Here is a 227,340-nt window from a genome sequence, read left to right as displayed (position 1 = left end):
CGTCGGGGCCGATGAAGGCCTGGGTGGACCCGTCCGGGCCGATGAAGTCGGCCCCCGTGGGCAGCAGGCCGGGGTTCAGGACGGGCGAGCCGTGGCGGCCGGTGCGGACGGGCAGGCCGCGCGGCGGGGCGGCCAGGTGCCAGCGGCCGTCGCCGGGGTCGTGGAGGTACCAGCGGGCGTGGGCGCCGAAGAGCCAGCGGCCGCCGTCAGGGGTGACGACCGTCGTGGTCGCCAGCGCCTCGGCCCTGAGGTGATCGGGGAGCCCGGCCCAGCGCGGGTTCGCCACGAGCGCGCGCACGTCCGCTTCGACGGCCGAGAAGGGGTCCAAGGGGTGCACGGCGGCCATCGTACTTCGCCGGTCCGCCACGGTCGGCGGCAATAGGGGGCAGAATGTCCGTTATGACGATCGGAGGGGGGACGCCGAACGGTGTCTGATCGCCTTGGCCATATAGGAATCCGGGGTACGCGCGAACGTGGCCCTGTCGTCGTCGGTGAGCTCGCGCACGACCTTGCCGGGGACGCCTGCCACGAGCACGCCCGGCGGGATCGTCTTGCCGGGGCCGACCAGCGCGCCCGCCGCCACGAGGGTGCCCGCGCCGACACGGGCGCCGCCGAGCACGATGGCGCCGATGCCGATCAGGGCGCCGGTCTCGACGTACGCCCCGTGGACCATCGCCTTGTGGCCCAGGCTGACCCGCGGCTCCAGGATCGCCGGCTCTCCCGGATCGGAGTGCAGGCAGCAGAGGTCCTGGACGTTGCACTCCTCCCCGATCTCGATCCGCTCGTCGTCTCCACGCAGGACGGAGCCGTACCAGATGGACGCCGCGCGGCCCACGCTGACGCGGCCCACGACGACGGCCCCTGGCGCTATGTACGCCTCGGGATGAATGTCCGGAACTGCCCCGTTGTCCAACGCTGCTATGTACACCCGGGACATCGTAATTCCTGCCCCAGGTGTGGCGTTCCGGTTGCGGACGTGGGCAGATGGCAGGAAAGTCGATTCCTGACGTCTCGTCGTCAGACACTCACAAATTGCAGTCCCCCGCCTCACGCAGACCATAGGTAACCCCCATGAAAAACCAGCACGAGAGCATCCCCGATCTGATGCAAGAGGACACCTTCGAGGTCGTGATGCGCGGCTACAACCGCCGTCAGGTCCACGACTACATGATGAGAACCCGCAATCAAATCCGAGATCTCGAAGAGCGGCTGGCACGGGCGATCGACCAGGCGGAGCAGGGTCGCATCGAACTGGCCGAGGCCAGGCGGCGCATGGTCGAGGCGCCGCAGAGCTACGAGGACCTGAGCCCGCGCCTGGCGCAGATCCTCAAGCTGGGCGAGGAGGAGGCGGCGGCCAAGAAGGAGGACGCCGCCAGCGAGGCCGCCAGCGTGCGGGAGAGCGCCAGGTCGGAGTCCGACCGCATGGTCACCTCCGCCCGTGAGACCGCCGACAACATCCTGACCTCGGCCCAGGCCGAGGCCGAGCGCCGCGTGGGCGAGGCCACCTCGGCCGCCGAGCGCATGCTGGCCCAGGCCGGCTCTGACGCGGAGGAGACCCTGACCACCGCGCGGGCCGAGGCCGAAGAGGCCCTGCGCGAGGCCAGGTCGGAGGCCGACCGTGCGGTCACCGCTGCCACGACGGAGTCCGAGCGCCTGGTCGAAGGGGCGCAGGCCGAGGCCGAGCGGACCACGAACGCGGCCAGGGCCGAGGCGGAGCAGACGCTCGACTCGGCGCGCGGAGAGGCCGAGTCGACGCTGACGGCCGCGCAGCAGCGGGCCGCCTCGCTGGACGAGCACGCCGGGCGCCGGGTCAGTTACCTCACCGACACCCATGGCGAGGTGGTACGCCGCCTGACCGAGATCAGCGCGGTGCTGGGCGACCTGATGCGCAGCGAGTCGGCCGCCGGGCCGCTGCTGGAGGGGCCGCCGGCCGTTCCCGCCGACGAGGCGCTCACGCTTCCCGCCCAGGAGACGCCCGCGGCTCAGGACGTGGTCACGTTTCCGGCTCAGGAGGAGCCCGCCGTACCCTCGCAGGAGGACGTGCGGGTGATCGTGGCCGACTCGATCGAGGAGCCCCAGCCCCAGCCCCAGCGGGCGAGTGACGACACGGACGTCAACATCGGCGGGTTGACCGACGTGCGCAAGTGACCGGCGGTGTCGCGGGCCCCGCTACGGCGGGGCCTGCGTCATGTCCAGGTACGCCCGTCCGCGCGGCGAGACGCGATAGCCGGTTTCGAGGCTGATGGTGAGGCCGAGGTTCTTGAGCTTGCGGACATTGATCTTGAATTCGCGCAGCTCCTGGCCGATCTCGGGAGCGAGGTCGCCGGCCCGCACTCCGGGGCGCTCGGCGATCAGGCGGAGCGTGGGCAGAGCCCAGGGGCCGAAGCGGGCCATACGGGTACGAAGGCCGGCGAGATCGTCGGGGGAGAGCTCGGCGGAGTCGGCGAGCGCGTCGCGGGGGTCGCTCGCGTCGGCGAGGTGGAATGCGATGCGGTGGATCGGGTCGTCACCGCGGGCGTCGAGGTCGCGGCGGAGCGTCGCGGCGTCGGGGAAGCCCGCGGCGCGGGCGTCGGCGTCGGTGATGGCGGTGACCACCTCGACCGAGGAGACGCCGGCGATGCGGCCGTCGCCCATGCGGTAGCGGCCGCCGGGCTTGACCTGGCTGCGTTTCCAGCGCCGGAAGGCGAGGGTGATGGTGCCGTCGGCGATGCCTTCGCGCAGGCGCTGTTCGAAGAGCATGGGTCCGACGCTACTCCGTGGGCGGAAGCCTCCGCCCCCGATAGGGTCGGAGGCTTCCGCGACCTTGGCCCCGTTCTTTGGTGGCCCGGTGCCGGAGCCGCCGAGACGCTGGACCCGGCACCGGGCTGCTCATGTCGCCTGAACCGGCTGAACCGTGAGAACGGTCCAGCCGTCAGGCGGGCGGCGGGGTTCCCGCTCGCCTCTGCTGGTCCCGGAGCTGGTCGCGCAGACCGTCCGGGTCGTCGGCGTCGATCGTCATCGCGCACCCGGCATCACGCTGCTCGGCGCTGAGCGGGTGATGCCGAGTGGCCCACCAGCGTCCCGCGTCGCTCCGCCAGATGGTCCAGTGCGGAAACTCCCGGGCGATCTCCGCGAGGTGCCGGTCAAAGGACATGACCACCCTTCCCGGGACCCGCTGCTAGGCGATGATTCCTTCCCTTCCGACGATGGGGTACCTCTCTAGAGAAGGCAAGATCCGCGAGAGACAGGTCAACCTATCGCTTGACATTTCGGCTTGACCTAAGCATCGAAATCGTACTGAAGTACATAGGCTGCGGAGTCCAAAACCATCTCGTTCAGCTCGACCGGAAGTCCGCCGGAGGTGTAGGCGGTCCGGCAGACCTCGATGACGGGGGTGCCGCCGGGCAGGCCCAGGAGCCCGGCCTCGCGCGGGCGGGGCATCCTGGCGCGTACCTCCTCGGTGAAGTGGGCCGGGGGCAGCCCGAGGTCGCCCAGGCGGGCGTAGACGCCGCCGGGGCCGGTGTCGGCCACCGTGATCGCCGAGCCCTCGACCAGCGCGGCGGGGAAGTAGGAGGTGGCGAGCTGGACGGGGCGGCTGTCGACCGAATAGCGCCGCCGCCGTACCCAGACCTCACCGCTCTCCAGCACCGCTGAGACGTCTTCCGTGGCGTTCTCCCTGGCCACCTCCACCTCGTCGACAGTGAACGGACGGCCGCGCGTGTCGGCGTCCCAGATCGCCCGCCCCTGCCCCCACTGCTCGCGGGACAGGCGGCGGGAGCCGTGTCGTCGGATCGGTTTGAACAAGCGCACGTAGACCCCCGAACCTCGCTTGGGTACCGCCAGCCCTTCGTTGATGAGTACGGCAAGCGCCTGCCGAGCGGTGGCGCGTGCCACGTCGTGCTCTGCCATGAGCGCGTTCTCGCCCGGTAGCCGATCCCCGTCGCGCAATTCGCCGGCCATGATCCGCGCGCGGAGGCCGTCGGCGATCCGTCGATAGATGGGGGGCTCGTGGGGTACCGGGGATTCAGACACGTTTGACCACCCTCTGTCACCAACCGGGTTTGGCGTCTCCAGAGAACTTGCCCCGTCTTGTCCACGATCGCACAGATACGCAGGTTGGTCGCGTGCTTCTTTTGAGTGGATCGTGCCTGTGTGGTGATCTTCGGGGGTTTTCGCGGGCCGTTACCTTGGAACGGTCCTGCCCGGTATTGCGGGGGCCCACCAGCGGCGAGTAATCACGGCAGCCAGTACGGCCCCGGCCGTGTTGACCAAGACGTCGTCGGTGGCTGAGTCGCGGCCCAGTCGCAGGCCGTACTGGAGGGACTCGACGGTCATGGAGGCCAGTGCCGCGATGAGGGCGATGCGCGCCAGAGAGGTGAAGCGCGCCGAGCGGACCGGGAGTAGTCCCCCCAGGGCGGCGAATACCAGTAGATTCCCGCCAACCTGCACGAATGCCGTCTCCCACGGCCCGGAGGCGAGGTCGATCAAGACCTGGAAGGGGGCGAGTTCGACCGTGTTCCGGCGGCTGGAGGGGGTGAGGATCATCCAGATCCAGGGCGCGGTGCCGATGACGATCCCGACGTCGGCGACCGCGCTGCGGAGGGGCGCGGGATGCCCGCGGCGAGCGCGGCCGCGGGTGAGATGGAAGATCGCCAACGCCGCCGCCGGAACGGTCAGAAGCGTCGCGATGATGACATTTCCCCACATGGTGAAGATCTCTGTCACGGCTTCATCGTGGGGTACGGGGAAGTGGCGTACCAGACAGGGTGTGTGGGGGCCGTGTGCAGCTTCTGTGCACGCCTATTACGGTCGGACCGGAATGTGGTTCCCGAGAAAGTCGACGGCCACCCGCCAGAGGTCAGCCGCGGCCTCCTCGTGGTAGAAATCCGGGGCCTCATGGTTGTGGAATGCGTGTCCGGCCCGCTCGTCCACGTGCACCCGGACGTTGGGGCGGCCCGCCGCCGCCCGCTCCACCTCGGCCACCCGTTCGCGGGGGATGTAGGGGTCCTGGCCACCGAAGGCCAGCAGCAGAGGAGCGTCGATGCGCTCCATGAGGGCGAGGGTGTCGGGCACCTGCGAGCCGTAGAACGACAGCACCGCGTCCATGGGCTCGTCGGCGGCCAGCGCGAAGTTCAGCGAACCGCCCAGGCAGATGCCGAGCGAGCCGACGCCGCCCGTGACCTCGGGCAGCGCGCGCAGGTGCGCCAGCGTCGTGCCGCTGTCGGCCACGCCCTGGGCGCCGTCGAACCGGCTCGCGACCTCGATCGAGGCCTGGAGCCCCGCCATGTCGTGGGCGCCCTGCCAGTTGCGCCGCACCCGCCAGAACAAGTCGGGGGCGGCCACGACGTAGCCGAGCGCGGCCAGGTCCTCGGCGACCTTCCTGATGTACGGCCCGACGCCCCAGACCTCCTGCAGCAACAGGATGCCCGGCCCACGGCCGGAGTCCGGCAGCCAGACGTGGACGTCGAAGGAGCCGTCATGGGCCTTCACCTGATCGATACGAGTCCGCATAACAGGCAGCGTAATTGGCATAGATCGCCCGCAGGGGAGACGATGACGAGAGCCCACCATCAGGCTGGAGTGATTCAGATGCACGATGAATGGTCGGAAGCGGTGGACGTGCGCACCCAGGCGGCCGACCGGCTGCTGGACGCGGCCACGTCGGGCAAGCCGTGCCCGCCGGTCCGCGACCTGGTCGGGTCGGTACGGGACGGCTACGCCGTACAGGAGATCAACACGCGGCGCGCGCTCCAGGAGGGGCGCAGGCTCGTCGGCCGCAAGGTCGGCATGACCAACGCGGAGGTCCGCGGCAGGTTCGGCATCGGTGAGCCGGACTTCGGGATGTTGTTCCAGGACCGCTGCCATCTCGACGGGCAGCCGATGCCGATCGGGGACTTCCTGCAGCCGAGGGTCGAGGGCGAGGTGGCGTTCGTGCTGAAGGAGGATCTGGAGGGCGGGCCGTTCACCACCGCCGAGGTGATCAGGGCGGTGGACTTCGCGCTCGCCGCCATCGAGGTGGCCGACTCCCGGATCGAGGGCTGGGACATCACCCCGGCCGACACGATCGCCGACAACGCCTCAAGCGGCGCCTTCCTCCTGGGCGGCGACCCCCGGGATCTGCGCGGGCTCGACCTGCGCACGGCGGCCATGACGATGACGCGCAACGGTGAGCAGGTGTCGTCGGGGTCGGGGGCGCAGGTCATGGAGCACCCGCTCAACGCGCTGGTCTGGCTGGCGGGCGCGACGGGACGCTCGGCGTTCCCGCTGCGCGCGGGCGACGTGGTGCTGACCGGGACGCTGGGGCCGTTCGTGGAGGCCGTCAGCGGGGACGTCTTCGAGGTGCGGATCGACGGGCTCGGCTCCGTGCGCGCCGTGTTCGGGTAGGGAGGAGCGGGAGACTTCCGGTGGTACTGCCGGGAGTGCGGGGCCCAGGCGCACGAGGTGGAACTCCAGGTACGCGACGTCGTCAAGGACCTGCCGCCGGTTTTCGCCGCCTTCTACGCCGACCAGGCGGCGCGGACCTGCCGCGACTGCGGAGCGCTGCATCCGGGCAAGGGATGGCGCTCTTCCCTTCTGCCGCCGCACGCGCGAGGATCTCGGAAACGCTAGCGGCAGCGGGAGCCTCCGATGAGATTTGCCTTGCTCGCTCTGGCCGTCGCGCTGGCCGCAGGGTGCGGTGGCGCGGCCACTCAGCAGGCGGCCGACGACTCCGTGGTGAAGGTCGGCGCGATCATCTCGCAGACCGGCGTGTACGCGGCGCTCGGTGACGACATGGAGGCCGCCATGCGCCTCTACCTGGACGAGCACGGCGGCGAACTCGGAGGGAAGACGGCCAGGCTGGTGGTCGCCGACGACGCCGGCACCCCGGAGACCGGCCAGCAGAAGGCCAGGCAGCTCACCCTGCAGGACCAGGTGAACGTGATCACCGGGCTGATCGCCTCCCCGGTCGCGGTGGCCGTGGCCAAGGAGGCCGCCGCCCAGAAGACGCCCGTGGTCATCGCCAACGCCGGCGCCGACGCGCTGGGCGGCCCCGGCGTCTTCCGCGTCTCCTACACCAACTACATGCACGGGTACGCGGCCGGCCGCTACGCCGCCGAGTCGTACGGCAAGGACGGCGCGGTGCTCATGGGCGCCGACTACTCCGCCGGCACCGAGACGCTGAAGGGCTTCGCCGAGGGCTACGCCAAGGGCGGCGGCGCCAAGCCGCTGAAGCAGATCCTCACCCCGTTCGGCAAGACCCAGAACTTCCAGCCGTACCTCAGCCAGATCCCCGCCGAGGCGAAGTTCCTCTACGTCTTCTACGCCGGCGGCGAGGCCATCACGTTCGCCAAGAACTTCAAGCAGTTCGGCTACGACACCAAGCTCAAGCTCCTGACCTGCCAGAACATCACCGACGAAGACGTACTGCAAGCGATCGGAGCCGACGCGGAAGGCATCACCAGCGTCGGCCTGTACTCGCCCGCCCTCGACAACCCGGACAACCAGGCCTTCACCGCCAAGTGGAAGGCGAAGACCGGCAAGAACCCGTCGGTGGTCGCGCTGCAGAGCTGGGACGCCATGAGCCTCATCGACCGGGCCGCAGGGCGGGGCGGCGACCTCGCCCAGGCACTGGGCCAGGTGGGGGAGATCGCCAGCCCGCGCGGCCCGTTCACGCTGGACGCCAAGCACAACCCCGTCCAGAACTGGTACGTCCGCGAGTACTCCGGCGGCGTGAACAAGGTGATCGCCACCATCGCGCCGGAGGCCTCGTGAGCCTGCTCGTCAACGCGTTCGACGGGCTGGCGTTCGGGGCGCTGCTGTTCGTGCTCGCGGTCGGGCTGACGCTGATCTACGGCATGCTCGACGTGCTCAACCTGGCCCATGGCGCGCTCTACATGGCCGGCGGCTACGTCGCCTTCCTGCTGCTCGGCGGGGTCTCGGTCTCGCTGGGCGTATGGGCGGGGGCCGCGCTGCTGGTTGCCGCGCTCGGCGTGGCGCTGGGCGGCGTCCTGTCGGCGGCGATCCTGCCGCTGCGCGGGCGCGGCCATCTGGACCAGGCCCTGCTCACGCTGGGGCTGGCGATCCTGCTGTCGGAGTTTCTGCTCGGCGTGGTGGACCGGGGGTTCCATACCCTTCCGCCGCCCGGCGGGCTGGACGGGAGCGTCCTCGGCAGCTATCCGGTCTACAGGGTGGCGGTGATCGGGGCCGGTCTGGTCATCGGCGGGATCGTGTACTGGGTCTTCGAGCGGACCAGGGCGGGGGCGCTGGTCAGGGCCGCGGTGGACGATCCCGGGATGCTCGCGGCGATCGGCGTGGACGTCGCGCGGGTCCGATTATCGGTCATGCTGGCCGGCTGCGGGCTGGCCACGTTCGCCGGGGTGCTGGGGCTGCCGCTGCTCAACCTGCGGGCCGGGCTGGACAGCGAGGTGCTCGTGCTGGCGCTGATCGTCATCGTGATCGGCGGTCTCGCCTCCGTCCGCGGGGCGGTGGTGGGAGCCCTGCTGGTCGGGCAGGTGCAGACCGTCGGGGTGGCGCTGGTGCCGGAACTGGCGGCGTACCTGCTGTTCGCGGTCATGGCGGCGGTGCTCCTGTGGAACCCGTCCGGGATGTTCGGGCGGGCCAGGTGAAGGCGATCCTGGCCGCCGCCGTGCTGGCCGCGATGCCGTTCGTCCTGGGGGCCTACCAGCTCAGCCTGCTCACCGGCGGGCTGGCCTACGGGCTGATGGCCGCGAGCCTCGCCCTCCTCGTCGGACACGCGGGGCTGCCGTCGCTGGGGCACGCGGCCTTCCTGGGAGTGGGCGCCTATGCCGCGGGGCTGACGGCCAAGCATCTCAGCGAGTCGGCGGTGGTGCAGCTGAGCGCGGCGGTGCTGGCGGGGGTGGTGTTCGCGCTGGTCACCGGGTGGTTCGCGGTGCGTACTCGGGGGTTCTTCTTCCTGATGTTCACGCTGGCGATCGGGGAGATCGCGGTCCAGGCGGCCACGCGGGCCGGCCGGGTCACGGGCGGGGACAACGGCCTGGCCGGCATTCCGGTCAGCACGTTGTTCGGGCTGGAGACGGCCATGCCGTACGTCGTGGTCTTCTACTGGTGGGCGCTGGCGGTGGTCGCGGCCGGGTTCGCGGTGCTGGCGGTGGTGCGGCGCGGGCCGCTCGGCGCGGCCATCGCGGGCACGCGCGAGAACGAGGCGCGGATGGCCGCGTTCGGTTACTCCGTTCCGGGGGTACGGCTGGCCGCCGTCACCGTGGCCGGAGCGGTGTGCGCGGCGGGCGGCGCGCTGGTGGCGCAGAAGGACACCTTCGTCGCCCCGACCCACCTGGGCGTGGGCGTCTCGGTGCTGCTGCTGGTCATGGTGCTGCTCGGCGGGCGCGACTCGCTGGCCGGGCCGGCGCTGGCCGCGGCCGGCCTGATCGCGCTGCGCGAGGCCACGTCAGGCGCGCTGGGCGACAAATGGCTGCTGGTCGAGGGGGCGTTGTTCGTGCTGTGTGTCTACCTGCTGCCCGAGGGGCTCGCCGGGCTGTGGAGGAAACGTGCTCGTGCTGCGTGAGCTGACCGTCCGCTTCGGCGCGCTGGCCGCCGTGGACCGGGTCTCCCTGTCCGTCGAGGAGGGTGAACGGCGGGCGCTCATCGGGCCCAACGGCGCGGGGAAGTCGACGGTGTTCGCGGCGGTCGCCGGGGCGCTGCGGCCGTCGGCGGGGCGGATCGAGTTCGCCGGGCGGGATGTGACCAAGCTCTCCGAGTCGCGCCGGGCCAGGCTCGGGATCGGGCGGACCTTTCAGCACAGCAGCCTGTTCACCGGGCTGACGTGCCTGGAGAACGTGTCGCTCGCCGTACGGGCGAGGCAGGGGCTGAGGCTGCGGGCGTGGCTGCCGCGCGGGCGGCGCGCGGAGATCGAACGGGAGGCGGCCGGGCACCTGGCGGCGATGGGCGTCGAGCCGGGCGGTCCGGCCGGCGCGCTCTCGCACGGGCAGGGGCGGCGGCTGGAGCTGGCGATGGCGCTGGCGGCGCGGCCCAGGCTGCTGCTGCTCGACGAGCCGGCGGCGGGCATGTCGGCGGCCGAGAGCGCTGAGCTGGCCTCGCTGGTGCGAACGTTGCCCCCGGAGCTGACCGTGATGATCGTGGAGCACGACCTCGACCTGGTCTTCGCCGTCGCCTCACGGGTGACCGCGCTGGCGGCGGGCCAGGTGATCGCCGACGGCACGCCCGCGCGGGTTCGGGCCTCGCGCGAGGTCCAGAAGGCCTATTTGGGGACATGATGCTGACCGTCCAGGACCTCACCGCCGGATACGGCACCGCCCAGGTGCTGCACGGCGCCGATCTCACCCTCGGCGAGGGCCGGGCCGTGGCCGTGCTCGGGCGCAACGGGGCAGGCAAGACCACGTTCGTGCACGCGCTGATGGGTTTGGTCAGGCCATGGGCCGGGTCGATCAGCCTGGCCGGGCGCGAACTGTCCGGCCTCGACACGCGGCGCATCGCCCGCTCGGGCGTGCGGATCGTCCCGCAGGGGCGCCGGGTGTTCCGCTCGCTCACGGTCGAGGAGACGCTGGCCATCTCCCGCGTTCCTGGCGACTGGACGGCCGAACGCGTTTACCAGATCTTCCCCGCCCTGGCCGCGCGGCGCCGCCACCGCGGCGACCAGCTCTCCGGGGGCGAGCAGGAGATGCTGGCCATCGGGCGCGCGCTGCTCGGCAACCCGCGGCTGCTGCTGCTCGACGAGCCGTCGGAGGGCCTGGCGCCCCGGCTGGTCGAGGAGCTCGGCGTCGTGCTGGCGGGGCTGCGTGAGACGGGGATCTCGGTGGTGCTGGTCGAACAGAACCTCCGGCTGGCGCTGGAGGTCGCCGACGAGGTCAGATGCATGGTGAAGGGCCGGTTCGTATACGCGGCGGCGGCCGGGGAGTTCGCCGGTGACGACGCGGCGATCGCCGCGTACCTGGGAGTGGGGTCGTGAGGACGGACCTGTACGGGGGGCGGGTCGTGAGGACGGATCACGTCGCCTAAGATTAGGTCTGCCCACAAGGCATATTTGTGTTCACCCGCGTTCTCGTGCGGCCTGCGCACCAGCGGGTTGGCGGGAGCGCGCCCCCAGTGCTTCCGGGAGACCCCCGCCATGCTGCTGACCTTCTCGGTCACCGCCCTGATCATGATCATGATCCCCGGGCCCGACGCCGCGCTCATCATGCGCAGCTCGCTCGCCCACGGCCGCACCGCCGGGCTCCTCACCATGACCGGTGGGCTGCTCGGGCTCGGAGTGCACGCCGTCGCCGCCGCGATCGGACTGTCGGCATTGCTCGCCGCCTCGCCTACCGCCTTCTCCGTGTTGCGGTGGCTGGGGGTGGCGTACCTGTTCTGGCTGGGCGTACAGGGACTCAGGGCCCGTGCCGCCGTCGCGCCGGTCACCGAGCCCGCCGCCGCGGGTACGGGGCTGCGGCACGTGCGCAACGGGTTTCTGTCGAACCTGCTCAACCCCAAGGTGCTGCTGTTCTTCGTGACGTTCTTGCCGCAGTTCATGGAGGGGGCGGCGCCGATGCTGCTGTCGGCGATCTTCGCGGCCCTCTACGCGTTGTGGTTCAGCTTCTACAACGTGGTGGTGGACAAGGTGGGCGCGTTGCTGCGCCGGCCGAAGGTGCGCGCGCGGGTGGAGCGGGTGACGGGGGTGCTGCTCGTCGGGTTCGCGCTACGGCTGGCCGTCCAATAACCCTTCGCGCTGTTACGGCGGGCCGCGCGGGTATCGCCTTTGGCGTTGCCACCGCTGGCGGCTTTTGGCGCTGCTACGGCGGGTTGTCCAAGAGCTTGATGGCCCGTTTCGGGGCGATCGCCCGGTAGCTCTCCTCGACCCAGTCGAGCAGGATCTCGGTCTCGGGCAGCTCGCTCATGAACGGGACCGTGACCCACCCGGCCTTGCCGAGACCGTAGCCGCTGGGCCCGGCGCCTTCGACGGTGAGCGCGTGGCCGTGGGTCTCCGACAGGAGCTTCACGCCGAAGGTCGGGTCCCACTTCTCGGTCGGCTCGTCCATGCCGAGGAAGAGGAACACCTTCTTGTTGACCTTGATGACCGATTCGCCCCATGGATGGTCTTCATGAGTCTCCGGCAGGCCAAGTGCGAAATTTCGTAGCTCGTCTCTTATGTCGTGCCAGTCGCGCATGTGGTAGACGCTATCCCGTGACGGTCGACGAACTCATGGACATCCTCACCCGCTGCGAAGACGCCTGGGACAGCCCCGACCGTACCGGCGACCCGGTGGCGCTGCTCGACCACGGCCTGCAGGTCGCGGCCGTGGTGCGCGAGTGGCATCCCGACGATCTCGAACTGCAGGTCGCCGGGCTCGTCCACGACATCGGCCACCTGCTGCATCCGGGCGACGAGGCGGGACACGCGAACGCCGGCGCCGACGCCGTCCGGCCGCTGCTGGGCGAGCGGGTCGCCGGCCTCGTGGAGCTGCACGTGCCGGCCAAGCGCTATCTGGCCACCGTCGAGCCGTCGCGCGTGCTGTCCCCGGAATCCGCCCGGACGCTGGAACTGCAGGGTGGGCTGATGTCCGACGCGGAGGTGGCCGCCTTCGAGACCCACCCGTACGGCCTGGCCGCCGTCACCCTCCGCCGAGCCGACGACCTGGGCAAGGTGATCGGCCTGACCAGGCCGCCCCTGGAAGAACTTGCCACGTGGCGCCCCGTCATCGAACACCTCACCCACCCGCTTCCGGCTTGACCCCCGACCGACGCATCAACCACGATGTCCCTCCGTGTCGGAGCGCCGGACGACCTGCCGTTGTGCTGTTACCCGGTTCGGAGGGCGCCCGTCAGCCGTGGCCGGCGCCATGGCCCCGCCGTCTGACCCGCGGCAGACCGGGCCGTCCCCTCGAACCTGCCGGCTGAGATACTGACCGGCACGGATTGGGCTGCCCGGCGAAGGGAAAGGCTGTGCGTCAGGCCATCGACACCGCGCTGCTGTCCATCATCGGCTACGCCAACCAGGCGGTTTTCGCGATCTCCAGGGGCCACGTGGTGCTCTATCGCTTCCACGGCCTGCCGGGGGCGCTCCTCACCGTCACCGGCCAGGATGAGCACGTCGGCGAGACCATGATGGTGGGCTACCTCCCCGACGGTGACGAGTACATCGTCCTGGCGACCGAGGCCGAGACCGCGATCTCGGCCGCACTACAGACGGCCACCGCCGCGACCCTCTTTGATCAGCAGGTTCCCGTCGACATCACCATGCTGACCGACGCCACAGAACGCACTGCCGCGCTCAAGCGGGTCCTCAAGCAGGCTTCCCTTTCCGAACGCCACGAAGCGACGAAGCACCACGAGATCCCCATCGCCCGACTGACACCGCACGACCAGCCCACACCCCGTAGCCCGGTCGCCATTGCCAGGCTGCCCTGAAGACGTTCACCCGCTCCGGCTATCACTGAGTGGGCCCCAAGGGCCCTGCTCCACCCGGGAGACTCCTGTTCACCGAGTCCCTTTCCTTGCTCGGCAGGCAGGCATTCTCGGGGCGGCTCGATGGTGGTTTGTCCTTGCACGCCGTTGGTCCTATCCCCGGATGGGGGCGCGCCGCACATCCCCGGGCTCCAGGCTGTCGACGGCGCTTGCTGCGAGTTCATATCTTCCATGTATGTCGCAAGCTGAAGACGCGAAGCCCGGCAGCTTACCGATGATTGGCGGCATCTTGCTGCTGCTTCTTTCCGCGAGCCTCGCCGGTGTGGCATGGGTGGGCTACGAACGTGGCGTTCCCGGCGTGCCGGACACACCTCCCGAACAGGCAGGAGGAGTGGTCTTATATGCGCCGCCCGACGTTGAATTCGATACCTGGGTCTCCTATTCCCAGAAGGGCTCCCCGAACAGCCCCCTGGCACCCCTGGAAGGGGACTCCATCCTGATCCAGATCAGGTTCACCACCACGCACCGGTCACCGTTCGTGATCGTCGCTGGTTTTCGAGGCGACGCCCGGCTCACCCAGAGCAGCTTCCCCGGTGAGAAGGCGTTTGACGTGGACGAGGCCACCATCGGCAGGTATGACGACCGGCTCTTCTGGCCCTTGAACGGTCAGCGGGGCCTCAGCGGCGAAGGCGACAACGCGCCAGGCCCCACCACTATCCGATACACCTACAAAATCGCCGAAGAGACGGTCACCGCCGGAAACACCATGGTCATTGCCGGTGGCGCGCTCGCCCATCCGGTCTTCAGCTCCGACAATGCGAGAACCGCGATACGCACCAAACGCCTCTACCAGGTGGCCCGCTGCCCAGCATTGAACGACCCGGCCGCGGCCACGTCTTTCAGTCGCGAGCAATGGCTCAGCGCGGTCCTTCCTGCCTGCCGATCCGATTCCGGCCTCACCGATGAGGATCAGCGACGCAATCGCCGCCAGAAATCCGCGATCAATGTCGTACCCGCGTTCTCCAACCCCCGGCTGGACTTCGTAACACGCCCTGTCTCGGGCGATACCGTCCTCGGCTGGCAATTCCCAGGTGACGAGACGGCCCGCGTCAGCGCCAGCTTGACCGACCTTGATGAGGAAGCCCGCGGACAGTCCTCTTTGTTCGCCTCCGGCGTCGCAGTCGGCCTGGCCACCAGCCTTTTCCCCGGCAGCGTGAAAATCATCTACGACCAGCTCAACCAGCGACGCCGATGGCGGCGACAACAGGCACGGCAAGACCCGTTGCCGGACCAATCCATGTAGGCACGGCCGACTCCGGCGCGGCTGGATCAACTCGCACCCGCGCCGCGCGGACGACTTGCCGTCGGGCAGGAGGCGGGATCGCCAAGGCCGGGCACGACCATTGTGACGACGCGCTAGACCAGACGGCGACCGTCGGGGACCCAGAGCCCAGACCATTTGCATGCTTCTCGCCGAGAGGGCGCCTGAACAACTCAGCTCGAAACCGTTCAGACCAAAGGGTCGTGCCGCACGCCAGGACCTGTCCTGGCACGTGAGCTTCATTCGGAAGGGACCGGTATGTCGGCAAAGGTGCCACCCGCCGTGGCCACGGGTGATCAGCTTGAGGGCATGGGCACCGCGCCGACACCCGGATTCCGGCAGCTGCGGAGCCTCCCCGATCAAGATGGTGGTGCAGGCCGGCCTCTGGCGTTTGGTCACGTGGTGTTCTTGTACGCCGCTGGTCATGCCTGGGCTTGCCCCCTGATTGGGGCGCGGGAGCGGAGCGACCACCATGCTTTTTAGGGGCGGAATTCGGCCAGTTTGGTGGCTATCTTGTCGCGGATGCGGTCGCGGGCTTCCTTGCGGGGGACGCCGGACATGAGGAGGCGGTCGTAGTCGGTGTCCAGGTGGCGGATCGAGGCCACCACCGCCAGGGTGATCGCGTTCTCGTCCAACGCTCTTGCCGCTGCTGAACGGCCCACTCTGCCGCTGCCGCGTTGTCCCGCGTGCTCGGCGATTTCGCGGGTTCGTTCGGGTGGGCAGCCGGGGAAGAGGCGGGCTATCTCGGTGGCCATCCGGGTCTGGTATTCGACGTCCTGCTCCGCCCGCCTTACCCGGTCGCGGTCGCGGCGGCGTAGCCGTACCTCTTCGTCGGCCAGGCAGGACTCCTCGGCCAGCGCCAGGGCGGACTCCTCCACCAGCACGCCCACGCGCTGGTAGATCTTGCGTCTGCGGTTGTACTCGACCACTACGGCGGACAGGCCGCTTTCCTTCTTGGCCCGGCGGCTCAGTGTGGCGTTTCCTGCCGGTAGCAGGACCAGGTGGTCCAGGTCCGCGCACGTGAGGCAGTGCGGGCGCTCCTCTTCCATGATCAAGTAGTCGCCGGTGTCGCCGCACTCGGCGCAGGTCCAGGCGTCCACTGGCTTCACGGCCACCAGGTCGGGGGCTTTGGCCTGGCGTTCGGTGATCTGTTTGACGCGGGCTTCGCTCAGGTCGGGGGAGAGCCAGTGGGTTCTGTAGGGCTCCTGATCTCCGTCTCTGGTGAAGCGCAGGTCGCGACGGTCGCGGCTGCCGGACACGTACGGCGTCGCCACTGGCCGCAGCCCCTTGCCCAGCGCCCATTCCCGCAGGTGCGCGGCGGCGTCGAGCAGCCGGTCGTCGTCCACCGCGGCCAGTTCGGCCAGCGTGGCGGCCCGGCCCTGGCGCCAGGTGTCGACGTGCCGCGTGTGCAGCCAGCGCAGGCCGGTGACGACGTCGACGAAGGTCACGTATTTGCGGTGGGTCAGCGCGATCTCGGCCGCTTCCGCCACCCGCCGCGCGAGGTTGGGCCTGCTCACCCACCCAGCATGCCGCATCCTGAGACCGTGTGGTTTTGGGGGTAGATGCCAATCCCTTGGAGTGATCGCGGCAAAGAAGCGAAGTGTGCGACTGATCTGTTTTGCCGCAATCCTGCTCGCCGTCTCATGCGGGCTCACCGCTTCCTGTGGGCTCGCCGCCTCCTGCGGGCTCACCACCTCCTGCGGGCTCGCCGCCGCCACCCCGAGGGTGTCCGGCGCCTTCGGCACCAAGCCGGTCATCAGCCTGCCGACCGGGCGCCCGGACCGGGAGCCGCGGGTCACCGTGCTCTGGGAGGGCGGCGGGCGGGTGACGCAGAAGGGCGACGTGGTGGTCACCGATGTCGAGGTACGCCGCTGGGAGGGCAACAAGCCGTACATGAACACCTACGACACCCGCCAGCCCGCCACCGTGGTGCTCGGCGGCGGGCAGGTGCCGGACGCCTGGCGCGAGGCGCTGGCCGGGCACGCGGCGGGCAGCCGGGTGATGCTGGTCGGCCCGGCGGGCGACGGGGCGCCGACGGGCGTCGGCCCGGGGGAGACGCTGGTGGCGGTCTTCGACATCCTCGGCGGCTACCCGGCCGACGCCCGCCTGCTCGGGGAGGGGCTGCCCGAGCTCCCGGCGGACCTCCGGGCGCCGGGCCCCTCGCGCACGCTCATCGACGGCTCCGGTCCCGTGGTCGAGGCGGGAGCCAAGGTCGTGGTGCAGTACGTCGGCGCCAGGTGGCCCGCGCGCACGGTCTTCGACTCCTCTGTCCGGCGCGGCGGTCCGCGCGGCTTCACGCTCGTACCCGGGGCGGTGCCGCCCGGCTGGGTCGAGGCGCTGACCGGCAGGGCCGTCGGCAGCCGCGTGGCCGTCACCGTCCCGGCCGCCAAGGGCTTCACGACCACGGGCGGCATCGGCGTTCCTGGCGGTGGACCGCTCCTTTATGTCGTGGACATCATCGACACCTTCTGACGGGTCTGGACAACAGGTGGTGCGGGCTGCGCAATCTTGACCGGTGAGCCGCACCTTCAACCTGGCCGACCTGTTCGAGAGCGTGGCGCGGGCGGTGCCCGGCCGTACGGCGCTGGTCGCGGGCGAGCGCCGCCTCACCTACCGCGAGCTGGACGAACGCGCCACCAGGTTCGCCTGCCACCTCAGCGGGATGCGGGTCGGGCGGGGTGACAGGGTCGGCATCCTCGCGCGTAACCGGGCCGAGTGGAAGGAGAGCGAACTGGCCTGCTTCAAGCTGCGCGCGGTGCCGGTGAACCTCGACCACCGCTGCCGCGAGGACGACCTCACCCACGTGCTGCGCGACTCCGGGTGCGCCGCTCTGGTGGGCGAGGCGGGTCTGCTGCGGCGGGTGCCGTGGTTCACGAACACGATCGCGTACGGCCGGCCGTACGAGCGGGCGGTGGCCCTTCCCCGCACTCTGCCGGAACCCCAGGAGCGCTCCGGCGACGATCGCTACCTGATCTACACCTCCGGCACGACCGGCCGCCCGAAGGGTGTGCTCTGGCGGCAGGAGGACGTGTTCTTCGCCGCGATGGGATCGTTCGTGAGTGAGCCGGTCGCCTCGCCGGAGCAGGTCGCCGAGAACGCCGCTGCCGGGGCCGGGCTGCGGATGCTGGTCTGCGCGCCGCTCGCCCAGGCCGCCGGGCAGTGGCTCGGCTGGACCTGTCACACCACGGGCGGCACGCTCATCCTGTGGACCGGGCACGGCTTCGACCCCCGCGCGGTCGTCCGGCTGGCCGAGGCGGAGCGAGCCCAGGTCATGGTGCTGACCGGTGACGCGATGGCCAGGCCGCTGCTGGCGGCGGTGCGGCCGGGGGAACTGGCCGGGCTCATGGCGGTGGTGACGGGCGCGGCGGCCATGTCGGGGCGGACCAAGGCGGGGTTGCGGGCGGCGGTTCCCGGTCTCGCGGCGATCGTGGACGCGCTGGGGGCCGCCGAGTCCGGGCTGGCCTGCCAGGCGATGGGCGCGGGGTTCGGGCTGGCGGACGGCGCGGCCGTACTGGCTGATGGTCTTGAGCCCGCCGCGCCCGGTGAGGAGGGGGTGCTGGGCAGGACCGGGCGGGTCGCGCGCGGCTACTGGAACGGCGCGGACTTCCCGCGCGACGCCCAGGGCCGCAGGTGGGCGGTGCCGGGCGACCTGGCCAGGGTCGAGGACGACGGGAGCGTCACCCTGCTCGGCCGCGCGGCCAACGTGATCCGCACCGGCGGAGGGAAGGTGCGCGCCGAGGAGGTGGAGGCGGTGGTGCGGACGCATCCGGCGGTGTATGACGCGGTGGTGGTCGGCGGTCCCGGGCAGCGGGTGACGGCGGTCGTGGCGCCCGTCGCGGCGCTGTCGCTGGAGGACCTGGCCGCGCACTGCGAGGGGAGGCTGGCCGCGCACGCGGTGCCGGGGGCGTTGCGGCTGGTCAGCGAGATCCACCGGAGTCCGGCCGGCCAGCCCGACTACACGTGGGCCAGATCCGTGGCCGGCACATAGAAGGGGAGCGCGGCGAGGCGCCGCGCTCCCTCAGGAGGTTTCTAGCCGCAGTGTTCGAACGGGCTCGTGTAGGTGGAGCTGCCCGCGGAGCCTCCCCACTTGACGCACTTGTCCGGTGCGGCAGCTCTGACCGGTCCGGCGTAGTAGGAGAAGCTGCCGGAGTCGGTGGTCCTCGGGCTGCCCTGGACTTCAAGGAAGGCGCTGGTCGCGGTGGCCGTGCCCAGCGACGTGTGCTTGATCGTGACCACGCAGTTGTTGCCGTTGGTCGGGTTGTAGAGCAGGTAGACCGTGCCGGCGCTGCCGAGCGCCTGCGAGTCGATGATCTTGTAGCCGCTGCCGCAGACCGACTCGGGCGTGTGCGGGTTGCCGCTGCCGCCGGTCACGTAGCTCATGTACTTGTTCCAGTCCCAGTTCGGGCCCGGGTCGGTGTGGTCGTTGCCGGGCACCTCGACGTGGCCCACGATGTTCGAGCGGGTCTTCGGGATGCCGTAGCGGTCGGCGATGTTGCGGGTCAGCGCCGCCGACGCGCGGTACATCTGGTCGGTGAACCACGAGGCGTCGCTGATGTAGCCCTCGTGCTCGATGCCGACGCTGTTGGTGTTCGCGCCCTTGACGTGCCAGGCGATGTCCTTCTCGCGCACCATCTGCGTGATCTGCCCGTCGGACGAGCGGACCACGTAGTGGGAGGAGACCTTGGCGGCCGGGTTCTTGAACCAGGAGATCGTCCCGGCGTAGGAGCCCTGCGCGACGTGGATGACGATCTTGTTGATCGCCGCGCTGGACGGGCGGCTGGCGACCGTGTAGTTGGAGGAACTGGCCGCCGACCACAGCGCGCCGGGGTAGTCGACCGCCGCGGCGGCGAACGGCGTGTAGTCCTCGCCGCGCTCCGGCTGCACGGCCTGCGGCTTGACGCGCACGCCCTTGGCCTCGAAGCCGCTGGACAGCGCCTCGTAGACGGCGTCGGCGTAGATGGTGGCGGTGCTCTTCGCGCCGCCGTACGCGCCGATCGCCGCGTACCACCGCGCCGGGTCCTTGCGCGCGCTCGCGTCCATGCCGAGCGCGTCGGCCTTGGCCCGCAGTACGGCGGCGCCGCCGAGCACGTTCGCCGCGTCGTCGGTCCTGAGCTGGTCGGCCGGGGTGGAGGTGAGCTTGGCCGCCTCCTCAAGGGCCTTCGGAACCAGGTGCATCAGGCCGTATCCGCCGCTGGCGCTCGGCTCGCCCCGGTGGCCGTCGAGGTGGGTTTCTGCGTAGGCCAGCGCGGCGAGGAGGTCGCGCGGGACGTCGTAGCCGCTGGCCGCCTTGTCGAAGGCGTCGGCGAGCGGGCTGGATTCAGCGGAGGCCGTTGCGGCCTGCTGGCCGGACATCACGAGAAGTCCGGCCAGCAAGAGGATTCTCAGTTTCATGATCCACAGTGCTCGAAGGGAGAGTCGTACACGGCTGTTCCGGCCTTGCCGCCCCACTTGACGCACTTGCCGGGGGCCGCTGCCCTGACCGGGCCCGCGTAGTAGCTGAAGTTGCCCGAATCCGTTATCCGGGCGCTTCCTTGGACTTCCAGGTAGGCCGCGACCGGGGAGGCGGTCCCGAGCGAGGTCTTCTTCAGCGTGACCACGCAGTTGTAGCCGTTGGAGTTGTTGTAGAGCAGGTAGACGGTGCCGCTGGTGCCGAGGGCCGCCGAGTCGACGACGCCGTAGCCGGCGCCGCAGACCTGCTCGGGGGTGTACGGGTTGCTGGACCCGCCGCAGTTCCTGGAGGTCAGCGTCTGGACCGGGTAGCCGAAGGTGGTGCCGTTGAAGACGGCCTTGCGGATGTTGCCCGGGTAGCCTTCGCCCTGCCGTACCTCGTAGTGCAGGTGGGCGCTGATGTTGTTGCCCGGCTTGCTGGTCTTGCCCACGGTGCCGATCTGCTGGCCCTGGGAGACGGCCTGGCCGGCGCTGACCGAGCGGACGTTCAGGTGGGCGTAGTAGGTGGTCCAGCCGCTCCCATGGTCGATCTTGACCAGGTTGCCGTAACCGTTGGTGGAGCCCTGGTGCGCCGAGATCACCACGGTGCCCGACGCGGCGGCGACCACGGGGTCGCCGAGGTCGGCGTCAGCGCTGCCACCGCGGTTGAAATCGATCTCCCACGACTGGTGCGCGCTGCTGGCGCTGGAGTTGCCCGTCCAGCTCTGTCCACAGGGGAACGGCAGCTGGAAGTTGGTGGCAAGGATCTCCGCTTCCGCGGAGAACGGCTCTGGGTCGGCCGACGCGACTGACCCTGTGGTCAGCATCGCGCCGAGGCTGAGTAAGAGGGTGACGCCTGCGACCACTGCTCCTCTGAGCTTCATGGTGATCCTCTCGGGGGGTTCTGGGATCTCTGAGACCAGGGTGTGCATAAGCCGCACAAGAAACGTCCAGAACAGATACAAAGGGCTGTCAGGTCTCCATAAAGGAGCGGATGCGGTCATGTCGGTCACTTTTCATGTGCTCGGACCGTTGGAAGTCAGGTCCGCCGGCGACCCCGTGCGGGTCTCCGGCAAGAAGCCCCGCATGCTGCTCGCCACCCTCCTGCTGAACGCCGGACACGTGGTGGGCGCCGACCAACTCGTCGAGATCCTCTGGCCGGAGCGGCCGCCGCGCTCGGCCCAGGCCAACATCCGTACCTACGTCAGCTCCTTACGCACCGACCTCGGCGGCGGCCACCTGCGCGGCGACGGCAGCGGCTACGCCATCGACGTGCCCGGCGGCGCGCTCGACCTGCTCGTGTTCGAGGACCTGGTGACCCGCGGCGACTACGCCGGCGCGCTCGCGCTCTGGCGCGGCGCGCCGCTGGCCGACCTGCCCGGCAGCCCGCTCTGGGACCGCCGCCTCGAACCCCTCCTGGAGGTACGGCTGCGCGCCGCCGAGAACCTGATCGCCCACCACCTGGAAAGCGGCGACCAGCCCGGCGCCATCGCCCTGCTGAGAAGCCTGATCGCCGAGCACCCCTACCGCGAGGACCTGTGGCAGCAACTCCTGCTGACCCTGCACCGCGGCGGCAGGAAGGCCGAGGCGCTCAAGGCGTACGGCCTCATCCGGGCCCAGCTCGTCGACGAACTCGGCGTCGAACCCGGGGCCGACCTGCGCCGGGCCTACGAGACGATCCTCGCCGACGAGGGCACGCCGGTCGTGCCCAGGCAACTGCCGCCCGACGTGCCGGACTTCACCGGGCGGGCCGAGCCGCTCGCGACCCTGGCGGAGCCGTTCGAGGTGGCGATCGTGTCGGGGCCGCCGGGGGCGGGCAAGACGGCGCTGGCCGTACATGCCGGGCACGCGCTGCGGGAACGCTACCCCGCCGGGCAGCTCTACCTGGACCTGGCCGGAAGGGAACCCGCCGAACTGCTCGCCGAGGCGCTGCGGGCGCTGGGGGTGGACACGCCGCCGCCCACGGCGCACGAGCGGTCGGCGCTGCTGCGCACGGTGCTGTCCGAACGGCCGATGCTCATCCTGCTCGACGACGCCGACGGCGCGGACCAGATCCGGCCGCTGCTGCCCGGCAACGGCTGCGCGGTGATCGTCACCAGCCGCAGGAAGATCACCGAGCTGCCCGGCGCCCTCCAGCTCGACCTGGGCGAGCTGCCGCCCGCCGACGCGCTGCGCCTGCTCGGCCGGATCGCCGGCGGCGACCGGGTGGCCAGGGAACCGCGGTCCGCCCGCGCGATCGTGGCCGCCTGCGGCGGGCTGCCACTGGCCGTGCGCAGCGCGGGGGCCCGGCTGGCCGCCCGGCCCGGGTGGTCGCTGGCCGTACTGAAGGAAAGGCTCGAAGAGGACCTGCTCGGCGAGCTCAAGGAAGTACGCGCCAGCCTCGACCGTAGCTACGCGGCGCTGCCCGACGAGGCGGCGCGCACGCTCGGCACGCTCGGCCTGCTCGGCGGCCAGGCGCAGCCCGGCTGGGTGGTCGGCGCCGTGCTCGACCGCCCGCGCGCCGACGACGTGACCGACCTGCTCGTCGACGCCAACCTGCTCAGGCTCGTCGGCACCGACCCCGTGGGCCAGCCGCGCTACGTGGTGCCCGGCCTCATCGGCGCCCACGCGCTCGAACGGCACGCCGACCCAGCAGCCCTCGGCCGCGTGCTCGCGGCATGGACGGCCACCACCGAGCACGCCATGACCCGCCTGCCCACCGTCGTCTTCAGCCTCACCTCCGACCGGGCGCCGCGCTGGCAACTGCCCGCCCGCACGCTCGACCGGCTGACCGCCGACCCCACCGGCTGGTTCGAGGCCGAGCACGACACCCTGGTCGGAGCCGTGCGCGTGGCCGCCGAGGCCGGTCTCGCGGCGTCGGCGTGGGGGCTGGCCGCCGCGATGGTCCCCTACTTCGACCTGCACTGCCACTTCGACGCCTGGTCCCGCACGCACGCGCTCGCACTCGCCGCCGCACGCTCCTCAGGCGACAGGTACGGCGAGGCCGCCATGCTCAGAGGCCTGGCCCAGGTCAGCCTCTACCAGGACAGATACGAGGAGTCGGCCGGCCAGTTCAGCCGCGCCCGCCGCATCTTCCGCGAACTCGGCGACACCAGGGCCGAGGCCACCACGTTGTGCGGCCTCGGCGCCGTGCGGCAGTTCCGGGGCGACGTGGCCAAGGCGCTCGGCCACTACCGGCGGGCGCTCGCCATGTTCCTGGCCGCCGGCGACCAGAACGGCGAGGCCTTCGTCCGCCAGGCCATCGGCCGCCTCTGCCTCAGGAACGGCGACCTGGCCCAGGCGGGCAAGTGGCTCAAGCAGGCCATGCGGCTGGCCCAGGAACTCGGCGACTCCCACCGGGAAGGCTGTGTGAGCCTGCAGATCGGCCGGCTCCAGCAGGCCGTCTCCTTCCACCGGCACGCCCTCGACATCTTCGAATCGCTCGGCGACCGGCACTGCGGCGCCTACGCCATGCAGAGCCTCGCCGGGCTCCAGGTGGCACGCGGCGAGTGGGCGCCGGCCTCCGCCGGTCTCGAACGTTCCCTGGAGGTCTTCCAGGAACTCGGCGACCGCAGCGGCGAGGCGCAGACCACCGAGATGCTCGGTGAACTGCACCGCTCGGCCGGACGCACCCATCTCGCCAACGACTACCTGGAGCACGCGAGCACGCTGCGCCGCAGCCTCTAGTTGAGGTCGGCGCGCAGAATGCTGTACAGAACACCGTCCTGCCACTGGCCGGCCCGGAAGCCGATACCTCGAAGGACGCCCTCCCTCGTGAACCCGGCCTTCTCCAGCGCCCGCTGCTCGGCCAGGTTGGACAGCTCGGTGGCGGCCTGGATCCTGTTCACCGTCGAGTGGTCGAACAGCTATCCGACCAGCAGCCGCTGGGCGAGCGTGCCGTAACCCCGGCCGCGGGACCCGGGAGCGACGATAAGTCCCATCTCGTAGCAGAAGGAGACCCTGCTGGTCATCTTCTTGTGCCACGACACGAAGCCGAGCCGGTCGTCGTCTCTCGTGATGATCAGATAACCGCCCTCGTCGTTGAGGAAGCCGTTCTCCTCCCAGCGCCGGCGGTGGTGGTGCGGGTCGTGCCAGCCGTACCACTGGTGGGCCCCCGAGCCCTCTAGGTCGTTGGTCAGGTGATTGAGGAAGGGTAGGTCGTCTTCGCGCACAGGACGCAGTGAAACATCCATGATCAAGACAGTACGCGGCGGAAGAGGCGCCTGAGACGGGATTCCTGACGAATGCCTTCCAGGGACGCCAGGCTGTCCGCGGCGGTGGGCCGCTTGGCCGGAGCGTCGTCGAGCATCCTGGCCACGACCTCGGGGACGTCCCTGGCGTCCGTGTCCTCCGGCAGGCCGCCGGTCAGGAGCTGGTAGGCGATCACCCCCGCGGCGTACACGTCCGAGGCCGGGGTCATGCGGTCCGGGCCCTCCTGGCACTCCGGCGCCACGTAGTGCATGTCGAGGACGTTGCCGAGTTCGTGGGCGACGGTGAAGTTGCGAGCGCCCGGCTTGGCGTAGTCGAAGCCCGTCAGCACCGCGTGACCCTCGTCCGTCACCAGCACGCTGGCCGGGGTGAGGGCGCGGTGGATGACGCCGTTGGCATGGGCGTGGGCCAGGCCGCGCAGCATGTCCTGGACGACGGTCAGGCGGGCGCTCTGCCGTACGTGCAGGGCCTGGCCGTGCACGTCGTCCAGGACCAGCACGAAGCGGCTCTCGTCGTCGATGGCGAAGAAGTCGCGGGAACGGACCACGTTCGGGTGGGGCGGGATGCGGGTCAACGACTGGTAGGCGTTGGCTATGCGCTGGCGTTCGGCGACCCGGCTCGGCTGGTCGGCCAGGGGGTCGGCCTGGTAGACGCGGAGCAGGACGGTCTCGCTGCCGGGGAGGGTGGCGTTGAAGGCCCGGTACTCGGTCACCTTGGCGTCGCCGCCCAGTTGTTCCTCCACCTCCCAGTTGCCGAACCTGGGTGGGGCGGTGCTGCGCCGTACGGACTGGTGGAGGGCGTCCAGGATCGCGGTCACATAGGGGCGTACGTCGGGGCTGCCGCCGCGGCGCACCCGCGTCACGTCGGCCAGCGTGGAGATCAGGGCGTCGAGGTCGGCCACGTTGACGGCGTCGCGGCCGGACGGGTCGTGCAGTTCGGCGTCGGGCGAGGTCAGGACCACGAGGCTGTCGACGTAGACGCGCTCCAGCCTGCGGTGGGCGTCGACCAGCAGGCCCTTGAGCGCCCTTGCCGTGCCTCTGAGCTTGGTGACCGGCGAGCCGACCGCGCCGCCGCGCTGCGGGAACCACCGTCCGCCCGAGACCTCGATACGGCCCCGCGTGCCTTTGACGTCCACCACCACGAGGGAGTGGGGCGTGAGGACGATCAGGTCCACCTCGAACAGATCGTCGCCCCGGGGGACCTCGACGTTGTGCAGCAGGAGCCAATCGTGGGGGGCGTGGTCGCGTAGGTGGGCGATCACCCTTCGCTCGGCGTCGTTGACCGGAATGCCTCCGCCGACGATCTCTGCCATAGGGGCCATCCTCGCACGCCCCCCACCCACTCCCCGCCCGCCTCCAGCCCGCTGGGACCCGCGCCCCTCGCCGCCCGCATCCGCCGAAGACCCCAACCTCGTACCTCCTCGCCGCCCGGCTCCCTGGACCTCGAAGGGCACCCCGACCCCGGGGCAGGACGCCGCAGAGACATGGAGCTGTGGGCCCCCGGACAGCGGAGCTTGAGGGCGCGGGGTCCGAAGGCGCAGGGAGCGCAGGGATCGAGGCACGGGGCTAGAAAGCGCGGTCCTGTCCCGGAGGGCGGAGGTCTCGGGAGGCGGGAGCTTGTGGGGAGATGGACCATCCCGAGAGTTGACAGCATGCTGTCGTCATGACAGAATACTGTCATGACGAAAACAGTTCACCACGCCGTGTACGACACCCTCGCCGACTGGGAGACCGGGCACGCCACCGCCCACCTCCGCAACGGTGCCTGGCACCGCGAGCCCGGCGGGTTCGAGATCGTCACGGTCGGCGAGACCCTCGACCCGGTCGTCACCTCCGGCGGCATGCGGATCGTGCCCGACATCACGCTCGACCAGCTCTCTCCCCAGGACAGCGAGCTGCTGATCCTGCCCGGCGCCGACACGTGGGTGAGCGGGGAACTCGACGCGTTCGGGCGCAAGGCCAAGGAGTTCGTGGCGGCGGGCGTCCCGGTCGCGGGGATCTGCGGCGCGACGGTGGGGCTCGCGAGGCAGGGGCTGCTCGACGAGCGCGCGCACACCAGCAACGTGCTGGAGTTCCTGACGATGACGGTGCCCGGATACAAGGGCGCGGAGCTCTACGTCGAGGCCGACGCCGTAACCGCGGACAACGTCATCACGGCGGGTGCGACCGAGCCCGAGGCGTTCGCCCGCGAGATCTTCGCCCGGCTCGGCGTCTACGAGCCCGAGGTGCTGGACGCGTGGTTCCGGCTGTTCAAGAACAGTGACGCCTCGGCCTTCGCGGTGCTCGAGGCCGCCGGGCAGTCGTGAGCGAAGAGGCGGATCTGCTGTCCGGGAGCGCGATCACCTCGTTCCGGCTCAACGGCCAGTTCCTCGCGATCGCCGAGGAACTGGCCCGCCCTGCCGGGCTCACCGCCGCCTGGTGGCAGGTGCTGGGCGCGGTGCTGCGCGAGCCGCTGCCGGTGGCGGGCATCGCCCGCGTCATGGGGATCACCCGGCAGAGCGTGCAGCGGATAGCGGACCTGCTGGTGGAGAAGGGGCTGGCCGAGTACCTGCCCAACCCGGCACACCGCCGGGCGAAGCTCCTCCGGCCCACCCCCGAGGGCTTCTCCGCCGTGGAACGGATCGGCCCGGACCACCAGAAGATGGCCGAACGGATCGCCGACGCGGTGGGCGACGACTGGCCCGCCTGCCTGGCGGCCATGGAACGGCTCTCGCAAGCCCTCGACACCCTCGCCGACCAGCAACGGTAGCCACCCCAACGCCCGCCATGGCTCCGGCCACGGCGGGCTTGGGGGTGTGGTGGTTCCGTCTCCATCAAGTGATTGACTGAGGGAAATGTCCGGAATATGGTGACTGGGTGCATCCCCAGGAGAACATCGTCAAGGTGGCCACGCAGCTGTTCGCGGCGCTCGGCTACGACGGCACCTCCACCCGCCAGATCGCCGACGCGGCCGGGCTCAACATCGCCACCGTCAACTACCACGTGGGCGGCAAGCGCGAGCTCTACCTCACCGTCATGGAACGCGCCCACACCGCCGAGCGGGCCACGCTGGAAGCGTCATTGGCCCGGTTGTCCGGGGCCGATCCGGTCGAAGCGATCCACCGCCTCATCGACGACTACCTCGACTTCTGCCTTGAGCACCCCGAGGTGCCCGCGCTGTGGATGCACCGCTGGCTGTCCGACGCGAGCGACCTCACCGACCTGGAACGCCAGTACGTACGCCCGCTCGTCGACGCCGTCACCCGTGCCCTGGAACCCGCCGTCACCGCCGGGGTGATCGACCGGGGCGTGGACGTCGAGATGGCCATGTGGTCGGTCATCTGGTGCGTGCACGGGTTCGCCAAGGGCGGGATCCTGGACGCCGACGGCAACCGCAGGGGCGCGGGCGACCGGGCCGCGTCCCGCCGCTTCCGCACCCACCTGCACCAGACCGTCCACCGCACCCTCGCCCTCCCCGGCATCCTGCCGTGACCCCGCCGCCCAGCAACGGCCCACAAAAGCCACAAACCGACGGCACCGAGCAAGGGCTCGGCCGGGGCAGGTTGTTCGGCTATGGGGTCGGGTCCGTCGGGACCGGGGTGTTCTCGGCGGTGCCCGGCCTCCTGCTGCTCTACTACCTCACCGACGTCCTCGCCGTCCCGGCCGCCATCGCGGGCGCCGTGCTGGTCGCGCCCAAGATCTGGGACGTCCTGCTCAACCCCCTGGTCGGCGCCGCCAGCGACCGTGAGGCCGTACGCACCGGCCGCAGGACCAGGCTGCTGCTGGCCGGCGCGGTCGCGCTGCCGGTGGCCTTCGCCCTGATGTTCGCGGTACCGGCCGGTGGCACGGGGTTCGCCGTGGCCTGGGCCGGAGGAGCGTTCCTGCTGGCCGCCACGGCGTTCGCGTGCTTCCAGGTGCCGTATGTCGCGCTGCCCGCCGAGATGGCCGGGGACCAGCGCGGCCGGACCAGGATCATGTCGTGGCGGGTGGTCTGCCTGACGGCGGGCATCCTGGTGGCGGGCGGGCTGGCCCCCGCGGTGGTGGATCTGGCGGGCGGCGGCAGGGCCGGGTACGCGGTCATGGGGGTCGCGGTCGGCGCGGTCATGGCGGCGGCCCTGGTCGGGGCCACTCTGGGCACCCGCTGGGTCACGTCGAGTCCGGGAAAGCACCAGCTCGGCCCGGTCGCCGCGTTCCGCATGGCGCGGGGGAACCGGCCGTTCTTCGCGCTGCTGGCCGCCTTCGTGACGCAGGCTCTCGGGGTCGCGGTGATGCTGGCCGGCGCCCCGTACGTGGCCGCGCACCGGCTGGGCGACTACAGCCTGACGTCGCTGATGTTCGTCTGCCTGGTCGGGCCGAGCCTGCTGGCGGTGCCCGCCTGGTCCCGGCTGGCCCGCGCCTACGGCCATGTGCGCTGCTACGTCGCCGCCACGCTGGGTTTCGGGCTGGCCGCGCTCGGCATGGTCCCGGCGATCGCCGCGCGCTCGCTGGCCGTCACCCTGGCCCTGACCGCCCTGGCCGGGGTCTGCTACGCCGCGCTGCAACTGCTGCCGCTCTCGCTCCTGCCCGACACCGTCCACGCCGACACCGCCCGCACCGGCCAGGCGCAGGCGGGCGCGTTCACCGGCCTGTGGACGGCGGGGGAGACGGCGGGGCTGGCACTCGGGCCCGGCCTGTTCGCCGCGGTGCTCGCCCTGTCGGGCTTCACCTCGGCCGCTGCCACACAAGCCGCCACACAGGCCGCCGTGCAGACCGAGCCGGCGCTCACCGGCATGCTGCTCGGCTTCACCGCGCTCCCGGCCGCGCTCATGCTGCTCAGCCTTCCCCTCATCAGCTGGTACGGCCGGCTCGCCGTACCCCGTGCAGAAGCCCAGAAGGAGACCGCGTGAGGACCGCCGAGGAGTTGCTGGCCGAGATCGCCGCGCTGAAGCGGCACGACCTGCCGGTACGCGGCGGCCAGGTGACCGCCTACGTCTACGACACGGGCCGGCCGGAGGTGCACGATGCCGCGGCCCGCGCCTACTTCGAGATGCTGGAGGTCAACACTCTCGACCCGACCGCCTTCCCCAGCGTGGTGGAGATGGAGAAGCAGGTCGTCGGCGAGGTGGCGGCGGTGCTCGGCGGCGGGCACGGGATCTTCACCAGCGGCGGCACCGAGTCGATCATGCTGGCGGTCAAGGCGGCGCGGGACGCGGCGGGACGGGGCAGGCCGAACATGGTGGTGCCGGTGACGGCGCATCCGGCCTTCCACAAGGCGGCGCACTACCTGGGCGTGGAGGTCAGGGCGGTGCCGGTGGATCTGGAGACGTTCAAGGTGGCGGCGGCGGCCGTACGGGAGAGGATCGACGGGGACACGGTGCTGGTGGTGGCGTCGGCGCCGTCGTATCCGCAGGGTGTGGTCGATCCGGTGGCGGAGGTCGCCGCGGTCGCGGCCGCGGCGGGGGTGCCGTGTCACGTGGACGCGTGCGTGGGCGGGTGGCTGCTGCCGTGGCTGCGGGAGGCGGGGGCGGAGGTGCCGCCGTTCGACCTGTCGGTGCCGGGGGTGACGTCGATCTCGTGCGACCTGCACAAGTTCGGCTACGCGCCCAAGGGCGCCTCGGTGGTGCTGTTCGCCGATCCGGCGATGCGCAGGAAGGCGTACTTCGCCTCGGCGGCCTGGCCGGGTTACACGGTGATCAACGCGACCGTGCAGAGCTCGAAGTCGGCGGGGCCGCTCGGCGGCGCGTGGGCGACGCTGCGGATGCTGGGTCACGACGGGTACCGGGAGCTGGGTCGGGACACGCTGGAGGCGGCGCGGCGGCTGCGTGAGGGGCTGGCGGCGATCGCGGGGTTGCGGGTGCTCGGGGATCCAGCCGGGTCGCTGATCGCGTTCACCTCAAGCGAGATCGACGTCTTCGTGCTGGCCGACGAGGCGCGGGCGCGCGGGTGGTTCATCCAGCCGCAGCTGTCGTACGCCGGAATCCCCGCCAACCTGCACATCACGGTCACCGGCGCCACGCTCAAGGGCGTGGACGCGATGCTTCAGGTGATCGCGGAGTCGGCGGAGGCGGCCAGGGAACGCGGACCGGCGCAGGTGCCGGACGGCCTGGTCGAGATGGTGGCTGAGCTGGATCTCGACGCGCTCGGCGACCGGGAGTTCGGCGACCTGGCGGCGGCGGTCGGGGTGGATCTCGGGGGCGGCGGCCAGCCGGGGATGGCCGTGGTCAACACGATCCTGGACGCGCTGCCCGCGGCCAAGCGGGAGGAGATCCTGGTCAGGTTCCTGGCGGTCATCTACACCTGACACGATGGGCCCATGGCCAAGCGTCCCTGTCCCTGCGGGCTGCCCGCCCTCTACGCCGAGTGCTGCGGGAAGCTGCATCGCGGCCAGGCGCGGGCGGTGACCGCCGAGCAGCTCATGCGCTCGCGCTACAGCGCCTTCGCCGTCGGCGACTCCGCCTACCTGCTGCGCTCCTGGCACCCGCGTACCCGGCCCGGCCGGGTGGAGATCGAGCGCGGGCTGCGCTGGGACCGCCTGGAGATCGTCGCGGCCACGGCGGGCAGCGCGATCCACACCGAGGGGACCGTGGAGTTCCGCGCCCACTTCACCCAGGCGGGCACGGCGGGCTACACGCATGAGGTGAGCAGGTTCGTCAGAGAGGGCGGCGCCTGGGTCTACCTGGACGCCGCCCCCTCCTAGCCACCTAGGCGAACGCCCAGGTGAACAGGTGCATGGCGCCTTCGGGAACGGGTCCGAAGGTCAGGCTGCGCACCTGCTTCGACGGGTCCAGCGCGATCGGCTGGGCGGCGAACAGATACGACGGGATCGGCTGGAAGGCCCACGAACCGCCGAACAACCGGTTGGGGAGCGTGGCCACGATCTCGTTGCCGTGTCGCGGCTGGGCGCTGCTGAAGTTCAGGATCCAGTCGCTGAAGCCCAGCTTGCCGGTGCCCGTGGTGCCATCGGTGTAGGTGATCGTGACGTCCACCTCGGGGTAGCCGAACGTGGCCGAGCCCAGGAACGCGACCTTCGAGGCCCCGGCCGGCGCCTTCACCTCGACCGGCCCGTTGCCCACCCGAAGATGGTCCCACTCGCCGGGCTTGCGGTCGGGCCAGGTGAACTCGAACTCCTTCCACTTGTACGGCTTGCCGGGCACGAACCCGTTGGCCGCCAGCCCCTCGTTGGAGTAGCTGAAGTTGAAGCCGTCGAGGTTGGCGATGCCCGGATGGTCCGGGTCGCCGACGCCGGCGCCGTTCTGCGCCCAGGCCACGGTGCCGCGCTGGGCGACGTTGAGCCGCACGCCCGCGCTCACCTCACCGGCCACGATGTCCCCTGTCGTAAAGTCCACCTCCTGGAACCCGGTGGCCATTCCGGGACTCACCGAGATGACCACCTTCTGCGTGGCCTTGCCGCCCGCCGGGACGCGCAGGGTCCCCGAGGCCGGCGTCACGGTGATCCCGGCCGGCGCCTTGGCCGTCCAGGCGACGGTCTGCGCCCGCCCCGACGACTGCACGGCCAGCTCGCTGCTGAAGCTGCCGCCGGGCTCGACCGGACCGCTGCCCGGACTCAGCCCGGCCAGGTACGGCTTGACGCCGTCGCCGAAGCTCGGGGGCGCGTTCCAGGGCTCGCTGCCGAACTGGGTGTTGGGCTGGGCGCCGAGCGTGAAGTCCAGCCGCCCGCCGCGCTGCGCGAACGACTCGGGCAGCCAGGCCTTGCCGGTGGCGGCGCCGTTCACCCGCAGTGTCCGCACGTAGGGGTTGGTGGCTGCGCCGGGCGCGTTGACCGTGATCGTGCCCTGCGGCCTGGTGACGGTGACGCTGTCGAACAGCGGCGTGTTGACCATCAGCTCGGCCCGGCCGGGGATCGCGGGGAAGAGCCCCATCGCCGACCACACGTACCAGGAGCCCATGGCGCCCAGGTCGTCGTTGCCGACCAGCCCGTCGGGGCCCGACTTGAACAGGTCCTGCTGCACCCGGCGCACGAGCTCCTGCGTCCGGTACGGCCGGCCCGCCCACGCGTAGAGCCACGGCGTGGCCAGCGAAGGCTCGTTGCCCAGGTAGGCGAACGGCTCGTGCGGGCCGGCGTTGAGCTTCTTGAAGAAGGCGTCCAGGCGCGGCACCACCTGAGCGTTGCCGCCCATGACGTTGAACAGCCCGCGCACGTTGTGCGGCACCATCCAGTGGTATTGCGCCCCGTTGCCCTCCACGTACAGCTGCATGCTGGCCGGGTCGAACGGCGAGACGAACGAGCCGTCCTTGGCCCTCGGCTGGATCCAGGCGTTGGCCGGGTTGTAGAGGTTCTGCCAGTTCTGCGACCTGGCGTTGAACTCCTGCGCGATCTGCGTCTGCCCGAGCCGGGCGGCCAGTTGCGCGATGCCGAAGTCGGCGACCGTGTACTCCAGGGTGGTGGCGGGGTCGATCGGCACGTAGCCCTGGCTCATGTAGGCGGCGTTGCCGGGGCGCTCGTCGTAGCCGAGCAGCGGGCTGCCGATGTCCTGCGGGCCGACCCTCCTGGCCGCCTCCGCCATCGCCTGGACCGCCTTCTGGGCGTCGAAGTCGCGGGCGCCGAAGGCGTACATGCTGGCCAGGATGGAGTGGTAGGGGTCGCCGACCATGACGCCGGTGATCGCGATCTGGTGGGACCAGCGGTCCCAGACGTTGCCGACGGCCTGGGCGTTGTCGTACATCGACTGTGCGATGTCGGCGCCGACGACCGGGTCGAGCAGGGCGATCAGCTGGACCTCGCTGCGGTAGATGTCCCAGCCGGAGAAGAGCGCGTAGTGGTGGCGGCCCGGCCGTACCTGCTTGGGCTTGTGGTCGAAGCCGGGGTACTGGCCGTCGACGTCGTCGGCGACGTGGGGCTGCAGCAGCGCGTGGTAGAGGTTGCTGTAGAAGGTGCGCTGACGGTCCTCGCCGCCGCCGGTGACCCGGATCTGGCCGAGCCGCTTGTTCCAGGCGGCGAAGCCCTGGTCGCTGATCTGGTCGAGGTTCTGCGTGCCGACCTCGGCGGCGAGGTTCTTCTTGGCGCCGTCGAGGCTCACGTAGGACAGGCCGACGCGCATCTGGACCGGCTGGCCGGGGTCGAACTGCAGGTAGGCGCCGGATCCCGGACCGCTCGTGACGACGTCGCCGTCGCCGACGGTCTCGGCGTTCGCGACGCGGGCGGGGCCGTTGTTCTTGACGCTGGCGGCGCCGGGGGTGACCGTGTCGTTCTTCCACGTGCCGTACGCGGTGACGGGCCGGTCGAAGGTGGCATGGAAGTAGACCTTGTAGCGCATGGGCGGGCCGCAGAAGCCGCCGGTCTGGATCCAGCCTTCGACGGTGTTGCCGCTGACCCTGGTCTCGCCGTCGTCGACGCCGTTGATGGAGCCGCTGGTGTTGAGCAGCACGGTGCCCGGCTTGCCGGTCGGGAAGCTGAAGCGGCCGACGCCGGCGCGGGTGGTGGCGGCCAGTTCCACTCCCACGCCAGTGTCGAGCGTGGCCGAATAGGAGCCGGGCCGGCCTTTCTCATTCTCGTGCTTGAACGTCTGGACGTAATCCCAGCCATTGGTGGCCGGGGAGCGGCCGATGACACCGGAGAACGGCATGATCGGGAAATCCTGGGCGCCGTTGCAACCGGGACCGGATATGTGCGTCATGGAGAATCCGCGCAGGCGGTTGTCCTCCCACGCGTATCCGCCGCCGGCCTCTCTGACGGTGTCAGGGCTCCACTGCATCATGCCGAACGGCAGGACGGCGCCGGGAAAGGTCATCCCTCCGCCACCGCCGTGCCCGAAGTCGGGGGCCGCTTCCTTGGTGCCGTGGAAGACGTTGACCAGGGCGGCAGGGTCGGTCTGCGGGGAATGGACGGTGGCCCCCGGCGGAACCGCCAGCGAGACCAGAAGCGCGGAAACGATAGGTAAGGACCATTGGGACACGTCAGTCCTCCAAAAGTGAAGATCCCGATATGGAAGCGCCTATGACGAACTCCGGTCAACGCGCAGAAAGGGCGGCAACAAGCTGTCATCGGCAACCGGACAATAAGGGTTGGCAGGGCGTTGTGATCTTGGCACTTTTGCCATTAACCACTGCCGAGCGTCAGGAAATCTCCAGCGATGACAGTTCTGTCAGAACGAATCACTGATACGAGGGCGCCGTCGGTCCGCCTTTCCCGCCTGCTCGACCCCGACACCGCCGTCCCGCTTCACGAGGAGGACGGCAGCGGCGTCACCGCTGTTCGTGGCCTGGTGGACGGGGCGCCCGTGGTGGCCTTCTGCACCGACGCCACGCTCAAGGGCGGCGCGCTCGGCGCGGCCGGGGCCCAGCACATCGTCGAGGCGATCGACGTCGCGGTGCTCCAGGGGTCCCCTGTGATCGGTCTGTGGCACTCGGGGGGCGCCCGGCTGGCCGACGGGGTGGAGTCGATGGACGGCGTCGGCCGCATGTTCGCCGCCATGACCAAGGCCTCGGGCGTGGTGCCGCAGATCTCCGTCGTGCTCGGCCCGGCCGCCGGCGCCGCCGCGTACGGCCCGGCGCTGACCGACGTGATCGTCATGACGGAGGACGCCCGCCTGTTCGTGACCGGCCCCGACATCGTCAAGACCGTCACCGGCGAGCAGATCGACATGGCCGGGCTCGGCGGTCCCGCCGCCCACGGGCCCAAGTCGGGCGTCGCCCACATCACGGTCGCCGACGAGGAGGAGGCCTACCGCAGGACCCGCCGCCTGGCCGGGTTCTTCACCCGGCACGGCGCCTTCGACTTCACCGAGCTGAGCGAGCCCAGGGATCTCGGCTCCCTGCTGCCCGACTCGCCGCGCCGCGCGTACGACGCCCGCAAGCTCGTCCGCGCCATCGTGGACGACGGCTTCGAGGAGCTGCAGCCCAAGTGGGCGGGGAACATGTGCACGGGCCTCGGCCGCCTCGGGGGGCGCACGGTCGGCGTGCTGGCCAACAACCCGCTGCGCAAGGGCGGCTGTCTCGACTCCCTGTCGGCCGAGAAGGCCTCCCGCTTCGTGCGCATGTGCGACGCGCTCGGCGTCCCGCTGCTCGTCCTGGTGGACGTGCCCGGCTACCTGCCGGGCGTGGACCAGGAGTGGGGCGGGGTCGTACGGCGCGGCGCCAAGCTCCTGCACGCCTTCGCCGAGTCCGTCGTCCCCCGCATCACGCTCATCACCCGCAAGTCCTACGGCGGCGCCTACATCGCCATGAACTCCCGATCGCTCGGCGCCACGCGGGTCTTCGCCTGGCCGGGCTCCGAGGTGGCCGTCATGGGCGCCGAGGCCGCGGTCGGCATCCTGCACCGCAAGGTCCTGGCCGCCGCGCCGGAGGAGGCGCGGCCGGAGCTGCTGGCCCGCCTGACCGAGGAGCACCAGCGGGTGTCCGGCGGCGTGCAGCGGGCGCTGGCGATGGGCGCCGTGGACGAGGTCATCGCCCCCGAGACCACCCGGCTGCGGCTGGCGGAGGCTCTCGCCGAGGCGCCGTCGTCGAGAGGGCGCCATTCCAACATCCCCCTCTGAAAGGAGGCAGTCATGTCCCAGTTCAAGGTCATCCTGCTCGGCGGCCCGCCGCACCTGCCCGCCGACCGCCGGATCCAGCGGGTCGTCGCCGTCGAGGAGACGTTCAAGCTGCCGCTGGGCGCCGGGTACGAGCACTTCCGGCACCAGGGCGAGAACACCTCCGTCGACGGCGAGGACCTGCCGGTTCTGCGCTGGGTCATGCACACCGCCATCGCGGAGTGAGACCCGATCAGGTGTGCTCACGGGCCAGGCTCGTCGGCAGATCGGTGCGGCGGGTGACGCTGAGCTTGCGGAAGATCCTCGTGAGGTGCTGCTCCACGGTGCTGACCGTGATGAACAGCTTCCCGGAGATCTCGCGGTTGGTGAAACCCTCCGCGGCCAGCGTCGCCACCCGCAGTTCGGCGTCGCTGAGCACCGGGCTCTCGCCGTGGTGCTCGGGCTCGGGCGCCGGGTCGGTCCTGCGCCCGCGCGACAGGGCCCGGCTCAGCGGGGCGGCGTGGCAGGCTTCGGCCAGGACGCGGGCCCGCCGCCCGAGCATCCCGGCCCGGCGCGCCTCGCCCTTGGCGTGGTAGGCCTCGGTGAGATCGAACAGCGCTCTGGCCAGCTCGTACCGGTCGCCGCACGACTGCAGCAGGTCGCTCGACTGGCGCAGCAGCATCGGCCGGGTACGCGGCTCGCTCACCGAGGCCAGCACCCGCAGCGCGATGCCGTGGACCCGGTTCGACCGGCCGCGGCAGCGGGTCAGCTGGTCGTCGATGAGCCGGCGGGCCTCCTCGGTCTGGCCGAGCTGGATCAGCGCCTCGGCCGCGTCCACCCGCCAGGGCAGGAACCCGGGCACGTCCATCTCCCACTTGCGGATCAGCTCGCCGCAGTGCATGAAGTCGCGCAGCGCCTGCCTGGGCTGGTCGGCCGCGAGGTTGAAGCGGCCCCTGCCGTAGAGGTACTGCAGGCCGTAGCGCGTCTCCAGCATCGCGTCGGGAACGGGCTCGTCGAAGCGCGACAGGCACTCGTCCAGGCGGCCCATGGCGGAGCCGGCCAGCAGCAGGGTCCCGAGCGGGCTGCCGACGGCCACGCCCCAGCTGCCGGCCGGGATGATCTCCAGCGCCCGGGTGGCGTCCTCGGCGGCCGCGGCCAGATCTCCTCTGCGCAGCGCGATCTCGGCGCGGATGGCCGACAGCCGGGCCTGCCTGCTCGGGGCGCGGCGGGCCGCCGCCTCCTCGATGAAGGCGTCGCACCAGGGCGCGGCCTTGCCGGAACGGTCGGTGTAGGTGAGCGTCAGCAGGGCGCTCTCGACCGTGTCCATGGACATCTCGTCCAGGTGCGAGCCGCGCAGGATCTGCTCGGCCGTGGCGATCGTCTCCTCCTTCGGGCCCTCGGCCAGCACTCCGGCCAGCGCCTCCGCCGACTCCATCCGGCGGCCCACCCGCAGCGACGAGGCGGCGCTGCCCGCCTGCTCACGGGTCAGGCCGGGCAGATGCCGCAGGAACGAGGGGTAGGTGCCGCGGAACCACGGCCGGGCGGCGGCCACCTCCGCCACCGCCTCCTGATCGAGCCGGTCGGGCTCGGCGAGGTGGCCGAGCACCTCCTTGGCGTCGCCGGCGTGGCCGTGCCACAGCAGTGCCTTGGCCAGCACCACCGCGTCGGAGCCGCCCAGGTTGCCCTTGTGCAGGGCGTCGGTGAGCTCGGCCAGCTGGCCGGTCGGCGTACTGGGGTCGATGCGCCACTTGGCGCGCACCAGCATGGTCGCGATCCTGGCCCGCCGCCGCTGGTCGTCGCAGGCGCGCGAGGCGAGCTTCAGGTACTCGATCGCGATCTCCACGCCGTCGTCGCGCAGCGCGTGCGAGGCCGCCTCCTCCAGCACCGACAGCGCCCACGGCTCCTCCGCGTGCCCGGCCTTCAGCAGGTGCTCGGCCACGACGGCCACCGGCGCGCCCTCGTCGTAGGTGAGCTCGGCCGCCTGGCGGTGCAGGCCGACGCGCTCGCCGGGGTCGAGTTCGCCCAGCACGGCCGACCTGGCCGTCTCGTGGCGGAAGCGGCCCTCGTCGAGCAGGCCGACGCCGTCCAGGGCCATCAGCGCCTTGGCGGTGGCCGGCTCGCTCTCGCCGAGCAGCCTGCCCAGGCGCTCCGGCTCGCCCAGCACCGCCAGGCCCCTGGCCGTCACCAGCATGCGCAGGTCGGCCCGGTGCAGGCAGGTCAGGACGGCGTCGCCGTAGCGGGTGGCGGGGGCGCCGGTGTCCTGGAGGTCCTCCAGCAGCGCGTCGGCCAGCAGCCGGTTGCCGCCGCTGAGCTCGTGGCAGGTGGCCGCGTGCAGCTCGGCCGCCTCGGCGCCGGCGCGCTCGGCCACCCGCTCCGCCACGCCCTCCGCCGACAGGTGCGACAGGCGCACCGGGCGGCAGTGGGGCTGGCGCAGGACCTCGGTGTGGAAGAGGCTCTGCAGGTGCGGGCTGTGGTCGGCGGCGCTGAGGACCAGCATGATCTTGGCGAACCTGACCCGGCGCGCCAGATAGGACAGGCACAGCTGGGAGCCCCGGTCGGCGTAGTGGACGTCGTCCACCATGATCACCAGCGGGCAGCGCTCGGACAGGTCCAGCAGAACCCTGGCCAGCGCGTCCACGACCTGGACGTCCATGTGCTCGATGGCCTCCGAGCGCGGGTCCATGCCGAGCTTCGCGCGGGCGTCCTCGCGCATCAGGCCGAGCGTGGTCTCCTGCTGCTCCTCCGTCAGCGGTGCGCTGTGGATGAGCTGGGAGAGAACGCCCAGCGGGACCTCGGACTCGGCCCGGGAGCCGGTCGCGGTCAGCGGGAGCGCGCCCTGCTCGAAGACGCCTTCGGCGAAGCCGTACAGGAGCTTGCTCTTGCCGGTGGCGACGGCCCCGGTGACCATCGCGATGCGCCCTTTGCCGGACACCGTTTCGTCCAGCAGCGCGCGCAGAGTGGCCAGTGACATCGCTTCTCCCCGTTCCTAGTGCCCCACCGCGGCGACGCTCACGGCACGGCTGGTGTGGGTCTCGCGGACCAGGCGCGTCCCGGCGGCCCGAACGGCCAGGAAGGCGGCGGTGGCGATGTCGGCGTCGATGCCGACGCCCCAGGCCACCTCGTCGCCGAGCGCGCACTCCGCGTAGATCACGGTCTCTTCTCGCGAGCAGCCGCCGAGCAGCCGCTGGTGGGGTTCGAGCTCCTCGTGGTCGAGGGATCGGCCCGTACGGTGGACGACGCGCACCTGGATGCCCCAGGGACCGAGGAGCGCGCCGAGCGTGCGGAACGTGTCGGCCCGCGGGCCGCAGCGGTCGAAGGCCCCGTCCACGTACAGCGACGCGGTGATGGGCGTGTGCCAGCCGACCGCCTCGGAGGCGTCCCCGTGGTACAGGTACTCCTGCACGAACAACGTGCCGATCAGGCTCGGCGACAGCTCGCCGCCCATCGTGTCCGCGTGCGCCTGCACCTTCGCGGCCAGGTCGCTCTGCAGGCCGCGCGGCAGGTTCATGCCGTGCCACGCGCTCATCACGTAGGCGACGCCGCCCTTGCCCGACTGGCTGTTCACGCGCACGACCGCCTCGTAGGTGCGGCCCACGTCCTTGGGGTCCACCGGCAGGTACGGCACCCGCCACGGCAGCTCACCGGCGGGCAGGTCACGCGCGAGCGCCTGCCGTTCCAGCTCGTCGAAGCCCTTCTTGATGGCGTCCTGGTGTGAGCCGGAGAAGGCGGTGTAGACGAGGTCGCCGCCGTAGGGGTGGCGCGGGTGGACGGGAACCTCGTTGCAGATCTCGACGGTGCGCCGGATCGCGCTGATGTCGGAGAAGTCGAGCCCGGGGTCGACGCCGTGGGAGTACATGTTCATGCCGAGCGTCACGAGGCAGACGTTGCCGGCCCGCTCGCCGTTGCCGAACAGGCAGCCTTCGACCCGCTCGGCCCCCGCGAGCAGGGCGAGTTCGGCCGAGGCCACGCCGGTGCCGCGGTCGTTGTGCGGGTGGACGGACAGGCACACGTGCTCGCGCCTGGACAGGTTGCGGCCGAGCCACTCGATCTGGTCGGCGAAGACGTTGGGCAGCGAGCGCTCGACCGTGGTCGGGAAGTTCAGGATGATCCCGCGTCCCTCGCCGGGCTGCCAGACGTCCATGACCGCCTCGCAGACCTCCAGGGAGAAGTCCAGTTCGGTCTCGTTGAACAGCTCGGGGGAGTACTGGAAGGCCACGTCGGTGCCGCGCAGCCGGCGTTCGGCGCCGTCCATCATCACGCGGGTGGCCCGCACGGCCATCTCCTTGCAGCCGTCGCGGTCCATGCCGAAGACGACCTCGCGGAAGACCGGGGAGGTGGCGTTGTAGATGTGGATCATCGCGCGGTTCGCGCCCTTGAGGCAGTCGATCGTCTGCTCGATGAGCTCCTCGCGCGCCTGAGTGAGCACGGTGATGCGGACGTCGTCGGGAATGCGGTCCTGCTCGATGAGCATGCGCACGAAGTCGTGGTCGCTCCGGCTGGCCACGGGAAAACCGACCTCGATCTCCGTGAATCCCATATCCACCAGAAGCTCGAACATCATGAGCTTGCGCTCGGGGGTCATCGGATTGGCGAGGGACTGGTTGCCGTCGCGCAGATCCGTCGACAGCCAGCGCGGCGCGGTCCGAATTCGATTGCCGGGCCATGTGCGGTCGACCAGGTCGATGGGCGTGAATCCGGCGTAACGCTCGACACCCTTCATCGGTTTTCCTTTCGCAGGCCTTTTCAATGCAGAGCGGGGAGGTCGAACGTGGGCTTCACGCCCAGCTCGGCGTCCAGGAGAATGCGCAGCCCCTCGTAGGCGCGCCGGGCGTCGGTGCGCCGGCCGGCGCGCGTGAGCGCGGTTATGAGCTGGGAGTGGAAGGTCTCGTTCAGTGGATGCGCGGCGACGAGCGCGCGCACTTCCTCGATCAGCTCCGTGTGCCTGCCGAGTGTGATCCGCAGGTCGATGGAGGTCTCCTGGGCGCGCAGCCGCTGCTGGTCGAGCGCGGTCGCGGGCGGGCCGAGAACGAAGCCGAGCGGTACGTCGGCCAGGGCGGTGTAGCCGCTCCAGAGGCCGAGCGCCCGCTCCAGCAGCCGTTCGGCGGCGGCGGTCCTGCCCTCGCGGGCCTGCTCCCCTGCCCGTGCCACCAGGCGGGGGAAGACGAGGGCGTCGACGCGGTCCGCGTCGGCGTGCAGCACGTAGCCGGCGGGCCTGGTGACGACCAAAGGCCCCGCCGCGGGCCCGAGCATTCTGCGCAGGTAATAGATGTGGGTCTGCAGGGTCTTCAACGCGTCTTTCGGCGTCCTGGCCGGCCACAATTCATCGATGAACTGATCGAACCCGACAGTACGGCCGGCGTTGAGCGCCAACAGGGAAATGGCCTGGCGAATCTTCGGGCCACGCAGTGCCAGTATTCCAGCGTATTCGTCGCGCACCTCTACAGGCCCGAGCAGCTTGAAATCCGGCATGACATTCCCTATCGTCGCGTTGGGTCGACTTGAGGCGAAGCTAGCCGGGGTTTCGCGGGCCGGGCAAGATGGATTCCCGGGAGGTTGTAGTCCGGGTATCCGAGGAATCATCCGGGACTACAACTTTCGTATCACCCCCTTATCTTCGCGGGTGCCGGGGGCAAGAATCCGGCCATGGCTGGAGTAACCGCGTCAAGGAACGCGACAGGTTCGATCCCTTCGATGCTGGTGATGTGCGTGGCCGAGGCCAGGCCCGCCGTCCTCACCGTGTCCGCGATGCGCTTCCTCACCGGAGTGGTGCTGGCCCTGCCGGTGACGGCGGTGGCTCCAGAGCCGATCAAGGTGCTGCAGGGCGTCGCGGCGTGGGTCCTGTCGATCTTCGCCATCTACCTGTTCAACGGGGTCACCGACGTGGCGGGAGACCGCGTCAACGGATCGGCCAGGCCGATCGCCCGAGGGGCGCTGGATCCGGGGTCGGCGCTGTTCGTGGCGGGTGTGGCGGCGGTGCTGTCGCTGGCCGTCACGCTCGACCTGCCGGGCCCGATGACGCTGATCGTGGGGGCCAACCTGGTGCTGGGCTACCTCTACTCCGGCCCGCCGGTGCCGCTCAAGGGCAGTTCCGGCGGCACCGTGGCGGTGCTGGTGCTGTCCGGGCTGCTGTCATACCTGGGGGGTTTCACGCTCGCCGCAGGGGGGCGGGCCGTCGCCACCCCTATCGGGCTGCTGGTGTTCGCCGCCGCCTCCGTCTACTGGATGACGCTCGTCGGCGTGCCGGCCAAGGATCTGTCCGACCGCGAGGGGGACGCCGCGGCGGGGCGGCGCACGGTCGTGGTGACCAGGGGTGAGCGGGCCTGCAGGTGGTTCATGTCGGTGGCGGCATCTGTGCTGGTCGTGGCGTTGTTCGCGGTGGTCGTGCTGCTGGGGGTCGAGCTGGCCTGGGTGGTCGTGGCGATGGCCGCCGGGGCGGTCGCGGTGGTCGTGGCCGGCGCGGGGCGGGTGCGCTTGGGCGGGGGAAGCCGCCGCGAACAACGCCGGCCGTACCGCGCGTTCATGGCCACACAACACCTGGTTCACATTACCGCGCTGATATCTGGCATTTGACGTTATATGTTGCCAGGATGGCCGGGCTGCGAGATAGTTGAGTGCTCGGTCCCATGGGCGGAAGGGACATCCTTGGATGCGGCATACGGGGTTGGGGGCGACCCGGCGCGAATCGTTGACGCATGTCGGGAAGAAATCCTCGTCGAATTCGAGGCCGCCCTGCTCGCCGCCGGCAACGTTCTGTACACGGATCCGCAGGCCAAGCGACAGGCCCTAATGACCGCGCGTTACGTCCTGGACGATGTGGCGGCTACTCTCCGTGCCGGAAAGGTGCAGATTAACAACCTGTATAAATTCCATGCGTGGGAAGTGGGCAGCCGCCGTGCCGCCACCGGCGTACACCCGAAAGCTTCTCTTGAGGCAGGCTCACTTTTCTTTCGTGTCGCGATGACACGACTCGCCCTTCAGGTCGCCGCGGAATCGGAATCGCCGGCCGAGGCATTCACGCTGGTGGCCACCGGCATGGAGGAGAGCCTGTCGCTGCGCATCCGCGAGGCGTCGGAGAGCTACCACGGCTTCCTGCTCAACCAGGTCCACGAGGCGCAGGAGGACGAGCGCCGACGGATCGCCAGGGAGTTACACGACCGGATCGGCCACGGCATCAGCGTCGCGCACCAGCAGCTCGCGCTGGCCGAGGTCTACCGGGTCACCAACGCCGCCCGCGCCTCCACCAAGATGGGCGTCGCCCAGCAGGCCATCCAGGAGACGATGGAGAACCTGCGCCAGATGACCTCGGAGCTGCACCCCCAGGTGCCGCTGAAGAGCCTGGAGAAGGCGCTGCTCGGTTTCCTGGAGTCGGTCGAGGACGACACGGTCTCCGTCGGGCTCCACGTCAACGGCGACGAGGGCTGGGCCGACGCCCGGGTCCTCGACGAGGCCTTCCTGGTCGTCAGGGAGGCCGCCCGCAACGCCATCAACCATGCCGCGCCCACGATGATCCTCATGCGCGTGGACATCGCCCCTCACGAGCTCGTCGCCACCGTGCAGGACAACGGCAGGGGCTTCGACCCGGCCGTGGTGCGCGGCAAGGGCGGCGTCGGGCTGAGCTCCATGCGCGAGCGCACCGAACTGCTCGGCGGCCGGGTCACGATCTCCAGCGCCCCCGGCAGCGGGTGCCTCGTGGAGGTGTTCATCCCACTGAAGAAGCGGCACGATGACCACGACCCCGGGTAACGCGCTGATCTCCGTCGGCATCGTGGACGACCACGCCCTCTTCAGGGAGGGGCTGCGCGAGATCCTGGAGGCCGGCGGCGACATCGGCATCGTCGGCGAGGCCGGCGACTCGGCGGGCGCCGTCGCCATGGTCGGCGCCACGAAACCGGACGTGCTCCTGCTCGACGTCGAGATCCCCGGCGACGAGGTCACCGAGACCGTCGGCAAGGTACGCAGGATCTCACCCGAGACCCAGATCATCATCCTCAGCATGTACGACGGGCCGCAACTGCTCACCCGGCTGCTGGCCGCCGGCATCCGCGGCTACCTGCTCAAGAGTGTGCACCGGCACGAGCTGATCGCGGCGGTCAAGAGCGTGCACGAGGACCCGTCCAGGGTGGTGCTCGCGGTCTCCCGCCACAGCCTGGCGCACGTGGAGTCGGCGCCGCCCTCCGGCGGGCTGAGCGAGAAGGAGCTGGAGGTCCTGCAACTGGCTGCCCAGGCGCTCAGCAACGCCCAGATCGCCCGCCGGCTCGGCCTGGCCGAGGCCACCGTGAAGCGCCACATGCGCAACATCTTCGTCAAGCTCAACGCGGTCTCGCGGATCGACGCCGTCAACAAGGCCGTCGCGGCCTCGCTGCTCGCGCCTCAGAGCAGGAGCGAGGGCGAGTAGTCGGGGAAGATCCCGGTCAGCTCGTCGCGGGTCTCGCGGCCCAGCGCGACCGTGGTGGCGGCCAGGTTCATCTCCAGGTGCACCTGGTCGCGGGTGCTGGGCACCGGCACCACCCGCGCGTCCTGGGCCAGCAGCCAGCCCAGCGCCAGCCGTCCGGCGCCCAGGTCGAGCTCGGCCGCCGCGGCCTCCAGGCGGCGCAGCGCGGGCACGTCGCGCTCGGGCAGGAAACGGGCGTCGCCGTGACGCCAGTCGTGGGGTCCGAGCACGGCGGCGGATCCGATCCGGCCGGTGAGGAAGCCCCGGCCCAGCGGGCGGGCGGCGAGCACGCCCACGCCCAGCCGTTCCGCCTCGGCCAGGAGGGCGGCGTTGGCCCGCCGTACCCACAGGGAGAACTCCACCGCCAGCGCCGTCACGGGATGGACGGCGTGCGCCCGGCGCAGTTGCGCGGCCGTCGCGCCCGACAGGCCGATGTGGCGGATCTTCCCCGCGGCCACGAGCGCGGCCAGCGCGCCCATGCTCTCCTCGATCGGCACGCGGGGGTCCTGGCAGTGCAGGAAGTAGACGCCGACGCTCTCGACGTCCAGGCGCTTCAGCGAGGACTCGCAGGCGCGCTCCAGGTATTCGGGCCTGCCGTCGAAGTCGATCGTCCTGCCGAGGACGCGGGCGCCGCCCCTGGTGCAGACGACGACCTCGTGCCCACGTCCGGCGACGGCCCGGCCGACCACGCGTTCGACCTGGCCGGCGGCGTAGAAGTCGGCGGTGTCGACGAGGGTCACGCCGGCGTCGAGCGCGCGGCGGATCAGGCCGGCCGCCTCGTGCTGGTCGGCGTGGCCGTAGGCGCCGGCCAGGGCCAGGGAGCCGAGCCCCATGCGGGACACGGCCGGTCCCGCCCGCCCCAACCGCGTATAGCGCATCCTCCTTGATAGCGAATGCCGCTCAAAAAGCGGTCAAATTCCGGGTTAACTCGCACACCGTCGCCCCTATAGGACCGACCCCTAATTCCGCGAACCGGCCCCGGAATCATCTTTGCCGCCCTATTGGAGAATTGCCTCGCATGGGTAAGTTGGCTGGGTGATCGAGGACATCCTCCCCCCGGAGGTCGAGGCCTTCGAGACCTTCGACGATCCTCCCGGCACCGTGCTCTTTCCCGAGGAGGAGGCACTGATCGGGCGGGCGGTGGAGAAGCGCCGACGCGAGTTCGCGACCGCGCGCTACTGCGTCCGGCGGGCCATGGGGAAGCTGGGGATGGCGCCGGTGGCCGTGCTGCGCGGCCCGCGGGGCGAGCCGACCTGGCCGCCCGGCATCGCCGGAAGCATCACGCACTGCACCGGCTACCGGGCCGCCGCGCTCACCAGGAAGCCCGCCATGCTCGGCATCGACGCCGAGCCCGACGCCCCGGTGGGCGACGACGTGATCGAGGCGGTCTCGCTGCCGCACGAGCGCGACATGCTGCGCCGGCTGGCGGCGGCCAGCCCCGGGCCCTGCTGGGACCGGCTGCTGTTCAGCGCCAAGGAGTCCGTCTACAAGGCCTGGTTCCCGATGACGAACCGGTGGCTGGGCTTCTACGACGCCGAGATCGACGTGGACCCGTTCGGCGGCACGTTCTCGGCCCACATCATGGCGGAAGGCCTGCGGTGGCAGGGGCGGTGGCTGATCCGCAACGGCCTGATCGTCACCGCGATCGCGAGGATCGGGATGACATGATCAGATTCGGCGTGGTGCTCATCACCGAAGGCTGCTCCAGGACCGAGTGGATGGACAAGTGCCGGCGGGCGGAAGCGCTCGGCTACGACGTCGTCGCCGTCCCCGACCACCTGAACCTGCTGGCGCCCTTCCCCTGCGCCGTGCTGGCCGCCGAGGCCACCACGCGCCCGAGGATCGGCACGTACGTGCTCAACTCCAGCTTCTACCTGCCCGCGCTGCTCGCCAGGGACGTGGCCACCACCGCCCAGCTCCTCGGCGACCGGCTGGAGCTCGGCCTCGGCACCGGCTACGTGAAGGCCGAGTTCGAGAAGGCGGGCATCCCGTTCGGCACCGCGTCCTCCCGCGCCGACCGGCTGGAGAGCCTGGTCAAGGAGCTCGACGCGGCGCTGGGGGAGTCGGCGCCGCCCTTGATGATCGGGGGGCACGGCGACCGCATCCTGCGCCTGGCCGCCCAGCGCGCCCAGACGGTCAGCTTCACCGGCGCGCCGTACCGGGCCGAATACGGCAGGACCGCGCTCGTGGACGCGGACGCGCTCGCCGAGCGCGTGGCCTTCGTCAGGGCCGAGGCGGGCGGTCGCGAGCCCGAGCTGAACCTGTTGCCCAAGGCCACCGTGCTCACGCGCGAGCGCCGCGCGGGCCTGGAGAGCCTGCGCCGCTACGCGCCCGACCTCACGGCCGAGCAGCTCCTGGAGGTCCCGACGCTGCTGGTGGGCACGCCCGCGCAGCTCGCCGAGCAGGTCCTGCGCGACAGCGAGAGGTACGGCTTCGCCTACTTCACCGTGACCGAGGCGGCCATGGAGGACTTCGGCAAGGTCATCGAGCGGCTGCGCTGAGACTGTCGAGGCAGGCGCTCAGCGTGCGGGCCTGGACGTTGAGGTAGTAGCTGTGCCGCAGCAGTTCCACGACCTGGTGCATGGCCAGCCAGCGGAAGTCGGGGTGGCCGGGGGCCAGGTCGTCGCCGGTCTCCACGATCAGGTAGCGGTTCCTGGCGTGGTAGAAGCGCCCGCCCTCCTCCGAGAGCACCGTGTCGAAGCGGATGCGGCCGGGCGCGGCGCCCAGCACCTCGTCCAGGAACAGCGGGCGGGCGGCGGGCGGCAGGTGGTCGTAGTTCTCCGGCACGCACTGCACGGTCGGCGCCAGTTCCACCACGTCGGTGTAGCCGGGCTCGACGCGCGCGTGGACCAGCGCGTGCAGGACGCCGCCGATCTGGCGCACGAGGAAGGCGATGACGCCGGTGCCCACCGGCTCGATCATCGGCTGTGTCCAGCCGCTCACCTCGCGTCCGCTGGAGGCGACGCGCACGCCGATGATGTCGAAGAAGCGGCCGCTGTCGTGCGAGATCCGCCCGTCGTCGCGGCGCCATTGCCGCAGCCGGTTGAGCGGGATGGGCTCGGTGCTGATGTCGACGGTCGAGCGGATGCCGCTGAGCCAGCTCAGCACCTCGTCGATCCCGTGCACGGCGCTCTGGCGCGGGTCGCGGGAGCGGATCAGCGCCGCGCGGAAGCCGTCCTCGCGCGGGAGCGGCGTCTCCAGCGCCGGCATGCAGGCCAGTACGGTGCGCGCGTCCATGTTCACCAGGTCGGGCACGGCCAGCATCTCGTGGACCCGTCCCAGCGGCAGCCACCGGAACCCGTCGAGCACCTCGACGTCCGCTGCGGTCTCCACGACCATGTTCCTGTTGCGCTTGCGGTAGAACCAGGCGCCCTGCTCCGACTGGCGCACGTCCGCCAGCACCCGCCCGCTCGGCTCGCGGAAGTGTTCCAGGTACGGCACCGGCCGCCCCTGGTGCACGCGGGTGTAGTTGCTCCTGGTGGCCTGCACGGTGGGCGAGACCTGGGGGCCGTCGTGGTTGCCGGGCTCGTTCTTGGCCTGCATCAGCAGATGCGGCACGCCGTTCACGCGTTTGACGAGGATGCCGAGGATGCCCACCTCGGGCTGGTTGATGATCGGCTGGGTCCAGGCGTCCACGGGGCTGCCGGGAAAGCGCACGTCGAGCCCCTGGACGGTGAAGAACTTGCCGCTGTCGTGGCTGATGTTCCCGGTGCTCTCACACCGGCGCCATCCGCCCAGCTCTTCCAGAGGAAGCCGCTCCACCGCCATCGCGGTGTGCTCGGCGACTTCCTCGAACCAGCTCCTGACGTCAAGAATGGCGGTCTCCTAACAACAGGCCTTTACCGCCGAAGCTCGCATGAGCCCTCATAACACCTCAACCCCTGCTTTTCGGTGATGGAAAATAGGGGTTATCTCTGGGACCGGCCATTCATACGCTCTTAGGGTGGACGCCATGACCGATCGTCCGGAAATCCGAGCCAGTGACCAGGATCGCGACAGAATTGCGGAAATGCTGAGAGTCGCGGTCAGCGAGGGACGCATCGACCTCGAAGAGCTGAACGAGCGCCTGGACCGCACCTACGGCGCGCGTACGCTCCGTGAGCTGGACGAGGTCGTCGAGGACTTACCCCAGAGCGGCCCGCCGCCCACGGCGCTGCTGCCCGCCACCGTGGTGGCCGCTCCGTTGCCCGCCGCCCACCCTGGTGACGTGCTGGAGCTGCACACGCGCAGCGGCAAGATCCGCCAGGACGGGCGCTGGGTGGTGCCGCCGCTCATCACGACCAAGGCACACAGGTTCGGCACCGTGCGCGTCGACTTCACCAGGGCCGAGTGCGCCTACCGTGAGGTGACCGTCGACGTGCAGATCACCTCGTGGTTCGGCGACGTCGTCATCGTCGCCCCCTACGACTGGTGGGTGCAGGACGACGCGGTGACCCGCCGGCTCCTCGGCGCCGTCCACAACAGGCCCATCGTCTCGCCCACCCAGGCCGCGGTCGTCGTGCGGCTCACCGGCTACGTGCAGACCGGTGACGTGTGGGTGAGGTACCGCCGCTGACGGCAATCTTCAGGAGGATCGTATGGCGTGCCGCATCTGTTCCGGCCGGCTCCGCGAGTTCGCGGACTTCGGCCGGCAGCCGATCTCCGACGCCTTCGTCGAACCCGGTGACCCACGCGAGGAGTTCTTCTTCCGGCTCGCGGTCGGCGTCTGCGAGAGCTGCACGATGGTGCAGCTGCTCGAAGAGGTGCCGAGGGAGCGCATGTTCCACGAGGGCTACCCCTACGTCTCCTCCGGCTCCTCGGTCATGCGCGAGCACTTCCACACGCTGGCCAAGCGGCTGCTGACCACCGAGCTGAGCGGCGATGACCCGTTCGTCGTCGAGCTCGGCTGCAACGACGGCACCATGCTGGAGGTCGTCGCCGACGCCGGGGTCAGGCACCTCGGCGTCGAGCCGTCCGGCGGCGTGGCCGACCTGGCCGCCGCCAAGGGCGTGCGCGTGACCAAGGACTTCTTCGAGGCCGGGACCGCCGCCCGCGTACGCGCGGAGGACGGCCCCGCCGACGTGATCTACGCGGCCAACACCCTGTGCCACATCCCCTACATGGACTCCATCCTCAGCGGCGTCGACACGCTGCTGAAGGTGGACGGCGTCTTCGTCTTCGAGGACCCCTACCTGGCCGACATCGTGGCCCGCTCCTCCTTCGACCAGATCTACGACGAGCACTTCTACTTCTTCTCCGCAGGCTCGGTGAGCCGGATGGCCGCCCGCCACGGCTTCGAGCTCGTGGACGTCGAGCGCCTGCCCGTGCACGGCGGCGAGGTGCGCTACACGCTCGCCAGGACCGGAGCCAGGACGCCCGCTCCCGCGGTCGCCGCGATGCTGGCCGAGGAGGACGAGGCCGGCCTCACCCGGCTGTCCGCGCTCGACCGCTTCGCCGCCACCGTCGAGGGCAACCGCGACCGGCTCACGGCGCTGCTGAAGGGGCTGCGCGCCCAGGGCGCCACGATCTACGGCTACGGCGCCACCGCCAAGAGCGCCACCGTGCTCAACTACTGCGGCATCGGCCCGGAGCTGCTCACCTTCGTCAGCGACACCACCCCGGCCAAGCAAGGACGGCTCACGCCCGGCTCGCACATCCCCGTGCTCGGGCCCGAGGCCTTCCGCGACCCCTACCCCGACTACGCGCTGCTGCTCGCCTGGAACCACGCCGAGGAGATCATGGCCAAGGAGACGGGCTTCCGCGAGTCCGGCGGCCGGTGGATCCTGTACGTCCCCGACGTCCACGTCGTGTGATGCGCCATCGCGAACTCGCCGTCGCCGGCGCCTTCGAGTTCACCCCTGCGGTCTTCCCCGACGAGCGCGGGTCGTTCGCCTCGCCGTACCAGGAGGGGGCCTTCATCGCCGCGACCGGGAAGGCGCTCTTCCCGGTCGCGCAGGCCAGCAGGAACGTCTCCCGGCGCGGTGTGGTGCGCGGCATCCACTACACGCTCATCCCGCCGGGCACGGCCAAGTACGTGTACTGCGCGGCGGGGCGGGTGCTGGACTACGCGGTGGACCTCAGGGTGGGTTCGCCGACGTTCGGGCGGTGGGAGGCGGCGGAGCTGAGCCTCGCCAACGGGCGCGCCGTCTACTTCCCGCCGGGCGTGGGGCACGCCTTCGCCGCGCTGGAGGACGACTCGGTGGTGTGCTACCTGCTGTCGGCGGAGTACCGCAAGGAGAACGAGCTCACGCTGTCGGTCTTCGACACCGACCTCGCCCTCGGCCTGCCCGCCGAGCCGGCGCCGATCCTGTCGGAACGCGACGCGGCCGCCCCCACGCTGGGTGAGGCGGCCGCGCTCGGACTGCTTCCCGAGTGGTGATCTAGAGGTGGGGTCTAGAGCACCTCGCGCAGGGCGGCGATGACCTTCTCCTGTACCTCGACCGGGAGCGACGGGTACATGGGCAGCGAGAAGATCTGCCCGGCCAGCTCCTCGGTCACCGGCAGGCTGCCGGGACGGTAGCCGAGGTGGGCGAAGCCGGTCATCGTGTGGACCGGCCACGGGTAGGAGATGTTGAGGTGGATGTCGTAGGCGCGCAGCGCCTCGATGATCTCGTCGCGCCGGGGGTGGCGCACCACGTACACGTAGTAGACGTGCTCGTTGCCCTCGGCGGTCGCGGGCAGCACCAGCTCGGTGTCGCCCAGGGCCCGCTCGTAGCGTTCGGCGACCGCGCGGCGGCCGGCGATGTAGGCGTCGAGGCGGGTGAGCTTCCGGCGCAGGATCTCCGCCTGCACCTCGTCCAGCCGGGAGTTGTGGCCCGGTGTCCGCACCACGTAGTAGGTCTGCTCCATGCCGTAGTAGCGCAGCCTGCGCAGGCTGGCGTCCACGACGTCGTCGGAGGTGATCGTCGCGCCGCCGTCGCCGTAGGCGCCGAGCACCTTGGTCGGGTAGAAGGAGAACGCCGCGGCCCGGCCCATCGAGCCGGCCACACGGCCGTGGTGCCTGGCGCCGTGCGCCTGGGCGCAGTCCTCCAGGATCACCAGGTCGTACGCCTCGGCCAGGCGCTCCAGCGGAGCCATGTCGACGCACTGGCCGTACAGGTGGACGGGCAGCAGGCAGCGGGTGCGCGGCGTGATGGCCGCCTCGACCTGCTCGACGTCCATGAGGTAGGTGTCGCGGTGCACGTCGGTGAAGACCGGGGTCGCGCCCACGCCGTCGATGGCGACGACGGTCGGCGCCGCCGTGTTGGACACGGTGATCACCTCGTCGCCCCTGCCGACCCCCAGAGCCTGGAGGCCGAGCTTGAGCGCGTTGGTGCCGTTGTCGACTCCGGTGCAGTGGCGCGCGCCGTGGTAGGCGGCGAACTCGGCCTCGAAGGCGCGCACGCTCTCGCCGAGCACGAGCTGGCCGGATTGGAACACGGTCTCGACGGCGTCGATCAGATCGTCCCGTTCGACGTCGTATTCCGGCAGGTAGTCCCAGACACGAGTGGCCATGACTCAACGTAATCACCGGGCCCCGTACCGGCGGTACCCCTATCACGGGGTTAGGGGTGACACGTTATGCCCCGTCCTCACTAGCTTTGTGCGTATGGCACGGCATTACCTCTTCATGTGTCAGCCCGATCATGGCCACGTGATTCCGAACCTGGCCGTGGTCGCCGAATTGGTGCGCCGGGGAAACCGGGTCACCTACGTCACCGGTGAAAGCATGGCCGACGTCGTCCGCGCCGCGGGCGCCACCGTCATCGGCTACGACTCCATTTATCACAAGGCCGATCTGCGTCGGCTCGAAGACGATCCGCTCGGGCTCATCTCGCTGTTTCTCGACGAGAGCCGGGTCATGCTGGAAAGCGTTGGATCTGAAAAGGCCGACGTGGTGGTGTATGACATCTCCGTTCTGCACGCCGGGCGGATTCTGGCGCGTAAGTGGGGGCGGCCGGCCGTACAACTCATTCCGGTTTTCGCGTCGAACGAACATTTCTCCTACCTTTCCTCCATCTACGGCGACGGCGGCGCCGGCGGCGCGCTGCCCGGCTGGGTGGACGACATGCTGGCCAGGACCGCCGCGCTCGCGCACGACCACGGCGTGGACGTGCCGCCGGCCGACCTGTGGTGGCAGGTGCAGGACTTCAGCCTGGTCAACCTGCCGCGCTCCTTCCAGTTCGCCGGGGAGACCTTCGACGAGCGCTTCGCCTTCGTCGGGCCCTGCCTGGGCGAGCGGAGCTTCCTGTCGGACTGGACGCCGCCCGGCGACGGCCGCCCGATCGCGCTGCTCACCTTCGGCACCGTGGCCAGCAGCCGTCCCGACCTGTTCCGCACCTGCGTGCGGGCCTTCGGCGACCTGCCCTGGCACACCGTGGTGACCGTGCCGGAAGCCGTCGACCTGGGGCCGTTGCCCGCCAACGTCGAGGTCCGCCGCTGGGTCTCGCACATGAGCGTGCTGCGGCACGCCGACGTGGCCGTCACCCACGGCGGCATGGGCACCGCCATGGAGGCCCTGTACTGGGGCCGCCCCACGGTCATCGTCCCGGCCACCGCCATCGACGGCCCGCCCGCCCGCCGCGTCGCCGAACTCGGCCTCGGCCGCGTCGTCGACCCCGCCGAGCTGACGCCGGAGCGCCTGGTCGCCGACGTGCTCGCGGTCGTCTCCGATGACCGGGTACGGCAGGCCACCGCCGCCATGGCACGGGAGATCCGCGAAGCCGGCGGCACGACCAGAGCGGCCGACGAGTTAGAGCGGTACCCGGCATGAGCCGGCCCTTCGAGTTCGGCGTCCTCGGCCCGCTCAAAGTCGCCAAGGACGGCGCCGAGCTGCACATGAGCGCGAACAGGGAGCTGGCGATCCTGGCCAGCCTGCTGCTCAACGCCAACCGGGTGGTCAGCGTGGACCGCCTGGTGGAGACAGTGTGGGCGGGCTCCGCCCCGGCCAGCGCGTGGCGGCAGATCGCCATCTGCGTCTCGCGGCTGCGCCGTACGCTGGGGGCGGGTGTGATCGAGACGTCCAGCCCCGGCTACATGCTGCGCGCCGAGCCGGACAGCATCGACTGGCTGCGCTTCGGCGCGCTGGTGGCGCGGGCGCGCGCGACGGCGTCCGACGGCGAGCGCGAGGCGGCGGTCAAGCTGCTGCGCGAGGCGCTGTCGCTGTGGCGGGGCAACCCGTTCGAGGACATCAGGGGCCTGCGCTACGACGTCGCCAGGATGGAGGAGTCGAGGCTGGAGGCCATGGAGGCCTGCCTGGAGCTGGAGATCGAGCTCGGCCGCCACCACCAGGTGATCCCCGACCTGCTGGCCCTGGCGAACGAGTCGCCCTTCCGCGAGCGGGTGCGCGCCCAGCTGATGCTGGCCCAGTACCGCGCGGGACGGCGGGCCGACGCGCTGCGCACCTACCAGGAGACGCGCCGCTACCTGCTGGAGCAGATCGGCCTGGAGCCCGGACCCGCGCTGCGCCGCCTGCACGACCAGATCCTCAGGGACGAGGTCGCGCTCATGCGTCCGGTGCCGCGTGTCCCGGCGCCCGCGCAGGTGGTCCCGTCGCAGCTGCCGCCGCAGATCCTGCCGTTCGTCGGCAGGGAGCGGGAGCTGGCGGCCCTGGACGCGGCCCTGAGCCACGACCAGGCGGCGGCACCGGCCACGACCGTGGTCAGCGGGCCGGCGGGCATGGGCAAGACCGCCTTGGTGCTGCGGTGGGCGCACGAGCGGATCGACTGGTTCCCCGACGGGCAGCTGTTCGCCGACATGGCGGGGGCCAAGCCGGAGACCGTGGTCGAGCGGTTCCTGCGCGCGCTCGGCGTGCCCGCCGCCGACCTGCCCCTCGACGCCGACGAGAAGCTGGCGCTGTACCGGTCCTGGACCGCGCGGCGCAGGCTGCTGGTGGTGCTGGACAACGTCACCGACGCCGAACAGGTCGTGCCGCTGCTGCCCGGTGGCGCGCACTGCCGGGTCGTCGTGATCAGCACGGACCCGCTGGACGACCTGGTGGCCAGGCAGGGGGCGCACCGCGAGTTCGTCCGGCCGCTGCCCGCGACCGACGCCCGGCGGCTGGCCGACCTGCTGGTGGGCACGGCCCGCGGACGGGTCCTGGCCGCGACCTCGGGCAGCCCGCTGTCGCTGCGCCTCGCCGCGGCCAAGATGCGTACCCGCTCACGCCCCCACCACGACCCTGTGCGCCTCGACCCAGCAGCCCGCCACGATCCCGTGCGCCATGATCCGGCCCGTCACGACCCTGTGCGTCACGATCCCGCACGTCTTGATCCGGCCCGTCACGATGCGGCTCAGCCGCACCGTGACCTGGCCCATCACGACCGCGCCAGGATCGTGTCCAGCGCCTCCAGCAGTTCCGCCTGCGAGGGTTGCCCGGCGCACGAACGCCACCCCACGTGACCGTCGGGGCGGATCAGCACCGCCCCGCTCTCCTCCAGGCCGTACTCCCCGGCCCAGGTCGGCGAGGTCAGCCCGCCGGACCCGTCGGCGGAGATCTCGACCGCCGCGATCACCACACCGCTCGACTCGGCCGCCTCCTTCGCCGCCTGCAGCCAGCCGCTCCCGGCCGGCGTCAGCAGCGTGAACCCGGGCCCGAACAGGTCGAGCGTGGAGATTCTGCCGTCCTCGCCGGTCAGCCAGGCGTGCGGGGCGCGGTGGCCGGGGCGGGCGGCGGGGACGTAGGTGCGGTAGGGGTCCTCGGGTCCGGGGGCGGGCGTGCCGTCGGCGACCACGGCCGCCGACTCGTAGTGGAAGCCCAGCACCAGGCCCTCCGAGCTGCGCCGGCCCGCCTGCTGCTCGATCGCCTCGGTCATCGACAGGTGCCCTTCCATCATGTGGAAGGTGATCAGCGCGTTGTTCAGGCTCTCGTCCACGGTCCTGGCCGCGATCGGGCGCCGCTCCGCGGTGTAGGTGTCCAGCAGGTACGGCCCCGCCGTACCGTGGAGCACGGCGGCGAGCTTCCAGGCCAGGTTGTGCGCGTCCTGGATGCCGCAGTTCATGCCGAACCCGCCCTGCGGCGTGGCCACGTGCGCGGCGTCCCCGGCGAGAAAGACGCGGCCCTTCTGGAAGGTGGTCGCCACCTTGGCCTGCTGCAGCCAGGGCATGACGCCCAGGATGTCCACCGGCAGGCCGGGCACGCCGACGGCGCCGCGTACCGCGTCGAGGCAGACCTGCGGGGTGAAGTCGGCGGGGCTGCCGCCCTCCTCGGGTTCGTAGCCGGTCTGCACCATCCAGCGCCTGCCGCCGTCCACGGCCTCGACCGCGCACGGCGGGTTGCGCAGGAACGACAGCGCGGCCCGGCGCTCGGACGGCAGGAAGCTCAGGTCGGCCTCGAACATGATGCTGATCATGTGGCCGAGCGTGGGCGGGCCCTCGACCTCGATGCCGAGCTGCTCCCTGACGCCGCTCCTGGCGCCGTCGGCGGCCACGGCGTAGCGGGCGCGCACCAGCGTACGGCCCCGCCCGTCTTCGACGACCGCCTCGACGCCGTCGCCGGCCCCGCGCAGCCCGGTCATCGTCGCGCCATAGCTGACCTGGGCGGACGGCATCGATTCCGCCAGCCGGCGCAGGATCACCTCCAGGTGGTCCTGCGAGCACAGGTAGGCGTAGGTGGGGCTCTGCGGCGCGTCGCGCTCGATCGCGGCCGCGGAGCGGATGAAGTCGTCGGAGGACAGCGAGCTGCCGACGCCCACGGCGAGGAACTCCTCGCGCGGCATTCCGGCGCGTTCGACGTCCGCCACGATTCCCCAGGCGCGGAAGATCTCCATCGTCCTGGTGGTGATGAGTCTGGCCTTCGGGAATATCGAGGTGCCCGCGTGTTTCTCGACGAGCAGCGTCGATATTCCGTGGCGCGAGAGCTCAATGGAGGCGGACAGGCCGACCGGGCCGCCGCCGACGACCAAAACTTCTACGTCGAGCTCGTCCATGATGCAAGGGTGATATATCCAATTTCCCCAGTCAATGCACTAATAACTGAATGATACAGGCGTGATATCGCCCTTTAGTAACTTGTTGAGTGAAGATCCAGATAATGTGCAGTCGAATTCCTGGAGAACGAAGATGCTCTTTGCCGAAGGCTCAGTGGCCCTGGTGACGGGCGCCTCACGCGGAATCGGCCGGGCGGTCGCGCTCGATCTGGCCAGAGAAGGCGCTCATGTCATCGTCAACTACGCCAGGTCGGAGCGGGACGCCAAAGAGGTCGTGGCGCTCATCCAGGAGGAGGGCGGCAGCGCCGAGGCCGTGCAGGCGGACGTCGCCGACGAGGACGCCGTGCGGGAGATGTTCCGCGGCATCCGTGCCGACCACGGCCGCCTCGACGTCCTCGTGACCAGCGCCGGCCTCACCCTCGACCGCTACCTCATCACGATGAGCCAGGAGCAGTTCCGCACCCCGCTCGACGTCAACGTCGTCGGAACCTTCCTGGCCTGCCGCGAGGCGCTGCGCCTGATGCGCAACCACAAGCGCGGCTCCATTGTGACGATCTCCTCCACGAGCGGGCTCGACGGAGGCTTCCCCGGCCAGACCAACTACGTGGCATCGAAAGGCGCGATCATCGCCTTCACCTCGGCCCTGTCGAACGAGGCCGCGCCCCACGGGATCAGGGCCAACGTGGTCGCCCCCGGCTTCGTGTCCACCGACATGACCCGCAAGGTGCCCACGGACATCAGGAAGCAGTACGAGTCCCGCATCCGCCTGGGCCGCATGGGCCGCCCGGAGGAGATCGCGTCGATCGTCAGCTTCCTCGCCTCGGACAAGGCGTCGTACATCTCCGGCTCCGTGATCGTCGCCCACGGCGGCGGCCTCGGCTGACCCCGGTCACTACTAGGAGGACAGATGACCATCGACGAGCTTCGCGCGAAGGCCGCCGAGCGCCAGCAGACCTGCACCCAGATCAAGAAGATGATCGTCTCCCGGCTCGACCTGGAGATCGAGCCCGACTGGATCACCGACGACCAGCCGCTGTTCGGCCGCGGCCTGGAGCTCGACAGCCTGGATGTGCTGGAGCTCTACGTGGCCATCGAGGCCGAGTTCGGCGTTGCCCTCTACGACAGCGAGATGGCCGTCTTCGGATCGGTCTCCCGCCTGGCCGACGAGGTCAACCCCGCGCTGCGGGCGTCATGACCGCGACGACGGCGCCGCCGGTCCTGACCGGCCTCGGCCACGACCAGATCCGGGCCGTGCTCCCGCACCGCTGGCCCATGCTCCTGCTCGACCGGGTCACCCGGGTCGAGCCGGGCGTCAAGGGCAGCGCCACCAAGAACGTGGCCGGCACCGAGCTGTGGTTCCAGGGCCACTTCCCGAACGAGGCGGTCCTGCCCGGCATCGTGATCATCGAGTCGCTGGCCCAGCTCGCCGGCGTGGTCTTCGCGCTGGCCGGCGCGAGCGAGATCAGCTACCTGGCCGGAGTCCGGTCGATGCGCTTCCGCCGTCCCGTGGTGCCCGGCGACCAGCTCGTGCTGAGCGCCGAGCGGACCGCGGGCGGCAGGGGCTTCGCCGAGTACAAGGTCTCGGCCCGGGTCGACGGCCAGATCGCCGCCGAAGGAAACCTCACGATCGCAGACCCGAAAGGTGTGAAGAATGGCTAGCGTCCTCGCGAACCTTCATCCGGAGGACACCGTCTACGGCGACGTGGGCGACGCCTCCCTGCCGCGGCGCTTCTCCGCCGCGCCCGACGCGCTGTCGGCCGAGTACAAGGTGCTGAGGGAGCGCGCCGCGATCCTCGACCTGAGCGCCCACCTGCTGATCGAGGTCACCGGAGCCGAGGCGATCGACTTCGCGCAGCGGGTGCTGGCCCGCGACGTGGAGTACCTCACCTCCGAGCGCTGCATGATGAGCCTGGTCCTGGACGAGTCCGGGCAGGTCGTCGACCAGGTCCTGGCCTTCGGCCGGGAGGACGGCATCCTGCTGGAGAGCTCGGCGGGCGCCGGCGCGCGGCTGCTGGAGCACCTGCGCACCCACAACGACGAGGGCGTCGAGATCACCGAGCGCGACGACCTGACCGTCCTCGGCCTGGAGGGCCCGTACGCCTGGGGCGTCGTCGGCCGCCTGATCGACGGCGAGCTGGCCGCGCTGCCGTTCGAGTCGGTCGTCGACACCACCTGGAACGACTCCGAGATCATCTTCGCCCGCACCGGCTTCACCGGCGAGTACGGCTACCAGATGCTCGTGCCCAAGGCCGCCGTGGGCGAGCTGTGGACCCAGTCGCTGGAGCACGCCCAGGCGGCCGGCCAGGACGCCCTGGAGCTGGCCATGCTGGAGGTACGCCAGCCGATCCCGCGCCACGAGGTCACCGGCGGCGCGAACGTGATCGAGATCGGCGCCAACTGGCTGGTCGACGTCACCAAGGACGCGTTCGTGGGCAAGGACGCCGTGCTCGAGGCGTTCGAGTCCGGCGCCGGCCGCCGCACCGTCGGCTTCGTCGGCGGCGAGGGCGTGCCGACCCCCGGCACCCGCGTGTACGCGGGCGGCGAGGACGTCGGCGAGGTCGTGCACGCCGTGCACAGCGTCGGCCTGGGCACCACGCTCGGCCTGGTCAGGGTGGACGCCGACCTGGCCGCCGCCGGTCTGGAGTTCACCGTCGCCGGTTCCGACGTCACCACGCTCACCAGCCCGTACATCGTGCCCAAGAGCTGGAGCATCCCGATCATCTGAAGGAGAAGGCAATGGCGCTGCGGCCCATCGTCGTCACCGGTCTGGGGATCATCTGCGCCGCCGGGCGCGACCCGGCCGAGTTCTGGCAGCGGCTCCTCGCCGGCCAGGGCGGTCTCGCCCCGGTCGAGGACGAGGCTTACGCGGTGTTCGAGGCCAGGTACGCCGGCCAGGTCCCGGACGCGTGGATCACCAGTCAGCTCACCGGCTCCGACGCCGACCTGGACCGCACCGCCCAGCTGGCGCTCATCGCCGCCAGGCAGGCGGTCGAGCAGGCGGGTCTGAGCGGGTTCGACCAGGACCGGTTCGGGATCATCCTCGGCAAGTGCCAGGCGACCCCCGACGCGGCCGGGCTCTACCAGCCCATGCACCGCACCCAGGACGTGGTCGCCGAGCGCCTCGGCCTGGGCGGCCCCCGCATCCTCGTCTCCACGGCGTGCGCGGCCGGCGGCAACGCCGTCGGCCTCGCCAAGGACAAGATCCTCACCGGCGAGGCCGACGTCGTGCTCGCGGGCGGCGTCGACCCGCTGCTCTTCGGCACGTACGCGGGCTTCGCCGGCCTCCAGGCCCTCAGCACGGGACCCTGCCGCCCCTACAGCCACTCCGACGGGCTCAACCTGGGCGAGGGCGCCGCCTTCCTTCTGCTGGAGCCGCTCGACCTGGCCCTGGCCAGGGGCGCGACGCCGCTGGCCGAGGTCGCCGGCTACGGGCTGTCGGCCGACGCCTACCACGCGACCGCGCCCGACCCCACCGGCCGGGGCGGCGCCAGCGCCGTCCGGCGGGCCCTGGCCGACGCCGGCCTCACCACCGCCGACGTGGGTTACGTCAGCGGCCACGGCACCGGCACCCCCGCCAACGACGCGATGGAGGCCAAGGTCATGCGGGTCGTGTTCGGCGAGCGCGCCGGACGGGTCCCGACCAGCAGCATCAAGTCGTACGTCGGCCACACGCTCGGCGCCGCCGGCGCCGTCGAGGCGGTGGCCAGTGTGCTGGCGCTGCGCCACGGCGTCGCGCCGCCCACGATCGGCTTCGACGACGACGCCGAGCCGCGCGACCTGGACTTCGTGCCCAACACGGCCAGGCCCATGCCCATCGACACCGTCGTCTCCAACAACTACGCCTTCGGCGGCAACAACGTCTCGCTGGTGCTGACCACCCCCCAGCCGCCACGCGAGTACGAGGAGTTCCCGCACCGCGAGGCCGTCATCACCGGCCTCGGCCCCGCCATCGGCTCCGCCACCGGCATCGCCGAGCTCAGCGCCGCCATCCTGACCGGTCGCGAGGCCACGGGCGAGGCGCCGACGCTCGAAGGCCGCACGTTCGCGCCGCGCTCGCTGTGGCGGCACATGAACCAGCTCTCCCGCATGGCCATCGCCGCCTCCCGGCTGGCCTGGGAGGACTCGGGACTCAAACTGCCCAGGAAGGAGCTCGACGACGTCGGCCTGGTCTTCGCGACCGGCGCCGGATCGGCGGAGAGCACCGGCGGCTTCGACGAGAGCATCGCGCTCAACCCCAACAAGCCGGCCGTGCTGAGCTTCTCCAACGTGGTGCTCAACGCCACCGGAGGCGCGGTCTGCCAGACGCTCGGGCTGCGCGGGCCGACCACCACGATCTGCAACGGCGCCGCCTCCGCCTCGATCGCGCTGGACTGCGCGGTCGAGATGATCAGAGCGGGCAAGGCGGAGGTCGTGCTCGTGGTCGCCGCCGACGAAGCCGCCTACGGTACGGCCCGGCCGCCGGGCGAGCCGGTGAAGGGGTCGGGGGCGGTGGCCTTCGTGGTCGAGTCCGCCGACCACTGCGCCGGGCGGGACGGCACGCCGTACGCCAAGATCCTCGGCACCAGCCACCTGCCGGGCGACCCCGAGCTCACCCGAGGCATCGACCGGTTGCACGGCGCCGAGCCCGCGCTCACCCGCGGTCTGGAGCGGCTGCGTGGCACGGAACCCGCGCTGGTGCTGGGAACCGGTGGCGCGGGTGAGGCGGCGGCGGTGCGTACGGCGCTGCCGCACGCGGCGCTGACCACGAGCATCGGGCTGGCGGGCGACTGCCAGGCGGCCTCGGGCGCGCTCAACCTCGCGCTCGGCGCTCTGGCGATCCGCGACGGAATCGCCCCGGCGCACGCGGGCACCCCGGAAGAGCAGGGCGGGTTCGTGACCGAACCGGAGCTCGGTGCGCCGGTCGCGCGGGCGCTGGTGTTGTCGGAGTCGCCGGGATCGGTACACGGCGCCGTGCTCCTGGGGGCGATATGACCGCCCCGGTGGAGATCATGGCCGGCCTTCCGTTCGACGTGACCGAGACCGACCGCCTGCTGACCACCACCCGGTCGGTACGCCGCCGCCTGGACCTCGACAGGCCGGTGCCGCGCGAGGTGGTGGAGGAGGCGCTGGAGATCGCCATCCAGGCCCCCAGCGCCAACAACCACCAGAACTGGCGGTGGATGGTGGTCACCGACGACGGCGTCAAGAACCGCATCGCCGAGCTGACCTCGTTGTCGTGGCAGTTCCACCGCATGGACATGTGGACCAACGCCGGCCGGCGGCGTACCGACCGGCAGGCGCGCAAGAACTACGAATCGGCGCAGGCGCTGGCCGAGGCGATCGCCCGGGTACCGGTCCTGGTCATCCCCTGCGTGCTGGGGCGGCCGCCGGACATCTCGGCCATCGACGAGGCGTGGCGCCGGCGGATGGCGACCAAAGAGGACGACGACCCCGGCCACCGCTCCACCCACGGCTCCATGCGGGCCAGCATCTTCTACGGGTCGATCTTCCCCGCCATCTGGTCCTTCCAGCTCGCGCTGCGCAGCAGAGGGCTCGGCAGCACGATCACCTGCCTGCACGTGGCCCACGAAGGGCCGGTCGGCGAGCTGCTCGGCATCCCGTCCGGCGTCACGCAGGTGTGCATGATCCCGGTCGCCTACACGGTGGGCACCGACTTCCGCCCGGCCGATCGCGTCAGCGCCAAGGAACGCACGTTTTGGGAGAGGTGGGAGTCATGACCGACGTCGTCATCGTCGGCGGTGGCATCGCGGGAGCGTCGGCGGCGTGCAAGCTGGCCGCCGGAGGGCTCTCCGTCGTGTTGCTGGAGAAGCAGGAGAGCTACAACGACCTGGTCCGCGGCGAGTGGCTGGCCCCGTGGGGCATCAGGGAGGCCCAGCGCCTGGGCGTCTACGACTGCTTCGGGGCGGGCGGCGCCTGGGAGATCCGCGAGTGGATGACCTGGGACGAGGCGGTCGACCCGCATGAGGTCGAGGCCGTGGACATGACCCGGTTCATCCCGGGGATCGGCGGGCCGTACTCGTTCCCGCACCACCAGGTCTGCGAGCTCATGGCGGCCCAGGCCGCCGACAGCGGCGCCACGCTGATCATGGACGCGGGCAAGATCGAGGTGACCGCCGGCCCCCGCCCGTCGGTCACCTACCTGAACTCCGAGGGCCGCCGCGAGGAGATCCGGCCCAGGATCGTGCTCGGCGCCACCGGCCGCGGCTGCACCGTCGGCCGCCAGGTCGGCATCACCATGAGCAACCACATGCACCACTGGGGCGGCGGGGTGATGGTCGAGGGCCTCGACGACTGGCCCGCCGACGTCCAGGCGATGGGCACCGAGGGCGACGTCATGTTCATGGTCTTCCCTCAGGGGTACGGCCGCGCCCGCCTCTACCTCAACTTCGGCACCAAGGACAGCCGCAAGTACCGGGGCCCCGGAGCCATGGACCGTTTCCTCAAGGCCTTCGAGCTGGAGTGCCTGCCCGACCGTGGCCGTGCCGTCGTGGAGTCGCGTCAGGCGGGCCCGCTGTCGGTGTGGCCGTCGGTCTCCAGCGTGCCGGAGGGCCCGCCGCTGACCGAGGGCGTCGTGCTCATCGGCGACGAGGCGGGCAACGCCGACACCGTGCTCGGCACCGGCCTGTCGTGTGCCATGCGGGACTCCAGGACCGTGTGCGAGATCCTCCTGGACTCCGACGACTGGTCGCCGCCGGTCTTCGAGCCGTACGTGAAGGAGCGCGAGTTCCGGCTGTCGCGCCTGGACTTCGGCGCCCAGATCATCAGCCGGCTGCACGTGGAGTTCGGTCCGGCCGCCGTCGAGCGGCGGCGCAGGGTCCGCAAGCTGATGGCGAAGAACTTCGCCGCGCAGGTGACCGGGTTGCTCAACATGGTCGCCCCCGAGGAAGTGCCCGAGTTCGGTTTCAGCGAGTTCTTCGCCGAGCGGTTGTTCAGGGAGTCCGCATGACCGAGAAGAAGCTCATCCACGTCAACGACGTGGACATCGCCTACGTGGACGAGGGGGAGGGCGAGACCGTCATCCTGCTGCACGGCTTCCCCGACTCCTCCTACCTGTGGCGGCACCAGATCCCCGCGCTCGTCGAGGGCGGCTTCCGGGTGATCGCGCCGGATCTGCGGGGCTTCGGGGACTCCAGCAAGCCGCAGGAGATCGAGGCCTACACGATGCAGACGATCGTCAACGACATCGTCGCCATGACGATCCAGCTCGGCATCAAGCGGCCGCACGTGGTCGGCCACGACTGGGGCGCCGCGATCGCCTGGATGTACGCGTTCCTGATGCCGCGCCGCATCGACCACCTGGCGGTGCTGTCGGTCGGGCACCCGGGCGTCTTCTCCTACCCGACCCTGGAGCAGCGCGCGGCCTCCTGGTACATGCTCTTCTACCAGTCGCCGGCCGCCGAGGAACTGCTCAAGCGCAACGGCTGGCGGCTGTGGAAAGAGATCATGGGCCGCGAGGGCGACTACGACCGGCACCTGCGCGACATGGCCAGGCCGGGCGCGCTGACCGCGGGCCTGAACTGGTACCGCGCCAACCGCTCGCCTGAGGCCGAACTGCGTCACCAGCGGCCCTTCCCGCCCATCTACGCCCCGACGCTCGGCATCTGGTCGACGGAGGACAAGGCGCTGCTGGAGGAGGGCATGGCCAACTCCGGCAAGTTCGTCAAGGGCCCCTGGCGCTACGAGCGCGTCGAGGACGCCGGCCACTACATCCCGCTCGACGCCCCAGAAACGGTCAGCAAACTCCTGCTGGGCTTCCTCGGCACGGAGCAGCCCGCAGAGCCGGAGCGGCGGCCCCGGCGCCGCCTCTAAGGAGCAGATCATGGTCGGCTACCTCTTCCCCGGGCAGGGCACGGTCCGCGTCGGCATGGGCGCGTGGCTGCGGCGCAACCCGGTGGCCAGGAGAGTGCTCGACGAGTTCGACGAGCGGCTGTCCCGGCCGATCTCGCCCATCTGCACGCGCGGGCCGCTGGACCGGCTGGTCTCCACCGAGCACGCCCAGATCGCCGTCACCGCCTGCAACCTGGCCACGCACGCCGTACTGGAGGACGAGGGATTCCAGCCGCACGTGGTCGCCGGGCACAGCGTCGGCGAGCTGAGCGCGCTCTACGCCGCCGGCGTCCTGGACCTGGCCGAGACCGCCCGGCTCGTGGAGCTGCGGGCCCGGCTGATGTCGCGGGTGAACGTCATCGGCGGCATGCAGGCGGTGATGGGCCTTGAGGTCGAGCAGGTCGAGGAGATGGTCGGGTGGGCGGCCGGACCGGACGAGCCGCTCGTCGTCGGGCTGGAGAACGCGCCCGGCCACGTGGTGGTCTCCGGCGCCATGGGCGCGCTCGACCGCCTGGCCAAGCTGGCCACCTCGGCCAGCAAGATCGTGGAGCTGGCGGTGGGCAACGCCTTCCACTCGCCGCTCATGGACCCGGCCGTGCCCGAGTGGAGCGCCGCGGTCGAGGTGGCCGCGATGCGCCCGCCGTCCGTGCCGGTGGTGCCCAACGTCACCGCGGAACCCACCACCGACCTGGACGTCATCAGGCGGGCGCTGGTCGGCCAGCTCACCGGGCGGGTCCTGTGGACGCGCACCGTGGCCGTGGTCGACGCGCTCGGCCCGAGCGTCGAGGTCGGCGACAGCAAGGTGCTGGCCGGGCTCTCGCGCCGCTCCGGCGCCCGCTGCCTCAGCATGGCCGAGCCCAGCACGCTGCGCCGGCTGGCCAGGGAGGTGGCGGCGTGAACCGGTGGGGCAGCGCGCTCGTCCGATTCGGCGGCTTCACCAGGCCGCAGGACCTGGTCGGGGCGATGGCGCTGGAAGCCGTCTACACCCCGGCGGAACGGGTCAGGTCGGGAGCCGGCCGGACGCTGCAGCACTGGGCCGGGCGCCTCGCCGGCAAGTACGCGGTCCTGCGGCTGCTGGACCTGCCGCCGACCGCCGAGCTTCTGGGCTCGGTCGAGGTGCTGCCCCGGCCCACGCCCGCGTGCGAGCAGTCGGCGGCCTGCCTGGACGGGCATCCGCCGGCCGTACAGCTGAGCGGGGAGCTGACCGCGCGGGCGAGGTCGGGGGAGCGGATCCGCATCTCGCTCAGCCACACCGACGGCCACGCGCTCGCGGTCGCGGTCGCGGCCGCGCGGCTTCCGGAGGACGACTGACATGGACGCCAGGAAGATCGCCGAGGAGCACTTGGACGCGTGGCGGCGCGAGGACGCGGCCATGGTGGCCGGTCGCGTCACCCGCTACGAGGACCCCGACTCCGGCGGGCCGCTGAGCGGCGAGGAGCTGGCCGCGCACGCCGCCGCTCTGATGGAGAGCTTCAAGGGCCTGCGCTTCGAGGTCGGGCGGATGACCGGCGACGCGGACGCCGTGACCGTCTCCTGGACGCTCACCGCCGACCACCGCGCCGCCTACCTGGGCATGCCCGCGACCGGCGGCGCCGCCCGCGTGTCCGGCACCGACCTGGTGACGGCCGACGGGCAGGTACGACGGATCTTCGACCGGCTGGCGCTGGCCGAGACGCTCGGCTACTCGGCGCGGTTCGTGCCGGAGGCCGATGACGTGCGCGAGTTCGGGGTGAGCGCAAGGACGGCGAGCGGGCGTACCGATCGGCCCGGCGCCTTCTCCCTGACCTGGCTGGAGATCCGCGACGCCGCGGAGGCGGCCGACGTGGACCTGCTCAGCGTCGAGATCGTCAAGTCGCTGCGCGCCTCGCGCGGGTTCCTCGGCGTGACCACCGTCGACGTCGGCAACCGCAAGTACACCCTGAGCGCCTTCGACCGGCCGGAATCGGTACGCGCCGTGCACGCCAGGCCCCACCAGCGGGCCATGCGCCGCTTCTTCAAGGGCGGGCTGTGCACCCGCGTCCACACGAGCATCTGGGTTCCCGCCAAGTCGCGGGAGTACGCACGCTGCCCGAGCTGCGAGTCGGTCGTCCCGGTCGGCGCCGGTACGGCCTGCGGCTGCGGATGGATCCCCGACGACGCCTCCCTGCTGTGAACCACACCTGTGAACGGAGCCCCGATGACCGACTTCACGACCGAGCACCGGCTGGACGGCGGGTCCAGGCCGGCCGTCGTCTTCATGTCCGCTTTGTTCGCCGGCGGCTGGATCTGGGAGCACCCCTACCGCCGCCTGGAAGAGCAGGGCTGGCCGGTGCTGCGTACCCACGAGGCCATCTGCGCGCTGGACCGCCGGGTGGCGGGCTCGATCGAGCGGCTCGGCGACTCCTTCCTGGCGGCCTGTGACGAGGCGGGCGCCGGCGAGGTGATCGTCTGCGCCAACTCGCTCGGCGGGCTGGTCGCCATCGACCTGGCCGGACGCTACCCCGAGCGGGTACGCGGCATCGTGGTCAGCGGCGCCCCCGGCCTGACCCCGGACCCGGACGTCGGCCTCAGCTTCGACCGGCGCGGCAGCGTGCAGCCCTTCGGCCAGGAGTTCGGCGACCGTATGCTGGCCGCGCTCTTCCACGACCGCTCGCGCGCCTTCTCCGACGAGCGCAAGGACGAGGTCGGGGAGATGCTGCGCCGGCCCGAGTCGATGGTCAGCATGGCCCGCAGCCTCAAGGCCACCCGCACCTACCAGGTCAAACCCGCCCTCGACCGGGTGGCCTGCCCGTCGATCTACATCTGGGGCCGCCACGACCGCATGACGCCGGTCGACCCGTGGCTGGACGTACTGGCCGGCTACTCGGTCGAGATCGTGGTCGTCGAGGACAGCGGCCACATCCCGATGATCGAGCGCGGCGACGAGTACACCGCGGCGCTGGAAGGCTTCGCCGGGCGTTGCGCGGGGGCGCTGGCATGAGCGTGCCCGCCGTCCTCCTTGGGGTCGACATCGTCGCCGCCGACCGGCTCGCCACGGCCGCCCGGCGCGGTGGCGAGACGTTCGACCGCGTCATGGGCGGCGGCGGGCCGACCTTCTCGGTCAAGGAGAGCTTCATCAAGGCCGTCGGCGGGCGTCCGCCGGGCTTCAGCTGGCACGACTTCCAGGAGACCGGCGAACGGCCGGCCGGCTGGGCCGGCCGCCTGCTCGACGAGGCCGCCGCGGAGCTGATCGCCTCCACCGGTCTCGACCTGCCCGGACGCGCGGTCTTCACCGTCAGTGGCGCCAGCGAGAAGGCCGCCCTCGTACGGCTCCCGCCGCACGCCGGCCGCGTCACCGGCGCCGCCCGCTGGGGCCACGGCTCCGGCCTGTTCGTCTCCCTCGCGATCGTTTACGTCCGTCGGAAGGGAACCCACTGATGCACGTGGTCAAGCCGGGCGAGTCCATCCAGCGCGCGCTCGACGAGTCGGGCCCCGGCGCCGAGATCCTCCTTGAGGAAGGCGTCTACGCGGAGACCGTCTGGATCAGGCACGACGACGTCACGCTGCGCGGCGCCGGCATGGGCAGGACGGTCCTGGTCCCGGGCGGCGACGTGCTGCCGGACATCCCCAAGCTGCACGACGCCGACGCGAGCGTGCTGAGCGGCATCAGCGCCAACGGCGTCGCCCGCGTGAAGATCTCCGGCCTGACCGTGCGCGGTTTCACCGGCGCGGGCGTCTACGCCCACACGGTCGCCGGCGTCGCGGTGCGCGAGGTGGAGGCAGCCGACAACGCCGTGTGGGGCGTCTACCTGCGCGAGTCGAGCGGGTGCGAGGTCGTGGCGTGCCGCGCCTACGGCACCCAGTACGGCGGCATCGCGCTGAGCTTCTGCCCGGACGCCGGCGGCGAGGTCACCGGCAACGAGGTCGTCCGCAACGCGTTCGGCATCTTCGTCGACAACTCCTCGCGCACGCGGGTGCTGCGCAACTCCTGCCACGAGAACGCGATCGGCATCATGCTCCTCAACCAGATCTACGAGGGCGAGCCCGAGGGCGGCGTCCGTGACTGCCTGGTGGCGGGCAACGAGCTGTTCGGCAACAACCTGGCGGCCGGCATCCAGCCCGACGGGCTCGGCGCGGCCGGGCCGCCGATCTCCGGCGTGGGCCTGGCGCTGATCGGCACCTACCGGGTGAGCGTGGTGGACAACCGCATCCACGGCAACCACCCGAGCGGGGAGTCGGTCATGGGCGCCGCCTTCACCGTCGGCTCCTCCAAGGACTGGGGCGGCGACGACGCCTTGGACAACCACATCCTGTGGAACCGCATCACCGGCAACAGCCCGCTCGACTACCAGCTCGGCTGCGATCTCGACCGGCAGACCATCTGGGGCAACCGCGCCGACAAGGGCGAGCCCGTGGACGCTAAGGGGTGGAACCCGTGAGCGCGACCCTGTCCTGCCACGGCCTGAGCAAGCGCTACGGTGACGTCGTCGCCGTACGGGACGTCGGCTTCTCCATCGCGCCCGGTCAGGCGTACGGGCTGCTCGGCCCGAACGGCGCGGGCAAGACCACGACCATCTCCATGCTGGTCGGCCTGCTGCGTCCCGACTCCGGGAGCGTCACGGTCGGCGGCGTGGACCTCGGCGCCGAGCCGCTGCAGGCCAAGGCCAAGATCGGCTACGTGCCGCAGGAGATCGCCCTCTACCCCGAGCTGACCGGCCGGGAGAACCTGCGCTTCTTCGGCCGCCTGTTCGGCCTGCCGCGCAGGCGGCTGGCCGGCCGCGTGAACGAAGTACTGGAACTGGTCGGCCTCACCGACCGCGCCGACGGCAAGCTCGACACCTACTCCGGCGGGATGAAGCGGCGCATCAACATCGGCGCCGCCCTTCTGCACCGCCCCGAGATCCTCATACTCGACGAGCCCACCGTCGGCGTCGACCCGCAGAGCCGCAAGGCCATCCTGGACGGCGTCGAGCACCTGGTCGCCGAGGGCATGGCGCTGCTCTACACCTCCCACTACATGGAGGAGGTCGAGCGGGTCTGCGACCGCGTGGCCATCATCGACCACGGCCAGATCGTCGCCGAAGGCACCCGGCAGGAGCTCGTGGCCATGGTCGGCAGCGCCGACAAGATCGAGCTGGTGCTCGACGGCGACGTGGACGCCGCGTTCGCGAAGCTCCGTACCGTCGAGGGCGTGCTGGAGGCGGCCAGGACCGGCGACGGCTCGGTGCGCCTGCTGGCCGAGGGCGGCAGGTACCTGCTTCCGGCGCTCATCACCGCCGTGGAGGGCTACGCCACCGTCACCGCCACCGAGGTCATCGAACCCGACCTGGAGGCGACCTTCCTCCACCTGACCGGCAGCACGCTCAGGGACTGAGGATGATGCGACCCCTGCTGACAGTGAGCGCCCTGGAGCTGCGTACGCGGCTGCGGGACGGCACCGCGCTGATCATCGCGGTCATCGTGCCGGTGGCGCTGGCCACGTTGTTCGGGCTGGCGCTCGGCGGCGACGACCCGCCGCTGCGCGCGACCGTCGGCGTCGTGGACCTCGACCGCGGCCGGCTGCCCGCCGACGTCCGGCGGGAGATCGCCGCGGCGGAGCAGTTCAAGGGCGTGCTCACGCTGCGCGACCTGCCGAGCGAGCAGGCGGCGCGGCGGGCCGTGGACGACGGCGGCGTCGGCGCGGCGATCGTGTTCGGCCGCGACTTCAGCCGCACGGTCGGCGCGGGCGGCGCGGGACAGGTCTCCGTGCTCACCACGCCCGAGTCGCCGCTGGCCGGAGTGGTGGCCAGGTCGCTGGTGGAGCGGATCGCGGTGATGGTGGAGTCCAGGGCGCTGACGGAGCGGTTCGCCGCGGGCCCGGCGCAACCGCTGAGCGTGGTGAGCGACCCTCTCGCCGGGGGCAAGGTGGACCTTTCCGTCTACTACGGCTCCGGCATGGCGGCGCTGTTCGCCTTCTTCGTGGTGGGCGCCTCCTTCCGCAGCCTGCTCACCGAGCGCAAGCTGGGCACGCTCAACCGGATGCGCGCCGGACCGCTGGCCCCCTGGGTGCCGGTCGCAGGCAAGGCGATCGTGGGCTTCGCGCTCGCGCTCTTCGGCGTCTGCGTGACCTGGGCCTCCTCGACACTGATCTTCGGCACCACGTGGGGCGACCCGGTGGCCGTCTTCGCGGTCCTGTGCGCGCACGTGCTGGCCGCCGCCGCGATCACCATGCTGGTCGCCAGCCGGGTCAAGACCGACGCGCAGGCCGACGGCGTGATCATGGCGGTCTCGTTCGTGGCCGCGTTCTTCGGCGGCAGCCTGGTGCCGATCCCGAACCTGCCCGACGCCCTGCAGGTCGTGGCCCTGTTCACGCCCAATGGCTGGACCTCGCAGGCGCTGGTCGGCCTGGCCGGCTCCGGTGACGGACTGGCCAGCGTGGCGCTGCCGATCGGCGTCCTGTGCGCGATCGCGCTGACCGCGGGCGGCCTGGCCGCCGTAGGACTCAAGAAGGGACTGCTCGGATGAGGCCCCGTCCCGTGCTGGCGCTCGTGCTGGCCAACCTGCGCCGCCACACCCGCGACAGGACCGGCCTGTTCTTCATGGCGGTCATGCCGTTCGTCTCGATCATCTTCGTCGGCATGGCGCTGGGCGGCGGCACCGTGGGCGAGCGGCTGTCCGTCGGCGTCGTCGCGCCCGGCGGCGACCCCGTCACCGCCGCGGTGCTGGCCGAGCTCCGCCGCCACCCCGACCTGGAGATCACGCCCGTGGCCGCCAAGTCCGAGCTGGAGTCGGGCGTGCGCGAGGGCTCGCTGGCCGCCGGTCTGGTGGTCACCCCCGGTTCGTCCCGCCTCGACCTCGTCGCGACCGAGAACAACGGCAGCGGCGTGGCCGCGCGCGCCGCCGTCGAGGTCGCCGTCGGCCGCGTCTCGGGCGTCCTCGCCGCCTCGGCCGCCGCCGAGCGCGCGGGCTCCACACCCCACCAAGCCGCCCTCCTGGTACGGCAGGCGCAGGCGCAGACCGGCCGCGTCACCGTCGTCGACACCGAGTCGCCCGGCGGCGAACCCCGCGGCTTCGCCTACACCGCCCCCGCCAACCTGCTCCTGTTCACGTTCATCAACTCCATGGCCGTGGCCGCCGCCATGGTCGAGAGCCGCCGGCTCGGCATGCTCCAGCGGGCGCTGACCGCTCCGGTGAAGCGCGGAGCCGTACTCATGGGCGAGGCGCTGAGCCGCTTCGCGGTCGCGATCGCGCAGGCCGTGCTCATCGTGGTGGTCAGCTCGCTGGCCTTCGGCGTGCGGTGGGGCGACCCGCTGGGCGTGGCCGCGGTGGTGGGCGTGTTCGCGCTGGTGGCGACGGCGGCGGCGATCCTGGTCGGCACGCTGCTGAACAACCCCGACCAGGCCCCGGCGATCGGCCCGTCGCTCGGCGTCGTGCTCGGCATGCTGGGCGGCTGCCTGTGGCCACGCGAGGCGGCGGGCGAGACGCTCAACACGATCGGCCACTTCTTCCCGCACGCGTGGGGCATGGACGCGCTGCTCGCGCTGTCGCGGCCGGGCACCGGCCTGCTCGCGGTGCTCCCCGAACTGGCGGTGCTGGCCGCGATGGCCGCGCTGCTGCTGGGCGCCGCGCTCATTCTCTTCAGCCGGCGTACGAGAGCGGGGACCTGATCGCCATGCGCACCCTCGTCACCGGCGCGGCCGGCTTCATCGGTTCCGCCTTCGTCAGGCACCTGCTCGGCCGTCCGGCCGGGCGGGTCACCGTGCTGGACAAGCTCACCTACGCCGGTGATCCGGCCAACGTGCCGGCCGGTCCGAGGGTGCGCTTCGTCAAGGGCGACGTGTGCGACACCGGGCTGCTGGCCGAGCTGGTCCCGGGCCACGACATGGTGGTGAACTTCGCCGCCGAGACTCACGTGGACCGCTCGATCGCGGGCGCGGCGGAGTTCGTCCGGACCAACGTGGCAGGCACCGAGGCGTTGCTGCGGGCCGCACTGGACGCCGGAGTAGGGCGATTTATCCAGATATCTACGGACGAGGTGTACGGCTCCATCGACACCGGCTCCTGGGACGAGACCTGCCCCCTGAAGCCCAACTCGCCCTACGCCGCCGCCAAGGCCGCCGCCGACCTCATGGCCCTGGCCTACCACCACACCCACGGCCTGGACGTGCGCATCACCCGCTGCGGCAACAACTACGGCCCACGCCAGTACCCCGAGAAGCTCATCCCGCTGTTCGTCACCAACCTCCTGGCCGGCAAGAAGGTCCCCCTGTACGGCGACGGCCGCAACGTACGCGACTGGGTCCACGTGGACGACCACTGCAGAGGCATCCTCCTTGTCGCCGAGAACGGCGCGCCCGGCGAGGTCTACAACATCGGCGGCGGCACCGAGCTGACCAACCACGAGCTCACCCACCTGCTCCTGCGGGCCTGCGGCGCGGGCCCCGACATGATCGACCACGTCGCCGACCGGCCCGGCCACGACCGGCGCTACTCGCTCGACGACTCCAAGATCCGCGGTCTGGGCTACCGGCCCGAGGTGCCCTTCGCCGAAGGGCTGGCCGCGACCGTCCAGTGGTACCGAGCGAAAGGCGGACCACGATGAAGGGGATTCTCCTCGCCGGCGGGCGCGGCACGAGGCTGCTGCCGACCACGCTGGCCGTCTCCAAACAACTCCTCCCGGTCAACGACAAGCCGCTCGTCTACTTCCCGCTGTCGGTGCTCATGCTGGCCGGCATCCGGGAGATCCTGGTCATCTCCACTCCGGAGGACCTGCCGCAGATCCGCCGGCTGCTGGGCGACGGCTCCCAGCTCGGCCTGCGCCTCGACTACACCGAACAGCCCGAGCCCAACGGCATCGCCGAGGCGTTCGTGCTCGGCGCCGAGCACATCGGCGACGACAGCGTGGCCCTGATCCTGGGCGACAACGTCTTCCACGGCTACGACTTCCAGGGCGTGCTGCGCCAGGAGTGCCGGGACGTGGACGGCTGCGTGCTGTTCGGCTACCCGGTCAGCGACCCCCAGCGGTACGGCATCGCCGAGACCGCCCCCGACGGCCGTCTGCTCTCCCTGGAGGAGAAGCCGGCCGTACCCAAGTCCAATCGCGCGGTCGTGGGCCTGTACCTCTACGACAACGACGTGGTCGACATCGCCAAGAACCTCGCCCCGTCCGCGCGCGGCGAGCTGGAGATCACCGACGTCAACCGCGACTACCTGCGGCGCGGCAAGGCCACGATGGTCGACCTCGGCCGCGGCTTCGCCTGGCTGGACGCCGGGACGCCCGAGTCCCTGCTCCAGGCCGGGCAGTACGTGCAGCTTCTGGAACAGCGCCAGGGAGTGCGGATCGCCTGTCTCGAGGAGATCGCCCTGCGCATGGGATACATCGACGCCGAGGCCTGCCACCGGCTCGGCGTCGCACTGGAGAAGTCCGCGTACGGCCAGTACGTGATCTCGGTGGCCGAGCAGTTCGCAGAACAGGGGAGGTAGATCATGACGACGAGTGCGTTCTTCACGGGACGGGCGCCGGTCGAGGGGGACCACGTGTCGGCGGTATACCGATATGCGGCGCGTAAGGGGGCGATCGAGGCCGTCGAGGTGGCCGCGGCCGACCTGGGCATCGGCATCCATGAGATGCGGGAGGCGGTGGACCAGCTCGTCGGCAGCCGCCTGCTGCGGCCCGGCGACGGGAGGGGCCAGCGGTTCCTGCCCGTCGATCCCGAGGTGGCCGCCGCCTCTCTCGTGTCCTACGTGGAGCGGGAGATCTACCAGCGGCGGGAGCTGATCGACCAGATCAGGGAGCGGATCGACATCTTCCGCCAGGACTACGCCGGCGACGGCGCCACGCCCGGCGGCTCGATCGACTACCTGGTGGGCAGCATGGAGGTGCGCGGCTTCCTGAAGATGGCCGGTGACGCCTGCCGCGACGAGGTCCTGGTGCTGCAGTCCAGCGGGATCGACGGGGACGAGCTCGCCCAGACGTACCTGACGCTGCTCGGGCGCGGCATCTCCGTCCGGATCATCTGCCAGCACCGCAACCGTGCCGACCTCGCCACCCGGATGAAGATGAAGCGGCTGACCGAGGCGGGGGCCACGGTCTACACCGTCAGCCACATCCCGCGTTCGGCGATCGTCTTCGACCGCTCGCTCGTCGTGCTCTTCGGCGTGGCCGACGGCGAGGCGAACGTGGCGCGGGTGCACAACCAGGGAGTGGCCCAGTTCTTCCTGGACCTGTTCAACCACCTCTGGGAGACGGCCACGCCGCTTGAGGGCATCGAGGCCGGGTACGCCGACGTCGCCGACGACCTGCAGCAGTCCATCGCCGCCCTGATGGCCAAGGGGTACACCGATGAGGTGGTGGCCCGCAAGCTCGGCATGTCCGTGCGCAGTTGCCGCCGGCACATCGCCACGCTCATGCGGGACCTGGACGCCACCAGCCGCTTCCAGGCCGGCGTCCAGGCCGCCCGCAAGTTCCTGCCCAACGGCCACTGACTCACCTCCTTCCCGGGCCCGACGACCACACCGGCCGTCGGGCCCTTCCCGTTCCGGCACCCCCGGGCCGTTCCTTCCGGGTCGTAACCCCAAGCCCGCACTCCCGCGCGTGCCGCTCCTTCGGGGGCGCCGCCCTTTCGGGTGGTCCCTGGCTGGGTTGGTCGTGGCGGGGTCAGCGGTAGTGGGCGGAGGCGCCGGTGACGACCTCGGCGAGGCCCCTGGCGCGTTCGCACACGAGCTCCAGCCCCGTCACCAGATCCTCCTCCGACAGTTGCGGGCTCAGGCAGATGCGGACCGAGCTGTTGGCGTCGTCGGCCGTGACGCCGATCGCGGTGAGGACGTAGGACGGCTCCTGGGAGTCGGAGTTGCACGCCGACCCGGTCGACAGAGCCACCCGGTGCAACCCGGACACCAGGCTCTCCCCGCGGACCCCCGGCAGCACCACGTTCAGGACGTGCGGCACCGAGATGTTCGGGTCGCCGTTGAAGCGGAACCCCGGCACCCTGTCCGACAGCACCTTCAGCGCCACCTCGCGAAGGCGCGTGATGGCCGACCAGTTGTCGTTCAGGCGCCGCTGGGCCAGCCGGCAGGCCGCGCCCAGGCCGACGACCAGATGGGTGGGGATCGTGCCGCTGCGCAGTTCGTGCTGGCCGCCGCCGTACATGACGGGGCGCAGCCTGCGGCGCACCTCCCGGCGCGCGTACAGCGCGCCGACGCCCTTCGGGCCGTGCACCTTGTGGGCGGACAGCGACAGCGTGTCGATGCCCTCCGCGGTCACGTCGATCGGGATACGGCCGGCCGCCTGCGCGCCGTCCACGTGCAGCAGCGCGCCGGCCTCGTGGCAGAGCGCGGCCATCTGGGCGATCGGCTGGATGGTGCCGATCTCGCTGTTGACCCACGCCGCGGTGGCCACCCGGGTGTGGGCGTCGAGCTTGGCGCGCAGGTCGGCCAGGTCGGCCTGGCCGTCCTCGCGCACCGCCATCGTCCTGGTGTCCACGCCGCGGGCGGCCAGCGCGCCCCCGATCGACAGCGAGGACTTGTGGTCGGTCGGGCAGAAGACCGCGTTGACCGGCGCCCGGTCGTCGTGCTCGAACAGGCCGAGCAGCGCGACGTTGTTGCTCTCCGTAGCGCCCGAGGTGAAGACGATCGTGCTCGGGTCGGCGCCGAGCAGTTCGCCCACCGACGCGGCGGCCAGGTCGACGGCGCGGCGGGCGCGCTTGCCCAGGACGTGCGGCGAGGACGGGTTGCCGAAGTCCTCGCGCAGGTAGGGCAGCATCGCGTCGAGGACTTCCTCGTCCACGCGCGTGGTGGCGCAGTTGTCCAGGTAGATGATGTTCACGGAATCAGCTCCTGATGGTGCACACCGTGACGAGTCCACCGAAGATCTCGTCGGCCGACATCTCCCCGCTGCCGCCCGGGTCGGTGATGATGACGGTCATGCCGGGCAGGCCGTACAGGCTGAGGGCGATGTCGACGCCGGTCTCGACTGGGTTCAGGCACTCGCCGGGGGCGTAGACGAGCAGCGTGCGGTAGCCGGCGTTGTAGACCTCGGCCACCATCTCGGTCATCTCGCCGGCGCAGCCGGTGATGCCGCAGCTCATCAGCGTGCGGTAGTTGCCGTTGTCGTCGAGGAAGGAGACCTCGGGCTTGCTCTCGCCCGCCTCCAGGTAGCGCTTCTCCAGGCGGCCCTGCTTGACGAGCTTGGCGGCGGTCTTCTGGAAGCGGTACTTCAGCCAGGTCTCGGGGAAGGCCAGCGGGTGCTTCCTGCTGGGCAGCATGCTGTCGGGGGACAGGCCCACGCTGCGCAGCTCCTTCTCGTAGGAGGAGGGGAGCTGGTTGAAGCCCTCGTAGTACTCGGCGCGCAGCTCGCTTGCCGGCCGGCCGTTCTGGGGGACGTACTGCCAGTCGTTGATGAGCAGCAGCAGGCGGGCCTCGGGATGGTCGCGCAGCAGGTCCACCGACAGCCGCCAGGTGTAGCCGGGAAAGATGCCGACGCGGCCGGCGATGCGGCGCTTCATCACCTCGGAGTCCTGCTCTTCGATGATGCCGGAGACCAGGTTGCCCTCCTCGTTCTCGAAGAGCATGAAGTGGCCACCCATGATGACCAGGTCGGAGCCGGCGCCGGCGCCGGCCAGTTCGCGGTTGACGACGTCACGGAGCTCCTGCTCGGACGCCACCAGCTCGTGGTGCTTGGAAACGCTCATGATGTGACCACTCCGAGTCTGTTCCGATCTTGCGTGGAAAGGGGGACGAGCCGTCGGGCCAGCGCCCGGAGCGGCATGGGACCGGCGAGCTGGCAGACGTCGAGTCCGGTCCAGCCCTGGGCGCCCAGTTCTGCCAGCACGCGCGGGATCCGCAGGGCACGGCCGCCGGCGAGCGTGTAGCTGCGCGTGAGGTCCGTCTTCCGCAGGCCGTTCACCTGCCGGACGATCTCCGCGAGATCCTGCTCGGCCGCCGGGTCGGCGTCCGAGGTTCCGAGGTACGGCCGCGCGCCCCCGCACCCGGCGGCGGTCTTCCCCTGCTCCGGCGCCTGGCCGCCCGGAGGCGTGAAGCCCGCGAGCCGGGCCGCTTCCGAGAGCCGGAGGCCGTCGTCGCGGGCGGCCACCAGCACGGCCTCGAAGCCGCGCAGGAACCGCTCCACCGCGTCGCCGTCCATGACCGTGGAGGCCGCGTGCAGCGAGACCGCCACCGCGTCCTTCCACTCGTCCACCCGCACGTAGGTGTCGGTGCCGGTGTGCGCCCACGACTCGGGCACCGGGTTCGAGGTGAACGCGGTCCGCGTGCCCTTGTACTCGCGGGAGGCCTGCTTGATGAAGTTGAACTCCGAGGTGAGCCGTACCGGATGGGCGCGGCGTGAGCCCTCGCGGGACAGCAGCTCGACCACCTCGTCGTAGGGCAGGTACGCGTGCTCCTGGGCGAGCGTGAACGCGGCCGAGACGCGCGCCAGCAGCTCGCCGAACGTGGGGTCGCCCGAGCAGTCCACCCGCACGAGCGTCGGCGAGAACATGCAGGTGAGCACGTCGCCGAAGGGGTGGGAGTCGCGGTTGCCGACGAACGACAGGTGCCCGACGGTGTCGCTGCCGGTGTAGGCGGCCATGGTCGCCGTGTAGGCGGTCAGGTGAATGAGGGACGGCCACGCCCGGTGCGCGGCGGCCAGTTCGCGGGAGACGGACAGGAGCGCGGGGGAGATGAGCGTCGCGTGGCGGCCCGGCGGGCCCTCCGGGCGGGTGCGCCGGGCGGCGAACAGGTCGTAGGGGAGCTGGGCGATCTCGTTCTCCCAGTGGGCGACCGCGCGGGCGGCGGTGACGGCCGCCTCCGCCGAGGCCTCGTAGCGCGCCAGGTCGGCCGGTTGGTGCCGGACCGGCTGGATCGCGGCCGGGCGGCGGCCGGCGAATCCGGCGCGCTGCATCCGCAGCTCGCGTTTGAGCTCGCCGATCGTCCAGACGTCGACGGCCAGGTGGTTGAGCACCACGACCATCTGCTTGGGCACGCCGCCGGTGGTGATCACGCAGGCGCGGATCGGCCACTCGGACTCCAGGTCGAAGGGGCGGCTCGACAGGTCCTCGACCACCTCGGCGGGCGAGGGGGTGCCGTCCCGCTCGGTGCTCACCTCGATCGCCCGGACCGGTCCAGGGGGGTTGACCTTCTGATAGGGGTCGCCGTCGCCGTCGAGGTGGAAGGTCGTGCGCAGCGCCTCGTGTCGGCGGGCCAGGTACGTGAGCGTGGCCCGGCAGTTGGCCAGCGTGATGCCCTCGTGCACGCCCAGCCTGAGCACGACGTGCGTCTCGTGGCGGTGAGCAGGGGGTAACTGGTGGAATCGCAGCCACATGTAGCGCTGACCCCAGCACAGCTTCGCAGTCTTCACGCTTTCAGAATTGGGTTTCTCTGGGGTTACCACAATGGGTGCGCGGTGGCCGCTAGGGGATAGCGAGAAGCTGCCACTAGCGGTACCCCTTATGAATAGGGGACGGTTAGTGGTAGGCAGATTTATTGCGAGGTGGCATATGTTGGAAATACCTGCTGACTTTCAGCGTCTCCTGCGTCCGCACCTGCCGTACGCCGATTCCGGGGCGTTCTCGGCCCGCGACGAGCTGGCCGGGCTCGGGCTCGACTCGATGGGCGTGGTGCAGCTGCTCGTCGACATCGAGAACGGCTACGCGGTCGCGCTGCCGGACGACATCCTGGACGAGGAGACGTTCGCCACGGTCGGCTCGCTATGGGAGGCGCTGGCCGTACATATCGGCTAGGGCGCGCCGGTCGACCTTCCCGTTGCCGTTCAGCGGCAGCTCGTCCAGGACGGTCACCGCGCGCGGCACCATGTAGCGCGGCAGGACCTGCGCGACGCCCCTGAGCAGGGTGGCGGTGTCGACGCCCGCGCCCGTGCAGGCGGCCTCCAGGATCAGCTCGCCGTCAGCGCCGGGCAGGGCCAGCACGACGGCCTCGCTCACGCCCGGCTGCCGGCGCAGCGCCGCCTCGATCTCGCCGAGTTCCACGCGATGCCCCGCGATCTTGACCTGCTGGTCCAGCCGTCCGTGGTGCACCAGCAGCCCGTCCTCCCAGGCCACCCGGTCGCCCGTGCGGTACCACTCGCCGAGGAAGCGGCCTTCGTCGTCGGCCGGGTCGAGGTAGCCGGGAAAGCGCTGCACGCCCTTCAGGCACAGCTCGCCGTCCATGACCGTGTGCTCCACGTGCGGGTACGGCACGCCGATCGGCACCGTCCCGTTGGCCGGCTCCGGCCAGTCGGCCCGCTCGGCGGGCAGGCGGTACTGGGTGCAGCTGATGGTCAGCTCGGTCGGCCCGTACAGGTTCTCCAGGACGCTGTGCGGCGCGGCCGCCCGCCAGGCGTCGGCCTGCTGCAGTGTCAGCGGCTCCCCGCAGAACAGGCTCCAGCGCAGCGACGGCATCGTGCCGGTCCCCAGCCGGCGCAGCCGCGCCGCCACCGAGACCACCGACGGGACCGAGAACCAGTGCGTCAGCTCGTGCCTGGTCACGAACGTCACCGGCTTGAGCAGGTCGTACTTGAGCGGCACGACCAGCGTCGCCCCGCTGCCCCACGTGGCGAACATGTCGAAGACCGACAGGTCGAAGGTCAGGTCGAAGGTCTGCGACACGCGGCAGCCGGGCCCCAGCTCGTAGCGCGGGATCACGTACGACAGGTAGGCGTCCACGCTGCTGTGGCGCAGCGGCACGCCCTTGGGCACGCCGGTGGAGCCCGAGGTGAACAGGATGTAGGCGAGGCCGTCCGGATCCTGGGCGCCCGCGGGCGCGGCCCGCCCGGCGGGCGCGGGCGTGGCGAGCACGAGGCCGGCGGCGCGCGCGATGGTCTCGTTGCGTGCCTGCGGCGCGGCCGGGTTCAGCGGCACGACCGTGCGCCCGAGCCGCTGGATCGCCAGGTAACCGGCATAGGCCAGCACCGTGCGGTCGGCGCGCAGCCCGACACGGGGAGCGTCGCCGCCGATGCCGGCGGCGATCCGCCCGGCCAGCTCGTCGAGCTCGGCGTAGGTGAGCCGGTCGCCGGCCACCTCCAGCGCCACGGCGTCGCCGTTGCGGGCGACGCTGTCGGCGAACCACTGGTACAGGGTCCGTGCCACGGCATATCTCCCGGAAGTGGCTCAGCGCGTGGGGCCGTCGGCCTCGCGCGGGAACAGGGACGGGTCGAGCTCCTTGCCGCTCCACAGCTCCTTGAGCCCGGTCTCCGGCTCGCTCACCGCCAGCTGGACCCCGTGGCCCACGCCGCGCAGGATGTCGAGCATGCCGTCGGCGGGGACGACGTCCGGGTCGGCGAGCATCAGCAGCGAGGTCCTGCCGCGCTGCACCTGCACACGGACGCGGAACGGCTGGCCGTACTGCTGGGCCAGCGGTGTCCACACCAGCTCGGCGGGGCTGTCGTCGGCCGGGTCGGCGACCTTGTCGTCGATCTGCAGGTAGTTGAACCAGCAGCGCAGCAGGTGGTTGAACCAGCAGCCGTGCTCGGGCCTGCCGTACTCGGCGGCCACCTCGGCCATGCGGTCGATGTCGTAGCTGCCGTGCCGGTAGGCCTTGGTGGCGGCCCAGTGCAGCCCGCGTACGTGCTCGGCGAGGGTGGCGCCCTGGTCGACGGGCAGGACGACCGGGACGAGCTGGTTGAGCGTGCCGACGGCGCGCTGGTCGCCGGCGGAGAACCGGTTGGAGGCCATCAGGCTCATCGTGACCCGGTCCGCGCCGGTCTGCCGGGCGACGCCCGCCGCGACCAGCGCCATCACGACGGCGGGTGCGGTGACGCCGAGGCGTTTGGCGGCCGCGTGGGCCAGCCCGCCGATGCGCCGCGAGTGGAGCGTCGCCTCCAGGCGGTTGCGGTAGGCGCGCGCGGGCAGCGTGGGCAACTCGTCCATGAGCCCGTCCTCCAGCACGCCGCGCCAGTGGCGCTCGGCGCCCGTCCGGCGGGCCGCCCACTCCTGCCCGCGCTGGGTCGGCGCCAGAGTGCGGGGGACGGGGCCCAGTTCGGCGGTGGCGTCCGGGTCGCCGGCCAGCGCGCGGAACTGTGTCCGCAGGTGCTGCACCGACCAGGCGTCGAGGATCAGGTGGGAGATCGACAGCGCGAGGAACTTCGGCTCGCCCTTCACGCAGACCAGCAGGCCGCGCCAGTTGAGGTTCCCCTCCATGGGGAATGGCCGCCCGATCAGCTCGGCCGCGGTGCGCTCCGCCTCCTGCTGGTCGCCGCCGTCGCGCTCGACGAGCTCGATCGGCAGCGCCACCGTCTCGTGCACTCTCTGGTACGGCACGCCGTCCCGCACGTGGTAGGTGGTGCGCAGCGCCTCATGCCGCTCGACCAGGGCGCGCAGCGCGTCCGTCACCCTGCCGAGCGTCAGCCCGCGCAGGTCCCACATCGCCGGCAGGTTCGCCTCGTGGATCCAGTCGTGCGGGTGCCGCTCGATATCGCGCCAGCTGAACAACTGGCCGAATGTGAGTGCAGCTTCTACGGGCATGTTGCCATTCATTGCCCAGCGGTGCCCACACCGTCAACCGTAGGTGGGCGGCCAACAGTTGCGGTAACTACGTGCCAGCGTCCTTCCATGTGCCTCAGCAAAGTCCGCGATTAGGGTCTTAATTACTGGCCAATAGTCGCGAATATTCAATACCCCGGCTTGAGGTGGCGCATTGATGGTTGGTGAGTCGAATCAGCTGGCTGGGATCGCCGTCGTCGGCATGTCCTGCAGGCTCCCTCAGGCTGCCGACCCGGCCCGGTTCTGGCACCTGCTGCGTGATGGAGTGGACGCGGTCACCCCGGCCCCCGAGGACCGGTGGCCGAACGCCGCCGGTTACCGCTTCGGCGGATTCCTGGAGGACGTCGAGGGCTTCGACGCCGCGTTCTTCGGGATCTCCCCGAACGAGGCCGCGGCCATGGATCCGCACCAGCGCCTCGTGCTGGAGCTGGCCTGGGAGGCCCTGGAGAACGCGCGGGTGCTGCCCGCGGAACTGAGCGGCAGCGCGGCGGGCGTGTTCCTGGGCGCGATCTCCAACGACTTCGCGTCCCTGGGAGCCGGCGGCCGGCACGGCTACACCGGCGCCAACCGGGCGATGATCGCCAACCGGGTCTCCTACCTGCTCGGCCTGCGCGGCCCGAGCCTCACCCTGGACGCCGGTCAGTCCTCCTCGCTCGTGGCCGTCCAGATGGCGTGCGAGAGCCTGCGCCGCGGCGAGATCGGCCTGGCCGTCGCCGGCGGCGTCAACCTCAACCTCCTGGGCGAGACCACCAACGCCATCGGCGAGTTCGGCGCGCTGTCACCCGACGGCCGCTGCCACACCTTCGACGCGCGGGCCAACGGCTACGTACGCGGCGAGGGCGGCGGACTCGTCGTGCTCAAGCCCCTCGCCGCGGCCATAACCGACCGGGACGTCATCCACGCGGTGATCCTGGGCGGCGCGGTCAACAACGACGGCGGCGGCGAGGGTTTGACCGTCCCCAGCGGCCGGGCGCAGGCCGAGGTCATCGAGTCGGCCTGCGCTCAGGCGGGGGTCGCGCCCGGTGCCGTGCAGTACGTGGAGCTCCACGGCACCGGGACCAAGGTCGGCGACCCGATCGAGGCCACCGCCCTCGGTTCCGTGTACGGCAAGGCCCGCCCGGCCACCGAGCCCCTGCTCGTCGGCTCGGTGAAGACCAACATCGGCCACCTGGAGGGCGCGGCGGGCATCGCCGGGCTCCTCAAGGTCGTGCTGAGCCTGAAGCACCGCGAGCTGCCCGCCAGCCTCCACTGCGAGACGCCCAACCCGGAGATCCCCTTCGACTCGCTGCGCCTGCGCGTCGTCCCCGAGACCCTCCCGTGGTCCGCGCGCCGCCTGGTCGCGGGCGTGAGCTCGTTCGGCATGGGCGGCACCAACTGCCACCTGCTCGTCACCGAGCCGCCGCGCCTCAGCATCGGCGGCTCCCGGCGTCCGCCCGCCCACAAGGAGCCCGACGGCGGCGCCCCCTGGGTGTTCTCCGCCCGGTCCCCCGGCGCGCTGAAGGAACGGGCCGAGCAGCTCGCCGACGTCGAGGCCGACCCGGCCGACGTGGCGTGGAGCCTGGTGCGCAGCCGCGCCGCCTTCGAGCACCGCGCGGTGGTGCTCGGCACCGCCAAGCGGGAGGCGCTGCGGGCGCTGGCCGGCGGCCTGCCGCACGACGCGGCCGTCACCGGTTCCGGCGCCGGGCGCACCGCCTTCGTCTTCCCCGGCCAGGGCGCCCAGTGGCCGAGCATGGCCCGTGAGCTGCTGTCCGGCTCGCCCGCCTTCGCCGAGCGGGTCGCCGAGTGCGCGCTCGCGCTCGCCCCGTTCACCGACTACGACCTCATGGACGTGCTGCGCGAGAAGCCCGGCGCGCCCGGCCTCGACCGGGTGGACGTGGTCCAGCCCGCGCTGTGGGCCGTCATGACCGGCCTGGCCGCGCTCTGGCAGTCGCACGGCCTGCGTCCCGACCTGGTCATCGGACACTCCCAGGGCGAGATCGCCGCCGCCACCGCCGTCGGCGCCCTGTCCGCCCAGGACGGTGCCCGCGTCGTCGGACTGCGCAGCAAGGCCATCGCCGGGATCGCCGGCAAGGGCGGCATGATGTCGCTGGCCGCGCCCCTCGGCGTGATCGAGAGCACGATGGCGCGCATCTCCCGCCACCTGGCCGTCGCCGCCGTCAACGGGCCCACGTCCTTCGTCGTGTCCGGCCCGCACGAGGCGCTCGCCGAGCTGAAGTCGCGGCTGCCCGAGTACCGCAGCCGAATCATCCCGGTCAACTACGCCTCCCACTCCGCCGAGGTCGAGCAGGTCCGCGACGAGGTCCTCGCCGCCCTCGCCCCGGTACGGCCCGCGTCCACGTGCACCACCTTCGTCTCCACGCTCACCGGCCGGCCCATCGACACCGCCGAGCTGGACGCCTCCTACTGGTACGCCAGCCTGCGGCGGCCCGTCCGCTTCGGGCAGGCGGTCAGGGTCGCTCTGGAGCACGACGCCGGGGTGTTCGTGGAGTGCAGCCCGCACCCGGTGCTGGTGTCGGGGGTGAGCGAGACCGCCGAGGCCGCGGGGCGCGAGGTGGCCGCCGTCGGCACCCTGCGCCGCGACGACGGCGGGGCGGAGCGGGTCATGCGCTCGCTGGCCGAGGCCTATGCCGGGGGAGCCGAGGTCGACTGGGCCGGCCCCTGCGGGGGCGGGCGGCTGGTCGACCTGCCGACCTACCCGTTCCAGCGCCGCCGTCACCGGCTGGCCGTACCCGCGGAAGGCGCCAGGGCCGCGCGGGCGGCGCTCAACGGCGGGACGCACGCTGACCACGCGAACGGCGCTCACCCGAACGGCGCGCACCCGAACGGCGCGCACCCGAACGGCGCGCACCCGAACGGCGCTGACCACGCGGACGGTGCTGAGGGCGCGGGGTTCACCGGGGATGTCCGGGAGCTGGTGCTGACCACGCTGGCCGGGCTGCTCGGGCACGAGGACGCCGCCGGGATCGAGCCCGCCAGGACGTTCAAGAACCTCGGCGTCGAGTCCGCCACCGCGCTGGACCTGCGCAACCGGCTGCGCTCGGCCACCGGGCTGCGGCTGCCGACGAGCCTGCTGTTCGACCACCCGACCCCGCAGAAGCTGATCGACCACCTGCGCGCGCTGCTGGCGCGGGAGGCGCCGCGGGCGACCGTCCAGGAGCGTGCCCGCCTCGACGACGACCCGGTCGTGGTGGTCGGGATGGGCTGCCGGTATCCGGGTGGCGTGGCCTCGCCCGCCGACCTGTGGAAGCTGGTCAGCGAGGGGACCGACGCGATCACCGAGTTCCCGGCGAACCGGGGCTGGGACATGGCGGCGCTGTTCGCCACCGGTCAGGACCGTTCGGGCACCAGCGACACCGGCCACGGCGGCTTCCTGCACGACGCCGACCGCTTCGACGCCGCCTTCTTCGGCATCAGCCCGCGCGAGGCCGCCGCCATGGACCCGCAGCAGCGGCTTCTGCTGGAGATCAGCTGGGAGGCGGTCGAGCGGGCCGGAATCGACCCGGCCGAGCTGCGTGACACGGCGACCGGGGTGTTCGTGGGCGCGATGGCGCCCGACTACGGTCCCCGGCTGCACCTGTCCGGCGGCGTCGCCGACGGTCACCTGCTCACCGGCACCGCGCTCAGCGTGGTCTCCGGCCGGATCGCGTACACGCTCGGCCTGCGCGGCCCGGCGCTCACCACGGACACGGCCTGCTCGTCGTCGCTGGTCTCGATCGTCCTCGCCACGCAGGCGCTGCGCCGCGGCGAGTGCACGATGGCGCTGGCCGGCGGGGTGACCGTGATGTCCACGCCCGGCATGTTCGTGGAGTTCAGCCGCCAGGGCGGGCTGGCCCGCGACGGCCGCTGCAAGGCCTTCTCCGCCGCCGCCGACGGTACCGGCTGGGCGGAGGGCGCCGGGATGCTCCTGCTGGAGCGCCTGTCCGACGCCCGGCGCAACGGCCACCCCGTGCTCGCCGTCATCAGGGGCGGCGCGGTCAACCAGGACGGCGCCAGCAACGGCCTCACCGCGCCCAGCGGGCTGGCCCAGCAGGCGGTCATGCGCCAGGCGCTGGCCGACGCCCGCCTCACCTCCGCCGACGTGGACGTCGTGGAGGCCCACGGCACCGGCACCACGCTCGGCGACCCGATCGAGGCCGAGTCCGTCATGTCGGTCTACGACGACGTGTGGCTCGGCTCGCTCAAGTCGAACCTCGGCCACACGCAGGCCGCCGCGGGAGTCGGCGGCGTCATCAAGATGGTGCAGGCGCTGGAGCACCGCGTGCTGCCGCGCACCCTGCACGCCGACGAGCCCAGCCCGCACGTGGACTGGTCGGCCGGGAACGTCAGGCTGCTGACCTCGCCCGTCGACCTGCCCGAGGGCCGCACGCTGCGGGCCGCGGTCTCCAGCTTCGGCATCAGCGGCACCAACGCCCACCTGATCATCGAACAGGCCCCCACCGCCCCGGAACCCGCGCTCATCGCCCCCGAGCCCGCGCCCGCCGCCCCAGAACCCGCCCAGGAACAGCACGCCCCGGAGCCCCCGCCGGAGTCCGGTCAGGAGCTTCTGGCCTGGGTGTTGTCGGCCAGGTCCGAGAGCGCGCTGCGCGCCCAGGCCACCCGGCTGCGCGAGGTCGCCGCCGGGGCGTCCGACCTGGCCGCCGCCGGACGGGCGCTGGCCAGGAAGGCCGGGTTCGCCTACCGCGCCGTCGTGGTCGCCCGCGAGCGCGGCGACCTGCTCGCCGCCCTGGACGCGCTGGCGGACGGAGCCCCGCACGCCGCTCTCGTGACCGGCGTCGCGGACAGGGACGTCCAGCCGGTCTTCGTCTTCCCCGGCCAGGGCTCGCAGTGGGCCGGGATGGCCGTCGAACTGCTGGACTCCGACGAGATCTTCCGCACCGAGCTGCGCCGCTGCGACACGGCGCTCAGAGCGCACACCGGCTGGTCCGTCGAGGACGCGCTGCGCGCCGAGGGCAAGCTGGAGGGCTCCGACGTCATCCAGCCGGTGCTGTTCGCGGTGATGGTGGCGCTGGCGAAGGTGTGGCGTGCGCTGGGCGTCGAGCCGTCGGCGGTCGTCGGGCACTCGCAGGGCGAGATCATCGCCGCCTGCGTGGCCGGCGCCCTGTCGCTGGAGGACGCGGCCAAGGTCGTGGTTCTGCGCAGCCGGGCCCTGACGCGGCTCGGGGACCGTGGCGGCATGGTCGCCCTGCCGGTCCCGGCCGAGCGGGGGCGCGAGCTGATCGAGCCGTGGGCGGGCCGGCTTTGGCTGGCCGTACACAGTGGGCCGGAGAGCTGTGTGATCGGCGGGGACGCCGACGCGCTGGAGGAGTTCACCGCCGCGCACGGCGAGAGCCTGAACGCCCGGCGGGTCGCGATCGGCTACGCCGCGCACACCCCGCACATCGAGGCGCTGCGCGAGGAGATCCTGTCCGCGCTCGACGGCATCAGGCCGCGCGCCGGCGAGGTCGCCTTCTGCTCCTCCTACGCGGGCGGCCCGGTCGAGCACGCCGAGCTGACCGCCGAATACTGGTACACGAGCCTGCGCAACCCCGTCCGTTTCCAGGAGGCCGTGGAGTCGTTCGCGGGGACGCCGCTGTTCGTCGAGACCAGCCCGCACCCGGTGCTAACCGGGCACGTCCAGGACACGCTGACCGCCGCGGGCCGCCCCGGCGGCGCCACCGGCACGCTGCGGCGCGGCGACGGCGGGCGCGCCCGCCTGCTCACCGCGCTGGCCCAGGCCCACGTCCTCGGCGCCCCGGTCGACTGGCCCGCCGCCTTGGGCGACGGACCCCTCGCCGAGCTGCCGACCTACCCCTTCGAGCGGCAGCGCTACTGGCTCGACGGTACGGCCGGCGGCACCGACGTGTCCGCCACCGGCCTGGACGCGGCACGTCACCCGCTGCTCGGCGCGGCCGTCCCGCTGGCCGCCGGCGACGGGCACCTGCTGACCGGCAGGCTCTCGCTCGCCGCCACCCCGTGGCTGGCCGACCACGCCGTGGACGGCACGGTCCTGCTGCCCGGCACCGCGTTCGTGGAGCTGGCCCTGGAGGCCGCCGCCACGGTGGGGGCCGCGACCGTCGAGGACCTGACACTGGAGGCTCCGCTGCGCCTGGCCACCGCTGAGGCGGTCCAGATCCAGCTGACCGTCGGCGCTTCCGGCGAGGGCGGCCACCGCGACCTGTCCGTCCACGCCCGCCCGGCGGGCGACCCCGACGCCCCGTGGACCCGCCACGCGACCGGCACGCTCTCGGACAGCGCACCCGCCGCAACCGGCGGGGCGGGCGCGCCCGCCGCAGTCGAGCCGCTGGCCGTCTGGCCGCCGGCCGACGCCACGGGCGTGGACCTCGACGACGCCTACGAGCGCCTGGCCGAGCGCGGCTACGGCTACGGGCCCGCCTTCCAGGGTCTGCGCGCCGCCTGGCGTGCGGGCGCGGACGCCTACGTCGAGGTGGACCTGCCCGACCACGTCGGCGAGGGCGCCGACCGGTTCACCTTGCACCCCGCGCTGCTCGACGCCGCGCTCCACCTGCTGGTGCTCGACGCCGCGGGCGAGCCGGGGACGCTGCTGCTGCCGTTCGCGTGGAGCGGCGTGCACGCGAGCACCGGCGGCGCGCGCGCCCTCCGCGTACGGCTGACGCCCCAAGGCCAGGACCGCCACGCCCTGACCGTGTACGACGTGTCCGGCACCCCGATCGCCTCGGCCGAATCGCTGACCCTGCGCGCGGTCCCGCGCACCGGCGCGGCTCCGTCCGCCGAGACCTACGGCATTGACTGGACCGGGCTGCCCGAGCCCGAGCGCGGTGTCGTCACCTGGGCCACGGTCGGCTACGACGCCTTCGCCGACGAGGTCGGCGGTCAGCGCTACTACGACCTGGCCTCGCTGGCCGACATGAGCGTGGACGCGCCGCGGGCGGTGCTGGTCCCGTTCGAGCCGGACGCCGATGACCTGCCCTACTCCGTGCACGACGTCCTCTACCAGGCCCTCGACCTCGTGCAGGGCTGGGTGGGCGACGAGCGGTTCTGGCAGTCCCGGATGGTCTTCGTGACCAGGGGATCCGCGGTCGTCACCGGCCCCCTGTGGGGACTGGTGCGCTCCGCCCAGGCCGAGCACCCCGGCCGCTTCGCGCTGGCCGACGTGGACGCGGGCTTCACCGACTGGGAACTGCTGGCCGCCACCGACGAGCCCCAGGTGCGGGCCCGCGGCGGCAGCCTCCAGGTTCCCCGCCTGACCCGACGGACCGGGGGTCCGGCGGGCGCGACGCCGGCGAACCCGGGCACGGTGGACCCGGGCTCGCCGGCCCCCGCTCCCGACCACGCTCCGGCGACGGATCAAGCTGCGGCGACGGATCAAGCTGCGGCGACCGATCACGCGCTGACGCGGGCTCTCGCGGGCACCCTGGCCGGGGGGACCGTGCTGGTCACCGGCGGCACCGGTGCGCTGGGCGGGCTGGTGGCCGAGCGGCTGGCCGCGCGGCACGGCGTGCGCGACCTGGTGCTGGTCTCCCGGAGCGGCGCGGGCGCGCCCGGCGCGGCCGAGCTGACCGGGCGGCTGGAGTCGCTGGGCGCCCGCGTCACGGTCGCCGCGTGCGACGTCTCCGACCGGGACGCGCTGGGCAGGCTGGTCGCCGGGATCCCCGAGCTGGCCGGGGTCGTGCACACGGCCGCGGTCCTGGACGACGCTACCGTCGCCGGACTGTCGGCCACGCAGCTCGACACCGTGCTCGCGCCCAAGGCGGACGCCGCGTGGCGGCTGCACGAGCTGGCCGGGGACCGTCCGCTGATCCTGTTCTCCTCGGTGGCCGGCGTGATCGGCACCGCGGGGCAGGCCGGCTACGCCGCCGCCAACGCCTTCCTCGACGCCCTCGCCGAGCACCGCCACGCCCTGGGGCTGCCCGCGGTGTCGGTGGCGTGGGGCGCGTGGGAGACCGGGATGGCCGGTGAGCTGTCCGGCGCCGACGTCGCGCGGATGTCGCGCGCCGGTGTCGCCGCCCTCTCCGCCGAGCAGGGCCTCGACCTCTTCGACGCCGTCCTGACCGCTCCGGCCGCCGAGGCCGTGGTCGTGGCGGCCCGGTGGGACGCGGCGGCGCTGCGGCAGCGGGCCGAGGCGGGGGAGCTCGCCTCGATCCTGCGGGGGCTGGTGCGCGCGCCCCGCCGTACCGCGGAGAAGGGCAGTGCCGCGAGGAACGGCACGGCGCCCGCGGCCGGGCCGGTGGCGCTGGTCGAGCGGCTGGCCGTCATGGCCGAGCCGGACGCGCGCAACCACCTGACCGGCCTGGTCCGCTCGCACGTGGCGGCGGTGCTCGGGCACGACGGCGCCGACGGCGTCGGCGTGGACAAGTCGTTCAACGAACTGGGCTTCGACTCGCTCACCGCGGTCGAGCTGCGCAACCGGCTCAACGCCGACACCGGGCTGCGGCTGCCGGCGACGCTCGTCTTCGATCACCCGACGGTCAGCGCGCTGGCCGAGCACCTGTTCCAGTCCCTGGCCCCGCAGACGCCCTCGCCCGAGGACACGCTGCGCGGCGCGGTGGAGAAGGTCGAGTCGATGCTGCTGGCGGCCAACGGGGAGGGCGAGGGGATCAAGGGACGGCTGGTGGCCATCCTGCAGAGCGCCCTCACCCGGTTCGGCAGCGGTGGCACCGCGGCGAACGGCGCCGCCGAGAAGATCGTTTCGGCCTCCGACGAGGAGATCTTCGCCTTGATCGACAACCGGAGCATGGCGGAAGGACCCGATCATGGCAACTGAGGAAAAGCTCCGCGATTACCTTAAGCGGGCCACGGTCGAACTCGCCGAGACCAGGCAGCGCCTGGCGGACGCGCAGGCGCGCAGCCACGAGCCGATAGCGATCGTGGGCATGGCCTGCCGCTATCCGGGTGGGGTGTCCAGCCCGGAAGAGCTGTGGGACCTGGTCAGGTCCGGTGTGGACGCGATCAGTGAGTTCCCCGCCGACCGAGGCTGGGACGAGGACGTCTACGACCCGGACCCGGAGGCTCCCGGCAAGTCGTACACCAGGCACGGCGGCTTCGTGCACGACGTGGCGAGCTTCGACGCCGGCTTCTTCGGGATCAGCCCGCGCAACGCGCTGGCCACGGACCCGCAGCAGCGGTTGTTCCTGGAGGCGTCGTGGGAGGCGTTCGAGCGGGCCGGGATCGACCCGGCGACGCTGCGCGGCAGCCGTACCGGGGTCTACGCGGGGTGCATGTACAACGACTACTCGGTCAGGTTCACCCACGGCGCGATCCCGCAGTCGGTCGAGGGCCTGCTGCTGACCTCCAGCACGCCGAGCGTGCTGTCGGGGCGGGTGTCCTACACGTTCGGTCTTGAGGGTCCGTCGATCTCGGTGGACACCGCCTGCTCCTCCTCGCTGGTGGCCGTCCACCTCGCGGTACGCGCGCTGCGCGACGGCGAGTGCGGGATGGCGCTGGCCGGGGGCGTGACGGTGCTGGTGCCGCCGGACACGTTCGTGGAGTTCTCGAAGCAGCGGGGGCTGTCTCCCGACGGGCGGTGCAAGTCGTTCTCCTCGACCGCCGACGGGGTGGCGTGGGGGGAGGGCGCCGGGGTGCTGCTGCTGGAGCGCCTGTCGGACGCGCGCCGGAACGGCCGGCCGATCCTCGCGGTCATCCGCGGCACCGCCGTCAACCAGGACGGCGCCAGCAACGGCATGACCGCCCCGAGTGGGCCGGCCCAGGAGCGCGTGATCGCGCAGGCGTTGTCCGACGCCAGGCTGACCACGGCGGACGTGGACGTGGTCGAGGCGCACGGGACCGGTACCAAGCTGGGCGACCCGATCGAAGCACAGGCCATTTTGTCCACATATGGACGTAATCGTGCGGCGGATCAGCCCCTGTGGCTCGGCTCGGTGAAGTCGAACATCGGACACGCCCAGGCCGCCGCCGGAGTCGCCGGCGTGATCAAGGCCGTGATGGCGCTGCGGAACCGCGTCATGCCGCCCACCCTGCACGTGGCCGAGCCGACCCCGCACGTGGACTGGTCGGCGGGCGCCGTCAACCTGCTCACCGAGGCCCGCGAGTGGACGGCGCGCGACAAGCGGCCCCGCCGCGCGGGCGTCTCGGCCTTCGGCATCAGCGGCACCAACGCCCACGCCGTCCTGGAGGAGTACGACCAGGAGCCCGTCCCCGCCGCCACCGCTCGGGCCGGTCATGGCCCGCTGGTCTGGGCGCTCAGCGCGCAGACCGCCACGTCGCTGCGCGGGCAGGCCGCCAGGCTGCGTGACTTCGTGCTGGACCGGCCCGAGACCGGCGCCCAGGACGTGGCCCACTCGCTGGTCACGCGCCGCGCCGCCTTCACGCACCGCGTCGCCGTACTCGGCGGCGACCGGGAGGCGCTGCTGGCCGGGCTCGGCGGGCACCTGCGCGGCGAGGCCCCGGCCGAGGTCGTGGAAGGGCAGGCCAAGGAGCACCTCAAGCTCGCCTACCTGTTCACCGGCCAGGGCGGCCAGCGGCACGGGATGGGCCGCGAGCTGTACGCCGCCTTCCCCGCCTTCGCCAAGGCGCTCGACGAGGTCTGCGCCGAGCTGGACCGCCACCTGGACCGCCCGTTGCGCGAGGTGATGTGGGCCGAGCCCGGCACCCCCGAGGCCAAGCTGCTCAACGAGACCTCCTACACGCAGCCCGCGCTGTTCGCCTTCGAGGTGGCCGCCTTCCGGCTGCTGGAGTCGCTCGGCGTGCACCCCGGCATCGTCGCGGGCCACTCGGTGGGCGAGTTCGCCGCCGCGTACGCCGCGGGCGTCTGGTCGCTGCCCGACGCCGCCCGGCTGATCGCCGCCCGCGGCCGTCTCATGCAGGGACTCGACACTCCGGGCGCGATGGTCGCGATCGAGGCCACGGCCAAGGAGATCGCCTCGTCGCTGGCCGGGCAGGAGCACCTGATCGGCGTCGCCGCCGTCAACGGGCCCAAGAGCATCGTCGTCTCCGGCGAGGTCGCGGCCTGCCTCGCGCTCGCCGAGCACTGGACGGACCTCGGCCGGCGCATCCACCGCCTCGCCGTCAGCCACGCCTTCCACTCACCGCTCATGGAGCCGATGCTGGCCCCCTTCGCCGCCGTGCTGGAGGACGTCGAGTTCGCCGAGCCGAAACTGGAGTTCGCCACCAACCTCAACGGCGGCTCGTGGGCCGACCGCGAGTACTGGCTGGCCCAGATCCGCCGCGCGGTCCAGTTCCAGGCCATGATCGAGCGGCTGGACTCGCTCGGCGCCGACGCCTACCTGGAGATCGGCCCGCAGGCCGTGCTCGCCGGGATGACCCACGACTGCCTGGACGGCCGCGAGGCCGCCGTCCTCACGCTCAGCCGCCGCAAGCGCCCGGAAACCGACGCCCTCGTCACCTGCCTCGCGCAGGCCTGGGTGATCGGCGCCCGCGTCGAGTGGCCCTCGGTGACCGGCCCCGGCGCCCCGGTCGACCTGCCCACCTACGCCTTCGACCGCGAGCGCTTCTGGCTCGACCCGCCCGCCCGCGTCGCCGACCTGTCCGCGACCGGCCTGCGCGAGGTCACCCACCCGCTGCTGAGCGCCGCGCTCGACGTGGCCGGCGACGGCGTGAGCGTGCTCACCGGCCGCCTGTCGCTGTCCGACTCGCCCTGGCTGGCCGACCACGCCGTCAACGGCGCCGCCGTACTGCCCGGCGCGGCCTTCGCCGACCTGCTCCTGGAGGCCGGCGGCCAGATCGAGGAGCTGGTCTTCGAGGCGCCGCTCGTGCTCACCGAGCGTGGCGGCGTGACCGTCCAGGTCGTCGCGGACACCCCAGACGACCAGGGTGTACGGCAGGCCCGCGTCCTCTCCCGCCCCGCGGCGGACCCCGACGCCCCCTGGACCCGCCACGTGCGCGCCACCCTGTCACCGGAGCCCGCGGCCCCCGCCGCCTGCGACTGGGCGGCGACCTGGCCCCCGCCGGGCGCCGAGCCGGTCGAGGTGGCCTATGGCCCGCTGGCCGACGCCGGCTACGAGTACGGGCCCGCCTTCCAGGGCGTGCGCGCGCTGTGGCGCTCCGGTGAGGAGCTGTTCGCCGACGTGGCCGTGGGCGAGCTCGACGTGACCGGCCACTGGATTCACCCGGCGCTTTTCGACGCGATGTTCCACGTGCTGCTGATCGGCGCGCCCTCGGCGGAGCTGCGGCTGCCGTTCGAGTTCCGCGGCGTACGCCTGGTGACCCCGGGGGCGACGGCGCTGCGGGTGCGGCTGCTGCGCGACGGCCAGGACGGATGCTCGATCGAGGCGGCCGACGCCTCGGGCCTGCGGGTGTTCGCGCTGGAGTCGGCGCGCATCCGCGCGGTGGCCGCGGGCGCGCTCGGCGGCCACTCGACCGGTCCCGCGCCTTACGGCCTGGACTGGGTGGAGGTCGCGCCGGCGGGCGAGCCGGTCGGCGCGTTCACGGTGGTGCCGCTGGCCGAGGGCACGCCGCGCGAGCTGACCGCCCGGGCGCTGGCCGCGATGGCCGGGGAAGAGCGCCTGGTGGTCTTCGCGCCGCGCGGCCTGGACGCCGCGGTGGTCCGGGGCCTGGTGCGGACGGCGCAGACCGAGCAGCCCGACCGGTTCGTCCTGGCCGACGTCCCGGACGGCTTCACGGACTGGGAGCGGGTGCTGGCCACCGGCGAGCCGCAGGTGCGGGTGTCGGACGGCAGGGTGCTGGCCCCCCGCCTGACGCGCCGGACCGTGGAGGGGCCGGTCACGCTCGGCTCCGGCACGGTCCTGGTCACCGGCGGGACCGGCGACCTGGGCGGCCTGATCTCCCGCCACCTGGTAGAGCGGCACGGGGTGCGAGACCTGGTGCTGCTGTCCCGGCGCGGCGCCGACGCGCCGGGGGCGGCGGAGCTGAAGGCGGCGCTCGAAGAGCTGGGCGCCAAGGTGAGGGTGCTCGCCTGCGACGTGGCCGACCGGCAGGCGCTGGCCGCGGTCGTGGACGGAATCGCGGACCTGACCGGCGTCGTGCACACGGCCGGGGTCCTGGACGACGCCACGATCGACGGGCTGACGCCGGAGCGCGTCGACCGGGTCTTCGCCCCCAAGCTGGACGCCGCCCACCACCTGCACGAGCTCACCAAGGATCGCGACCTCAAGGCCTTCGTGCTCTTCTCCTCGCTGGCCGGCATCCTCGGCAACGCCGGCCAGGGCAACTACGCCGCCGCCAACACCTACCTCGACGCGCTGGCCGAGCAACGCACCGCAGAAGGACTGCGCGCCGTCTCCATCGCCTGGGGGCTCTGGGACGGCGGCATGGGCGGCGAGCTCACCGACCTGGAGATCGCCAGGCTCGCCCGCGCCGGTGTCGCCCCGCTCGGGGCCGAGCACGGGCTGGCCCTGTTCGACGCCGCGCTGGCCGGGGACGAGCCGGTGGTCGTGGCGGCCCGATGGGACATGGTCGGCCTGCGCGCCAGGGCCGAGGACGGCAGCCTGCCACCCCTGTTCAGGGGGATGGTGCGGGCGCCGCGCCGTACCTCGTCGCAGAAGAAGGGGACGGGGCGGCTCACCGAGCGGCTCGCGGCGCTCACGGAGTCCGAGGCGATGCGGCTGCTCACCACGACGGTCCGCGGACACGTGGCCGCGGTGCTCGCCCACGCCAGCGCCGACCACATCGACGTGGACAGCGCCTTCAACCAGCTCGGGTTCGACTCGCTCACCGCGGTCGAGCTGCAGAACCGGCTCAACGCCGAGACCGGCCTGCGGCTGCCCGCGACGCTCGTCTTCGACCACCCGACGGTCTCGGCGCTGGCCAAGTACCTGCACGAGACCCTGGCACCCGCCACGCCGTCGCCCGAGGACCTCCTGCGCGGAGTCCTGGAACGCGTCGGCTCCATGATCACCACCGCCAAGGACAACGGCGAGGACATCCGCGGCCGCCTGGTCGCCGTGCTGCAGAGCGGCCTGACCAGGTTCGGGGGCACCGCGAGCAATGACGACGAGGGCGTCGACATCGACACCGCCTCCGATGAGGAGATCTTCGCACTCATCGACAAGGAACTGTGAACCATGACAGGAAAGGCCCGAGCGATGGGTACCGAGGACAAGCTCCGCGACTATCTCAAGCGCGCCACCGTCGAACTGGCGGAGACCCGCAGGCGCCTGACCGAGGACGAGAGCCGTCGCCACGAGCCCATCGCCATCGTGGGCATGGCCTGCCACTTCCCCGGCGGCGTCAGCAGCCCCGAGGAACTGTGGGAGCTCGTGCGCTCCGGCCGCGACGCCATCGGGGACTTCCCCGACGACCGCGGCTGGAACCTCGATGACCTGTACGACCCCGACCCCGACGCGATCGGCAAGAGCTACACGCGCAACGGCGGCTTCATCCCCGACGCGTTCGACTTCGACGCCGCGTTCTTCGGCATCAGCCCGCGCCACGCGCTCGGCACCGACCCGCAGCACCGGCTGTTCCTGCAGGCCACCTGGGAGGCGTTCGAGGCGGCCGGGATCGACCCGGGGACGCTGCGCGGCAGCCGTACCGGCGTGTACGCGGGCGTGATGTACGAGCACTACTCCAACCGCTTCCTCGACGGCTCCCCCGAGGCGATCGAGGGCACGCTGTTCACCTCGTCCGTGGCCAGCGTGCTGTCCGGCCGCGTCTCCTACGTCTACGGCCTGGAGGGCCCGTCGATCTCGATCGACACCGCCTGCTCCTCCTCGCTGGTCGCCATCCACCTCGCCACCCAGGCGCTGCGCCGGGGCGAGTGCACGCTGGCCCTGGCCGGCGGCGTGACGCTGATGCCGTCGCCGGTGCCGTTCGTGGAGTTCTCCCGCCAGCGGGCGCTGTCGCCCGACGGGCGCTGCAAGGCGTTCTCCTCCACGGCCGACGGGGTGGCCTGGGCGGAGGGCGCCGGGGTGCTGCTGCTGGAGCGCCTGTCGGACGCGCGCCGCAACGGCCGCCGCATCCTGGCCGTCGTCCGCGGCAGCGCGGTCAACCAGGACGGCGCCAGCAACGGCATGACCGCCCCGAGTGGACCCGCCCAGGAGCGCGTGATCGAGCAGGCACTCGCCGACGCCCGCCTCGACCTTCACGACGTGGACGCGGTGGAGGCGCACGGCACCGGCACCACCCTCGGCGACCCGATCGAGGCGCACGCCCTGCTGGCCACCTACGGACGCAGGCGGCCGGCCGACCGGCCGCTCTGGCTGGGCTCGCTCAAGTCGAATCTCGGGCACGCCCAGGCGGCGGCCGGGGTCGGCGGCGTGATCAAGATGGTGAAGGCGCTGGAGCACCGGGTGCTGCCGCGCACGCTGCACGTGGCCGAGCCGACGCCGCACGTGGACTGGTCGCAGGGCGGCGTACGGGTGCTGACCGACGAGGTCGAGCTGCCCGAGGGCGAGCGCCCGCCGCGCGCGGGTGTCTCCAGCTTCGGCGTGAGCGGCACCAACGCGCACCTGATCCTGGAGCGCGGCCCCGACGAGGAGCCCGCCCCCGAGACCGGCGCGCCGCTGGTGTGGATCGTGTCGGCCAAGACCGGCAGCGCGCTGCGCGCCCAGGCCGCCAGGCTGCGCGGGCGGGCCGCGACCGCGCCGCTCGCCGACCTGGCCGCCGCGGGCCCGGTGCTCGCGCGCCGGGCCAGGTTCGCCCACCGCGCCGTCGTGATCGCCGGCGACCGCCTCGAACTGCTGGCCGGCCTCGACGCGCTCGCGGACGGCGCCCCGCACCCCGCCGTCCTGGAGGGCGTCGCCGCCGCGGCCCGCACCATCTTCCTGTTCCCCGGCCAGGGCTCGCAGTGGCCGGGCATGGCCGTCGAGCTTCTTGAGGCCAGCGAGGTCTTCCGCGAGCGGCTGCGCGCGTGCGACGAGGCGCTCAAGCCGCACACCGGCTGGTCGGTGGAGGACGTGCTGCGCTCGGGCGAGAAGCTGTCCGGCTCCGACGTCGTCCAGCCCGTGCTGTTCGCGGTGATGGTCGCGCTGGCCGAGCTCTGGCGCTCGCTCGGCGTCGAGCCCGCCGCGGTCGTCGGCCACTCGCAGGGCGAGATCGCCGCCGCCTGCGTCGCCGGGGTCCTCTCGGTGGAGGACGCCGCCCGGATCGTCGCGCTGCGCAGCCGGATCATCGTCGAGCGGCTCGGCGGCACCGGGGGCATGCTCTCCGTCGCGCTGCCGTCCGAGCGGGTCCGCGAGCTGCTCGCGCCGTACGAGGGACGGCTGTGGATCGCCGTGGACAGCGGGCCGGGCGGGTGCGTCGTCGCCGGCGACGTGGACGCGCTCGACGAGGTGGCCGCCGCCTGGGAGGAGCCCTACCGGGCGCGCAGGATCGCGGTGGACTACGCCTCGCACACGCCGCACATCGAGGTCCTGCGCGACGAGCTGCCCGCTCTTCTGGGCGAGGTTCGGCCGGGCCGTACCGACATCGCGTTCTGCTCCTCGATGGCCGGGGACTTCATCGACACCGACCGGCTGACGGCCGGCTACTGGTTCGACAACGTGCGCAACCCGGTGCTGTTCCGGCAGGCGATCGGGTCGGTCACCGGAGCGCCGCTGTTCGTCGAGGTGAGCCCGCACCCGGTGCTCCAGGCGGACGTGGCCGAGATGAGCGAGGCCGCGGGCATCTGCGGCACCCTGCGCAGGGGCTCGGGCGACTGGCGGCGTTTCCTGGCCGCGCTCGCCCAGGCGTTCGTGCTGGGCGCCGAGGTCGACTGGGCCGCCGCGCTCGCCGCCATCCCCTTCCGGCACGTGGACCTGCCGGCCTACGCCTTCGACCGGCAGCGCTACTGGCTGGACGCCGGCGCGCGGGCAGGGCGCGTCCCCGGCGTGGACGGCTCCGAGCACCCGCTGCTGAACGCGGTCGTGCCGGTGGCCGACGGCGGGCTCGTGCTCAGCGGCCAGCTGTCCACCAAGGTCGCGCCCTGGCTGGCCGACCACGCGGTCGAGGGCGGCGTCCTGCTGCCCGGCGCCGCCTTCGCCGAACTGGCGCTCGAAGCGGCCGCCGCCGCCGGCTGCGAGCTGGTCGAGGAACTCATCATCGAGGCGCCGCTGATCCTCACCGCAACCGCCCGCCTCCAGGTCGTCGTCTCCGCCGAGTCCGACGGCCGGCGCGGCCTCACGATCTTCTCCGAGACCGGCGACGCCTGGGTCCGTCACGCCTCCGGCGCCCTGGCCGTCACCGGACCCGCCTCTCCCGGCTGGGCGGCCACCTGGCCTCCCGACGGCGCCCAGCCGGTGGAGGTGTCCTACGAGCGCCTGGCCGCCCAGGGCTACGAGTACGGGCCGGCCTTCCAGGGCGTGGGCGCGATGTGGCGCGCGGGCGAGGAACTGTTCGCCGAGGTCAGCGCCCCCGACGGGGTGGACGTGACCGGGTTCGGCATCCACCCCGCGCTGCTGGACGCCTCCTTCCACCCGCTCGTGCTGGCGGCCGATGAGGGCGCGCTGCGGCTGCCGTTCGCCTTCCGCGGCGTGCGCCTGTCGGCCGCGCGGGCCTCCCTCCTGCGCGTACGGCTGACGCCGCGCGGCGCCGACGACGCCGGGATCGAGGCGGTGGACGCCGCCGGTCACCCGGTCTTCTCGATCGACTCCCTCCGCGTACGGCAGGCCGCACCCCGGGCGGCCGCCGCCCAGGTGGCCCCGCACGGCCTGGACTGGGTGGAGGTCGCGCCCACGGCCGATCCGGCGGGCTCGTTCACGGTGGTGCCGCTGGCCGAGGGCACGCCGCGCGAGCTGGCCGCCCGCGTCCTGGCGGCGGTGGCCGGCGAGGACCACCAGGTGGTGTTCGCGCCCAGTGGCCTGGACGCCGCAGTGGTCCGGGGTCTGGTGCGGACGGCGCAGACCGAGCAGCCGGGCCGGTTCGTCCTGGCCGACGTCCCGGACGGGTTCGCCGACTGGGAGCGGGTGCTGGCGACCGGCGAGCCGGAGGTGCGGGTGCGCGACGGCAGGCTGTTCGCCCCGCGCGTGGCCCGCAGAACCGCCGGGGAACCGGAGCCCATCGGCTCCGGCACGGTCCTGGTGACCGGCGGGACCGGCGGCCTGGGCGGCCTGATCTCCCGCCACCTGGTCGAGCGGCACGGGGTTCGTGACCTGGTGCTGCTGTCCCGGCGCGGCGCCGACGCGCCGGGAGCCGGGGAGCTGCGTGCGGAGCTCGAAGAGCTGGGCGCGCGGGTCGAGGTGCTCGCCTGCGACGTGGCCGACCGGCAGGCGCTGGCCGCGGTGGTGGACGGGATCGCGGACCTGACGGGCGTGGTGCACACGGCCGGGGTCCTGGACGACGCCACGATCGAGGGGCTGACGCCGGAGCGGATCGACCGGGTCTTCGCCCCCAAGCTGGACGCGGCCTGGCACCTGCACGAGCTCACCAAGGATCGCGACCTCAGGGTCTTCGTGCTCTTCTCCTCACTGGCCGGGATCCTGGGCAACGCCGGTCAGGGCAACTACGCCGCCGCCAACACCTACCTGGACGCGCTGGCCGAACTGCGCAGGGACGAGGGGCTGCCGGCCGTCTCCATCGCCTGGGGACTCTGGGACACCTCCACCGACCTCACCGGCGGGCTCAGCGCCGCGGACCGGGGCAGGCTGGCCCGCTCCGGCGTCGCACCGCTCGACTCCACTCAGGGGCTGGAGTTGCTGGACGCGGCGCTGGCCACCGACGAGGCCGTGGTCGTGGCGGTGCGCTGGGACACCGCCGGGCTGCGGGCCAGGGCGGAGAACGACGACCTTCCCGCCATGCTGCGCGGGCTGGTGCGCGGGCCCCGCCGTACCGCGTCGAACGTGACGGTCGCGGGCGGGCTGGCCGAGCGGCTGGCGGCGCTTCCGCACACCGAGAGCCTGCGCCTGCTGACCGCCACCGTCCGCGCGCACGTCGCGGCCGTGCTCGCCCACGCCAGCCCCGACCAGATCGACGTCGGCACCGCCTTCAGCCAGCTCGGGTTCGACTCGCTCACCGCGGTCGAGCTGCGCAACCGGCTCAACGCCGAGACCGGCCTGCGGCTGCCCGCGACGCTCGTCTTCGACCACCCGACCGTGACCTCCCTGGCCGACTACCTGTTCCGCACGCTCGCCCCCAAGACGCCCTCGCCCGAGGACGTGCTGGAAAGCGCCCTGGAGCGCGTCGAGGCCATGCTCACCAGCGCCAACGGGGAGGGCGAGGCCATCCGCGGTCGGCTCGTCCCGATCCTGCAGACCGCCCTCGCCCGGTACGGCGCGGGCCAGAACGACGCCGACGGCATGGTCGAGAAGATCGACGCCGCCTCCGATGAGGAGATCTTCGCGCTCATCGACAACGAACTGTGAACCCATGACTCCCGTTACCGGAAAGGTTCGCCCGATGGGGACCGAGGAAAAGCTGCGCGCCTACCTCAAGCGTGTGACCGTCGAACTGGCCCAAGCGCGCCGGAACCTCACCGAGGCCGAGGACCGCCGCCACGAGCCCATCGCCGTCGTCGGCATGGCCTGCCGCTACCCGGGTGGCGGCGACACGATCGAGGGCCTGTGGGAGCTGCTGCGCGAAGGCAGGAGCGCCGTCGGCGAGGTGCCGCCCGCCCGCTGGGACATCGATGACTACTACGACCCCGACCCGCAGAAGCCGGGCGGCATGTACACGCGCTACGGCTGCTTCCTCGACGACGTGACCGGCTGGGACGCGGAGTTCTTCGGCATCTCGCCGCGCGAGGCGCTGCGCATGGACCCGCAGCAGCGGCTGCTGCTGGAGCTGGCGTGGGAAGGCTTGGAGAACGCGGGCTTGGCCCCCGACCGGATGGCCGGCAGCAGGACCGGCGTGATGGTCGGCTACATGGACACTCTCCAGTACGGCCGGCTCCAGATGGAGCTCCAGGGCCGGGACGCGGTCGCCGACCCGTACCTGGGCCAGGGCGCCATCTCCAGCGTGGCCGCCGGCCGGATCGCCTATCAGCTCGACCTGACCGGCCCCACGATGAGCGTGGACACCGCCTGCTCCTCCTCGCTGATCGCCGTGCACCTGGCCGTCGAGAGCCTGCGCAGGGGCGAGTGCGACCTGGCCTTGGCCGCGGGCTGCTCGCTCACCCTGCACCCGTCGATGTTCATCCAGGCGTGCGCGGGCATGATGATGTGCTCCGACGGCCGGTGCAAGACCTTCGACGAGGGCGCCGACGGCTACGTCATGGGCGAGGGCGGCGGCCTGGTGGTGCTGGAGCCGCTGTCGAAGGCGCTGGCCAACGGGCGGCGTATCCGGGCGGTGATCAGGGGCTCGGCGGTCAACCAGGACGGGCGCAGCAACGGGCTCACCGCGCCCAGCAGGAGCGCCCAGGTCGACGTGATCACCCGCGCGCACGCCGCCGCCCGCGTCCGCGCCGACGAGGTCGACTACGTGGAGGCGCACGGCTCCGGCACCCAGCTCGGCGACGCGATCGAGCTGTCGGCCCTGCACGACGTGTTCGGCGAGCGCCCGGCCGAGCGGCCGCTGCGGGTGGGCGCCATCAAGACCAACATCGGCCACACGCAGGCCGCCGCCGGGGTCGCCGGGCTGATCAAGACCGTGCTCGTGCTGGAGAACGGGCTGGTGCCGCCCAACCTCAACCTGGACCGTCCCGCGACGGCCATCCCCGAGGACGGCACCGTCCAGCCGGTCAACGAGGTGCTGGAGCTGGCGCCGAGGCTGGCGGGCGTCAGCTCGTTCGGCCTGTCGGGCTCGAACGCCCACGTGGTGCTGGAAGCGGCCCCCGCTCCCGAAGCGCCGCCGGTGGCCGCACCCGTCTACGCCCTCCCCGTCTCGGCGGGCAGCGAGACCGCGCTGCGCGAGCACGCGGGACGGCTGGCGCTCAGCCTGGCCGGGCAGCCGGATCTGCGCGCCGCCGACGTGGCCCGCACGCTGCAGGACGGCCGCGCCCACCTGGACCACCGGCGCCTGCTGGTCGTGGAGGACCTGCGCGAGGCCGTCACCCGCCTGCGTTCCCTGGCGGAGGCCCCCGGGACGCCCCGGGCCAAGGACAACCCGAGGATCGCCTTCCTGCTCCCCGGCGTCGGCGACCAGTACGCCGGCCTGGGCAAGGAGCTGTACGCGAGCGAGCCCGTCTACGCACAGGCCGTGGACGACTGCGTCGAGCGGGTGCTGGCGCACGCCGACCTGGACCTGCGCCCCTTCTTCGAAGCCGAGGCCGCCCCGCGGCAGGACGACCTGGCCGCGCTGCTCGGCCGCGACACCGGCGAGCGCGCCGACGACCCGCTCGACCACGCCCCGATCGCCCACCCCTTCCAGTTCACGGTCGAGTACGCGCTGGCCAAGCTGCTCGCGCACTGGGGCGTCACCCCCGACATGCTCATCGGCTACAGCCTCGGCGAGTACGTGGCCGCCTGCCTGGCCGGCGTCTTCACCCTTGAGGACGCCCTGCACGTGGTGATCGAGCGGGCCCATCTGATCAACGCGGTCCCCGCGGGCCGCATGGTCGCTGTGGCCGCCTCGGAGGAGCGCATCCGCGAGGCGCTGCCCGACCTGGAGGTCGACGTGGCCGCGCTCAACGGCCCGTCGATGACGGTCCTGAGCGGCCTGCCCGGCCAGATCGAGCAGGCCACCGCCGTCCTGATGGCCGCCGGGCTGGCCTGCCGCCCGATGCGCTCGGCGCACGCCTTCCACAGCTCGCTGCTGCAGCCGGCCCGCGACAAGCTGCTGGCTCTGCTGGAGACCGTGCCGCGAAAGCCGCCGTCCACCACGATCGTCGCGAACCTCACCGGCGCCGCCCTCACCCCCGAACAGGCGGTCAGCGCCACCTACTGGGCCGACCAGCTCGTCAGCCCGGTCCGCTTCGCCGACGGCGTACGCCACTGCGTGGACCAGGACATCGACGTCTTCATCGAGCTGGGCGCCGGGCAGACGCTCGGCGGGCTGGTCCGCCAGAACCTCGCCGGCGCGGGGCCCGCCGCCGTCCTCGGCACACTGCCCGCGCTGTGGACGACCGGCGAGCGGCGCGACGCCAGGACCGAACTGCTGGAGAGCGCGGGCCGGCTGTGGGAGCTGGGCGCCACGATCCGCTGGGACCTGACCGGCCCGTCCGGCGCGGGCGTGACCACCCTGCCGGGCTACCCGTTCCAGCGCACCCGCTTCTGGCCCGAGCCGGGCCGGGACGTCGCCCCCGCCACCGTCATCAGGGCCGCCGCCCCCGCCCGTTCGAGTGACCCGGCCGACTTCCGGTTCGTGCCCGCGTGGCAGCGGGCCGCCGCACGCCCCGCCCTCCCGGCCTTCCTCTCCCTGCCCGGCCCGCTCGTGATCTTCTCCGACGGCCTCGCCGGTACGGCTCTCGCCGACCTGGCCGAAGCCGGCGGCACCACGGTCATCGAAGTCCTCCCCGGCACGAGCGCCGGCACCCCTGCCCATCGTGAAGGCCGCCGCCTGACCATCGACCCCGCGGACCCGGCCCACTACGCCGAGGTGTTCGCCGACCTGCCCGGCGGTCCCGTGCACGTGGCCCACCTGTGGAGCCTGCTGTCGGACCGTACCGACCTGGTGGCGGCCATCGGCCACGGCTTCGACAGCCTGCTGCTGGCCACCCAGGCCATGAACGTCACCCCCGGCTCCCGGCTGCTCACCGTCACCCGGGGCGCCACCGAGATCCTCGGCGGGGACGCGCTCGCGCCCCAGCAGGCCATGGCACACGGGTTCGGGCGGGCGGTGCAGCACGAGTTCAAGGACCTGAGCTGGACCGGCGTCGACCTCGACCCCGACGCCCCGGCCGAGGCGCAGGAGGCCGGGCGACTGGTGGCCGGGCAACTGGCCGCCGAACTGATCGCCGAGGCCGGCGGCAGCGACGCCCTGGCCGGCTGGCGCCGCACCCACCGCTGGCTCCGCGCCTGGTCCGAGGTGCCGTCCACGCCCCCCGGCGAGGGCTCACCCTGGCGCGCCGACGGGGTCTACCTGATCACGGGTGGCACCCGGGGGCTGGGGATGGGGCTGGCCAGGCACCTGGTGCGGAGCGGGGTCAGGAAGCTGGCGCTGCTGAGCCGTACCCCACTCGACAGGGAGGCGACGCCGGAGCCCGGTAGCCGTGCGGAGCGCACGCTCCAGGACGTCGCGGCGCTGGAGGCAGCGGGCGCGCAGGTGCTGCTGGTCGCCGCCGACACCGGGAACGCGGAGCGGTTCGGGCGGGCCATCGAGGACGTGCGCGGCCACTACGGCGCCCTGCACGGCGTGATCCACTCGGCCGGTCTGCCCGCGGGCGGGCTGATGCAGCGCAGGACCGTCGCCGAGGCCCGCGCGGTGCTCGCGCCCAAGGTCCTGGCCATGGGCCCGCTGGCCGAACTGGTCAGCGCGCGGACCCCGGAACACGAGCGGCCGGAGCTGCTCGTCCTGTACTCCTCGGCGGTCACCGCGTTCGGCGGAATCGGCGAGGGCGACTACTGCGCGGCCAACAGCGTCCTCGACGCCTACGGCGAGGCGCTGGCCGCCACCGCCCCTTCCACCAAGGTCGTCTCCATCTCCTGGGGCCCCTGGCTGCACGACGACTGGCAGGCCGAGAACTTCAAGAGCACCGGCGGCCTGGCCGAGCGGGTGCGCGCCTACCGCGAGAGGTACGGCTTCGCCGAGGAGGCGGGCAACGAGCTCCTCGACACGATCATCCGGGGCGGCCACGGCTACGTCCTGGCCGCCAGGCAGCCGCTCGGGGAGGTGGTCAAGGAGTGGACGGCGATGCTCGACATCGACAACCTCATCGGCGCCGCCTCCGCGGTCCCGCGCGGCGAGCGCTTCCCCCGCCCGCAGCTGCGCACCGACTACGCGCGGCCGCGTAACGAGCGGGAGACGCTGATCGCCGAGATGTGGGGCGCCTACCTCGGCATCGCCCAGGTAGGCGTGCACGACCCGTTCTTCGACCTCGGCGGCAACTCCCTGGTCGGAATGGCCATGGTGCTCGCCATCGAGAAGGAGCTCGGCGTCCCGATCGCCCCGGCCGTGCTGTTCGAGCACCCGACCGTGGCCGCGTTCGCCGCGGCCGTCGACGGCGGCGAGTCGGCCACGCAGGAAGTACTGACCAGCAGCTCGGCGAGGGGTCAGCGGCGGCGCCGCGCCCGGTCCGCAAGCGGAAGGCCCAGCACCGGAAGGGACAAGAACCGTGAGTGACGAGAGCGCCGGCACCGACATCGCGATCGTCGGGATGTCCGGGAGGTTCCCGGGCGCGCCCGGCGTCGCCGAGTTGTGGTCCGCCATCAGGGCGGGCAGATCGGGGATCACCCGCTTCACCGACGAGGAACTGCGCGCCGAGGGTGTCACCGAGGAGCAGCTCCAGGACCCGAGCTACGTGAAGGCCAACCCGGTCATCGAGGGCATCGACCTGTTCGACGCCTCGTTCTTCGGGCTGGGCGCCAAGGAGGCGCAGATCCTCGACCCGCAGCACCGGTTGTTCATGGAGCACAGCTGGGCGGCGCTGGAGGACGCGGGCTGCGACCCGACCCGCTTCGACGGCTCCATCGGCGTCTTCGGCGGCTGCGCCCACAGCTCCTACATGCAGAACAACCTGCTGCCCGGCGGCATCGGCGAGGTCATGGGCCACCTGGCGCTCGGCCTGGCCAACGACAAGGACTCGCTGACCACCCGCGTCGCGCACACGCTGGGCCTGACCGGACCCAGTTACGGCGTGCAGAGCTACTGCTCGACCTCGCTGGTCGCGATCTGCGCGGCGGCCACGAGCCTGGCCGGGTTCGAGTGCGACATGGCGCTGGCCGGCGGCGTCGCCGTCAACGTCCCCCACCGCGTCGGCTACATCTACCAGCCCGGCGGGATCGCCCCGCCCGACGGCGAGTGCCGCGCCTTCGACGCGGCGGGACTCGGCAGCCCGCTCGGCAGTGGCGTCGGCGTGATCGTGCTGCGCCGTCTGGAGGACGCGCTGGACGCCGGCGACCAGATCTACGCGGTCATCCGAGGCTGGGCGGTCAACAACGACGGCGGCAAGAAGGTCGGCTTCACCGCACCCGGCGTGCAGGGACAGGCCTCGGTCATGGCCGAGGCGCTGGCCGCCGCCGACCTCGCCCCCTCCGACATCGACTACGTGGAGGCGCACGGCACCGGCACCGCGCTCGGCGACGCCGCCGAGCTCGCCGCGATCCAGCAGGTCTTCCGCGGCGAGTCGCTGCTCGTCGGCTCCGTGAAGACGAACCTGGGCCACCTCGACCGGGCGGCCGGGGTGACCAGCCTCATCAAGGCGGCGCTGGCGCTGCGCAACGACGAGATCCCGCCCACGCTCAACCTGGTCACGCCCAACCAGCAGCTCAGCAGCGGCGACGCCGAGATCGAGGTCGTCACCGAGCTGCGCTCCTGGCCGCGGGCGGCCGGCCGTACCAGGAGGGCGGGGGTCAGCGCCTTCGGCATCGGCGGCACGAACGCCCACGTGGTCCTGGAGGAGGCGCCGCCGGCGCCGAGGCCGGAGACGGAGCCGCGGGCCGAGCTGCTGGTCTGGTCGGCGCGCACCGCCGAGGCGGCGGACGCGATGACGGACCGGCTGGCCGCCCACCTGGAGAGCCAGGAAGGCGTACGGCTGGCCGACGTCGCGCACACGCTGCAGTCGGGCCGTCAGCTGTTCGGGCACCGCAGAATCCTGGTCGCCGGCGACGCGGCCGAGGCCGTGGCCGGGCTGCGCGAACCGGCCGTGCTCACCCGCTCCGACACCCGTGACGACCGGCCCGTGGCCTTCCTGCTGGCGGGCACCGGCGAGCAGTACGCGGGCATGGCCGCCGACCTGTACGACACCGAGCCGGTCTTCGCCCAGACGCTCGACCGGTGCCGTACGGCGCTGCGCGGGCTCATGGACGGCGCCGACCCGCTGGCCGGCATGCTCCGCCCCCGCGTGACGGGCGAGGCGGGCGCGCTGGCCAGGATGCTGGGCCGCGCCGAGGCCTCGGACGCCACCTCGACCGACCTGCTCCAGCCCGCGTTGTTCGCGGTGGAGTACGCGCTGGCGCGTCTCGTGCGCTCCTGGGGCGTCGAGCCGTCGATCCTGGCCGGCTACAGCCTCGGCGAGTACGTGGCCGCGACCCTGGCCGGGGTCCTCTCGCTGGACGACGCGCTCGCGCTGGTCGCCCACCGGGCCAAGCTGATCAACCAGTTGCCCGCGGGCACCATGAGCGCCGTCCCGCTGCCCGAGGCCGAGGTCAGGGCGCGTATCGCCCCCATCCCAGGCGTGGACGTGGCCGCCGTCAGCGGCCCCGAGCTGACCGTGATCTCCGGCGAGCCGGAGGGCATGGCGGCCGTGCGGGCGCTGCTGGAGGCCGAGTCGATCCCGTGCCGCCCGCTGGCCACCACCCACGCCTTCCACTCGCGCATGATGGAGCCGATCCGCGGCGAGCTCACCGCGTGGATCGCCGCCACCATCACGCTCAACCCGCCCCGCGTCCCCTACGTCTCCAACGTGACCGGCGCCCTCGCCACCGCCGAGCAGGTGACCGACCCCGGCTACTGGGCCGAGCACATGTGCGCGCCCGTGCAGTTCGACAAGGTCATCGGCACGCTGCTCGGGCACGACGAGGCCGCGCTGCTGGAGATCGGCCCCGGTCCGTCGCTGGGCGCGATGGTCCGCGGGCACCGCGACTGCCCGCGCGACCGGTGGCCGCTCATCGTGCAGGCGCTGCCCGCCGAGAGCGACCGGCGGCCCGCCGGGAAGGTGCTCGCCGAGGCGGTCGGCCGGCTGTGGCTGGCCGGGGTGCCCGTGGACTGGGCCGGCTACCAGCAGGACCGCCCGGTGGCCAAGGTGTCGCTGCCGCCGTACCCGTTCCAGCGCACCCGCTACTGGGTGGACGCGCCCACCGCCACGGCGGCTGCCGTCGCGCCGATCGACCTCCCGGCACCGGCCGCCACGCCGGAACCGCACGTGCGGGTGATGACCGCGAAGTGGACCGCCGCGGAAACCGCCGGGGCGTCCGCGCCGGTCGGGCGGGCCGTGCTGGTCGCCGACCGCGGCGGCGTCGCCGGGGCCCTGGCCCGGGTACTGCACGCCGCGGGCACCGACGTCGAGATCGACGCCGGAGCCGCGGACGTGGCCGTCGACGCCGGGCCCGGAGCGGCCGACGTGGTGGTCGACCTGCGCATGCTCGACCACACCGACGCCGGCAGCGACGGCCGCGAGGCCCTGCTGCCCGTGTCCGCGCTCCTGGACACCTGGGCCGAGAGCGGCGACAACACCCGGATCCTCGTGGTCACCTCCGGCGGCCAGGCCGTGCTTCCCGGCGAGAGCCCGTCGCCCGCCCAGGCGGCCGTGGCGACGCTGCCGCTGGTGGCCAACCAGGAGTACCTGAACCTCGACTGCCGCGCCGTCGACCTGCCACCGGGCCTGGCCGCAGGGGAGGCCGCCGCGCTGCTGGCCGCCGAACTCGCCGCGCCGCAGGGCGAGGTCCTGGCCGCCTACCGCGACGGCCGCCGCCTCCTGCGCGCCTTCGAGCCGGCACGCCCCGCCGACACCCGAGAGGCCGGCGAATCCGCCGACCGCCTGGAGGGTGTCAGGAAGGGCGGCGCCTACCTGGTGACCGGTGGCCTGGGCCCGGTCGGCCTTCTGCTGGCCGACCACCTGGCCGACGCCGGAGCCGGCCGCCTCGTCCTGACCAGCCGCAACGGCCTGCGGAGCCTCAACGGGCAGGCCGCCGACCCGCGTCACGCGGCTGTGGAGCGGCTCAGAGCGCGCGGCGTCGAAGTGGCGACCCCGGCCGTGGACGTCACCGACCCGGACGCCATGCTCGCCGCCCTCGACGGCGTCGACGGCGTGATCCACCTGGCCGCCGAGAGCTCCCCCGACACCTTCGTTTCCCTGCGCGACCTGGACGAGGCCGCCGTGGCCAGGCACTTCGCCGCCAAGGTGGCCGGTGCCAAGGTCCTGGAGCGGGTCTTCGACGAGATGGAGCGGCCGCCCGCGTTCTGCGTGCTGTTCTCCTCCACCTCCTCGATCCTCGGCGGCATCACTTTCGGCAGCTACGCCGCCGCCAACGCCGCCCTGACCGCGCTGGCCCACCGCGTCCACGCCCGCCGTACCCCGACCACGTGGGTGGCGGCGGGCTGGGACACCTGGGCGGTCTCGCTGGAGCGCCTGGGCGGCGGGCTCGGCGCCGCGATGGTGGCGCACTCGATGAGCACGGAAGAGGGCATGGCCGCCTTCGACCGGCTGCTCGCCGCGCCCGAGCCGGGCCTCGTGGTGGCGGCGGGCGGGCTGGACGACCGGCTGCCGCGCGCGGCCGCGACCACGCCGGTGACGGCCAAGGGGGACCGGTTTCCCCGGCCTGAGCTGCCGCAGCCGTACAGCCCGCCGCTCACGGACGCCGAGCGCGGCCTGGCCGAGCTCTGGTCCGACGTGCTGGGCGTCGAGCCGGTCGGCACCCGGGACAACTTCTTCGACCTGGGCGGCAACTCGCTGGTCGCGCTGCAGATGCTCCGGCTGGTGAAGGAGCGGTTCGGCGTGGCCGTACCGACGGTGATGCTGTTCGAGGCGCCGACGGTGAACCGGCTGGCGGCGATACTCGACGAGCGCGGCGCGGCCCTGCCCGCCGCGCCCGCGAACGCGAGGGTCGTCGAGCGGGCGAAGCCCAGCGAGGACGACGACGACCGGCGGATCGCCATCGTCGGCATGGCCGGGCGTTTCCCCGGCGCCTCCGACGTGGGCGCCTTCTGGCGCAACCTGCGCGACGGCGTCGAGTCCATCACCTTCTTCTCCGAGGAGGAGCTGGTGGCGGCGGGCGTGGACCCCGAGCTGGTGCGCGACCCGGCCTACGTGCCGGCGCGGCCGGTGCTGGACGAGGTGGCCGAGTTCGACGCCGCCTTCTTCGGGATGAGCCCGCGCATGGCCGCGATCACCGACCCGCAGCAGCGGGCCTTCCTGGAGGTCTGCTGGGAGGCCCTGGAGCAGGGCGGGTACGCCGCCCCCGAGAACCGGGGCCGGGTCGGCGTGTTCGGCGGCGCCAACATCAGCACCTACCTGCTGCGCATGAGCGACCACCTGCTGGGCGCCGACAGCGACGACTTCAGCGACTTCGAAGTCATCATGGGCAATGACAAGGACGCCCTGACCACGGTCGTGTCCTACCTGTTCGACCTGTACGGGCCGAGCGTGGCGGTGCAGACGTTCTGCTCCACCTCGCTGGTGGCCGCGCACATGGCGGTGCAGAGCCTGCGGGCGGGCGAGTGCGAGCTGGCGCTGGCCGGCGGCGTCTCGATCCGGGTGCCGGACCGGGTGGGACACAAGTTCGGGCCGGGCGGGCAGGAGTCGCCCGACGGGCACGTGCGCACGTTCGACGCCCAGGCGCGGGGCAGCATGTTCGGCGACGGGGCCGCGGCCGTACTGCTGAAGCGGCTGCCGGACGCGATCCGCGACGGCGACCACGTCTGGGCGGTCATCCGCGGCGCGGCCATGAACAACGACGGCGCGCTCAAGGTCGGCTACACCGCGCCCAGCGTGGTCGGCCAGGCCAGGGTCATCTCCGACGCGATGGCCGACGCCGGCGTGAGCGGCGACGACATCAGCTACATCGAGGCTCACGGCACCGCGACCGAGCTCGGCGACCCGATCGAGGTGGCCGCGCTGACCCGGGCCTTCGGCCGGACCAGTGACAAGCGGTACTGCCCCATCGGCTCGGTGAAGACCAACGTCGGCCACCTCGACCGCGCGGCCGGCGCCAGCGGCCTGATCAAGACGGCGCTCGCGCTGGACAGCGGGATGATCCCGCCGAGCCTGCACTACACCAGCCCCAACCCCGAGATCGACTTCGACGACAGCCCGTTCTACGTCAACACCGAGCTGGCCGAGTGGCGCACCCGTGACGGGCGCCCGCGCATCGCCGGACTCAACTCGCTCGGCATGGGCGGCACGAACGTGCACCTCGTCGTCGAACAGGCGCCTGCCAGGGACACCGCCCCCGAGTCCCCGCGCAGGTACCAGGTGCTCCCGCTGTCCGCGCGCAATGCCACGGCGGCGGACCAGGCGTGCCAACGCCTTGGCGGGCACCTGCGAGAGGCGACCGGGGCCCGGCTCGCCGACGTCGCGTACACCCTTCAGGTGGGACGCAAGACGTTCGAGCACCGCCGGGCCCTGGTCGCCGCCACCGTCGAGGAAGCCGCGCGGGAACTGACCGGCACCGGAGTCCTGAACCGGGTCGACACCGTGCAGGGACGGCAGGTCGCCTTCCTCCTGGGCGGCGTCGGCGAGCAGTACCCGGGCCTGGTCGGCGGGCTCTACGCGCACGAGCCGGTCTTCAAGGCCCACCTCGACACCTGCCTTGAGCAGCTGCGGGAGCTGGACCTGGACGACCTGCTGACCGGCGAGCGCGGCGGCGCGCCCGGCCTGGCCGCGCTGCTGGGCCGCGGCGGCGACGGCGACGAGCGCGCCGCCCGGCTGGAGCGCACGGAGCTGGTCCAGCCCGCGCTGTTCGCCGTCGAGTACGCGCTGGCCCGCACGCTCATGGACTGGGGCCTCCAGCCGCGGATCATGCTCGGCTACAGCCTCGGCGAGTACGTGGCCGCCACCCTGGCCGGAGTCCTGTCCCTGGAGGACGCGCTCAAGCTGGTCGCCCACCGGGCCAGGCTCATCGCCGGACTGCCCGGCGGCTCCATGCTCGCGATCTCCATGCCCGAGGACGGCCTGCGCCGCCGCTTCCCGCTGGACGGGCTGGACGTGGCCGCCGTCAACGGGCCGCAGGTGACGGTCGTCGCCGGGCCGGGCGAGGCGGTGGACGCCCTGGCCGAGCGGCTTCGGGCGGCGGAGGTGCCGTGCCGGCCGCTGCAGACCACGCACGCCTTCCACTCCAGGATGCTGGAGCCGATCGCCGCCGAGCTCACCGACTGGGTGAAGAAGAACGTCCGGCTCAACGCCCCGGCGCTGCCGTACGTGTCGAACCTGACCGGCCAGGTGGCCGGCGAGGAGGTGCGCGACCCCGGCTACTGGGCCAGGCACATGTGCGAGACCGTGCGCTTCGCCGCCGGGCTCGAGAGCCTGCTGGCCGACCCGGAGCTGGCGATCGTGGAGATCGGGCCGGGCCAGTCGCTCGGCGCGCTGGTGCGCGGCGCGGGCTGCCCGCCGCAGCGCTGGCCGCTCATCTCCCACGTACTGCCGGCCGCCGGGGACAACCGGCCCGACGACGAGGTGTTCGCCGGCTGCCTGGCCCGCCTCTGGCTGGGCGGCGCCACCCTCGACTGGGACGCCTACCACGGCCGCGTCGAGGGCGCCGACCCCGCCGGGCTGCCGGGCCGCGTGCCGTTGCCCACCTATCCGTTCCAGCGGCTGCGCTACTGGATCGACCCGCCCGCGAGCAAGGGCAGGAAGAGGACGGTCGAGGACGCGATCGCCGAGGGCTCGCTGTTCGACGCGATCACGAGCCTGGCCAAGCTGCCCGAGGACCAGTGGCTCTACCAGCCCGTCTGGCGCCAGGTCACCGCCTCGCCGAGGGCCGAGCCCGCCACCTGGCTGGTCTACGCCCGCGACGGGCTGGCCGAGCGCGTGGTGGACGAGCTCCGCCGTACCACGGACAAGCCCATCTCGGTGGTACGGCCCGGCGACGCCTACACCACCTCCCCGGACGGCTACACGATCAGGCCCGGCAACGTGGCCGACACCGCGGCCCTGCTCAGAGATCTGCGCGGCGCGGGCCGTCCCCTCGACCGGGTCGTCCACCTCTGGGGGCTGGACGCGACGGAACAGGGCCCCCACACGCTGGTCGCGCTGGCCAGGGCGGCGGGCGAGTCGGGTGTGGACAGCTGGTCGCTGGACGTGGCGGTCACCGGCACTCAGCAGGTGATCGGCGAGGACGTCACGAACCCGGACAGCGCGCAGCTGATCGGCCCGAGCCTGGTGATCCCGCTGGAGTACCCGAACGTCCGCACCCGCTTCATCGACGCCGAGCGGGACGGTCCCGCCGACCTGGTGGCCGAGCTGGTGCGCGAGCAGTCCGCCAGGACGGTGGCGCTGCGGCGCGGCAGGCGCTGGGTGCCCGGCTACGACCGCATGCCGCTGCCGGAGGCCGAGCCGCTGCGCGACGGCGGCGTCTACCTGATCACCGGCGGCCTGGGCGGCATCGCGCTCGGCCTGGCCGAGCAGCTGGCCAAGGAGTCGCAGGCCAAGCTGGTGCTGCTGGCCAGGAACGGCCTGCCGGAGCGCTCCCGCTGGGCCGCGATCCTGGGCGGCGCCGAGCAGGCCGGCGAGACGATCCGCCACCGCGTCGAGCGGGTGCTGGCGATCGAGGCGGCCGGCGGCGAGGTCGAGGTGGTCGTCGGCGACGTGGCCAGCGCGGACGACGTCGCCCGCGCGGTCGAGCGGGCCCGCGAGCGGTTCGGCACGCTGCACGGCGTGCTGCACGCGGCGGGCGTGCCCGGCATGGGACTGATGCAGTTCAAGCGGCCGGAAGAGCTCGACGAGGTCATGGCGCCCAAGATCGCCGGTATGCGGGCGCTGGCCGAGGCGCTGCGCCTGGGCGAGCCGGACGAGGCCGAGCTGGACTTCCTCGTCCTGTTCTCCTCGATCACCTCCGCCACCGGCGGCGGCCCCGGCCAGGTGGACTACTGCGCCGCGAACGCCTACCTCGACGCCTATGCCCACCGGCCGGCCTCCTCCGGGACCCGCGTGGTGTCGGTCGACTGGGGCGAGTGGACGTGGAACGCCTGGGAGGCCGGCCTGGCCGGCTACGACGAGGGGCTCCAGGACTTCTTCCGCAAGAACCGGGTGCGCATCGGCATCGGGTTCGAGGACGGCTGGCGCTCGCTGCTGCGGGTGCTGGCCAGCGGCGAGCCCCGCGTCGTGGTGTCCACCCAGGACTTCCCGACGCTGGTCGAGGGCAGCTCGATGTTCACCCTGGAGGCGGTCACCGCCGCCGAGGCGAGCGGCGAGCGGCACCCCCGTCCCGAACTGGTCACCTCCTACCAGGAGCCCACCGGCCCCGCGGAGGAGAAGATCGCCGGGATCTGGTGCGACCTGCTCAAGCTGGAGCGGGTCGGCGTCCTGGACAACTTCTTCGAACTCGGCGGCAACTCGCTGCTCGGCGTCACCATCGTGGCCGCGGTCCGCCGCGCGTTCGAGCTGGCCGAGCTGCCCCCGCACATCCTCTACGAGGCGCCCACGGTGGCCGCGCTGGCCCAGACCGTGGAGGCGATGGCCTCGGGAGAGGCGCAGACCGACGGCGGCACCGAAGGCGGCAGCCAGGTGCGCGCCCAGCTCCGCAGATCAGGACTCGAAGCCTCGGCCGCCCGCAGGCGTGGCCGGTAACGAAGGGGAATGTCATGGCTTTGATCGGCGTAATCGGCGCAGGCGTCATGGGCGTCGGCGTCGCCCAGAACCTCGCGCAGACCGGGCACGACGTGGTCCTGGTCGACAAGGACGAGCAGATTCTCAAGGAGGCGCTCGAAACCATCTCGCGCAACGCGCGGATGAGCCGGCTCATGGGCGGACCGGCGCTGGACGCCGACGAGATCCTGTCGAGGATCACCACGTCGGTGGGTGTCGGCGGCGCGGCCAAGGCCGAGGTCGTCATCGAGAACGTCACCGAGAACTGGGACGTCAAGCGGGCCGTCCACGAGGAGCTCGACGAGGTCTGCGGGCCCGACACGGTCTTCGTGGTCAACACCTCGGCGATCCCGATCACCAAGATGGCCTCGATCACCCGGCGTCCCGACAAGGTCGTCGGGGTGCACTTCATGAACCCGGTGCCGGCCAAGCCCGCCTGCGAGCTGATCCCCGGCTTCCACACCTCGGCCGAGACCGTCGAGCGTACGCGCGACCTGCTCAAGGCCATGGGCAAGAAGGCCATCGACGTCAAGGACGCCTGCGGGTTCGTCTCCAACCGGGTGCTCATGCTCACCGTCAACGAGGCGGCGTACCTGGTCCACGAGGGCGTGGCCACCGCCGAGTCCGTCGACGAGGTCTTCCGCAGCTGCTTCGGCCACCCGATGGGCCCGCTGGAGACCGCCGACCTGATCGGCGTCGACACCATCCTCTACTCCGTCGAGGTGCTCTACGAGCACTACGCGGACAGCAAGTACCGGCCGTGCCCCCTGCTCAAGCAGATGACGGACGCCGGGCTGCACGGCCGTAAGTCCGGCCGCGGTTTCTACACCTACAACTGAGAAGGGTTCACCACCATGTCCAACACCGCTCAGGGCCAGATCCTCGACTTCGTCCGTGGCCGCTTCCCGCAGGCCGAGCTCGACGCCGCGCAGGACATCTTCGCCCTCGGGTTCGTCAACTCGCTGTTCGCGATGGAGCTGGTGATGTTCGTCGAGAAGACCTTCGGCGTCACCATCCCCAACGACGAGCTGCGCATCGACAACTTCCGCACGGCCGACTCGATGGCCGAGCTGGTCGACAGGCTGGCGAGAGTGGCGGCGTGACCACGAGCAGGGTCACCGACCGGCGCTCGGCCCGCGAGTTCGTCGACGCGCACATCGTGCCTCATGCCGACGCCTGGGACCTCGACGGCCGCGTGCCCGAGGACCTGATCCGCAAGGCGAGCGAAGCGGGCCTGTGGGCCCCCTTCCTGCCCGAGCGGTACGGCGGCGCCGGTATGGACATGGTGACGCTGGGCGAGGTGCACGAGGAGGTGGGCCGGGGCTGCTCCTCGGTCCGCAGCCTGCTCACCGTGCACACGATGCTGTCGTGGACCGTGCAGCGCTGGGCCACCCCGGCCCAGCGCGAGCAGTGGGGCCCGGCACTGGCGAGCGGAGCGGCGCTGGGCGCCTTCTGCCTGTCGGAGCCGGGCGCCGGCAGCGACACCTCCGGCATCACCACCACCGCCACGGAGACCGACCGCGGCTGGGTGATCAACGGCACCAAGAAGTGGACGACCGGCGGCCAGCGGGCGGACGTGTTCCTCGTCTTCGCCCGCACCGCCTCCAGCATCGGCGCCTTCCTGGTGCCGAAGGACACCCCGGGCGTCCGGGTGCGCCCGATCGAGGAGATCCTGGGCACCCGGGCTTCCATGCTGGCCGAGATCACCTTCACGGACGTGGAGGTCGAGCGCGAGGCGTTGCTCGGCCCGAGCGGCTTCACCGCGGGGATGGTCCTCACCGGCACCCTCGATTTGGGCCGCTACAGCGTGGCGGCCGGGTCGGTCGGCATCGTCCAGGGCTGCCTGGAGGCGAGCGCGGCCTACGCCGCCAAGCGTGAGGTCGGCGGCAAGCCGCTGCGCGACCTCCCGCTCATCCAGGCGAAGCTCTCCGACATGGTCACCGACGCGCGGGCGGCGCGCCTGCTGCTGTCCGAGGCCGGCCGGCTGAAGGACGCGGGCGACTCGGCCACGCTCATGGCCACCTGGATCGCCAAGTACTTCGCCTCCACCGCGGCGGCGAAACACGCCTCCGAGGCGGTCCAGATCCACGGTGCCAACGGGTTCACCCCCGACTACCCGGTGGCGCGCTTCTACAGGGACGCCAAGGTGATGGAGATCATCGAAGGCAGCAACGAGATCCAGCGCATGACCATCGCTGGTCAGGCAGATCGGGAGAAGCCATGACCGTAGAGACCGTCGCCCTCCTCCCCGAGAAACCCGTACAGGGGCGGATCAAGTGCATCGTCTGGGACCTCGACCACACGCTGTGGGACGGGGTCCTGCTGGAGGACGAGGAGGTGCACGTCCGCGAGAGCGTGGTGGAGGCGATCTTCGAACTCGACCGCAAGGGCGTCCTCCACTCGGTCGCCAGCAAGAACGACCGGGACACCGCGCTGGAGAAGCTGCGCGTGCTCGGCCTGGACAAGATGTTCCTGTTCCCGCAGATCGGCTGGAACGCCAAGTCGGAGTCCATCCGCCGGATCGCCAAGGCGCTCAACCTGGGCCTGGACGCCTTCGCCTTCGTCGACGACCAGCCTTTCGAGCTGGCCGAGGTGGCCCACGAGGTGCCCCAGGTGACCTGCGTCGACATCCTGGAGCTGCACGACGCGCTGGAGCGGCCGGAGTTCCAGCCCCGCTTCGTCACCGACGAGTCGGCGCTGCGCCGCGAGATGTACCAGGGCCAGATCGCCCGCGACGAGCTGGAGAGCGAGTTCGTCGGCACCAACGAGGAGTTCCTCGCCAGCCTGGAGATGTCGTTCACGATCGCGCCCGCGCTCCGCGACGACCTGCAGAGGGCGGAGGAGCTCACGGTCCGCACCAACCAGCTCAACTCCACCGGCCGCACCTATTCCTACGAGGAGCTCGACACGCTGCGCGAGTCGCCCGACCACCTGGTCCTGGTCGCCTCGCTCACCGACAAGTTCGGCAGCTACGGCAAGATCGGGCTGGCCCTGGTGGAGAAGCAGGAGGAGGTCTGGCGGCTCAACATGATGCTCATGTCGTGCCGGGTGATGTCACGCGGCGTCGGCATGGTCCTGCTGAACCACATCATGCGGCTGGCCGCCGAGGCCGGGGCCGCGGTCCGCGCCGACTTCGTGGAGACGGGCCGCAACCGCATGATGCAGGTCACCTACGCGTTCGCCGGGTTCCGGGAGGTGAGCAGGGACGGCGCGCACGTGGTCCTGGAGGCCGACCTGAGCGTGGTCCAGCCGCCGCCGTCGTACGTGCAGCTTGAGATCGTGGAATGAGGCGCCCCCCATGACCGTCAACGACGTGATGAGCACGGACGCGCTCAACCGTTGGCTGCCCTTCCGCACGCAGACCGGCGCCGAACCCGGCGCGCTCCCGCTGTACTGCCTGCCCCACGCGGGCGGCGCGGCCTCGGCCTTCCGCCTCTGGCAGCGCAAGCTGCCGGGGGTGGCGGTCCAGCCGGTGCAGCCGCCCGGCCGGGAAGCCAGGCACAAGGAGCCGGCCTACGAGCGGATGGGGGCCCTGGTCTCCGATCTGGCGGATGTCGTCCTGGCCGACGTGGAGCTGAACGCCGCCGGGCGGCGCTATGCGCTCTACGGGCACAGCCTCGGCGCGCTCGTGGCGTTCGAGCTGGTCAGGGAGATCCGGCGGCGGGGCGGGCCGGAGCCGGTGCACCTGTTCGTCTCCGGCTGCGACGCGCCGCAGGTCACTTACGAGGACGGCCAGCCGGTACGCACGATGACCAGGCCGCAGCTGGTGTCGTTCCTGCGCGGGCTCGGCGGCACGCCGGAGTGGCTGCTCAGTGACGAGGGCGCCATGGCGATGATCCTGCCGGCCATCCAGGCCGACTTCACGATCAAGGAGACCTACACGTACGCGCAGGAGCCGCCCCTGGACCTGCCGATCACCGCGCTGCCGAGCACCAGGGACCCGCGCATCGCCGAGTCGAAGGTGATCGGCTGGCGGGACCAGACCGCGGCGGCGTTCGTGCTGCGGCCCTTCGACGGCGGCCACTTCGCCGTCTTCGAGCAGGCCATGCTCACGCACCGCATCCTCGCGGAGGCGCTGCGGCCGTGGGTGTGAAGGTGTGGAAGGTGCACCTCGACCGGCCGGGCATGCCCGGCTGGTCGGCCCTTTCCGAGGCCGAGTGCGAGCGGGCGCTGCGCTTCGCCGACCCCCTGGAGCGCCGCCGCTGGGTGGTGGCGCGCTCGACGCTCAAGCGGATCCTGGGCGAGCTGTGCGGCATCCCCGCCGCCCGGCTCGCCTTCAGCACGGAGGACGGCGGCCGCCCCCGCCTCGACCACCGCGGCCTGGACTTCAATCTGTCGCATTCGGGGGAGTGGGCGCTGATCGCCGTCGCTCCCGAGGGCCGGCGGGTGGGCGTCGACGTCGAGCGCATCAGCTCCGACGCCGACATCCTGGATCTGGCCGCGCGCATGTACCAACCGGAGGAAGCCGAGCGCGTCCGCGCGGCGGGCGCGCCCGAGTTCTTCCGGCTGTGGACCGCCAAGGAGGCCTACATCAAGGCCACTGGCGTCGGCCTGGCCGGGCTGCGCGACACGCGGGTCACCCCGGCATACGAAGGGAGCGCGGCCCTGGTGGGCTCGCGCTCCCTTGACGGTGAGTGGCCGGTGCGGTGGCTGGACGTGGCGCCCGGCTACGCCGCGGCCCTCGTCACGACCGCTTCGACACCGGAACCACGTACCGGCTGAAGACCAGGTCGCGCAGGACGTCGTCGCCGCCCTCCACGATCGAGACGTAGCGCATGTCGCGCGTCAGCTTGCCGATGACCGACTCGTGCGTGTAGCCGAGCCCGCCGAACATCTCCGACGCCGCCGAGGCGATCTGCCAGCCGGTCTGGCCGCAGAACATCTTCGTGGTCAGCGCCTGCTTGAGCGTGCCGACGCGCAGGAACTCCTCGCCGGCGTCCGGCCTGGCCGCCACCTCGTCGTACGCCCGCGCCGCCGCCAGGCACTGGTTGGCCATGACCTCGATCTGCATCTCGAACTGGCCGAGCCGGGAGGCGAAGACCGCGTTGTTGGCCAGCGGGGCGCCCTTGACCTGCTTGGCCTTGCCGTACTCCATGCAGACGTCGCGGATGCGGCGGGCGATGCCCAGCGCCGTGGTGGCGATGAGGATACGGCTGGCGTTCAGGCCGATCTCCAGCAGGCGCAGGCCGTTGCCGCGCAGCACGTTGGCCGCGGGCACGCGGACGCCCGACAGGGAGACCTGGTAGGTGGCCGACGAGCGCAGGCCGATGACGTCCCAGCGCTTGTCGATCCTGACGCCGGGGGTCTCGCGCGGGACCAGGACGGCGAGGTAGCCCGCCGGGTCGTCCTGGGCGCGCGCGACCACGACGAGGAAGTTCGCGAAGCCGGTGTTGGTGGAGAACGCCTTCTCGCCGTCGAGCACGATCTGGTCGCCTTCGCGGCGGGCCGTGGTGGTGATCCTGGCCAGCTCGCTGCCGGCGGCGTGCTCGCTGCCCAGGGTCGCCGCGTAGCCGCCGTTGACCAGCGGCTTCAGGTGACGCTCCTTGAGTTCGGCGCTGCCGTACCAGGAGACCATGCTCGTCGTCAGGACCGGGATGAAGAGCGTGAAGGCCACCCCCGCGTCGGCGTAGGCCAGCTCGGCGGTGATCCGCACGCTCTCTTCCAGGCCGAGACCCAGCCCGCCGCTCTCCTCGGGCAGCCACCAGTTCGCCAGGCCGGTCTCCGCGAACCGCTCGTAGAGCGGCAGCGGAGCCTCGGCCAGCGAGTCGAGGTAGGCGTCCTTGCCCAGGAGTTCGCGGCGGGCGAAGGCCTGTACCGTCCGCAGGTACTCAGGCTGCTTCATCCTCGTCCCTCGCGTCGAGGAGTGCGGCGAGCTGGCGGACCGTCGGGCACTCCAGCAGTCCCGTCACCGGGATCGAGGCGCTCACGGCCCGGCGGATGCGGGTAGTCAGCTCGATCGCCAGCAGCGAGTGGCCGCCGAGCTCGAAGAAGTTGTCCAGCGCGCCGATCGGCTCGATGCCGAGGACCCGTGACCAGATGTCGGCCAGCGTGGTCTCGGTGCCGGGGGCGGGCTCGACGTAGGCGTTGTTCAGCTCGGGCCGTGGGTGGCGCTCCTGCTCGTCGAAGTCGCCGTCGGTGTCGTGGATGTCGCCGGTCACCCACTGCGCGATCCGCGTCTCCAGCCAGCCCGTCGAGATGACGAAGTGCCCGGCGCGGTCGGCCGCGGACAGCGTGCGCTCGAAGACGTCCACGCCCTCGGCGGGCGCCATCGCGTAGCCGACCACGGCCTCGCTGTGGCCCTCGACCCGGTCGGGGTCGATCGCCCAGGTGTCCCAGTCGACGGTGACCCACCGGCCCTCGCCCGCCGTCCTGGCCTGCCTGACGTAGGCGTCCAGGGCGGCGTTGGCCGCCGCGTACGGCGCCAGCGTCATCCCGCCCAGCACCGAGGCGATGGACGACAGCGTGATCCGGCGCTCCGGGCATCGATCGCCCAGGACCTTCTGCAGCACGTGGAACCCGGTGACCTTGGCGGCCAGGTGGGCGTCGCACTGCTGGCGGTCCATGAGGTGGGCGAAGTTGAAGTACGCCCCGTCCTGCACCCCGGCGCCGTGGACCACGACGTCGATGGTGCCGAACCGGCCGACCGCCGCCTTGACCACGGCCGCCATCTGCTCCTCGTTCGCCACGTCCGCCGACAGCGGGAGCACCGTGGCGCCCCTCGCCTCCAGGTCGCGGATGTTGCGGATGTGCCGCGAGGTACGGTCCCCGTCGTGCGCTTCCAGGTAGGCGTCCCAGTCCTCGCGCGGCGGCAGCGGGGAGCGGGCGGTCAGCACGAGGCGGCAGCCGTATGTGCTGGCCAGGTGGCGGGAGAGCACCAGGCCCACGTCGCCGAGACCGCCAGTGATGAGGACGGTGTCGCCGTCGCGGATCGGGCGCGCCTCGCCCTCGGGCTCGGTGATGGGGTGCTGGTCGTAGGCGCGCACGAACGTCTCGCCGGCGCGCACGGCCATCGGCCCCTCGTAGGGGGCGACGGACGCGGCCAGGATCTGGGCGGCCAGCAGGTGCAGGCCGTCCTCGGCCACCTCGTCGGCGTCGATGTGCCGCGCGCGCAGCCGGGGGTTCTCCTGGGCCAGGCTCGGGGCGAGGGCCGCGAGCGTGGAGTGCTCGGGGTGGCGCAGGTCGGCGCCGGCCACGCCCACCGCCTGCGAGGTCAGCAGCACCAGCTCCGCGCGCGGGGCCGAGCCGGTGTTGTCCACCAGTTCCCTGGCCAGCGCGAGAACGGAGTAGAAGCCGCGGTTCTGCTCGGTGGTGAAGTGTTCGACGGGGTCGCCGTCCGCCTCGGGACTGGCGAGGCTGAAACCGTGCACGATGGCGCGCGGGCCGGCCACGAGGGAGTAGATCAGCTCGGCCACGTCGTCGGGCTTGTCCACCCGGATCGTGAAGTCGCCGGCGTCGTCCTGCTCGAAGCGCTCGCCTGGCCGTACCGCCGTCACCTCGGCGCCGGCCTGGTTCAGCCGCCCGACGAGCGCCTCGCCGCGCGCGTCGGCGGAGAACACCAGCCACGGCCCCGCCAGCCTGAGCTGCTCGTCCAGGTCGGTGGTGGACAGCGGACGCTGCTTCCACGTGGGCAGGTAGGTCCACTGGGAGCGGTCGAAGTTCTTGCCCTCGGCGACCGGCGCCTGCGCCTGGCCGGGCAGCGGCTTGACCCAGAACCTGCGCTTCTGGAAGGGATAGGTCGGCAGCAGCACGCGCCGCCCCTCGCCCTTGTGCAGCGCGGGCCAGTCGACGGTGACGCCGCCCTGCCACAGCCTGGCCAGCGCGGCCAGCACCCACTCGGCTGCCGACAGGTCGCCGTCGGGCTCGACCACGAGCTCCTCGACGCCGTTGGCCTGGTCCTTGCCGTCGCGCAGGGTCCGGATGCCGAGCGCGGTCAGGCTGTAGGCGAACGCGGTGAGCGCCGCCTCCCGGCCGCTCGCGTCGTCCTCACCCGCCGTCTCGTCCGGTACGGCCCGCAGCTTGGCGGCCGCCTCCCCGGTGGCCAGCTCGGTGGCGGCGGCGCGCAGGTCGGCCCACCAGCTGTCCGGGACCTCACCCGCGGGCCGGATCAGCTTGACCTTGGCGTGGCGGCGCTGCGTCTTGCCGTCGATCCAGCGCGACGGGTCGGACAGCGCGGCGATGGCGTCGGCGCGGTCGCGGACGACGACCGCCCGGCGCTTGGCGAAGCCGCCGCGCGAGACCTGGAGCGTGTAGGCCACGTCGGCCAGGTCCACGCCGTCCTCGTCCTCCAGGTAGCGGCGCAGCTGGGTGGTCACGTCCGTGAGGGCCTGGTCGTCGCCGCCCGAATACACCAGCAGGTGCGGGCCGGGACGCGCCGGCCGCTCCTCGCGGGGCGGCGCCTGCTCCAGGACGACGTGCGCGTTCGTGCCGCCGAGGCCGAACGAGCTGACGCCCGCCCGCCGCGGGTGCGGGCCCTCGGGCCAGGGCTGGTGCTCGGTCAGGACGGTGAACCGGTCCTGCGCCGAGGCCAGCGCCGGGTTGGGCGTCTGGTAGTTGGGGGTGCCGGGCAGCAGCTCGTTCTTCAGGTTCATGGCCGCCCGCATCAGGCCGGTCACGCCCGAGGCGCGGTCGAGGTGGCCCAGGCTCGGCTTGACCGAGCCCAGCACGCACGGCGTGTCACGGCCGGTGCGGAAGACGCGGTTCATGGCCGCCAGTTCGATCGAGTCGCCCAGCATGGTGCCGGTCGCGTGGCACTCGACGTAGCCGACCGTCTCGGGTTTGACCCCGGCCACGCCCAGCGCGGACTCGATCACCTCGGCCTGGCCCTCCACGCCCGGCGCGGTGTAGCCGGCCCGCATGCGGCCGTCGTTGTTGGCGGCCGAGCCCAGGATCACCGCGTGGATCACGTCGCCGTCGGCCAGCGCCTCCGACATGCGCTTGAGCGCGACCACGCCGGCGCCGCTGCCCATCACGGTGCCGCCCGCCTCGGCGTCGAAGCTGCGCACGATCCCGTCGGGCGACATGATGCCGCCCTGCTCGTACAGGTAGCCGGAGGGCTGGGGCAGCGGGGTGAAGGCGCCGCCGGCCAGCGCGATGTCGCACTCGTAGGTCAGCAGGCTCTGGCAGGCCAGGTGGACGGAGACCAGCGAGGTCGAGCAGAACGTCTGGACGGAGATCGCCGGGCCGCGCAGGCCCAGCTTGTAGGCGACCAGCGAGGCGAGGGAGTCGCGCTCGTTGCCGACCGCCATGAGCAGCGCGCCGCCGGGCTGGTAGATGAGGTGGTTGATGTTCTTGACGATGTAGTCGGGGAAGCCGCAGCCGCCGAACACGCCCACCTGTCCGGGTACGTCCGTCGGGCAATAGCCGGCGCTCTCCAGCGCCTCCCACGAGCACTCCAGGAAGAGCCGGTGCTGCGGGTCCATGGACTCCGCCTCACGGGGGTTGATCCCGAAGACCGAGGCGTCGAACATCGCCAGGTTGTCCACCGGCCCGCCGACGCGGACGTAACGGGGGTCGGCCAGCGTGCCGGGCTCGGCGCCCGACTCCGTCAGCTCCTCCTCGGTGATCTTCCGCAGGCCCTTGACGCCGGCCAGCAGGTTGCTCCACAGCTCATCGACGTTGCTCGCCCCGGGGAACCGCCCGGACATCCCGATCAGCGCGATGGCTGAGTCATAGTCGGTGGTCTCCGTCATACGTTGTTCCTCCCACTCCTGAGCATGTTGCGGCGCTGCGCGATCCTGGAGCGCTGCTGGTCCCTGCCGTCGTCCTGCTCGTCGTCGTCACCGCTGTCCTGCGCGGTGGCGGCCTCGGCCAGGGAGGCCACCGTGGGCGCCTGGTAGAGGATGTGCGGCGGCAGGTACGACAGCTCCAGGGCCTTCCTGACGTCGGCGATGATCTCCATGCCGAGCAGCGAGTTGCCGCCGAGCTCGAAGAAGTTGTCATGGATGCCGACCTGCTCCAGGCCGAGCGCTTCCTCCCAGACCTCGACGATCTTGGTCTCGGTCTCGCTCTGCGGCTCGACGTAGGCCGTCGACAGGTCCGGCCGGGGGTGCCTGCCGAACGCGTCGCGGATCTTCTTCACCGTCGCCTGGTGGCTCTCGATGGACGAGCGGCGGCTCATCGCCACCAGCGGGGCGAACTCCTGCGTGGAGGCCACCACGTGCCGCTGGCCGCTGGCCAGCACCCGCTGCAGCGTCTTCCAGCCGTCGTCGAACGACAGGCCGAACTGGCCGCGGTACCACTCGAAGTACTGCTTGGAGCCCTCGTCGTAGTTCTCCAGGCCGTCGGTCCAGCCGTTCCACTCCCACTCGCACCAGTCGATCGAGGCCAGCGCCACGCCGGGCAGCGCGTCGCTGAAGGCGAAGGAGTCCAGGAACGCGTTGGCCGCGCAGTAGTCCACCTGGCCGGCGCCGCCGCCGGTCGCCGAGGTGGTCGAGGAGAACAGCGCCAGGAAGTCCACCGGCACGTCCTTCAGCGCCTCGGCCAGTGCCAGCGTCCCGGCCACCTTCGGGGCCAGCACGCGTTCCATGTCGGCTCCGGTCTTGAACTGCATCAGGCCCACCGCGGGCACACCGGCCGCGTGCAGCACGCCGTTCAGCTCGCCGAAGCGGTCCAGGGTCTCGCGTACGGCCCGCCGTACGTCGGCCGGTTTGGAGACGTCGGCGGCGACCGTGAGCACCTCGATGCCCGCCGCCTGCAGGCGGCGCAGGCCCTCGATGCGCCGCCGCACCTCGTTCGCGGTGCTGTCGGCGGCCAGGATCTGGTTCCACTGGTCCTGCGGCGGCACCGGGGTGCGGCCGAGCAGGACGAGGCGGGCCCGGTAGTCCTCGGCCAGGCGCTCGGCCATGGCCAGGCCGATGCCGCCGAGACCGCCGGTCACCATGTAGACGCCGCCCTCGCGGACCGTCGCCGCGGGCGGGGCCTCCTCGATGTAGGCGGCGTCGAGCGCCTCGTAGTCGGGGATCCAGCGCCTGCCGCCGCGCAGCGCGACGACCTGGTCGGTCGGCTCGGTGAGTAGCTCGGACACGACCTCGCGGGCGCTGACCTCGTCGATGTCGATGAGGCGGGTCTTCACCCTCGGGTACTCGACCGGGATGAGCCGGGCGGGGCCGAGCAGGGTGCCGCGCTCCGGCGTCATGCGGTCGCCGGGCAGCACGTGGTGGCTGCCGCTGGTGACGATGTCCAGCCACCAGCCCGGCAGGCCCAGGTCGCCGGCGGCGCGGGCGAAGGCCACGATGCTGTACAGGCCGCGCTGCAGGCTGGTCTCGATCGGCTCGCTGCCGTGCTCGGCGTTCCACATGTGCACGATGCGTTCGGGCAGCCAGTCGCGGCCGTTGAGCTCGCGCAGCGCGGACACGGCGTCCTCGGGGGAGCCGGGCCGGACGGTCAGCACGTCGCCGTCGCTGGTGAAGCGGTCGCCGGGCCGTACCAGAACGATCTCGCGGCCCTCGGCGCGCAACCGCGCGGCGAGCGAGTCGGCGAGGCCGTCGTCGGTGTAGACGAGCCAGCGGGTGGCCTCGTCGGCGCGGGCGGGGCGGTGCGCGGTCTGCTTCCACACCGGCGTGTGGATCCACTCCGTGTCCGGCAGGCGCGGGAAGGCCTTGGCGATGCTCGTCGGGTCGCTCTCGTCGAACAGGGCCGCGCCGCTGCCGCCGCCCATCATGGGCGAGTTGAGGTCGATGTCGAGCCAGTAGTCCTGACGCTCGAACGGGTAGGTCGGCAGCGGTACGCGGCCCGGCCGCCAGCCCTCGTCGTCGTGGAGCACCTCCCAGTCGACCGGCACGCCGGTCAGCCAGAGGCGGCCCACCGCGGCGGCGACGGCGGCGTTGGCGTCCTGGCGGTCGCCGGCGGCGGGCAGCGTGGTGACGATCAGCGGCCACTGGTTGCGGTCACAGGCGGCGTGGCCGCGGGTCAGCGCGCCCAGCGACTGGCCGGGGCCGATCTCGGCGAGGGCCAGCTCGGGAACGCTCAGCACGTGCTCGAGACCGGCGCCGAACTCCACCGTCTCGCACATGTGGCGGGCCCAGTAGCCGGGGTCGGTGACGACCTCGGCGGTGGCGAGCTTGCCGGTGACGTTGCTGACGTAGGGGATCTCTGGGGCGTTGAGCGTGATGTTGTCGCTGATCCAGGTGGTGAGCTCGTCGGCGACGGGGGCCAGCATCCGGGAGTGGAAGGCGTGGGTGGTCTCCAGGCGCCGGTGGCCGATCTTGACCTCCAGCAGCTTCTCCATGGCCGACTCGACCGCCTCGACCGGTCCGGCCAGCACGACCTGCGAGCCGGTCCTGACGGCCACGTCCAGCTCGTCGGAGAACAGTGCGCCGAGAACCGTCTTCAGCCGGCGCTCGTCGGCGGCGACGGCGAGCATCGCGCCCTCGGGCTGCGAGGTGATCAGCTTGGCCCGGTAGGCGACCAGCTTCAGCGCGTCCTCCAGCGACAGCACGCCCGACAGGCACGCGGCCACGTACTCGCCGAGGCTGTAGCCGACCATGACCTCGGGCCGCACGCCCCAGCGGATGAACTGACGGGCCAGCGCGTACTCGGCGACGAAGACGGCCGGCTGGACCAGGTGCGCCTCGGTGGCGGAGGCGGGCGCCGGCGCGGCGCGGCCCAGCAGCCTGGCCAGGTCGCCGGCGGTGTCCTCGTTCTCGCCCGAGGGGGTCACGAAGATGTCCGACAGCTGGCCGGGCTCGGTCAGGCCGAGCACCGTCAGGCACTCGTTGACGTCGGCGCGGTAGGCGGGCTCCTCGGCGTACAGGTCGGCGACCATGCCCGGGTACTGCTCGCCGACCCCGGCGATGAGGAACCCGGCCTTGCGGCCGACCGTCGCGTCGTTACGGCCCAGCGAACCGGCCGGGTCGGCCAGCCGGGAGGCGGCCTCGCCGGTCGAGTCGGCGATGACGATCTTGCGGTGGTTGAAGACGCGGCGGCCCAGCTGCAGCGTGTAGGCCACGTCGCCGAGGTCCACGTCGTTGTCGCGCAGCCGTTCCGCCAGCCTGGCGCAGGAGTTCTCCGCGGCGGCGGCCGACTTGGCCGAGACGGGCAGGATCTGCCAGCGGCGGGCGCGCTGCTTGCGCGGCGCGGGCACCGGCGCCTCGGTGAGGATGACGTGCGCGTTGGTCCCGCCCATGCCCAGCGAGCTGATGCCGGCGATGCGCTTGCGCTCGGCCGCGCGCGGCCACGGGGTGTTCTCCGCCGTCACGCGGAACGGGCTGTTGTCGAAGTCGATCTCCGGGTTGGGGGAGGTGTAGTGCAGCGTCCCCGGGATGAGCTCGTGGCGCAGCGACTGGATCACCTTGATCAGGCCGGTGACGCCGGAGGCGCGGTCGAGGTGGCCGACGTTCGGCTTGATCGAGCCGAGCACGCAGTACTGCTTCTTCTTCGTCTGGCCGAAGGCCCGCGTGAGCGCGGCGGCCTCCATCGGGTCGCCGACCTCGGTGGCGGTGCCGTGCGCCTCGACGTAGGAGACGTCGTTGGGGTCCACGCCCGCCCGCTTCAGAGCGGCGGACACGCAGCGGCGCTGGCCGTCGATGCTCGGGGCCAGGTAGCTGAACTTGATCGCGCCGTCGTTGTTGATCGCCGAGCCGCGGATCACCGCGAGCACGGTGTCGCGGTCGCGTACGGCGTCGTCCAGCCGCTTCAGCGCGACCACCGCCGCGCCGTCGCCGAACATGCTGCCGCGGCCCTGCGCGTCGAAGGTGCGCACGTGCCCGTCGGGCGACTCCTGGCCGCCCTCCTCCCACAGGTAGCCCATGCGGTCGGGGATGCGCACCGAGACGCCGCCGGCGATGGCCATGTCGCACTCGCCGCGGCGCAGGCTCTCGCCGGCCAGGTGGACGGCCACGAGGGAGGTCGAGCAGAACGTCTGCACCGACAGGCTCGGGCCGTTCAGGTCCAGGCGGAAGGAGACGTTCGTGGCCAGGGAGTCCTTGTCGTTGCCGATCATCAGGGCGGAGGTGTCGATGCCCATGTTGAACGCGCCGAGCCGGGTGAGGAGGTAGCCGCTGATGTTCATGCCGGCGAAGACGCCGACGCTGCCGCGGCCGTCGGTGGGGGCGTACCCGGCCGACTCCAGCACCTCCCAGACGCACTCCAGGAAGATGCGCTGCTGCGGGTCGGCCAGCGTCGCCTCGCGCGGGTTGTAGCCGAAGAACGCGGCGTCGAACCCCTTGATCCCCTCCAGGATCGGCCGGATGCGCACGTAGTTCGGCTGCTGGAACGTCGCGGGGCTGACGCCGGACTCGATCAGTTCCTCGTCGGTGAACGTCGTGAACGACTCGGCGCCCGAGCTGATGTTGCGCCAGAACGTCCCCACGTCGGAGGCCCCTGGGAACCGGCCGGCCATGCCGATGATCGCGACATCGGATTCGCCCGGTGAGTGGTGCTGGTCCATCAACATGCCCCTCTTCACGGAATTGGCTTGTGCTTCTGGTCGGGCCCTTACATCAACTTGCCGCGGCTCCAGCCGCGGGCCAGCCGCCGGGCGGCGAAGGTGCCGGCCAGCAGGCCGATCGCGAGCAGGACGGAGGCGGGCAGCAGCATCGCCGACTCGTTGCCGGCGACCGCGGCCTGCAGCATCGAGAGGGCCCAGTACCCGGGCGAGGCGTGACCGGCGATCTGCGCCCATTCCGGCATGATGCTGAGCGGCACCAGGGCGCCGCCGAGCGAGCTGAGCGTCAGCGCGCCCACGTCGGAGATCACGCTGAGCTCGCCGTGGCTGCGCACCAGCGTGGCCAGCGCGGCGCCGATCGCCAGCAGCGCGAAGGCCCAGATGAGGATGGCCAGCGCCACCCACCAGGGTTCGGCGGGCAGCGGCAGGCCGATGGCGATCACGCCGTAGATCACCAGGATGGTCTGCTGCAGGACCATGACCAGGAAGATCGGGAAGGTCTTGCCGACGAGCAGTTCGATCGCCGGCGCCCGGCTGACCCGCAGCCGGTCCCAGGTACGCCAGGTGCGCTCCGACAGGATGGAGTTGCCGGCCAGCCCGATCGCGAAGACCGAGAACATCACCATCAGGCCGGTGGCCACCTGGGTGGAGCCGGCGTCCAGCGCCCTGACGTACAGGGGCTTGAGCACCAGCATGAGCACCATCGGCATGGCGATGTAGCTGATGATCTGGCCGGGGTCGCGCAGGCGGACGATCCAGTTGTGCCGCGCGATGGCGGCGATCCGGTAGAACATGCCCCCCGCTCGGGGAGCGGCGTCAAGAAGCATCGCGGGCCGCCAGCGAGTGGTAGAGGTCGTCCAGGGACGGGTTGCGCAGGTCGACCGCGCTGACCGGGCGCTCGGCCCGGTTGAGCAGGTCGATGAGCGTGGCCGTGGGCTCCGTGGTGGAGACGCTGATCTCCTCCTCGTTGTCCAGCGTGAGGCGTACCTCGCCGGGCAGGCCCTCGATCAGTTCGTCGTAGGTGCCCCGGGCGATCACGCGCCCGTCGCGGGCGACCGCGATCGTGGCCTGAAGCTCGGTGATCTCCGGGAGGTAGTGGGTGGTGTACACGACCGCCGCGCCCTCGCCGGCGCGCTGTTTGACGACGTCGAGGATCGCCTGCCTGGTCTCCAGGTCGGCGCCCGCCGTCGGCTCGTCCAGCAGCATCAGCCGCGGGCGGTGGATGAGCGCGGTCGCGGCCTGGATACGGCGCTGCTGCCCGCCGGAGAGCCGGCCGGTGCGCCGGTCCATGAGGTCGGTGAGGCGGAGCAGTACGGCGAGGTCGTCGATGGCGGAGTCCAAGGCGGCGCGTCGCAGCCCGCCGAGCCGGCCGAACAACACCAGGTGTTCGCGGACCGTCACGGTGGGATAGAGCGCGATGTGCTGGGGCGCCACACCGACCTGGCCGCGCACGTCGGCCGGCGGCTTGCCGTCGATGGTCACGTGGCCGCTGTCCTGGCGCAGCAGGTTGGAGACGATCTCCACGAAGGTCGTCTTCCCCGCCCCGTTGTGCCCGACCAGTCCGACGATCTCGCCGGACGCGACGCTCAGGGTGAAACCGTCCAATGCCGTGACCGGGCCATAACGCTTGACAAGATCGACTACTTCCAGCAACGCGCACCTCCTCAGGTGCCTTATTGAATGCAGCCCAATAATTCGATTTAAATCGGCTGTCGTCGCCACCATAGCCCCATATGCATTTGGCGGCTTATGGCAGGAAGTTCTCTGCGAATACTGGACATCAGGGCAGGTGAGCGTTGTCACTGGCCACTAGTTACCGCAATTTCTGGCCAGTGCGGTTTTTGCCGATCCGTGCTTAGGCTTAATGGCATGCATGCGGGAAACCTGATCGCTTCCGGCCGTGACTGCCACATCCTGGCCTCCGGCTCCGGCAAGGTCATCCGGCGCGCCCGCGACGGCCGCAGCCTTGAGCGCGAGGCGTCGATCATGCGGCACGCGCGGCGGCACGGCTTCCCCGCTCCCGAGGTGTACGACGCCGACGGCCCCGACATCCTCATGGAGCACCTCGACGGGGTGAGCGTGGCCGACGACGCCCGCGCTCACCCGAACCACCTGCCCGGCCACGGCCGCCTGCTCGCCGGGCTGCTCACCAGGCTCGGCGCGATCCGCGCCCCCGGCTGGCTGCCGGCCGCCGACGGCTGCCCCGGCAACCGCCTGCTCCACCTGGACCTCCACCCGGCCAACGTGCTGCTGACCGCCGACGGCCCCACCGTCATCGACTGGGCCGACGCGGCCAGGGGCGCCGCCGCGGCCGACGTGGCCTCGACGTGGATCGTGCTGGCCTCGGCTCCGTTGGACCCGGCGCTGGAAGAGCTGCGCCCCGACCTGCTGGCCGCCTTCCTCGACCACGTCGACACCGACGCGGCCCGCCGCTACCTCCCGGTTCTGGGATCGCGCCGCAGGGACCACGAACACACGGGCGAGGCGGAAGGCGCCAGGATCACCGCCCTCCTCACCCTCTAGCCTGGAGTGCATGCGTACCTGGGTGACCGAGCGGTTCGGGCGGGAGGTGCCCTTGGTCGGGGCGCCGATGGCCGGTGCGGGCGGGGGACGGCTGGCCGCGGCCGTGTCCGGAGCCGGGGCCCTGGGGATGTTCGGGGTGGGCTCGTCGGACACGCCGGAGTGGATCGCGGAGCAGGCGGTGATCGCGGGAGCGGGCGGCCTGCCGTTCGGGATCGGCCTGATGGCCTGGACGCTCCCCGGCAACCCGGCGCAGGTGGACGCGGTGATCGCGGCGCGGCCGAGTCTGGTGTCGGTGAGTTTCGGGGACTACGCGCCGTATGTGGCGCCGTTGCGGGCAGCGGGAATCACCGTCGTGACGCAGGCGGGCACCACGCGGGAAGCCGTTGAGGCCGAGCGCGCCGGGGTGGACGCCGTCGTGGCGCGTGGCGGCGAAGGCGGCGGGCACGGCAGGGACACGGTGGCCACGTTGCCGCTGCTGCAGAGTGTGCTGGACGCGGTGAGCGTGCCCGTGCTGGCCGCCGGAGGCATCGCGGGCGCGCGGGGACTGGCCGCCGTGCTGGCCGCGGGCGCCGAGGGAGCCTGGGTGGGAACGGCGTTCCTGGCCTGTACGGAGGCGCGGGGGTCCGCCCCGGCCAAGCGGCGGATTCTCGAAGCGGGTGAGGAGGACACCGCCTACGGGCGGGTGTTCGACGTGGCCCAGCGGCTCGCGTGGCCCCGGGAGTACGGCGGCCGCGCCCTCCGCAACCACTTCTTCGACACCTGGCACGGCCGCGAACGCGAACTGGCCGAGGACGAGCAGGCGGCGGCGGAACTGAGGACGGCCCGCGCCGCCGGCGACTACGACACCGCCTGCATCTACGCCGGCCAGTCGGCCGGCATGGTGCGCGAGGAGCGCCCCGCCGCCGCGGTCGTCGCCGGCTTCGCCGAGGCGGGGGAGCTCCTGCGCCGCTGGTCATGACCGGCAGACGGCCCCGGGCGGAGGCAGCTTCAGCCAGGTCAGATACCTGTTGACGTGCCCGATCGTGCAGGGCTCCGCGCTGAGGTAGAGGCCGTGGCCATGGCCGTCGAAGCGGATCGTCGCCGAGCCCGGCACCTGCCTGACCAGTTGGTCCACGTCAGGCTCGGTCCAGCTCGCGGCGCCGAGCAGGGGCGGCAGGCCGGTGGACGGCAGCGGCTGGGGCGGGTTACCCGGCGGCTCGGGCCAGCCGGGGCAGGCGAGACCGTGCCAGAGCTCGTGCTGCGGGTAGCTGGGCGCCAGCCGTTCGTTGCGGCTTCTGGCTTCGGTGAAGTCGGCGTATTCGCGGAAGCCGATGCCGTCGAGGCAGTGGGTCATGTTCATGCCGACCGGCGACGGCGGTTTCAGGCTGCCGGTGCCCGCCTTGACGTAGTCGGCGAAGCCGGACGCGTCGCCCGCCCTGGCCAGCACGATCGCCTTGGCCAGCTCCTTCCAGCGGAAGTGGTCGGTGCCGGGAGAGATGAAGTGGGGCCCGGCGGCGATCTGGACGTCGAAGCCGTCGTAGGAGACCTGCCGGCCCCTGACCGGGATGCGCTTCGCCGAGGCCACCTCCCGCCAGGCCTTGGCCACGTCCTGGCCGTTCAGCACGCACTCGGTGGTGCCCGCGCACCACGCGGCGAACTTGACGAGCTGCCCTTCCATCACCTGGTGGCGCAGGCGCCGCTGGTTCAGCAGGTTGACCGCGCCGTCGAGGACCATGGCGCGTACCCGGGAGGGGAACAGGCGGGCGTAGTTCGTGGCGGTGACGCCGCCATAGGAGGTGCCGAGGAAGCTGAGCCGTTCCTCGCCCAGCGCGATCCTGATCGCCTCGACGTCCCTGGCCACGGAGGCCGAACCGAGGTTGCCGAACAGCTCGGGGTCCCGGGCGCGGCACTCCTCGGCCGCCGCCCGGTTGACCGCGGCCTGGCGGTCGAACTCCGCCTCGTTGGACGGCAGCCGGATCCAGGGACCGCCCAGCAGGCAGTCCTTGGACAGGATGCCCAGGTCCAGGCCGTTGCGCGGGGTGAAGCTGATCACGTCGAAACGCTGACGGAGCTGGGCGAAGGCCGCGCCCTTCTTCTCCAGGTCCTCGATGCCGGAACCACCGGGGCCGCCGGGCAGGGCGAAGAGCGTGCCGATCCGGCGGTGGGCTCCGGTGGCGGGCAGCCGTACCAGGGGGAGGGTGATCTTTCGCCCCTGCGGTTTGTTCCAGTCCACGGGCACCTGTACGGCCCCGCACTCCATGTCCTTCTTGCAAGGCCGCCAGGCGAAGTCCGACGCCTGCGCGGGCTGCGCCACGACGACCGTGGCCAGCAGGATGCCGGTGGCGGCGAGCCCGGCGATCATCGGGTGCGTCCTTCTGCCCCTGAGCGCGATCGCGACCGCACCCGCGCTCAGCGCAGCGACCGGGTAGGCCAGCAGCAGCGCCAGCGCCGCGACCGGCGGCAGCAGCCCGTCGCCCACGAGACGGTCGAGCATGACCGAGCCGACCCGCGCCTGCCACGGCTGCGGCAGCGTGGCGGCAGCGGTCGGCAGCACGAGCACGATCATGATCAGGACCACCAGCGTCCCGGCCGTGGAGCGCACCACGGCCCCGATGCCCAGCCCGACCAGCGTCACCAGCCCGATGGCCACGCCCGACAGCAGCACGCCGCTCAGCACGCCCGGCTCCGACAGCGGCGTGCCCAGCGTGCGCCCGTCCATGAGCACGTGCCCGGCGTGCCCGCCCAGCATCGCCATCGCGCCGTAGTGCATGGAGAACGCCAGCACCTGCCCGGCCACCAGCCCCACCCCGAGCAGCACCGGAACCTTGGCCAGCAACAGCACGTGCCGCTTCGGCACCACCGTCAGGCTCGTCCGGATCTGCCCGGTGGAGTATTCGGCGGTCACCGCCAGCGCGCCCAGCACGCCCATGACGAAAAGCGCCACCTGCAACCCCGGCCCGAGACCGTCGCCGATGCCGGTGAACCGCATCCGGTCCGCCGCCTCCTGCCCGGCGAAGCCGCGTACCACCATGGCCGCCAGCCCGACGCTGATCAGCACCGACAGCAGCGAGGCCGCCAGCAGCCAATGGTTCGAGCGCAGCGTGCGGAACTTCATCCATTCCGCCGCGATCGCGTCCCCGATCATGCCCGTCCCCCCGCCGCGAACTCCACGCTGGCCTCCGTAAGCTCCATGTACGCGTCCTCCAGCGACCCGAACCGCCCGACCAGCGAGGCCATCGAGGCGTCCTCGATCAGCCGGCCCCGCCCGATGAGCACCACGTGCGCGGCCGTCTTCTCCATCTCGCCCATCAAGTGGCTGGACACCAGCACCGTGCGACCCTCGCCGGCCAGCGTGCGCAGCACCCCGCGGATCCACCGGATCCCCTCCGGGTCCAGCCCGTTGACCGGCTCGTCGAACATCAGCACCCCCGGATCGCCCAGCAGCGCCACCGCGATGCCGAGCCGCTGCCGCATGCCGAGCGAGAACCCGCCCACCCGCCGCCCCGCGACCCCCGCCAGTCCCACCAGCTCCAGCACCTCCTCCACCCGCCGGGCGCCGATGCCGTTGCTGCGCGCCACGCACGCCACGTGCGCGCGCGCCGTGCGCCCGCCGTGCACGGCGGACGCGTCCAGCAACGCGCCGACCTGCTCAAGCGGCCTGCCGGTCATGCCGTACGGCCGGCCGTCCACCAGCGCGATGCCCGCGTGCGGCGCCTCCAGGCCGACCACCGCGCGCATCGTGGACGACTTTCCGGCGCCGTTCGGTCCCAGGAACCCGGTCACCTGGCCGGGTTTCACGGCGAAGGTCAGCTCGTCGACCGCGACGGCGGCGCCGTACTTGATGGTGAGCCCATGTATCTCGATCACCGCTCCAGGCTCGCGCGCCGCGTACGCGCAGGCCATGGGCGCACTCCCCCTCCGGGGGGTAGGCCTAGGCCTACCGACGCACCGCCCGGGAGAGGGCAGACTGCAGGGGTGGAGAGGATCGGACGGGGCTGGGCGGTGCGCGCCGCGCTCAACGTGCTCACCGGGGTGGCGGCGCTGGCGCTGCTGCTCGCGCTGCCGTTCGCGCCGCGCCCGATCCTGCGCGCCGCCCGCACCCTGGGCCGGGTACGCGAGCCGGACCCCGGCGACCTGCGCGTCATCGCCTGGCTGGCGGCGCACGGGGTGATGGGACCCGGCACCGTCCTGGCGATCGGCAGCATGCTCTCGATGATCGGGGTCATCTGGAGGGTCTACACCCCGTACCCGTCGAAGAACCTGACGATCGCGTTCACGCTGTCGATCATCGCGATCACCCTGCTCAGCGCGCTGACCGCCTACACCTCCCTCCGCGTCCAGGACTATCTGGCGCTGCTGCTGCTCGGCGAGACGCCCGAGGCGCGGCGCATCAGGGAGCTGACCGCCTCCCGTGCCGCCGCCGTCGACGCGCAGGCCGCCGAACTGCGCAGGATCGAACGCGACCTGCACGACGGCGCCCAGGCCAGGCTCATCGCCATGCGCATGAACCTCGGCCTGGCCAGGAAGAGCACCGACCCCGCCCTGACCCGCGAACTCGTCGAGGAGGCCTGGCGCTCGGCCGCCCAAGCTCTGGACGACCTGCGGGGCCTCGTCCGCGGCATCCACCCTCCGGTGCTCGCCGACCGCGGCCTCACCGGCGCGATCCGGGCCGCCGCGATGCTCTGCCCGGTGCCGGTCGAGCTCGACCTCGACCTGCCCGGCCGCCCCGAGGCGCCGGTGGAGTCCGCGCTGTACTTCGCCGCCGCCGAGGCCCTCTCCAACGTGGCCGCTCACAGCCAGGCCACCCGCGCGTGGGTACGGCTGCGCTACCCCGGCGACCGAATCAGGCTCACCGTCCGCGACGACGGCCGGGGCGGCGCGTGGCCTTCCGCCGGTACGGGCCTGCTCGGCATCGAACGCCGCCTGTCCGCCTTCGACGGCACCCTCACCGTGGCCAGCCCCGCCGGCGGGCCGACAGAACTGACCATGGAGTTGCCGTGCGCGTTGTCATCGCGGAAGATCTCGCACTCCTCCGGGACGGCCTGATCCGCCTGCTGTCCACGCACGGTTTCGAGGTGGTCGAGGCGGTCGACAACGGCCCGATGCTGCTCGCCGCCCTGCTCAAGCACCGCCCCGACGTGGCCGTCGTCGACGTACGGCTCCCGCCCACCCAGACCGACGAGGGCCTGCGCATCGCCCTTGAGGCCCGCCGCCGGGTGCCGGGGCTGCCGGTGCTGATCCTGTCGCAGTACGTGGAGCAGCTCTACGCCCACGAGCTTCTGTCCGACCGATCCGGTGGCGTGGGCTATCTGCTGAAGGACCGGGTCGGGGATGTCGAGCAGTTCGTCGACTCGGTCCGTACGGTCGCCGCCGGCGGCACCGCCATGGACGCCGAGGTCATCGCCCAGCTCCTCACCAGGCGCGGGCGGGACGAGCCGCTGGCCGGCCTGACGCCGCGGGAGCAGGAGGTGCTGGGGCTGATGGCCGAAGGCCTGTCCAACCATGCCATCGCCGCCCGGCTCGTGGTCACAGAGAAGGCGATCGGCAAGCACACGTCCAGCATCTTCGCCAAGCTCGGGCTGCCGCCCAGCGACGACCAGAACCGCCGGGTGCTGGCGGTTCTGGCCTACCTGGAGTCCTGACGTACTCAGACCAGGGCCCTGCGGTTGAGGGCGGTCAGCCCCGCGGCGGTGAGCGCCGCGGTGAGCGCGGTCATGATCAGGAGGGGAACGGCGCTGAAGTTCTCGCCCGACAGGACCATCGGCAGGTTGGGGAACGGGACGAAGTACTTGGCGATCCAGTAGTCGATCCCGATGATCGGGCCGAGCACCTCGCCGAAGAGGTTGACGAACAGGAACGCGGCCCAGCTGATCGCGGCCGCCGCCTTGGGCAGCACCCCGAAGGCCAGCACACCCACCCCGGCCAGCACCCAGACGGCCGGGACCTGCACCAGCGTGCCGGGCAGCACCGACAGCGGGTCGCCGACGGCCACGCCCATCGCCAGGCCCGCGAGGCCCAGGATGACGACCGGCCCGGCCAGCGCGAACACCAGGTGGCTCCAGGCCCAGCGCAGGCGGCCCACGGGGTGGGCCAGCAGGAGTTCGGCGCGGCCGGTGGTCTCCTCGGCGCGCAGCCGTAGCAGGGCGAGCAGGGGGTAGAGGGCGGCGACGTAGCCGAGCGAGAGGCTGATCAGCCACAGGTACGCGTCGGTCATGCCGGCCTCGGGGGAGGCGGTGTAGCGGCGCAGGAACTCCTCGACCGAGGCGCCCTGGCGGGAGACTTCGGGGATCGACAGGGCCAGGGCGCCGAGCACCAGACCGGCGACGGCGTAGCCGATGCTCCAGCCGGTCAGCAGCCCCTTGTGCAGACGCCAGGCCAGGGCCAGTGGGGAGGACAGCCGGCGCGCGTGCGCCGGGCCGGGACGCTGGGCCAGGATGCCGTGGCCGAGATCGCGGCGGGCGTTGAGCCGGTACGCGGCCGCCATCGTGGCCAGCGAGAGGGCCAGGCTGGGCAGGAGCGCGGCCAGGTCGTTGGCGGCGTACGGCTGGACCAGGTGCGACCAGCCCTGCGGGGAGGCCCACTTCACCGCGTCGCCCGCGCCGCCGTCGGCGACGAAACGCAGCAGGTACGACAGGCCGAGACCCATGGCCGCCAGGCCGATCGCGGTCCTGGCGCCCTCGGTGAACTGGGCGGCCAGCGCGCCCACGCCGGTGAAGACGAGCCCGACGCCCGTGATGGCGGCGCCGAAGGCGAGCGAGCCGGTGACGTCGAAACCGAGCTTGATCATGGAGAACGCGGTGACGATGCCCGCCAGCAGCATGGAGGTGGCGGTGACGGCGAGCGCCGCCGTCAGCGGAGCCAGGCGGCCGATCACTCCGGCCCCGACCAGTTCGGCGCGGCCGGACTCCTCCTCGCCCCTGGTGTGCCTGATCACGGTGAGGATCGCGATCAGGGCGAGGATCGTGTAGATGGCGTCGGCGTTCTTCCAGACGGCCATGCCGGCGATCGAGGGGGAGTAGACCTCGCCGGCGAAGGCGGTCAGCGCCTTGTTGGCGGTCATCTCGCGGGCGAAGTCGGCTATGGACTGGGGCGTTTGGAAGGTCTGGGCGTACCGGTTGGCCTGGCCGGCGGCGAGGATCGCCAGCAGGAGGATCCAGGCGGGGGTGATGAGGCGTTCGCGGCGGATGACGAGCTTGATGAGGGTCCAGGTGCCGTGCATGGTCAGTTGCCCTTCCCGGCTGCGGGGTGGCTGCTCTTTCCTGCCGCGGAGTGGTTGTCCTTCTCTGCCACGGAGTGGTTGCCCTTTCCTGCCACGGAGTGGCTGGAATTCTCGGCCGCGGAGTGGCTGCCCTTCCCGGCCGCGGAGTGGCCGGATTTTTCGGCCGCGTAGTGGCGCATGAAAAGGTCTTCGAGGGAGGGTGGGGTGCTGGTCAGGCTGACGATGCCGGACTGGGCGAGGGTCAGCATGGTCGTGTCGAGGTCCTGGTCGTCGACCTGGAAGCTGATCTTCCGGCCGTTGGTGGTGAGGTTGCGGGCGGTGGGGAGCGCCGGGATTTTCCCCGAAATTTCGGCGGAAATCTGGGTCATGGTGAGGTGGCGAAGTTCGGACAGAGTGCCCGATTCGACCGTGTGGCCGGCGCGAATGATGCTCACGCGATCGCACAACGCCTCCACCTCCGACAGGATGTGCGACGACAGCAGCACCGTGCGGCCCAGCGCCTTCTGCTCGGCCACGCACTGCTGGAAGACCGCCTCCATCAGCGGGTCCAGGCCGGAGGTGGGCTCGTCCAGGATGAGCAGCTCGGCGTCGGAGGCGAACGCGGCCACCAGGGCCACCTTCTGCCGGTTGCCCTTGGAGTACGTCCTGGCCTTCTTGCGCGGGTCAAGCTCGAAGCGTTCCAGCAGCTCCGCGCGCCGCGTACGGTCCTGGCCGCCCCGGATCCGGCCCAGCAGGTCGATCACCTCGCCGCCGGTCAGCGACGGCCACAGGCTCACGTCGCCCGGCACGTACGCCAGCCGCCGGTGCAGCTCGGCCGCGTCCTTCCAGGGGTCGCCGCCCAGCAGGCGTACGGAGCCGGAGTCGGCCCGCATCAGCCCGAGCAGGATCCGGATCGTCGTCGACTTTCCTGAGCCGTTCGGGCCAAGGAAGCCGTGCACCTCACCGGTGTGGACGGTCAGGTCGAGCGCGTCCAGCGCGGGCGCCTTGCCGAAGCTCTTGTGAAGCCCTTGGACGGCTATCGCGGTGTTCATGTCGCTCCTCGAAGCGGGAATTCTTGCAGGTCAAAACGCTAGATTTCCCGGGCTTCCGGCGGTATCGGGCATCCGCCCTAACTGTCAGCAGGCTGCAAGTCCGGAGCAATGGGACGGGCGCACAGTCCGACCATGAGACCAGCCAGCAAGTTAGCCATGGCCGCCACGGCGGCCCTTCTCGTCGCGTTCGGAGCCTCGCCCGCGACCCCCGCCGCAGCCACCTCCGTCGCTTCCGGCACCTCCGCCACGTCCGGCACCTCCGCCACGTTCGGTGCTTCTGGCGCGGACACCTTCGCCCGGGTCATGTCCGGCGAGCTCGAGTACAAGGCCGCGCCCGGACAGGTCAACCATGTGACCTTCACCGCACCGGACGCCGACACCTACCTCGTGGACGACATCGTCCCCATCACTCCGCTGAACGGCTGCGCCCACCCCGACCCGGCCGACCTGACACTCGTCGAATGCACCGCCGCCGCCACGTTCAGCGGCCAGCTCATCATCGACGTCGGCGACCTGGACGACATCGTCAACCCGACCGGCCCCAACCATGCCCTGATCGGCCTCGGAGCCGGAAACGACGTGGCGTACGGATACCCGGGGAGCATCGGCTCGCTGGTGAGCGGCGGCACGGGCAATGACGTCATCCATTCCGGGCCGGGCCGTCACACCATCGACGGCGGCTTGGGCACCGACACCGTCAGCTACGCCTCCCGAGCAGCCGCGGTGACGGTGAAGCTGACAGCGTGCCCATGCGGCGAACCAGGAGAGAACGACGGCCTGCCCGGCATCGAGAACGTCACAGGCGGCTCAGGCAACGATCTCCTGGAGGGTACGGCAGCCGCCAACGTGCTGAGCGGCGGCGCGGGCGACGACACCATCATGGGCTGGGACGGCAACGACAGCATCTACGGCGGACTGGGCAACGACTTCGTCAGCGGCGTGAAGGGCAACGACACCGTGTCCGGAGGCTCCGGCGACGACGAGGTCTTCGGCGACTGGGACAACGACATCCTGTACGGCGACGCCGGCCACGACACGGTGTACGGCGGCCCGGGAGCGAACACGGTGACCGGCGGCAGCGGCAACGACACCCTGTACGGCGGCCCAGTGACAGACACCCTGAACGGCGGAACGGGTAGCGACACCATGGAGGCCGGAGCAGGCAACGACACGCTACGCGGCAGCTACGGCACCGACCACCTGGACGGCGGCACCGGAGCAGCCGACGACTGCGACGGCGGCCCCGACCCGGACACCGAAACCAACTGCGAAATCTAACCCAAAAGAAACTCCGCTACGCTCCGCGCGCCCTGCCCGAGGCCCGCCCCGGGCAAAGGTGCTCCGCTTCGCTCCGCGCGTTCTGTCTGGGGCCCGCCCGCTGCCCGCCTAAGTGCTTGGGCAGTTGGATCCCGCCCCGGACAAAGGTGCTCCGCTTCGCTCCGCCGCGTTCCGGTCACGCTATCGCCCGGCTCGATGGCACGCGCCTTGAAGCTCAGCACCAGTAACACGGCACAACCGGACCAGGCGGCCGCCCTCACCGTGGCCGCCTGGTCCGGCGTCATCGGTCAGTCAAGCGCCATGAAGCTGCCGACGTTGTCCACCCGGACTTCGCCGGGCTCGACCGGGTTGAAGATCCTGGTCCGGCATGCGGAGTCGGGGAACACCAGGATGGTCCCCTCGGTGGCATTGCGCACCAAGGAGCCGGCGCCGGTGCCTACGTGACACACGTGGGGCTGAGGGTTCTCGACGGTCTTTTGCGCGCCGCTCGGCGAGTGGAGGAACACGACGCCTGGTGCGGCGAAGGCGGGACCGGTGCCGACGAACGCGAGCGTCGCGGCGGCGGCCACCAGCATGAGGGGGATCGGGCGCATGAAGCTTCCCTTCTGTCGTTGGGATGGACTCCACAAGCCTTCACTCAATGCGATCGATCAGCTACTTTCCGTAACGCCACAGTGTGTATGCCCAGACCGCGAGGGCCGCGCCCCGAGCAGGCGAGAGACGCTAGATCGACATCCAGCAGTAGATCATTTGCTGTTCGTCCTGTGCTCGTCGCGCGAGACCCCTCAGCTCCTCGATCAGAGTGGCCAGGTATTCAGGGTCAGGTGTGCCGATGAACTCCTCGACCTGTGCCCACTGCTGCCCCAGCTCCGCCAGACGCTCATCGGGTATTCCGGCCAGCGTGTCGCGGACATCGGAAGTGAGTTCGTCGATTTCGGGCCCTTCCCGGTAAGGCGAGCTTTCGGGGAGCGCATCCAGCTCTTCGACAGTCCTGGGCGCGCCCTCGGGGGGAGGGTAGAGGACCGCGGTCGACACCAGATCCAAGGTGAACGGAACGTCCCTGACGAATGCGATGAGCTGCCCGAGGATGATCTGCGGGTCAATCCACTTCGCGTCCACGGAATCGAACACGGGCGCGTGGCGCACGGAATTGTCGATCGCGCGAGGCATATCTGGTCTGACCACGGCGGCATCCCTGTCCGGGGCCCGGTAGTAGTCGTAGAAGTTCCCCATGTGTTGTTCTCCTTATCCATGGGGTCATCGCAGGTGATCGCTCGCACTGGCCAGGGCTTCTTGGGCGAAGTGGCCAGGTGAAAAACGAGTCGCGCCGCGTATGATCCCGCCATTCCTGAAGACCTGAATCAGGGGGATCTTCGCAGAAGACTCCGACAACTTCCGGCCCATGCTCGGCTTGTCCCAAGCGATGGCAAGCGCGATGATCAACTTCTGCCGGAAGGGGTCATCTTTGAGGGTCTTCGCGAGCTGATTCTGGCGGGTGGACGCGTTCATGGGCGGCGACGTCAAGCTGCGCCGCGGCCCATCCTTTGCGCCTCAGGCTGATTGTCGGGAGCCGCGTCGCGTCCTGACGTCGTGGTTCTTGCTTTGCGCTCTTCGTTGGCCTCGGGTATTTGGGCGCCGGCAGCAACGGCATAACGGGTATTACCCGCGCAAGGCCCTGGCCGAGGGGTGGCAGCACACTTATGTGAGGGTCAGGTCGCAGGCCAGGCCGTAGTGGTCTGAGGGCCAGATGTTGTTGTGCGGGGTGGTGAAGGTCAGCCAGGTCCGGAGCGGCACGGCGCTGGTGAAGATGTAGTCCAGGCGTCTGGTGGGCTCGTCGGCGTACTGGCTGACGAAGGCGTTGTCCCGCGAGAACGTGTCGCCCGGCGTGCCGTCGCCCGCGGCGGTCCACGCGTCGGTGAAGAGCCCGCTCAGGTAGGTGATCTCTGGCGAGCCGGGAGTGGCGTTGAAGTCGCCCAGCAGGACCGCGGGGGGACCGGCCATGTGGGCGGTGATGAAGCGGGCCTGCTCCTGGCGGATGGCGCTGTGGCCGGGTTGCCAGTTCAGGTGGGTGACGTAGACGGGGAGGTCGCTGGCCTGGACGTAGAGGAGGGCTCTCGGCTCGTGGCCGGCCACGGGGAGGGGGATGTGGTGCTGGGCGGTGATGGGGAGGCGGGTCAGGATGGCGTTGCCCTGGATGCGGCCGTCTTCGGCGGTGAAGGCGGGGGCGTAGGCGATTTCGTAGCCTAGGTCGCCGGCTATTTCTTCTGCCTGGCAGCGGCCCTCGTGGCGCCAGACTTCCTGGAGGCCGATGACGTCCGGGCTGAGGTCGGTGAGTTCTTGGCGGATCAGGGCCAGGCGGGACGGCCAGGGGCCCTGTCTGCCCCAGACGTTCAGGGTGGCGACGCGGATCATGGCTCTGACCTCTCGATCCGGGGTGGGAATTCATGGTCTATTCAACCGGTCTTGCTCTTGTTGTGGGTGAACGCGAGACTTCTTCCGTGGCGACCATCGGGGTCCGCAACGCCCCGGTCGGTTCGCCGCGGAAGGGAACCCGTTGTGGAAGCGGTGTTCGAGACCGCGTATCGCGGACTGCCGCCCGATGCGGCGCGCCTTTACCGACTGCTGGGGCTGTTGCCTGGGAGCGATTTCACCGCTGCTCTGGCCGGCGCGCTCGCGGGTGGTGAGGTGCGGCCGTTGATCGGGGCGCTTCTGGAGACGTACCTGGTGGTGGAGGCGCTGCCCGAGCGGTATCGGCTGCATGAGCTGGTTCGGGGGCATGCGGCGCACGCTGCCGAAGGGGAGCCCGCGGCCGAGCGGGATGAGGCTCTGCGGCGGGCGGCGGCCTGGTATTCGCGCATGGTCACCGCGGCGCACTGCCTGGTCCTGGACCGTCCTGGGGAGCCGGGGGTGTTCGACGGTCCCGGTGAGGCGCTGGACTGGCTGGAGAGCGAGCGGGGGAATCTGCTGGCGTTGCTGCGGCAGGCCTCCACCGCGGGGTGGGATGAGCTGGTACGGCGGAGCGCCGAGGCCATGTGGGCGCTCTATGCCAACCGCAAGCACTACGCCGACTGGCTGGAGACCAGCAGGCTCGGGACCCTGTCCGCGCACCGGCTCGGTGACTGGGCGGCTGAGGCGCGGATGCGTGACCAGACGGCCAGGGCGTTGATCGAGCTGTCGGACTTCCCGGCGGCCGAGGCCGAACTGGCCAAGGCCGCTGCCGGGGTGGAGCGGGCCGCCGATGCGACCAAGACACCAGAGCCAACGTGCACCGGAACCGAGAACCCTGGGCCGGGGAGCGCGGGAGGCGAAAGCCCAGAAAGCGCCGCGAGCGCAGGGAGCGCAGGGAGCGCTAGGGACAAAAGCGCTAGGGACAAAAGCGCTGGGGGCGAGCGGGCTGGGGGCGCAGGCGCCGGGGGCGAGAGCGCTGGGAGCGCAGGCGCCGGGAGTGAGAGTGCTGAGGGTGGGGCTGTCGCCCAGAAGGCGGCCGAGGTGCGGGCGGTGATGATCGAGACGCGGGGGCTGCTCGAACTGGCCCGGGGCGACACCGACGCCGCGGCCGAGCGTTTCGAGGAGGGGATCCGCGCCTATGAAGTGCTGGGAGACGCACGGGGCAAGGCGCTGCTGACCTATCAACGCGGGCGGGCGCTGGCCGTTGCCGGGCGAAATCAGGAGGCGGCCCACCTGCTGGAGGCGGCCGCCGGCCTGGCGCACGATGACGAGCTCACCCGGGGCAGGATCGCCATCGTGCTCGGACAGGTCTATCGGCGGCTGGGCCGTACCGAAGAAGGGGAGGTGTGGCGGAGAGAGGGCGCGGAGATCATGCGGGTGCGGCGGATTCCGGTCAAGGAGTGAGTCACGGCATGCCGGGCCGGTCGGTGATGATGCCGTCGACGCCTTGGGAGGCCAGGCGGCGCCACTCGGCGCGGTCGTTGACGGTCCAGGTGAAGACCTTCATGCCCAGCCTGTGGATGCGGTTCACGTAGGCCCGGGTGACGTACCGGTAGGGCGGGTTGATCTGGGTGGCGTAGCGGGACAGGGTGCGGAGCTGGCCTACCGGGGGCGTGCCGAGGAGGCCTACCGGGATGCGCGGCATTCTGTGGTGGAAGGTACGCATCGAGCGCCAGTCGAAGGACTGGACGACCAGGCGGCCGGGCTGCAGCCACCAGGAGTTCTTGCGGAGTTCGGCGGCCACGCGGCGCTCGATGCCTGGGTACTGGTCCGGGTCCTTGATCTCCAGGAGCAGGCCCATGCCGCTGCCCTTCATGGTGCGCAGGGTCTCGCCGAGGGTCGGGACGCGTTCGCCGGAGTGACCGGAGCCGAACCATGAGCCCGCGTCGAGTCTGCGGAGCTCACTCAGGGTGAAGGCGCTCAGCGGCCACGGCGCGCGGTCGGGGAAGACGCTTTCGACGTTGGTGGTCCTGGTCAGCGTGGGGTCGTGCAGGAGGATGAGCTGATGGTCCTTGGTCTCGCGGACGTCGAGCTCGAACATGTCGGCGCCCTGCCGGCCGGCGAGCCTGAAGGCGGCGAGGGTGTTTTCCGGGGCGTCGGCCGAGGCGCCCCGATGGGCGACGTTGGTGGGGTCGGCGGCGGCGGCGGAGACCGTCGGCGTCAGGGTCGTCAGGGTCGTCAACGCGGTCACGATGATGAAGCCCAGTCGTCGCATGTGACCGAGCTTGACAGGCGAACGTGACTCCGAGTTGAGCGCAGAGTGACGCGTCGCTTACAAATCAGGTCAAGCGTCCCACATGTGCTAGTGCCTGCTTGAGCAGCACGCCCTGCCCGCCGGCCATCTCCTGCTGCACCATCGGGGACGACGCCTCCTCGGGAGTGAACCAGACGAGGTCGAGCGCGTCCTGCCGCGGGCGGCAGTCACCGGACACCGGGACGATGTAGGCCAGCGAGACCGCGTGCTGCCTCGGGTCGTGGTACGGCGTGACGCCCGGCGTCGGAAAGTACTCCGCGACCGTGAACGGCTGGGGCGAGATCGGGATGTTCGGCAGCGCCACCGGCCCGAGATCCTTCTCCAGGTGCCGCATCAGCGCGTCGCGGACCCGTTCGTGGTGCCGGACCCGGCCGGAGACCAGCGCCCGGCTGACCTCGCCGTCGGAGCTGATGCGCAGCAGGAGGCCGACGTGGGTCACGACACCGGTCTCGTCGACTCGCACGGGGACGGCGTCGATGTAGAGGATCGGCATGCGTCCGCGAATCGACTCCAGCTCTTCGGGAGCGAGCCAGCCAGGTACGGTTTCGGTCTTTTCGGTCACCCGCTGATCGTACGTCCTCCCCGGCCGCGAGGCTGGCAGCCGGGGTCAGCGTCGGTCCTGGTCGTCGGACGAAGAGGCGGGGTCGCGGGGCGGCGAGGGCAGGAAGGCGAGCCCGCGCAGGCGCTCAGGGCTGGCGAGGATGTCCATGGCCACGATCTTCCCGCCGGACACGGTGACCGCGGCGACGATCTTGGGCTTGCCGTTCGGTGCGGACATCATGCCCACGGCCCCGTTGACCAGCACCGGCACGTAGCGGTCCGCCATCGCGCGGAACGACATCGCCTGGCCCGCCACCTCGGCGGCCCCGCGGATCACCCGCAGCGTGCCGATCGGCACGTCGGCGCCCTCGACGCGCAGCACCACGTCCGGGTCGAGCACGGAGACCAGCGCCCCGAAGTCGCCGTCACGGGCGGCGGACAGGAACGCGGCGACGACCTCGCGCTGCCGGGCCAGGTCGGGGTCGGGAGCGACACGGGCGCCCTGGATCCGGCGGCGGGCCCGGCTGGCGAGTTGCCGGGTGGTGGCGGGGGAGCGTTCGACGATCGCCGCGACCTCCTCGAACGGCACGCTGAACATGTCGTGCAGCACGAACGCCAGCCGCTCGGCGGGCGCCAGCGTGTCGAGCACCACGAGCAGCGCCAGCCCGACCGAATCGGCCAGCAGGGCCTCGTGCTCCGGGTCCACATGGTCGCCGACGCTCACGATCGGGTCGGGCAGCCGTTCGCCGATGGGGTCCTCGCGCCGGGACTCGCGTGAGCGCAGCATGTCGAGGCAGACCCGCCCGGTGACGGTGGTGAGCCAGCCGGCGAGGTTCTCGACGTCGCTCACGTCGGTCCTGCTGAGGCGGAACCACGCCTCCTGGACGGCGTCCTCGGCCTCGGCGAGCGAGCCCAGCATGCGGTAGGCCACGGCCCGCAGGTGCGCGCGATGCGTCTCGAACCGGGCCGCGAGCAGGTCATCGTCGTTCATCGGTCACAATCTTTCGCGGTCCGTCATCAAGGGCGAAGCCCAATGTACGGGGCCAAAACGCCGTAAGGATTAAGGGGTGGGGCGACCGGCGATCGCGTCCTGGACCGAGTGCTTGAACCGTTCGATCGGCTCCCGGATCCGGCGCTCGCGCCACTCGGCGCGCCGCAGTTTGCGCGACCCCTCCCGGTACCGCCGGCGCGCCCACGGCGAGCCCGGCCTGGCCAGCCGGATGGCGCCGACCAGCGCGAGCGGGGTGAGGTAGACCCCGATCAGCCCGGTCCAGATCTTGCCCTTGGTCAGGCTGAGCACCGCGAACAGGATGTTCGCGGTGACGACGAGCCCGCCGTTGATCAGGTCCTGGCCGGTGAACAGTTCGTCGACCTCCAGCGGGCTGACCCCGAGCAGTCCGAGCCCGCACAACGCCAGCGCCATGAACACCGTGTCCACCGACAGCCGCCCCTGCTCGGTCCAGTAGACGTCCTGCAGATGCAGCACCAGCGCGAACTCGTCGAGCACGAGCGCCGCCCCCACGCCGAACACCGCCGCGGTCACCCCCGCGGGCGGAGAACTCCCATCCTGTACGGCGAGCCCGCCGATCCCGCCCAGGCACATGAAGACCAGCCCGAACACCACATGGTGGATGTGCGTCCCGCCCGGGGTGACGTTCCCCGGCCACCACCGCACCCGCTTCCTGATCATCCGGACGCTGAACCTGATGAACAGGAACGTGAGCAGGAACAGCACGAAGAAGCAGAACAGCCGGAGCTTCCCCGCGTCGACGATCTCCCGGGCGAACCAGTGCCGCATCTACCCCCCAACGACCGGCCGGGGGGTAGTGCTAGGTGTACCCGCAATACTCGCCTCTGTGCCAATGTGCCCGCTGACCTGCGCCGATTGAATGATCGGCATGACGCGGACACACTCTCTCCCCGGCCCGTGGGTCGAGGCGGCCGGGCTGCTGCTCGGCCCGCTCCTGCTTCTCGCCGGGGTGCTGACCCGGATCGGCCAGGACGACTTCTTCCCCGGCCAGCTCGCCGCCTACGCCCGGCAGCCCGGCACGATGACTCTGTCCTACAGCCTGTTCGCCGCCGGGCTCGTGCTCCTGTGGCCCGCCGCGGTCGCGCTGGCCCGGCGGATCTCCGCCACGCACCCCGGCTGGGCGCGGTGGGGCGTGACGCTGGTGGTGCTCGGGTTGTTCGGCCGGGTCTTCCACGCCGGGGTCGGCCACCTGGCCTTCCAGATGGTCGACGCGCTCGGGCTCGAGGCCGCGCAGAAGGCCGTGGCCGGCACGTATGGGGCCGTCCACGTCTTCAAGGCGGTCAACGTCGTCATCATGGCCGGCTGGATCGTGCTGGCGGTCGGAGCCTTCCGCGCGAAGGCGTTCGGTCCCGGCGCGGTCGGCGTGGCCCGTTGCGTCGCGCTCGCGTCGGCCACCGGGCTGCCGCTCGGTGTGCTCAAGGGCAGCACGGACCTGCCCTCCCTGCTCGCCGTCGCCGGCCTGGTCGTGGCCTTGGCGCCGCTCGGGGTGAGCGTGCTGAGGCAGGCCGGCCCGGCGCCGCGGTGGTGGGCGGTGGCGCTGACCGTCGCGGCCGTCCCGGTGGCCTTCCTACTCGGGCTCAGCGGGTGAGCCCCAGATCTTGGGGTTCTCGTCCGGCTCGGGGAGCTTGGACAGGAGGTCGGCGATGCTGTCCCAGTTGGCGACCCGGACGAGGTCGCCCATGAGGCGTAGGCGTTCGGCGAGCTGTTCGTGGGCCTCGTCCAGATGGACCAGGCCCTTGGCGATCTGGTCGGTGTGGGCCTCGTAGCCGCGGGCGCCGCCGTCGCCCTTGAAGAACGTGACGCCCTCCTGGGTACCGCCCCAGAAGGCGCCGATGGCGGTCAGTTCCGCGGCGGCCCGCCGTACGTGGTCGGCCAGGTCGCGGCGCTCGGTGTCGTAGGCGTCGGCGACGGCGCGCAGCCGGGCGCGGTCGATTTCCATCCTGCTCACCCCGCGGGTTTGTGGGCCATCGTGAAGTAGAGGAGCATCCGGCCTAGCGTTTCCTTCCAGGTCGGGATCAGGTCCTCGCCGCCCTGGCCGTTCATGGCGTCGTAGCTGGGGCCGTAGCCGACGGAGCCGCCGGCCATGCGGCCGATGAAGTACTGCAGGTCGAGGTTCTTGGTCACGGCCCTGGCCGCGGGCATGGCCGCGTCGAAGGCGCCGTAGAAGGCCACCGAGGCGGCGAACTCCTTGAGCGCCTGCCGGGCGTTGTCGCCGAGCGAGCCCGGGTCCTCGCCCCGCGCCGCCTTGACCCCGGCGACCACGCCCACGTCGCCGATGGCGAAGAAGGCGCTGCCGATCGAGTACTCGGTCAGCTTGGCCAGCACGACCCGCGCGACCGCGTGCTCCAGGAGCTTCGACAGCAGCTTCGCCTGCGCCCTGCGCATGAGGAACTGCGTGATCTGGTACGCCGCCCCCGCCTGCCACGGGAACGTGGTGATGAAGATGAAGCTGGCGAGGTTGGCCAAGGCCATGGTCCAGTAGGCGTGCCGTACGGTCTCGACGATCTCGGCGAAGTCGTCGCAGGCCTCGGCGTTCGCCCGGCAGGCGGCGGCCAGTTTGCCCGGGTAGCCGAGGGCCGGCGGCATCGGGTGGAGGCCGGCGGTGACCGTCCTTTTGAAGGCGTCCACCCCCTCGCCGCTGTTGCGCCGCCAGACCGACTCGGCGGCGGGGTAGGTGTTGCCGGAGCTCTTCTCCACGCGTTCGGCCAGCCGTAGCCAGGTGTCTCGGGCCTGGCGGGCGCGGTCGGGGTCGCCTTCCGGGTAGTCGACCGCGAGCATCTGGAAGACGAAGGCGGTGATGCCGAGGGCGCCGAAGCCGTAGATGGAGGCGCGGGTGGGGTTGATCTTCATCGCAGCACGTCGGGGGTGAACGGCTCGGCCAGCGCTCTGGCCTGATCACCGGCGTCGCGGGCGGCCGCGGCGGCGGCCTGGAGGACGGCGGCGGCCAGCTCGTCGGAGCCGAGCCGCATGGCGCGGGGGTCGATGGTGAGCCCGGCCAGGGCGCCGGTCATGGTGGCCTCGGCGACGACCCGGCCCTCGGCGGCCTCACCCCGGCCGCGTACCTGCTCGATCTCTTGCTGGAGTCCCTGGAGTCGGGCGATCTCCCCGTAGAACTCGGCGAACATCCGGTCCAGCTCGTCTGTCATTCGGCCCAACGTAGATCGTGACACCGGTATTGGCAACTGAACTAGTAGGTAAAGCGTCTCACCTCACATTCAACAGAATCCGCCCTTCGTGCGTCTGGGATGTGATGGACAGAAGAAGGGTGAGGCCAGGGTGGACGACTTCGCGGCGTTCGTCGCCGAGCGCGCCGACGCGCTCCTGCGTTACGGGTACGTGCTCAGCGGCAACCCGCACGACGCGGCCGACCTGACCCAGGAGGCGCTGATCAGGCTGCACCGGGCCTGGCCGCGGGTGCGTGGCAAACGCGACCCGGAGAGCTACGTGCGGGTGACCATGGCCAGGCTGCACATCAGCACCTGGCGGTTACGGCGGCGCGAACGGCTCGGCTGGGACCTGCCGGAGACCTCGCACGAGGACGTTCTGCCCTCGGAGTCCGAGCAGGGGCTCTGGCAGGCGCTCGAAGGGCTGCCCAAGAAGCAGCGCGCCGTGCTCGTCCTGCGCTACTACGAGCAGCTGACCGACGCGGAGATCGCCGGGGTGCTCGGCATCTCCCAGGGGACGGTCCGCAGCCACGCCTCGCTCGGGCTGAGCAGGCTCCGCTCGGCGATCGACCGCCCCTCCGCCACGAACGGGAGCGCCCGATGACTCTGGAAGACGAGCTGCGCACCACCCTCGGACACGCCGCCGAGCGCGCGCCACACGCCCCCCAGGGCCTGCCCGCGCACATCGCCGGCCGGTCCAGGCGACGCAGGATCCGCGCGAACGCGCTGATGGCGGCGGTCGCGGTCGCGGTGATCGCCGGAGGGGCCGCGGTGGCGCTGCGCGGCGAACCTCCGCGGCAGCCGATCCCCGCGATCCGTCCCACCTCCACCCCGGCCCGGATCACCGAGGCCGAGCCGGTGGAGAAGGTGTGGCCGGCGGCCGTCACGAAGATCCCCGGCAAGCTGCGCGGCGGCGCGAAGATCCGCCCGCTGAAGCTGATCGGCGACCGGTCCGTGCTGTTCGAGACGTGGGAGAGCCACGAGAAGGCCAACGCGATCTACGCCTACGACCTGGAGGCGCGGACGAGCCGGAAGATCACCAATATCCGTACGCCGAAGGGTGTCTTCGCCAGCAACTGGACGATCGGCACGGACCGGGTCTTCTGGAGCACGATCGAGGACGGCGGCACCGGCCTGTGGTCGGTCCCGCTCGAAGGCGGGAGCACGGAGCGCCTGGCCACCGTGCCGGGACGGGTCGACACGATGGCGGTGGCCGGTGACCGGCTGGCGTTCTCCGTGATGGACGGCGGCGGCGTCTCCACCCTCCCCCTCGGGGGCGGGAAGGTGGAGGCGGTGCGGGGGGCCGAGCGGCACCACATCCTGAGCTGGCCATGGGCGGGGACGCCGAGCGATTACACGCCCAACGGCGAGACCAGCTACGAGGAGATCGTCAACGCCGAGACGGGCGAGACGAACAGGGCGGTGGTGCGCGCGGGCGAGACCTGGGTGCGGTGCGGCGTGCTCACCTGCGTCGGCGCCAGGCCGGACCGGACCGCTTTCATGCGCCTGCGCGACGGCACCCAGGAGCGGGACCTGCCCGAGATCCCTATGCCCGGAATCGCCGCGGACCGGTTCATGACGGTGCGGTTCGACTCGGCCGGCCGCGGTCAGGCGCTGCTCGACCTGGCCACGGGCCGCTCGGGAGACCTCGGCATCCGGCCCGGCGACGATGGCGGGATGCAGGTGGTTCACCCGGGCGTCGGCGACGGCCGGCTCGTGCACTATCCGCTCAAGGGCGAAAACGTGATCATCGACCTCTCGAAGATCACGTGACTGTTGACGAGAACCGGAGGAAAGGATACGTTCCGGTAGATTTCACGGCTGTCAGGGGAAATCCGGTGAGATGCCGGTGCGGACGCGCCACTGTATCCGGGACGTAGATCCCGGGAGCCAGGTCACCTCACGGCCGTGACCTCACCTGTTGGGACGCGTCATCCCTGAGGAGGCCTTGATGAGTGGTGGGACCACTTCGACGTCCGTGCCCTTTCCCCGTTTGCGGCCCTGGCTGCTGAGCGTGCCGTTGTTCCTGTTGATCGCGTACCTGGTCCTGATGGACAACGGCGCGGTCTCACAGACCGGCACCCTGCTCCACGAGCTGATGCACGACGGGCGCCACCTGCTCGGCGTGCCCTGCCACTAGAGGCCGGGCACGATGGTGCGCACCCTTGTGGTCAGAGGCCTGCTCCTGGGCCTGCTGGCCGGACTGTTCGCGGGCGCCTTCGCCTTCCTGGCGGGGGAGCCCCACGTCGACAGCGCTATCGCTTTGGAAGAGGCCGCGGCGGCGGCAGCGCCCGCCGCGCCCGCCGACGATCATCACGGTGAGGAGGCCGAGGTCAGCAGGCCGGTGCAGAAAGCCGGGCTGTTCCTCGCGACGGGCCTCTACGGTCTCGCCGTCGGCGGCATCTTCGGCCTGGTCGTGGCCGGGCTGCGCGGACGGGTCGGGCCCAGGTCGGACCCCGCCCTCGCGTTCGCCGCCGCGGGCACGGCCTATCTGGCGATCGTCCTGCTGCCCTTCCTGAAATATCCCGCCAACCCGCCCGCCGTCGGCGACCCCCACACGATCGGCAGCCGGACCCTGCTCTACGTGGTCATGGTGCTGGTGGGCCTGGCCGCCGTGGCCATCGCGGTCGCCAGTGGGCGCCGGGTCACCGGTGGTCCGTGGGCGCGCTGGAGCGTCACCGTCGTGACCTTCCTCGTGCCGGTGGTCGCCGCGCTGGCGCTGCTGCCGCGGGTCGACGAGGTGCCCGCGGGCTTTCCGGCCACGTTGCTGTGGGAGTTCCGGCTCGCGTCGCTGGGGACACAGCTGGTGTTCTGGGCGGCGTTCGGGGCGCTGTTCGCCTGGGCGGGCGAGCGCGCCGCCCGCCGGACCACCGCCGCCGTCCCAGCCGCCGCACCGAGCTGAGCGGAGTGCTTTTCGTACGGCATGCCAGCACACCAGGCATGCGCACAGCCTGCTTCCCGGCGCCGGAGCAGGCCGATCGCGCCAGCCTGGCGAAGGCCGCCCTTCTGGCCGGGACCGCCGACCTGGCCAGGACGGCGTCATACGCGGGACCCGGCATCCGGCCCGAGCTCCGCGAGCCCGGCGAACTCCGCGAGCCCGGCGTGCCCGGCGACGCGGAGCCCGGTGGGCTTGGGGAGATACTGACGGCCGGGCAGGCGGGGGCGGCGTTCGTCGCGCCGTCGGTGGCCGCGTTGCAGACCGCCTCGGCCATGGGGCTCGCGCCCATCGTGGTCGACGCGCTGGCCGAGGCGGATCACGGCCGGTGGGGCGGCCTGCCGTACACGCGGGTCGCCCAGGAGGAGCCGGACGCGCTCGCGAGCTGGCTCGCCGACCCCGGCGCGGCACCCCACGGCGGCGAGAGCCTCGACCGGATGACGGCGCGCGTCACGGGGTGGCTCGACGAGACGCGGGCCAGGTTCGACGGCCGGCGCGGGCGGCCGTTCCTGGTCATCTGCGACTCGGGAGTCATCCGCGCCGCGCTCGGCCACGCGCTCGGCCTGCCCCCGCTGCACGCCGCCCGTTTCGACCTCGCGCCACTGTCCACCACCGAGCTGGCCGTCACCCGCGGCGGCTGGCGGGTCGCCCACGTCAACCGGGACGCCCTCGAACACCGGAAGGTCACCTCTTGATCGCCACCTACCCGTTCAGCGCGGTCGTCGGGCTCGACGACCTGAAGCTGGCGCTGGTGCTCAACGCCGTCTCGCCCCGGGTGGGCGGCGTGCTCGTCCGCGGGGAGAAGGGCACCGCCAAGTCGACGATCGTCCGCGCGCTGGCCGCCCAGCTGCCGTCGGTGGACGTGGTGGCCGGTTGCCGGTTCGCCTGCGACCCGGCCGCGCCGGACCCGGACTGCCCCGACGGGCCGCACGACCCCGGCGAACACCGCCACCGGCGGCCGGCCTCCCTGGTCGAACTGCCGGTCGGCGCCTCCGAGGACCGGCTCGTCGGCTCGCTCGACGTCGAACGCGCGCTGACCGAAGGCGTGAAGGCGTTCGAGCCGGGACTGCTGGCGGGCGCGCACCGCGGCGTGCTCTACGTCGACGAGGTCAACCTCCTGCACGACCACCTCGTGGACCTCCTGCTCGACGCCGCCGCGCTCGGCACCTGCTATGTCGAGCGCGAAGGCGTGTCGGTACGGCACGCCGCCCGCTTCCTCCTGGTCGGCACCATGAACCCGGAGGAAGGCGAGCTGCGCCCCCAGCTCCTCGACCGGTTCGGACTGACCGTCGAGGTGAAGGCGTCGCGGGACCCGGACGAGCGGGCCGAGGTGGTACGGCGGCGCATGGCCTACGACGCTTCACCCGAGGAGTTCGTGGCGCGGTGGACCGCCCAGGAGTCCGCGCTCGGCGAGCGGATCCTGCGGGCCAGGGCGCTGCTGCGCGGCGGGGTCGCGCTGCCCGACACGCGGCTGCTGCAGATCGCGGCGGTGTGCGCGGGCTTCGAGGTGGACGGCCTGCGCGCCGACCTGGTCACGGCGAACGCGGCCATGGCGCACGCGGCCTGGCAGGGGCGGGACCGGGTGACGGAGGAGGACGTGCGGGTGGCGGCCCGGCTGTCCCTGCCGCACCGGCGGCGCCGGGACCCGTTCGACGCGCCGGGGCTGGACGAGGACCTGCTGGAGGAACTCCTGGACCGCCACCGGGGCGACGACGACCCTGACGGCGGCGGCACCCCTGACACCCCACCGGACGGCCCCGGCTCCCAGCCCGACCAGGGCGAGGCGGGACCCACGCCGGATCCCGGGCCCAACTCCCAGCTCGACCGGGGGGAAACCGGGCACAACTCCCAGCTTGACCAGGGCGAGGCGGGACCCACGCCGGATCCCGGGCCCAACTCCCAGCTCGACCAAAGAGGGGCGGCGGACCAGGAGGAAGGCGGGGACGACTCCTTGGGCGGTGTCACGGCGGTGGCCGGGGTGGGGGCGCCGTATCGGGTGCCGGTGATGAAGGTTCCCGGGCTCGGGGCCGGTGCTTCTGGGCGGAGGTCGCGGGCGCGTACGCCGCGTGGCAGGGCGACCGGGGCGCGGGTGCCGCACGGCAAGGTGAAGGATCTGCACCTGCCGGCGACTCTGCTGGCGGCGGCGCCGTACCAGAAGGAGCGGGGTCGGACCGGAGCCGGGCTGCTGCTGCGCGGCGGCGATCTGCGCGAGGTCGTGCGGGAGGGCAGGGAGAGCAACCTCGTGCTGTTCGTGGTCGACGCGAGCGGCTCGATGGCCGCGCGCAGGCGGATGACCGCGGTGAAGACGGCGGTGCTCAGCCTGCTGCTCGACGCCTACCAGCGCAGGGACAAGGTGGGGCTGGTGACGTTCCGGGGGAGGGGCGCGGAGGTGGCGTTGCCGCCGACGTCGTCGGTGGAGGCGGGGGCGGCGCGGCTGCGGTCGCTGCCGACCGGCGGGCGTACGCCGCTGGCCGAGGGGCTGGCCAGGGCGGCGGAGGTGCTGCGGGTGGAGCGGATGCGCGATCCCGACCGGCGTCCGCTGGTCGTGGTGGTGACCGACGGGCGGGCGACCGCGGGCGGTGACGTGGACGCGGCAGCCGGGCTGCTCAGGGGCGTGGCGTGCGTGGTCGTCGACTGCGAGAGCGGCCCGGTCCGGCTGGGCCTCGCCGTACGGCTGGCGGCCAGGCTGGCCGCCGAGGTGGTCACGCTGGACGACCTGGGAACCGTGGTCCGCGAGCACAGGAAGGCGAGCTGAGATGCCGCAGGGCAAGCCGAGCGTCGTGCCGGAGGACGGGCTGACCACGCGCCAGCGGCGTACCCGGCCGTTGCTGATGGTGCACACGGGTCCGGGTAAGGGCAAGTCCACGGCGGCGTTCGGGATGGCGCTGCGGGCGTGGAACCAGGGCTGGCCGATCGGGGTGTTCCAGTTCGTGAAGTCGGCGAAGTGGCGCATCGGCGAGGAGCGGGCGCTGCTGGTGCTGGGAGAGTCGGGCGAGGGCGGCTCGGTGAGCTGGCACAAGATGGGCGAGGGCTGGTCGTGGATCCAGCGTCCCGGCACCGAGGAGGACCACGCGGCCGACGCCCGCGAGGGCTGGGAGCAGATCAAGCGCGACCTGGCCGCCGAGACCTACCGTTTCTACGTGCTGGACGAGTTCACGTACCCGCTGAAGTGGGGCTGGCTGGATCTGGACGACGTGCTCGCCACGCTGGCGGGGCGGCCGGGCAACCAGCACGTGGTGATCACCGGCAGGGACGCGCCGGAGCGGCTGCTGGAGGTGTCCGACCTGGTCACGGAGATGGGCAAGGTACGCCACCCCATGGACGCCGGGCAGAAGGGGCAGAAAGGCATCGAGTGGTGATCCCGCGGCTGGTCGTCGCGGCGCCGTCGTCGGGCAGCGGGAAGACGACGGTGGCCACGGGGCTCATGGCGGCGCTGCGGGCGCGCGGGCTCCGGGTCTCGCCGCACAAGGTCGGCCCCGACTACATCGACCCCGGCTACCACGCCCTGGCCACCGGCCGCCCCGGGCGCAACCTCGACCCGTGGCTCGCCGGGGAGGAGCGGGTGGCGCCGCTGTTCCTGCACGGCGCGGCGGGGTGCGACGTGGCGGTGGTCGAGGGCGTGATGGGGCTGTTCGACGGCAAGGGGGAGACGGACTTCGCCTCCACCGCCCACGTCGCCAGGCTGCTGGACGCGCCGGTCGTGCTGGTGGTGGACGCGGCCAGGCAGAGCCGCTCCGTGGCCGCGGTGGCGCACGGCTTCGCCACGTTCGACCCGCGCGTGCGCGTCGGCGGCGTGGTGCTCAACCGCGTCGGCTCCGACCGGCACGAGGAACTGTGCCGCGCCGCCCTGGACGCGGCCGGCGTGCCGGTTCTGGGCGCCATCCGCCGCGACGACGCCGTGGCCACCCCTTCCCGCCACCTGGGCCTGATCCCGGCCGCCGAACGCGAGGCGGAAGCGGTCTCCTCGGTGGCGCGCCTGGGCGAGCTGGTGGCCCGCTCCTGCGACCTCGACGCCCTGGTACGGCTCGCCGCCACCGCCCCCGCCCTCCCCGGAACCCCCTGGAACCCGGCGGCCGAAGTGAAAGCCGAACCGGCCGGGAAGGCCGGGCCGGTCGTGGCGGTGGCGGGCGGCGCGGCGTTCACGTTCGGCTACACCGAGCACGTCGAGCTGCTGCGCGCGGCCGGAGCCGAGATCGCCGTCTTCGACCCGTTGCACGACGAGAAGCTCCCCGACGGCACCGGCGCGGTGATCATCGGTGGCGGCTTCCCCGAGGTCTACGCCGCCGAACTGGCCGCCAACGAGCCGTTGCGCGCCCGGGTGGCCGCCTTCGACGGGCCGATCGCCGCCGAGTGCGCCGGGCTGCTGTACCTGTGCGAGGAGCTCGACGGCCGGCGCATGTGCGGCAGGGTCCCCGGCAAGGCCCGGATGACGGGCAAGCTGACGCTCGGCTACCGGGAGGCCACGGCGGTCAGCCGGTCGCTGCTCACCCGGCCGGGCGAGCGGTTCAGGGGCCACGAGTTCCACCGGACCGCCGCCGACCTGGGCGGCTGGGCCCTGTACCGGTGGGAGGGCGGCGCCGACGGCTACGGCGACGCCCTGCTCACCGCCTCCTACCTGCACCTGCACTGGGCGGGCAGCCCGGTGCTGGCTCAGCGGCTGGTGTCGTCCTCCAGGTCGCCCTCGGTCTTGAGGTAGACCTCCTGCACACCCCGCAGGATCTCCGGGTCCGGGTGCTCCCACATGTCCCGCTCGGCCGCCTCCAGAAGCCGTTCGGCGATGCCGTGCAGCGCCCACGGGTTCGACTTGGCCATGAACGCCTGGTTCTCCGGGTCCAGCACGTACGCGGCGGCGAGCTTGTCGTACATCCAGTCGGCCATGACGCCGGTGGTGGCGTCGTAGCCGAACAGGTAGTCGACGGTCGCGGCCAGCTCGAACGCGCCCTTGTAGCCGTGTCTGCGCATCGCGGCCAGCCAGTTCGGGTTGACGACGCGGGCGCGGAAGATCCGGGAGGTCTCCTCCGACAGGGTGCGGGTGCGGACGGCGTCCGGGCGGGTGCTGTCGCCGACGTAGGCGGCGGGGGCCTTGCCGGTCAGGGCGCGGACGGTGGCGACCATGCCGCCGTGGTACTGGAAGTAGTCGTCGGAGTCGGCGATGTCGTGCTCGCGGGTGTCGACGTTCTTGGCGGCGACGGCGATCCGGCGGTAGGCGCTCTCCATGTCGGCGCGCGCGGGCACGCCCTCCAGGTCGCGGCCGTAGGCGTAGCCGCCCCACACCGCGTACACCTCGGCCAGGTCGGCGTCGTCGCGCCAGTTGCGGCTGTCGATGAGCGGCAGGATGCCCGCCCCGTAGGCGCCGGGGGCCGAGCCGAAGATGCGCATCGTGGCCCGGCGCTCGTCGCCGTGCGTCTCCTCCTTGACGTGGGCGCGGACGTAGTTGTCTTCGTCGGCCTCGTCCAGGCCGGCGGCGAGCCGTACCGCGTCGTCGAGCATCGCCACGACGTGCGGGAAGGCGTCGCGGAAGAAGCCGCTGATGCGGACGGTCACGTCGATGCGGGGGCGGCCGAGCTCCTCCAGCGGGATCGGCGCGAGGCCCGCCACGCGGCGGGAGGCCTCATCCCATTCCGGGCGGATGCCCAGCAGCGCCAGGACCTCGGCCACGTCGTCGCCCGCGGTCCGCATGGCGCTGGTTCCCCAGACCGACAGGCCCACCGAGCGCGGCCAGTCGCCGGTGTCGGTGCGGTAGCGCTCCAGGAGCGAGTCGGCCATGGCCTGGCCGGTCTCCCACGCCAGCCGGCTCGGGACCGCCCTGGGGTCGACGGAGTAGAAGTTGCGGCCGGTCGGCAGGACGTTGACCAGCCCGCGCAGCGGCGAACCGCTGGGCCCGGCGGGGACGTACCCGCCGTTCAGGGCGTGCAGGACGTGGTCGATCTCGTCGGTGGTACGCGCCAGCCTGGGCACGACCTCGGTGGCGGCGAAGCGGAGGATGCGCTCCACCTCGGCGCTGGGCGCCACCGCCGCGGCGGCCTCCACCGTCCAGCCGCGTTCCTCCATCGCCTCCACCAGCGCGCGGGCGGTGGCCTCGACCCGGTCCACGTCCTTCAGCGACGCGCTGCCGTCCTCGGTCAGCCCGAGCGCCTGGCGCAGACCCGGCAGCGACTCCTTGCCCGCCCACATCTGCCTGGCCTGCAGGATCGCCAGCACCAGCCCCACCCGGGCGGGCCCCTCCGGCGCCTGGCCGAGCACGTGCAGGCCGTCGCGGATCTGCGCGTCCTTCACCTCGCACAGCCAGCCGTCCACGTGCAGGATGAAGTCGTCGAACTCGGTGTCGTGCGGCCGGTCGGCCATGCCCAGGTCGTGGTCGAGCCGGGCGGCCTGGATCAGCGTCCAGATCTGCGCCCTGATCGCGGGCAGCTTGGCCGGGTCCATGGCGGCGATGGAGGCGTGCTCGTCCAGGAGTTGTTCCAGGCGGGCGATGTCGCCGTAGGACTCGGCCCTGGCCATCGGCGGCACCATGTGGTCCACCAGCACCGCGTGCGCCCGCCGCTTGGCCTGCGTACCCTCGCCCGGGTCGTTGACCAGGAACGGGTAGATGAGCGGCAGGTCGCCGATCGCGGCGTCGGTGCCGCAGGAGGCCGACATCCCGGCCGACTTGCCGGGCAGCCACTCCAGGTTGCCGTGCTTGCCGACGTGCACCATCGCGTGCGCGCCGAACTCCGCCGACAACCAGCGGTAGGCGGCCAGGTAGTGGTGGCTCGGCGGCAGGTCGGGGTCGTGGTAGATGGCGATCGGGTTCTCGCCGAAGCCGCGCGGCGGCTGGACCATGACCACCACGTTGCCCGCGCGCAGGGCCGCCAGCACGATGTCGCCCTCGTGCACGAACAGCTCGCCGGGCGGCGTACCCCAGTGCCGTTCCATGCCGGCGCGCAGGTCCGCGGGCAGTGTGCGGTACCAGCGCTCGTAGTCGGCGGCGGGGATGCGCACCGGGTTTCCCGCCAGGTGTTCCTCGGTCAGCCAGTCCTGGTCCTGGCCGCCGGCGGCGATCAGCGCGTGGATGAGCGCGTCGCCGTCCTGCTCGGCGACCCCGGGGAAGCCTTCGCCGAGGTCGTAGCCGGCCTCGGCCAGCCTGGCCAGCAGCCCGACCGTGCTCGCGGGGGTGTCCAGGCCGACCGCGTTGCCGACCCTGGAGTGCTTGGTCGGGTACGCCGACAGCATGACCACGAGCCGCCGCTCGGCCGGCGGCGTGTGCCTGAGCAGGCCGTGGCGCACCGCGATCCCGGCCACGCGGCGGGCTCGCTCGGGGTCGGCCGTGTAGACGGTCAGGCCGTCCTCGTCGATCTCCTTGAACGAGAACGGCACCGTGATGATCCGGCCGTCGAACTCGGGGATGGCCACCTGCGAGGCGGCGTCGAGCGGGGACAGGCCGTCGTCGTTGTCCTCCCACTCCTTCTTGCCGCTGGTCAGGCAGAGTCCTTGCAGGATCGGGACGTCCAGGGTGGCCAGCGCGCCGACGTCCCACGCCTCGTCGTCGCCGCCCGCGCCCGCGGTGGCCGGACGGGAGCCGCCCGCCGCCAGGACGGTCACGACCAGGGCGTCGGCGGTGCGCAGGACGTCGAGGAGCGCCGGTTCTGCCGTTCTGAGCGAGGAGCAGTACACCGGCAGCGGCCGGCCGCCCGACTCCTCGATCGCCCGGCACAGGGACTCCACGAACGCGGTGTTGCCGGCCACGTGGTGGGCCCGGTAGTACAGGACGCCGATCACGGGGCCCTCGGTGGCCTTGGAGTCGCGCTCCAGCGGGCCCCAGGAGGGCATGGGGGCCGGTGGGGCGAAGCCGTACCCGGTCAGGAGGACCGTGTCGGACAGGAAGCCGTGCAACTCGGCGAGGTTGGCGGGGCCGCCGTGCGCGAGGTAGGCGTGCGCCTCGGCGACGACGCCCGCGCTCACCGTGGACAGTTCCATCAGCTCGGCGTCGGGGGCCTGCTCGCCGCCGAGCACGACGACCGGGCGTGGGCCGGCGAGCAGCGCGTCGAGGCCTTCCTCCCACGCGCGGCGGCCGCCGAGCAGCCGGACCACGATCAGGTCGACGCCGTCCACGAGCGCGGGCAGGTCGTCGGTGAGCAACCTGGCGGGGTTGCCCAGGCGGTAGTCAGCGCCGCTGGCGCGCGCGCTCAGCAGGTCGGTGTCGGATGTAGAGAGCAGCAGAACGCCAGGCACGCCGCAGTCCTCCCTCGGGGTCCTCGCCCCGTTCGCAGGTGTCGCGACGGCAGGAGTCTCCTGGCTCCCGGATCCATGCTCACCCCGGCCTTCCCGCCCATCGCTGGACAGTGGCCTGTGGTGGGGTTCGCTTCCCGGTCACAGTGGCGGGACCGCGCCGGTTTCTCACCGGCTTCCTCCCATTGCCGTCGCCTAAGGGTGAGCCTACTGGCGTTACCATCCTCATCGTGTCCATAGCCGACTTTTCCGGACGTCTCCGCCCAGATGCCTGTCCGGGAGCGCTACAGACGCACGCCGCGGCGGACGGCCCGCTGGCCAGGATCCGCCTGCCCGGCGGTGCCATCACCCCAGCTCAGCTGCGTGAGCTGGCCGCCTTTGGCGCGAGCGGGATCGAGCTGACCTCGCGCGCCAACGTCCAGGTGCGTGCGGTGGAATCTCCGGCGGTCTTCGCCGACCGGATGGCCGCGGTGGGCCTGTTGCCCTCGCCGACGCACGAGCGGGTGCGCAACATCGTCGCCTCGCCGCTCGGCGGGCGGCTGACCGGCTTCGCCACCCACCCTCTCGTGGAGGCGCTGGACCACGCCCTGTGCGCCGACCCCGCCTTGGCCGGCCTGCCCGGCCGCTTCCTGTTCGCCCTGGACGACGGCACCGGCGACGTCGCCTCGCTGGGCGCCGACGTCACCCTGGTCAAGGACGGCATCCTGCTGGCCGGTACGCCCTTCTCGACGCCCGGCGCCGGAGTGGACATCCTCCTGGCCGCCGCGCGAGCCTTCCTGGCCGAGCGCGCGGACAGCGGCGCCTGGCGCGTCGCCGAACTCCCCGACGGCCCCGCCCGCGTCGCCGCCCGCCTCAGCGCCGCCCGCGTCCAGGCCGCCGCCGCCGCGGTGGCCTCCCCGGTGCGGGCGCGCGGGGCCGGGGTGGTCGCGCTGCCGGACGGGCGGGTGGCGGTGGAGGCCGTGGTCCCGCTCGGGCGCCTGACCGCGGCCCAGGCGCGCCTGCTCGCCGACCTCGATGTCCCGGTACGGCTCACGCCCTGGCGTACCGTCGTGCTCCTCGACCTCGCCGAAGCACCCGACCTGACCGGATCCGGCCTGGTCACCGACCCGGACTCCCCCTGGACAGGGGTGAGCGCGTGCACCGGCAGCCCCGGCTGCGCCAAGTCCCTGGCCGACGTCCAGCACGACGCCGCCCAGTGGGTGGCCGCCCGTGAGCGCCGCCCGGAACTGCCCGTGCACTGGGCAGGCTGCGAGCGCCGCTGCGGCCTGCCCAAGGGCCGGGTCGTCGAGATGGTCGCGACCGGCGACGGATACCAAGAAAGGCAGAAGTGAGCGACTACATACGCGACGGCGCCGAGATCTACCGGCGTTCGTTCGCCACCATCCGCGCCGAGACGGACCTGTCCGGGCTCCCGGCCGACGTGGCCCAGGTGGCGGTGCGGATGATCCACTCATGCGGGATGACCGACCTGGTCGGCGACCTCGGCTGGTCGCCGCGCGTGGTCGGGGACGCGCGCGCGGCGCTCGGGGCGGGGGCGCCGATCCTGTGCGACGCCATGATGGTGGCCTCCGGCGTGACCAGGCGCAGGCTGCCCGCCGGCAACGAGGTGATCTGCACGCTCGGCGCGCCCGGCGTGGCCGAACTGGCGGAGAAGCTCGGCACCACGCGCAGCGCGGCGGCGCTGGAGTTCTGGCGCGACCGGCTGGACGGCTCCGTCGTGGCGATAGGCAACGCGCCCACGGCACTGTTCCGGCTGCTGGAGATCGTCGCGGAGGGCGGGCCGAGACCGGCGGCGGTGCTGGGGATTCCCGTGGGGTTCATCGGCGCGGCCGAGTCCAAGCAGGCGCTGGCCGAGAGCGGGCTTGAGCACCTCGTGGTGCGCGGCAGGCGCGGCGGCAGCGCGATGACGGCGGCGGCGGTCAACGCCATCGCCAGCGAGGTGGAGTGATGGAACACAACGAGCGCGCGGCGGGCAGAGAGCCGGCGGCGGACAGCGAGCGGGCGGCGGGCGCCGGGCGGCTTTTCGGGGTGGGGCTCGGACCTGGGGATCCGGAGCTGATCACGGTGAAGGCGGCCAGGCTGATCGGCGAGGCCGACGTCATCGCCTACCACGCCGCCCGGCACGGACGCAGCATCGCCCGTTCGATCGCCCTGCCGTACCTGCGGGAAGGGCAGATCGAAGAGTTGCTGCTCTACCCGCTGACCACGGAGACCACCGACCACCCGGGCGGCTACCAGGGCGCGCTGGACGACTTCTACGTCGAGTGCGCCGCCAGGCTCGCCGCCCACCTCGACGCCGGGCGGACGGTCGTGGTGCTGAGCGAGGGCGACCCGCTCTTCTACGGCTCCTACATGCACATGCACAAGCGCCTGGCCCACCGCTACCCGACCGAGGTGGTGCCGGGCGTCACCTCGATCAGCGGGGCGTCGGCGGTGCTCGGCCGTCCCCTGGTCGAGCGGGACGAGACGCTGACCGTGCTGCCCGGCACCCTGCCCGGCGAGGTGCTGGCCGAGAAGCTGCGCGCCACCGACTCGGCGGCGGTGCTGAAGCTGGGCCGTACCTTCGAGAAGGTACGCGACGCGCTGGCCGAGGCCGGACGGCTGGACGACGCCTGGTACGTGGAACGCGCCACCATGGGCGCCCAGCGGGTCGCGCCGCTGAAGGACGTGGATCCCGAGGGCGTCCCGTACTTCTCGCTGGCGCTGCTGCCGAGCCCGGCCGAGCACACGTTCGTGCCCGAGAAGCCGGCGGGGCAGGGGCCGGGCGAGGTCGTCGTGGTCGGGCTCGGGCCCGCCGGGCGGCCGTGGCTCACGCCGGAGGCGCAGGAGGCGCTGGCCGCCGCCACCGACCTGGTCGGCTACGGCCCCTACGTGGACCGCGTCCAGCCGAACCCGCGCCAGCGCCGCCACCGCACCGACAACCGGGTCGAGGCCGAGCGGGCCAGGCACGCGCTGGAGATGGCGCGCGACGGCGCCCGGGTGGCGGTCGTCTCCTCCGGCGATCCGGGCGTGTTCGCGATGGCCAGCGCGGTGCTGGAGGCGGCGTCCGACTTCCCCGGCGTGCCGGTGCGGGTGGTGCCGGGGCTGACCGCCGCGCAGGCCGTGGCCGGGCGGGTGGGGGCGCCGCTGGGGCACGACTACTGCGTACTGTCCCTGTCTGACCTGCTCAAGCCGTGGGAGGTGGTGGCCGAGCGGCTGCGCGCCGCGGCGCGGGCCGACCTGGTGCTGGCGTTGTACAACCCGGCCTCGCGCAGCCGTACCTGGCAGGTGGGCGCCGCGCGTGACCTGCTGCTTGAGCACCGCGCGCCGGGCACACCGGTGGTGATCGGCCGCGACGTCGGCGGGCCGCGGGAGTCGATCACCGTCACCACGCTGGCCGGTCTCGACCCGGCCGACGTGGACATGCGCTGCCTGCTGATCATCGGCTCCTCGACCACCCGGGTGAGCGAGAGCGGCGCCGTCTACACCCCGCGCCGCTACCCGGCCTGAACCCAGGCCGCCGCCTCGCCCGCGCTCTCCACCAGCCGCACCCCCGCGGGCAGCGGCGGCCGATCCACCATGATCACCGGGAGTCCCGCCTCCCGGGCCGCGACCAGCTTCGCGCTCGTCATGGAGCCGCCGCTGTCCTTGGTGACCAGCACGTCGAGGCGGTGCCCGCCGATGAGCGCGCGCTCACCCTCCACGGTGTACGGCCCGCGGTCCAGCAGCACGTGCGCGTTCGCGGGCACCGGCGGCTCGGGCGGATCCACCGATCTGGCCAGGAACCACATCGAGGTGAGCCCGGCGAACACCGGCAGGCTCCGCCGTCCCGTCGTCAGGAACACCCGCCCGCCGGGGAACTCCCGGTCCAGTTCGCCGGCCGCCGCGGGCAGGGAGGGCACGCGGCGCCACCGGTCGTCCGGCCCCTCCTGCCAGCCGGGACGGCGCAGCACCAGCAACGGCACCCCGGCCAGGGCGGCGGCCTCGGCGGCCGAGGCGCTCATCCGCTCGGCGAACGGGTGGGTCGCGTCCACGAGCCTCTCGACCCCTTCGGCCGCGATCCACCGGGCCAGCCCGTCGGGGCCGCCGAACCCGCCCTCGCGCACCTCGCCCACCGGCAGCCGCGGATTCGTGACCCGCCCGGCCAGCGACGACACCACCCGCATGCCGGAGGGCACCAGCTCGGCGGCCAGCGCCCTGGCCTCCGCCGTACCCCCGAGAATCAGCACCCCGCCGCGGCGCGAGCCCGCGACGGGACGCGAAGGCGGACCCATGGACGGACCCGCAGGCGGGCGCTCGGAAAGACCTCCGGGCGGATCCACGGGCGGGTCCACGGGCGGATCCGCGGGCGGGCCTGTGGGCGGGGTCACGGGCGGGGTCATGGGCGGGGTCGGGCGGCGCTGTACAGGTGGCTGTCGGGGAACTCCGAGGCCGACAGCACCCGGCCCACCACGATCACCGCCGTGCGCTTCACCCCGGCCTCGTGCACCCGGGCGGCGATGTCGGACAGGGTTCCGCGCAGGATCAGCTCGTCGTCCCTGCTGGCCCGCGCCACCACGGCCACCGGGCACCCGGCGCCGTAGGACGGCAGCAGTTCCTCGACCACCTGGTCGATGCGCTGCACGGCCAGGTGCAGCACCATCGTGGCGCCGCTCGCCCCCAGCGTGGCCAGGTCCTCGCCCGGCGGCATCGGCGTGGCCCGCCCGGACACGCGGGACAGCACCACGGTCTGCCCGACGCCCGGCACGGTCAGCTCCCTGCCCAGCGCCGCCGCCGCGGCGGCGAACGCGGGCACCCCCGGCACCACCTCGTACGGCACGCCGATCGCGTCCAGCCGCCGCATCTGCTCGGCCACGGCGCTGAACACCGACGGGTCACCCGAGTGCAGCCTGGCCACGTCGTGCCCGGCGGCGTGCGCGGTCTCGAACTCGGCGACGATCTGGTCGAGCGTCAGGTTCGCGGTGTCCACCAGCCGGGCCCCGGCCGGGCAGGACTCCAGCAGTTCCCGCGGCACCAGCGACCCGGCGTAGAGGCACACCGGCGCCCGCTCCAGCACCCGCAGCCCGCGAACGGTGACCAGGTCGGCCGCCCCCGGCCCGGCTCCGATGAAGTACACGGTCACGACGCATCCCCTTCGTCAGGCTTCGTGACCGACCACACGGTCACCGGCATCATCGGCCGCCACGCGGTGAACCCGCCCACGGGCCCGGCCCGCTGCACCGACAGCCGCACCAGGTCGCCGCCGCGCTCGGCCTGCCAGCGGACGGCGAGGGCCTCCGACTCCAGCGTGACCGCGTTCGCCACCAGCCGTCCGCCGGGGCGCAGTACGGACCAGCACGTCTCCAGCATCCCGGGCACCGTGAGCCCGCCGCCGACGAAGACCGCGTCCGGCTCGGGCAGCCCGGACAGCCCCTCGGGCGCGCGGGCCTCGACGATCTCCAGGCCGGGTACGCCCAGGGTGCCGGCGTTCCTGCGGATGGCGGCGGCCCTGGCGGGGTGGCTCTCCACGGCGGTGGCCGTGCAGGAGGGATGGGAGCGCATCCATTCGATCGCGATGCTGCCCGCTCCGGCGCCGACGTCCCAGAGGTGCTCGCCCGGCAGCGGGGCCAGCCGCGACAGGGTGACCGCGCGGACCTCGCGCTTGGTGAGCTGCCCGTCGTGCTCGAAGGCGGTGTCGGGCAGGCCGGGTACGCGGGCCAGCGGCTCCACGCCGGGGTCGGGGCGGCAGGTGACGGCGATGACGTTCAGCGCGGAGCCCGGTTCGCCGGCCCAGGCGGCGGCGGTGCCGTTCAGGTGGGTCTCGGTGTCGGAGCCGAGGTCGGACAGGACCGTGAGCGCGCTGCGGCCGTATCCGCGCGCGGTGAGCAGGGCGGCGACGTCGGCGGGTGAGGTACGCCCGGACCCGAGCACGGCCAGGCGCCGCCCCGGCGAGATCGCGGCGTTGAGCGCGGCCACCGGCCGGCCGACCAGGCTGATCACCTCGACGCCCTCGACCGGCCAGCCGAGCCGCGCGCATGCCAGCGACAGCGAGGAGACGTGGGGGAGCACCGTGAGACGTCCGGCGCCGAGCAGCCTGACCAGCGTCGAACCGATCCCGAAGAACATCGGATCGCCGCTGGCCAGTACGCAGACCGCGCGGTCGCGGTGCGACTCGACGAGACCTTCGAGCGCGGGCAGCAGCGGCGAGGGCCAGGTGACGTGCCCGGCCCCGGACGGTGGCAGCGTGCCGAGCTGCCGGGCACTGCCCATGATCACTTCGGCGCGTTCGAGTGCGGCCCGCGAGCCGGGCGCCAGTCCCGCCCAGCCGTCCGCGCCGATGCCGACGACGGTGATCACACGTTGCCCAGCACGCGCGTGACGTGGATCTCGATGACCACGCGGGCCGGATTGACGCGTGGCGGCTTGTAGCGGGCGGTGTAGCGCCGCTCGGCGTCGGCGACCTGCTCGGGCTCGTCTCTGAGTACGGCCCGGCCTTCGAGCGTCGACCAGCGCCGCCCGTCCACCTGGCAGACGGCGACCGGGGCTCCGTGGGCGGCGTACCTGGCCTTCTGCGACGTCCCCGAGGTGATCACCCGGGCGATGCCTTGCGCGAGGTCGACCGTGACCCCGACCGGCACCACGTGCGGGGTGCCGTCGGGCCGGACCGTGGTGAGCGTACAGAGGTGACGTTCCTCCCAGAATGCTGCAAAGCCGTCACCTTGCTCGAACAGGTTCACACATCTCCTTCTGGTCGACCGGGGATATCGTAATCGCGCCCGACATCTCCTCCGAAGGCAGACTCTCTCCGGTGAAACGCATCCTCATCATCGGCATCGGCGCCGGTGACCCCGACCACCTCACGCTCCAGGGCGTCAAGGCCATCGCCGCCGCGCAGGTCTTCTTCGTCCTCGACAAGGGCGCGGCCAAGCACGACCTGGTCGATCTCCGGCAGCGGATGATCGAGGAGCATGGGCGGCAGCCGTACCGGATCGTGGAGGCGGAGGATCCGGAGCGGGACCGCACCACACCCGCCTACACCGGCGCGGTCGAGGACTGGCGCTCGCGCCGCGCGGCCGTCTGCGAGCGGCTGATCGCCGAGGAACTGTCCGACGGGCAGACCGGGGCCTTCCTGGTGTGGGGCGATCCGGGCCTGTACGACAGCACGCTGGCCATCGTCGAGGAGATCCTCGCGGCGGGCCGGGTGACCTTCGAGTACGCGGTGGTGCCCGGCATCACCAGCATCTCCGCGCTGACCGCCACCCACCGCGCCGGCCTCACCCGCGTCGGACGTCCGGTCCAGATCACCACCGGCCGCCGCCTGGCGGCGGAGGGGCCACCGGCCGACGACGTCCTGGTCATGCTCGACGCGCACTGCTCCTTCGGCGACCTGGGGGCGGACTGGCACATCTACTGGGGGGCCTACCTGGGGACGCCGGACGAGATCCGGGTCGAGGGGCCGGTGCCCGAGGTCGCCGGCGAGATCCGGCGGCTCCGCGCGGAGGCCCGCGAGCGCAAGGGCTGGATCATGGACACCTACCTGCTCCGCAGGTTGTAACGGAGGACCAGTGCGGCCGGGACCGCGAGCAGGAGGCCGAAGATCACCTGGTGGGCGGTGCTCGCGGAGCCCGGGGTCATCGTGACGGACAGGTTGACCCCGGCGTGCATGAGGACCACCGCCCACATGCCGCGCCCCGTCCGGTCGAACAGCCACACCATGATCACCCGCTGGGCGACGGTGCCCAGCGTCCACCCGGCGATCCAGAGGGCGCCTCTGCCCATCATGAGCAGGGCGGGCAGGTGCCAGGCCGCCCAGAACGCGCCCAGGACGAGGCCGGCACCGGTGGGACCCCACCGCTCCCGCAGCGGCTCGGTGGCATAGGCGGTCCAGCCCAGTTCCTCGAAGACCGCCAGCACCACGAAGACCGCGAACAGGAGCGGCAGCGCGGCGAGCGGCTGCGCGAGGCCGGTCCAGGCCGCCGGGCCGATCAGGTACGCCGCCATCCCCAGGACGGGGCCGACGGCGACGGCGGCGAGCGCCCGGCCCCAGCCGGGTGCGGGTCCGAGCCGCAACCGGCCCTTCCCGCGCAGGACCAGGATCGCCGCCGCGACGCCGGGGACGAAGACCATCAGCGAGCCGAGCGAGACGCCGAACGGCGCGTCCTCGGTGACGTCCACGAGCGCACCGGCCACCCAGAGCGGTATCGACAGCGCGGTGACCAGGATGAAGAACGCTTTCAAGGGGAGACCTCGTGCTAACATTTGGGACATAAGACTTGAAACATCATGTCTCAATCGTGGAGGGGTGGGCAAATGGCGGACGAGCCGACCGGGGTGGCCAGGCGGCGCCGCCGGCTGAGTGACGCCGAGACCGAGCGGCTCATGCTGCGGGCGGCGCTCGACATGGTCGGCAGGGCCGGGCTGACCGTGAGCCTGGAGCACATCAGCTTCGAGGAGGTCATCAGGGAGGCGGGGGTGGCCAGGAGCGCGGTGTACCGGCGCTGGCCGTACAAGGACCTGTTCTTCAGCGATCTGCTCAAGGAGCTCGCGAAGGGCGAGACCCCGGCGCTCGCGGGAGACGGGCCGGCGGCGCTCGCGGCCGTGCGGCGGGTGGTCGGCGCGCACGCGGAGTGGCGGCGCGATCCCGGACTGCGGCTCGCGCTCGCGGGAGAGGCGCTGCGCGGGCTGGCCTGGCAGGAGTTCGAGGGGTTTCACCGCTCGGCCGAGTGGCGCACCTACCTGGCCCTGCACGCGACGTTCCTCAGCCTGCCCGACGGTGGGCTGCGGCAGGAGGTGTGCGAGGCGCTGGCCGCCTCTGAGCGGGCACTGACCGCCAGGCTGGCGGCGTTCTACCGGGAGGCGGCCGGGCTCTTCGGCCTGCGCCTGCGGCCCGGCGCCACCTACGAGAGCGTGGCGGCGATGGCGGGCGCCACCGTGCGGGGACTGGTGCTCATGACGCCGGCCGACCCCGGTGTCCTCACGCGAAGGATCATGGCGAGCCCTTTCGGCGCCCCGGAGCCCGCCGAGTGGTCGGAGCCCGCGCTGGCGGTGGCCGCGGTGATCCTGGCGTTCTTCGAGGCGGACGGGTAAATCACTGCGCAGGGGCGGCTCCTGGACGGGTCAGCTGGCCGTCACCGATTCGGGCACCGTCGCCCCCATCGTGATCGACGCCTACGGCACCGGCGCCAGGCCCGTCGTGAAGGGCCACGGCGAGGCCGTCGAGATCTTCTACGGCCGCCGCACAGCCCGGACAGCAAGTACGCCGACTCGCCGCGCCTGCGCGCCGGCAGCCCGGCCATCGACCTCGGCACTACCAAGTCGACGACCTCGACCTGGCCGGAGTAGCCGTGGGCAAGGACGGCGCCATCGAGGCCGGCGCCTACGAGTACTGACGCACGGGGTCGCCCGAGCGCGGTCTCGCCGCCCGGCTCGCGAGCCACCCCAGCGAGACCGCGCCGCCCACCAGCACCACGGCCGCCACCACCAGGTAGGCGGCGCCGGTGCCGCTCGCGGCGGCGACCGTTCCCATGACCGCCACGCCGACGGCGCTGCCCAGTTCGCGGGCGGCGCTGTTGAGCCCCGATCCGAGCCCGGCCCGCTCGGACGGCAGCGCCGCCATGATCTCGTGGGAGAACACGGGCAGGCACAACCCCATGGCCGCGCCCATCACCACGAGCCCCGCCGCATAGACCGGGTACGGCATCGCCGCGTCGGCGAACGACAGCAGGACCAGCCCGGCCACGTTGCCGGCGAGCCCGGCGGCCACCGCGGGCAGCCGCGGCAGGCGGCCCGACATCCGCGAGAGCACGATCATCGGGACCGTCATCGGCAGGATCGCCAGCCCGGTCAGCAAGGGGGAGAAGCCCTTGACCTCCTGGAGATAGCGGGCGTTGACGAAGAACAGGGCGAACATCCCGAAGAACGTCACCGCCACGCCCAGGGTGCCCGCGCGCAGCCCGGCCGCGCGAAACAGCCTCGGGTCGAGGAGCGGCAGGGCCGTACGGGACTGGTGGACGGTGAACCAGGCGAACAGCAGCAGCGCGCCGGCGAAGGCGGCGAGCACTACCGGGCTGGTCCAGCCCGCCTCGGGGCCTTCGATGATGCCGCCGACGAGCGCGACGGACGCGGCGGTCAGCAGCGCCGCGCCCAGCAGGTCGAGTGCGGCTTCGTGCCGGGCCACACGGGGCGCCAGGCGGGCGGCGAGCACCGCGAGGACCGCGGCGACGGGCACCATCACCGCGAAGAGCGCCTGCCACGGCAGAAACTGCATGATCAGCCCGCCGCCGACGTTGCCGGCCACTCCGGCGACGCCGGTGGCGGCGGTCCAGACGGCGACGGCGTGAGCGCGTCGTTCCGGCGGGTGGGCGTGGACGGACAGGGCGAGCGAGGCGGGCATGATCATCGCCGCGCCCGCTCCGCTGAGCGCGCGGGCGGCGATCAGGACGGCCACGTTCGGGGCGAGGGCGGCGGCCAGGCAACCGGCCGCGAACACGCCGAGCCCGGCCAGCAGCACGCCCTTGCGGCCGAAGCGGTCTCCCGCCGCGCCGGCGGGGATGAGCAGGCAGGCGAAGACCAGGACGTAGGAGTCGACGATCCAGACGAGCTGTGACGGCGACGGGTGCAGGCCGCTCGCGGCGAGCGTGGGCAGGGCGAGGTTGACGGCGGCGACCAGGGCGATCGCCGCGACCACGGCGGCCGACATGACGGCGAGAACCGGGCCGGGCCTGGTGACGGGCATGGATGTCCCCTTGGCATGAGGTGGATGGATTCCGCGGATTCACCGTAGGGTGGAGTCCGGCTTAACCTCAAATGCAACTTTGGCAGGTGATATATGCGTCAAACGCAACCGAGTCTCGACCTGCTGATCGCGCTCGACGTGCTGCTCGACGAGGGCAGCGTCTCCGGGGCCGCGCGGCGGCTGCACCTGTCCGAGCCGGCGATGAGCAGGACGCTCGGCCGGGTCCGGGTGGCGATGGGAGATCCGATCCTGGTCAGGTCGGGTCAGCGGATGGTGCCGACGCCGCGGGCGCTGGCCGTGCGGGCGGAGGTGCGCGCGGTCGTGGAGGCGGCGCGCCGGGTGTTCACGCCGCCGGGCGAGCCGGACCCGGCGACGCTGGTGCGCGACTTCGTGGTGCAGGCCTCCGACGCGGTGATCCAGGCCGCGGCCGCGCCCCTGCTGACCGAGCTGGCCGTCTCGGCGCCGGGGGTGCGGTTGCGCTTCATCCCCGAGGGGCCGGGCGACCAGCGTGTCCTGCGTGAGGGCCTGGCCGACCTGGAGGTCACCGTCATCACCGACCCCGAGCCGGAAACCCTGGTCGAGCCGCTGGTCCGCGACCGTCCCGTGGGGGTGGTGCGGGCCGGGCACCCGCTGCTGGACGGCCCGATCACGCCGGAGCGCTTCGCCGCCGCCGAGCACGTCATCGCCTCGCGCAGAGGGCGTACCCGCGGCCCGATCGACGACGCGCTGGCCGCCGTGGGTCTCTCCCGCCGGGTGCGGGGAACGGTCCCGACGTTCACCGCCTCCCTCCTCCTGGCGCGGGAGACCGACCTGGTCGGCATGGCGGGCGAGTGGCAGGTCAGGTCGGCGGTGGAACTCCTGGGCCTGGTGACCTTCCCGATCCCGGTGGACCTGCCCCCGATCGAGCTTTCGCAGGCCTGGCATCCCCGCCACGACGCCGACCCGGCGCACGCCTGGTTGCGCGCCCGCATGCGGGCCGTCTTCAGCCCCCCGGGTTGATCCACGCGGGGTCGGCGGCGAGCTTCTCCGCGATGCGGTCGTGGAAGCTCCTGCGCTCCAGCGCCCGCTCGACGTCCAGGACCACCTGCCCGAGCGGGTAGGGGATCTCGGACTCGAGCTCGGCCAGGGCGCTCTCGGTGGCGCGCCACTCGGCCATCAGCCGGTCGATCATGCCGGTGGCCCGCTCGGTCAGCATGACCTGCTTGCTGCGGGCGTCGGCGCCGGTGACGGTCTCGACCAGCCCCGCCCGCCGCATGGCGGCGACCTTCTGGCTCAGCGCCGAGTGCGTACGCTGCACGGCCTCGGCCAGTTCCTTGATGGTCATCGGCCCCCGCAGATGCAGCTTGATCAGCTCCATCACATAACTGGGCTTGAGCCCGTCGATGCGCGCCTCGGTGTAGAGGCGGGCGATGTCCTCGTCCATGCGGGCCTGGAGGAGACGGAGGGCCCGCCAGTGGCTGATCTCGGTGGGGTCCTGGGTCACGGGGCCACATTATTGGCCAGCGTCTCGGCCCCTCGGAGAAAAGCCTCGCGGTCGGCGGGGGACAGGGCCGCGAGCAGGCGTTCCTCGCCTTCCTGGATGTCGGCCCGCGCCGCCCGCCGCCTGCGCCGCCCCTCGTCGGTGATCGCCAGGAGCCGGGCCCTGCGGTCGCCGGGATCCGGCTCACGGGTGATCAGCCCGGCCTCCTGAAGCCGGTCGAGGGTCCCGATGATGCGCGTCTTGTCGGCGCCGACCGCCTCCGCGAGCGCGGCCTGGGTACGCACCGGCCCGTCGTCCAGCGCGCTGAGCACCACATAGGCCCACATGGAGATCCCGTGGGGCTCCAGCACCCTGATCTCCGCGGCGATCAGGGCCTTCACCAGCGGATGGAGCATCGCGGCGAGGTCGCGGCGTTCGGTCATCCCGCCACGATATCGATTGACTTACGATAAGCCCATGCAGATGATAGGCACATGCTTATAGAAATGAACGCCCGCGCCGTCCGGGCGAGCGTCGCGCTCGTGGACCGGGTGCGCGCGGCCGACCTGGCCAGGCCGACCCCGTGCGCCGGATGGACCCTGCGAGACCTGCTCGCGCACATGACCGCCCAGCACCACGGCTTCGCCGCCGCCTCCAGAGGCGAAGACGGGCTCGACGCGTGGCGGCCGCGCGACCTGGGTGAGGATCCGGCAGGCGCCTACCGCGCGGCGGCGGAGCACGTGCTGGCCGCCTTCGCCGGCGACGTCGTGGCCGCGTTCCCGCTGCCGGAGCTCGGTGTGGTCGTGCCGGCGGAGCGGGCGATCGGCTTCCACTTCATCGACTACGTCGTCCATGCCTGGGACGTGGCCAGGACGCTGGGCGTGGCCCTGGAGTTCGAGGCCGACCTGCTCGACGCCGCGCTCCCCGTGGCCGAGGCCGTACCCGGAGGTCGGGCCCGTACGGTTCCCGACGCCTCCTTCGCCCCGGAGGTAGCGTGGCCCGGGGGTACACGGCTTGACCGGATCGTCGCGATGCTGGGCCGTTCCCCTGCCTGGCCGGACCAAGGAGAGAGATCATGAGTGTTCGTCTTGAGTACAGCGACCGCCTGGCGCGGGTCGAGTACGCCTACGCCGCGGTGGCCGACGCCCCGGTGCGCAACATCTGGGTGGCCGGCGCCTGCCCCCTCGACGCCGAAGGCAGGACCGTCGCGGTGGGCGACGTGGCCGGGCAGGCCGGCCAGGTGATGCGCAACCTCGTGATCTCCCTGGAGGAGGTGGGCGCCAAGCTGACCGACATCGCCAAGACCACCGTGTACGTGGCCTCCACCAGCCAGGCCGACCTGGTCGCCGCGTGGAAGGTCTACCGCGAGTACATGGGCGGCCACGAGGCCCCCAGCACCCTGCTCGGCGTGGCCGCGCTCGGCTACGCCGACCAGCTCGTCGAGGTGGAGGCGGTGGCCGTCCTCCCGCTCTAGTCCAGCAGCCGGTCCAGGTAGCGGTCCACGATCGTCTCGACGGCCTGCGGGCTGTAGTAGCCGATCAGAGCCGGGTGCACCAGCCCCTGGGCCATGGCGAACAGCGCGCTCGCCTCCTGCTCCGCGTCCAGGTCGGGGCGTACGGCTCTGATCACGCTCGCGTAGAACCCCAGCACGAACGGCAGGCCGTTGCGCAGCACCTCGGCCAGATCGTCGGCCACGACCGACCTGGCCAGGTACGCCATCCCGATCCTGGCCTCGGTCCGCCGGGCCTCGTCCAGCGGCAGGAGTTCCAGGATGCCTGCCCGCAGGATCTCCCTGGGTGAGCCGCTCACCTCGCCGATCCGCTCGGTGATGCGCAGGTGCAGATGTTCCATGGCCAGCAGCAGCATCTCGTCCTTGGTCGTGAAGTAGTGCTGCACCAGACCCATGCTGACGCCGGCCTCGGCGGCGACCTCGCGCAGGCTGACGCCGTCGATGCCGTGGGCGTCGATGAGCCGATGCACCGCTTCGGCGATCTGGCGGCGCCGTAGCTCGTGGTCGACGACTTTGGGCATCTTGACTCCTTTGCCATGCGACTGCATTGTAAAAAGCATGCGCGTTGTGATCATAGGAGTGGGCACGAGGGGTGACGTAGCCCCCTACACAGGGCTGGGTGCGCGGATCCGCGCGGCGGGCCACGAGGTGGCGATCGCCGCCCACGCACCCTATTCAAGCCTGGTCACCGACGCGGGGCTGGACTTCCGCGCGATACCGGGCGACCCGGCGGCGATACTCGGCACCCGCAAATGGGCCGGCTTCGCCGACTACGCCAGACAGGTCACCGACGGCATCGTGGACGTCGCCACGGCCGGCGCGGACCTGCTGCTCCTCGGCGTCTCCGCGTCCGCCGGGTACCACGTGGCCGAGGCCATGGGCATCCCGAGCATGGGCGTACACCTGCAGCCGGTGGAGCCGACCGGCGACTTCCCGCCGGTCATGGGCGCCTTCCGCCGTTCGCTGGGCAGATGGGGCAACCGCGCGGCGGCCCGCCTCATGTTCGCCGGGCCCTCGCCGGCGCACTCCGGTTCCGCCAAGAAGCTGCGCGCCCGGCTGGGGCTGGCGCCGATGAGTTCGCGGGCGGTGTACCGGCGGCGCGAGTCGAGCCGCTGGCCGGTCTTCCACGGCTACAGCCCGAGCGTCCTGCCCCGACCGGCGGACTGGCGCCCCGGACTGGAGGTGTCAGGCTACTGGTGGCCGGCGCCCCGGCCCGCGTGGACGCCGCCCGGCGACCTGGCGGGCTTTCTCGACGCCGGGCCGCCGCCGGTGTTCGTCGGCTCGGGCAGCCATGGCGGCGCCGCGGCCGAGCGCTTCACCGACCTGGCCCTGGCCGCGCTGCGCCTGGCCGGTCTGCGCGGCGTTCTGCAGACCGGCGTGACGGGGCCGCTCACCGGCGACGTGCTGGGCGTGGGCGAGGTGCCGCACGAGTGGCTGTTCCCTCGTATGGCGGCGGTGGTGCACCACGCGGGCGCCGGGACCGCCGCGGCCGGGCTGCGGGCGGGGGTTCCCGCGGTGGCGATGCCGGTCTGGGGCGACCAGCCGCTCTGGGCGGGGCGGCTGTGGCGGCTGGGGGTGGCCCCGGCTCCGCTCACCGGGCGGATCACCGCCGAACGGCTGGCATCGGCGGTGGCCGAGGCGGTGCCGCGCCGTACCCGGGCTGAGGAAATCGCGGGCCGGATCGCGGCCGAGGACGGTGCCGCGCCCGTGGTAGAGGCCGTGGAACGCGCTTGCATAACGTCCTTATAAGGACCCCTTTGGGATGGAAAGGCCCGTACGGCAAACGTTAATTTGACAGCACCCCCCGAAAAGGAGTGCATATGTCGAGTCAACGCTCCGCACTCGTCACCGCCACGATCGTGGCTCTCTGCTTAGCGGGCCCGGTTACCGCCGCCCACGCAGATCCCCCGTCCGCCGCCCCCGAGCAGGCGCCCCCGGCCATGGTCGACGCCATGGAGCGGGACCTCGGTCTCACCGAGCAGCAGGTGCACACCCGCCTCGCCAACGAGCAGCGCGCCGCCGCCGCGGAAGCCAAGCTCACCACCCAGCTCGGCGCCTCGTACGCGGGCTCCTGGCTGAACGCCGACGCCTCCAAGCTCAACGTCGCCACGACCGACAAGGCCGCCACCGCGTCGATCGAGGCCCAGGGCGCTCAGCCCGTCGTCGTCTCACGTACGCTTGCCCAGCTCACCGCCGTCAAGGACCAGCTTGACGCGGCCGCCGCCAAGGGCTCGGGCGCGCTGTGGTTCGTCGACGTGACCACCAACACCGTCGCCGTCCAGGCCGCCACGCTGGAAGCCGGGGAGGCCCTCGTGGCCGCCGCGGGCGTGGACCGCACCGCCGTGCAGGTCTCGGTGACGACCGAGAGCCCCCAGCCGTTCATCGACATCATCGGCGGCGCCGCCTACTACATCGGCTCCAGCCGGTGCAGCGTGGGCTTCTCCGTCACCCAGGGCACGACCCCCGGCTTCGTGACCGCCGGTCACTGCGGCCGCGTCGGCTCGCGCACGACCAGTCCGACGGGCACGTTCCGTGGCTCGTCGTTCCCCGGCAACGACTACGCGTGGGTCGCGGCTCCCGGCAACACGGTCCGTCCGTGGGTGCGCGGGTCCGGCGGCCAGAACGTGATCGTCCGCGGCTCGACCCAGGCCTCCGTAGGAGCCTCGATCTGCCGCTCCGGCTCCACCACCGGATGGCGCTGCGGAACCATCCAGCAGCACAACGCCACGGTGCGCTACCCCCAGGGCACCGTCAACGGCCTGACCCGCACCAGCGCGTGCGCGCAGCCCGGTGACTCCGGTGGCTCGTTCATCTCCGGCAGCCAGGCCCAGGGCGTCACCTCTGGCGGTTCTGGCAACTGCTCCAGCGGAGGAACGACCTATCACCAGCCGGTCAACGAGATCCTCGGGGCCTACAGCTTGAGGCTCGTGGTCGGCTGAACCCAGACCCGGGTGGATTCCCCCGCCTGACCCGGGTCCCACGGCGTGCCCGGCGCGATTCGCGCCGGGCACGCTCATGTCCGGGGCGCGTGCCTCGCGAACTCCCACGGGTCGTGCGCGGAGATCACCTCCACGCCGTGCTCGTGCCGCAGTACGCGCAGCCGTTCCCGGCTGGCCAGGCGCAGTTCGGCGTCCACCTGGGAGGAGTTCTGCAGGATGTCCATGAGCGGGTGGACCTCGGGCCCCTTCTCGTCCAGCTCGCGGTGGTAGAAGTAGGCGTCGCCGGCGTGCAGTAGCCAGCCCGTGCCGCCCCGCACCGCGACCCCCGCGTGCCCGCGTGTGTGCCCGCCCAGCGGGACCAGCAGAAACTCGGGTGGCAGTCCGGTCAGGGGCACGGCGCCCGCCATGCCGTACCAGCTCTCGCCCGAGGGACGGTAGGTCTCCCACAGCGGGCCGTGCGCCCAGTGGCCGGGCCGGTAGCGGCGGCTGGGCGCCTCCTCGAGCGCCGCCTCCAGCTCGGCCGCCATCACGTGGACCCGCGCCCGCGGGAAGTCGGGCAGCCCGCCGCTGTGGTCCACGTCGAGGTGGGTGAGCACGATGTGCCGCACGTCGGCCGGGTCGTACCCCAGCGCGGCGACCTGCCGCACGGCCGTCTCCGCCGGGCGAAGGGCGGGCTCGACGGCCCGCGTCCATTCGGGGTCGAGCAGTTCGCCTGGCCTGGCCACGTCGTCCTGCCCGAGCCCGGCCTCGACCAGCACCAGCCCGGAGGCAGGGGTCTCGACCAGCAGGGCGTGGCAGACGGCCGCGGCGGCCGGCAGGGAGTCGTCGGTGGCGTCGATGGTCCGCATGGAAGCGAGATTGAGGTGATGAACTCTCATGCCGGATAGGCTCCTACTTGAACCGCGCTTCAAGTCAAGGAGTCAGATGGAACTCGACATCGGCGAAGTGGCGCGCCGCTCCGGACTGGCCCCGTCGGCGCTGCGCTTCTACGAGCGCAAGGGCCTCATCGCCGCCGACGGCCGCAACGGCCTGCGCCGCGCCTACCACCCCGGCATCCTCGACCGGCTCGCGCTCATCACCTGCGCCCGCGACGCCGGATTCACGCTCGCCGAGATCGCCCGCTTCCTGAGCGCCCGCCCCGGGGACGAGGTCCTGCGCGCCCACCTCGCCGCCAAGGAGCGCGAGGTGGACGAGCGCGTCGAGCAGCTCACCCGCCTGCGCGACAGCCTGCGCCACGCCGCCGTCTGCGACCACGACCCGCTCGTGGAGTGCCCGGAATTCAAGCAGGCGGTACGGCGAGCCCGCAGGTGAGGATGGGGACATGGACGACACCACGGCCGAAGAGCTCCTGGCCGCCGCGCGCGCCGGTGACGACGACGCCTTCGGCAAACTGGTCGGCCCGCTGCGCGACGAGCTGCGCGCCCACTGCTACCGCATGCTGGGCTCGCTCCACGACGCCGAGGACGCGGTTCAGGAGGCGCTCGACCGGGCCTGGCGATCCCTGCCCCGCTTCGAGGACCGGGGCGGCGTCCGGCCCTGGCTGTACAAGATCGCCACGAACAGGTCGCTCACGCTGATCGAGCGCCGCGGGCGCCGCGAGCTGCCGGCCGATCTGAGCCCGGACGGCGCGCCGCTGGCGGAGAAGGCGTGGCTGGAGCCGTACCCCGACCGGCTGATGACCTGGACCGCCGAGCTAGGGCCCGAGGCCAGGGCGCTGGCCCGCGAGAGCGTGGAGCTGGCGTTCGTGGCGGCCCTGCAGCACCTGTCGCCCCTGCAGCGGGCGGTGCTCCTGCTGCGCGACGTGCTCGGCTATGCCGCGCGCGAGGCCGCCGACCAGCTCGGCACCACGGTCGCGGCGGTCAACAGCGCTCTGCAGCGGGCCAGGAAGGTCCTGGCCGGGCTCCTGCCCGAGACCAGCCAGCGCCAGACGCTCGACACGCTGGGCGAGGCCGCGCAGCGGGAACTGGCCCAGCGCTACATGGCCGCCTGGGAGGCCCGCGACGTCGCCTCGATCGTGGCCATGCTCACCGACGACGCCAAGTACTCCATGCCGCCGCTGACCGTCTGGTACCAGGGCCACGCCGGCATCCGCGGCTTCCTGGAGGACGGCCCGCTGACCTACCGCTGGCGCATCCTGCCCGCCCACGCCAACGGCCAGATCGCCTTCGCAACCTACATGTGGGACACCGAACGCGACGCCTACGTCCCCACCGGCCTCGACCTGCTCGGCCTGCGCGGCGCGCGGATCGCCGAGGTCGTCTCCTTCCTTCAGGCCGACTTCTCCGCGTACGGCCTGCCGACCTCGCTGCCCCGCGATGAGTTCTCGCCACCACCCGGGTTGTAGTCCCGAAGGCACCAACCGAAGGGACCGACCATGAAGACCGACGAGCAGCGGATCCGCACCCTGATCGAGAACTGGGCCGAGGCGGTGCACCGCGGCGACCTGGAAGGCGTGCTGGCCGACCACGCCGAGGACATCGTGATGTACGACGTGCCGCCGCCCCACCAGGGCGTGCGCGGCATCGACGCCTACCGCGAGACCTGGCCGCCCTTCTTCGAGTGGCAGGCCTCGGGGGCGGTGTTCGAGATCGAGTCGCTGGAGGTCACGGCGGGCGACGACGTGGCCTTCGCCCATGCGCTGCTGCGCTGCGGCACCGAGCGGGAGTTCGCCGAAGACCCGGGCAACCGGCTGCGGCTGACGATCGGCCTGCGCAAGGAGGAAGGCCGGTGGGTCGTCACCCACGAGCACCACTCCTTCCCGCTCACCGTGCCCGCCGACGCCGAGCGGGAGATCCGCGAACTGCACGAGACCTGGTCGCGCCAGACCGCCGCAGGCGACCTCGACGGCATGATGGCGACCATCGCCGGCGACGTGGTCTCCTACGAGCACGAGACGCCGCTGGAGTACCGGGGCGTCGAGGCCGTGCGAGAGGTCTGCGCGCGCGGTCTCGAAACCCCGGGCGTCACCCTGGACAACCCCGGCCTGACGGTGCTGACCAGGGACGACCTCGCGGTGGCCTGGTGCGTCAACGTCGTACGCGGCGAGGGCTTCGAGACCTGGTCACGCGCGACGCGGATCTTCCGGCGCAGGGGCGGCCGCTGGCTGATGGTCCACCAGCACCTGTCCTACCCCCAGGACCTGGAGACCGGCCAGGCCCGCACCGACCTGCGGCCCCAGGTCTAGCCGAGGTTCTTGGCGTCCACCCGGTGCCCGGCCCGCTCCAGGACCTCCACGGCCTCCCGGACGCGGTGCTCGGGCACCAGGACCAGGTCCGCGTGGAAGGTCGAGGCCACGAACACCGGGATCGACGCCTCGGCCAGCGGGCTCACGACCGCCGCCAGCATGCCGGGGGTGTCCAGGCCATGGGCGGTGGCGCCGCCGTACAGGCCGATCCAGCGCTCGCCGGAACCGGTCGGCCAGGTCTCGCGCACCACGGTCAGGCCCTCGGGAGCGCGCACCAGCGCGATCCACTCGTCGTCCTCGGGGAAGGTGGCGTGGGGCAGGTGCTCCACCGCGAACACGGACGGCACGACGCCCAGGCGCTGGGCAGTGGGTGAGCTCATGAGGCTCACCCTAGGGCTCCTGGGCGGGAGGCGGCTTTCCGAAATAGCCTGGTAGCTGACACAATCGACGTGCTCATGCCGACCATGGACGGGCTGACGATGTTCCAGAAGATCCGCAGCCGCTCGGCCCCGCCCGAGCCGGCGGCCGCTCCCCAGCCGCCGCAGCCCCAGCCCCCGGTACGGCCCCGCCCCGCCACCCAGGTCATCCGGGCGGGCAAGCTCGTCCTCGACTTGGGCGAGCACGCCGCCTACGTCACCGGACACCGCCTCGACCTGCCGTTCGTCGAGTTCAAGCTCCTCGCCCAGCTGGCCGCCCACCAGGGCGTGCCCCAGTCGATGGGCCGCCTGCTGATGGCCGGGTGGGGCACCGGCGACGTGCCCGGCGGCCGGGACATGGTGAAGTCGGCCGTCTACCGCCTGCGTTCCCGGCTCAGCCAGGCCGACCTGAACACTACCTACATCCGCACGCTGCGCGGCGTCGGCTACGTGATGCCCATCCAGCCCAGATACCTATACCGCGACTGATTCCCGCCCGGGTCGCCGTCCGTAGGGTCGGAGGCATGGGTTTCAAGTCTTGTGTCTTCATCGGCGTCAGCGTCGACGGCTTCATCGCCCGGCTCGACGGCGACCTCCAATGGCTGCTCAGCAGGGGTGAGGCGACCGGCGAGTACGGCTACGACGACTTCATCGCGGACATCGACACGATCGTGATGGGCCGCGGCACCTACGAGGCGGGTCTCGGGTTCGGCGAGGAGAACTGGCCGTACACCGGGCTGAACGTCGCGGTGCTCAGCACCGGTCTGGAGAGCGACGATCCGCGGATCACGATCTACCGGAGCCTGGACGAGGTGGTCGAGGGTCTCAACGCGCGGGGCGTCAAGGCCGCCTACATCGACGGCGGCCAGGTCATCCAGTCGTTCCTGCGCGCGGGGCTGATCGACGAGATGACGATCAGCACGGTGCCGGTGCTGATCGGCACCGGCATCCCGCTGTTCGGGCCGCTGGAGGCCGACATCTCGCTGCGGCACCTGTCGACGAGGACGCTGGACGCGGGGATGGTCCAGACGACCTACGCGGTCGAGCGGACGGCCTTGAAGACGCCGTAGAGGAACTCAAGGCCGCCGACCACCATGAGGACGACGCCGATCTTCGACGGGGTGAAGATGACGATCTCGACGTCCAGTCCCCACAGCCACAGCGCCAGACCGGCGGCGAAGGTGACCAGGCCGGTGATGAGGGTCTTGCGGGCGGATGTCATGTCAACCTCTTCTGTTCCAGCAACGACTGTCTGGACAGAACGGTAGCGACCGGGACACCGTGCATCTTCCTGCCGGTTGACGATTCCGGACTACATCTTTCTGCTCATGCCCGGCAGGGCCATGGTGATCGTCCTGGCCGCGAAGCCGTGGTCCAGGGGGCCGGTGCGCTGCAGCCAGCGGCTGAGCAGCGGCCCCCACAGCAGGTCGACGGCGGCGTCGAGGTCGAGGTCGAGCTGACCGGCCTCCTGGGCCGCGCGCAGGCGGCGGCGCTTGAGCTCACGCACCGGCCCGCCCATGGTCATCAGCAAAGCGTCGAGGAGCACCGCCCCCTTGGACGGCCACCAGCGGTAGATGGTCTGCTTTCCCACCCCGGCCCGGGAAGCGATGCCCTCGACGCTCAGCTTGCTATAGCCGATCTCGCCCACGAGGTCGAAGGCAGCCGTGAGAATGGCCTGCCTGGAGGCCTCGTTGCGGCGGGTCACGAGATCGACGTTATCAGAGACGAGACGGTCCGTCTCTGTTAATTATCTCCCTTGCAAGGCCTTGACGTTGTCGCCGAACGTCCAGTTCTTGGAGCCGTCCCAGTTGATGGACCAGGTCATCAGGCCCTTGAGCTGGCCGCTGAAGCTGTTCCAGCTCTGGGAGACGAGCGAGGGCGACATGTAGCCGCCACCGGCGCCGGGCTGCGCGGGCAGTCCTGGCACCTGCTTGTCGTACGGCACGCGGATCGTCGTCCCCTGGATGACCAGGCCGTTGTTCAGGCAGGTCGTCTGGGCGACGAAGCCCTGGACGGTCCCGGCCGAATAGGAGTCGCCCGCGCAGCCGTACATGCTGCCGTTGTAGTACTGCATGTTCAGCCACCACAGGCGGCCGTTGTCGGCGTACTTCTTGATGATCGGCAGGTAGGCGCCCCAGATCGAGCCGTAGGTGACGCTGCCGCCGGTCACGTACGCGGTCTCCGGCGCCATGGTCAGGCCGAAGTTCGACGGCATCTGGGCGAGCACGCCGTCGATGATGCGGATGAGGTTCGACTGCGAGGCCGACAGCGTGTTGATGTTGCCGCTGCCGGTCAGGCCGGTCTCGATGTCGATGTCGATGCCGTCGAAGTTGTAGCGCTTGAGAATCGGCACCACGGTCGCGACGAACCGGTCGGCGACGGTGCTGGAGCTGAGGTCGATGCCGGCGGCGGCGCCGCCGATGGACATCAGGATGGTCGCGCCCGCCGCCTTGGCCTGGCACATCTCGGCCGGGGTGGAGACCTTGACGGTCACGTCCATGCCGTCCTCCCACAGCACGGTGCCGTCGGAGCGGATGACGGGGAAGGCGGCGTTGATCACGTTGTAGCCGTGCGCCTTCATGCGCGCGTCCGTGATCGGGGTCCAGCCGAAGGGCGGGTGCACGCCGTTGATCGCGCCGTCCCAGTTCTCCCAGTAGCCCTGCAGAACCTTGCCGGTGGGCCGCGACTTCACCGCGCAGGTGGTGTCGGTGGGCGTCGGCGTGGGCGTCACGGTGGGGGAGATGGTCGGGGTCGGGGAGACGGTCGGGGTGGGGCTGATCGTGGGCGTCGGGGTGATGGTCGGGGTCGGGGTCGGGCCGCCGGGGCCGTCGAAGCTGACGTCGTCGGCGTAGTAGGTGCCTTGGCCGTACCAGCCGTGCAGGTAGACCTCGGCCGTGTTCTGGTTCGCGCCGGTCGTGAAGGAGACCGACAACTGCGTGTAGGTGGTGGAGGAGGCCCAGCGGGCGCTGCCTCCGGTGACGCCGAGGTAGACGTAGCTGCCGCGCACCCAGGCGGTCAGCGTGTACGCGGTGCTCGGCCGTACGCTCACCGACTGGGTGCACTTGGCGTTGTCGGATCCGCTCGCGGCGCCCGCCAGCGCCTGCGAGCCGGAGTGCACGGGGGTCGTGACCGCCGACCCGAGGCCGCCGGTACACGACCAGGGGGACAGGGCTCCTGACTCGAAGCCCGGGTTCACGAGGAGGTTGGCTGCTTGGGCCGAGGTCTGGACGACCAGGACGCCGGCCAGCGCCAGTACTAAGGATGCGGCCAGCACGAGGAGGCGCGACGATGCTCGCCTCATTGACGTTCGCTTCATTGGCGGACAACCCTTCTGCCGCTTCTGTGCGCGGCAGGTCACAGGACATGACGGAAAAACAGGGTTGCGAGGCTGGGGGCTCGCGCCGGGTTAACCCGAATTATCGAGATAAATCCCCGCGATGTCTATGACGAGGATCATCCGGAACCTCGACGACTTTCCTCAGAGGAAAGTACATGGTACTTTCCTGTCAGGAAAGTGGTCCGACGAACGGGGATGCCATGAACGAGTACGACGCCCGATCCGCCCTCGACGACATCCGGCGCGGCGAGGACATCACACGCCGGGAGATCGCCCGCCAGGCCACCGCCCGGCCCTACGTGTTCCTCGCCGCGCTCGGCCTCTTCGCCGCCCTGGCCGGCACCGACCTCCCCAATCCCTGGCACCTCGTCGCCCTCGTCCTCGGCATGGGGCTCTACGCGGCGACGGGCATCGTGCGGGAGCACCGGGCAACCGCGCGCGGGAAGTCGACCGGCCTCCACTTCCTGCTGCACGCCGGGTGGATCGCCGCCCTCTTCGTGATCTTCGTCATCGGGCGCATGGCCGCCTTCTTCCTGTTCGGGATCCCGGCCGAGGGGCTGTGGTCGCAGGCCACCGTGGGCGCCGCCGCCGTCGCCGTGGTCTACCTGGCCACCACGCCCCTGCTCCGCCGTGCCATCCTTGCGATCATGAGGGGCAACGGCTGATGGACCCGGAGTTCGACGACTTCCTGCACGTGCCCGCGAGGCTCTCGGTCCTGGCGCTGCTCGCCCCGGCCGAGTGGGTGGACTTCGCCTTCCTCCGCGACACGGTCGGCACCAGCGACTCGGCCCTGTCCAAGCAGGTGTCCGCACTGGCCGGAGCCGGATACGTCGAGGTACGCAAGGGCCAGGAGAGCAGAGCCAGACGCACCCACGTACGGCTCACGCCGCAGGGCCGCCAGGCCTTCCAGCGCCACGCCGCCGCACTCCAGCGCATCGTGGCCGCCGCGCAGGCGCAGGCGGGGGCGTGACCTGTGCTGCACGGACGCTCCTCCGAGCTGGCCGCCGTCGACCGGCTCGTCCGGGCCGCGCGAGCCGGCGGCAGCGGCGTCCTGGTCGTGCGCGGCGAGCCGGGCATCGGCAAGTCGGCGCTGCTCGACAGCGCCGCCACCGCCGCCGCGGCGGGCATGCGGGTGCTGCGCGGCTGCGGGATCGAGTTCGAGGCCGAACTGCCCTTCGCCGGACTCCACCTGCTGCTCCGGCCGGTGCTCGACGGGGTGGCCGGCCTGCCGGCGCCGCAGCGGCGGGCGCTGGAGAGCGCGTTCGGGCTGGGGCCCGCCGTACCTGCTGACCGGATGCTCGTCGGGCTGGCCGTCCTGTCGCTGGTGTCGGAACTGGCCGCGGACGTGCCGCTGCTCTGCCTGGTCGACGACGCGCAGTGGCTCGACCGGCCCTCCGCGGAAGCGCTGCTGTTCGCGGCCAGACGGCTGGGCGCCGAGTCCACCGCCATGATCTTCGCGGCCCGCGACGGCCGGCCCGCCTTCGCCGCGCCCGGCCTGCCCTCGCTCTCCCTGACCGGGCTCGCGCCGGAGGACGCCGCCGCCCTGGTCGACGAGCGCGACGCCACGCTGGCGCCGGACGTACGCGCCCGCGTGCTGGCCGAGGCCGCCGGCAACCCGCTCGCCCTCATCGAACTGCCCCTCGTGCTCGACGCGGGCACGTGCGGACCCCTGCCCCTGACCGACCGGCTCCAGTCCGCCTTCCACGGCCAGGTCGCCCGCCTGCCCGCGCCGACGCGCGAACTGCTCCTGCTCGCCGCCGCCGACGACAGCGGCGAACTCACCGTGATCCTGCGCGCCGCGTCCCACGATGTACGGCACCTGCCGCCCGCGATCGAGGCCGGCCTGGTCCGCCTCGACGAGGCCGACCGGCGGATCGCCTTCCGCCATCCCCTGGTCCGCGCCGCCGTCTACCAGGGCGCCACCCTCGATCAGCGACTCGCCGCCCACCGCGCCCTGGCCGACGCGCTGGCCGGGACCGAACGCGCGGACCTGCGCGCCTGGCACCTGGCCGCCGCCGCCACCGGCACGGACGAGCGGGCCGCGGCCGAACTGGAGCGCGCGGCCGCCCAGGCCGCCGAGCGCAACGGCCACGCCGCCGCGGCCGCCGCCTACGAGCGCGCCGCCGAACTCAGCCCGCCCGCGCGCGGCAGGCTGTTCGTCCAGGCGGCAGAGGCGGCGCTGGCCGCCGGCGAACTGGACAGGGCACGCACCCTGGCCGAACGCGCCCGCCCCGAACTCCGCGACACCCCGCCGCCGAGTGCCCGCCCCGAGACCCGCGACACCCCGCTGAACCGCAGGCGCGCTCGCGCGCTCGCCGCCGCCCTGTCCGGGCAGGGCGCCTTCCGCCAGGCCAACCTCGTGCTCATCGAGCAGGTCGCGGCGGGCAGGGACGACGACCCCGACGCCGCGCTCGGCACGCTCATGGACGCGGTCGGCAACGCCTGGTTCGCCGGGGACCGCGACATGGTCGCGCGCACCGCCGACCAGCTCGACGCCATCGGCGGGGGAGCGGGGCCGTTCCGCCTGGTCCAGGACTGGATCGTCTCGCTGGCCATGGAGCGCTCCACGGAGGGACTGCCGCCCATGGGGGAGGTCGTGGCCGCCGCCCGCCGCGGGCACGCCAGGCCGCTCCACCTCATGCACATCGCCGGGCTCGGCCTCATCGCGGGCCTCGACTACCAGGCCTACGACCTGACGGCCGAGGTCACCGCCGAGAGCCGGGCGGCGGGGACGATCGGCCTGCTGCCTCCGGCCCTGTACCACCTGGCGGTCGCGGAGAGCACGCTCGGCCGGCACCGCGACGCCGCGGGCAGCGCCACCGAGGCGCTCACGATCGCGGAGGACACCGGCCAGTGGCAGTGGAGCAGCCTGTCCGCCGGCGTGCTGGCCTATCTCGCGGCCATCGAGGGGGACGAGGAGCGCTGCCGCGCGCTGGCCGCGCGGACCAGGTCGTCCTCCGACGGGAAGATCTTCTCGCCGGGCGCGCCACGGGCCGACTGGGCGCTCGGGCTGCTCGACCTCGCCCACGGCCGGGCCGAACGGGCGCTGGAGCACCTGGAACGGGTGGCGGAAGGTCCCGCCCGCCACCAGCTGCCCGGTCAGCGCTGCGCTCCCGACCTGGTGGAGGCGGCGGTACGGCTGGGCAGCCCGGAGCGGGCGGCGGAGCCGTACCGGCGATTCGCGGAGCTCGCGCGGCGGCTGCGGCGCTCCGCGGTCGGCGCGCTGGCCGAGCGGTGCGCCGCGCTGCTGGAGCCCGGCGCCGAGGAGCACTACCGCGCCGCGCTCCACCTGCACGAGCAGGACAGCAGGACGTTCGAGCACGCGCGCACCGAACTGCTCTACGGCGAGTGGCTGCGGCGCGCCCGCCGCAAGGCGGAGGCGCGCACGCACCTGACCGCGGCGCTGGAGCGCTTCGACCGCGTCGGCGCCCGGCCGTGGGCGGAACGCGCCGACGCCGAACTGCACGCCACCGGCCTCACGATCCGCCGCGCGGCGCCCGGCGTGCTCGCCGAGCTGACCCCGCAAGAGCTGCAGATCGTACGGCTGGCCGCGCAGGGCCTGTCCAACCGGGACATCGCCGCCCAGCTGTTCATCAGCCCGCGCACGGTGGGTCACCACCTCTACAAGGCCTTCCCCAAACTGGGTGTCGCCTCGCGCGCCGAGCTGGCCGGCCTGCCTCTCCACGACTGAACGACGAACCGCCGCACCGCCGGGGCCGCCCCGGTGACATACCCGCCGATCCCCGCCGCCACCAGCACGCCGAGCCTGACCAGGTCCCCTTCGGCGAACGTCAGCACTCCCAGGCCGTTGACCAGGAACCCGGTCACGAACAACCAGGCGATGCCGGCGGCGGCCAGCGCCACGAGCAGGCTCCGCGCCCACAAGGAGTAGGCCCCGACCAGCGACGCCACCACCACCGTCCGGGCCGCGGCCTCCGGGAACAGCGGCGCGGCCACCGCGCAGGACAACACGGCCGTGACGAAAGCGCCGACGACCAACCCTCCGAGCGGCAAGGTACGCATACATCCAGGTAACACCGCAGGTCAGCCGATGTCCGCTATCTATACGCCATCCCCTCGCAACGCATACGCGATATTGACACCACTACTTCCATGCGATGTCGGCGAAGTCCGTCGGCGGACGGCCGAGTGCCCGCTGGACGCCGTCGGACAGGTAGGCGTCCATCCCCAGGCGGGCAGGGGCGATCGCGGCGGCGTACCCCTCGGCGTCGGCCACCGGCCAGCCCTCCTTCACCAGCTCGGCCACGAACGCCTCCGGGTCCACGTCCATGTAGCTCAGCGGCAGGCCGCTCGCCGCGGAGTAGGCGGCGGCCGCCTCGGCCATGGTCAGCGCGCGTGGCCCCGACAGCTCGTACACCTGCCCGGCATGGCCCTCTCCGGTCAGCGCGGCGGCCACGACCGCGGCGATGTCGGCGGCGTCCACGAAGGAGACGCCGCCGTCACCGGCCGGGAGCCTGAGCTCGCCGGTGGCCACCGCGTCGCGGAAGAAGCCCTCGCTGAAGTTCTGCGCGAACCAGCCGGGCCGCACGATCGTCCACTCGGCGCCGGACGCGCGCACCGCCTTCTCGCCTTCGGCGTGCGTGGCCCCTACGCCACTGGTCACGTCGCCGTACCCGGGAACGTCGATGCCGCGCCCGGACAGCAGCACGATCCGCCGCACGCCCAGCTCCACGGCGCGCTCCACGAACGGCCGGGTGAGAAGCTCGCCGTCCAGCGGAACCACGTACACGGCCCGCACGCCCGCCAGCGCCGCGTCCCACGTCGCCCGGTCGCTCCAGTCGAAACGCGTCTCCCCGGAGCGCGAGCCCGCCCGCACCGCGATGCCGCGCTCGCGCAGGAGTGACACCACCCGGCGGCCGGTCGTACCCGTGCCGCCCACTACCAGGATCGGATTCTGTTCGCTCATGCGGACCAGTCAATCCGGCCGCGGTCAGACGCTCCATGGGCGTGGCGCTCACTTGGATGTCTCAGCGTCTACAGTCGAGAGTATGGACGCGCTTGCTGATCTGCTGGAGGGGGTACGGGCGCGCGGCGCCACGTTCGGCCGGTCGGTCATGGACACGCCGTGGGCCGTGGGCTTCGCCTCGGGCGCCCCGCTGACGCTGACCACGATGATCCGCGGGCAGGCGTGGGTCGTGCCGGAGGAGGGCGAGCCGCTGCGCGTCGGCCAGGGCGACGTGGCCGTCGTCCGCGGTACCCACACGATCGCCGACCCGCCGGGCACCGCGCCGCGGTTCATGGTGACACCCGGTTCCTACTGCCTGCTCGCGGACGGCACCGAACTCGGCGACGCGCTCACCCTGGGCCCGCGCACCTGCGGCCCGCGGCTCGACGCCGACGCCCTGATGCTCAGCGGCGCCTACGAGGGCCCGATCGGCGAGCGCCTGCTGCGCGCGCTGCCGCCCGCCCTGGTGCTGCCCGCCGGCCGCCACCCGGCCCTCGACCTCCTCTCCGAGGAGATCGCCGCGGTACGGCCCGGCCAGCAGGCCGTCCTCGACCGCCTCCTCGACCTGGCCCTCGTGGCCGCGCTGCGCGCGTGGTTCGACCGCCCCGGCGCGGCAGTGGAGCCGGACCCGGTGGTGGACCGGGCCCTGCGCCTGCTGCACGACGAGCTCGACCGTCCGTGGACGGTGGCGGACCTGGCCGCCGAGACCGGCGTCTCCCGCGCCGCCCTGGCCCGCCGCTTCGCCGCCAGGGTCGGCAGCCCGCCGATGGCCTACCTCGCGGACCGCCGCGTCGAGGTGGCCGCCGACCTGCTGCGCGGTTCCGACGCCACGCTCACGTCCATCGCCAGGAGGGTCGGCTACTCCGACGCCTTCACGCTCAGCGTCGCCTTCAAACGGCTGCGCGGCGTCACTCCGAGCGAGCACCGCGCCGCCGCATATCCGGCATAGTCTGAGATCCCTACCGCGGAGGGGCAACCGTGATCAACAAAGTGTTCGATCAGGAGTATCTGCGCGACCCGCACGGCGTCTACGCCAAGCTCAGGCGAGAGCAGCCCGTGGCCCACACCATCACCTCCCAGGGCGTCCGGGTATGGCTGGTGACCAGGTACGAGGACGTCAGGGCGGCGCTCAACGACCCGCGCCTGAGCAAGGACTTCCCTCGCAACCCCCACATCATGAAGGCCAACGAGATGGAGGGCGGCGACAGCAGCGGCGCCGCCGCCGTGGTCCCCGACAACATGCTCTTCTCCGACCCGCCCGACCACGAGCGCCTGCGCCGCCTGGTCGTCAAGGCCTTCACCGTCGGCCGCGTCCGCGCGATGCGCCCCAGGATCGAGGAGCTCAGCTCCGGCCTCCTCGACGGGCTGGGCGGCGAGTTCGACCTGATCAAGGAGTACGCGGTCCAGTTGCCCGCCATGGTCGTCGGAGAACTGCTCGGCATCCCCGAGCCCGACTGGCCCAAGGTGATCCGCTGGTCCAACACCACGATCGAGGGCTCCGTGCTCGACCCCGGCGAGGTGGTGGCCGCCGCCCAGGCCACCATCGCCTACCTGGGCGAGCTGTGCGCCGCCAAGCGCGACAACCCGGGCGACGACCTGATCAGCGCCATGGTCCAGACCCGGATGACCGAGTCCGAGCTGGTCAGCACGTCGTGGCTGCTTCTCGTCGCCGGGCACGAGACGACCGTGCACCTGATCGCCAACGGCATGCTCGCGCTGCTGAGCCGTCCCGACCAGTTCGCCGCCCTGCGCGCGGACCCGGCGCTGGTGCCGCAGGCCGTCGAGGAGTTCTTACGCTTCGACGGCCCCATCAGCACCTCCACCTACCGCTTCACCACCGAGCCGGTGACGATCGGCGGCACGGACATCCCGGCCGGGGCGCTCGTCCTGGTCTCCCTGCTGTCGGCCAACCGCGACGCCGGGCAGTACGAGCGGGCCGACGAACTCGACGTCACCCGCGATCCCGGCCAGCACCTGGCCTTCGGCCACGGCATCCACTACTGCCTGGGAGCACCGCTGGCCCGCGTCGAGGGCGAGATCGCCTTCAGGCACCTGCTGGAGCGCTTCCCCGACCTCGCACTCGCCTCAGCCGAGGTCACGTGGCGCCCCGGCATGCTCATGCACGGACTGGAACGCCTGCCGGTACGGACCGGATCGCCTTCCACCCGAACGTGACGCTCCCGGCCAGCAGCACCGCCCCCGACAGCACCCCGCTGACGAACGGCACCCAGGCCAGGCCCGCCGTGGCGGCCATGACGAGCCCGGCGACGCCGAGCACGGTGAGCACCGCGCCGGGCACCGCGATGGCCCAGTCCTTCCAGATCGGCGCCAGCGCGACGAAGTGCACGCCGACGACGAACGCCACCCAGGCCACGTTGGCCTGGGCGGGCACTCCCCAGGCGGCCAGCACCCGCAGGCCGCAGAAGAGCAGCACCGCCTCCGCCGCCACGACGACGAGGTAACCCTTCCCGAACATGCCCGGCCGCGGCCCCCGCTCCCGCACGGGCCGCTCCCTCCTGACCGCCACGAACCACATCGCCACGACGCTCGCGGCGGCGAGGCCGGCGAGAACCCGCAGAACGGCCGCCACCGCCCCGTCGAGCGGTTCCTGCGCGTTGACGACGACGAACACCGCGCCGAAGACGGCGCCCACCAGCAATCCAGACATACGCTGCATGACCTTCATTGAAGGCTTCGCCGCGAGGTCCGCGCGAGGGGGCTGGACCGAGGGTGAGGTAGTGCTCGCCCTACCTGACCGCTCCCCGGACAAAGGCCAGCACCGCCAGTACGCGCCGGTTGACGTCGTCGGTGGCGGGCAGGTCGAGCTTGGCGAACACTCCGGCCACGTGTTTGCCGACGGCCGCCTCTGAGATCGACAGCGCACGGGCCACGGCGCTGTTGGAACGCCCCTCCGCGATCAGCGCGAGCACCTCGCGCTCACGTGGGCTCAGTTTGGGCACCGGATCGGTGACCTCCCTGGCCCTGGCCCAGGTCTGCTCGAACAACGCGATCAGAATGCTGATCATGCTCTGCTGCCTGATCAGCAGCGCGCCGGGCGACCCGTCGACCGGCGTGATCCGGAGAAAGGCCACCGCGCGGTCGAAGACGAGCAACTGCTGGATCGGCTCGTCGACGACACGATGCTGATCCCCGGCCGCGTGCAGTTCCCGGAGCCGGGCCGCCTTGCGCGGATCGTCCAGGACGCTGGCGTGCACGACCGTCCGCATCGTCATGCCGCGCTCCAGCGAGTCGAGCACCTCACGCCGGTTGCGCTGCTCGGCGCGCCCGGTGTCCGTGGCGCCGATGGGCTGCATGGCCCGCAGCTCACGCGAGGTCCGCGCCAGCTCCGTGATGCGCAGCCTGACCTGCTCGCTGTCCTCAAGCCGCTCGACCTCGACGGGGAGGCCGCGCAGCTCACCGACGATCTCTTCGAGCTGCCGGGCGAGCCGCCCGAGTGACGCCCGCTCCTCCACATGCCCCCCTTGCCCCTCCGGCCCTCTCACAGGGCGTTTCACTGTACGCGGCCGCCGTTCCCCGAGATCAGCGGCCCTGCCTTTCCCGGAGATCAGCGATCCAGCCATTCCCGGAGATCAGCGGGTTGCCTTTCCCGGAGATCAGCTTTTGCCGCCGCAGAGGGCGGCGTCGAAGGCGGCGATGAGCCGGGCACGCGGCTTGCCGTTGGCCGTCCCCGTCACGTACACGGTCGCCGTGCGCCCCGAGCGGTCCCGCCCGCTGAAGGTCGAGGTGCCGGGGAGGTCACCGGCGTGCCCCCACATCGGGCCACAACTGAGCGGGATCTCCATCAGGCCGTGGCCGTAGCGCGACCCCTTGGGCCAGCCGGATTCGGCCACCGGCACGAACGTGTCCGCCTTCACCGACCTGGCCCGCCAGAACCGGTCGAGATCGCGCGGCGTGGACACCAGCCCGCCGCTGGGACCGAACTCATAGCCGGGCAACCGGGTCACATCGACGATCCCGTCCTTGGGCCGGAGGGGATGCACGCCGTAAGCGTGCGCGTGCGGCCCCCGGATCTTGGTCTCACCCTTGGCGGGCCAGTAAGTGTCACGCATGCCGAGCGGCTCGAACACCAGCTCCCGGCTGACCGCCCGGAAGTCCCGCCCGGTGGCCGCCTGGATGACCATCCCGAGGACCAGGTAGTTGGTGTTGGAGTAGGCGAACTTCCCCCGAGGCGTGGGCTCGAGCGTCAGCGCGAGCTTGAGCAGATCCTGCTTCCCGATCTTCGACCAGTCGGCGGCGGCGGAGAAGTCGGCCAGCCCGCTGGTCTGCCGCAGAAGCATCCGGACGGTGATCTCCCGCCCGTCGATCCCCTTGCCATGAACGACACCGGGCAGATAACTCTCGACCGGTTCGTCCAGCTCCACCTTCCCCTGATCGACCAGCTTCAGAACCGTGGCCGCGACGATCGGCTTGCTGACACTGGCGACCCTGAACCGCCCGTCCGCGCCGGGCATCGGCTTCCGGGTGCCACGCTCCGCCGTACCCGCCTTGACGGTACGCGCCTTGCCGTCCCGATCCCTCACATAGGCCACCGCACCAGGAAACTCAGGAGAGGCGGTCAGCTGATCCAGCCGAGCCTGCACGGAGGGCGCGGCAACGGCGAACGCGGGCGCCACGGGCGCCAGGGCAACGGGGACGGCGATCACAAGAGCCAATAGGCGGCGAGACATCCGGTGCTCCTTGGGGGTCGAAGAGGTACCTCGACCTTCCCGCGACCCCCGCCCACCCCACAGTCACGGCACCACCCAAAACCCCGGTAGGGCTGCCCCTACACGTGGGCGCTTCAGCGTGGAACGACCTGAGCGCGCACGCCGGGAAGATCATCGAATGCCGCGGACGAGTCCATCGTGAGCACTGTTCTCGCGGTGGCCGCCGCCGTCGCCGCGATCAGCAGGTCGTACGCGCCTCGGGATTTCCCCGCTCGCCGTACCTGGGCCATGAGACGAGCATGAACCCTGGCGACATCCGTCGTGTACTCCTCAACGGGGATCAGCGCAAGGACCTGGTCGACAAAGGCCTGCCGGCCGGGGTGCCTGACGTCATCGGCCGGTTCCACACCGTCGAGCAGCTCGGCCACAGTGATGGCGGAGATCGCCACGTCGTCGGCGTCGCCTATTACCGTGTCCACGGATGCCTTGCCTCGCCCGGCCGCGATGAGCACACCCGTGTCAAGAATCAGGCGTCGGGCCACGTGCCCCTCATCTCGTCGCCGATCGCCTGGCGCGCCGCCACGACATCGGCTTCAAAGTCCGCGTCCAACGTCCCCGCGCTACTGGCCAGGAACGCTTTGACCATGCGCCCTGGTGCGGTCGGCGCAGGTCCGATGATGGCGATCTGCTTACCGCCACGCGTTACCACGATGGTTTCCCCCCGCGCGACCTCATCGAGGAGCGTCGCGAAGCCCCGGGAGGCCTCGGTGGCCGTCATCACCTTCTTGAAATCAGATTGTCTGATATGCCCTGCCTGTGGCCAAGGAAGCGTTCGCAGGTATCCGCCCGAGTCCGTGATCAACTCAGCGTGCCGGATGGGCCGGTTCGCCGCAGGTCATCCCCCGGGTGGTCACATGTCGGCGATGAGCTTGTCCACCCGCTCGTCGACGCTGCGGAACGGGTCCTTGCACAGCACCGTGCGCTGGGCCTGGTCGTTCAGCTTGAGGTGCACCCAGTCGACGGTGTAGTCGCGCCGCTTCTCCTGCGCCCTGCGGATGAACTCGCCGCGCAGGCGTGCTCTGGTCGTCTGGGGCGGCACCGACTTGGCCTCGAAGATCTTCAGGTCGGAGGTCACCCGCTCGACCGCGCCGCGCTTCTGCAGCAGGTAGAACAGCCCGCGTTTGCGGTGCACGTCGTGGTAGGCCAGGTCGAGCTGGGCCACGCGCGGTGAGGACAGCGGCAGGTCGTACTTCTTGCGATACCGCTCGATCAGCTGATATTTCGTGACCCAGTCGATCTCGCGGGCCACCAGGTCGAGGTTTCCGGTCCCGACCGCGCGCAGCGTGCGCTCCCACAACTCCAGCACCCGGTGCGCGATCGGGTCGCCGCCCCGCCGGTCGACGAAGTCCTTCGCCTTGGACAGGTACTCCTGCTGGATCTCCAAAGCGGACGCCTCACGCCCGTTGGCCAGCCGTACCCGCCGCCGCCCGGTGAAGTCGTGGGAGATTTCGCGGATGGCCCTGATCGGGTTCTCCAGCGACAGGTCGCGCATCACCGTGCCCGCCTCGATCATGCGCAGCACCAGGTCGGTCGCGCCGACCTTGAGCAGCATCGAGGTTTCGCTCATGTTGGAGTCGCCGACGATGATGTGCAGGCGGCGGAAGTGCTCGGCGTCGGCGAGCGGTTCGTCGCGCGTGTTGATGATCGGCCTGGACCGGGTGGTCGCCGACGAGATGCTCTCCCAGATGTGCTCGGCCCGCTGCGACACGCAGTAGACCGCCCCGCGCGGCGTCTGCAGCACCTTGCCCGCGCCGCAGATGAGCTGCCGGGTGACCAGGAACGGGATCAGCACGTCGGTCAGCCGTCCGAACTCGCCGTCCCGTCCCACCGAATAGTTCTCATGGCAGCCGTAGGAGTTGCCGGCCGAGTCGGTGTTGTTCTTGAACAGGTAGATGTCCCCGGCGATGCCCTCGTCGCGCAGCCGCTTCTCGGCGTCGATGAGCAGGCCTTCGAGGATCCGCTCGCCCGCCTTGTCGTGCGTGACCAGCTCGACCGCGTTGTCACACTCGGGGGTGGCGTACTCGGGATGGCTGCCCACGTCGAGGTAGAGGCGCGCGCCGTTGCGCAGGAACACGTTGCTTGACCGGCCCCAGGACACGACCCGCCGGAACAGGTATCTGGCCACCTCGTCGGGGGATAGTCGGCGCTGCCCCCGGAACGTGAAGGTGGTGCCGTACTCGTTCTCCAGGCCGAGGATGCGACGATCCATTTCCTCAGAGTATTCTCCCCGGGCTCGCCGTGGGGAAGATCTTGCCTGCTTCCGCCGCTCGGGCAACAACAAAAACACCCCGCAGCGATCTTCGCTTCGGGGTGTTCTGGCTGTTCAAGAAGGGTGGTCAGGGGCAGGGTCGAACTGCCGACCTTCCGCTTTTCAGGCGGACGCTCGTACCAACTGAGCTACCTGACCCAGAGCGGTCCTGACGGGACTTGAACCCGCGACCTCCACCTTGACAGGGTGGCGAGCACTCCAAACTGCTCTACAGGACCTTGTTCGCTCGGCCTCGCGGCCTCGCGGCCTCGCTTAGCTTACCAGTCTTTCGGTGGTCTTCGACCAGCCGGTTTTCCGGTGAAGCCGTGCCCCCAACGGGATTCGAACCCGTGCCGCCGCCTTGAAAGGGCGGTGTCCTAGGCCGCTAGACGATGGGGGCTCAGGATTCGCATCCTGTTCCTGACGTCTTCCGTCGGAGACCTCTGAAGCATAGGGGACGATTGCCCCTCATGCCAAAGTGGCGGACCGGCGGCCGGCGTCGTCGTGCCTGTGACCGATCCCGCTGGCGACGGGGCGTTCGTTGGCTCTGGGGAAATCATACGTCGAGGGTTCTGCTCCACGTGACGCTGGATGTGCACCGACTGCTCCCCGAGGCCGCCGAGCGTGACATCGTCCCAGGCCTGGAGGCGTCTGGTCTTCTTGTCGAAGTACAGAACAGAGGCTTGGACGGGGGTCGGTTCGGCGTGTTCGAGGGCGCGCAGGCCGGCTCCGCCGGTGGAGCCCTGGACGAGGACGCGGCTGCCGGAGGGCAGGACGGTGGTCGATCTCTGGTGGGAGTGGCCGGTCAGGATCATCGGCGCGTATCCGGAGAATCCCTTGGCGATGGTCGGGTCGTGGACCGCGACGAGGTCGGGTGGGGCGGCCTGCCGTACCGCATGGGAGCGGCCGAACTGCTCCAGGCGGGACAGGTCCGGGTCGACGGGTACGGATTTGTCGGGCGTGAAGCGGGGGTCGCCGAGGCCGTAGATGCGCAGGCCGTTCACCTCGGCGGCCTTGTCGTCGAGGACGATGGCGTTCTTCTGCTGGGCGACGGCCTTCTGCGTGATGGCCGAGTCGTGGTTGCCGCGCACGAAGACGTACGGCACGCCGAGCTTGCCGATCTCCTCCACGAACTTGTTCTCCGGCTTGCTGCCATGGTCGGAGATGTCCCCGGTGTCCACGATGAGGTCCACCTTGAACTGGTCGGTCATGGAGCGGATGACGTTCCAGGCGATGGGGTTGAGGTGGATGTCGGAGACGTGCAGGACGCGGATCGAGGTGGGGTCGGCGTCGTAGACGGGCAGGTCGCGCACGGTGTCGTACAACTTGGAGACGTTGGTGACGAGCTTGGTGAGCTGGGCGCGGTACGACTCGAACTTGGTCACGATCGACTCGGCGCTGCCCACCAGGGAGGGCGCGGCGGCGATGATCCCGGAGTAGCGGGGTTCGAGGACGGAGTTCGGTTTGAACGTGACGGCCGCGAGCGTGCCGGTGCCCGCCAAAGCCACGGAGGCCACCAGAAGCCCCATGAGGGCCACTCTGGGGCGCCGGAAGACCAGAACGGTGGCCACCAGGGCGCCCGCCCCCGCGCACAGCAGCGAGCGGATGATCAGCAGGCTCACGCCCTCGCGCAGGTCGCGTTCGAGGATGCCGGGCAGCCGGTCGGCCAGGCGTGGGTCCTCGATGAGCGCTCTGGCCTGCTCCTGGTCGATGTTCTCGAGCGTGATGCGCAGGCGCAGCGGTGCGTCGTGGGTGCGGAAGGTGAGCGTGCCGAGCGGGCTCGCGTCGACGATCGTCTCGCCCTTCCAGGCAGGTCGAAGGGACATTCCTGTTTCTACCGGGCCGATCTGGGCGGGGACCGTACCGCTGAGGACTATGCCCAGCCATGCGCCCACCGCCGCGACGAACAGGACCGCGACGGAGGTGACCCATCTGGACTTCAGGTACTTCATACGCTTTCTTGCTTACCTGACGGACAGGGCAGAATGGAAACTGTGATCGAGGTTCCGCGGGAGAAGTTCGAGGAACTCGTGGCCGAGGCATTGGACACGATTCCGTCGGAGCTGACCAGGCTCATGGACAACGTCGTGGTTGTGGTGGTCGATGACCCCCCGGAGCCCGACCTCCTCGGGCTGTACACCGGTATCCCCCTGACCGAGCGTGGCGACTGGTACGCAGGAGTCTTGCCCGACCGCATCGAGATCTACCGCAATCCCATCTGCCAGATGTGCGACACCGAAGATGATGTGGTGGAAGAAGTGCAGATCACAGTCGTGCACGAGATCGCGCATCATTTCGGGATTGATGACGCCAGACTTCACGAGCTCGGCTGGTAAGCCGTCCCCGGCGATGACAGTTTGCAAGTGCTTGGAAGCTTTCGGTTGCGGCGTGCCAGGTGATCGGGCACCTTAGGTGACATACCGAACACACTGAGTCAGGCGCAGCGGAGTCCTATGGGGGCCAGGCTTCCGGGGCGGCACAGACGCGCCGCCGAGCGACAGGCGACGTACGGCGAGGTCATCGCCATACGCGAGTTCCGCGCGCTCTGGTACGCGCAAGGCCTGTCCCTGCTCGGGGACCAGCTGGCCCAGGTGGCGCTGGCCGTACTGGTATATGACCGGACGAAGTCCGCGGCCGCCACCGCGGCCGTCTACGCGCTCACCTACCTGCCGTCGATCCTCGGCGGGCCACTGCTCGCCGGGCTCGCCGACCGGTTCGCCAGGCGCGGCGTCATGATCACGTGTGACGTCCTGCGGGCGCTGCTGGTCGCGGGCATGGCCGTGCCCGGCATGCCGTTCCCCGTCCTGTGCGGGCTGGTGTTCTTCGTCGTGCTGCTCAGCGCGCCGTTCTCGGCCGCGCGGGCGGCATTGCTGCCCGAGATCCTGGTCGGTGACCGCTATGTCGCCGGCTCGGCGCTGCAGAACATGACCAACCAGGCCGTCCAGATGCTCGGGTTCGCCGCGGGTGGCGCGCTGATCGCGACGCTCGGGCCGTACCGCGCGCTCGCTCTCGACGCGGCGACCTTCCTCGCCTCCGCGCTGATCCTCGTCTCCGGGGTACGGCGGCGCGCGTCCGCGACCCGCGAAGGCGCGAAACCCTCCATGTGGACCATGACCCGGGCTGGAGCCGGGCTCGTGTTCGGCGACAAGAAGTTGCGGACGCTGGTGCTGTTCGCGTGGCTCTGCGGCTTCTACGTGCTTCCTGAGGGCATCGCCGTACCGTATGCGGCGACTCTGAGCTCGGAGCTTCCGGTCGCCGTCGTCACCGGCCTGCTGATGGCGGCGATGCCGACGGGCACGGTGCTGGGCGGGTTCCTTTTCAGCAGGTTCGTCACGCCATCGGGACGTCTGCGCATGATGGGGTGGATGGCGATGCTGAGCTGCGCCCCGCTGATTCTGTCGGCGATGCGGCCGCCGCTGGCCGTCGTGCTGGCGCTGTGGATCCTGTCCGGCATCGGAGGCGCCTATCAGCTCGCGGCCAATGCCGCGTTCGTCCAGTGTGTTCCGGCCGAACGCCGGGGTCAGGCGTTCGGCCTGGTGCAGTCGGGGCTGATGGCCGTGCAGGGCATAGGCATCCTGATCGGCGGATTCGCCGCGGAGAGACTCGGCCCGGAGCCGGTGGTCGCGCTGGCCGGGGTCATGGGAGTGACTTCGGCGGCCGTGCTCGCCATGGTCTGGACCGAGTCCCGCGGTGACATCGCCGCCCGGGTGCGCGCCCGAGCCACCGCCTGATCACTGCTGCCAGACGTCGTCGTTCTTCTTGGCCTGCTGCTTGCCGATCAGGTCCTGGACGATCGACTCGTTCCTGCCCTCTTCGGGGATGAGGAGCCAGCCGATGGCGTAGAGGCCGACGCCCAGGCCGCCGAACAGGGTCGCGACCGCGAGGCCGATCCGGATGAGGTTGGCGTCGATCCCCACGTACTCGCCGACACCGGCGCAAACGCCACCGGCGATCTTGCCCTTGTTGGTCCGACGCAGCTGCTTGATGTTCGATTCGCTCATGCCTCAAGACTGCCCTGGGACCCGGCGTTCGCACATCGGGATTCCCCCTGGTAGAACCCTGGTAGCCCCCTACGCGAGGAGAGGACCGTCATGGAAGACCTGCTGCGCATAGACGATCGGCTCAACCCTGACCAGCGCCTGATCCGTGACACGGTCACGTCTTTCGTCACCGACCGCGTCCTCCCCGACGTGGCCGACTGGTTCGAACAGGGCACCTTCCCCGCCCGCGAGCTCGCGCCCGTTCTGGGCGAACTGGGCCTGCTCGGCATGCATTTGGAGGGGTACGGCTGCGCCGGCACCGACGCCACCTCCTACGGCGTGGCCTGTCGTGAGCTGGAGGCGGGGGACTCCGGATTGCGGTCGTTCGTCTCGGTACAGGGTTCCCTGGCGATGTTCCCCATCTGGAAGTACGGCTCCGCCGAGCAGAAGGAGGAATGGCTCCCGCGCATGGCGGCCGGCGAGGCGATCGGCTGCTTCGGCCTGACCGAGCCCGACCACGGCTCCGACCCCTCCAACATGCGCACCTTCGCCAAGCGCGACGGCTCCGACTGGATACTCAACGGCGCCAAGATGTGGATCACCAACGGGTCGATCGCGGACGTCGCGGTCGTGTGGGCGCAGACCGACGAGGGCATCAGGGGCTTCGTCGTCCCGACCGACACGCCCGGCTTCTCCGCCCCTGAGATCCACAAGAAGTTGTCCCTGAGGGCGTCGGTGACCTCGTCCCTCTACTTCGACGACGTCCGCCTGCCGTCCAGCGCCGTCCTGCCGGAGGTCTCCGGCCTGAAGGGCCCCCTGTCCTGCCTGTCAGAAGCCCGCTTCGGCATCCTCTGGGGCGTGGTCGGCGCCGCCCGCGCCTGCCTGGAATCCGCCGTCGACTACTCCAAGACCCGAGTCCAGTTCGGCAAGCCGATCGGCGCGTTCCAGCTGACCCAGGAAAAGCTCGCCTGGATGTACGTCGGCACCGCCCAGGCCTCCCTGACCGCCTTCCACCTGGGAGCCCTGAAGGACGCAGGCGCTTTGAATCCCCGCCAGGTCAGCTTCGGCAAACTGGCCAACGTCCGCGCCGCCCTGGACATCGCCCGCCAGGCCCGCTCGATCCTGGGCGGAAACGGCATCACCCTCGAATACCCGGTGATCCGCCACATGAACAACCTCGAAAGCGTCCTGACGTACGAGGGGACGCAGGAAATCCACACCCTGGTCCTGGGCGAAGCCCTGACCGGCCTGTCCGCCTACCGCTGACCCGCCCGCCCCGCACCGGCGCCCGTCGGGCCGGTGCGGGATTCACACCTGCTTCGACGGGACGCGTACGTTATCGTGACCGGCGGGAAGCCGGTCGCGTACTGACGGGTAACCTCGGTACGCTGCATGTTGCAAGGGGCGTTAGCTCAATTGGCAGAGCTGCGGACTTTTAATCCGTAGGTTCCGGGTTCGAGCCCCGGGCGCCCTACCCACAAAAACCGCGTCTGACCTGGAGTTTCTCGATTCTCGACCTTCTTCTGACGGCCGAAAATGGCCGAGTCAGTGCTCGCACAGTGCTCTTCGGCACGCGTCCGGCACGCGGGCGAACCTACGGTAGGCATGTGCGCGTGCCCCCGTGCCCTCTCAGGTCAAGCCAGACCCGCCGGAAGCGCAAGGGAAGGTCATGACAGACGGGGTCGAGGGCGACCCATCTCCAGCTTGATTCCAGGCCCGCCCAACCGCGTGTAAAACCGCCTCCGGTCAGGCGGAGCATCGTCGTCGCAGTTGCCCCGTTCTGCACCCATCTGTTCCCTTGGGTGCCAGCGAGCGCGCGGAACGAGGCGCGGTGGGCCGGTCCCGCTGACTGGCCTTGCGAGCCGCCTCGAAACCTGGCAGGTCAAGCCAGAACCGCCAGAAGGGCAAAGGAAGGGCGTCGCGGAAGGGGTGGCGGGCAGCTTGTGCCCGGCTTGACCGCAGGCCCGTCCAAGGGCCGGCAAAGCCGATTGGGGTCGGGCAGGGCAGCTTTCATAGTGGCTGCCGTTCTGGCCTCCTCTGCGGAACGGATCTGCGCATGATCGTTCGCTTTACTCTTGTGGGATGTACCGTCTTGGCCCTGCTCGCCGCCCCGGCAGCGGCTGCCGCCCCCAGCTCGGGCTGGAGCAGCCGGACCAGCGAGGGCAGCGTCCGCGTCTCGGCCGATCGCCAGCACATCACGTGTGCGACCTGGCGGACGACAGCTACAAGGTTGAGGCCGAGTACGCCACTTCGATGCTCGGCATCTACACCGTGGCCGACGACAATGGGGCCCGGTTCGGGTGTGGCAGCGACCGCACGTTCATCTCCCGCATCGATGTGTTCAAGCTCTGTGTGACGCGCAATGGGTTCCGGCAGTGTGAGGGCCCTGTCTGGATCAAACGCCGGTAGGTGGGTTAGCTGGCCAGTTCGGTGCGCAGGTAGTTGGTGAAGTCCTGCACGTGGCGGTTGTCGCGGTGGGCCTGCAGGTGGGTGGTGAAGTCGTGTAGGTGGGCGGTGGCGCGGGTGGAGGTGAGGTCTTTGGCGGAGGTGACGGCGGCGTGGGCGTGTTCCAGGGCTGCCTCGATTTCGCCCATGCCGAGGTAGCCTTCGGCCACGCTGACCTGGGTGAGCAGGATGGAGCGTGGGTATCGGGTGCCGAAGGCGGCGATGGCTTCTTGCTGGCGGGTCACGCCGCGCTGGAATTCGTCTGCGCCTCGCCAGCAGAGTCCCCCTTCTCCGGCTAGTTCCGCTTCGCCGAAGTGGTCGACCCAGACGGGGTCGCGGTCGGTGGGGCCCTTGCTGAAATGTTGGTCGGCCTGGCTGAGGTGTGCGGCAACCAGTCGTTTGGCGTCTGAAGTGGCTGAGGTTGCCTCGGCAGGGCGAACGGAGTGAGCACAGGCCAGACGCAGGCTCAGCCGGGCTCGGGCGCGGGCTGGCGCGTCCGCTCGTACCCCGGCGTCGACGGCGGCGCTGGCCAGCCTGATCGCCCATCGGCCGTGGCCCAGCTCGCATGCCTGCTGGGCCATCGTGGCCAGGATCCAGGCTGCGGTGAGGTCGTCGCCGGCCTGTTTGGCCAGGCTCAAGGCTTGCCCGAAGTGCGCTTGGGCTTGTCCTTGGTGGCCGAGGTCGAAGGCCATCCATCCGGCCATCTGGGTCATGGCCGCCGATGCGCTCAGCAGGTCGGCACGTACCTGTTCTGAGGCTGAGCCCTGCAGCAGCGGGGCGAGGGTGGTGTTCATGAAGTCGGTGACGGCGGGACGGACGAGCCCGGCCCCGAACTGGTGATCCATCCGGACGAAGGCATGATGTGCCTCGCGTACACGTTGCACGTCGGCCATGCCGACCGCGACAGTCTTTCCCGCTGCGTGTCGGGCGGTGGCCGGAGCTTCGTCGAATTGCCAGGCCAGCAGCCATTCTCCCAGCGCCGCCGGGACGAAAGGCATCGCGACCAGCAGGTGCCTGCGTGATGGGTCCATTTCCAACCTCCACAACTGCCTGGCCGTCTCCACGCTGGATGCGTGAAGCATGGGCTCGGCCAATCCCGCCTCGGCCACGGCCAAATCGACACATGGCGTGCGGGAGGAGCCTGCGGTGACCTGGAACCAAGCATCGACCTCACCCTGCTCGGCGCCCCACTGCTCGGCCACCACCGTGCGGTAGAACGGCCGGACGTTCTGGGTGCCGCGTTCCCAGCGGGCCCAGGTGCTGAGGGACACGCCGATCTGTTCGGCGGCCCGTTCCTGGGTCAGGCCTCGCTGCAGCCGTGCCCGGATCAGGCCGGGGCGGGACGGCTTGACCGGCCCGGCCTGCTGGGACGAGTTTCGTTGTTCTGGTTGGTGGGTCACCACGCCACGCTCCCTTAGCACTTAGGGGACCACACAGCATGCGCCGACTCCAACCCCCGCCTCCAGCCTGACCGGGAAACGCCCTGCAAACGCCCTATCCGCCTACCGGGCGTCGCCTGGGCGCGGTCAACGCCCAGGTGACGCTCTTCCGCAGGACGTCCAGCAGCGGGTTCCATGGGTGACCGTCACCCGGCGTGACCAAGGCACGGTGGGTGGCCGGTATCCGGTCCGGGAACCGGACTGGGAGCTGACCGAGCCTCCGTCCGTCGCGGTGCGAAGTCCGGTTCGGCTCGGCCAGTTCGGGGTGCTGGCTGATCCCTTGAGGAGGACAGAGCTGATGTTCGAGAGGTAGTGAGGCGATGATGGTGATCTACTCCTTTCCACCCACACAACAACTTCAGCCGGTCGACGTCCTGCACCTGGCGTGCAGCGACCGGGCCCCGTATCTGGCCCGGGAGGCTGTCAGCGCGTGGCTGGGGCCCGGCCATCCAGCTCGGGAGATCGCGGTGCTGGCGGCCTCGGAGCTAATCACCAACGCCGTCCGCTACGCCGACACCAGCCGCACCGGCGGCAGCAGCGGGAACGGCGAGGGTGATGGTGAAGGCGGTCAGGGCTCGATCACGCTCAAGTTGTGTCAGGGCACCGACTACCTGCGGCTGGGCGTCACCGACTCCGGCTCGTCCTGCTCCAAGCCATCCGCCATCCCCCTCCAAGAACCGAGCCTCAACGCCGAGTGCGGTCGGGGGTTGGCGATTGTGCAGGCGCTGTCGCATAACCGGTGGGGCAGTTTCCGGCTGCCTGTAACCGGTGGGCGCGTGGTGTGGTGCCATCTCGACCTCGACCCGACCCCGGCTCAGATCGAGGAGTTGTTCCGCGCGCCGGTGTAGCCGGCCACCCTCGCTCATCGCGTTCACGGCCGTACTGGCCTCCAAGACATACGGAGACGCATCGTGCGCCGTCATCACCTGTTCATGCTCGTCCCGGTGTTCATCACGGCCGGGTTCGTCGGCTGGATCACCGCCGCGCCCGGCAGTATCCCGATGCCGGTGACGGTGGCGGTGCTCGTCGTCGGGCGAGCCTGTTCGCAGGTGTCGTGCTCGGGCGCCGGTGGCGGCTGCGGCGTAAGGCGCTCAACGGCCGTTCGTTGTTCGGCCCCTGAATCACACTCATCCCATCCGGTTCCGTGTCTTCGCATGTTTCGTTTCGTGAAATGGAGTTCGTCGTGTCCCGTCGTCATCTGATCAATGGGCTGCTGGTGGCGTTCACCGCCGCTTTCGCGACCTTCTCCGTGGTGGCTCCGGCCGGGGTGGTCCGGCCGGTGGCGGTGGGGGTGCTCGGACTGATCGTGGCCTGGGTCGTCGCGGTGGTGGTGTGGGCTGGTTATGTCGTGTGGCGGCGTCGCAAGCAGAACCAGCCGTCCGCCTGAAGATCGCCCTCCCGGAATACCGCCGCCGCCGTACGCGGCTGCCTGCCCCGTCCCTTTCCCCTCTCCTGACCGTCCTCCGGAGTCGACCATGTCCGATCCCGTCCCCTCGGCGATAGCCGAGCAGGCAGCCCTCTACCTAACCGAGCTGCAGCGAGTGTTGCAGGCGCGGGGTTTACTCGCGCGGATGCTAACCGATGCTGGGCGGTTGCCGCGTCTGCGGGTGATCAACCCGGAGGCCGCCTCCCTGGCCGAGGTCGTGTCGGCTTCGCCGCGGGAGGGTGAGTGGTTGTTCTGGTGGTCGTGGGCAGGGCCGATCGTTGAGGTGGCCTACCCGGACCGGGCGGCCGAATGTGTGGGGCGGGTGTTGGCGGTGGCGGCCCCGGACACCGTCTGACCGGCACGGGGTCATGCTGACCGGGGCCGGGTGCTGTCGGCCCCGTGTCGCGGGCCCTGTCGTGGCTGTCAGGGGCCGGGACCGGCGGCCCTAAGCCCTGTCACTACGGTGACCCGTTCGTGTGGGGCGGGGACGTGGGTGGCAGCGCCCTGACCCGCGCCCCTCCGACTTGGGGTGTCTGGCGGTGGCATCCCAAGCCGGGGGCCGGGGTGGGTGAGGGCAATCTGAATGGCTTCTCGGATGGGACACCGGGTGGTGGGCGACCGTGGCCGGTGTCCTGTTCGAGTCCGAGGTGGCCGCGTGGTGTGCAGCGCGTGGTCACCGGTGGTGGCTGGCTGCGTCCGGCAGTCGGCCACCCGCCTGTGCGGCGATCACGCGGGTCCCCCGCTCGCGTCGGATCGCCGCCCGTGGGGCGGTCCTTCACCTGGGAGGGAGCCATCGCGAACGCCGACTCCGCGATGGGAGGGGCCGCCCCTCTTCAACCGAAAGTGAACCAACGAGATTGCCGAAGGCTTCTCGGGAACGCGACCAGAGGGCGGATGCGTAGGCCCGCCTGGCCGTATTCCCGAGAACCGGGTGGCCGCGAGCGCCTCTTGCAACCGCGGGCGCGGTCACCGGGTGGCTGGCCGGATAGCCGAGGAGGTCTGGTCAGCCACCCTCCGGGAACGACCGGGTGGTTCCCCTTCCGCCCGGTCAACCGGTGGGCGGCCCCCTCCTATGCGCTGGTGCGGAGCGCGGCTGCACAGGCCGTGAGGCGCGGAAGGGGGCCGCCCGCCCTTTGAGAACTTCATGATCGTCCGGTAGTGGCACGCTCCCAGTCATCGCGGGTGCCGCTACCGGACCCGGACCCCTCCGGCGGGCGGGTTGCGCGCAGGCAACCGTGCCCGTCAAGGGGGAGGGGAGGTGGCTGCTCGGGCCTCCGCTGTGCGGAGAGCAGCCACGCCCCTTGGCTGACCGTCCTGGAAGCCCGGTCGGCCGACGCTGATGGTCTGGTGTAGCCGCTGACTCACCAGGCCGTGGGCGGGCGGCTCCAGCAGCGTCACACGAGTGTGGGATCCGGGGCCCGCACACGAACGCTGGAGCCGCCACCCCGGGACTCTATGGAAACGTCCGGCAGCGGTGGCGCTACCTCCCTCGTGCCCTGCTGCCGGACCCTTGGGGCGTTCGGGACGTAGCGCAAGGCGGGGAGTCTTCTTCCCCTATGGGCCGCTCATCCCGTCCCGAAGCCCTCTCCGTTCCCGCTGCGGGGGAAGGGAGAGAAGAGGAAAGGGGAGGTAGGTCAGCGCACGCTGACCCACCTCCCCTTCTCCGACCTAGTTGGTGGGCAGGTGGATCACCGTCCCACCGGCCTCGCCGGATGCCGCACCCTTCGCTCCTGCCCGTGTGCCCTGGCGAGTGGGTGGTAGCGGCCGGGGCGCGGGTGCGGGTGTCCCGGTCAGGAACGCGGCCGTCGCCTCGGCCGCGGCAGCAGCCGCTTCCGGGTAGACGCTGATGTAGGTGTCGCGGGTGAACGACGCCGTGCGGTGCCCGAGCGCTTTTTGCACCAGGACGGCATCCGCCCCGGCCGCGAGCATCGCTGTGGCCGCCAGATGCCGCAGGTCATGCAACCGGATCGGTGGCAGCCCGGCCTGGTAACAGATCGCGTAGAAGCGATCCGTCACATACTGCGGATGCAGAGGCCGGCCGATCTCGTCGGTGAAGACGAACCCGGACTCCACCCAGTCCGCTCCCGCGGCCAGCCGCTCCCGCGCCTGCCGCCGTTCGTGCTCCTTCAGCCAGGTCATCGACTCGGCGTCGACGGCTATCTCCCGGTCGCTGGCATCGGTTTTCGGGGTGCTCTGGATGGGGTCCCAGCCGAGCTGGGTGATCTGCCAGTGAATCCCGATCCGTGACGCCTGGTAGTTCACATCCGGTTTGCGGATACCGACGCCCTCCCCCCGGCGCAGGCCGTTGATCGCATACAGCCGGTACAGGGCGAACAGGCGATCCTTTCGGGCGTAGGTGAGGAACTGCTGGGTCTGCTGCGGGGTCCACACCATCACCGGTGAGGGACGCGGCGCACCGATGTAGGCGACCACCGGGTCGACCCGCTTACCCTCTTTGCCTCCCTTGGCCTCGCGTGCCCGCTTGAGCAGGTCCAGGTGGGCGGCGTGGTCGAGGCGCCACTGGGCGACCCGCTCCTCGGTCCACACCAGCGCCTTGGGCCGGGAGGCCGCAACGAGTTCGACGACGGCGGCCGGGTTGAAGTCCAGCAACCGGTCCTGCCGGATGGCGATGTTCAACGCATGCCGCAAGGTGGCGCGGATGCGGTGCATCGTGGTCGGGCCGACCGGACGCCGATAGCGCACCGCCCGTACACGGGCCGGATCGCCGCTGGCGCGTTCGGTGGCGATGATGTCGTTGAACTCCTCGATCGCGTCGAACATGCCCGCGACGTCCGACACGCGGAGCCGGTCCAGCCGGATGTCCCCCAGGTACGGGATCAGATACAGCCGGATGTGCGACTCGTACGAGCGCCGGGTGGTGGGCTCGATGGCCCGCTTGCGTTTGAGGAACTCTTCCAGCCACTCGCCGACGGTGATGTGCCGGTTCAGATCTTGATGGGTGCGGACTTTGCGCCGTACTTCTTCGGTGTCGGGAAGCTGCATGGTGGCCTTGAGCACCGACAGCATCAGCGCGGTGATCTGCCTGCGGACGGCGGGGTCGGGGTCGAGGGCGAGCAGGCCGCGGGCGTGATCCAGCTCCGCCTCCGCGTCCTCCAAGGTGAGGAAGCCGCGCCGCCGTAGCGGGGTGCGGCGCTTGCCGTCGGCGTGCGCGGGGAGTTCGAGCTGGTAGGCCCAGGTGCCGTGGGTCGAGCTCCACCGTTTCCCGCCGTTGGCGTGCGTGGTGCGCAGCTTCGGACACGTCTTGCCGATGTTCTTGCCGGTGTCGGGATCGATGCAGGCGCAGATCTTGTGCGTGGTGCCCTTGGCGACGGTCGGCTCCTTACCGGCCTTCGTCGTGCACGGGTTGTTGGCCATCGTGATCATCCGTCCTGTCCTTCTTGTCCTGCCGGACGGCTGCTGCTGTCCGGGCTGGGTGTGATCGCGTCGTTGTGTTGTTCGGGGTGGTCGAGCAGCGCCCGGAGCCCGCGTATCGGTACGGCGTATCGGCCGCCGATGCGCAGCACCCGGCACGGGAACGCGCCCGCTTTGGCGAGCTGGTAGGCCTTGGTGCGGCCGATGCCGAGCAGCCGCCCGGCCGCCAGCAGGCTCACCACCTCCGGCCGTCCGGCCGTCTCTGCGTCGAGGGGCTGGTTCGGGGTCGTGCTGGTCATGCGTCACCTCCATGCGCGTGGATGGATAGGGGCCGGTCGGGGCGCGCGGGATGCGCGACCCGTGCGGCCGGGCGGGCTGTGGCAGGGCGCTTCGCCGCCATCCCGGCCCCGCCCGGTCACCGGGCCGGGGTGTGGCCGTCCCGTTGGCGGCGGGCCGGTCACAGCCCCGGCATGCCGGGGTTCGATGCGGGGTTGGGGTTGGGGTTGGGGTTGGGGTTGGTGGCGGCGGTATCGACGCCCACCTTGTTGGCCCGTGTCAAGCGAAGTCCGCAGGTCAGGGCTCGAACCCCTGTTCGCGGCCCGCATCCGGATCAGGAACAGGGGCCCATGGGGCGCTACTCCAGTTCGCGGCCCTCGCGGAGGTGGGAGCCAGGGGCGGCCGGCCCCGGTCGAGCCGTCGGTGGGAGCGCGAACACCAGGAGGTCCTCGTGCGCCACCGCGTGGATGGGCACACCGCGTGCCCAGGCCTTGCGGGCCTCGTGGAGCTGAAAGAAGCTCGCCCGGTTCAGCAGGACGCCGTCGCCGATCCCGCACAGCAGGCAGGCGATCCGGTCGGCGAACACCAGCCCCGCCTGCCGAGCGACCTGATGGACATGGCCGGGCAGGTCGACCAACTCACCCCGCACCCGGTAAGGCCGCACCGTGACCGCCACCACCCCGCCCGGCCGCAGCAGTTCCACGCACCCCGTGAGGATGCGGCCGAACCCCTCCAGCAACTGCGGGAGTAGCTGGTGGGCGAGGTTGCCGCGATCGGCGGAGTAGTACTGGTTCCACTTACGCACCCCCGGTTGGCCGGAATCGCGGGTGGAGCGGATGTGGCCGTGGGTGTAGGCGCCGTACGGCGGCGAGGTCAGCACCAGCGCCGCCCGCCCGGCCAGGTCCGGCAGCAGGCAGGCGATGTTGCGGGCGTCCCCGGCCACCACCCGGCCGAACCCTTCCGCGCCCTGCTTGCGGGCGTAGGCGAGGTTGGCGACCGCCAGGCGCGCCCATCTCTCCTCGTACTCCACACCCGCAGCGTGCCTGCCCAGATGCGCGGCCTCGACCAGGGTGGTGCCGATCCCGCACATCGGATCGACCACCAGCTCACCCGGCCGGGTGTAGGTGCCGATCACCCGGGCGGCGATGGACGGCAGCATCTTGCCCGGATGCCGCATCGACTCCGGCACATACCGGCCTCGCCGCTGCACCCGCGAGGGCTGCTGACCGGTCGCCCACACCGACTCCGTCATCGTGGCGTGCGTCTGCTCGGTCATCAGTGAGCACCTCCAGCCTTCGCCGCGGAGGTCGCTGCGTGCGCACGTGAGCTCGAAGGCATGGTCAGTTTGCGGAAGAGCAGCACGTCGCTGTGCGCGGGTGCGCTCGCCGCCGACCCGGCGCACTCCGGCCGTTCCTGCCAGGTGTCCAACTTGCCGCGTTCGCAGAAGCGACGGCTGCTGGAGGCGGGCCGGCGCAGGGCGATGATGTGCTGCAGATACACCAGCCCGGCCGCGCGTGCCTGGGTGATGATCTGCGGCAGCGGGTCGGGCGCGCCGTCGGCGCGGTGGCGGCTGGTGATCACGGCCAGGTGCCCGCCCGGCTTGACCAGCCCGGCAGCCGTGGAGATGTCGTAGAGCAGGGCGTCTTCGGCCGAACATGGGTACTCGGGGCTGTGCTGGTTGCACAGTTGCTCCGACACCACCAGCCCGGCGCTGCCGGTCAGGTCGGCCAGCAGCGGTGGGGTGTCCGCGCCTGGCGCGTCGGTGATGCGTGCGTCGACCCTGTGCAGGTCGTAGTCCGGGTGCATTCGGGCCAGCCGCGTCCAGGTCACCCCCGCGTCTCCCGCGAAGGTGTAGATGGCCACCGGCAGGCGGCCAGCCGTCAGCGCGGCCGAAACGACCTGGTGGTCGCTGGCGGTCAGGTGGATGACTCTCTCGCCTATGCGGGTGCAGGCGGCGATGAGGTGGCGGGCCAGCGGGCCGCTGACCGGGTGGCAGCAGCCTGCTTGGCAGGTGGCGTCCGTTTCGCAGTCAGCGGCGGCCAGCCACACCGTCAGCGGCAGATGCCCCCGCGCCGGGTCCGACACCTCGCGGTTCACCGTGAGGTCGCCGCGCGGATCAGGGGTCAGTACGGCGGGTGCGCCGTACTCGTCGTAGAAGTCGTAGTCGAATGTGACGCGGTGGTTGATGGGCTTGGTCATTTGGGTGTGGCCCGAGCACCGGGTCACTGATCCCTGTCACTTATCCAAATACCTGCCGCCAGGGTCGAGTTGGGACGGGCCGTCAAGCAAAGATCGCGTCATGCCGGTCCGTACCGCGCTCGACCCGGCCCCCCGGCTGAGGTGTCACTGAAGGGCCTCTTCCTCGGTTGTTCACAGGCTGTGGACGGTCTGTGGCGGCGGTGTCGCCTGCCAGATCATCGAGGCCATTCCGGCATCCGATCGGGCGCATTACCGCACCTCACATCTGCCATTCACCCAACGTGTCCGCTCGATTACACCCATACTGGTGCGGCGTGCGGGTCGGATGCTGGAGGGGGGTCCGACCCGTTGGGGGCGTCCTGGCCCCGGCCGTCGTTCGCGCCGGGCCAGCGCCCCACCTCATCGCGGCTCCGGCCGCCAGCCCCACCCCACAACTGGCACTGTTTTCGCAGGTCACAGCGTTTTCGGACAGATTCCGGGCAACGCCCGGCGGGGGCGGCATACGCTGAAAACAAGCCCCTGCACGGATGAGGCCACGGGAGGTGGACGGGTTGCCGAGCCGTAAGGATGAGCTGGCCGAACGCCGTTTGGCCAAGCTGGTCGTTCAGGTGAAGGCGATGATGGCCGCCAATCTGAAGCCGGAGTACGGCGGCTTCTACGGCCAGCTTCTGCTCGCCCCGGACGCGGTGGCGGAGCTGGGTGAGTGGCCGAGGTCCGCAAGGCCGCCCGTGCCGCCGGGCGGCAGCTCGGCTGGAAGGTCCGCACCCACCTAGGCGAGGACGGGACGCTACTGGTGATGGATAGCCGCGACGCCCCCTCAGAGATCCGGATGCTGGCCGCCCACCGCGCGGCCGAGGCCACCGCCGCCCTCCTCACCGGCGCCCAGAACGAAGCCCGCATGCGCCGCACCAGCCAGCCCACCTTCCCCGGCCAGCCGGATGACGAGCCCGGCCAGGACCTCTGAACACCTGTCCGACGGCCGTCGAGCGCGATGACGGTGCCGCAGGTGATCGTCGACCGCGCGTGAAGCGGGCCGCCCCCAGTTCAGGGCGTCTACCCCTTTGACGCAAGCTTGACCCGAGAATCTTGGACGGGTCCGGTTCTCGCAGGTCAGCGCCGGTTTCCGCGCCCAGCATCGCGGAGGGCCGTCTGCCGCCGCCAGCCGTGCCCACGCCGCACTTTTCGGCGTTTTCGCAGGTCATGCATGGTTTCGGAGTATGGGCTAACGCTGTGTGATCTTTGCCGTGCCCGATGTCTGATCATTTTCTGTGGGTTTCTTGTACGGGCGCTCTGACCGGATGGCGACGTCTCAACCGCCTCTCCGCATCGGGAGCGTCGCCCATGTTCCACACCTCGGTCCACCTCTCCACGGCCCCCACCCCGGCCACCACCCCCGCGACCTTGACGGCCCCGGCCACCACGCCCGCACCCCTCACGAGTTCGCTGCCGCTGGATGTGGCCGGGCACGCCTTCGACCTGCTCATGCGCGGCCCGCAACCACTGTCGGTTGACGGGGCCGCCCTCGGTGAGGGGCTCCCGGCCCGGCTGATCCCGCTGGATGAGCTGCGGCAGCTTCTGCTGCGCCGGTCCTGCACGCGCACCACCCGCGACCACGTCTGGCGGCACCTCATCACCCAGGCCCGCGCCCACCGGGGCGCGTGGATGGTGGCCGCCGTCGCGCTGGCTCGCCCGATGCTGGGCCGCCTGGTCACCGCCCTCGCCACCAAGCTCCCTACCGAGCACACCGACCATCCGGACCGGCTCGCCCGGATGGACCAGGAAGACCTCGAAGCCGAGATCCTGACCGCCTTCATGGAAGCCCTCATCCGGGTCAACCTGGCCTGGTCGCATCCGCTGCTGCGGCTGTCCCGGCTGACCCAGTTCACCGTCCTGCGGGCACTCGCGGTCGAGCCGCCGCGCCTGCTGGACGACCCCGACCAGCTCGACCATGCCGAGAACGGGCAGCAGACGCTCGCCTACCCGGCCGGCCACCCCGACCTGCTGCTCGCCCAGGCAGTCGCCGAAGGGGTCATCACCCAGGCGTCGGCGGAGCTGATCGGGCTTACCCGGCTGGAGGGCATCGCGCTGTCGTCCTACTGCCGCCGCCGTGGCCTGCTCTACTGCACCGTTCTCAAGCGCCGTCAGCGCGCGGAGAACGCGCTCTACCAGGCGATTCTCGCCCGCCGCCTGTAGCGATCGGACCGGGCGCCAGCGCGCGTTCGCGAGCAAAGTGCGCGCAAAGTCCGCTGGCTCCGATGTCTGATCTCGGCTCTTCGACCAGGTCTTTGGACAAGTGAAGGCAGCGCGGATTTAGGGGCGCCGAGCCCGGCAGCGGGACCGTGCCTGGTTACCGGTCCCTGTCACCCGGCCCAGCCCACCCACTCCGCCCTCGAAGGAGGACGCCCACCCGGCCCCGCCGCCGGGCTCGGCCCCCTCCGCGCCGCCTCCACCACCGCACCACCCGCACCAGAACTTCCGGGGGACAGCCCATGACCCGCCCACGCCGCACCACCACCTCGCAAGCCCACAGCCTCAAGATTGCGCTCGCCGCGCTGTTCGTCCTCGTCACAATCGCCCTGGGCATGCTGCTCAGCTACGCCCTCGCCCACGCCACCACCACAACGGTCACCGTCTCCGGCCAGGTGCTGGCCGCGCCGCCGGACTCGCTGAACACGGTGATCGACAACCTGCGCAACGTCATCGTCGGCCTGCTCGTGGCCCTGGCCACCCTCTTTCTGACCGTCGCCGGGGTTCGCTACATCTTGGCCGGTGGCGACCCCGGCGAGGTCGAGGCCGCGAAGAAGGGCCTGCGCTATGCCGGGCTCGGCTATGGCGTCGCCGCTCTGGCCCCGCTGCTGGTGACCATCCTCAAAGGCATCGTGGGGGCAGAGTGAACCGCCTCCATCAGAGGCGACGACCGCGCAGACGGGCAGGCTGGCTGCACCGCGCGTTTCTCGTCTGGGCGCTGCTCACGATGACGGCCATCGCGAGTTCCGTTGCGACGTCCACCCCGGCCATCGCCGACCCCGCGCCCACGCCGTCACCCACAACGAGCGCCAGCCCGAAGCCGTCGCCGCAGGTGACCTGGATTCCACCCGCCGCACCATCCACCACCTCGCCGTCAACACCGGGCGGGGTGGCCGAGTGCGGGTGGATGGATGTCGGGTGCAAGCTCAACCAGGCGATGAACGGCTGGTTCACCGGCCTGGTCACCGACGCCATCCAGCCCGCCTTCGTCCTGGTCGGCAGCGCCCTGCTCGCCGCCCCGCCTCCGCTGATGCTGGAGCGCGTCCGGGAGCTGAACAGCCACGTGCGGTTGATCGCGAACGCGCTGCTGGTGTTGATGGTGCTGGCGGCCGGGGTGATCGTGATTGCCTATGGCAGCACCTCGGGCCTGTCGACCACGCCCGGCGAGGTCCTCCCTCGCCTGGTGATCGCGGTCATCGCTTTGAACGCCTCGTTGACGATCTGCCAGTACGCCATCGAGTTGGCCAACGCGATGGTCGCCGCGCTGCTCGGCGACGGCGTCGACGCCACCCGGACCGGGAACCTCATCGCCGCCAAGGTCGACGGCCTGATCAAAGACCCGAAAGGCATCGTGCTGTTCCTGGTGCTGCTGATCGCGGTCGCGGTGGTGATGGGGTTCCTGCTCGCCTTCATCGGCATCATCCGCATCACCCTGCTGCTGTTCCTCATCATCGCCGCGCCCCTGGCCCTGCTGTGTCATGCGCTGCCGCAGACCGAGGGCGTCGCGAAGTTGTGGTGGCGGTGCGTCTTCGGGCTGCTGGCCATCCAGGTCCTGCAAGCCATCGGTCTGATCTTGGCGTTCAAGCTGCTGCTCACCGACTCGGCCGCTGCTTATCCGCTTGCCCCCGCCAATCCGAGTACCGGGGATGCGATCGAGGCGATGATGCGGCCGACCGCCAACCGGGCGCTAGACATTCTGATCTTGATCGGCGTCTTGTTCGTGCTGATCAAGATCCCTGGTTGGGTGGCCCGCACCATTTGGCAACAAGGCCAGCCGAACATGCTGAAACGGCTGATCAAGGCCGTGATCATCTACAAGACCCTCGGTGCTGCCCGTGCCCTTGGCCAAGGCCGACGTGCAGCCGCCGCCGGCAAAGGGGCCACGGCAGCCGCGCACCGGCACGGCGGGCCAGGCCGAGGCAAGGGCCGTGGCGGCGCTGGCCCGAAGCTGGGCGGCCCGAACAAACCTCAGCGCCCCGGTCCCCACTCATCGACGGGAGCCGCCGTGCCCAACCGTTCACCGGCCTGGCAGCAGCTTGAACTCCCGCTCAGCCTGCCCGCTCACGCCCCGGCCGCGCCGACACCGGAAGCCACCGCCGCCTCGGCGAGACGGGCGCGGCAGGGCACCCAACTCGCGCTGCCGTTCCCCGTCACCCGCGTCCCGCGCCCACCCACACCACCCGGCGCGTCCAGGGCCACGACATCGGCTTCGGGGCCGTGGATTCGCCCCCGGCCGCCGTGGGTGCAAGACCGGCTCCCCGGCATGCCCACCCGCCAACCGCGCCCCGGCCAGCTCCGCCTGCGGCTCGACCCGCCACCCCGCCGCACCCCGCGCCAGCCCAAAGGGGGGAACCGATGAAACACGACGCCGAGCCGCCGCCGCTGCTGGCCCGCATCCCGGCCAACATCAACCAGCCCGACAAGATCGCTTACGGGCTCACCATCCGCCAGCTCCTCATCGTCGCCTTGACCGGTGGGATCGCCGCCGCCGTCTACTACCTGCTCCACCGGCTCCTGCCCGTGGTCATCCTGGCGGCGATCCTGCTGCCGCTCGTCGCCTTGGGCATCGCCATCGCGCTCGGACGGCGGGACGGGCTGAGCCTCGATCGGTTCGCGCTGGCCGCACTGCTGCACGGCCGGGCCAACAAGCGGCTGGTGGCCGCGCCCGATGGGGTCACAGGGCCGCCTCGGTGGTGTCGCCTGCGCGGCAAGCTGCCCGCCCCGTTGCGGCTTCCGGTGCGGGCGATCCACACGGACGGTGCGCTCGAACTCACCGACGGCGGCGTCGCCGTGCTGGTGGAGACCGGCACGTTGTCGTTCCACCTGCGCACCACGGGCGAGCAGGCCGCTCTGGTTGGCGGGTTTGGCCGGTGGCTGAACTCGCTGGAAGCGCCCGTGCAGTTGCTGGCCCGAGCCCGGCTGGCCGACCTGACCGGCCTGGTCGAAACCATCGACGCGCGAGCCGACGAGCTGCCGCACGCGGCGCTGGCCCAGGCGGCGCGCGAGCACGCCGCCTACCTGGTCGACCTGAACACCTCGCGCGAGCTGCTGACCCGCCAGGTCCTCGTCGTGCTCCGCGACCACCCCGCCCGCAGCCGAGGACGGCGCTCGGTCCGGCGCGACGCCTCGGCCGCGGTCGTCTTGCGCCGCGCCGCAGAAGCCGAACGCGCCCTGGCCGCACTCGGCATCACCACCCGCGTTCTGGACGCCGATGAGTCCGCCCAGGCGCTCACCGAGTGCCTCGACCCCGGAGCCGCGCATCCCGCCGGCCAAGCCCTGCCCGACGAACTCATCACCTCCGCCTCGACCAGGAGTACGTCATGAAACTGCGCCGCCGCACCCGCGATCACGAGCCCGGTGTCCTGGCCCATCCCGCTGCTGTCGGTGTGGGCGTGCGGACCATCACGCTGCCCGGTGCCGTGTCCGCGTCGTTCGCGGTGGCCGGCTACCCGCGCGAAGTCGGCGCAGGGTGGTTGGAACCGCTGCTCACCTACCCCGGACACCTCGACGTCTCCTTGCACATCGAACCCATCCCGCAGCAGGTCGCCGCGATGCGGCTCCGCCGCCAGCTCGCCCGCCTCGAATCAGCCAGCCGCGCCGACGCCCAGCACGGCCGCCTCCAGGACTTCGCCGCCGAAGCCGCCGCCGATGACGCCACCGACCTGGCCGACAGCCTCGCCCGAGGCCACGGCCGCCTGTTCAAGGTCGGCCTGTATCTGACCATCCACGTCCCAACAGAGCCAGAGCTGGCCGTCGAGGTCGAACGCGTGCGCACGCTCACATCGTCACTGCTGCTCGATGCGCAACCGGCCACGTTCCGCGCCTTGCAGGGATGGACCACGACATTGCCGCTCGCCGTCGACTCCCTGAACCTGACCCGCACTTTCGACACCACGGCGCTCGCGGCGAGCTTCCCGTTCACCTCGCCTGATCTCGTGAGCGAGGTGAGTGAGAGCAGCGTGTTGTATGGGCTGAGCGCCACCGGCACCGGGGTCGTCCTGTGGGACCGCTACGGCCAGGACAACCACAACTCCGTCGTCCTCGCCCGGAGCGGGGCGGGCAAGAGCTACTTCACCAAACTCGAAACTCTCCGCCTGCTCTACCAAGGGGTCGAGGTCGCGGTCGTCGACCCCGAAGACGAGTACGCACGCCTCGCGCGAGCGGTCGGCGGCACCTGCCTGCACCTGGGCGCGGCCGGGGTCCGGTGGAACCCGTTCGATCTGCCCGCCAGCCACGGCCCGCGTAATGACGTGCTCGCCCGTCGGGCGATGTTCCTGCAGACCCTGATCGCCACCATGCTTGGCGGCCCGCTCAGCGCTCAGACCCGCGCCGTACTGGACTCGGCGATTTTGGCCACCTACGAGGCTGCCGGAATCACGCGCGACCCGGCCACGTGGACCCGGCCCGCACCCCTGCTCGCCGATCTGGTCACCACCCTTACCGAAGCTCAAGGCGGGGAAGGCGGCGAGTCTGCAGGAGCCGAGCTTGCCGCGCAGCTCGCCCCCTACGTCACAGGCTCCTACCGCGCCCTCTTCGACGGGCCCACCACCACCCAACCCGCCGGGCACCTGACCGTCTTCTCCCTGAGGGACCTGCCGGAGGAGATGAAGGCGGTCGGCACCCTGCTCGCCTTGGACGCGATCTGGCGGCGGGTGGCCAATCCCCGCGACCGCAGGAAGCGGCTGGTCGTCGTGGACGAAGCCTGGCTCCTGATGAAGGAGCCCGAAGGGGCGAGGTTCTTGTTCCGGATGGCCAAGGCCGCCCGTAAGCACTGGGCCGGGCTCGCCGTCATCACCCAGGACGCCGCGGACCTGCTCGGTAGCGAGTTGGGGCAAGCGATCGTGGCCAATGCCGCCAACCAGATCCTCCTCCGTCAGGCGCCGCAGGCCATCGGCGCGGTTGGCGACGCCTTCGACCTGACCGACGGCGAACGCCAGTTCCTGCTCACCGCCGAACGCGGCGAGGCACTCCTGGTGGCCGGGCCGGCGAGCCGAGCCGCCTTCCACATCATCGCCTCACCCGCCGAAGCGGCCCTGGTCACCACCGACCCCGCCCACCTGGCCGAACTCGACCAACACCCCGAGCTCGGCCAAACACCTGCGCCACCGCCTGTGCCGACCACCTTCACCGCCACCACCAACACCAACCACAACAACCACGACGATGAGGAAGGCGACCCGCTATGAACCACCCGATAAGCACCGGCCCCGAGAGCCCGTGCCTGCTGTGCGGGATCGACGAACACGACGTCCAGAAGGCCCTCGATTTCCTGGCCGAGCTGCCCGCCCGGCTGCCGGAGTTCGCCCTCGCCTACGGCCCCTACCTTGCCGCTGCATGGGCCATCATCTGGACGGTGGTGCGTGGCGTGCGTTACCTGCTCGGCTGGGCGCACCACACCGACATGACCCCGCGAGCCAGGTTGATCGAGATCTCCTCGCCGCCGCGCAGCGACCCCGAGGGGGCGCTGGTGTTGTGGCGGCAACTCGTCGGGCTGCTGCGGCCCGCCTGGGCGCGGTTCTTCACCGGGCAGCCGCACCTGGTGTGGGAGTACCACGGCAGCGACGCCGGAGTCCGCATCCGGCTGTGGGTGCCCGGCACCGTACCGCCCGGCATCGTGGAGAAAGCCATCCAGGCCGCCTGGCCCGGCGCGACCACCACCACCTCGCCAGCCACCTCACCGCTGCCCGAAGGCGCGCCGGTCGCGGGCGGCAGGCTGGTGCTGGCCGGGCCCGAGCATTTTCCGCTCACCACCGACCATGACCACGACCCCGCCCGCTCCCTCCTGGAAGCGATGAGCGGCCTGCGCGAGGGCGAGCACGCCGTCGTGCAGATCCTCGCCCGCCCCACCACCGGCCGCCGCCTCCGGCACGCCTACCGCGCCGCCGCCCACCTACGCGGAGGCGGCAGCCGCAACCAGCTCGGCCGACTCTTCGACGCCATCCTGCCCATGCCTGCCGACTCGCACGACCGTCACCGGTCCGGCGAGCTGGCTCGCGACTTCCCCGAACGGGCGGAGCAGGTGCGGGTGATTCTCGCGAAGGCCGGTCAGCCTCGCTATGAGGTGGCCATCCGCTACGCCGTCTCCACCAGCCGCGCACCTGTCTCCGCAAGTACCTCGGAGGGTATTGCTCAGGGCCGCGCGAACACTTCTGCTCTGCTCCGCGGGTGGCTGCGAGGTCAAGCCCACACTCTCGCCGGCGTCTTCGCCCTCTTCACCGGCAGCCACCAGTACCTGCGCCGAGCCCGCCTCTTCCGGCCCGCCCGCGCGATCAGCTCGCGGCGTCTCGACCGCGGCTATCTGCTGTCCGTCTCGGAGCTGGCCATGCTCGCGCACCTGCCGTGGGACATCGACGCCCCCGGCGTCACCCGCGCCGGAGCCCGCCCCGTCGCGCCGTCCCCGGCCGTACCCCGCAACGCGGCGAACGGGGCCGTACGCGTCCTGGGGGACGCCGACAGCGGCCCACGACGGTCCGTCGCGCTACCGGTACAGGACGGGCGGCACCACACCCACGTGCTCGGCGGCACCGGCGTCGGCAAATCCACCCTGCTCGCGAACATGGTCCTGGCCGACGCAGCCGCCGGGCGGGGAGCGCTGGTCATCGACCCGAAGGGCGACTTGATCACCGACATCCTCAATCGCCTCCCCGAGCGAGCGGTCGGCAAGACGGTGGTGTTCGATCCGCAGGACCCGGCTCCGCCACCGTCGATCAACATCCTCGCCGGGCACGACCCGGCCTTCGCCGTCGACTCCGTGGTGACCATCTTCCACCGCTGCTTCTCCACCGCCTGGGGACCACGCGTGGACGATCTCCTGCGTTCCACGTGTCTCACGCTCACCTCGGTCCTGGGTCGCAAGGCGACCTTGGCGGATGTGCCGAGGTTGCTGACCGACTCGGCGTTCCGTACCCGGACCACGGCCGAGCTGCGCGATGAGCTGCTGGCCGGGTTCTGGCAGTCCTACGAAGCCCTCACCCCGGCCGGGCAGGCCACCGTGATCGGGCCGGTCATGAACAAGCTGCGCGCCGTGCTGTTGCGGCCGTTCGTGCGGCAGGCGCTGGCCAGCCCGGACACCACCATTCCCATCGGCCAGCTCCTCGACCGGGGCGGCCTGGTGCTCGCGCGCTTGCCGAAGGGCATCTTGGGCGATGACGCGGCCCGGTTGTTCGGCTCCATCCTGCTGGCCCACACCTGGCAGGCCACCACCCGCCGCTCCAACCTCGCCGAAACCGACCGGCCCGACGCCTCCCTGGTGATCGATGAGTGTCATAACTTCTTGAACTTGCCCGGTCACATCAACGATGTGCTGGCCGAGGCGCGCGGTTACCGGTTGTCTCTGGTGCTGGCGCACCAGCACCTGGACCAGCTCCCTACCGATCTGCGCGAAGCGCTGTCGGCCGACGCGCGGAACAAGGTGTACTTCAACGCCTCACCCAAAGACGCCGGCGAGCTCAAGCACCACACCGCGCCCCTGCTAACGCCGCACGACCTCACCCACCTCGGCGCCTACCAAGCCGCCGCCCGCCTCGTCGTCGACGGCCAGCAGACCTCCGCCTTCACCCTGCGCACCCGGCCCCTGCCCGCTGCCATCCAGGGCCGTGAAGCCGAGATCCGACACGCCTCCCGCCAGCGCTTCACTCACCAAGCAGCGGCCAAGAGATCAGGCCACACAACCGAAAGAACCGGCCCGGCCATCGTCTCGGACCCCAGCCCTTCCTGAACCCGGCCGTCCCCGAACGCGGCCGTTCTCGAATCCGGCCCTTCCTGATCGACGGTTGTCCTCGCCCTGCCCGAACACGGAGGTTCGCCATGCCCGACAAGCCCTGCAACTGCCCTTGCTCTTGCACGCCGACCAATCCGCCCGCTGCCCGCCAGGCGGCCCGCAAGCTGGCCCGGCTCACCATCCAGCCCATCCCGGCATCCCAGCCCCGACTCGACCCCGCCGCCCTGCCCGCACTCGCCGCCCGCCTGACCGAACGCGACTACCAGATCCTCGACCACCTGCACCGCCACCAGGTCCTGACCACCCACCAGATCCAGCGCATGTTCTTCGGCATCGTGCAAGCCACCCGAGCCCGCATGACCACCCTGCTCGCGCTCAACGCCGTCGTCCGCTTCCGGCCCTGGGCCGGATACGGCGCAGGCTCCGCCCCGATCCACTGGGCCCTGGGCAAAGCCGGAGCTCACGTCCTGGCCGCCCGCCGCGAGGTCACCGTGAAAGAGCTCGGCTACGACCCCGACACCAAGGTCTCCGCCTCCTCCCGGCTCCATCACCAAGTCGGCGTCAACGACTTCTTCTCCCGCCTGCACGCCCACGCCCGCCACACCCCCACCACCGCATTGAAAGCCTGGCTGTCAGAAAAGGAGTGCGGCAAACAATGGGGCGACTTGGCCCGCCCCGACGCCTACGGCTGCTGGACCGAGAGCAGCCGCCAGATTGACTTCTTCCTCGAGCACGACACCGGCACCGAACCCCTCAAACGCGTCGCCGCCAAAGTCGACCACTACCGCGACCTCGCCGAGGCCACCCGCTTCTCCACGCCCGTGCTGTTCTGGCTGCCCAACCGCACCCGCGAAACCAACCTGCGCAAGCTCTTCAACGAGGATGACATCCCGGTCGCCACCGCCGTCCACTCCCACAACGGCGACAGCCCGGCCGGACCCATCTGGCTGCCCGCCTTCGCCGAGGCCGGGCAGCCGCGCATGCGGCTGGCCGATCTCGACCAGGGATGGCCCCACCTGACCCTCGGCACAATCCCCGATCAACCTGACACCAGCCAGGACGAGAACGCCTTCCTCGACCGCATCTTCGGCCAAGAGGAGAGCGAGAGGTGAAGACCGCCGCGGCCGGCGCCGCCCTCCTGCTGCTCATCGTCTTGGCGCTTTTCGCAGCCGCCACGAGCATCCTGACCGGCTCGGGCACGCCCGGCGGGGTGGCCTGCGCGATCACACCCGAGATGGTGAGCAGGACGGCGGGCGGGCCGGTCGCGGCCTCCCCGGCAGCTACCGGCCTCGCCTCCACGCTAACTCTGGATGGTGAGCAGCAGACCCATGCCGCGCTGATCGTCCAGATCGCGATGGAACGCGGTCTGCCCGCGCGGGCGGCGGTGATCGCCGTCGCGACCGCTATGCAGGAGTCCAAGCTGCGGAACCTGACCTACGGTCATCTCGACAGCCTCGGGCTGTTCCAGCAGCGCCCCTCCCAGGGGTGGGGGACGCGCGAGCAGGTCCTCGACCCGCGTTATGCCACCGGCACCTTCTATGACCGCCTGGTCAAGGTGAAGCGGTGGGAGCGGCTTCCGCTTACTCAAGCCGCGCAAGCCGTTCAGCTTTCTGGCTACCCCGATGCCTACGCCCAGTGGGAGTCGCTCGCCCAACGCGTCGTTGACGCGCTGGCGGGAACGTGTGTGACCGTCATCCCGGGCGAACGTGTGGCGGCGGTCATCGCCTACGCCCACGCTCAGCTCGGCAAACCCTACGTGTGGGGAGCCGAAGGTCCCAACGCCTTCGACTGCAGCGGCCTCACCATGCGCGCCTACCAGGCCGCCGGAATCTCCATTCCGCGCGTCGCCGCCGACCAATGGCGGTACGGCCCGCCTATCCCACGGGGGCAGGAGCAGCCCGGCGATCTCGCCTTCCTTCGTATGGAAGCCGACGGGCCCGGCCACGTCGGCCTCGTCATCGGAGGCGGCCAGATGATCCACGCACCCAACAAGCGCACCGTCGTCAAAATCGACACCTACCACCGCCATGACTTGATCGGCTTCTCACGCCCGGCCGCCCACGCACGGACCGGCCGGACCGACCCGCGCTAACCCGCCCACAGCCCGTGGCGGCAGGACGGCAACAGGGGCCGGGGCGGGGCCATGGGGGCGGGGGACGCCGTACCGGCCCCCGTAGGGCCGCACCGGGCCCACAGCCGCCCGGCCCATGATGCCTACCCGCCCGACACCGTCACGGCGGCGGGTGACGCCGTGAGCCCGGTGCCGCAGCGACGAAAGTCCGTAGGTGCAGACATAAATCCGCAGGTGAATGGCCTTTTCCTGTTTCTCGAAACTTGTGGTCACGCAGAGCGATGTGGCCGATACTGGCCGGGACATCTCCAGTAGATCCAAGTGAAGGAGCTCCCCATGCCCCCCGTGTCCGCTGTACGGCTCGCCGCGTTCCCGCTCGTCGTCACTCTCTCCGAGTACCCTGACGAGCCGATCAAGATCCGGGCCAAGCACAAGGTGGCCGGCATGCTCCTGCTCGACCGCCACCAGGTCAAGAGCCTCGATCCAAGCTGGAACGTGCCCGGTGCCTACATCCTGCTCGACCGCCCCGATGCCGAGGGCCGGTGGGGAGCCTACGTCGGCAAGGCCACCAACCCCGGCCTCCGCAACCGCGTCCTGCAGCAGCTCAAAGTACGTGGCCACTGGTATCGGGTGCTGGTCATCCGTTATGAGTCCAACGACGATGAGAAGCTGAACAGCGCCGAGGCCGGCTGGCTCGAAGGCGAGATCTACTACTGCCTCGACAGCACCGAAAACGTCGACCTGCACAACCGCAACCGCCCCCAAGACGCCACCCTGTCCATCGAGGACGAGGCCAGCCTGCGCGACTACATGATCCCCATCGAGTCCACGCTCCACCTCATCGGCCACGCCCTCCACCACCGCGACCCCCATGCTCCAGACGACGGCGGCCCTGTCGTTAAGAGGATCAAGCCTGCACCTGCGCCGGAACCACCTCGCTCATTCGTCAGCGTGCTCGGCCTCGGAACCAACCCACCCATTGAGGCCATCATGGAGAAGGGCGCCATGGTCAGGGCAGGTAAGCGTCAACCCCGGGCGACGCCCAAGCCGCCAGGCTCGCCTGTGTGAGCCGGTGGTGCAGGAGGTATGCCCCGGCCAGCGCACTGGAGTTGTGCTGGGCGGGGCATGCCCCCTATGTCACCGGATCAGGCGCTACCTCAGGTGGCCCTGGCCCTTCTCCCCGCCGTGCATCCGGCAGGCGAGTTCCTCCTCGGCCGTCAGCACGATGGCCGATAGCTCGGGTACTTCGGTGGTCAGTGCCTTGTACAGGCGGTGCCAGCCGTCGATGATCAGCATGCCGCCGTTCGGCACGGTGGCCACAATCAGCGGCTCGGACAGATCCGTCTCGGCGGCGTGCTCGCGGTTGATGGAGACCAGCTGGAGCATGCCTGCCCATTCCCGGGATTCGATCCGGCCTTCCGGCGCGCGGCCCTGGGTGAGCTTCTTGGCTTTGGTGATGTCCCATCGCCAGGCCATCATCTGGAAGAACTCCACCCGCGAGCGGTCGGCCCGCCCAGAGGCGGAGATCCTCGTAACCGGCGGCTGCGAGGCGGCGGTGGCACGCTCGCCGCTGGCGGTGCAGTCACTCATGACGTCCCCGCCCGGCCGAGCCGGAGGGAGCCTGCTCGGGCTCCGGGCAGGTCGGTGCGAGGGACATCGCCTGTTCCAGGAAGGTTCGAGCCGCCTGTCGCCGGATCAGGTCCATGGCCCGGTAGAGGTGGATGAAGGTGAACTCGTGGTCGACGTCCGGTGTCATGATGCCGACGGACAGGGAGACATCCGGCGTGCTGTCGTCTTCTTCGAGACAGAAGCTGATCAGGGGCAAGAACCTGGCCAGTGCCTGCCCCTGGTCGCCTCCCGCGTCCCGGATTTTCCGTTCGACCAGCGCCCACCAGGTCCCGAGCGTCTGAGCATGCAGCATCTCGTAGAGCTGCTCGGCCGTAGGCTGCTGCCCCCGGTGGAGCTTTCTGGCGATGCCGTCGATGCTACGCCGCTGCGTCTGGCGGGCCTGCGCGATGACCGCCTCCACCGACAGCGCCTCCTCCCGCGCGGGCGGGGTGGGCGTGACGGGGGTGGGTGTGACGGGGATGGGGGAATCGCCGGGGGTGGGTTCGCCGGTGGTGGGGTGGCCGCTCATGCCGTCGCCTCCTGTCCGGCCGAGCCGGAGGGAGACTGCTTGTGCTCCGCGGAGGAGGCCGGCGCGAGGGAGCCCGCCTGCTCCAGGAAGGTTCGAGCCGCGTCCTGGCGGATGAGGGCCAGCGCCCGGTCCAGGTGAGCCAAAGCCAGCTCCTGCACACTCTTGAGCTCGAGGGCATCGAAGGTGCAGACCGGGTCGCACGGCGCATTGTCCTCCAGGTAGGGGCTGATCCAGGAGACGTACTTGGCGACCGCCTTGGCCGGAGTCAGCCCTCGGCCGATGGGGCTGTAGCGGATGTGCCGGTCGATCATCAGCCACCACCCGCCCACCTTCTGGGAGTGCAGGGTGTCGTAGAGCCGCTCGGCGCTCAGTTGCTCCCCTCGGGCGAGCCGGTGGGCGATGTCGTCGGCGTTGCGCCGCCGCGTCGTGCGGGCCTGTTCGATGATCTCCTCCACCGACAACGCCGGGCTCGGCACGGCGGGGGCGTCGGGCGGGGGTGTGTCCGTGCCGGGGATCGGGGTGGACTCGGGCATGGTCGGAACCTTTCTGTGGGTGGGGAGGCCAGCGCCGGGGTGCGCTGGCGTGGTCGGCTGGTCGTTCACGGCGTGTCCGATGTAGGGGGCTGCGCCGGAACGGGTCCCGGGTGCGTGTGCGGGCCGCTGGGGTGGCGGGGGTCCACGGGCAGGCCGGGCCCCGGATGGTCGGCTTCCTCGCCGGACTCGGCGAGGTGGTGGGTGAGGAGTTCGCCGCTGGCGTTGAGGAAGTCACGGGCGGCCATGCGGGCGGCGTGGGCGAGGGCGTGATCGAACAGGGTTCCCGGCCGTCTGGCGGGGGCTTCGTTGGTCAGGAAGTGGCGGGCCATGGTGCGCACGCGCCGCAACGCGTGGTCGCAGGCCAGCCTCCTCAAGGTGATCTGCCCGTCGACCACGTCCCACCAGGCGCGGCTGGTCTGGGCGTAGGCGGCGGCGAACACCTGCTCGGCGGAGAGAAACTCCCCGTTCTGCAAGGCGGCGACGGCCTCGGCCGCCGCCGTGTAGTAGGCGTGACGGGCGGAGGTGATCTTCTCGGCGGTCAGCTCATCGACCGAGCACCCCGCCTCCTCGACCGGTTCGGCGGCGGTGAGGTTCGAGGCGGGCGCGGCGTTGCCGGTTGTGCCGTACGGGGGAAGGGGGCCGGGTTGGTGAAGGTTGTCCATGGAGGTGGTCCTTTCGTCGGTGACATGGGCTTGCCG

General features: G+C 71.6%; 200 protein-coding genes, 4 tRNA genes and 2 riboswitches (1 of these 206 only partly in view). Of the genes, 119 read left to right on the top strand and 85 right to left on the bottom strand.

Features of this window, described 5'->3' with window-relative positions; all coding sequences use genetic code 11:
• Together ACIBI5_RS33595 and ACIBI5_RS33590 are read right to left on the bottom strand one after the other, a co-directional pair.
• Positions 1-346: the start of a hypothetical protein gene (locus ACIBI5_RS33595; RefSeq protein WP_397252747.1), read on the bottom strand. It extends 1,247 nt beyond the left edge of the window; 346 of the gene's 1,593 nt are visible here — the first part of the coding sequence; it begins with the start codon at positions 344-346; its stop codon lies off the left edge, out of view.
• A 51-nt stretch (positions 347-397) separates the two neighbouring features.
• The gene (locus ACIBI5_RS33590; RefSeq protein ID WP_397252746.1) at positions 398-937 is read right to left on the bottom strand and encodes a gamma carbonic anhydrase family protein; all 540 of its coding nucleotides are present in this window, start codon (positions 935-937) and stop codon (positions 398-400) included.
• Positions 938-1,071: 134 nt separating this feature from the next.
• Between ACIBI5_RS33590 and ACIBI5_RS33585 the strand changes: the two genes are divergently transcribed.
• Complete coding sequence (locus tag ACIBI5_RS33585) at positions 1,072-2,148, top strand: hypothetical protein (protein WP_397252745.1); 1,077 nt, start codon at positions 1,072-1,074, stop codon at positions 2,146-2,148.
• Positions 2,149-2,169: 21 nt separating this feature from the next.
• On the opposite strand, the gene ACIBI5_RS33580 is transcribed toward ACIBI5_RS33585, so the two are convergent.
• The 5 genes from ACIBI5_RS33580 to ACIBI5_RS33560 all read right to left on the bottom strand — a co-directional run bounded on the left by ACIBI5_RS33580 (position 2,170) and on the right by ACIBI5_RS33560 (position 5,490).
• A complete protein-coding gene (locus tag ACIBI5_RS33580) occupies positions 2,170-2,739 on the bottom strand; it encodes a hypothetical protein (RefSeq protein WP_397252744.1) in 570 nt (189 codons plus the stop codon).
• A 172-nt stretch (positions 2,740-2,911) separates the two neighbouring features.
• Complete coding sequence (locus ACIBI5_RS33575) at positions 2,912-3,133, bottom strand: hypothetical protein (protein WP_184971314.1); 222 nt, start codon at positions 3,131-3,133, stop codon at positions 2,912-2,914.
• A 125-nt stretch (positions 3,134-3,258) separates the two neighbouring features.
• Complete coding sequence (locus ACIBI5_RS33570) at positions 3,259-4,011, bottom strand: GntR family transcriptional regulator (RefSeq protein WP_184971312.1); 753 nt, start codon at positions 4,009-4,011, stop codon at positions 3,259-3,261.
• A gap of 150 nt (positions 4,012-4,161) precedes the next feature.
• Positions 4,162-4,704 (bottom strand): VanZ family protein, encoded by a 543-nt coding sequence (locus tag ACIBI5_RS33565; protein ID WP_397252743.1) that lies wholly within the window; start codon positions 4,702-4,704, stop codon positions 4,162-4,164.
• A gap of 78 nt (positions 4,705-4,782) precedes the next feature.
• Positions 4,783-5,490: a dienelactone hydrolase family protein gene (locus ACIBI5_RS33560; protein WP_397252742.1), complete on the bottom strand. Its 708-nt coding sequence runs from the start codon at positions 5,488-5,490 to the stop codon at positions 4,783-4,785.
• Between the two features lie 78 nt (positions 5,491-5,568).
• Here ACIBI5_RS33560 and ACIBI5_RS33555 point away from each other — a divergent pair, with 78 nt between their 5' ends.
• The 8 genes from ACIBI5_RS33555 to ACIBI5_RS33520 all read left to right on the top strand — a co-directional run bounded on the left by ACIBI5_RS33555 (position 5,569) and on the right by ACIBI5_RS33520 (position 11,650).
• The gene (locus tag ACIBI5_RS33555) at positions 5,569-6,363 is read left to right on the top strand and encodes a 2-keto-4-pentenoate hydratase (protein WP_397252741.1); all 795 of its coding nucleotides are present in this window, start codon (positions 5,569-5,571) and stop codon (positions 6,361-6,363) included.
• Between the two features lie 57 nt (positions 6,364-6,420).
• Complete coding sequence (locus tag ACIBI5_RS33550; protein ID WP_397252740.1) at positions 6,421-6,588, top strand: hypothetical protein; 168 nt, start codon at positions 6,421-6,423, stop codon at positions 6,586-6,588.
• An 18-nt stretch (positions 6,589-6,606) separates the two neighbouring features.
• Positions 6,607-7,731 carry an ABC transporter substrate-binding protein gene (locus ACIBI5_RS33545; RefSeq protein ID WP_397252739.1) on the top strand — a complete coding sequence of 375 codons (1,125 nt, stop codon included), beginning with the start codon at positions 6,607-6,609 and terminating at the stop codon, positions 7,729-7,731.
• Positions 7,728-8,585, top strand: a complete 858-nt coding sequence (locus ACIBI5_RS33540; RefSeq protein WP_397252738.1) for a branched-chain amino acid ABC transporter permease — start codon at positions 7,728-7,730, stop codon at positions 8,583-8,585. Before ACIBI5_RS33545 ends, ACIBI5_RS33540 begins: the two co-directional genes overlap by 4 nt.
• On the top strand, positions 8,582-9,502 hold the full coding sequence (locus ACIBI5_RS33535; RefSeq protein WP_397252737.1) for a branched-chain amino acid ABC transporter permease: 921 nt from the start codon (positions 8,582-8,584) through the stop codon (positions 9,500-9,502). The genes ACIBI5_RS33540 and ACIBI5_RS33535 overlap by 4 nt, the downstream gene beginning before the upstream one ends.
• Positions 9,486-10,211, top strand: coding sequence for an ABC transporter ATP-binding protein (locus ACIBI5_RS33530; RefSeq protein ID WP_397252736.1), 726 nt, complete (start codon positions 9,486-9,488; stop codon positions 10,209-10,211). Before ACIBI5_RS33535 ends, ACIBI5_RS33530 begins: the two co-directional genes overlap by 17 nt.
• A complete protein-coding gene (locus ACIBI5_RS33525) occupies positions 10,208-10,903 on the top strand; it encodes an ABC transporter ATP-binding protein (protein WP_397252735.1) in 696 nt (231 codons plus the stop codon). The genes ACIBI5_RS33530 and ACIBI5_RS33525 overlap by 4 nt, the downstream gene beginning before the upstream one ends.
• Before the next feature lie 159 nt (positions 10,904-11,062).
• On the top strand, positions 11,063-11,650 hold the full coding sequence (locus ACIBI5_RS33520) for a LysE family translocator (RefSeq protein WP_397252734.1): 588 nt from the start codon (positions 11,063-11,065) through the stop codon (positions 11,648-11,650).
• A gap of 73 nt (positions 11,651-11,723) precedes the next feature.
• Here ACIBI5_RS33520 and ACIBI5_RS33515 read toward each other — a convergent pair whose 3' ends face one another.
• A complete protein-coding gene (locus tag ACIBI5_RS33515; RefSeq protein ID WP_397252733.1) occupies positions 11,724-12,098 on the bottom strand; it encodes an MmcQ/YjbR family DNA-binding protein in 375 nt (124 codons plus the stop codon).
• A gap of 17 nt (positions 12,099-12,115) precedes the next feature.
• Between ACIBI5_RS33515 and ACIBI5_RS33510 the strand changes: the two genes are divergently transcribed.
• From ACIBI5_RS33510 to ACIBI5_RS33500, 3 genes are all read left to right on the top strand, one after another.
• Entirely contained in the window at positions 12,116-12,661 is a 546-nt protein-coding gene (locus ACIBI5_RS33510) for an HD domain-containing protein (RefSeq protein ID WP_397252732.1), read from the top strand.
• 212 nt (positions 12,662-12,873) lie between these two features.
• On the top strand, positions 12,874-13,338 hold the full coding sequence (locus ACIBI5_RS33505) for a hypothetical protein (protein WP_397252731.1): 465 nt from the start codon (positions 12,874-12,876) through the stop codon (positions 13,336-13,338).
• 232 nt (positions 13,339-13,570) lie between these two features.
• Positions 13,571-14,638, top strand: a complete 1,068-nt coding sequence (locus ACIBI5_RS33500) for a hypothetical protein (RefSeq protein ID WP_397252730.1) — start codon at positions 13,571-13,573, stop codon at positions 14,636-14,638.
• Positions 14,639-15,135: 497 nt separating this feature from the next.
• On the opposite strand, the gene ACIBI5_RS33495 is transcribed toward ACIBI5_RS33500, so the two are convergent.
• Positions 15,136-16,173 (bottom strand): DUF2293 domain-containing protein, encoded by a 1,038-nt coding sequence (locus ACIBI5_RS33495; protein ID WP_397252729.1) that lies wholly within the window; start codon positions 16,171-16,173, stop codon positions 15,136-15,138.
• 85 nt (positions 16,174-16,258) lie between these two features.
• On the opposite strand from ACIBI5_RS33495, the gene ACIBI5_RS33490 reads away from it, so the two are divergent.
• Positions 16,259-17,128, top strand: a complete 870-nt coding sequence (locus tag ACIBI5_RS33490; protein ID WP_397252728.1) for an FKBP-type peptidyl-prolyl cis-trans isomerase — start codon at positions 16,259-16,261, stop codon at positions 17,126-17,128.
• A gap of 43 nt (positions 17,129-17,171) precedes the next feature.
• Positions 17,172-18,644, top strand: coding sequence for an AMP-binding protein (locus ACIBI5_RS33485; RefSeq protein ID WP_397252727.1), 1,473 nt, complete (start codon positions 17,172-17,174; stop codon positions 18,642-18,644).
• Positions 18,645-18,685: 41 nt separating this feature from the next.
• Here ACIBI5_RS33485 and ACIBI5_RS33480 read toward each other — a convergent pair whose 3' ends face one another.
• Positions 18,686-20,047 carry an N-acetylmuramoyl-L-alanine amidase gene (locus tag ACIBI5_RS33480; RefSeq protein WP_397252726.1) on the bottom strand — a complete coding sequence of 454 codons (1,362 nt, stop codon included), beginning with the start codon at positions 20,045-20,047 and terminating at the stop codon, positions 18,686-18,688.
• The gene (locus ACIBI5_RS33475) at positions 20,044-20,910 is read right to left on the bottom strand and encodes a M23 family metallopeptidase (RefSeq protein WP_397252725.1); all 867 of its coding nucleotides are present in this window, start codon (positions 20,908-20,910) and stop codon (positions 20,044-20,046) included. Before ACIBI5_RS33475 ends, ACIBI5_RS33480 begins: the two co-directional genes overlap by 4 nt.
• A 205-nt stretch (positions 20,911-21,115) precedes the next feature.
• On the opposite strand from ACIBI5_RS33475, the gene ACIBI5_RS33470 reads away from it, so the two are divergent.
• Entirely contained in the window at positions 21,116-23,749 is a 2,634-nt protein-coding gene (locus ACIBI5_RS33470; RefSeq protein ID WP_397252724.1) for a tetratricopeptide repeat protein, read from the top strand.
• Here the strand turns inward: ACIBI5_RS33470 and ACIBI5_RS33465 are convergent.
• The 3 genes from ACIBI5_RS33465 to ACIBI5_RS33455 are packed head-to-tail and all read right to left on the bottom strand — an operon-like array spanning position 23,746 to position 25,583.
• Positions 23,746-23,910, bottom strand: coding sequence for a GNAT family N-acetyltransferase (locus ACIBI5_RS33465; RefSeq protein ID WP_397252723.1), 165 nt, complete (start codon positions 23,908-23,910; stop codon positions 23,746-23,748). The two genes, ACIBI5_RS33470 and ACIBI5_RS33465, sit on opposite strands and share 4 nt — an antisense overlap.
• Positions 23,911-23,928: 18 nt before the next feature.
• Entirely contained in the window at positions 23,929-24,255 is a 327-nt protein-coding gene (locus tag ACIBI5_RS33460; protein ID WP_397252722.1) for a GNAT family N-acetyltransferase, read from the bottom strand.
• Between the two features lie 2 nt (positions 24,256-24,257).
• A complete protein-coding gene (locus tag ACIBI5_RS33455) occupies positions 24,258-25,583 on the bottom strand; it encodes an NERD domain-containing protein kinase family protein (RefSeq protein WP_397252721.1) in 1,326 nt (441 codons plus the stop codon).
• Between the two features lie 366 nt (positions 25,584-25,949).
• Between ACIBI5_RS33455 and ACIBI5_RS33450 the strand changes: the two genes are divergently transcribed.
• The 6 genes from ACIBI5_RS33450 (at position 25,950) to ACIBI5_RS33425 (ending at position 30,925) form a co-directional block, all read left to right on the top strand.
• Positions 25,950-26,576: a type 1 glutamine amidotransferase family protein gene (locus ACIBI5_RS33450; RefSeq protein WP_397252720.1), complete on the top strand. Its 627-nt coding sequence runs from the start codon at positions 25,950-25,952 to the stop codon at positions 26,574-26,576.
• Positions 26,573-27,019, top strand: coding sequence for a MarR family winged helix-turn-helix transcriptional regulator (locus ACIBI5_RS33445; protein WP_397252719.1), 447 nt, complete (start codon positions 26,573-26,575; stop codon positions 27,017-27,019). The genes ACIBI5_RS33450 and ACIBI5_RS33445 overlap by 4 nt, the downstream gene beginning before the upstream one ends.
• A gap of 107 nt (positions 27,020-27,126) precedes the next feature.
• Positions 27,127-27,741: a TetR/AcrR family transcriptional regulator gene (locus ACIBI5_RS33440; RefSeq protein WP_397252718.1), complete on the top strand. Its 615-nt coding sequence runs from the start codon at positions 27,127-27,129 to the stop codon at positions 27,739-27,741.
• Complete coding sequence (locus ACIBI5_RS33435; RefSeq protein WP_397252717.1) at positions 27,738-29,135, top strand: MFS transporter; 1,398 nt, start codon at positions 27,738-27,740, stop codon at positions 29,133-29,135. Before ACIBI5_RS33440 ends, ACIBI5_RS33435 begins: the two co-directional genes overlap by 4 nt.
• Positions 29,132-30,529, top strand: a complete 1,398-nt coding sequence (locus ACIBI5_RS33430; RefSeq protein WP_397252716.1) for a pyridoxal phosphate-dependent decarboxylase family protein — start codon at positions 29,132-29,134, stop codon at positions 30,527-30,529. Before ACIBI5_RS33435 ends, ACIBI5_RS33430 begins: the two co-directional genes overlap by 4 nt.
• Before the next feature lie 12 nt (positions 30,530-30,541).
• Entirely contained in the window at positions 30,542-30,925 is a 384-nt protein-coding gene (locus ACIBI5_RS33425) for a YchJ family protein (RefSeq protein ID WP_397252715.1), read from the top strand.
• Between the two features lie 4 nt (positions 30,926-30,929).
• On the opposite strand, the gene ACIBI5_RS33420 is transcribed toward ACIBI5_RS33425, so the two are convergent.
• Positions 30,930-34,142, bottom strand: coding sequence for a GH92 family glycosyl hydrolase (locus tag ACIBI5_RS33420; protein ID WP_397252714.1), 3,213 nt, complete (start codon positions 34,140-34,142; stop codon positions 30,930-30,932).
• Between the two features lie 177 nt (positions 34,143-34,319).
• Here ACIBI5_RS33420 and ACIBI5_RS33415 point away from each other — a divergent pair, with 177 nt between their 5' ends.
• On the top strand, positions 34,320-35,720 hold the full coding sequence (locus ACIBI5_RS33415; protein WP_397252713.1) for an acyl-CoA carboxylase subunit beta: 1,401 nt from the start codon (positions 34,320-34,322) through the stop codon (positions 35,718-35,720).
• Positions 35,721-35,732: 12 nt separating this feature from the next.
• Entirely contained in the window at positions 35,733-35,942 is a 210-nt protein-coding gene (locus ACIBI5_RS33410) for a DUF5988 family protein (protein WP_379611873.1), read from the top strand.
• A 7-nt stretch (positions 35,943-35,949) separates the two neighbouring features.
• Here the strand turns inward: ACIBI5_RS33410 and ACIBI5_RS33405 are convergent, their stop codons facing one another.
• The 3 genes from ACIBI5_RS33405 to ACIBI5_RS33395 are packed head-to-tail and all read right to left on the bottom strand — an operon-like array spanning position 35,950 to position 41,165.
• Positions 35,950-38,667, bottom strand: a complete 2,718-nt coding sequence (locus tag ACIBI5_RS33405) for an AAA family ATPase (RefSeq protein WP_397252712.1) — start codon at positions 38,665-38,667, stop codon at positions 35,950-35,952.
• A 15-nt stretch (positions 38,668-38,682) separates the two neighbouring features.
• Positions 38,683-40,416: a 2-isopropylmalate synthase gene (locus tag ACIBI5_RS33400; protein WP_397252711.1), complete on the bottom strand. Its 1,734-nt coding sequence runs from the start codon at positions 40,414-40,416 to the stop codon at positions 38,683-38,685.
• 23 nt (positions 40,417-40,439) lie between these two features.
• Positions 40,440-41,165, bottom strand: coding sequence for a BTAD domain-containing putative transcriptional regulator (locus ACIBI5_RS33395; protein WP_397252710.1), 726 nt, complete (start codon positions 41,163-41,165; stop codon positions 40,440-40,442).
• A gap of 222 nt (positions 41,166-41,387) precedes the next feature.
• On the opposite strand from ACIBI5_RS33395, the gene ACIBI5_RS33390 reads away from it, so the two are divergent.
• From ACIBI5_RS33390 to ACIBI5_RS33380, 3 genes are all read left to right on the top strand, one after another.
• A complete protein-coding gene (locus ACIBI5_RS33390; RefSeq protein WP_397252709.1) occupies positions 41,388-42,266 on the top strand; it encodes a UbiA family prenyltransferase in 879 nt (292 codons plus the stop codon).
• A 387-nt stretch (positions 42,267-42,653) separates the two neighbouring features.
• The gene (locus ACIBI5_RS33385) at positions 42,654-43,439 is read left to right on the top strand and encodes a sensor histidine kinase (RefSeq protein WP_397252708.1); all 786 of its coding nucleotides are present in this window, start codon (positions 42,654-42,656) and stop codon (positions 43,437-43,439) included.
• Positions 43,420-44,091 carry a response regulator gene (locus ACIBI5_RS33380; RefSeq protein ID WP_379611867.1) on the top strand — a complete coding sequence of 224 codons (672 nt, stop codon included), beginning with the start codon at positions 43,420-43,422 and terminating at the stop codon, positions 44,089-44,091. The genes ACIBI5_RS33385 and ACIBI5_RS33380 overlap by 20 nt, the downstream gene beginning before the upstream one ends.
• Here ACIBI5_RS33380 and ACIBI5_RS33375 read toward each other — a convergent pair.
• The gene (locus tag ACIBI5_RS33375; RefSeq protein ID WP_397252707.1) at positions 44,067-45,005 is read right to left on the bottom strand and encodes an aldo/keto reductase; all 939 of its coding nucleotides are present in this window, start codon (positions 45,003-45,005) and stop codon (positions 44,067-44,069) included. The two genes, ACIBI5_RS33380 and ACIBI5_RS33375, sit on opposite strands and share 25 nt — an antisense overlap.
• A 157-nt stretch (positions 45,006-45,162) precedes the next feature.
• Here ACIBI5_RS33375 and ACIBI5_RS33370 point away from each other — a divergent pair, with 157 nt between their 5' ends.
• Together ACIBI5_RS33370 and ACIBI5_RS33365 are read left to right on the top strand one after the other, a co-directional pair.
• A complete protein-coding gene (locus tag ACIBI5_RS33370) occupies positions 45,163-45,795 on the top strand; it encodes a 4'-phosphopantetheinyl transferase (RefSeq protein ID WP_397107189.1) in 633 nt (210 codons plus the stop codon).
• Entirely contained in the window at positions 45,792-46,628 is an 837-nt protein-coding gene (locus ACIBI5_RS33365) for a TIGR03621 family F420-dependent LLM class oxidoreductase (protein ID WP_397252706.1), read from the top strand. The genes ACIBI5_RS33370 and ACIBI5_RS33365 overlap by 4 nt, the downstream gene beginning before the upstream one ends.
• Here the strand turns inward: ACIBI5_RS33365 and ACIBI5_RS33360 are convergent.
• Positions 46,609-47,943, bottom strand: coding sequence for an NDP-hexose 2,3-dehydratase family protein (locus tag ACIBI5_RS33360; RefSeq protein WP_397252828.1), 1,335 nt, complete (start codon positions 47,941-47,943; stop codon positions 46,609-46,611). The genes ACIBI5_RS33365 and ACIBI5_RS33360 overlap by 20 nt on opposite strands.
• A gap of 136 nt (positions 47,944-48,079) precedes the next feature.
• Here ACIBI5_RS33360 and ACIBI5_RS33355 point away from each other — a divergent pair, with 136 nt between their 5' ends.
• From ACIBI5_RS33355 to ACIBI5_RS33345, 3 genes are read left to right on the top strand one after another with little or no spacing between them, the layout of a single operon-like run.
• Positions 48,080-48,682, top strand: a complete 603-nt coding sequence (locus ACIBI5_RS33355; protein WP_397252705.1) for a DUF1707 domain-containing protein — start codon at positions 48,080-48,082, stop codon at positions 48,680-48,682.
• A gap of 22 nt (positions 48,683-48,704) precedes the next feature.
• Positions 48,705-49,919 (top strand): methyltransferase domain-containing protein, encoded by a 1,215-nt coding sequence (locus ACIBI5_RS33350; RefSeq protein WP_397252704.1) that lies wholly within the window; start codon positions 48,705-48,707, stop codon positions 49,917-49,919.
• Positions 49,919-50,485, top strand: a complete 567-nt coding sequence (locus ACIBI5_RS33345; RefSeq protein WP_397252703.1) for a dTDP-4-dehydrorhamnose 3,5-epimerase family protein — start codon at positions 49,919-49,921, stop codon at positions 50,483-50,485. The genes ACIBI5_RS33350 and ACIBI5_RS33345 overlap by 1 nt, the downstream gene beginning before the upstream one ends.
• Positions 50,486-50,499: 14 nt before the next feature.
• On the opposite strand, the gene ACIBI5_RS33340 is transcribed toward ACIBI5_RS33345, so the two are convergent.
• On the bottom strand, positions 50,500-51,600 hold the full coding sequence (locus ACIBI5_RS33340) for a DegT/DnrJ/EryC1/StrS family aminotransferase (RefSeq protein ID WP_397252702.1): 1,101 nt from the start codon (positions 51,598-51,600) through the stop codon (positions 50,500-50,502).
• Here ACIBI5_RS33340 and ACIBI5_RS33335 point away from each other — a divergent pair.
• Complete coding sequence (locus ACIBI5_RS33335) at positions 51,599-52,858, top strand: macrolide family glycosyltransferase (RefSeq protein WP_397252701.1); 1,260 nt, start codon at positions 51,599-51,601, stop codon at positions 52,856-52,858. The genes ACIBI5_RS33340 and ACIBI5_RS33335 overlap by 2 nt on opposite strands.
• Positions 52,855-54,486 (top strand): BTAD domain-containing putative transcriptional regulator, encoded by a 1,632-nt coding sequence (locus ACIBI5_RS33330; protein WP_397252700.1) that lies wholly within the window; start codon positions 52,855-52,857, stop codon positions 54,484-54,486. The genes ACIBI5_RS33335 and ACIBI5_RS33330 overlap by 4 nt, the downstream gene beginning before the upstream one ends.
• On the opposite strand, the gene ACIBI5_RS33325 is transcribed toward ACIBI5_RS33330, so the two are convergent.
• Positions 54,402-56,012, bottom strand: a complete 1,611-nt coding sequence (locus tag ACIBI5_RS33325) for an FAD-dependent monooxygenase (protein ID WP_397252699.1) — start codon at positions 56,010-56,012, stop codon at positions 54,402-54,404. The two genes, ACIBI5_RS33330 and ACIBI5_RS33325, sit on opposite strands and share 85 nt — an antisense overlap.
• Positions 56,013-56,145: 133 nt before the next feature.
• On the opposite strand from ACIBI5_RS33325, the gene fabG reads away from it, so the two are divergent.
• From fabG to ACIBI5_RS33225, 20 genes are read left to right on the top strand one after another with little or no spacing between them, the layout of a single operon-like run.
• Positions 56,146-56,895: a 3-oxoacyl-ACP reductase FabG gene (gene fabG, locus ACIBI5_RS33320; protein WP_379611855.1), complete on the top strand. Its 750-nt coding sequence runs from the start codon at positions 56,146-56,148 to the stop codon at positions 56,893-56,895.
• Positions 56,896-56,919: 24 nt separating this feature from the next.
• Positions 56,920-57,207, top strand: a complete 288-nt coding sequence (locus ACIBI5_RS33315; protein WP_157251764.1) for an acyl carrier protein — start codon at positions 56,920-56,922, stop codon at positions 57,205-57,207.
• Positions 57,204-57,671 carry a 3-hydroxyacyl-ACP dehydratase FabZ gene (fabZ, locus tag ACIBI5_RS33310; RefSeq protein WP_184971230.1) on the top strand — a complete coding sequence of 156 codons (468 nt, stop codon included), beginning with the start codon at positions 57,204-57,206 and terminating at the stop codon, positions 57,669-57,671. Before ACIBI5_RS33315 ends, fabZ begins: the two co-directional genes overlap by 4 nt.
• Positions 57,664-58,737 (top strand): aminomethyltransferase family protein, encoded by a 1,074-nt coding sequence (locus ACIBI5_RS33305; RefSeq protein ID WP_397252698.1) that lies wholly within the window; start codon positions 57,664-57,666, stop codon positions 58,735-58,737. Before fabZ ends, ACIBI5_RS33305 begins: the two co-directional genes overlap by 8 nt.
• 11 nt (positions 58,738-58,748) lie before the next feature.
• Positions 58,749-60,983, top strand: coding sequence for a beta-ketoacyl synthase N-terminal-like domain-containing protein (locus ACIBI5_RS33300; protein ID WP_397252697.1), 2,235 nt, complete (start codon positions 58,749-58,751; stop codon positions 60,981-60,983).
• Positions 60,980-61,729, top strand: a complete 750-nt coding sequence (locus ACIBI5_RS33295) for a nitroreductase family protein (RefSeq protein ID WP_397252696.1) — start codon at positions 60,980-60,982, stop codon at positions 61,727-61,729. The genes ACIBI5_RS33300 and ACIBI5_RS33295 overlap by 4 nt, the downstream gene beginning before the upstream one ends.
• Entirely contained in the window at positions 61,726-62,958 is a 1,233-nt protein-coding gene (locus ACIBI5_RS33290; RefSeq protein WP_397107209.1) for an NAD(P)/FAD-dependent oxidoreductase, read from the top strand. The genes ACIBI5_RS33295 and ACIBI5_RS33290 overlap by 4 nt, the downstream gene beginning before the upstream one ends.
• The gene (locus ACIBI5_RS33285) at positions 62,955-63,821 is read left to right on the top strand and encodes an alpha/beta fold hydrolase (protein WP_397252695.1); all 867 of its coding nucleotides are present in this window, start codon (positions 62,955-62,957) and stop codon (positions 63,819-63,821) included. The genes ACIBI5_RS33290 and ACIBI5_RS33285 overlap by 4 nt, the downstream gene beginning before the upstream one ends.
• Before the next feature lie 10 nt (positions 63,822-63,831).
• Positions 63,832-64,737, top strand: a complete 906-nt coding sequence (locus ACIBI5_RS33280; RefSeq protein WP_397252694.1) for an ACP S-malonyltransferase — start codon at positions 63,832-63,834, stop codon at positions 64,735-64,737.
• Entirely contained in the window at positions 64,734-65,150 is a 417-nt protein-coding gene (locus ACIBI5_RS33275) for a phosphopantetheinyl transferase (RefSeq protein WP_397252693.1), read from the top strand. The genes ACIBI5_RS33280 and ACIBI5_RS33275 overlap by 4 nt, the downstream gene beginning before the upstream one ends.
• Position 65,151: 1 nt before the next feature.
• Complete coding sequence (locus ACIBI5_RS33270) at positions 65,152-65,991, top strand: ester cyclase (RefSeq protein WP_397252692.1); 840 nt, start codon at positions 65,152-65,154, stop codon at positions 65,989-65,991.
• A gap of 24 nt (positions 65,992-66,015) precedes the next feature.
• Entirely contained in the window at positions 66,016-66,798 is a 783-nt protein-coding gene (locus ACIBI5_RS33265) for an alpha/beta fold hydrolase (protein WP_397252691.1), read from the top strand.
• Positions 66,795-67,235: a hypothetical protein gene (locus ACIBI5_RS33260; RefSeq protein ID WP_397252690.1), complete on the top strand. Its 441-nt coding sequence runs from the start codon at positions 66,795-66,797 to the stop codon at positions 67,233-67,235. Before ACIBI5_RS33265 ends, ACIBI5_RS33260 begins: the two co-directional genes overlap by 4 nt.
• Positions 67,235-68,236 carry a nitrous oxide reductase family maturation protein NosD gene (locus tag ACIBI5_RS33255; protein WP_397252689.1) on the top strand — a complete coding sequence of 334 codons (1,002 nt, stop codon included), beginning with the start codon at positions 67,235-67,237 and terminating at the stop codon, positions 68,234-68,236. The genes ACIBI5_RS33260 and ACIBI5_RS33255 overlap by 1 nt, the downstream gene beginning before the upstream one ends.
• Positions 68,233-69,171, top strand: a complete 939-nt coding sequence (locus ACIBI5_RS33250; RefSeq protein WP_397252688.1) for an ABC transporter ATP-binding protein — start codon at positions 68,233-68,235, stop codon at positions 69,169-69,171. Before ACIBI5_RS33255 ends, ACIBI5_RS33250 begins: the two co-directional genes overlap by 4 nt.
• A gap of 2 nt (positions 69,172-69,173) precedes the next feature.
• On the top strand, positions 69,174-70,301 hold the full coding sequence (locus ACIBI5_RS33245; RefSeq protein WP_397252687.1) for an ABC transporter permease: 1,128 nt from the start codon (positions 69,174-69,176) through the stop codon (positions 70,299-70,301).
• Positions 70,298-71,443, top strand: a complete 1,146-nt coding sequence (locus tag ACIBI5_RS33240; RefSeq protein ID WP_397252686.1) for an ABC transporter permease — start codon at positions 70,298-70,300, stop codon at positions 71,441-71,443. Before ACIBI5_RS33245 ends, ACIBI5_RS33240 begins: the two co-directional genes overlap by 4 nt.
• Before the next feature lie 5 nt (positions 71,444-71,448).
• Positions 71,449-72,378 carry a dTDP-glucose 4,6-dehydratase gene (rfbB, locus tag ACIBI5_RS33235; RefSeq protein ID WP_397252685.1) on the top strand — a complete coding sequence of 310 codons (930 nt, stop codon included), beginning with the start codon at positions 71,449-71,451 and terminating at the stop codon, positions 72,376-72,378.
• The gene (gene rfbA, locus ACIBI5_RS33230) at positions 72,375-73,259 is read left to right on the top strand and encodes a glucose-1-phosphate thymidylyltransferase RfbA (protein WP_397252684.1); all 885 of its coding nucleotides are present in this window, start codon (positions 72,375-72,377) and stop codon (positions 73,257-73,259) included. The genes rfbB and rfbA overlap by 4 nt, the downstream gene beginning before the upstream one ends.
• Before the next feature lie 3 nt (positions 73,260-73,262).
• Positions 73,263-74,261 (top strand): hypothetical protein, encoded by a 999-nt coding sequence (locus ACIBI5_RS33225; RefSeq protein ID WP_397252683.1) that lies wholly within the window; start codon positions 73,263-73,265, stop codon positions 74,259-74,261.
• A gap of 172 nt (positions 74,262-74,433) precedes the next feature.
• Here the strand turns inward: ACIBI5_RS33225 and ACIBI5_RS33220 are convergent, their stop codons facing one another.
• Genes ACIBI5_RS33220 through ACIBI5_RS33210 form a run of 3 tightly spaced genes read right to left on the bottom strand, consistent with a single transcriptional unit; the run spans position 74,434 to position 78,126 of the window.
• Complete coding sequence (locus ACIBI5_RS33220; protein ID WP_397252682.1) at positions 74,434-75,600, bottom strand: cysteine desulfurase family protein; 1,167 nt, start codon at positions 75,598-75,600, stop codon at positions 74,434-74,436.
• A 4-nt stretch (positions 75,601-75,604) separates the two neighbouring features.
• Positions 75,605-76,465 carry an LPD16 domain-containing protein gene (locus tag ACIBI5_RS33215; RefSeq protein ID WP_397252681.1) on the bottom strand — a complete coding sequence of 287 codons (861 nt, stop codon included), beginning with the start codon at positions 76,463-76,465 and terminating at the stop codon, positions 75,605-75,607.
• Positions 76,462-78,126 (bottom strand): condensation domain-containing protein, encoded by a 1,665-nt coding sequence (locus ACIBI5_RS33210; protein WP_397252680.1) that lies wholly within the window; start codon positions 78,124-78,126, stop codon positions 76,462-76,464. The genes ACIBI5_RS33215 and ACIBI5_RS33210 overlap by 4 nt, the downstream gene beginning before the upstream one ends.
• A gap of 139 nt (positions 78,127-78,265) precedes the next feature.
• On the opposite strand from ACIBI5_RS33210, the gene ACIBI5_RS33205 reads away from it, so the two are divergent.
• Positions 78,266-78,508: a phosphopantetheine-binding protein gene (locus tag ACIBI5_RS33205; protein WP_184971190.1), complete on the top strand. Its 243-nt coding sequence runs from the start codon at positions 78,266-78,268 to the stop codon at positions 78,506-78,508.
• Here the strand turns inward: ACIBI5_RS33205 and ACIBI5_RS33200 are convergent.
• Complete coding sequence (locus tag ACIBI5_RS33200) at positions 78,476-79,852, bottom strand: AMP-binding protein (RefSeq protein ID WP_397252679.1); 1,377 nt, start codon at positions 79,850-79,852, stop codon at positions 78,476-78,478. The two genes, ACIBI5_RS33205 and ACIBI5_RS33200, sit on opposite strands and share 33 nt — an antisense overlap.
• A 21-nt stretch (positions 79,853-79,873) precedes the next feature.
• Complete coding sequence (locus tag ACIBI5_RS33195; RefSeq protein WP_397252678.1) at positions 79,874-81,226, bottom strand: condensation domain-containing protein; 1,353 nt, start codon at positions 81,224-81,226, stop codon at positions 79,874-79,876.
• A gap of 175 nt (positions 81,227-81,401) precedes the next feature.
• Here ACIBI5_RS33195 and ACIBI5_RS33190 point away from each other — a divergent pair, with 175 nt between their 5' ends.
• From ACIBI5_RS33190 to ACIBI5_RS33140, 11 genes are read left to right on the top strand one after another with little or no spacing between them, the layout of a single operon-like run.
• Positions 81,402-89,966, top strand: a complete 8,565-nt coding sequence (locus ACIBI5_RS33190; RefSeq protein WP_397252677.1) for a type I polyketide synthase — start codon at positions 81,402-81,404, stop codon at positions 89,964-89,966.
• Entirely contained in the window at positions 89,956-95,199 is a 5,244-nt protein-coding gene (locus ACIBI5_RS33185; RefSeq protein ID WP_397252676.1) for an SDR family NAD(P)-dependent oxidoreductase, read from the top strand. The genes ACIBI5_RS33190 and ACIBI5_RS33185 overlap by 11 nt, the downstream gene beginning before the upstream one ends.
• Positions 95,200-95,223: 24 nt before the next feature.
• Positions 95,224-100,416 carry an SDR family NAD(P)-dependent oxidoreductase gene (locus ACIBI5_RS33180; protein WP_397252675.1) on the top strand — a complete coding sequence of 1,731 codons (5,193 nt, stop codon included), beginning with the start codon at positions 95,224-95,226 and terminating at the stop codon, positions 100,414-100,416.
• Between the two features lie 34 nt (positions 100,417-100,450).
• Positions 100,451-105,208, top strand: coding sequence for an SDR family NAD(P)-dependent oxidoreductase (locus ACIBI5_RS33175; RefSeq protein ID WP_397252674.1), 4,758 nt, complete (start codon positions 100,451-100,453; stop codon positions 105,206-105,208).
• On the top strand, positions 105,201-114,308 hold the full coding sequence (locus ACIBI5_RS33170; RefSeq protein ID WP_397252673.1) for an SDR family NAD(P)-dependent oxidoreductase: 9,108 nt from the start codon (positions 105,201-105,203) through the stop codon (positions 114,306-114,308). Before ACIBI5_RS33175 ends, ACIBI5_RS33170 begins: the two co-directional genes overlap by 8 nt.
• A gap of 14 nt (positions 114,309-114,322) precedes the next feature.
• Complete coding sequence (locus ACIBI5_RS33165; RefSeq protein WP_397252672.1) at positions 114,323-115,165, top strand: 3-hydroxyacyl-CoA dehydrogenase family protein; 843 nt, start codon at positions 114,323-114,325, stop codon at positions 115,163-115,165.
• A 15-nt stretch (positions 115,166-115,180) separates the two neighbouring features.
• Entirely contained in the window at positions 115,181-115,429 is a 249-nt protein-coding gene (locus ACIBI5_RS33160) for an acyl carrier protein (RefSeq protein ID WP_184971176.1), read from the top strand.
• Entirely contained in the window at positions 115,426-116,550 is a 1,125-nt protein-coding gene (locus ACIBI5_RS33155; protein ID WP_397252671.1) for an acyl-CoA dehydrogenase family protein, read from the top strand. The genes ACIBI5_RS33160 and ACIBI5_RS33155 overlap by 4 nt, the downstream gene beginning before the upstream one ends.
• Positions 116,547-117,614, top strand: coding sequence for an HAD-IIIC family phosphatase (locus ACIBI5_RS33150; RefSeq protein ID WP_397252670.1), 1,068 nt, complete (start codon positions 116,547-116,549; stop codon positions 117,612-117,614). The genes ACIBI5_RS33155 and ACIBI5_RS33150 overlap by 4 nt, the downstream gene beginning before the upstream one ends.
• A 10-nt stretch (positions 117,615-117,624) precedes the next feature.
• Positions 117,625-118,419 (top strand): thioesterase II family protein, encoded by a 795-nt coding sequence (locus ACIBI5_RS33145; protein ID WP_397252669.1) that lies wholly within the window; start codon positions 117,625-117,627, stop codon positions 118,417-118,419.
• A complete protein-coding gene (locus ACIBI5_RS33140) occupies positions 118,410-119,048 on the top strand; it encodes a 4'-phosphopantetheinyl transferase family protein (RefSeq protein ID WP_397252668.1) in 639 nt (212 codons plus the stop codon). The genes ACIBI5_RS33145 and ACIBI5_RS33140 overlap by 10 nt, the downstream gene beginning before the upstream one ends.
• Here the strand turns inward: ACIBI5_RS33140 and ACIBI5_RS33135 are convergent.
• From ACIBI5_RS33135 to ACIBI5_RS33115, 5 genes are read right to left on the bottom strand one after another with little or no spacing between them, the layout of a single operon-like run.
• The gene (locus ACIBI5_RS33135; protein ID WP_397252667.1) at positions 119,011-120,168 is read right to left on the bottom strand and encodes an acyl-CoA dehydrogenase family protein; all 1,158 of its coding nucleotides are present in this window, start codon (positions 120,166-120,168) and stop codon (positions 119,011-119,013) included. The two genes, ACIBI5_RS33140 and ACIBI5_RS33135, sit on opposite strands and share 38 nt — an antisense overlap.
• A complete protein-coding gene (locus ACIBI5_RS33130) occupies positions 120,155-124,015 on the bottom strand; it encodes an SDR family NAD(P)-dependent oxidoreductase (protein ID WP_397252666.1) in 3,861 nt (1,286 codons plus the stop codon). Before ACIBI5_RS33130 ends, ACIBI5_RS33135 begins: the two co-directional genes overlap by 14 nt.
• Positions 124,012-128,718 carry an SDR family NAD(P)-dependent oxidoreductase gene (locus tag ACIBI5_RS33125; RefSeq protein ID WP_397252665.1) on the bottom strand — a complete coding sequence of 1,569 codons (4,707 nt, stop codon included), beginning with the start codon at positions 128,716-128,718 and terminating at the stop codon, positions 124,012-124,014. Before ACIBI5_RS33125 ends, ACIBI5_RS33130 begins: the two co-directional genes overlap by 4 nt.
• A 41-nt stretch (positions 128,719-128,759) precedes the next feature.
• The gene (locus tag ACIBI5_RS33120; RefSeq protein ID WP_397252664.1) at positions 128,760-129,503 is read right to left on the bottom strand and encodes an ABC transporter permease; all 744 of its coding nucleotides are present in this window, start codon (positions 129,501-129,503) and stop codon (positions 128,760-128,762) included.
• Positions 129,504-129,525: 22 nt separating this feature from the next.
• Positions 129,526-130,362, bottom strand: coding sequence for an ABC transporter ATP-binding protein (locus ACIBI5_RS33115; protein ID WP_379611814.1), 837 nt, complete (start codon positions 130,360-130,362; stop codon positions 129,526-129,528).
• 216 nt (positions 130,363-130,578) lie between these two features.
• Between ACIBI5_RS33115 and ACIBI5_RS33110 the strand changes: the two genes are divergently transcribed.
• On the top strand, positions 130,579-131,232 hold the full coding sequence (locus ACIBI5_RS33110; RefSeq protein WP_397252663.1) for a phosphotransferase: 654 nt from the start codon (positions 130,579-130,581) through the stop codon (positions 131,230-131,232).
• Positions 131,233-131,242: 10 nt separating this feature from the next.
• A complete protein-coding gene (locus ACIBI5_RS33105) occupies positions 131,243-132,190 on the top strand; it encodes an NAD(P)H-dependent flavin oxidoreductase (protein ID WP_397252662.1) in 948 nt (315 codons plus the stop codon).
• Here the strand turns inward: ACIBI5_RS33105 and ACIBI5_RS33100 are convergent.
• Both ACIBI5_RS33100 and ACIBI5_RS33095 read right to left on the bottom strand, forming a co-directional pair.
• Entirely contained in the window at positions 132,185-134,356 is a 2,172-nt protein-coding gene (locus ACIBI5_RS33100) for an alpha/beta fold hydrolase (RefSeq protein WP_397252661.1), read from the bottom strand. The two genes, ACIBI5_RS33105 and ACIBI5_RS33100, sit on opposite strands and share 6 nt — an antisense overlap.
• A complete protein-coding gene (locus tag ACIBI5_RS33095; RefSeq protein WP_397252660.1) occupies positions 134,353-135,078 on the bottom strand; it encodes an ABC transporter ATP-binding protein in 726 nt (241 codons plus the stop codon). Before ACIBI5_RS33095 ends, ACIBI5_RS33100 begins: the two co-directional genes overlap by 4 nt.
• Positions 135,079-135,186: 108 nt before the next feature.
• On the opposite strand from ACIBI5_RS33095, the gene ACIBI5_RS33090 reads away from it, so the two are divergent.
• Together ACIBI5_RS33090 and ACIBI5_RS33085 are read left to right on the top strand one after the other, a co-directional pair.
• The gene (locus ACIBI5_RS33090) at positions 135,187-136,257 is read left to right on the top strand and encodes a sensor histidine kinase (RefSeq protein ID WP_397252659.1); all 1,071 of its coding nucleotides are present in this window, start codon (positions 135,187-135,189) and stop codon (positions 136,255-136,257) included.
• Positions 136,209-136,853 (top strand): response regulator, encoded by a 645-nt coding sequence (locus ACIBI5_RS33085; protein WP_397252658.1) that lies wholly within the window; start codon positions 136,209-136,211, stop codon positions 136,851-136,853. The genes ACIBI5_RS33090 and ACIBI5_RS33085 overlap by 49 nt, the downstream gene beginning before the upstream one ends.
• Positions 136,854-136,858: 5 nt before the next feature.
• On the opposite strand, the gene ACIBI5_RS33080 is transcribed toward ACIBI5_RS33085, so the two are convergent.
• Both ACIBI5_RS33080 and ACIBI5_RS33075 read right to left on the bottom strand, forming a co-directional pair.
• The gene (locus ACIBI5_RS33080) at positions 136,859-138,430 is read right to left on the bottom strand and encodes an ABC transporter permease (RefSeq protein ID WP_397252657.1); all 1,572 of its coding nucleotides are present in this window, start codon (positions 138,428-138,430) and stop codon (positions 136,859-136,861) included.
• A gap of 2 nt (positions 138,431-138,432) precedes the next feature.
• Positions 138,433-139,461: an ATP-binding cassette domain-containing protein gene (locus ACIBI5_RS33075; protein ID WP_397252656.1), complete on the bottom strand. Its 1,029-nt coding sequence runs from the start codon at positions 139,459-139,461 to the stop codon at positions 138,433-138,435.
• Between the two features lie 132 nt (positions 139,462-139,593).
• Here ACIBI5_RS33075 and ACIBI5_RS33070 point away from each other — a divergent pair, with 132 nt between their 5' ends.
• Complete coding sequence (locus ACIBI5_RS33070; RefSeq protein WP_397252655.1) at positions 139,594-140,739, top strand: calcium-binding protein; 1,146 nt, start codon at positions 139,594-139,596, stop codon at positions 140,737-140,739.
• Positions 140,740-141,026: 287 nt separating this feature from the next.
• Here the strand turns inward: ACIBI5_RS33070 and ACIBI5_RS33065 are convergent, their stop codons facing one another.
• The 4 genes from ACIBI5_RS33065 to ACIBI5_RS33050 all read right to left on the bottom strand — a co-directional run bounded on the left by ACIBI5_RS33065 (position 141,027) and on the right by ACIBI5_RS33050 (position 143,151).
• A complete protein-coding gene (locus ACIBI5_RS33065; RefSeq protein WP_397252654.1) occupies positions 141,027-141,332 on the bottom strand; it encodes a hypothetical protein in 306 nt (101 codons plus the stop codon).
• Between the two features lie 130 nt (positions 141,333-141,462).
• Positions 141,463-141,972: a hypothetical protein gene (locus ACIBI5_RS33060; RefSeq protein WP_397252653.1), complete on the bottom strand. Its 510-nt coding sequence runs from the start codon at positions 141,970-141,972 to the stop codon at positions 141,463-141,465.
• A gap of 24 nt (positions 141,973-141,996) precedes the next feature.
• Positions 141,997-142,248, bottom strand: a complete 252-nt coding sequence (locus ACIBI5_RS33055) for a hypothetical protein (RefSeq protein WP_397252652.1) — start codon at positions 142,246-142,248, stop codon at positions 141,997-141,999.
• A gap of 189 nt (positions 142,249-142,437) precedes the next feature.
• On the bottom strand, positions 142,438-143,151 hold the full coding sequence (locus ACIBI5_RS33050; protein ID WP_397252651.1) for an endonuclease/exonuclease/phosphatase family protein: 714 nt from the start codon (positions 143,149-143,151) through the stop codon (positions 142,438-142,440).
• A 144-nt stretch (positions 143,152-143,295) separates the two neighbouring features.
• Between ACIBI5_RS33050 and ACIBI5_RS33045 the strand changes: the two genes are divergently transcribed.
• The gene (locus tag ACIBI5_RS33045; protein WP_397252650.1) at positions 143,296-144,591 is read left to right on the top strand and encodes a hypothetical protein; all 1,296 of its coding nucleotides are present in this window, start codon (positions 143,296-143,298) and stop codon (positions 144,589-144,591) included.
• A 1-nt stretch (position 144,592) separates the two neighbouring features.
• Here the strand turns inward: ACIBI5_RS33045 and ACIBI5_RS33040 are convergent, their stop codons facing one another.
• The 4 genes from ACIBI5_RS33040 to ACIBI5_RS33025 form a co-directional block, all read right to left on the bottom strand.
• On the bottom strand, positions 144,593-145,402 hold the full coding sequence (locus ACIBI5_RS33040; protein ID WP_397252649.1) for a glycerophosphodiester phosphodiesterase: 810 nt from the start codon (positions 145,400-145,402) through the stop codon (positions 144,593-144,595).
• A gap of 64 nt (positions 145,403-145,466) precedes the next feature.
• Positions 145,467-146,003, bottom strand: coding sequence for an NUDIX hydrolase family protein (locus ACIBI5_RS33035; RefSeq protein ID WP_184971135.1), 537 nt, complete (start codon positions 146,001-146,003; stop codon positions 145,467-145,469).
• Positions 146,004-146,048: 45 nt separating this feature from the next.
• On the bottom strand, positions 146,049-146,972 hold the full coding sequence (locus ACIBI5_RS33030) for a sigma-70 family RNA polymerase sigma factor (protein WP_397252648.1): 924 nt from the start codon (positions 146,970-146,972) through the stop codon (positions 146,049-146,051).
• Positions 146,973-147,041: 69 nt separating this feature from the next.
• Complete coding sequence (locus ACIBI5_RS33025) at positions 147,042-147,779, bottom strand: hypothetical protein (RefSeq protein WP_397252647.1); 738 nt, start codon at positions 147,777-147,779, stop codon at positions 147,042-147,044.
• A gap of 100 nt (positions 147,780-147,879) precedes the next feature.
• Here ACIBI5_RS33025 and ACIBI5_RS33020 point away from each other — a divergent pair, with 100 nt between their 5' ends.
• A complete protein-coding gene (locus ACIBI5_RS33020) occupies positions 147,880-148,599 on the top strand; it encodes a hypothetical protein (RefSeq protein WP_397252646.1) in 720 nt (239 codons plus the stop codon).
• On the opposite strand, the gene ACIBI5_RS33015 is transcribed toward ACIBI5_RS33020, so the two are convergent.
• From ACIBI5_RS33015 to ACIBI5_RS33005, 3 genes are read right to left on the bottom strand one after another with little or no spacing between them, the layout of a single operon-like run.
• Positions 148,579-148,950, bottom strand: a complete 372-nt coding sequence (locus ACIBI5_RS33015) for a hypothetical protein (protein ID WP_397252645.1) — start codon at positions 148,948-148,950, stop codon at positions 148,579-148,581. The genes ACIBI5_RS33020 and ACIBI5_RS33015 overlap by 21 nt on opposite strands.
• Positions 148,951-148,955: 5 nt before the next feature.
• Complete coding sequence (locus ACIBI5_RS33010; RefSeq protein ID WP_397252644.1) at positions 148,956-149,861, bottom strand: hypothetical protein; 906 nt, start codon at positions 149,859-149,861, stop codon at positions 148,956-148,958.
• Entirely contained in the window at positions 149,858-150,157 is a 300-nt protein-coding gene (locus tag ACIBI5_RS33005; protein WP_397252643.1) for a YbaB/EbfC family nucleoid-associated protein, read from the bottom strand. The genes ACIBI5_RS33010 and ACIBI5_RS33005 overlap by 4 nt, the downstream gene beginning before the upstream one ends.
• A 130-nt stretch (positions 150,158-150,287) precedes the next feature.
• On the opposite strand from ACIBI5_RS33005, the gene ACIBI5_RS33000 reads away from it, so the two are divergent.
• The 8 genes from ACIBI5_RS33000 to ACIBI5_RS32965 all read left to right on the top strand — a co-directional run bounded on the left by ACIBI5_RS33000 (position 150,288) and on the right by ACIBI5_RS32965 (position 157,806).
• Entirely contained in the window at positions 150,288-150,779 is a 492-nt protein-coding gene (locus tag ACIBI5_RS33000) for a SigE family RNA polymerase sigma factor (protein ID WP_397252642.1), read from the top strand.
• A complete protein-coding gene (locus ACIBI5_RS32995) occupies positions 150,776-151,948 on the top strand; it encodes a hypothetical protein (protein WP_397252641.1) in 1,173 nt (390 codons plus the stop codon). The genes ACIBI5_RS33000 and ACIBI5_RS32995 overlap by 4 nt, the downstream gene beginning before the upstream one ends.
• A 29-nt stretch (positions 151,949-151,977) precedes the next feature.
• Positions 151,978-152,125: riboswitch (adenosylcobalamin (AdoCbl) riboswitch) on the top strand.
• A gap of 28 nt (positions 152,126-152,153) precedes the next feature.
• Positions 152,154-152,315 carry a CbtB-domain containing protein gene (locus ACIBI5_RS32990; protein WP_397252640.1) on the top strand — a complete coding sequence of 54 codons (162 nt, stop codon included), beginning with the start codon at positions 152,154-152,156 and terminating at the stop codon, positions 152,313-152,315.
• Between the two features lie 12 nt (positions 152,316-152,327).
• Positions 152,328-153,077: a CbtA family protein gene (locus tag ACIBI5_RS32985; protein ID WP_397252639.1), complete on the top strand. Its 750-nt coding sequence runs from the start codon at positions 152,328-152,330 to the stop codon at positions 153,075-153,077.
• Between the two features lie 38 nt (positions 153,078-153,115).
• Positions 153,116-153,805, top strand: a complete 690-nt coding sequence (locus ACIBI5_RS32980; RefSeq protein ID WP_397252638.1) for a histidine phosphatase family protein — start codon at positions 153,116-153,118, stop codon at positions 153,803-153,805.
• Positions 153,802-155,865 carry a magnesium chelatase subunit D family protein gene (locus ACIBI5_RS32975; RefSeq protein WP_397252637.1) on the top strand — a complete coding sequence of 688 codons (2,064 nt, stop codon included), beginning with the start codon at positions 153,802-153,804 and terminating at the stop codon, positions 155,863-155,865. The genes ACIBI5_RS32980 and ACIBI5_RS32975 overlap by 4 nt, the downstream gene beginning before the upstream one ends.
• A gap of 1 nt (position 155,866) precedes the next feature.
• Positions 155,867-156,469 (top strand): cob(I)yrinic acid a,c-diamide adenosyltransferase, encoded by a 603-nt coding sequence (cobO, locus tag ACIBI5_RS32970; protein WP_397109489.1) that lies wholly within the window; start codon positions 155,867-155,869, stop codon positions 156,467-156,469.
• Positions 156,466-157,806, top strand: coding sequence for a cobyrinate a,c-diamide synthase (locus ACIBI5_RS32965; RefSeq protein ID WP_397252636.1), 1,341 nt, complete (start codon positions 156,466-156,468; stop codon positions 157,804-157,806). Before cobO ends, ACIBI5_RS32965 begins: the two co-directional genes overlap by 4 nt.
• On the opposite strand, the gene cobN is transcribed toward ACIBI5_RS32965, so the two are convergent.
• The gene (cobN, locus tag ACIBI5_RS32960) at positions 157,761-161,321 is read right to left on the bottom strand and encodes a cobaltochelatase subunit CobN (protein WP_397252635.1); all 3,561 of its coding nucleotides are present in this window, start codon (positions 161,319-161,321) and stop codon (positions 157,761-157,763) included. The two genes, ACIBI5_RS32965 and cobN, sit on opposite strands and share 46 nt — an antisense overlap.
• A gap of 30 nt (positions 161,322-161,351) precedes the next feature.
• A riboswitch (cobalamin riboswitch) is annotated at positions 161,352-161,557 on the bottom strand.
• Between cobN and ACIBI5_RS32955 the strand changes: the two genes are divergently transcribed.
• The 3 genes from ACIBI5_RS32955 (at position 161,549) to ACIBI5_RS32945 (ending at position 164,807) form a co-directional block, all read left to right on the top strand.
• A complete protein-coding gene (locus ACIBI5_RS32955) occupies positions 161,549-162,649 on the top strand; it encodes a precorrin-3B synthase (protein ID WP_397252634.1) in 1,101 nt (366 codons plus the stop codon). It overlaps the preceding riboswitch by 9 nt.
• Positions 162,646-163,266, top strand: coding sequence for a precorrin-8X methylmutase (locus tag ACIBI5_RS32950; protein WP_397252633.1), 621 nt, complete (start codon positions 162,646-162,648; stop codon positions 163,264-163,266). Before ACIBI5_RS32955 ends, ACIBI5_RS32950 begins: the two co-directional genes overlap by 4 nt.
• Complete coding sequence (locus ACIBI5_RS32945; protein ID WP_397252632.1) at positions 163,266-164,807, top strand: precorrin-2 C(20)-methyltransferase; 1,542 nt, start codon at positions 163,266-163,268, stop codon at positions 164,805-164,807. Before ACIBI5_RS32950 ends, ACIBI5_RS32945 begins: the two co-directional genes overlap by 1 nt.
• Here ACIBI5_RS32945 and ACIBI5_RS32940 read toward each other — a convergent pair.
• The 4 genes from ACIBI5_RS32940 to ACIBI5_RS32925 form a co-directional block, all read right to left on the bottom strand.
• Positions 164,795-165,571: a cobalt-precorrin-6A reductase gene (locus ACIBI5_RS32940; protein ID WP_397252631.1), complete on the bottom strand. Its 777-nt coding sequence runs from the start codon at positions 165,569-165,571 to the stop codon at positions 164,795-164,797. The two genes, ACIBI5_RS32945 and ACIBI5_RS32940, sit on opposite strands and share 13 nt — an antisense overlap.
• A 104-nt stretch (positions 165,572-165,675) precedes the next feature.
• Positions 165,676-166,419, bottom strand: coding sequence for a precorrin-4 C(11)-methyltransferase (cobM, locus tag ACIBI5_RS32935; RefSeq protein WP_397252630.1), 744 nt, complete (start codon positions 166,417-166,419; stop codon positions 165,676-165,678).
• Complete coding sequence (gene cbiE, locus ACIBI5_RS32930) at positions 166,416-167,633, bottom strand: precorrin-6y C5,15-methyltransferase (decarboxylating) subunit CbiE (protein WP_397252629.1); 1,218 nt, start codon at positions 167,631-167,633, stop codon at positions 166,416-166,418. The genes cobM and cbiE overlap by 4 nt, the downstream gene beginning before the upstream one ends.
• Positions 167,630-168,013 carry a PPOX class F420-dependent oxidoreductase gene (locus tag ACIBI5_RS32925; protein WP_397252628.1) on the bottom strand — a complete coding sequence of 128 codons (384 nt, stop codon included), beginning with the start codon at positions 168,011-168,013 and terminating at the stop codon, positions 167,630-167,632. The genes cbiE and ACIBI5_RS32925 overlap by 4 nt, the downstream gene beginning before the upstream one ends.
• Positions 168,014-168,084: 71 nt before the next feature.
• On the opposite strand from ACIBI5_RS32925, the gene cobF reads away from it, so the two are divergent.
• Positions 168,085-168,831: a precorrin-6A synthase (deacetylating) gene (cobF, locus tag ACIBI5_RS32920; protein ID WP_397252627.1), complete on the top strand. Its 747-nt coding sequence runs from the start codon at positions 168,085-168,087 to the stop codon at positions 168,829-168,831.
• Here the strand turns inward: cobF and ACIBI5_RS32915 are convergent.
• A complete protein-coding gene (locus tag ACIBI5_RS32915; protein ID WP_397252626.1) occupies positions 168,810-169,514 on the bottom strand; it encodes a CPBP family intramembrane glutamic endopeptidase in 705 nt (234 codons plus the stop codon). The two genes, cobF and ACIBI5_RS32915, sit on opposite strands and share 22 nt — an antisense overlap.
• 72 nt (positions 169,515-169,586) lie before the next feature.
• Between ACIBI5_RS32915 and ACIBI5_RS32910 the strand changes: the two genes are divergently transcribed.
• Positions 169,587-170,363 (top strand): TetR/AcrR family transcriptional regulator, encoded by a 777-nt coding sequence (locus tag ACIBI5_RS32910; RefSeq protein WP_397252625.1) that lies wholly within the window; start codon positions 169,587-169,589, stop codon positions 170,361-170,363.
• Between the two features lie 289 nt (positions 170,364-170,652).
• Here the strand turns inward: ACIBI5_RS32910 and ACIBI5_RS32905 are convergent, their stop codons facing one another.
• Positions 170,653-172,011, bottom strand: coding sequence for an MFS transporter (locus ACIBI5_RS32905; RefSeq protein WP_397252624.1), 1,359 nt, complete (start codon positions 172,009-172,011; stop codon positions 170,653-170,655).
• A 93-nt stretch (positions 172,012-172,104) separates the two neighbouring features.
• Between ACIBI5_RS32905 and ACIBI5_RS32900 the strand changes: the two genes are divergently transcribed.
• Positions 172,105-173,010: a LysR family transcriptional regulator gene (locus ACIBI5_RS32900; protein ID WP_397252623.1), complete on the top strand. Its 906-nt coding sequence runs from the start codon at positions 172,105-172,107 to the stop codon at positions 173,008-173,010.
• Here ACIBI5_RS32900 and ACIBI5_RS32895 read toward each other — a convergent pair.
• Both ACIBI5_RS32895 and ACIBI5_RS32890 read right to left on the bottom strand, forming a co-directional pair.
• Positions 172,994-173,494: a MarR family winged helix-turn-helix transcriptional regulator gene (locus tag ACIBI5_RS32895; RefSeq protein WP_397252622.1), complete on the bottom strand. Its 501-nt coding sequence runs from the start codon at positions 173,492-173,494 to the stop codon at positions 172,994-172,996. The two genes, ACIBI5_RS32900 and ACIBI5_RS32895, sit on opposite strands and share 17 nt — an antisense overlap.
• Positions 173,491-173,913: a MarR family winged helix-turn-helix transcriptional regulator gene (locus tag ACIBI5_RS32890; RefSeq protein ID WP_397252621.1), complete on the bottom strand. Its 423-nt coding sequence runs from the start codon at positions 173,911-173,913 to the stop codon at positions 173,491-173,493. The genes ACIBI5_RS32895 and ACIBI5_RS32890 overlap by 4 nt, the downstream gene beginning before the upstream one ends.
• 63 nt (positions 173,914-173,976) lie before the next feature.
• Between ACIBI5_RS32890 and ACIBI5_RS32885 the strand changes: the two genes are divergently transcribed.
• Both ACIBI5_RS32885 and ACIBI5_RS32880 read left to right on the top strand, forming a co-directional pair.
• Complete coding sequence (locus tag ACIBI5_RS32885) at positions 173,977-174,549, top strand: TIGR03086 family metal-binding protein (RefSeq protein ID WP_397252620.1); 573 nt, start codon at positions 173,977-173,979, stop codon at positions 174,547-174,549.
• The gene (locus tag ACIBI5_RS32880; protein WP_397252619.1) at positions 174,546-174,944 is read left to right on the top strand and encodes a RidA family protein; all 399 of its coding nucleotides are present in this window, start codon (positions 174,546-174,548) and stop codon (positions 174,942-174,944) included. Before ACIBI5_RS32885 ends, ACIBI5_RS32880 begins: the two co-directional genes overlap by 4 nt.
• Here ACIBI5_RS32880 and ACIBI5_RS32875 read toward each other — a convergent pair.
• Positions 174,941-175,501 (bottom strand): TetR/AcrR family transcriptional regulator, encoded by a 561-nt coding sequence (locus ACIBI5_RS32875; RefSeq protein WP_397252618.1) that lies wholly within the window; start codon positions 175,499-175,501, stop codon positions 174,941-174,943. The genes ACIBI5_RS32880 and ACIBI5_RS32875 overlap by 4 nt on opposite strands.
• Before the next feature lie 37 nt (positions 175,502-175,538).
• Here ACIBI5_RS32875 and ACIBI5_RS32870 point away from each other — a divergent pair, with 37 nt between their 5' ends.
• Complete coding sequence (locus ACIBI5_RS32870) at positions 175,539-176,729, top strand: glycosyltransferase (RefSeq protein ID WP_397252617.1); 1,191 nt, start codon at positions 175,539-175,541, stop codon at positions 176,727-176,729.
• Positions 176,730-176,800: 71 nt separating this feature from the next.
• Complete coding sequence (locus ACIBI5_RS32865; protein ID WP_397252616.1) at positions 176,801-177,919, top strand: S1 family peptidase; 1,119 nt, start codon at positions 176,801-176,803, stop codon at positions 177,917-177,919.
• 74 nt (positions 177,920-177,993) lie between these two features.
• Here the strand turns inward: ACIBI5_RS32865 and ACIBI5_RS32860 are convergent, their stop codons facing one another.
• A complete protein-coding gene (locus ACIBI5_RS32860; RefSeq protein WP_397252615.1) occupies positions 177,994-178,767 on the bottom strand; it encodes an MBL fold metallo-hydrolase in 774 nt (257 codons plus the stop codon).
• 76 nt (positions 178,768-178,843) lie between these two features.
• Between ACIBI5_RS32860 and ACIBI5_RS32855 the strand changes: the two genes are divergently transcribed.
• Genes ACIBI5_RS32855 through ACIBI5_RS32845 form a run of 3 tightly spaced genes read left to right on the top strand, consistent with a single transcriptional unit; the run spans position 178,844 to position 181,103 of the window.
• Positions 178,844-179,230: a MerR family transcriptional regulator gene (locus ACIBI5_RS32855; protein ID WP_397109531.1), complete on the top strand. Its 387-nt coding sequence runs from the start codon at positions 178,844-178,846 to the stop codon at positions 179,228-179,230.
• A gap of 10 nt (positions 179,231-179,240) precedes the next feature.
• Positions 179,241-180,263: a sigma-70 family RNA polymerase sigma factor gene (locus ACIBI5_RS32850; RefSeq protein ID WP_397252614.1), complete on the top strand. Its 1,023-nt coding sequence runs from the start codon at positions 179,241-179,243 to the stop codon at positions 180,261-180,263.
• Between the two features lie 30 nt (positions 180,264-180,293).
• The gene (locus tag ACIBI5_RS32845) at positions 180,294-181,103 is read left to right on the top strand and encodes a YybH family protein (protein ID WP_397252613.1); all 810 of its coding nucleotides are present in this window, start codon (positions 180,294-180,296) and stop codon (positions 181,101-181,103) included.
• Here ACIBI5_RS32845 and ACIBI5_RS32840 read toward each other — a convergent pair.
• Positions 181,100-181,483: an ACT domain-containing protein gene (locus ACIBI5_RS32840; RefSeq protein WP_397252612.1), complete on the bottom strand. Its 384-nt coding sequence runs from the start codon at positions 181,481-181,483 to the stop codon at positions 181,100-181,102. The genes ACIBI5_RS32845 and ACIBI5_RS32840 overlap by 4 nt on opposite strands.
• 75 nt (positions 181,484-181,558) lie before the next feature.
• Between ACIBI5_RS32840 and ACIBI5_RS32835 the strand changes: the two genes are divergently transcribed.
• Both ACIBI5_RS32835 and ACIBI5_RS32830 read left to right on the top strand, forming a co-directional pair.
• On the top strand, positions 181,559-182,008 hold the full coding sequence (locus ACIBI5_RS32835) for a winged helix-turn-helix domain-containing protein (RefSeq protein WP_397252611.1): 450 nt from the start codon (positions 181,559-181,561) through the stop codon (positions 182,006-182,008).
• Between the two features lie 35 nt (positions 182,009-182,043).
• Positions 182,044-182,589 (top strand): dihydrofolate reductase family protein, encoded by a 546-nt coding sequence (locus ACIBI5_RS32830; RefSeq protein WP_397252610.1) that lies wholly within the window; start codon positions 182,044-182,046, stop codon positions 182,587-182,589.
• On the opposite strand, the gene ACIBI5_RS32825 is transcribed toward ACIBI5_RS32830, so the two are convergent.
• The 3 genes from ACIBI5_RS32825 to ACIBI5_RS32815 all read right to left on the bottom strand — a co-directional run bounded on the left by ACIBI5_RS32825 (position 182,553) and on the right by ACIBI5_RS32815 (position 184,820).
• The gene (locus ACIBI5_RS32825) at positions 182,553-182,741 is read right to left on the bottom strand and encodes a DUF5708 family protein (RefSeq protein WP_397252609.1); all 189 of its coding nucleotides are present in this window, start codon (positions 182,739-182,741) and stop codon (positions 182,553-182,555) included. The two genes, ACIBI5_RS32830 and ACIBI5_RS32825, sit on opposite strands and share 37 nt — an antisense overlap.
• Before the next feature lie 90 nt (positions 182,742-182,831).
• Positions 182,832-183,224, bottom strand: a complete 393-nt coding sequence (locus ACIBI5_RS32820) for a TetR/AcrR family transcriptional regulator (RefSeq protein WP_397252608.1) — start codon at positions 183,222-183,224, stop codon at positions 182,832-182,834.
• A 42-nt stretch (positions 183,225-183,266) separates the two neighbouring features.
• The gene (locus ACIBI5_RS32815; protein WP_397252607.1) at positions 183,267-184,820 is read right to left on the bottom strand and encodes a glycosyl hydrolase family 18 protein; all 1,554 of its coding nucleotides are present in this window, start codon (positions 184,818-184,820) and stop codon (positions 183,267-183,269) included.
• A 236-nt stretch (positions 184,821-185,056) separates the two neighbouring features.
• Between ACIBI5_RS32815 and ACIBI5_RS32810 the strand changes: the two genes are divergently transcribed.
• The 3 genes from ACIBI5_RS32810 to ACIBI5_RS32800 are packed head-to-tail and all read left to right on the top strand — an operon-like array spanning position 185,057 to position 188,547.
• A complete protein-coding gene (locus ACIBI5_RS32810) occupies positions 185,057-185,521 on the top strand; it encodes a hypothetical protein (protein ID WP_397252606.1) in 465 nt (154 codons plus the stop codon).
• A complete protein-coding gene (locus ACIBI5_RS32805) occupies positions 185,521-185,826 on the top strand; it encodes a winged helix-turn-helix domain-containing protein (protein WP_397252605.1) in 306 nt (101 codons plus the stop codon). Before ACIBI5_RS32810 ends, ACIBI5_RS32805 begins: the two co-directional genes overlap by 1 nt.
• A 3-nt stretch (positions 185,827-185,829) precedes the next feature.
• Positions 185,830-188,547, top strand: a complete 2,718-nt coding sequence (locus ACIBI5_RS32800; protein WP_397252604.1) for an AAA family ATPase — start codon at positions 185,830-185,832, stop codon at positions 188,545-188,547.
• Here ACIBI5_RS32800 and ACIBI5_RS32795 read toward each other — a convergent pair.
• Entirely contained in the window at positions 188,478-188,879 is a 402-nt protein-coding gene (locus ACIBI5_RS32795) for a hypothetical protein (protein WP_397252603.1), read from the bottom strand. The two genes, ACIBI5_RS32800 and ACIBI5_RS32795, sit on opposite strands and share 70 nt — an antisense overlap.
• Before the next feature lie 82 nt (positions 188,880-188,961).
• Positions 188,962-189,783, bottom strand: a complete 822-nt coding sequence (locus tag ACIBI5_RS32790) for an NAD(P)H-binding protein (RefSeq protein ID WP_397252602.1) — start codon at positions 189,781-189,783, stop codon at positions 188,962-188,964.
• 82 nt (positions 189,784-189,865) lie between these two features.
• Here ACIBI5_RS32790 and ACIBI5_RS32785 point away from each other — a divergent pair, with 82 nt between their 5' ends.
• Both ACIBI5_RS32785 and ACIBI5_RS32780 read left to right on the top strand, forming a co-directional pair.
• Positions 189,866-190,771 carry an AraC family transcriptional regulator gene (locus tag ACIBI5_RS32785; protein WP_397252601.1) on the top strand — a complete coding sequence of 302 codons (906 nt, stop codon included), beginning with the start codon at positions 189,866-189,868 and terminating at the stop codon, positions 190,769-190,771.
• A gap of 29 nt (positions 190,772-190,800) precedes the next feature.
• Positions 190,801-191,997 (top strand): cytochrome P450, encoded by a 1,197-nt coding sequence (locus ACIBI5_RS32780; RefSeq protein ID WP_397252600.1) that lies wholly within the window; start codon positions 190,801-190,803, stop codon positions 191,995-191,997.
• On the opposite strand, the gene ACIBI5_RS32775 is transcribed toward ACIBI5_RS32780, so the two are convergent.
• The 10 genes from ACIBI5_RS32775 to ACIBI5_RS32730 form a co-directional block, all read right to left on the bottom strand.
• On the bottom strand, positions 191,939-192,490 hold the full coding sequence (locus ACIBI5_RS32775; RefSeq protein WP_397252599.1) for a hypothetical protein: 552 nt from the start codon (positions 192,488-192,490) through the stop codon (positions 191,939-191,941). The two genes, ACIBI5_RS32780 and ACIBI5_RS32775, sit on opposite strands and share 59 nt — an antisense overlap.
• Before the next feature lie 79 nt (positions 192,491-192,569).
• Positions 192,570-193,295 (bottom strand): LuxR C-terminal-related transcriptional regulator, encoded by a 726-nt coding sequence (locus ACIBI5_RS32770; protein ID WP_397252598.1) that lies wholly within the window; start codon positions 193,293-193,295, stop codon positions 192,570-192,572.
• A 141-nt stretch (positions 193,296-193,436) separates the two neighbouring features.
• Entirely contained in the window at positions 193,437-194,510 is a 1,074-nt protein-coding gene (locus ACIBI5_RS32765; protein ID WP_397252597.1) for a serine hydrolase domain-containing protein, read from the bottom strand.
• A gap of 113 nt (positions 194,511-194,623) precedes the next feature.
• Positions 194,624-195,031, bottom strand: a complete 408-nt coding sequence (locus ACIBI5_RS32760; RefSeq protein ID WP_397252596.1) for a PIN domain-containing protein — start codon at positions 195,029-195,031, stop codon at positions 194,624-194,626.
• Positions 195,016-195,267 carry a type II toxin-antitoxin system Phd/YefM family antitoxin gene (locus ACIBI5_RS32755; RefSeq protein WP_397252595.1) on the bottom strand — a complete coding sequence of 84 codons (252 nt, stop codon included), beginning with the start codon at positions 195,265-195,267 and terminating at the stop codon, positions 195,016-195,018. Before ACIBI5_RS32755 ends, ACIBI5_RS32760 begins: the two co-directional genes overlap by 16 nt.
• A gap of 132 nt (positions 195,268-195,399) precedes the next feature.
• The gene (pafA, locus tag ACIBI5_RS32750; protein ID WP_397252594.1) at positions 195,400-196,758 is read right to left on the bottom strand and encodes a Pup--protein ligase; all 1,359 of its coding nucleotides are present in this window, start codon (positions 196,756-196,758) and stop codon (positions 195,400-195,402) included.
• Between the two features lie 124 nt (positions 196,759-196,882).
• A tRNA-Phe gene (locus tag ACIBI5_RS32745) sits at positions 196,883-196,956 on the bottom strand.
• Positions 196,957-196,961: 5 nt separating this feature from the next.
• Positions 196,962-197,036 (bottom strand) — tRNA-Asp (locus ACIBI5_RS32740).
• 88 nt (positions 197,037-197,124) lie between these two features.
• Positions 197,125-197,197 (bottom strand) — tRNA-Glu (locus ACIBI5_RS32735).
• Positions 197,175-198,749, bottom strand: coding sequence for a metallophosphoesterase (locus ACIBI5_RS32730; RefSeq protein WP_397252593.1), 1,575 nt, complete (start codon positions 198,747-198,749; stop codon positions 197,175-197,177). Before ACIBI5_RS32730 ends, ACIBI5_RS32735 begins: the two co-directional genes overlap by 23 nt.
• A gap of 33 nt (positions 198,750-198,782) precedes the next feature.
• Here ACIBI5_RS32730 and ACIBI5_RS32725 point away from each other — a divergent pair, with 33 nt between their 5' ends.
• Complete coding sequence (locus ACIBI5_RS32725; protein ID WP_379609304.1) at positions 198,783-199,133, top strand: metallopeptidase family protein; 351 nt, start codon at positions 198,783-198,785, stop codon at positions 199,131-199,133.
• 117 nt (positions 199,134-199,250) lie between these two features.
• Positions 199,251-200,528, top strand: a complete 1,278-nt coding sequence (locus ACIBI5_RS32720; RefSeq protein WP_397109573.1) for an MFS transporter — start codon at positions 199,251-199,253, stop codon at positions 200,526-200,528.
• On the opposite strand, the gene ACIBI5_RS32715 is transcribed toward ACIBI5_RS32720, so the two are convergent.
• Positions 200,529-200,798 carry a PspC domain-containing protein gene (locus ACIBI5_RS32715; protein WP_379609306.1) on the bottom strand — a complete coding sequence of 90 codons (270 nt, stop codon included), beginning with the start codon at positions 200,796-200,798 and terminating at the stop codon, positions 200,529-200,531.
• A 90-nt stretch (positions 200,799-200,888) separates the two neighbouring features.
• Here ACIBI5_RS32715 and ACIBI5_RS32710 point away from each other — a divergent pair, with 90 nt between their 5' ends.
• The 3 genes from ACIBI5_RS32710 to ACIBI5_RS32700 all read left to right on the top strand — a co-directional run bounded on the left by ACIBI5_RS32710 (position 200,889) and on the right by ACIBI5_RS32700 (position 203,186).
• Positions 200,889-202,043, top strand: a complete 1,155-nt coding sequence (locus ACIBI5_RS32710) for an acyl-CoA dehydrogenase family protein (RefSeq protein ID WP_397252592.1) — start codon at positions 200,889-200,891, stop codon at positions 202,041-202,043.
• A gap of 135 nt (positions 202,044-202,178) precedes the next feature.
• Positions 202,179-202,251 (top strand) — tRNA-Lys (locus ACIBI5_RS32705).
• Positions 202,252-202,859: 608 nt separating this feature from the next.
• A complete protein-coding gene (locus ACIBI5_RS32700; protein ID WP_397252591.1) occupies positions 202,860-203,186 on the top strand; it encodes a hypothetical protein in 327 nt (108 codons plus the stop codon).
• 5 nt (positions 203,187-203,191) lie between these two features.
• Here the strand turns inward: ACIBI5_RS32700 and ACIBI5_RS32695 are convergent, their stop codons facing one another.
• The gene (locus ACIBI5_RS32695; protein ID WP_397252590.1) at positions 203,192-204,625 is read right to left on the bottom strand and encodes a helix-turn-helix domain-containing protein; all 1,434 of its coding nucleotides are present in this window, start codon (positions 204,623-204,625) and stop codon (positions 203,192-203,194) included.
• 356 nt (positions 204,626-204,981) lie between these two features.
• Between ACIBI5_RS32695 and ACIBI5_RS32690 the strand changes: the two genes are divergently transcribed.
• From ACIBI5_RS32690 to ACIBI5_RS32680, 3 genes are all read left to right on the top strand, one after another.
• Entirely contained in the window at positions 204,982-205,509 is a 528-nt protein-coding gene (locus tag ACIBI5_RS32690) for an ATP-binding protein (protein ID WP_397252589.1), read from the top strand.
• Between the two features lie 323 nt (positions 205,510-205,832).
• Positions 205,833-206,048 (top strand): hypothetical protein, encoded by a 216-nt coding sequence (locus ACIBI5_RS32685; RefSeq protein ID WP_397252588.1) that lies wholly within the window; start codon positions 205,833-205,835, stop codon positions 206,046-206,048.
• 184 nt (positions 206,049-206,232) lie between these two features.
• On the top strand, positions 206,233-206,442 hold the full coding sequence (locus ACIBI5_RS32680) for a hypothetical protein (RefSeq protein ID WP_397252587.1): 210 nt from the start codon (positions 206,233-206,235) through the stop codon (positions 206,440-206,442).
• A 1,313-nt stretch (positions 206,443-207,755) separates the two neighbouring features.
• On the opposite strand, the gene xerC is transcribed toward ACIBI5_RS32680, so the two are convergent.
• The 4 genes from xerC to ACIBI5_RS32660 all read right to left on the bottom strand — a co-directional run bounded on the left by xerC (position 207,756) and on the right by ACIBI5_RS32660 (position 211,934).
• Positions 207,756-209,471: a tyrosine recombinase XerC gene (gene xerC, locus ACIBI5_RS32675; RefSeq protein ID WP_397252586.1), complete on the bottom strand. Its 1,716-nt coding sequence runs from the start codon at positions 209,469-209,471 to the stop codon at positions 207,756-207,758.
• On the bottom strand, positions 209,468-209,758 hold the full coding sequence (locus ACIBI5_RS32670) for a helix-turn-helix transcriptional regulator (protein WP_397252585.1): 291 nt from the start codon (positions 209,756-209,758) through the stop codon (positions 209,468-209,470). Before ACIBI5_RS32670 ends, xerC begins: the two co-directional genes overlap by 4 nt.
• A gap of 335 nt (positions 209,759-210,093) precedes the next feature.
• Positions 210,094-211,011, bottom strand: a complete 918-nt coding sequence (locus tag ACIBI5_RS32665; RefSeq protein ID WP_397252584.1) for a TRM11 family SAM-dependent methyltransferase — start codon at positions 211,009-211,011, stop codon at positions 210,094-210,096.
• Positions 211,011-211,934 carry a hypothetical protein gene (locus ACIBI5_RS32660; protein ID WP_397252583.1) on the bottom strand — a complete coding sequence of 308 codons (924 nt, stop codon included), beginning with the start codon at positions 211,932-211,934 and terminating at the stop codon, positions 211,011-211,013. Before ACIBI5_RS32660 ends, ACIBI5_RS32665 begins: the two co-directional genes overlap by 1 nt.
• Positions 211,935-212,485: 551 nt before the next feature.
• On the opposite strand from ACIBI5_RS32660, the gene ACIBI5_RS32655 reads away from it, so the two are divergent.
• From ACIBI5_RS32655 to ACIBI5_RS32640, 4 genes are all read left to right on the top strand, one after another.
• Positions 212,486-212,707, top strand: coding sequence for a hypothetical protein (locus ACIBI5_RS32655; protein WP_397252582.1), 222 nt, complete (start codon positions 212,486-212,488; stop codon positions 212,705-212,707).
• 23 nt (positions 212,708-212,730) lie between these two features.
• The gene (locus ACIBI5_RS32650) at positions 212,731-212,898 is read left to right on the top strand and encodes a hypothetical protein (RefSeq protein WP_397252581.1); all 168 of its coding nucleotides are present in this window, start codon (positions 212,731-212,733) and stop codon (positions 212,896-212,898) included.
• Positions 212,899-213,275: 377 nt separating this feature from the next.
• Positions 213,276-214,127 (top strand): hypothetical protein, encoded by an 852-nt coding sequence (locus ACIBI5_RS32645; protein WP_397252580.1) that lies wholly within the window; start codon positions 213,276-213,278, stop codon positions 214,125-214,127.
• A 296-nt stretch (positions 214,128-214,423) separates the two neighbouring features.
• Positions 214,424-214,828 carry a pilin gene (locus tag ACIBI5_RS32640; protein ID WP_397252579.1) on the top strand — a complete coding sequence of 135 codons (405 nt, stop codon included), beginning with the start codon at positions 214,424-214,426 and terminating at the stop codon, positions 214,826-214,828.
• A 10-nt stretch (positions 214,829-214,838) separates the two neighbouring features.
• Here the strand turns inward: ACIBI5_RS32640 and ACIBI5_RS32635 are convergent, their stop codons facing one another.
• On the bottom strand, positions 214,839-215,135 hold the full coding sequence (locus ACIBI5_RS32635) for a hypothetical protein (protein ID WP_397252578.1): 297 nt from the start codon (positions 215,133-215,135) through the stop codon (positions 214,839-214,841).
• On the opposite strand from ACIBI5_RS32635, the gene ACIBI5_RS32630 reads away from it, so the two are divergent.
• The 7 genes from ACIBI5_RS32630 to ACIBI5_RS32600 all read left to right on the top strand — a co-directional run bounded on the left by ACIBI5_RS32630 (position 215,119) and on the right by ACIBI5_RS32600 (position 225,040).
• Complete coding sequence (locus tag ACIBI5_RS32630) at positions 215,119-216,540, top strand: hypothetical protein (RefSeq protein WP_397252577.1); 1,422 nt, start codon at positions 215,119-215,121, stop codon at positions 216,538-216,540. The genes ACIBI5_RS32635 and ACIBI5_RS32630 overlap by 17 nt on opposite strands.
• The gene (locus ACIBI5_RS32625; protein ID WP_397252576.1) at positions 216,537-217,505 is read left to right on the top strand and encodes a PrgI family protein; all 969 of its coding nucleotides are present in this window, start codon (positions 216,537-216,539) and stop codon (positions 217,503-217,505) included. Before ACIBI5_RS32630 ends, ACIBI5_RS32625 begins: the two co-directional genes overlap by 4 nt.
• A complete protein-coding gene (locus tag ACIBI5_RS32620) occupies positions 217,502-219,367 on the top strand; it encodes a VirB4 family type IV secretion system protein (protein ID WP_397252575.1) in 1,866 nt (621 codons plus the stop codon). The genes ACIBI5_RS32625 and ACIBI5_RS32620 overlap by 4 nt, the downstream gene beginning before the upstream one ends.
• On the top strand, positions 219,364-221,898 hold the full coding sequence (locus tag ACIBI5_RS32615) for a type IV secretory system conjugative DNA transfer family protein (protein ID WP_397252574.1): 2,535 nt from the start codon (positions 219,364-219,366) through the stop codon (positions 221,896-221,898). Before ACIBI5_RS32620 ends, ACIBI5_RS32615 begins: the two co-directional genes overlap by 4 nt.
• 89 nt (positions 221,899-221,987) lie before the next feature.
• Positions 221,988-223,013 carry a replication-relaxation family protein gene (locus ACIBI5_RS32610; protein WP_397252573.1) on the top strand — a complete coding sequence of 342 codons (1,026 nt, stop codon included), beginning with the start codon at positions 221,988-221,990 and terminating at the stop codon, positions 223,011-223,013.
• Entirely contained in the window at positions 223,010-223,993 is a 984-nt protein-coding gene (locus ACIBI5_RS32605; RefSeq protein ID WP_397252572.1) for a C40 family peptidase, read from the top strand. The genes ACIBI5_RS32610 and ACIBI5_RS32605 overlap by 4 nt, the downstream gene beginning before the upstream one ends.
• 315 nt (positions 223,994-224,308) lie before the next feature.
• Positions 224,309-225,040: a hypothetical protein gene (locus tag ACIBI5_RS32600; RefSeq protein WP_397252571.1), complete on the top strand. Its 732-nt coding sequence runs from the start codon at positions 224,309-224,311 to the stop codon at positions 225,038-225,040.
• A gap of 84 nt (positions 225,041-225,124) precedes the next feature.
• On the opposite strand, the gene ACIBI5_RS32595 is transcribed toward ACIBI5_RS32600, so the two are convergent.
• The 4 genes from ACIBI5_RS32595 to ACIBI5_RS32580 form a co-directional block, all read right to left on the bottom strand.
• Positions 225,125-225,562 carry a ParB N-terminal domain-containing protein gene (locus ACIBI5_RS32595; protein ID WP_397252570.1) on the bottom strand — a complete coding sequence of 146 codons (438 nt, stop codon included), beginning with the start codon at positions 225,560-225,562 and terminating at the stop codon, positions 225,125-225,127.
• Positions 225,555-226,109, bottom strand: a complete 555-nt coding sequence (locus tag ACIBI5_RS32590) for a hypothetical protein (RefSeq protein ID WP_397252569.1) — start codon at positions 226,107-226,109, stop codon at positions 225,555-225,557. Before ACIBI5_RS32590 ends, ACIBI5_RS32595 begins: the two co-directional genes overlap by 8 nt.
• On the bottom strand, positions 226,106-226,642 hold the full coding sequence (locus ACIBI5_RS32585; RefSeq protein WP_397252568.1) for a hypothetical protein: 537 nt from the start codon (positions 226,640-226,642) through the stop codon (positions 226,106-226,108). Before ACIBI5_RS32585 ends, ACIBI5_RS32590 begins: the two co-directional genes overlap by 4 nt.
• A gap of 65 nt (positions 226,643-226,707) precedes the next feature.
• Positions 226,708-227,340, bottom strand: a 633-nt coding sequence (locus ACIBI5_RS32580) for a hypothetical protein (RefSeq protein WP_397252567.1), incomplete at its 5' end; no start/stop codon positions are given.

It is taken from the genome of Nonomuraea sp. NPDC050540, from assembly GCF_044457485.1.
In the GTDB taxonomy this organism is placed as follows: Bacteria; Actinomycetota; Actinomycetes; order Streptosporangiales; family Streptosporangiaceae; genus Nonomuraea.
This window is presented reverse-complemented; position numbering and strand designations above follow the sequence as displayed.

Coding starts and splice junctions, on each gene's coding strand:
- ACIBI5_RS33455 (WP_397252721.1), bottom strand. CDS start 25,583: ATGGCAGAGATCGTCGGCGGAGGCATTCCGGTCAACGACGCCGAGCGA.
- ACIBI5_RS33225 (WP_397252683.1), top strand. CDS start 73,263: ATGACGACGAGTGCGTTCTTCACGGGACGGGCGCCGGTCGAGGGGGAC.
- ACIBI5_RS33450 (WP_397252720.1), top strand. CDS start 25,950: ATGACGAAAACAGTTCACCACGCCGTGTACGACACCCTCGCCGACTGG.
- ACIBI5_RS33105 (WP_397252662.1), top strand. CDS start 131,243: ATGCGTACCTGGGTGACCGAGCGGTTCGGGCGGGAGGTGCCCTTGGTC.
- ACIBI5_RS32775 (WP_397252599.1), bottom strand. CDS start 192,490: ATGTCTGGATTGCTGGTGGGCGCCGTCTTCGGCGCGGTGTTCGTCGTC.
- ACIBI5_RS33030 (WP_397252648.1), bottom strand. CDS start 146,972: ATGAACGACGATGACCTGCTCGCGGCCCGGTTCGAGACGCATCGCGCG.
- ACIBI5_RS33580 (WP_397252744.1), bottom strand. CDS start 2,739: ATGCTCTTCGAACAGCGCCTGCGCGAAGGCATCGCCGACGGCACCATC.
- ACIBI5_RS33180 (WP_397252675.1), top strand. CDS start 95,224: ATGGGTACCGAGGACAAGCTCCGCGACTATCTCAAGCGCGCCACCGTC.
- ACIBI5_RS32900 (WP_397252623.1), top strand. CDS start 172,105: ATGCGTCAAACGCAACCGAGTCTCGACCTGCTGATCGCGCTCGACGTG.
- rfbA (WP_397252684.1), top strand. CDS start 72,375: ATGAAGGGGATTCTCCTCGCCGGCGGGCGCGGCACGAGGCTGCTGCCG.
- ACIBI5_RS32905 (WP_397252624.1), bottom strand. CDS start 172,011: ATGCCCGTCACCAGGCCCGGCCCGGTTCTCGCCGTCATGTCGGCCGCC.
- ACIBI5_RS33190 (WP_397252677.1), top strand. CDS start 81,402: ATGGTTGGTGAGTCGAATCAGCTGGCTGGGATCGCCGTCGTCGGCATG.
- ACIBI5_RS33315 (WP_157251764.1), top strand. CDS start 56,920: ATGACCATCGACGAGCTTCGCGCGAAGGCCGCCGAGCGCCAGCAGACC.
- ACIBI5_RS33330 (WP_397252700.1), top strand. CDS start 52,855: ATGAGCCGGCCCTTCGAGTTCGGCGTCCTCGGCCCGCTCAAAGTCGCC.
- ACIBI5_RS33390 (WP_397252709.1), top strand. CDS start 41,388: ATGCTGGTGATGTGCGTGGCCGAGGCCAGGCCCGCCGTCCTCACCGTG.
- ACIBI5_RS33125 (WP_397252665.1), bottom strand. CDS start 128,718: ATGTTGATGGACCAGCACCACTCACCGGGCGAATCCGATGTCGCGATC.
- ACIBI5_RS33520 (WP_397252734.1), top strand. CDS start 11,063: ATGCTGCTGACCTTCTCGGTCACCGCCCTGATCATGATCATGATCCCC.
- ACIBI5_RS32980 (WP_397252638.1), top strand. CDS start 153,116: ATGCGCACAGCCTGCTTCCCGGCGCCGGAGCAGGCCGATCGCGCCAGC.
- ACIBI5_RS33015 (WP_397252645.1), bottom strand. CDS start 148,950: ATGGAAATCGACCGCGCCCGGCTGCGCGCCGTCGCCGACGCCTACGAC.
- cobO (WP_397109489.1), top strand. CDS start 155,867: ATGCCGCAGGGCAAGCCGAGCGTCGTGCCGGAGGACGGGCTGACCACG.
- ACIBI5_RS33475 (WP_397252725.1), bottom strand. CDS start 20,910: ATGCTGACCACAGGGTCAGTCGCGTCGGCCGACCCAGAGCCGTTCTCC.
- ACIBI5_RS33500 (WP_397252730.1), top strand. CDS start 13,571: ATGTCGCAAGCTGAAGACGCGAAGCCCGGCAGCTTACCGATGATTGGC.
- ACIBI5_RS32880 (WP_397252619.1), top strand. CDS start 174,546: ATGAGTGTTCGTCTTGAGTACAGCGACCGCCTGGCGCGGGTCGAGTAC.
- xerC (WP_397252586.1), bottom strand. CDS start 209,471: ATGATCACGATGGCCAACAACCCGTGCACGACGAAGGCCGGTAAGGAG.
- ACIBI5_RS32690 (WP_397252589.1), top strand. CDS start 204,982: ATGATGGTGATCTACTCCTTTCCACCCACACAACAACTTCAGCCGGTC.
- ACIBI5_RS32620 (WP_397252575.1), top strand. CDS start 217,502: ATGAAACTGCGCCGCCGCACCCGCGATCACGAGCCCGGTGTCCTGGCC.
- ACIBI5_RS32890 (WP_397252621.1), bottom strand. CDS start 173,913: ATGACCGAACGCCGCGACCTCGCCGCGATGCTCCATCCGCTGGTGAAG.
- ACIBI5_RS33060 (WP_397252653.1), bottom strand. CDS start 141,972: ATGGGGAACTTCTACGACTACTACCGGGCCCCGGACAGGGATGCCGCC.
- ACIBI5_RS33070 (WP_397252655.1), top strand. CDS start 139,594: ATGAGACCAGCCAGCAAGTTAGCCATGGCCGCCACGGCGGCCCTTCTC.
- ACIBI5_RS33515 (WP_397252733.1), bottom strand. CDS start 12,098: ATGCGCGACTGGCACGACATAAGAGACGAGCTACGAAATTTCGCACTT.
- ACIBI5_RS33040 (WP_397252649.1), bottom strand. CDS start 145,402: ATGCGACGACTGGGCTTCATCATCGTGACCGCGTTGACGACCCTGACG.
- ACIBI5_RS32885 (WP_397252620.1), top strand. CDS start 173,977: ATGAACGCCCGCGCCGTCCGGGCGAGCGTCGCGCTCGTGGACCGGGTG.
- ACIBI5_RS32875 (WP_397252618.1), bottom strand. CDS start 175,501: ATGCCCAAAGTCGTCGACCACGAGCTACGGCGCCGCCAGATCGCCGAA.
- ACIBI5_RS32755 (WP_397252595.1), bottom strand. CDS start 195,267: ATGACGGCCACCGAGGCCTCCCGGGGCTTCGCGACGCTCCTCGATGAG.
- ACIBI5_RS33560 (WP_397252742.1), bottom strand. CDS start 5,490: ATGCGGACTCGTATCGATCAGGTGAAGGCCCATGACGGCTCCTTCGAC.
- ACIBI5_RS32995 (WP_397252641.1), top strand. CDS start 150,776: ATGACTCTGGAAGACGAGCTGCGCACCACCCTCGGACACGCCGCCGAG.
- ACIBI5_RS32640 (WP_397252579.1), top strand. CDS start 214,424: ATGACCCGCCCACGCCGCACCACCACCTCGCAAGCCCACAGCCTCAAG.
- ACIBI5_RS33555 (WP_397252741.1), top strand. CDS start 5,569: ATGCACGATGAATGGTCGGAAGCGGTGGACGTGCGCACCCAGGCGGCC.
- ACIBI5_RS32810 (WP_397252606.1), top strand. CDS start 185,057: ATGAACGAGTACGACGCCCGATCCGCCCTCGACGACATCCGGCGCGGC.
- ACIBI5_RS33185 (WP_397252676.1), top strand. CDS start 89,956: ATGGCAACTGAGGAAAAGCTCCGCGATTACCTTAAGCGGGCCACGGTC.
- ACIBI5_RS32825 (WP_397252609.1), bottom strand. CDS start 182,741: ATGACATCCGCCCGCAAGACCCTCATCACCGGCCTGGTCACCTTCGCC.
- ACIBI5_RS32590 (WP_397252569.1), bottom strand. CDS start 226,109: ATGAGCGGCCACCCCACCACCGGCGAACCCACCCCCGGCGATTCCCCC.
- ACIBI5_RS33240 (WP_397252686.1), top strand. CDS start 70,298: ATGAGGCCCCGTCCCGTGCTGGCGCTCGTGCTGGCCAACCTGCGCCGC.
- ACIBI5_RS33135 (WP_397252667.1), bottom strand. CDS start 120,168: ATGAAGCAGCCTGAGTACCTGCGGACGGTACAGGCCTTCGCCCGCCGC.
- ACIBI5_RS33590 (WP_397252746.1), bottom strand. CDS start 937: ATGTCCCGGGTGTACATAGCAGCGTTGGACAACGGGGCAGTTCCGGAC.
- ACIBI5_RS33340 (WP_397252702.1), bottom strand. CDS start 51,600: ATGGCCACTCGTGTCTGGGACTACCTGCCGGAATACGACGTCGAACGG.
- ACIBI5_RS33415 (WP_397252713.1), top strand. CDS start 34,320: ATGACAGTTCTGTCAGAACGAATCACTGATACGAGGGCGCCGTCGGTC.
- ACIBI5_RS33100 (WP_397252661.1), bottom strand. CDS start 134,356: ATGATCGGGGACGCGATCGCGGCGGAATGGATGAAGTTCCGCACGCTG.
- ACIBI5_RS32790 (WP_397252602.1), bottom strand. CDS start 189,783: ATGAGCGAACAGAATCCGATCCTGGTAGTGGGCGGCACGGGTACGACC.
- ACIBI5_RS32610 (WP_397252573.1), top strand. CDS start 221,988: ATGCCCGACAAGCCCTGCAACTGCCCTTGCTCTTGCACGCCGACCAAT.
- ACIBI5_RS32585 (WP_397252568.1), bottom strand. CDS start 226,642: ATGCCCGAGTCCACCCCGATCCCCGGCACGGACACACCCCCGCCCGAC.
- ACIBI5_RS33585 (WP_397252745.1), top strand. CDS start 1,072: ATGAAAAACCAGCACGAGAGCATCCCCGATCTGATGCAAGAGGACACC.
- ACIBI5_RS33160 (WP_184971176.1), top strand. CDS start 115,181: ATGTCCAACACCGCTCAGGGCCAGATCCTCGACTTCGTCCGTGGCCGC.
- ACIBI5_RS33020 (WP_397252646.1), top strand. CDS start 147,880: ATGACGCGGACACACTCTCTCCCCGGCCCGTGGGTCGAGGCGGCCGGG.
- ACIBI5_RS32670 (WP_397252585.1), bottom strand. CDS start 209,758: ATGACCAGCACGACCCCGAACCAGCCCCTCGACGCAGAGACGGCCGGA.
- ACIBI5_RS32720 (WP_397109573.1), top strand. CDS start 199,251: ATGGGGGCCAGGCTTCCGGGGCGGCACAGACGCGCCGCCGAGCGACAG.
- ACIBI5_RS32700 (WP_397252591.1), top strand. CDS start 202,860: ATGTACCGTCTTGGCCCTGCTCGCCGCCCCGGCAGCGGCTGCCGCCCC.
- ACIBI5_RS32910 (WP_397252625.1), top strand. CDS start 169,587: ATGGCGGACGAGCCGACCGGGGTGGCCAGGCGGCGCCGCCGGCTGAGT.
- ACIBI5_RS32650 (WP_397252581.1), top strand. CDS start 212,731: ATGGATAGCCGCGACGCCCCCTCAGAGATCCGGATGCTGGCCGCCCAC.
- ACIBI5_RS32710 (WP_397252592.1), top strand. CDS start 200,889: ATGGAAGACCTGCTGCGCATAGACGATCGGCTCAACCCTGACCAGCGC.
- ACIBI5_RS32615 (WP_397252574.1), top strand. CDS start 219,364: ATGAACCACCCGATAAGCACCGGCCCCGAGAGCCCGTGCCTGCTGTGC.
- ACIBI5_RS33010 (WP_397252644.1), bottom strand. CDS start 149,861: ATGAAGATCAACCCCACCCGCGCCTCCATCTACGGCTTCGGCGCCCTC.
- ACIBI5_RS33205 (WP_184971190.1), top strand. CDS start 78,266: ATGTTGGAAATACCTGCTGACTTTCAGCGTCTCCTGCGTCCGCACCTG.
- ACIBI5_RS33165 (WP_397252672.1), top strand. CDS start 114,323: ATGGCTTTGATCGGCGTAATCGGCGCAGGCGTCATGGGCGTCGGCGTC.
- ACIBI5_RS33525 (WP_397252735.1), top strand. CDS start 10,208: ATGATGCTGACCGTCCAGGACCTCACCGCCGGATACGGCACCGCCCAG.
- ACIBI5_RS32840 (WP_397252612.1), bottom strand. CDS start 181,483: ATGAGCTCACCCACTGCCCAGCGCCTGGGCGTCGTGCCGTCCGTGTTC.
- ACIBI5_RS33245 (WP_397252687.1), top strand. CDS start 69,174: ATGATGCGACCCCTGCTGACAGTGAGCGCCCTGGAGCTGCGTACGCGG.
- ACIBI5_RS33145 (WP_397252669.1), top strand. CDS start 117,625: ATGACCGTCAACGACGTGATGAGCACGGACGCGCTCAACCGTTGGCTG.
- ACIBI5_RS32870 (WP_397252617.1), top strand. CDS start 175,539: ATGCGCGTTGTGATCATAGGAGTGGGCACGAGGGGTGACGTAGCCCCC.
- ACIBI5_RS33300 (WP_397252697.1), top strand. CDS start 58,749: ATGGCGCTGCGGCCCATCGTCGTCACCGGTCTGGGGATCATCTGCGCC.
- ACIBI5_RS32805 (WP_397252605.1), top strand. CDS start 185,521: ATGGACCCGGAGTTCGACGACTTCCTGCACGTGCCCGCGAGGCTCTCG.
- ACIBI5_RS32785 (WP_397252601.1), top strand. CDS start 189,866: ATGGACGCGCTTGCTGATCTGCTGGAGGGGGTACGGGCGCGCGGCGCC.
- fabG (WP_379611855.1), top strand. CDS start 56,146: ATGCTCTTTGCCGAAGGCTCAGTGGCCCTGGTGACGGGCGCCTCACGC.
- ACIBI5_RS32595 (WP_397252570.1), bottom strand. CDS start 225,562: ATGAGTGACTGCACCGCCAGCGGCGAGCGTGCCACCGCCGCCTCGCAG.
- ACIBI5_RS33405 (WP_397252712.1), bottom strand. CDS start 38,667: ATGTCACTGGCCACTCTGCGCGCGCTGCTGGACGAAACGGTGTCCGGC.
- ACIBI5_RS32715 (WP_379609306.1), bottom strand. CDS start 200,798: ATGAGCGAATCGAACATCAAGCAGCTGCGTCGGACCAACAAGGGCAAG.
- ACIBI5_RS33285 (WP_397252695.1), top strand. CDS start 62,955: ATGACCGAGAAGAAGCTCATCCACGTCAACGACGTGGACATCGCCTAC.
- ACIBI5_RS32865 (WP_397252616.1), top strand. CDS start 176,801: ATGTCGAGTCAACGCTCCGCACTCGTCACCGCCACGATCGTGGCTCTC.
- pafA (WP_397252594.1), bottom strand. CDS start 196,758: ATGGATCGTCGCATCCTCGGCCTGGAGAACGAGTACGGCACCACCTTC.
- ACIBI5_RS32680 (WP_397252587.1), top strand. CDS start 206,233: ATGCTAACCGATGCTGGGCGGTTGCCGCGTCTGCGGGTGATCAACCCG.
- ACIBI5_RS33130 (WP_397252666.1), bottom strand. CDS start 124,015: ATGACGGAGACCACCGACTATGACTCAGCCATCGCGCTGATCGGGATG.
- ACIBI5_RS32665 (WP_397252584.1), bottom strand. CDS start 211,011: ATGACCGAGCAGACGCACGCCACGATGACGGAGTCGGTGTGGGCGACC.
- ACIBI5_RS32940 (WP_397252631.1), bottom strand. CDS start 165,571: ATGGGTCCGCCTTCGCGTCCCGTCGCGGGCTCGCGCCGCGGCGGGGTG.
- ACIBI5_RS33120 (WP_397252664.1), bottom strand. CDS start 129,503: ATGTTCTACCGGATCGCCGCCATCGCGCGGCACAACTGGATCGTCCGC.
- ACIBI5_RS32835 (WP_397252611.1), top strand. CDS start 181,559: ATGCCGACCATGGACGGGCTGACGATGTTCCAGAAGATCCGCAGCCGC.
- ACIBI5_RS33335 (WP_397252701.1), top strand. CDS start 51,599: ATGACTCAACGTAATCACCGGGCCCCGTACCGGCGGTACCCCTATCAC.
- ACIBI5_RS33110 (WP_397252663.1), top strand. CDS start 130,579: ATGCATGCGGGAAACCTGATCGCTTCCGGCCGTGACTGCCACATCCTG.
- ACIBI5_RS33195 (WP_397252678.1), bottom strand. CDS start 81,226: ATGCCCGTAGAAGCTGCACTCACATTCGGCCAGTTGTTCAGCTGGCGC.
- ACIBI5_RS33080 (WP_397252657.1), bottom strand. CDS start 138,430: ATGCACGGCACCTGGACCCTCATCAAGCTCGTCATCCGCCGCGAACGC.
- ACIBI5_RS32945 (WP_397252632.1), top strand. CDS start 163,266: ATGGAACACAACGAGCGCGCGGCGGGCAGAGAGCCGGCGGCGGACAGC.
- ACIBI5_RS33575 (WP_184971314.1), bottom strand. CDS start 3,133: ATGTCCTTTGACCGGCACCTCGCGGAGATCGCCCGGGAGTTTCCGCAC.
- ACIBI5_RS33075 (WP_397252656.1), bottom strand. CDS start 139,461: ATGAACACCGCGATAGCCGTCCAAGGGCTTCACAAGAGCTTCGGCAAG.
- ACIBI5_RS33290 (WP_397107209.1), top strand. CDS start 61,726: ATGACCGACGTCGTCATCGTCGGCGGTGGCATCGCGGGAGCGTCGGCG.
- ACIBI5_RS32645 (WP_397252580.1), top strand. CDS start 213,276: ATGTTCCACACCTCGGTCCACCTCTCCACGGCCCCCACCCCGGCCACC.
- ACIBI5_RS33385 (WP_397252708.1), top strand. CDS start 42,654: ATGACACGACTCGCCCTTCAGGTCGCCGCGGAATCGGAATCGCCGGCC.
- ACIBI5_RS33400 (WP_397252711.1), bottom strand. CDS start 40,416: ATGAAGGGTGTCGAGCGTTACGCCGGATTCACGCCCATCGACCTGGTC.
- ACIBI5_RS33065 (WP_397252654.1), bottom strand. CDS start 141,332: ATGCGCCCGATCCCCCTCATGCTGGTGGCCGCCGCCGCGACGCTCGCG.
- ACIBI5_RS33355 (WP_397252705.1), top strand. CDS start 48,080: ATGACCGATCGTCCGGAAATCCGAGCCAGTGACCAGGATCGCGACAGA.
- ACIBI5_RS32630 (WP_397252577.1), top strand. CDS start 215,119: ATGAACGGCTGGTTCACCGGCCTGGTCACCGACGCCATCCAGCCCGCC.
- ACIBI5_RS32850 (WP_397252614.1), top strand. CDS start 179,241: ATGGACGACACCACGGCCGAAGAGCTCCTGGCCGCCGCGCGCGCCGGT.
- rfbB (WP_397252685.1), top strand. CDS start 71,449: ATGCGCACCCTCGTCACCGGCGCGGCCGGCTTCATCGGTTCCGCCTTC.
- ACIBI5_RS33460 (WP_397252722.1), bottom strand. CDS start 24,255: ATGGATGTTTCACTGCGTCCTGTGCGCGAAGACGACCTACCCTTCCTC.
- ACIBI5_RS33270 (WP_397252692.1), top strand. CDS start 65,152: ATGGACGCCAGGAAGATCGCCGAGGAGCACTTGGACGCGTGGCGGCGC.
- ACIBI5_RS33380 (WP_379611867.1), top strand. CDS start 43,420: ATGACCACGACCCCGGGTAACGCGCTGATCTCCGTCGGCATCGTGGAC.
- ACIBI5_RS32730 (WP_397252593.1), bottom strand. CDS start 198,749: ATGAAGTACCTGAAGTCCAGATGGGTCACCTCCGTCGCGGTCCTGTTC.
- ACIBI5_RS32985 (WP_397252639.1), top strand. CDS start 152,328: ATGGTGCGCACCCTTGTGGTCAGAGGCCTGCTCCTGGGCCTGCTGGCC.
- ACIBI5_RS33345 (WP_397252703.1), top strand. CDS start 49,919: ATGCGCCATCGCGAACTCGCCGTCGCCGGCGCCTTCGAGTTCACCCCT.
- ACIBI5_RS33350 (WP_397252704.1), top strand. CDS start 48,705: ATGGCGTGCCGCATCTGTTCCGGCCGGCTCCGCGAGTTCGCGGACTTC.
- ACIBI5_RS32625 (WP_397252576.1), top strand. CDS start 216,537: ATGAAACACGACGCCGAGCCGCCGCCGCTGCTGGCCCGCATCCCGGCC.
- ACIBI5_RS33255 (WP_397252689.1), top strand. CDS start 67,235: ATGCACGTGGTCAAGCCGGGCGAGTCCATCCAGCGCGCGCTCGACGAG.
- ACIBI5_RS33425 (WP_397252715.1), top strand. CDS start 30,542: ATGGCCAAGCGTCCCTGTCCCTGCGGGCTGCCCGCCCTCTACGCCGAG.
- ACIBI5_RS32600 (WP_397252571.1), top strand. CDS start 224,309: ATGCCCCCCGTGTCCGCTGTACGGCTCGCCGCGTTCCCGCTCGTCGTC.
- ACIBI5_RS32795 (WP_397252603.1), bottom strand. CDS start 188,879: ATGCGTACCTTGCCGCTCGGAGGGTTGGTCGTCGGCGCTTTCGTCACG.
- ACIBI5_RS33265 (WP_397252691.1), top strand. CDS start 66,016: ATGACCGACTTCACGACCGAGCACCGGCTGGACGGCGGGTCCAGGCCG.
- ACIBI5_RS33480 (WP_397252726.1), bottom strand. CDS start 20,047: ATGAAACTGAGAATCCTCTTGCTGGCCGGACTTCTCGTGATGTCCGGC.
- ACIBI5_RS33215 (WP_397252681.1), bottom strand. CDS start 76,465: ATGAGCGTTTCCAAGCACCACGAGCTGGTGGCGTCCGAGCAGGAGCTC.
- ACIBI5_RS33005 (WP_397252643.1), bottom strand. CDS start 150,157: ATGACAGACGAGCTGGACCGGATGTTCGCCGAGTTCTACGGGGAGATC.
- ACIBI5_RS32860 (WP_397252615.1), bottom strand. CDS start 178,767: ATGCGGACCATCGACGCCACCGACGACTCCCTGCCGGCCGCCGCGGCC.
- ACIBI5_RS32815 (WP_397252607.1), bottom strand. CDS start 184,820: ATGAGGCGAGCATCGTCGCGCCTCCTCGTGCTGGCCGCATCCTTAGTA.
- fabZ (WP_184971230.1), top strand. CDS start 57,204: ATGACCGCGACGACGGCGCCGCCGGTCCTGACCGGCCTCGGCCACGAC.
- ACIBI5_RS33395 (WP_397252710.1), bottom strand. CDS start 41,165: ATGCCGGATTTCAAGCTGCTCGGGCCTGTAGAGGTGCGCGACGAATAC.
- ACIBI5_RS33055 (WP_397252652.1), bottom strand. CDS start 142,248: ATGAACGCGTCCACCCGCCAGAATCAGCTCGCGAAGACCCTCAAAGAT.
- ACIBI5_RS33365 (WP_397252706.1), top strand. CDS start 45,792: ATGATCAGATTCGGCGTGGTGCTCATCACCGAAGGCTGCTCCAGGACC.
- ACIBI5_RS32845 (WP_397252613.1), top strand. CDS start 180,294: ATGAAGACCGACGAGCAGCGGATCCGCACCCTGATCGAGAACTGGGCC.
- ACIBI5_RS33280 (WP_397252694.1), top strand. CDS start 63,832: ATGGTCGGCTACCTCTTCCCCGGGCAGGGCACGGTCCGCGTCGGCATG.
- ACIBI5_RS33410 (WP_379611873.1), top strand. CDS start 35,733: ATGTCCCAGTTCAAGGTCATCCTGCTCGGCGGCCCGCCGCACCTGCCC.
- ACIBI5_RS33260 (WP_397252690.1), top strand. CDS start 66,795: ATGAGCGTGCCCGCCGTCCTCCTTGGGGTCGACATCGTCGCCGCCGAC.
- ACIBI5_RS32765 (WP_397252597.1), bottom strand. CDS start 194,510: ATGTCTCGCCGCCTATTGGCTCTTGTGATCGCCGTCCCCGTTGCCCTG.
- ACIBI5_RS33295 (WP_397252696.1), top strand. CDS start 60,980: ATGACCGCCCCGGTGGAGATCATGGCCGGCCTTCCGTTCGACGTGACC.
- ACIBI5_RS33305 (WP_397252698.1), top strand. CDS start 57,664: ATGGCTAGCGTCCTCGCGAACCTTCATCCGGAGGACACCGTCTACGGC.
- ACIBI5_RS33375 (WP_397252707.1), bottom strand. CDS start 45,005: ATGCGCTATACGCGGTTGGGGCGGGCGGGACCGGCCGTGTCCCGCATG.
- ACIBI5_RS33025 (WP_397252647.1), bottom strand. CDS start 147,779: ATGCGGCACTGGTTCGCCCGGGAGATCGTCGACGCGGGGAAGCTCCGG.
- ACIBI5_RS33050 (WP_397252651.1), bottom strand. CDS start 143,151: ATGATCCGCGTCGCCACCCTGAACGTCTGGGGCAGACAGGGCCCCTGG.
- ACIBI5_RS32685 (WP_397252588.1), top strand. CDS start 205,833: ATGGAGTTCGTCGTGTCCCGTCGTCATCTGATCAATGGGCTGCTGGTG.
- ACIBI5_RS32830 (WP_397252610.1), top strand. CDS start 182,044: ATGGGTTTCAAGTCTTGTGTCTTCATCGGCGTCAGCGTCGACGGCTTC.
- ACIBI5_RS33150 (WP_397252670.1), top strand. CDS start 116,547: ATGACCGTAGAGACCGTCGCCCTCCTCCCCGAGAAACCCGTACAGGGG.
- ACIBI5_RS32660 (WP_397252583.1), bottom strand. CDS start 211,934: ATGACCAAGCCCATCAACCACCGCGTCACATTCGACTACGACTTCTAC.
- ACIBI5_RS32725 (WP_379609304.1), top strand. CDS start 198,783: ATGGAAACTGTGATCGAGGTTCCGCGGGAGAAGTTCGAGGAACTCGTG.
- ACIBI5_RS33545 (WP_397252739.1), top strand. CDS start 6,607: ATGAGATTTGCCTTGCTCGCTCTGGCCGTCGCGCTGGCCGCAGGGTGC.
- ACIBI5_RS33175 (WP_397252674.1), top strand. CDS start 100,451: ATGGGGACCGAGGAAAAGCTGCGCGCCTACCTCAAGCGTGTGACCGTC.
- ACIBI5_RS33325 (WP_397252699.1), bottom strand. CDS start 56,012: ATGGACGAGCTCGACGTAGAAGTTTTGGTCGTCGGCGGCGGCCCGGTC.
- ACIBI5_RS32855 (WP_397109531.1), top strand. CDS start 178,844: ATGGAACTCGACATCGGCGAAGTGGCGCGCCGCTCCGGACTGGCCCCG.